Origin of the sequence: Crocinitomix algicola, assembly GCF_001661595.2 — a bacterium.
In the GTDB taxonomy this organism is placed as follows: Bacteria; Bacteroidota; Bacteroidia; order Flavobacteriales_D; family Crocinitomicaceae; genus Crocinitomix; species Crocinitomix algicola.
Window position 1 is genome coordinate 1 of the sequence record NZ_LYPF02000010.1, and the last position, 215,636, is coordinate 215,636.

Genomic DNA, 215,636 nt, shown 5'->3' on the forward strand with positions numbered 1-215,636 from the left:
TTTTTGGCGACTTGGTGCGACTAAATCATTCCCAGATTCAGTTGCGCCACGGAGCCATATTTTTGGCGACTTGGTGCGACTAAATCATTCCCAGATTCAGTTGCGCCACGGAGCCATATTAAATTTAAAAAGGGTAGAGCAGAATTGCGCTACCCTTTTTGTGGGCCCACCTGGGCTCGAACCAGGGACTTTCTGATTATGAGTCAGATACTCTAACCAACTGAGTTATAGGCCCGATGATTATAAGTTCATCAACTGTATTTTCTTACTTTTTGACGTGGCCCGTCTAAGACGGATCAAACCAGGGACTGATTAAATGTAATCTCTATCTAATTAGACCCGATGATTATAAGTTCATCAACTGTATCTTTTCGCTTTGAATGTCAATCATTTTCAACAAAATGTTTAACACAATCGGTTTTTAATTCTAAAAATTAAAACACAAAGCAGTTTAATCTTAATTTGGCCGCTTCTTCATAAGGAAATAACCCAAGAGAAAAACAAGCGGGTGCAAATGTATCGGAATAAATTTATTATTCAAAATAATTAATCAAAAAATCTATCACAGATGAACTAGAAGAAATTTAATTGACTCACCAACTTATCTTTACATGATCTACTGACAGGAATTACTTTATCTCCAATTAAAACCATATTATCCTCAAAGCGGTTTATTTTATCCAAACAAACAATAAAAGAACGGTGAACACGAATAAATTTATTATTTGGTAAACGCTCCTCAATGGCTTTCATAGTGCTCAACGCAGTTAACCTTTCTTTTGTTGTATAAATATTCATATAATCAGAATAAGCTTCAATGTATAAAATCTCATCAAAATCAATTCTTGAATATCCGTTATTACATTTTATATAAATATGATCAGAATCAGCAATGCCACCCGACTTTTCCTTTTTTCTAGTTTTAGCTCGCTGAATTCCTTGTAAAAATCTACCGTAAGGAACTGGTTTTGCTAAAAAATCTATAACATCAAAATCAAATGCTCTTACGGCATAATCCCGATTTATTGATGTAATAATAACTTGCGGAGTGATATCTGCTTGCGCTAAAAAATCTAATCCACTTAATTGAGGCATTTCAACATCTAGGATTATAAGATCTGTTTGATTTAAATCTTTATCTTTTGAAGCTTCTAATGCAGATTCATATTCACTTTGAAAACGCAGCTCATCTGTGTTTTCAATATATTTCTTTATTATATGTCTTGACAACTTATCGTCATCAATAATTGATATATTTAATAACATCCATTTAGTTTGTTGTAATAAAGATAAAAAAATAATTGAATCGTTTACACAGCTCATAAATTCCTCATTTTTTAGTTAAATTTCGAGAATGGAAACACGGATATCAACATTATTAATTGATTTAGGAGGAGTTATCTTAAATATAGATTACCATCTTACCATAGATGCTTTCAAAAGAATTGGAATAAGTGATTTTGAATCGGTGTATTCTCAGGCAAAGCAAGGAAAGGTATTTGACGACCTTGAAACTGGTAAAATTAGTGGGAAAGAATTTAAATCATACCTCCGCAAAGCCCTCAACCAACCCGACATTTCAGATTTGACATTGGATAATGCGTGGAACAAAATGCTTTTGGATTTACCAGAAGAAAGAATCACCCTATTAAAGAGACTAAAAAAGAAATATAAACTGCTCCTGTTCAGCAACACTAATGAGATTCATTACGAAAAATTCAGATCAATTTTAAAAGCATCGTATGGCAATGAAAACTTGTTAGAAACCTTGTTTGACACCACCTATTACTCTCATATTTTAGGAGTTCGCAAACCACATAAAGAATCATTTAAAAAAATATTAGAGCTTGAAAGTCTTGATCCTGGTGAGGTGATATTCTTTGATGATAGCATCCAACACATACACGGTGCGATTGAGGCAGGTATATCGTCACGGCATTTAATTGATAACGATATTATTGCAGCTACAAAAGACCTTATTTAATGAACACATTCGAAGGATTGAACGATTTACGAAATTTACTTTTCGATTTTTCTAAACGAAATACTTTTGTTCATATCCGCAAGAATAATCTTTGGATTATTGAAGACGACAACCAAAGTAACCTTGCTGATAAGATTAGCAAAAAAGCTAAATTCTATCAAAAGGAGTATGGCTTAGAGACGAGCCTTAAAGTTTCAGTTTTTATTGAATGGTTGCCTCCTGCCTCTACAGGCAAGTCTCAAGGCGAATATTTTTGCTCTCCACTGTTCTACCAACCCTGCAGCATTAAAAAAGAGCAAAAAATCACTGTAAATTACAGCGTAACTACAGAAGATGAAACGTATATCACCAACCCTGTTCTTAAACACTATTTTGCATTGTTCTATAATTTGAATTTACCCGAAAAATTCACGGATTTAGACAATCAAATTGAAACAATTTTGTCTTTTTTTAACGAAGGAGAATCGAATGAGAGAATTAAAATTGCTGAAAATTTTGATCCGAATCAAGGCTGGCAAATAATCAAAAAAGAAGCTGTAGGTATTTTTAACTACAAAAAAAGCTCCTTAGCTGCAGATTATACCTCCATCCAAAATCATAACTCACCCACTATTAAACACTTATTAGAAGGGGAGACACAACTAGAGAGCAGACAACCTCACATAGCAAAACTAATTTCAAGTTTAGATGCTAGTCAACACAGCGTGGTGAATAGAGCATTAAGTGAAAATCTTGTCATTCAAGGTCCTCCTGGTACAGGGAAATCACACACTATAGTGGCTTTGATTGGCGCATTATTAGCAGAAAACAGAACAGTTTTATTTATTTCGGAAAAAAAATCCGCCTTAGATGTTGTAGCCAATCGACTAACGAAGAAAGGCTTATCCGAGTTAATTGCGTTTTTCAACACGGGTAAAAATCAAAAGAAATTCTTCTATCAACAAGTAAAAAAAGCTTGGGAAAATCGTCACGTTAACGACCGAAAATTAACTGAACTCAGCTCAAACTTAAACAATCAAAATTTAGCGCTATATCCCGAAAAAATAAGAGGAAAGATAAAAACGCTAATCGATATTATTTTGAAAGCGGGAGTTCCACTTCAATATATAGAATCGGAAATTCAAGTACCCTCATTTGATGAATGGCAAAAACATCATGATTTATTATCTCAACTGTCCACACAATTACTAAGTGATTTCAATGAAGAATTTTTGAGTAATACGTCATTTGCCCAATTGAACCCTATATTATTCAAAGAAAATGACATTGTCAATGCGATAGAAAAGCGAATAAATGAAATTGAGCACACGATTATTAGTGTCAACAAAGTTTCTAAAGATTATAATCTATCGAGCAACTATACTCAATTTATGCACTTAGCCATTACAGCAAGTATTTTGGATATGGTTAATAAAGTTCAATTAGATCTTCTCAATGACGGTTCAAAGAAATTTAATTCTTTCAATCGTTGGGCGAAAAAATACCAACTCCTAAAAGCCAAGGTTCAACAAGCTGAAAAAGCGAATGCTGCTTGGAGCAAAAAACCATCAATTAGTGAGATTACTGAACTGATTGACATCATTAAACGCGTGTCACATTCAAAATCAAGTAGTGTATTCCGAATTTTAAAGAGAAACCCCAGTCGTTTAAAGGAAGCCTTTAGAGATTTTCATAGCGGTATCAGTCAACACACTCAACTAAAGCTTTTGGATGGTCTGCAATTGGAATGGAGATTAAAAAACGAGCTTGAGGAAGTAAAAATAAAATTAAAACATAATCTAAACATCACAAATCCTGACCATGAAATTGATTTAATTTTTAACCTAAGATCCAAATTAAATTCTTTATCACAATCGGAATATTTATTTCTATTAGAGCATGAAAATTCTGAGGATCTCATACAAGTTTTAAGTAAAATTCATCCAGAAATCCAACGTTTAAATGCTCTCATTCGGTATCTTTTTGCTGAAAACCATTTTGATAACATTGATGAGTTAAGTGAAAAGATTTCTAAAATACGATTAGAATTACCCCAAATTAATCGGTGGCTACCTGAACTAAAAGAACTCTTCCAATTGCCTAAAGATATTCGTGATTATACCTTAAATACTGGTAGAAGCATTAAAGAACTTCAAGCAATTGTAGCCTACCAAAATCTTCTACAAGAAACACGTTTTGAACCTCATTTCAAATCATTATCTGGGTGGTCATATTTGAGGGAATTACAAATGGAACAAGCAAACGAACAACGCATACATCAAAATAACATTCAAAATATATTAATTGGACGGTCCAAAAAACTAGAAGCGCTAAACAACCTACTTCAAACACCTGCTTTTAAATTAAAAGGACATGATAAATCACTTAAAAGAGAACTCAAACAAGCTAAGCGACTTCTTATTCATGAAATGAACAAACAACAGCGACATTTACCTGTCCGTGAATATTATGAGACCTGTCAACCATTTTTAAAAGAAATTCAACCTGTATGGATGATGAACCCTTTAACAGTAGCCGAAAACTTACCCTGTTTACCTGAACTATTTGATGTTGTTATATTTGATGAATCAAGTCAGATTCCTCTTGAAGATGCTTTGCCATCTATCTATAGAGCGAAACAAGCCATAATTGTTGGAGATTCCAATCAAATGCCTCCTTCTCGATTTTTCTCCAGTCAATTGGAGACCAAAACCTTATTAGATCAGGCCGAAATTAGTTTTAATACCCGCATGTTAACCTGGCATTATCGAAGTAAACACCCACAACTAATTCAATTTTCTAATCATCATTTTTACGATAATCAACTTATTACATTACCAGCTAGCGTGAAAGGAAACGCAATCGAAGTTTATGAATGTAATGGAGTTTTTGAAGCAGGGGTTAATCGAGTAGAAGCTGAAAAAATTGCAGATTACTGCGTCACTACAGATTTCAAAAATAATGATGTCTTAATAATTGCTTTTTCCCAAGAACAAGAAAAACTAATTCGAAAGTTACTTAATCAAAAGACACCTCCAAGCTCCTTAAAAACAAAGATTCGTAACCTTGAAAACGCACAGGGAATTGAAGCGGAAACCGTTATCATATCGGTTGGTTATGGGTTTAATTCTGAAGGCTCATTTAATATGAACTTCGGACCTATTAATCGAATAAATGGAGCGAAACGATTGAATGTATTGTTTACACGAGCCATCCGAAAAATGGTAATTTTTAAATCAATATCCTCTTCTCATTTAAGTTTATCATCCAACCGCGGAATCACCATTTTAAAAGATTTTTTAGACTATTGTGAACATATTAATCAACCAGAAAACCAAGTAAAAGATATACCATACGCTCATCAACTCATTTACGATTGGATCATCCAAAACAGGAAAACAATTCACTATTATCCAAGTTCGCCGGAGCGAACAGTCGGTTACTTCATCAATGATGATCGTTCAAAAATTTTATTAGTAGATCCAGGGTTACATCCAAATGATGTAGCATCTACCAATAGTTTTATAAAAGTTCTATTTCAGCACTTTAAGTCAGTAAAAATCATTCTTAGTATTGATTTATGGCTCAATAAAGAGAGAGTTAAACAAGAAGTTCTTGAATTTTTTACGGATAACTAAATTTGTAAGCATTAGAAAATGCTAATTAACTGTGTCCTCAACAACAATCTTTATCAATTCAGATTCAAATCCTTTGCTCGACAAATACCGACTTAATTTTGCTATTCGATCCCATTTACTATTGGCACGAATGAGAAGATTTTTATTTATGGATAATTCTTTTAGCGTTTCGAGGTATTCATCTTCGTCAATTTCTTCCAAGCCTTTTTGAATAGAATAATTAGAAATTTTCTTTTGCTTTAGGTGCTGCCTAATCTTAATTCTTCCCCAGCGTTTAATTCTGAATTTACCGGAAACAAATGCGCATGCAAAACGCTCTTCATTAAGAAAATTACTTTGAATTAAATGCGCTATAAGAGCGTCTATATCTTCTTCATATAACAACCAAGAGGTTAGTTTTTTTCTAACCTCTTGATCACAACGTTCTTGATAAGCGCAGAACGCTTCAATTTTTAATTTCGCTTCTTGGAAACTATATTTCGGTTGCATTTTCCGAAATTTAGTTGTTAGAAAGTTATTTCTTCACCCTGATCATCCAAAAATGCATATTGAAGCATATGATTGGAATTATTAGCGCGTATTGAAACCCATTTCTTATACTGAAAAAACCAACTTAATTGCTTTGAAATAAATCCTTTTTTAAAGTATGCCTCTAAGTAAGGATGAACTACTAAACTGATTTTTTTTGCTTTTTTCTCGCCAAGTAAAAAATGTAATTTGCTTTCAATTTCATCGGCAAACATGATTGAAGCTTGAATTTTCCCAGTACCATTACAGGCAGGGCAACCCTCTGAAGTTTCAATATTCGTTACCGGACGAACACGTTGACGAGTAATTTCTACAACTCCAAATTTACTAGGAGGGATAATACTGTGCTTTGCTTTATCCTGCTTTAACAACTCTCTCAAACGCGTATATAAGAGCTTATTATTCTCCTTTTTATGCATATCAATAAAATCAACACAGATAATTCCGCCCATATCTCGCAATCTTAAAACTCGCGCCAATTCTTCGGCTGCTTCTAAATTTACGGTGATAGCATTATTTTCCTGAGTATCATTTTTTGCAGAGCGGTTACCGCTATTCACATCAACAACGTGCATGGCTTCAGTGTGTTCAATAATAAGATAACCACCGCTAGGCAATGGAACCTTCTTACCGAAAAGCACTTTAATTTCTTTATTTACGCCGAATTGCTCAAAGATATCTACACGTCCTTTATACTCCTTTAAGATACCAACTTTTTCAGGAGCAATGGACTGCACATATTCTTTCATTTCAGCATAAAGCACAGGGTCATTTACATGAATCTTATTGAAATTCTCATTCAAGGTATCTCGTAATAATGAAGATGCGCGATTTAATTCTCCCAGCACCCTTTTTGGTGCTTTTGATTTTTTAAGATTCGCATGCATTTTACGCCAGCGCTCTAATAAGTCCTTTAAATCAGCATCAATTTCCGCCAATTTTTTATTGTTCGCTACTGTTCGAATGATTACTCCAAAGTTTTTAGGCAAAACACTTTTGACAATGTCTTTAAGCCTTTTCTTTTCTTCAGGGTCTTTAATTTGCTGAGAAATCGAAACCTTGTTTGAAAATGGCACAAGCACTAAAAAGCGACCAGCAAGTGTAATTTCAGAGCTTAAACGAGGTCCTTTAGATGAAATAGGTTCTTTGGCAACCTGCACAAGAATTTCGCGCGAAGACGAGAGCGTGTCAGTTATTTTACCGTCTTTTTCAATATCTTGTTCAGATTTGAAATACAATAAATCAGCAACATTTTGCTTTCCTCTTAGCGTGTCTTGTGTAAATTTATCGAGGGACTTAAATTGCGGTCCCAAATCAAGGTAATGCAGAAAAGCATCTTTTTCGTAGCCAACATTAACGAACGACGCGTTTAAGCTGGCAACAACTTTTCGCACTTTACCAAGATATATATCACCCACGGCAAAATCCGTGTCTCCCTTCTCTTCATGAAGCTCAACAAGCGTTGAGTCACGCATAAGAGCCATAGAGATTTCTCCGCTGGGTTTTGAATTAACTATAAGTTCAAAACTCACTAATATGTAGATTAAATAATAAACTAAGAAAACTTAACAGCACTGGCCATTAAGCTTCTCATGAATTGACTTTCAATAAATTGAAATGGAAAACGAATCCCTATTTCTTTTTCTTGTGTCTGTTTTTTCTTAGTCTTTTCTTTCTTTTGTGAGTTGACATTTTATGTCTTTTTCTCTTTTTACCACTTGGCATAATAAAAGTTTTTTAAAAAGTTAATACTTAGTTTTTCTTAATATGTAAAAAAACTTCCTGATAATCAGGAAGTTTTTGTTAATTCATCCTTAATCGGCGGACAAAGGTAGTAAAAAAATATTGTTTATCTAACAATACTTACTTTACTGCCACATTTTCTTTCACATCTTCGATGAAAGTTTTCGCTGGTTTAAATGCAGGAATATTGTGAGCAGGGATAATAATCGACTCATTTTTTGAAATGTTTCTTCCTGTTTTTTCAGCACGTTCTTTCACAATGAAAGATCCAAATCCTCTTAAGTAAACGTTGTTTCCTTCTGTAAGTGAAGACTTTACGGAATCCATAAATGCCTCTACTGTTGCTTGCACTGCAACTTTTTCAATTCCTGTTTGGTCTGAGATTTTTGCAACGATATCTGCTTTCGTCATAACATATTAATATTTAATCATTTGTAAATCGGTGCAAAAATAATTGTTATTCTCTTAAGTTTTCACAAAAAAAGTAAAGAACTTTGATTTTTTTATACAAATGGCTGATTTTTCGTCATTAATACGAGAGTGGTTTAGACAAAACAGTAGGGATTTACCTTGGAGAAAGGTGAAAAATCCTTATGCTATTTGGCTGTCTGAGGTTATTTTACAACAGACCAGAGTTGATCAAGGTTTGAATTATTACCTAAAGTTTACCAAACATTTTCCTTCTGTTAAAGATTTGGCAATGGCGGATGAAGATGAAGTATTAAACTTATGGCAAGGACTTGGTTACTACAGTCGAGCAAGAAACCTACACGCTGCTGCTAAATTTATTCACACCCAATACAGTGGTATTTTTCCTAATGATTATAAACGTATACGTGAATTAAAAGGCGTAGGTGATTATACGGCAGCTGCAATAAGCTCTTTCGCTTTTAATTTACCCTATGCCGTTGTTGACGGAAATGTTTACCGTGTCCTCAGCAGATATTTAGGAATATCAACACCTATCGATTCGACTATCGGTAAAAAAGAATTTGCAGCAGTTGCACAAGACCTATTATCGAAGGAGCATCCTGCGGAGCATAATCAAGCAATTATGGAATTAGGCGCGTTAGTCTGTTCTCCAAAAAAACCACAATGCGATGAATGCCCACTTTACGATTCATGCTTTGCTAGACAAAATAATTCAACGCTAGACTATCCAATCAAACTAAAAAAAACAAAAGTTAAAAACAGATTCATTCATTACCTGGTTCACACCAACGGTGAATACATACACTTAAAAAAAAGAACAGGAAAAGGAATTTGGCAAGGTCTGTATGACTTCCCAGCAATTGAACTCGACAAAAAACGAGATCTCCTGCCTGAGGAAATCGCGCCATACCCCCTCGAAAAAATTGTCTTTGACGGAAATTTCCAACACATTTTATCACATCAAAAACTGAATGTTACCTTTTGGATTCTCTGGCAAAAAGACATCGACACCAAAGAAGGAGTCTTAAAAATAAAAGTCCAGGACATTGAAGATTACCCCATGCCTCAACTGTTAATAAGATATATTAAACACTCTGCACTATTCAACAGAGAATAATTATATTTGTTTAACTGTGATAAAGTATAAATTTGCAGTTTAATTAAAATCTTATGGCAGGAAGTGTAAACAAAGTGATATTGATTGGCAACTTAGGACGAGACCCTGAAGTTCGCTATTTAGAAAGTGGCGTTGGAGTAGCACGTTTCTCAATTGCAACCTCCGAATCTTATACAGATAAGAATACGGGTGAACGAAGAGAAATTACTGATTGGCATAATATTGTAATGTGGAGAGGTCTTGCTAAAATTGCTGAAACTTACCTTAAAAAAGGAATGAAAGTATACATCGAAGGTAAATTAAAAACGAGATCATGGCAAGATGAAAATAATCAAACCCGCTATTCGACTGAGGTCGTAGCGGATGAAATGACAATGCTTTCTAGAGCAGAACAAGGAAGTGCTAATCAAGAAAACTATCCGAGTTCCGTTGAAAACAAACCGGTTCAGCCAATGAACACGGATATAGGTAAAGACCCAGAAGATGATTTACCATTTTAATTTGTACCAAAACGTTTAAATTGGATTTTTTAACTACACCGATTCTTGCAAGTATTCAATGGGGTGAAATTTGGCTTTCCGTTTCCATCTCCTTTCTTGTCTTGATTATTTTACTCATTTGTTCAGCTTTAATTTCTGGTTCAGAAGTTGCATTCTTTTCACTCACTCCGGCTGATCAAGAAGCCATTGGAGAAGATTCGAGTAAAGCAGCAGACACCACTCTTGATTTACTCAAAAGACCCAAAAATTTGCTAGCTACAATTCTAATTTCCAACAACTTTATCAATGTTGCTATCATCCTTATTTCAACCAGTCTTTCCGATCAATTACTCCCACAATCAGACGTAAATCCAACCTTAAAATTTGTAATTGACGTCTTTGCTATCACATTTATTTTATTACTATTTGGCGAAGTAATTCCAAAAGTATACTCAGCAAAAAACGGAAGAAGAGTAGCTCTGTTAATGGCAATTCCATTGAATACAATCGGCAAAACTTTCCCTTTTAGCCTGTTGAGAAAAGGATTAGTGCAAGGCACAGATATTATCAATGGCCGTGTTAAAAAAAGGGTTAAAGAACTTTCACCAGATGATTTGGCGGATGCGATTGAATTGGCAAGTGAAGGGTATGAAGATAAAAGAGACCTCGAAATTTATCAAGGAATTGTGGAGTTTGGCAAAAAAGATGTCAAACAAATTATGCGCTCCAGATTGGATGTAGAAGCAATAGAGTTAAATACGACTTACGGGCAAATTCTAGCCGAGATGTTAGATGAAAATAAAATCTCACACCACTCAAGAATCCCTGTTTATCAAGAATCTTTTGATAAAATTGAAGGAATTTTATTCGTAAAAGACCTTCTCCCCTTTCTGGATAAGCCAGCAGATTTTAATTGGCAAGAATTGATTCGTGAACCTTATTTTGTTCCGGAAAATAAAAAAATTGATGATTTACTAAAAAGTTTTCAAGAGCGTAAGATGCACATGGCTATTGTCGTTGATGAATATGGAGGCACATCTGGAATTGTGACATTGGATGACGTGTTAGAAGAAATAGTTGGCGATATTTCAGACGATATTGAAGATGAAGAGCTAATGTATTCAAAATTGGACGAGTTTAATTATGTTTTTGAAGGCAAAACTTCATTGATAGACATGTACAAAGTGCTAGATATTGACGGTGACATTTTTGAAGAAGAAAAATCAGAATCGGATACTATCGCTGGATTTGTCATTGAGCAAGCAGGTAAAATATTGAAGAAAAACGAACGGGTAGTTTTTGAAAATTACACATTTACTGTAGAAGCTGCAGATAGCAGAAAAGTAAAACGAATTAAAATAACCATTCATCCACAAAAGAAAGAAGATGATGAAGATTAGTTTTTGGTGCATTGCCCTCTTAATTGTTTTGGCAAGTTGTTCTAACGAAATAGATTATTACCCTAAACCACGTGGATTTATGCGATTGGATTTTCCGGATCGCACGTATGACATATATCAACCTGATAGCTGTCCATATCAATTTGAAATACCTGATTATTTCGAAGTTATAGACAAGTCCAACTGTAATAAAGACATTCAAATGGATCGTTTTAATGCTACTTTGTTTTTGACATATCTACCGTTAGATACCAACTTGAATATGAATATTGAGTATTCTAGAAAACTGGTGTATGATCATAGCATCAAAGCCGATGCCATTGAAGAAACAACAATCATCAATCAAAATAAACAGGCATACGGACTAAAATACGACATCAAAGGGAATGCTGCATCTCCGTATCAATTTTACATGACTGATAGTGTCAATCATTTTTTAAGAGGGGCCCTTTATTTCAATGTTAAACCAAACTACGATAGCATCCAAACAAGTTTAACTTATATAGCAGAAGACTTAGATCGCATCCTAAAAACTGTAAGTTGGAATGAATAAATATGTTATGCGACTGACTAAACCCATTCATATCACATTTATTGGTAGCCTTATTCTCGGAATTTTGGTACTTGTCGCACTTATCGTAATTGATAAATACGCTGAGATAAATATTAGCTTTTTAACGATACTTTTTACAACACTACTCACAATTGTCTTATCGTTTTTAATTTTCACCTATTTAATTAACCGATTTATCAATAGTAAAATAAAATTTATTTACCGAATCATTACCAATCGGCAAACCGCTGAAGAAGCCGAATATAGTGTAACAGAAGACGTGCTAACGCGATTAACTAAAGACACTGCAGAATGGGCATCCACTCAAAAAAGACAAATCAATCAACTGCAAAAACAAGCCGAATTTAGAAAAGAATTTCTAGGCAATTTAGCGCATGAATTAAAGACACCTGTATTTAGTATCCAAGGATACATATTAACTCTTCTCGAAGGCGGATTAGAGGATGAACGTGTAAACAGAGACTTTCTTGTTCGTGCACTTAGCGGCGTTGACCGAATTTCGAATTTACTGGAAGATTTAGATAATATTTCAAAATTTGAAACAGATCGTTTTCAATTAAAACTAGAAAAGTTTGATTTGATAAAGGTTACTAACAACATTTTTAGAGAGCTTGAGAAAAAAGCGAAAAAGAAGGACATTAAACTAAACTTTGATCAGCATTATGAACCTTTGATGGTAAACGGTGATAAAACCAAAATCACTCAAGTCTTGGTTAATCTTATCTCTAATTCCATATCATACGGTAAAGAAAGCGGAAAAACCACAGTTTCTTTTGATGCGATTGACAAGAAAAAAGTACTGGTTCAAATCTCTGACAATGGCGTGGGTATGGCCGAAGAACATATTCCACGATTATTTGAACGATTCTACCGAGTGGATAAAAGTCGTGAACGCAATGTTGGAGGTTCGGGGCTTGGATTAGCCATCGTCAAACACATCATTGAAGCTCATAAACAAACTATCAAAGTTAAAAGTACAGAGGGCATAGGATCAACTTTCTCGTTTACCCTAGAAAAAGTTTAATTTCTAAAAAATATGTATATTTAACATTGAAGGTCAGCCTTATATCACTGACTGGAAATGTAACATGAAAAAACATCTGCTTCTCCTCACCCTATTTATAGGATGCTTTTTTGCTTCTTATTCAAGCTTCGCTCAGTCTGAAGCTGCAGTTTATTTCAACTCGCTTACCCTAAATCAAGACAGTTCAAAAGTATTACTCTCGATAAAGACCACTGAGAGTTTCATTGTAGGTGCAAATCGTTATGTCTTGCATATTGGTGGTCAAACATTTTATCAATCGTTTCATCCAAAAGGAGAACTGAACGAAATTATATTCTTTATTCCAACCTACGATTTCTCTAACCTAATTGCTCAATCAAATATGGTATTAGTATATGGCTTTTATCATCAAAACACATTACAAGACGGAGAAGGCAATAGTCAACACGGCTATATAGGTAAACATTGGAGAATCGGTGAATTTACACCCGAATTACTCAAAAAAAATTAAATCCAACACCATGAAAATAATATTACTCCTATCAAGCATTTTCATCTGTACATTAAGTTTTAGTCAAACACCTGACCCCGGATTGCCTGGGGAATATGAAGTTTCAAGTCAAGAATATGATTTTGGTGACGAAACTTTTGTAACACCGTCTTTTCCCGATATGATTGAAGTAATTGGCTCAGTGCACTACCCTTCTGACCTTTCAGACGGCCCATTTCCGGTTCTAGTTTTTCTACACGGAAGACATTCTACCTGTTACAATGGAGGTTCCACGTCAATTGCTTGGCCATGCACAGGAAGTTGGAGTGCAATTCCTAGTTACCAAGGATATGATTATTTAGCAGAACAAATGGCTAGTCATGGGTATATCGTGATTTCAATTTCGGCAAATAGTATTAGCTCTACCGACAATACTACACCAGATTATGGCATGCGCGCGCGCGGTGAATTAGTACAACATCATTTAAACCTTTGGAAGGATTGGTCAACAGTTGGAGGAGACCCATTTGGTGATTTATTTATTGGAAAATTAGACCTAGAAAACGTAGGAACAATGGGACATTCACGAGGTGGTGAAGGGGTAATCGAACACGCGCTATATAACCGTGAACTTGGTAGTCCATTTGGAATTAATGCTGTTTTAACACTAGCACCGGTTGATTTTAATCGTCCTGTTTTAAATGGAATTCCTATCATGAATATTGCACCGTATTGCGACGGAGATGTAGCAGACCTTCAAGGTGTCCATTTTTACGATGATGCCCGTTATCTCGATGACGATGATACCATGCCGAAACATAATTTAATGATGCTAGGAGCAAATCACAATTACTATAATACCGTTTGGACACCTGGAGAGTTTCCTGCAGGTGCAGCAGATGATTGGGGCTATGTGGATACTTGGCAAACAGATGAACACTGCGGTTCTAGCGCACCAGAAAATGGTAGATATACTCCCGAAAAACAACGGAACTCACTCCTTGCCTACGCGAGTGCATTTTTTAGAGTGTACATCGGTGGAGAAAATGAATTCGATCCAATTTTAAAGGTTACAGATGTAATTCCTCCGGCTTCTTCAACACTTGATCCTGAGGATATTTTTATGTCATACCACCCACCTACACATAAACGAGTGGATGTGAATAAACAAATTGGAGAAGACGCAGAGCTAACGAATGACCTCATGACTGATGTTGAAGCAAGTGGCCTCGTTGTTTACGATATTTGTGGTGATGATTTTGGAGAACAATATTGCATTGGAGAAGGTGCATCTCAAGAACCTCACAATAAAAATGGAGGAGTAGCTGTGCTTGGTTTATCACAGTTAGAATTAGAGTGGAATTCTGCCGATGATTACTATCAGAACAATTTACCAGATTTTCTAACTGACTTTACCCAATTCGACCAACTACAATTCCGTGCAGCAGTCAATTTTGCAACCTCCCCCACTGATACCGAACTCAATTTCAACATTGTATTAACGGATAATCTAGATGAAACTGCTAGCCTACCTGTAGGTGATTATAGTCATGCACTATTTTTTCCTCCCGGAGATTATGGAACAGTTTTACCTCGAACAATGCACAACACCATTAGCATACCTGTAGAGGACTTTACAGGAATCGACTTAGAAAACATAAAAAACATCCGCTTTGAATTTAATGAATCGGCAGAAGGAGGAATATTAATTTCTGATTTAGCCTTAAGTTCTAACAACCCCGTATTACTGCCTCCAATTGCTAATTTTGAAGCCAATATCACCACTTCTTGTACAGGAGAAATAAGTTTCACTGATTTATCGACTTTTAATCCAACTGAATGGTTTTGGGACTTTGGAGATGGCAACACTTCTACAGAAGAAGACCCTATTCATATTTATGAAACAAATGGTGTATTTACGGTAAGCTTAACGGTAACAAATGAGGCAGGTTCAGATGAATACATCGAAACAGCATATATTGAAATAGATCGTCCACTTGCCCCGTTGGCAGAAGGAACAAGTGTTTGTGGCGAAGGCGAGATTATTTTAAATGCCACGGGAGCAGGAGGAACAATAAATTGGTATGATTCACCAGGAGGTACTTTGCTAGGAACAGGCACTACTTACGAAGACTATATAACAGAAACCACCAATTATTACATTCAAGAAGAAATGCCTAACGAGTTGATGTCTGTCGGACCTCCCAATCGTTTTTTTGGAAGTGGTGGTTATTTCGGGGCTAATGATTTAAGAGGCATCTTTTTCGATGTTTATTCTCCCTTCATTTTAGAGTCTGTTAAAGTCTATGCCAACGGTTCAGGAATACGAAAAATACAAGTTTTGGATGGAGAAGGAGGAACTGTTGTTCACTCCCTTGATGTTGATATTCCGAATGGTGAAAGTGTTGTGACTTTGAACTTTCCTTTGGAAGTTCATGATGGCTATTATATTAAAATCACTGGTGCATTAGTTGATTTGTATAGAATTAATGACGGCTCTCCCGATTATCCGTATGAAATTCCTGGCATTGTTGCATTAACCGGCTCTAATGCCGATCCTTCGACCGATTTTTATTACTTCTTTTTTGATTGGAAGATTCGAGAATCAAATTGTTTAAGTCCATTTACTGAGGTTACTGCAACAGCAACTCCAAGTTTCGAGATAGAAACTAGTGATGACGTCACAATCATAGCTGGTGAAACAACAACCCTTACAGCAACTGGAGGAATATCGTATTCTTGGACACCTGAAACTGGTTTATCTGATCCAGACGCAGGAACAACTGATGCTAATCCAGCAGTGACAACAACCTATACTGTAACAGCGCTTAATGAAGAAGGATGTGCTAGTTCAGCGGAATTAACTGTAACTGTTGAGGGAAATCTGAATGTCAAAGAAAACAATCAAGTAATCAGCTTACAACCGAATCCTACAACGGGAGTTTTAAATATCCAAACCGAAGGAGTTCATTTCCCTTATACAATTGAAGTATTGAATCTTGCGGGTCAATTAGTTTATAAGCATGAAAAGGTTACCGAAACAATTGTTCAAGTTAATTTAGACAACCTATCCGATGGCTTATATTACATCAAACTCTATAATAGTAAATTTGAGACCATTGAAAAATTGATTATTCGCTAATTCATTAAATTATACCAATAAAAAATGCCCTTCCATATTGAAAGGGCATTTTTTATTAATAGCTAAATTTATTTAGTTGCTCTTCAGAATTGAAACACCTGATCCAAAAACATTGTTAGAACCATAAGGTGATCCTATTCCATCCCACTTCTCCCATTTCTTCAATTCTATATATTGAGGATTTCTAGAAATTTGCTCCGCTTCTAATTGAATTGCTTCGGCCTTAAACTTTGCTGAAATAACAAGCGCTGAATCACCTCTCGCTTTTTCAATTTTTGCATTAGCCAAATACTCTTGTTCTTTTTGTTTCTCTTTGGCTGTTAGGTTTTTTTGTTTTTGCGTCTCTTTATTCGTTATTTCTGTCGCGATATTTGCGGGTAAGTTCACATCTGCTATTTCGACATAGTGAAGAGTAATAAAGTTTCCTTCAAAATCCTTCTGCAGGATAGCCTCAATTTCTCCTTCTAACGCTTCACGTTTGGAGCTATACACTTGTTCATAAGTATATCGACCAATAACATCTTTTATTGCGCCTTTGGCTTTATCATCAATAAAAGTGATAAATCCTGGTCCGTGTTTTAAGTGAAGCTGTGCTATTTTGCCCGATTCAGCAGCATAATTAACGGAAACCAAAACTGAAATATCGGTTCCATTTATATCCATTACCTCAGAAGTATAATTTTTGGATTGCTGACGAATATTATAGGTAATCATTTCGTTCCATGGCGCAATAAATATTGTTCCTTCATTGTAGGAAACCTCTTTATCTACCCCTCCTCCATACGGACGGTAAATAAATCCTTGTTCTCCTGGGTTCACATCAGACCATGACATAAAAAACAATATTAATAGAATAAGGCCGGTTACCCCTAACGCAACATAGCGTCCTAGGTTTTTAGGATTGATATTGATTTGATTGTTCGTACTCATAATTTTGATTAATTATTGGTGGATTTTCGGATAAAATTAATGACTAAGTATACTACTGCTATTATCAAACCTAAAGCCATCACCTTTATAAAAGGAGGTCCTTTTAATAAAAATCTAAAACAAAAAAATATCGTTGCTCCAATTATCACTGAACCAAAGATTATTTTGTACATCAGTTTTGATCGTTCGTTCATAGTCGAATTTCTTTGCTCAAAGATACAAACTTGTTTTTATTCGGCTAAGAATCTAGCCGAATCAATCGTACGCCTTTTCAAGTAATTTATAACAAAAGGCTCCTAACCTATTCGCTCCAAATTTTCGATTGCTTTTGAAACCGACTTTACACCGTTAAAAATTAATCTCAATTTTCCATTTCGCTCATTCATTTTTACGTCCTGCGGATTTGTTTGAACAAATTTTAAAACTTTAGTAAAATGTGAGGATTGATAATATGGAGAATCTTGATTAGCGACAAAATAACCGATCATTTTACTTGATTTAATCACTAATTTTTCGAATCCAATTTGTTTTGCCATCCATCGCAGTTCAATAGATTTTATCAGCTCATGCACCACATCAGGAATAGGACCAAAACGATCGGCTAAATCCGTTTTAAACTGCTCTAAATCTTTTTTGTTATTGGAATTGTCCAGATTTTGATAAATCATCAATCGTTCAGCAACGTGATTAATGTATGTATCAGGAATTAATAATTCTAAATCGGTCTCTAATATACAATCTGTAACAAACTCCATGTCATCCACAGCTTGGTCTTCTTGGAACAACTCTTTAAATTCATTCTGTCGTAATTCTTGAACCGCTTCGTTTAATATTTTTTGATACATTTCGAATCCGATGTCAGCAATGAAACCAGATTGTTCACCACCTAGTAAATTACCAGCACCGCGAATATCGAGATCTCTCATAGCGATATTAAATCCAGACCCTAAGTCTGAAAAATGGGCAACTGCTTCAAGTCTTTTTCTAGAATCTGAAGGTAGGTTATGCATCGGCGGAGCAACGAGATAACAAAAAGCTTTTTTGTTAGATCGACCAACACGACCTCTCATTTGATGCAAATCACTCAAACCAAAATTTTGAGCATTATTAATGATAATTGTGTTTGCGTTTGACACATCAATTCCTGATTCAATTATTGTTGTAGCAACGAGCACATCATACTCACCATTCATAAAATCAGCCATTAGATTTTCCAGCTTTTTTCCGTCCATTTGACCATGACCAATGGCTATACGAACACCAGGACAAAGCCGTTGAATCATTCCGCCAACTTCATGAATATTCTGTACCCGATTATGTACAAAAAAGACTTGTCCACCTCGTTGAACCTCATAAGAAACTGCATCTCTAATGCGTTCCTCATTGAATGTGATCACCTCGGTATCTACAGGCTGTCGGTTAGGCGGAGGTGTATTGATAATGGATAAGTCTCTTGCCCCCATCAAAGAAAACTGCAATGTTCGAGGTATTGGTGTTGCCGTTAAGGTTAAGGTATCAACTGAAGCTCTAAAAAGCTTTAATTTGTCTTTAACACCTACACCAAATTTTTGTTCTTCGTCAATTATAATTAAACCTAAATCATTAAATTTTACATTTTTACCTACCAATTTATGCGTTCCAATGATTATGTCAATTTTACCCTCGGCCAAATTCTTTAGTGTTTCGTTGACTTGTTTGGTTGATTTAAAGCGATTGACATAGTCGATATTGCAAGGCATCCCTTCCATACGTGCTTTAAAAGTTTTATAATGTTGCAAAGCAAGTATTGTGGTTGGAACTAAAACAGCGACTTGTTTACTATCAGCAACTGCTTTAAACGCTGCTCGAATAGCAATTTCCGTTTTGCCAAATCCAACATCTCCACAAACTAGGCGGTCCATAGGAGATGGCGACTCCATATCTTCTTTTACAGCTATTGTAGCCTTTAATTGATCTGGGGTATCTTCATAAATAAACGAAGCCTCTAATTCATTTTGCAAATATGTATCAGGACTATAAGCAAACCCTTGTTCTTCTTTACGTTTAGCGTATAACTTAATCAAGTCGTACGCAATTTCCTTAATTTTTGATTTTGTCTTCTTTTTAGTATTGCTCCAAGCCTGAGTTCCAATCTTATTCATTTTAGGAGCAGTGCCTTCTTTGCCCGTATATTTTGAAATTCTATGCAAGGAATGAATTGACACATAGAGGACATCATTATCTTTATAAACAAGTCTTATCGCTTCTTGTGGTTTACCATTAACATCTATAATTTCCAAACCGGAAAAACGACCAATACCATGATCAATATGGGTAACATAATCTCCTTTTTGTAGGTTATATATTTCTTTTAGTGTTAAGGCTTGCTGGTTTTTTCTGAATCCATCTTTGAGCCGAAACCGATGATAGCGTTCGAAAATTTGATGATCGGTATAACACGTGTATTTAAGGTCATTATCTATAAACCCTTCATGCAAGGCAAAGGAAAGTGCTGTAAATTGAATACTGGAATGTAAATCTTCAAAAATGGCATATAACCGCTCCACCTGTTTAGCTTGACTGCTAACAATCATATTGGTAAACCCCGCTTTTTCATGCTTTTTAAAGTCTTCAATCAAGAGTTCAAAGTTTTTATTGAACGAGGGTTGAATACTAAAATTAAAATGAAAATCATTCTCCTGAAATTCAAATCGTTGTCCAAATTCAATAATAGAATAAGATTGAATGTTTTTTTCAAAGAGTGCCTTGTTAAAGAATAAATCAATCGGTGGTGTATGATTTACCGGCGATTCAGGTAAATTATTATAAATATCGAGTGCCTTTTTATATTCTTTATCGAGCGTAGCGGCAGTGATTGCGTAATCCTTCAACCAAATATTTGTCTGGTTTGGCAAAAAGGCAAGAATATCTTCTCTCACCTCTTCAGTTATTCTTTTTTGGATGTTAGGCACCACAGTTAATCGATTCATTGTTTTAATAGACAATTGATTAACTGGATCAAAGGTTCTTATAGAATCCACTTCATCCCCAAAAAACTCTACACGGTAGGGCACATCGTTCGAAAAAGAAAAAATATCTATGATTCCACCTCTAACCGCAAATTGACCTGGTTCATATACGAAATCAACTTTTTCAAAATCATATTCAATGAGAAGTTCGTTAATAAAATCAACGGCATAAGTTTCATTTTTCTTGATTTCAAGAATAGTTTTTGCGAATTGTTTTTTGGTAATTATTTTTTCGAAAAGCGCTTCGGGATAAGTAACGATTATGCTCGTATTACCCCTATTAATTCTTTCCAAAACCTCAGCACGAGATACGACATTTGCATTGTCAATTTCCTCAAGTTGATAAGGTTTTTTGTAGCTATGCGGAAAGAAGAGGATATTTGAAGCATTTTTATTCAAATTTTCTAAGTCATTAAAAAAATAAGCAGCCTCTTCTTTATCCGATAAGACAAAGAGGTGCGAACTGTTTCCATTTTTTAAAATTCCATGAGCGACTACCGCCGCGGAAGATCCAACCAAACCTTTGAGACTAATTTTCACGGCCTCTTCTTGCAAAAGCGATGAAATAGATTTGATTTTATCTGAATTTTGATAGGATTGTTTGAATTCTTCGACCGTCATGAGTGCAAATTTACGGCTAAAAAATTAGAAAACTATTCATATTTCGCACAAATGCCTGGCTTAGGGATTGCAGTGTTTGAGCCCCTTCCAATTGTTTGGAAGGGCGAGTACGAAAAGCCCGACCCCACCGGGGTAAGCCCCAATCATTAAAAATAGATTCTGTACTGACCAATGGGTAAAAACCCCGTTTGATAGGTTGTTTTTATGGAACCTGATTTGTCACTAAACTCTTGGTAAAAAATATTTCTACGATTGGTAATATTTTGCATATCAACCGCCCATTCTTGAGTTACATTTTTGCCAATAATTTTAAAACCTACCCTGAAATCGCCTCGCGCATAATTACTATATTTTGCATTAAAAATATTATTTTGATCTCGAATTTCTTCACCGGCGATTTGACTTTCAGCCAACAAAATTGGTGTGTACCGTCTACCACCATTTATCATAAATTTACCATCAAGCGTTAACGCCATTTTTCCTTCTGCAAACCTAAACTCATAACCGATTAAAACATTGCTTGTAAAATTTCCGTTGAAGGCCGTATTGTATTTGTTGCCGTTACTTGCCGTGTAGAATGATTCGTAAATTGAACCTGTAATTAAAAAATAAAACCCTTTATCTAAGTATTTTTCCAGGGTTAATTCGGCCCCATAATTTTCACCAGTACCATCAGATTTTAAATCTGCAGGAATAATACTGACATAATCAGCTCCAAAATTTAAAATGGAATACGAAGATTCTTGAATTTGAACTGGAATGTCAAATAGGTATTGATAATAGGCTTCAATTTTTGCATTAATACCAAACGGAAACCTACGTTGATACCCCAATACAAAGTGATGACTTTTACTGAAATCTAAATTTCTATTTGGTTCTTGAATATCGCCTCCAATATTGGTTTGCAAAAAGTATAATTCGATGGGCTGCATTTGACTATGTAATCCATAACCTATACTTATTCGATCCTTATTAGACAATTGATAAGCGCCACCAAAACGTGGTTCAATTGACGCACTATTATTCAAGGTTAATCCTTGAAAATGTGCTCCAAAATTTAAAGTAATATTTGCCGTTGGGCGTAATTGGTACTGGACATAAGGTTGATACAAAAATGTTTCTCCTTCATAAGATCTCAGTGTAAAATAACCTTCTTCTGGGTTAGTGAAGACTGAGTCTTGTAAATTCATAAAATAAAGGTCAGAATGGAATCCAACTTTAATCAAGTGCTTTGCCGAGAGTTTATAATTATAGAATAAATCAAGCGTTTGTTTGCTTATCGTTGAGTTACTTCCGTAAGTCGTAAAAGGGTTACTAAAGTTTGCATCAACGGTGTCATTTAAAACATTATTGATAGCAGTTTGAAGACCTACAGCAAAGTTAAGGTAGGATTTTGAACCGATTCTTTGTCGATGAGACACACCTATAACACCGACTGTTGATTGAAAACGTGTATTACTGAAATCGAGAGCAAATAAGTCTGAGCTATCTGCTTCTTCTGCTAGGATATTTATGGTACTTAACCCTCCAATTCCAAAAACAGAAGTTAATCCTTTTTTCGACGGGAAGTTCAATTTAAAACTTGCGTCTTGATAATTGGGTACAGCAGTAGATCCAAAATTTATTCCCATAACTTTAAATAAACCAAGTGTTGAATAGCGATAGTTAAGGAGATAAGATGAGCCCTTCTTCTTGGAAATAGGTCCTTCAAGCATAAGCTCTAAGCCATTAAACCCGAATTGAAACATACGTTCGTGCTCTTCATTGTTACCATTTCGCATGTTCAGATCAAAAACACCCGCAAGCGCATTTCCATATTCTGCAGGGAAAGCACCAGTCATAAAATCAGAGTTAGCAAGAACGTTATTGTTTAACATACTAATTGGTCCTCCTGTTGTTCCAAATCGTGCAAAATGATTGGGGTTTGGAATATCAATGCCATTCATTCTAAACAGCACACCTGAAGGAGAATTCCCACGAATTACGATATCATTTCTTGAATCGTCCGCTCCTTGAACGCCTGCAAAATTTTGCGCCATACGGGCAACATCATTTTTACTTCCGGCGTATCGGTTTGATTCTTCAACGGAAAATGACCGATTACTAACGGTGGTCATTTGGTTGATAGTTTCTCCTTTTTTAGTTGCTTCAACTGTTACGACATCGATAATATTGACAGACTCCGTCATACCAATTGTAAGGATTAAGTCTTTCGAACTCAAATCAAGGTTAGGTCGTAAATAGTTTTCATATCCAATAAAAGACACTTGCAAGTCGTACCTTCCAACCGGTACATTTTCAAGTCTAAACTCACCCTCTAAATTGGTCATGGTTCCAATAAGAGGTTCAGTACCCAACAGCACAACTCTAGCTCCAATGAGTGGTTCAAATGTTTCATTGTCCGTCACTGTACCTCGAATTGTTTTTTCAATTGTTTGCCCAAAAACAACTGTAACTGAAATAGAAACTAAAAATAAAAGCACTTTCATAAGAACGTGAGTTAAGTTTGGTTTTATAAAAGTAGTTATGATAATCAACAAACCTCCCCTAAAAGACACCAATAATCATTAAATTTCTAATTCCCTGATCTTTTAATTTCAGCTATTTTGCCAAACGATCTTTTACATACTCCACTTTTGTTTTGCCGTGCGGAGCAGGTTTCCCGTCAGAACCGAGGTTAACCATAACAACCTTGTCAATCTTTATAATTGTTTGGCGGGTCATTTTGTTTCGAACTTCGCATTTTAAGGTCAAACTACTTTTTCCAAACTTAACTACTTCAATGCCTATTTCAACAATATCTCCTTTTTCAGCAGCACTCACAAAATTTATTTCCGACATAAACTTTGTTACCACCCTTTGATTCTCGAGCTGAACAATGGCATACAGCGCTGCTTCTTCATCAATCCATTGCATTAATCTGCCACCAAACAAGGTTGCATTGGGATTTAAATCTTCGGGTTTTACCCATTTTCTTGTGTGAAATTTCATATGTTAAATATCTAATATTAATGACGATTTACACCGTCAAAACTTACCAAAAATCGAACGTTTTTATTTTTAAGAAATTATGTTGACACTTATTTTTTTTTGATAGGAATTCAATATTCTAACTGCACACTTTTGGAGGAGTAACAATTGTTACAATGCATCTTTTCAATTCTTAGTAATTTTGCACAAAAAAGATCAATGAAGACAGTTAAGTTAACGACGGAAATGTTCAAAAAAGAAGTTTTTGATTACACAACCGAAAAAGATTGGAATTACAAAGGCAAAGTTCCTGCATTAATAGATTTCTATGCGGATTGGTGTGGTCCATGTCAGATGATTGCGCCTATTCTTGAAGAATTAGCTGCTGAATATGGAGATCAACTAATCATTTATAAAGTTGACACAGAAGCAGAACAAGAATTATCAGCTGTATTTCAAATAAGAAGTATACCAAGCATGTTGTTCATTCCGTTAAACAAACAGCCGATGATGCAAGCAGGTGCATTACCAAAGCCACACCTTAAAGAGGCGATTGATAAAGAACTACTAGGCATCGACGCTTAAGCAATTTCATATCGACATAGCCTCTACTGTTTTCAAATCTTCATCCATTTGAAAATAAGACATTGTGCAATGTGATTGTCCTAAAACAATTTGCGTTGTGCTAACAGTGTTCACATGCTGACTATTTTCAAGCAACAAACCATTCTGATTTTCAGAAGATTGATGCATTTGCCAAACCGCATTCGGTGTTCTTTCATGTAGCTCATTCGACCAATCATGAAAAATCCTTGCTCGTCGTTCACGTTGATCCTTGGGGTAAAGGGTGTGAGCAGACCAAATTTCGGGTTGATTTGCATCTGCCTCATCAATCCATTTTTCCTTACCATTCCATCGAACTATACTAATTTTATCTGCATTTTTCGGAATGATTAAAAGGGTAAACGGGTGAGCATTCATGATTGAATCATCTTGGTAGAACTGTTGGATGTTTTCACGTTTAAAACTATCGAGTAAAACTTGTCCTCTGCTATATTTGGCAGTAGTACCAAGCCAAGAAACTTCATCTGGAGCACCATTTAACACGCAAGAAATTTGACCTGTTTCAGCTATCGCAACCCAAGTACCTCCCGCCAATTGATCTTGAGGAAATAATAAGCGTTGACCCTCGATATTATGAATTGCGGGCGGAGAGGTCGGCCGACTCACGTTCTCATCGCGGTTAGTCGTGAAAATGACTCGTCCTTTCTTATCCTTTAAATAAGTTGCAGTACACATAAAGTTCTTGTTTATCAATAAATATACATGTTGTACGTACAAAATTAGGGATAATGAACGTAATGAATGTTGGAATAGTGTACAATCCATCCATTTAAAAATAGAGGACACAAGTTCAAACTGCTGCCAATTTATACTTATTTTAGTGAGCAAAAATTAACACAATGAAAAAGAAAATTTTATTCGGATCGTTTTTAAGCTTTTTATTTGCAGTTAGTTCATGTGGATCCTTAACTGAATCTGAAGCAAAAACAATGTTAAATGCAGAGGCTGAAAGTTTAGCTTTATCCGCATGTGACTGTATTAATAATTTGGCAGTAGAGGGAGATCAATTAATCGAAGAAGTTGCGACTTGCAATGGAAACGCACAATCTAAGCTTGATCAAAAAGCGAATGACGAAGGAATTACGGACAACTACCCAGAAGTTGTAGAAGACGCCCACCAACTATTTTTTGAAGCCGTACAAAGCTGCACCAAATAAACTACTTAATGAAGTACTCCTTAATAGTCCTATTTACAGGATTTATCGCCTATTGCAATGCTCAAAATGACACAATCGTTCGTTATTTTGACCTTGATTGGAATGAATGTAAAGAGAAAAAAGCAACCTACTATTCTAAACGGTTGGAGCTACCGGATAGCAACTTTTACTACACGCAAGGAAAGAAAGATCGTTATCCTAGTTTTGAAGGGATATTTAAAGGAAATGATCTGAGTACGATTAATGGCTTTTACAAAAAATACAATTATCAAGGTAATCTTGTTTACGAGGGTAATTTTCAGAACAATTCAAAAGAAGGGAATTGGAAATATTATCATAACAATCAAAATCTTGAAAGTAAAGGCGCATATAAAAACAATCAACGGACTGGAGTATGGGAGTTTTATTCGAAAGATGGAGAATTAAATAAAAAATGTGGTTATTTAGATAATAAATTACATGGCGTGTACGAAATATGGACAAATTCAACGTTGATTGATTCAGGTAGATTTGAAGAGAACAAAGAAGTTGATACTTGGCGTGGATTTCACTCAAACGGTCAGTTAGCGTATGAAGGGAAATTTAATTCGAAAGGAAGTAAAACCGGTGTATGGACGTATTATTATGAAAATGGCCAATTGAGTTCTCAAGAAGAATTTATCTCAATTGACTCCGTAAAACGAGAGTTTTATGATACCTCAGGAAATTCAATTGCGTATGAAGGCGAGGAATTTATTGATCCAAAATTCTATGGAAATGAAAGTGCTTTATCACGCTATATAATGCAAAACATCGAATATCCCGAAGAGGCGCGAGAAAATGGAGAACAAGGGATTGCGTATGTAGGCTTTACCATTATGAGAGATGGAAGTATAGAAGATGTACACATTATGAGAGGTGTTTCCAAATCAATTGATGAAGAAGCAGTTAAACTCGTTCAAAACATGCCAAAATGGGAACCTGGGAAATCCTATGGGCATCCAATTCGAGTTAGATTTACGTTACCTATCAGATTCACACTAGGATAATACCTTAATTTTTAGTACATTAATGTCATAAACCCAAAATTTATGACACTCGAAACAATTTGCTCCACTTGTAAAGAGATTACCACTCATCATTATTCTGTGAAGAGTAGAAATGAACTTGCTAAAAAATACGGTGAAAAAATCCGAGTAAGGTGCTGTAATTGTAATAAAGAAGAACAACTTTCTGTTGATGACTTTAAAGCTGTAATAAATATTCGTTTACGGATATATTTGGGCTTAATAGCCCTCGGTTTTTCTTTTATTCTTCCTACTTTTCTTTTTTACAGACTAACAGCACATACCTTTTTATCAGATAGTATTTTAATCGGTTTATTCGCAGCACCACTTATTTTAACATTCTACTATTATCAGCAAAATCAAAAAGCGATTCAACGTTTTAACCGTAGAAAGCTAAGAAAATACAGCGTATCTACCAAAGTCAACGGAACCAATCAAATCAAAAAAATCATTCCATTAGAACGTAACAAGACCAATGCAGGCACAGAAATACATAGTTAAATTAGTGAACAATAATACACCCAATTTGGATTGACATGGTTAGTCGAAATACGAAAGTTATGAGTTCCGATTCTTTTAAACCCTTCCTTTTCATAGAAAGAAATGGCACGGTGATTTTCGACCCATGTGTATAACCATAAACCTTCTTGCCCATTTAATTTTGCCAAGTCCACATTTTTTTGATAGAGTTTTTTTGCTAAACCCATCCCATGATAATTTGACAACAGGTAAATTCGGTCCAATTTTGCCGCTGATTTACCCAAATGATTCGGTACAGGCTGATTCAATTTCAAGTTTGAAAATCCAACTAATTCATCCTTATAATAAACTAAAAAGTAATGATTTTCAGGACTATCAATCTCTTGCATGAACAGTTCTTTTGTATAGTTTTTCTCAAGATAATTATAAATATCACCTTTTGGTGCACTATGCCCATGGGACTGCACAAACGTTTGTCTTGCTAGTATTGTTAAACCTTCTACGTCTATTGGTGTTGGTTTTTGGATACGAATCATTCTTGAAATTTAGCTCAAAATTAATTCTAAATCTTCAATTATCTCTTTTCCGAATACTCAAACAATTATTCTAACGGTAACCGATAAATAAGTCGTGCCTCAAGAGACAGTCCATCTTTAAACCCATGGATATCATTTTCTCGAGAATCTCCGATATTTATCGGCCCTACTTTACCCCGCACCTGTTGATCATTAGTATACAGCGTATAATTTCGCAGAATTGAATGACCCGCCTTGACGTGAAACCAAACATTTTTTCCAATTTCAAACTCAGTATATGCCCATAAATTATTGTCAGAACGATCGAGGTAACCTGGTGTTTTACTTTGATTTTGATTCGTTCGATAAGAAGCATTCACTCCTTCAAAACGAACACCTGCAACAAGGTTACTATCGCTTTTGTAGGATAAATCAATAGATACAGGCAACACCATTTTCACCATAAACACTTCATTAACTGTCCAATTAAATCCAAATAATGGAACGATTAGCGGACCATAAAATTCAGTATTATAATAAGCCCCGTATTTCCACTCAAACTTTTCACTTCTTGCAGTTGTATTCAATAAAAGTCCACCTTGTTGAAAATGTGAAATATCAACCGAATTGAAATCACTATTTAATCTTGAAAACCCCATTAAAATAGTCTTCGACCTTTTATTCCATCGATGCTCTATTCCCATTTGCAAACCATTACTAAAATAAGACGTGCTCCGCTCCTCATTATCGAGAGAGTGAATCTTTAATTGTTGATGTTCTGCTCCAAAAACGAGTACATTATTCTGGTTAATAACAAGTGGAAATTTAGCATCAAACCCAAGAATATTCATATGTTTTTGCCCGCCTTTGTTTTCTTGGTGATTAAAAGGAGACGTTCTAAAATAAACATTGGCTAAATCAACCGAATTCTGACTGAATCCTGATAGAACAAAAAGAGATAAAAGAGTAATTATTAAATATTTCATAGCTTTAATCTTTGTAACAAATTTATGCGGGCAGACGTCAAAAGAATAATTGATTAAAGCAGTTAAAAAAAGTAATTTGCGCAAATCGCAAAAACGTATGTTTATGAAAATCACAATCCCTTTTCTGGTATTTATTTTACTTTTTTCAGCATGTAAAAAAAACAATCCAAAAAAGCTCATTGAACAACGTCATTTTAAAATGGGGTTTACTACTTGGCCCTATGGACCTGAACCGAATGATGTCGCATCGACTTACAATTATGTCAAAACCAATGGAGATATTTACGCCGAACATATTGATGATTATATCCCTTGGAATCACTGGATTAATGGAGAACCTTTACCCGAAGAATACTCCGCAAATATTGCTGGTAAAATTGCGCAACGTTCATTTGATCAAGAATTATTATTATCAGTTAGTTTTCTAAACAATGCGCGCAACGGTATAAAGGAAGATTTGACAGGAAACCCACCCATTTATGAAAAACTAAACGACGAAGTAATTGTTGACGCCTATACCAACCATATCATTTATCTAATTGAAGGTTTTCAACCTCAATATTTAGTACTGTCAATTGAATCGAATGACTTTCTAATTAACAATCCAGAAGAATGGGAGGATTATCGCTTAGCAATGACAAACGTCAGAACAACAATCAAAGCATTATACCCTCACATTATGACATCAGAATCTGTCACCTTACATAATTGGTATGAAAATGATTCAGATAATGCGACAGAAATCACCAAAGAAACAGATGAGTTAGTAAATGAAATGGATTTTGCCGCTATAAGTTTTTATCCATTCTTTAAAGGTTTAAACAAACGAAAAGAGTTTCAAAAAGCTTTTGATTTTTTACATGATCATACCCAGTTACCAATTGCATTTGTTGAAACCAGTCACCTGGCTAATGATTTAAATGTTGAAGGATTAAATCTTCACATCAAGAGTTCGGAAAAAGAACAAGAAGAATATCTTTCCACCTTACTAATTAATGCGCATAACCACGATTACAAATTCATTATTTGGTGGGCCCATCGTGATTTTGATGCTTTATGGGAAACTTTTCCTGTATCGCTAAAGGATTTAGGCAAGATATGGCGTGATACTGGAATATTGGATGAAAATGGTGAAAATCGCAAAGCTGCGAAACTGTGGACAGAAATTCTAGATCGGAATTAATTCTGTATTTTAGACATAAAAAAGAGTTATGCGCCCAATTTTTACACTTTTTTTAGTCTTTATATTAAGTTCATTTCCAGGAGAAAGTCAAATCACGTTTCGACAGGGATTTGATTTAGGAATTACAGCAGCTCAAGCTCCATATATAAAAAGCAATAAAAATGACAAGTATACATTTAGAGAATACTATTATCCACTTCTCGGTTTTACGATAGGATATAGACCTCAACTAGAAATTGGGAAACACTTGAGAATCATCTCCGGTGTAAACTACAATATAGTCGGTACAAGATTAAGGGTAAAAAGTAAGGGCTATCAAACGTTTTACGACCAATCAACCAATACAATAGAAGACACTTATTATGAATCTAATGGTGTAAGGAAACAAACTTTTCATCGCGTTTCCATCCCTATAATTTTTGGATTAAACTATCATATTGGTGAAAAAATAAACCAAACGATTGGTATTGGATATAAGGTTAATTATTTTATTTCAGGTAAATATAGGACCCGTACGAACTACGAATCCGAAAAAGAATCAATGTATCCACTCTACGAATATGAAATCAAAAACGTCACAGATCCGGATCATTACCACCCAGTACAACGATTCAACAACCAAGTCACCATACAACTAACCACTTTATTTAAGGAACGCTATCAAATTGGCATTGACTATAATATTGGGGTAAGAATCTACTATTCAGAACACTACTATTGGGAATACAGCACTGGCAACTATATAAATCAAGACCTCTGTTTAACGTTTACCTATTTCATTCCTTAAACAATCAAGGAAGTACTTCACATTTGAATCCTAACTTATTCATTAGTTGTATAACATATTGCTCGGGCAGAACTGCGGCTAGCTCAATTCTCATAACCCGATCAACATCTTCTCTATCTACATGCCAATTATAAATTTCAGGAGTTTGACTGAACACTTCGTCGACCAACATCACAGCTTTATCTGAAATTATATTAGTTTTAAAAATCAAGGGCTCCATTATTCTTCCTCTGTTTTTTCATTTCTTTTTCGGGAGACATATTCTTCAAAGGCTTTATTCCCTTCGTCTTCCCAAAATTGGTCATACATTTTCCATTTAGAAATTTCAGCTTTTGCCTCTTCTTTGCACGACTTTGCGATTCCGCGATGCATTTTATGTTTTCTACTTTCCTTTTTATGGCTACTTCCACCGCCGCCGCCAAATCCACCAAAGAAGATTTTAGCTAATAAGCAAAGTCCCATTCCTTGCCAAAAAGTAATTATTGGTAATCCAAACAAATCAGGCATTAACCAGTTCCACAACCACATAAGGATAAAGCCAAAAAAAATGACCAACCCTGAAAATCCGACAATCGCTAATAGTACCCAACCCGCTATTTCCCACGGTGAACGACCACTTATTTTCTCTTCAAAAAAATTTCCCATTTTATCAATTTTAATTTTCGTTTTTTTCTTTAGTTAGAATTTCATTGAGGATAGCTAAAGCCCGATGTCTTCTAGACATTAATGTTCCTTCAGAAACATCTAATTCTTCTGATAATTCACGATAAGTCATTCGACCAAAATCAATGGCTAAAACAACTTCGCGGTACTTCGGTTTTAAAGAAGCGATCGCCATTTTTAAAGCATGCTTCATTCGTTCCGAGTAGGCTTGATCAGCTTCATTATACAACCAGTCAATGTATTCTATCAGCTGGTTATCTGCTTCAAATTCTACAGATGATGTTCCTTTACGGGTTCTCATAATATCTACAATTTTATTACGAATTGAACCATAAACGAAACCTGCGACGTTGTGGATTGGTGAAGAATTATTTCGCGCGAATAATTTCACTGCAACATCTTGAAGGATATCTTCTGCATCGCGGTCGGCACTTTCCTCAATTCTGGACTTTACATACTTTTTTAGCAAGCTATATTCCTCACTAAAAAAGACCTTTAATTTATTTTCGTTGTCCAAATTGGAATTCATGCAAACTTAGCTTATGCTCTTCTCAACAGTAAAGACGATGATTTTAAAATCTATTGCATTTTTTTTGAACTTTTTTTCAAACACCTACACTTTCATGCTCTTAATCAACGATTTATTAAAACAAAAAAAGGTTTGACCAATAACTGCGAGAACGAAACGTAAAATTCGCAATTATGATCAAACCTCAACGGAGTACCAAAGTAATTTAACCGTAAATAATATCTATTTGTTCTTTTGCATAACCAGCAGAGGCCGTCATACCTTTACCTCCAATAGCAGTTGATATATAAATACAATCATCAATTGAGTATTCAAATATTTCTTCTCCACCTTTCATCTGGCTATAAAATCCTGACCAAACTTCTGCAATTTCGATTTCTGGCATTGCAAGTATTCTCTTTGCTTCGGCAAGTATTTTATCGTTTATGAGTTGCGACTCATCAAATCCAGTGTCAAAACCTATCGCAGCATCCGCATAAACATGAGAATCACCAATAATTATACTTCCATCAACTCGTTGTTTAAAAAGTAAGTGGATGCCTAACTCTTGCAATTCCGTATGTGCATTTAAAGGATTAAGTCGCTCATAAGCGTTGCACGTTTTAAATGACTCATATCGTCGAATGCTAAGCCCAGTTAAAATATTCCCTTTCAAGTCGAAATTAACCGGTTTAGTTGCCATCATTTGTAATTTTGAAATTTCAATATTAGCTGATTTGAACAAGGTTGGAAAGAGAAAATTAAAATCACGTCCGTTACAAATAAACGTCTTTTGAGCATTGTACACTTCGCCATTCGCCAAACTAACCTTTGTACCATTACCTGAAGGTTGAACATTAACGACTGCCGACTGATAACGGAATTCAATCGAATACTGAGCAGATAAATAGTTTTGAAGAGCAAAGATCATTTTACGCGGTTCGGCCGAGACTTCTTGTTCAAAAAACAACCCTCCAAAAACATAATCCTCTTTAAATCGGTCGGAATAGTTTAAAACTTGATTTTTGGAAAAAAGTTCAGAAGCATATCCTGTTTCGGCAAATTTTTGACTCATTTCTTCAAGCACATCCATCTCACTTGAATCAGAAGCAATGTACAAAGAACCGTTATTACGAATACCTATATCTGTTTTAGATTGTAACTCTTTGTATAATTTTGTACTATATTTTCCGTATTCGTGCCATCTACCGATTGGAAAACCGGACGGAACAACTTGTCCAAAATTTCGAACAGTTGCTTCTCTTGGTTGGATATCTTTCTCGAAAACGATTACCTTATAACCTTTTAAAGCAAGATGATAAGCGTGAAACGTTCCTAACACACCAGCACCTACAATTATTGCATCTACCATAATTTAATCAATAAGCCGAACCACACTGTGATTCGGCTTTTAAGCTTATTATTAATTTTTAACGATTTGTTTAGCAACTATTTTTTGAGCTTCAATCATTTGAATGAAGTAAACTCCATTTTCAAATTCATCAAACGCAATTTCTATTTTGCTATTTCCACTTACCTCACCAGTTGTCAAGACTTTTCCTTGAGCATTAGTCAGCATCCAAATTCCATCAGCGGGAGCATCTTTGATATATAAGATTTCATTCACTGGATTAGGGTAAAATTCAAAACTAAACTCACCCTCATCAATTCCAGTATCATCCAATTCTAAGGTTGAAAAATCAAAAGGACCTACCCAATTTGACTCATCAAAGGTACAATTAGACCTAAGGTAAAATTGATAAGCGGTTTCAGGGGTTAATCCAGCTAAAGTAAAAGGTATTTCCGTAGCTGTGGTCATAACACCAAATTCCACCAAGAACCCTTCAAGTCCCCAAGAGAAAGTCCAATCTGTTCCATTCATTCCATCCCAATTTATTGTTGCAGAATTATCAGTAATCGGATCAATTACTATATCAGCAGGTTCTTCACATTGAGCAGCGGTAAAAATAAATGGCCCCACCCAAGGGCTGTTACCAGATTCACAGCTATCCTGAACATAGAATGCATATAACAAATCGCTTTCAACATCTTCTATTAGCTCAAAATCGTCCGTTTGATTGTTTAGGAACTCACCTTCGCCTAAATCAAATCCCAGCACACCATATTGAATATTTGAAATTCCAGATCCGCCATTTTCCCAATTAATTGTTGCGGTCGATTCTGTGTTCTCTAATAATCCTAAATTAGAAGGTAATGAACATGACACTCCAACATTTGTAGACAAAATAACTTCAGTGCGATACGCCATAGTATCACCTATCACTTCATTATCCAACACTTCTATACTCGCATCATTAATCGACCATATTTCCGCTACTTTAGAAGGACGTTGAATAACAAGCAAATCATCTTCAACCGATTCAGCTTCTGAAAATTCGGTATAGTCCCATTCGTATTTGTATTTTGCCAATTCTTGTTCATCTTCTTCAGCAATAAAAACTCCGAAATAACCCGCGGTTGACTCTATCAAAGGAAATTCGTCGGGAGTAATTGGCGCCCCTTCAACACGATAAATGTGCACACCATAAGGATTTTCTTCAAGAACTTTAACAGTTAATTCACCATTGCCTACAAGCGATAAGTTTAATTCCTCACTTGTCCAATCCACATCATAAAGATGAACCGATTCATCACCAACTGGAGCTCCAGACTCAACTCTTCTATCAATCATCATATCCGTCATCGTTCCATTTGCTATGTGTCCAGACGCATCTACAACCTCTAAACCTTCAGTTTCATCGAATTGGTAATAAGCGACTAAATTATCCGTACTTGGGTCAAGTTTTTCGCACATCATATCACGAATTTCTTCTGGATTTCGTACTTCGTTCCAAATTCTAACCTCATCGATTTCAGCATTTAAGTGAATCTCTTCATTATCATCTTTATAAGCTCCTACTGCTAACCAAGAATCTGCATAATCAATTGGACCAGAATTTACCTCAGTTTCAGCCTCTAAATGACCATTAACATATATTTTTTGAATTGACCCGTCATACGTTCCAACAACATGATACCATCTATCCACCACAAAACTACCTTCAGTTTCAAGATAAGTTAGTGCACCATCTGTAGCTAAAGCAAAGGCAAATTTATTGCCATCCCTTGTCTCGATATCCCATCCACGTTCGAATGAACCGTTGTCCTGAAGAAATCCAACTGCCGCATTCCAAGTATTAAAGGTTTTAGGGTTCACCCAAACCTCTACAGTAATACTATCAACAGGAAGATTTAAAGAGGCAGCCGACACTTTACCATTTGATAAATCCGCCCAGTTATTAGTTCCATTAAAATCTAAGCTCATCCCTGCACCGAGGTGATCATCAACCGGTTCTGGCTCACCTAAATAATCAAAACCTAATATAAACTCTGCACTGTTAGAATAGTTTAGATTCATTTCATCCTCATCATAGTCTATAGTTGCATCTGCATTAAACCAAGTCATATATGAATTGTCTTGACGATTTGCAAGATATACTTCCTCTTCATGCGTCAAAGCCTCTTCGAAACTCGCGTATTCATACTTTAAGTCATAAGATACCGATTCACCTTCAATTAAATAAACACCAAAATAATTATCATTTCCGTAAAGGTTATAAATACCATCATCAGAGTTTGGAGCACCATCTATGCGATAGAATTGTAAACCTAACAATTCACCCGTAAAACCGTTAATTGTGCACGTACCCGTTGGAGAACTCAATACAAATTCTGCACCATCCCATTCTTCCGAATAAATTGTTGTCACTTCATCCCCAATAGCCGCGCCTGAATAAGACCTATTATCTGCGACAAACTCAATAATTTCTCCGTGATAAGCTCCCGTCAACGAAGTAACATTTTCATCGGTCTCTTCATCGAATGTATAATAAAGAATCAAGTCTTCTTCTGCTCCTGTTAAGCGAGTTGACATATTGTTTCGAATTTCAGATTCCGTTCTTAAGTCCGACCAAATTCGCACTTCATCAAATTGACCCTGATCTTGTCCTCCATAAGATCCGGTACCATCCTGTCCTAACTTAAAGGTGTTTTCACTCGCAATAGTTCCTGGAGAAACAGAAATATCTTCAGCCACTTGTAATATACCATTAACATAAGCCATCATTTCTCCATCACGATCAAACGTCAAGCTGACAAGATGCCACCGCGATGTAAAATCAATACTGGTTATGTTTAAATCTACTCGCTCTCCTTCTTCACTTTTGAAATTGATATCCATATTATTTCCGCCCCCTTGTATCGCTATATTCAATCCTGTGTTTGCTCCAGAATCCCAATTTTTATTTGAGAATATTGCAGGATCTCCGGCCACACCGCCAGCACGATACCAAAATTCAAGTGTAAAATCAGTTTCACCGATAGGAAGGTCTCCCATATCGATATGATTTTTGGCTACTGCATTTGCCGATAAATCGAAAGCCTCGTTCGGACCTTGAGACAATACAGTTCCAGTTGCAGCAAAAAAGCTTGCTGCCAAAAAAAGTACTTTTTTCATAATTGAAAGATGTTGTACCTGATTATTTCAGGTAGATTAAATTTTAGTGTTTTACCACTTTCTTAGTAACTATTTTATCTCCGTTTTTAACTTGCATCACATAGACTCCATTTTCATAATCTTGTAGGTTAATTCTTAACTTACTATACGAATTGAATTCTGCCAGAGTGTTGCGATAAACTACTTTACCAGCAACATCTAACAATAGAAGTTCTGTTTGAACATTATCGATAGAAGTAACTACCACATCAAACACTCCATTATTTGGGTTAGGATATACAGTAACATCCAAAGCATCTTCAAAATCATTTCCTTCAACATACAAACTACCTTCATCCAACCATGATTTTCCATCAAGTTTCCATTCATCGGCATGACTCTCTTCACAGTCTGACCCTGGGATTAAATGATCAATTGCAGTTACAGCGATATCCGTTAATACAGGAGTTGACTGAATTAATTCTGGATCTGGAGTATCTCCGAATTGGTATGAACCAGGATCTGCACCCGTAATTTCCATTGAAGGAATTCCATACCCGTTTGCTACCCACCAAATATGACGTTCCGTATCAGAATTTCCTCCATGTGTTGTTCCCGTACCACCGTGATCGGTAGTTAACATTATTACCCATTTTTCAGAACCATAATTAGCACGACTTTGAACGGCTTCAATAACTTGCCCTACTTTTGTATCAACATACGTTATAGCATTCATATATGCAGGAATAGCTGGATTAAAACCATTTCCATGTCCAGCACCATCGACATCATCAAAATGAACAAAAAGAATATCTAAATCTGGGTCAATTAATTGAGATACTGCTGCAAGAGCGCAAGCATCGTCCGTTGGTGGAATTAATTTGTTATCCCATCCATCGTTATAAACGTTATCACTCATGGGACTCCAAGAAGTAACTTGAACAGCCTTCGCATTAGGACGACATTCTTTCACACGAGTTGGAAAATAGGGATAATCATCATATTCACTTCCAGTATAACTATTGTTCGTAACACCGTGTTTATTTTCCCAAACACCCGTTAACATATCCGACCATGATGGACCAGAAGATGTTACACCCAGGTGCCAAGAATCAAATGTATAAGTCCCTGTAGCAAACAATTCTTTCATAATAGGAATCATATCATCATCCATTAATTGCTTTAGCGCATCTGCTCGCACGCCATCTATTCCTATGAAAAGTAGTTTATACTCATCATGTTCATCTTGCGCGTTAAGGCTAAATGTGCCAAATAAGGCACACGCCATAAACACGGCTTTTAATTTAATTTTAGTGTTGAATTTTGTTTTCATTGTTTTTTGTTTTTAATTGAGAATTAGAGATCGAATTTTAATCCAAGGTTTAGTCGGAAGCCATAATATTCAACCTGCACCGGTCGATAAGTTTGACCCCGATAGATATAAAGTGGCGTGTTTAAAATATTTGTACATTCCACATAAAATTTTAAAAATTGAAACGCTTTATAAGAGGCACTGAAATCCAGCGACCATTTATCTTTCATGTAAACATCATACTCTGTATTATCATTAATTAAACCGATTTCACCATCTTCTGTTTGAATTGCAGAAGTATTTACTTCCATCAAATAACCACCAGTATAATTAGCTGCCAAACGTATATTTAACCCTTTTTGTCTATCCGTATATAGCAACGCACCATTAAAAAGTAATTTAGGCTGGAGCGGCAATGCCTGTTTAAAACTTCGACCAGGAAAATTCATTTCAGAATAGGTATATGTCAAGTTTGATTCAAGTCCAAAATTCTTTACAACACCAGTTAAAAAATCAAAATATTTTCGTGCATTGACCTCTGCTCCTAGGATAGTAATCGGATCAATTGCATTTTGGTAAGATTTATAAATAATACCAGTTTGTGGATCGCTGTCCGCCGTTATTGTTCGATAGATATGTTCATTAATTCTTTTAGCAAAAACTCCTCCTGAAAGTAATCCTGCATTTGGCATATAGTACTCAACCATTAAGTCAGCGTTCCAGGCATAAGCTGGTTTTAAGTTAGGATTACCCTGATTAAATTCTAGATTAGAAAAATCAATTATTGGAGAGCCAGGTTTGGTTTCTATAAAATTTGGTCTTCTGAACGAACGAGTTAAAGCGGCACGATATACCAATTGCTTATTGAAATCATAACGCAAGTGGAACATTGGTAATAAGGAATAATAAGATTGTTTTGTTTTTACTTCAACAACTGGATAACCCACTGTATATTCCTTTATTGGCTCCAATTCTCCTGCATATGGATCATCATCAATTGGCACAACTTTATAGCCTACATTTGGAACATCGTATACATTTGCTAAAAACCAATCATCTTCACCATCTTGAAGCGAATCACCAACCATATTTAAATTGGTATATTCCGTCCTTAACCCTCCAATAAAACTCAGTTTTTCTGTTATTTGATAATCGCCCATCACGTATCCGGCATACACTTCTTCTGTGTAGCGGTATGAGGCACCTACAAATTCGTAATAACTATGATGAGCAGGATTCATAGGGTCTTCTCTTAATGTATCACCCAAATTCGGAATAAAATTATCAGAAACATCTTCATTCAAAAACGGCATAAACTTACCCTCATAAGGTTGATTTAACTCCTGTAAAAAACCGCCGTTCAAATTCAAATTACTATGCGAATAATCGGTTAAAAAGAGTGGTTCTGTATAGACATTAAAATTTTGTTTCCATTCGTGAAGACTCAATTTTCGATACCCTTCTTTAAACCTAATTTTACCCCCTAATTTTAAATTAAGTCGTTTATGAGGTTCATATGACAAATCAATATTGGCAATTAAAGGATCTCTTTCCCAAGTTTCATTTAGTTCTGTATAAGCATTGGCAAATTCAAATTCTTCAGCTTTCAACTCTTGCTTGGGTTGTGGTTGTATATTGTTCCAATCGTCTCCGTTTCCTAAAGGGTTATCTTTTCCAAGAAGCTTTACTCTTGCCAACTCTAAAGTTGGGTCTGTAATTTGATTCCCTTTTTCATCAATAGGGTTTCCATTTTCATCCGACTTGTAGGCATTACCATATTTATCAAGATAAACCTGATCTAAATAGTTGATATTATACTGTTCAAAGGTTACAACTTGGTATCCGTTTCTTTCATCATTACCTCCAAAAGGCACATTACCAAATTCAAATCGATTATTGTAATATGCGTATTTCAAATTAAGTTTCCATTTATTGGTTAGATTTAAATTCGTTCCGAATTCTCCTCCAAACAACAATGAATTTGCTTGAGAATATATATGCTGAAGACTAACTGTAGATCCCGCTCCGACTGCATAATTATAACGCATTTTCCGATTTCTTTCAGCATCCAAAAAATAGCCCGTTAACCCTTTAAGATAAATTTGAGAATTATTCTTAAAAGTATAATCCAACGCGATATTACCAGAGGCAGTTGTTCGTTCTCCTATATAATCTCTTAACTCTAACCGATTAACACCCTGATTAAAATTAGAACCATAAACAACTTCAAAATTGTCAGTAGCGTAATTTCGCTGGAACATCGACCCACTGATTAGATAACCAAACTTTCCATTCTTTGATCTACTGCCATGAAAAAGACTGATGTTATAGAGTGGTTTCTGAGCTTGTGAACTATATCCGCTCATTATGTTTAAGCGCAATTCCAAAGAGTCCGGAGAAGTTTTCGTAATAAAGTTGACTGCACCACCTATGGCATCACCCTCCATATCTGGTGTTAAAGCTTTCGTCACCTTAATATAATCAAGTAAATCAGATGATAACACATCAAAAGCCATTGTTCTGGTCTCTGATTCCTCATCCGCTACTGGCAAACGATCTCCATTAATTAAAGCGCTATTCCAATCCGTTGGTGTGCCACGCACCGACATATAACGTCCTTCACCCTGATCTCGAATCACAGTAACCGAAGGCATTTTTTGTAAATTTTCAGCAGCATTGTATGCCGGCATTTCACCATCGCCAACATACTCTACATTTCCAATCGAATTTTCCATCTTTTGGATGTAATTCCCCCTCACTGGACTGTTTCTTATCTTCTCTGTTACTGTAACTTTTGCTAAATTTCTATTCTTAGCATCACTTACCTCAATACTTGGTAAAATCATTTCAGATTTCTCTACCAGAATGAACTGTGAATAATCGATATAACCCGTAAAATAAATCCTGAGTTGATGCTCTCCATATGGCACATTATTGAGGGAAAAGGAGCCGTCTAGGTTTGCTTTCGTTTTCAGATTAAGTGAATCTATTTCAATGTAAACATAAGGCACAGGTTCGCCTTGATCAGTAACAACACCTTTTACGGCACCTACTTGAGCGAATCCTTTACAAAGGGGAATAAATAACAGTATTAATAATAGCTTTAATTTCATTTTGAGTCTAATTATGATGATGATTGTGGTGGTGATGGTGGTGTTTACAATTTTTAGTGCAAATGTTTTTTTCATTTTGAGGATAGAGGTCAAAAATAATCTTGGTGAAATGCGGGTCTCTAAAATACCTGGCCGCAACTAAAACTTTATCCAGGTAGGCTTCATTGATCACATCATAATTTTGAACCTGTTCGATAAATGCCTTCTTATACAAAGCATATTTTTCATAGTTATGCTCTTCAATAACTTTATCAAAAGCAATTACAATATTGTCCAATTTTAAACTGTCCGAATCGTTCGCTTTAACACTACCGCAAACCAATAGCAGCAGCAAAACACCTCCAATTTTAAGCATTGTGTTTCTCATAACTTTCTTTAATTGTTTGATTTGAAATCTCTTCTTTGTTCATGAAATAGATAAATGATAGGAGCAGTTGAATCACACCTATAATCCCTGTAAAATAGGCGGCATTAATTATAAAATTTAACCAATCAACTTCCCATTTAAGAAACTCTGTTCCTGTAAGGATTGCGACGGCAAAAAAGTAGCCCGTACTATCAGACAAATACATCAAAAACCCAGCATTTCCACGCTCATTCAACCAAGCGATTAACTTTTCGTAAATAACAACTTGAAACGGAACATATGACATATATAGTCCCACACCACTACTAATAATCCACTCGTAGCCAGAAATAATTGAACGTTGAAAAAGAAGTGTTGAAACTATTAAGGTTGCAAATCCGAAAGCAATAATTAAGAATGTTGCTTTTAGTCCAGCTGTGTTATTCTTGAAAAAAACGAATAACCCCATTAATAAGACGACAATAATTCCTACAATGGATTCAGTTTCAAGAAAAATAGACAAGCTCGCCTTTTCATTAATCTGCGACCAAATTTCGACACTAAAATTATCTCTAAAATCCCTAAACACGGAAAGCATAGCATAAGAAGCAATTAGGAGAAGTAAACCAAATTTATAGCGGTTTAAAAAATTTGACCGATCCAATTTCGTCATTGGCACACGTTTTTTCTTGAGTCGTATATCATCGGAATTTGGTTTAGGTATCACCCATAACATCCATACAAAAAACAGGAAAACAGGCACGAAGATTAATCCAATCAAGAATGGCATCCAAAAATCTAGCACACCAATTTCCTCAATAAAATATCTCCCAAAAGATTTTAAAAAACCTGATGAAACGATTGCGCTAATGCAAAGTCCAGAAGCAATAAATTCCGTTACACGCCTTCCTTCTAAAAAACTAAATACGACTCCCCACACCATTCCTAAAGGCAACCCGTTTAAAAAAAGAAAAATGAATTTAAAGGACAACGGAGCAATAGCAAAAAAGAATAATGCAAACTCAGCTATTAGAATTAATAGAAGAATTAATCGCACTCTTTGGTTTGGTTTAAGCTCAGAAATTACTTTCACACCAATAAATTTTGAGCACATATAACCCAAAACTTGAGCAATAATAAAAAACGCCTTAGAAGTCAAAAAAGAACTTTCGCCATCTAAAAATAAAGCAGCATTAAAAGGCTTTCTAAAAGCGTACATTGAAAAATACGCGCCAAACGAAGCAACAAAACACCACAATGTAAAAAATTGTGTATTTCTTGTTAACAAGCCTGAAACCCTTTGTTTACTATTGCGAAACATTTATTGTTTTTTGTTTTACGTGTCAAAATTATATAAAGCCCATTTTTAGTACAGTATAGAATTGGTGAATTAATTGTTAAGTTTACGTTACGTCACATTTTGTTTACCTATAAGAAACAAAATATACATATATTTGCCCCCGATATGGTAAAACACGATAACATTACTCAGATAGGAAGACTTATTAAAGAAATTCGAATTTCGGAAGGTTTAACAATTCAACTGCTTGCCGATCGTGCTGGAATTTCTAAAGGAATGCTTTCAAGGATAGAGAACGGAAGAATTATTCCCTCTTTACACGTTACAATTAAACTTATTGAAAAATTGAACTATCCATTAGGCGATTTTTTTAAGAGAATTGAACAACAAGACGAACAATCTTATATCGTCTTAAAAAAAGGTGACCGCACAAAAATTGACCGTGAAGACAAAAGCATTGGCTTTAATTATTTTTTTGGGCTGAACGCCTCATCTGGCCCAAGCTCCTTCGAAGTTAACTTTTTAACGATTGACCCTAATAATGAACGAGACAAAGTAACCACTGAAGCACACGAATTAAAATACATCATAAAAGGAAAAATCGACTACCATCTGGACGATGAAGTACTTAAACTGGAAGAAGGAGATCTGCTATACTACAATGGCAACATCCCTCACGTTCCAATCAACAACACAAATGAACCTGCAGAAATGTTAGTCATTTATTTTTTTAAATAATCAATCTAAAATATGAACCAAAAAATTAAGCTTGTTGTTTTTGACATGGCAGGCACAACTATTGATGAAGACAATGTGGTCTACAAAACAATTCAAAACACTTTAAACCAATACAATTTCAATTTCACGCTGACCGAAGTATTAGTGAATTGTGCTGGTAAAGAAAAAAGACAAGCCATTAAAGACGTACTACGTTTTAAAGATATTGAACAAACGGACGAACAAATCAACACGATATTTGAATCCTTTAAAGAAAATTTAAAAGAAGCCTATGCTACACTCACTGTAAAATCATTTAAAGGTGTCGAAGAACTTTTTACGACGTTGAAAGAAAAACAAATAAAAATAGCACTCAATACGGGTTACGATTTAATAACCGCTAAAAGCCTTTTAAATAATCTCAATTGGAAAGAAGGTGTCGAATTTGACACACTAGTTACTGCAGATGATGTAGAAAAAGGCAGACCTTTTCCCGATATGATCTATAAAGCAATGGACAGAACCGGAATCACGTCTAGCGAACATGTAGCTAAAATTGGCGATTCTATTGTCGACATTGCAGAAGGAAAGTCCGCCAATTGCAAATACACCATTGGCGTCACTACGGGAGCCCAAAACAGAAATCAACTGCAAACAGCAAACCCAACCTACATTTTTGACCAACTATCCGAACTCCTTAACCATATTTAAACTTTAATACTTCGCGGATTTAAAAAATGCCTTAAATCAACTTCATTTTCTTTTTATACAATTCATATTAGGCAGTTGAATTCGCGAAGTTTTTTTTCTCAACACTATACCAAAGTATACCTCATCATAGTTTATTTAAATACTATTGTAACAGTTAAAAGCAGTAGATTTGCACCTAATATAAATAGTGAAGCATTAAATGTAAATTATGAAAATTGAGATTTGGAGCGATATCATGTGCCCCTTTTGTTACATAGGAAAAAGAAAATTTGAAAAGGCACTTGATAATTTTGAATACAAGGATGTGATTGAAGTTGAGTGGAAAAGTTTTCAATTAATGCCTGACCTTATTACGGACCCATCTGTAAATGCAATTGAACACCTTGCAAAATCAAAAGGCTGGACTATGGAATATACTAACCAAGCCACCACCCATGTCGTTAATATGGCTAAAGATGCAGGTCTAAGTTTCAATTATGACAAAACAGTGGTAGCTAACTCAATGCGCGCACATGCCTTATTACATCTTGCCAAAAAAAACAATAAACAAAATGAGCTTAAAGAATTATTATTATCCGCTTATTTTATAGAAGGCAACAATACAGATGATAAGGACTTCTTGTTAGAAACGGCTAGTAAAATAGGATTATCTAAATCTATAGCAGCTGAAGCGATTGATAATGAAGAATACCATTTTGAAGTAAAACGTGACATACAAGAAGGACAACAACTAGGTCTAACTGGTGTACCCTTTTTTGTATTCGATAGAAAATACGCCATCTCAGGTGCCCAAGATGTAAAAGTATTCGAGGATACTTTAAAAAAATCCTATGAAGACTGGAAATCAACGCAACGTAACGATTTGAACATTACCAAGGGAGACAGCTGCGCTATTGACGGTAATTGCTAGAACACCCTCCGTTTATTAAGCAATTCTTAACCTTTAATTAAAACGGAAATAACTCACTTAATTTAAGTTCATCCATTCCAGAAAGGTATCTTTGCAATTCATTTTATTCAAAAAAAACTAAAAAAGAATGAAAAAGATACTTTTACTAGGATTAATAGCTGTACTCTCAACAGCTACAAGTTTCGGTCAAGTGAATATTTCTGCGCACAACGTAGATTTCACCACCGATTTTAACGGTTGGGAAGGTACACTACCCACCGGATTTACTCATGCTGGAGAAACAACAGCGTACAGAGGAACTGACCCAGAAGGCACGTCTGGAGGTGTTTATAGTGTAGGGGGAGCTGGTTACAGCTACCAACCATCAGGAAGCGCTGACAACTTAACGTTAACCGGAGAATTTGAAAACAATACTGGATCTGCAATTACAGAACTTGATATCAGTTTTGAAGCATTCAGTGTTTTTCACAGAACAAGTCGCCTACCAGGATGGACTGTTACCACCTCATTAGGTGAATCGTTAAGTGATTTAGACTGGGCATACAACGAATCTAGCTCTGCAGGATCACCGGACATTCAAACTTATACGCTTACCGGAATTTCAATAGCTCCGGGAGCAACATTCTCAATTAGCTTCGCTTCTGACAGAGGTAGTGGATCTGGTTCTTCTCCAAAAATTGGTATAAATAATATTACACTTCAATCGGTTAACGCTCCTTGCATCGTTACAGGAATCGATGTTCAAGTTGCTTGCGGTTCTTTCGAGTGGATTGATGGTGTGACCTACACAGAAAGCATTGACATCGCTACACATACTATTGTAGGTGGCGGAGTTGACGGATGCGATAGTATTGTAACATTAGATCTAACAATTAATGATGTTGCTACTGGAACGGATGTTCAAACTGCTTGTGGTTCTTATGAGTGGATTAATGGAGTGACTTACACAGAAAGCATTGATGATGTACTTTACACAATTGTTGGTGGTGCAGTTAATGGATGCGACAGTATCGTAACTTTAGACTTAACAATTAATGATGTTGCTACTGGAACGGATGTTCAAACTGCTTGTGGTTCGTACGAGTGGATTGATGGTGTGACTTACACAGAAAGCATTGACGACGTTACCTTCACAATTGTTGGTGGTGCAGTTAATGGATGCGACAGTATCGTAACTTTAGACTTAACAATTAATGATGTTGCTACTGGAACGGATGTTCAAACTGCTTGTGGTTCGTACGAGTGGATTGATGGTGTGACTTACACAGAAAGCATTGATGATGTACTTTTCACAATTGTTGGTGGTGCAGTTAATGGATGCGACAGTATCGTAACATTAGATCTAACCATTAATGAGGTTGTTACTGGAACTGATGTTCAAACTGCTTGCGGTTCTTTTGAGTGGATTGATGGTGTGACTTACACAGAAAGCATTGACGATGTTACCTTCACAATTGTTGGTGGTGCGGTAAGCGGATGCGACAGTATCGTAACATTAGATTTAACAATTAATGAGGCTGTTACTGGAACTGATGTTCAAACTGCTTGCGGTTCTTACGAGTGGATTGATGGTGTGACTTACACTGAAAGTGTTGACGATGTTACCTATACAATCGAAGGCGGTGCAATTAATGGATGTGACAGTATCGTAACTTTAGATTTAACTATTAATGAAATTGCTACAGGAACGGATGTTCAAGAAGCATGTATTTCTTTCGAATGGATTAACGGTGAAACCTACACAGAAAGTGTTGACGATGTTACCTATACAATCGAAGGTGGTGCAGCGAATGGATGCGATAGCATTGTGACTTTAAACTTAACAATACTAACAGTTGACGTTACCGTTACAGTTACTGATCCAACTATTACAGCCAACGCAACAGACGCTACTTATCAATGGTTAGATTGTGCCGATGATTTTACACTGATCGACGGTGCAAACGAACAAGAGTTTATTGCTTCAGAGAATGGAGAATATGCTGTTCAAATTACCTCAGAAAATGGATGCATAGACACATCAGCATGCGTAACAATTGCAACGGTGGGAATAGAGGAAAATTTTGCTATTCAAATGAGTAAGGTATACCCTAATCCTGCAACTGGTTTGTTCTACGTAGAAGTTGAATCTGAGCAAGTATCATCAGTTAAGGTTTATTCGATTACTGGAGAATTAATTTATGTAAACAATTCTTTAACAACTGAAATCTCAACTATAGATTTATCTGGACTTACTGGAACATACGTTGTTGAAATTACCACGGCTAACAACCGTGAAATGCATCGTATCATACTACAATAATTCCTAAACCATTAAAAAAAAGAGCTGGCTAATAACCAGCTCTTTTTTTATTCATCAATATTTCCTTCCTCAATCTCTTCAATTTCATGAATTAAAGCACTATCAGTCGTTTTAATCGCTTTTTGAAGTATGACGTTATTTGGAATTGATATTATTTCATTATCCCTGGTACGAATTTTGAAAAACATAATTCCGATATCAAAAATTTCTCCTTTAATATCAAATTCTTTATCCATAATCTGAATTTCATCGCCAATTTTAGTGCCTGTATTAAAGAAAATAATAATACCCGAAGTAATATTAGAAAGGTGGGACCATTGAGCAAAAAAAGCTACTCCTAAAACAGTCATTACAGAAGAAAGAAAAACTAAAATCTGCGACTGCTCAACGCTCCAAACCGTAATGAGAGTAGATATAAAAACGATATTCAATATCGAATTGACACTTTTCATTGCCATTCTCTTTCGTATCTCACTAAAATCACTAGATCTCAATCGCTTCTTTACAATTTGACCTAAAACAAGTCTTAATACAACCCATAATACAATTGCGGCAACTGTTTCAATCAATAAAAGTGAATAGTCATTAAAAAAAGTCCATACAGAATTCATACCTCAGTGTAAAATAAAAATACAAAGATGAAAAAAAGAAATACAATTAGTATATCTGCAGGTTTGGTTTGGATTTAATTTCGTAAGGTATTTTTTCTATCGAATTCCCTCTAATTTTCAGCTTACGAAGATTCTTGCAATATTTTAATTGCCAAGGAAGTTCCGATATTCTATTGTCCGAGACATCAAGTTTTCGCAAACCTTCTAAATACCTTATTTCCCAAGGAATTTTTGTGATTTGATTATCGGATAAATCCAACTCCTTTAAACTACTTAAATAACGGATTTGCCAAGGAATTTCAGTGAGGTAATTATGACTAAAATCCAATTCATACAACAATTTCAAATAACGAATTTCCCAAGGAATTTGAGTCAGATCATTGTGTGAAGCGTCAAAGACTTTGAGTTGCCTCAAATACTGAATTTGCCAAGGCAATTTTTTCAGCTCATTGTGCGATACATCCAATTCTTCAAGTCCATCCAAATACCTTATTTCCCATGGTATTTCTCGCAACTTATTTTTTGACAAGTCAAGTTCTTTTAAGTTCTTTAGATAACGAATTTCCCAAGGAATCTCACGCAAGTGATTTTCGGACAAATCCAATTTTTCAAGATTTACCAATTTTCGTATACGCCAGTCCAACTGGCTTATTGATTGATTACTTAAATCTAATTCAATTACATCATTAGGATGCGCCAAAGCATGATCCAAATTATAAAACACCCCAGAATTTCCATCCTGACCATATACTGAAAATACAGTAAACACCACCAACAACAACAAATTTCTCATGCCATTTTTAATATAACAATGCTCAAAACTTATGCCAAAAATTGACATAAGTTTAGAACCAAAACATCAAACTAAACACTTAAAAAATTGAATGTCGATTAATTTAAGGATCAAAGTATTATCCCACATTAATTTATTCACTAAAAATCAAATTCATTTTAACGAAGTTTTGGACTTGTTCATTTTCACTTTATCAATCGGCTCCATTGGCGGCTCATTTTCTCTGATTGATTGAAACAAATTAATAAGACCAGAGAAGTCAACAATCATATCTCTACATTCTAATAAAATCGACAAGTAAAGCATTGAGTTTTTAGCAGAGCTCTCATTGTTTTTAACTCTGGACAGATGAACTAGCTCGAGGTTTTCAATATGCGTTAAAAGAACCTCACTTTCTTCCTGCAACACCTCAGTTAAACCTCCTTTACGCTCAAGAATTAAATCTGAAATCTCAATAAACAAATGACTTAAACGATTAGCCAAGTCTTTTAATTCGTTCATTTTAACTGTCTGCATCGGTAAATGAAAATTGCTCACATGACTGTCAACTTTTTCCCCCATCACCAAAACAGAACCACTAATATTATTCAAGTAGCTTAAGGCATGAATATAATAACGGCCTTCAGCACCATGTTTTGATTCAATTTTCTGTAAATAATAATAAAAACTTGCCGATAATTCTTCATAATTCTTTCGGTACAATTCGACCTCATTCTTAGCTTTACTTATTTTCACTTTATCCTCAACCTCTAAACCTACTATCAAATCTTTGATGACATAACTAATTTTAAACATTGTCAAGGATATACGCTCTCGACTTTCCGCAATAACATCATCATAAGATATTCGTTCGCGATTCTCCAATTTTTTATATACGGCAGATTTTTCACGTTCTTTTTTTCGATGAACAAATTGACTTCTTAAAATCAATGCTACAGTTAGCATCATTAACGAAACAACCGCAAAGACCCCACCAAAATAGATGACTAAAGCCAAGACACCTGCTACGGTTGAAGCCACAGCTGCAGTTACCAACCATCCTCCAATAACATTTACCACTCCCGCAACTCTGTACACAGCAGAATCTCGGTCCCAGGCGCGATCCGCCAAAGAAGTCCCCATTGCAACCATAAAAGAGACATAAGTTGTAGACAACGGTAATTTCAGAGACGTAGCAAAAGCAATCAGAACACTTGCCATCATCAAATTTACAGAGGCTCTCACTAAATCGAAAGCGGGTTTTTCTTTTACATTTTTATTTATCGAAGCAGATTTTTTAAAGCGTGCATCAATTTTATTCGCCACTTCATCCGAGATAAACTTTTTTGAAAAAGTGCTAAACCTGATTCCACCACTAACAATCCATCTAGCAATAAAATTAGGTTTAAACCTCTCTGAACCTTCATTTTGCCGAGATAAATTAATTTCTGTTTCAGTAACGGTTTGTGCCTTTTTAGAAAACCAGAGTGAAAGAATCATAATTACTCCTGCCGCAAAAAGAATCAATGAATTTGTTTGAATTTGAGCTCCCAAGACACCCATATTTAATTCAGAAGCTGCAAGATTTGACGCTTGAAATATTTGAAAAGACTGCAATCCTGCCAAGGGTACACCAATAAAATTAACTAAATCATTGCCCGCAAATGCCATGGCTAGAGAAAAAGTTCCGAATAAAACGACCAATTTCAACACATTCACTTTAAAAAAGTGAGTCAAAACCAGACAAATAAAAATACTGGACAGCACAATGGTACCCATTAAAATAACGGTGTAATTATTGATCCATTCTTTTGTTTCAATCGAGATAAAAGTACTTCCTTTCATTCCTTTTATCAACAAAAAATAGGCAATTGTCGCAATAGCAATTCCACCAAAAATAGGCCCATTTTTACGTACTGTCTTGTTCAAATTAAAACTAAATATTAATCGCGTAAAAAACTGAGCAATTAAACCCAATGAAAACGCAATAAAAACTGAAAGAAAAATTCCCGCTATTATTAATATTGCGTTATTCGTATTTAAATATTCGCCTATTAACAACATTGAATCACCATTTGAAATAATCTTGATTACTGCTACCACAAATGCCGCTCCAAGTAATTCAAACATAATTGAAACTGTGGTACTTGTTGGCATTCCAAACGTATTAAACAAGTCAAGTAATAAAATATCTGTTATCATAACCGCCAAAAAAATGGTCATGATATCGGCAAAAGAAAACATTTCTGGATTAAAAATTCCTTTACGTGCAATTTCCATCATTCCACTCGAGGAAGCCGCTCCAATCAAAATACCTGTAGCAGCTACATAGAGAATAGTCTTTCGTTTTGCTACCCGTGAACCAAATGCTGAATTTAGAAAATTAACGGCATCATTACTAACTCCAACAACCAAATCAGCAACTGCAAGTACAACTAAACAAATGACAACTATTAAATAAAACGTATCCATAAAAGTTCAAAACACAAAACTGTAAAACAGATATATTTAACACGTTAATCCAATGTTATCAAACTATAAACTAGTCCAAAAAAATTACATTTAAAAAATGAGGGCTTACTGTTCTGGATGTTTTTATCATTATCTTGGTAAACAATATGGGCAGATTAGAAAATTTCTATTCGATTTTTCCTTGCGCAAAGACGAGATTTTTAATCGATTCTATAGACCGCATCATTAATCGCTCAAATAAATTAACAACGTGAAAGAACTTGCTAGTATTAACCTGATTATTGAAAATTGACATGGATATAAAAGACAATATGTATTATGGTTTTGGCAGAATACTTTTGGCGCTATCATTAGCAGACGGTAAAATTGACAAATCTGAAATAGAAGCTTTAGAGCGAAAAATTGCAAAAATTGCAATCGAAAATGAGGTCGATTTAGATCTTGTACTGATCACATTTGAAAAATGGAAGCATGAAAACACATTTTCAGTTATTGACATGATGAAAGGTGGCTTACATGATTTTCATCTTGGAGATTTTCACTTAAGCCCAAAATTGGCCGAACTTTTTCGTTCTATTACTGAAACAATCATTTCTGCTGAAGAACCTATAACCCCAGAAGAGCGAAAATACGCTAATCAATTTTTATCCTTTTTAACTCAACGCGAAAAGGAACAGCTTTAACTTTATTTCTCAAAACCTCCAATTAAAATAACAAGTTTATCCAATCGGTCGATCACATTGGATATTCCTGCACGAACATCATTTAAATGACTCGGACTGCAGTATTTCAAATGCTGTGCTATTGTTGCCAATTTGAGCAAATCTCTCAACTCCCCCATCACCGTTAAAAAATCTTGTTTTTGTTCATCCAAATCAGTCTTTACAGTTCCATGCGTTAAAAATGAGGAAATACCTAATGCTTTTTTTCGCATTAGCGGAGACAGACCTTCAGTATCATTCTCAGGAAATACATCAGTAACCATAAACACAATTTTGATTAAAGCACGGGAATAAAATCGTACATCAATCTTTGCCTGCGTTATTTGCTTTAAATGATTCATTTGATCCCTTGAATATACCAAATCGAATAAGACGAGGAGTAATTCGTTGAATATTTATCCTAATTTTGTCCGAATAAAATATCTATCATGAGTGAATTAAGAGCCAGTTTAGAAAAACGATCAAATAACGCGTGTGAATTGTGCGGGTCATCAGTGGATTTAAGTATCTACGAGGTACCACCTCATTCTAAAGGCACGGTTAATGATAGTGTTTTTGTTTGTCAAGTCTGTTCTGAGCAAATCAATCAGAATTCCGAATTAGATAAGAATCACTGGCACTGTCTAAATGAGAGTATGTGGAGCGAGCATGATGCTGTCAAAGTTGTTTCTTGGCGTATGCTTAATCGACTTAAAACTGAGGTATGGGCCCAAGATTTATTAGAGATGATTTATTTAGATGATGAGTCTTTAAAATGGGCTGCAGCCACTGGGGAAAATTTATCAGAAGATGAAAAAATCATTCATAAAGACAGTAACGGTGTTCGCCTTGAAAACGGCGACAATGTTGTTTTGATTAAAGATTTAAACGTAAAAGGAGGAGGGTTTACAGCGAAAAGAGGAACAGCTGTAAGACGAATTACTCTAGACCCCGAAAACGCTACCTATATCGAAGGTAAGGTTGAAGGGCAACGAATTGTTATATTAACTCAGTACGTAAAAAAAACGTAACTTGACATAAAAACTCGATTTTGCTAAGTAAGACAGAAATTAAAGAAACCATAGAAGCCGTACAAAACGGCGATGCTGCCGCTTTTGAAACTCTATACGACGCCTATTCAGAAGCAATGTATGGAATTAGTTTCAAAATTCTAAAAGATCGTAAAACAGCTGAAGACGCTGTTCAAGATGCCTTTGTGAAAATTTGGTCTAAGATTCACTCATTTGATTCGACGAAAGGAAGTTTTTTTACATGGATACTCAATATCAATCGAAATACTGCTATTGATATTTACAGAAAAACTTCAAAAAAAACACTTGTCTCAATCCAAAACGAATCAAACTACGTAACTTCTAAACTGGGAACAACTTCACAAAATACTGAACAGATAGGAATTAGCGACTTATTAAAAGTACTACCAGCACAAGAACAAGAAATTATCGAATACATGTATTTCAAAGGGTTTACCCAAAAAGAAACCGCTGAAGCTTTAAACATTCCGCTTGGAACAGTTAAAACAAGGTCACGTAAAGCTTTAAAAGGATTAAAAGAACTATTTATACTATTAGCTACATGGATATAAAAGAGTATATAGCTTCAGGTATCATTGCAGACTACGTATTTGGGAGTGTTTCTAAACAAGAACACCAAGAAGTAGAATGCATGTCCAAAATTTACCCAGAGATTAAAGCTGAAATAACTTTAATTCAGGAAGCCATTGAAAACATGGCGATAAATGCGAAAGAAAAACCGTCACCCGAATTAAAACAAAGGGTAATGAAAGCAATTCGGGCAACCCAACAAGTGAAGCCAAACCAAAACATCATACCCCTTAAAACGACCCCTAAAAAAGGGTCTACAAAATTTTATGCTGCGGCATCAATTTTAGTTTTAATCGCATTGGGAACTTATACTTTTTTCTTAAGACAAGATTTTAACAAAATAGAATTTCAAAACAAGTTATTTGTTTCTAAAAATGATAGTTTAAACAGACAATTAAACCAACTACAATTAGAGAATAACTATTCTAATGAACTAATTAGCCAACTAGATAATAGTCTCCAATTTGTTACAAATGTTAACACCTCAAGAATTCAATTGAGCGGAACAGCTAATTACCCGGACAACCAAGCAGAAGTATATTGGAATCAAAGTACATCGCAAACATTATTTATCTCAAAAAACCTACCTGAATTATCAATTAATGAATCGTATCAACTTTGGGTTTTAATTGATGGAGAACCTCGTGACATGGGTATTATCGAAAATAATGAAGCGGGTGATGTATCGATGATGAAAACAACAAATAAAGCGAATGCATTCGCAGTAACAATTGAACCAAAAGGTGGGAGTGTCGTTCCAACTTTAGAAAAACTTTGTCTTATAGGAAATGTTTAAATCTTTTGAACATCAAGAAATTAAACAAACCAAACAAGAACTTTACTTCAATAATATAGTAATAACTGCTATCTTTGTTGGAAAGCACAAATAATTATGAAGAATCTTAGTTACCTAGTATTAGCACCATTATTTTTGTATGCCTGTAATGGAGCAAAAAACTCAAATGAAGAAAACACGGTTGAAAATAATGAAACAGAACTCATTGATTCAACAAAGATCCCAGTTCAGGAAATCCCTGAAGCACCCAAAAGTCCTCGTCAACAAGCGAAAGGCACTATTAACGATGTAGAAATTGAAGTTGATTTTGGTGCACCATCCGTTCGTGAGCGCGAAATTTGGGGAGAATTGGTTCCTTACGACAAAGTATGGCGCGCAGGGGCAAATGATGCTACAGCCATCACCTTCGGTAGCGATGTTTTAATTGATGGACAAACCGTAACTGCTGGTACCTATGCTTTATTTATTATTCCTCAAGAATCTTCTGAAACATGGACAATTATTCTTAATGAAGAATGGAGCAAGGAAATACACGGAGTTTGGGGCGCTTATGACCATAAACCCGAAAAAGATGTTTTAAGATTTGAAGTAACACCAAGTTTTGAAAACGATCACCACGAAATTCTAGCATTTGATGTAACAGATAAAGCTGTCGAGTTTAACTGGGAAAAAGCACACTTCTCTTTTCCAGTAGAAAAAAAATAAACCCCTTTTCACAAAAGAAAACCGCCTTTCAATAGGGCGGTTTTTTTATTTAAAAAAAAAAGCTTCCGGATTTACCGGAAGCCTTAGGAAATTTAGTGCGAATCGAACTACTTGCTCATTAAGTGCAGTTCGTCTTCTCCACCTTTTTCCCTCACCCACATATTATCTTCTTCTAATTTTAATATTTGATAAGTTACATCAGCCGCATCCGTATCAAAATCTAATTCAAGATTTTCTTTGTTACTTTGAAATTCCCAAGTTCCATCTGTTTCATATTCAAACGAAAAGTCGCCGAACGAATACAAAGCAGCCAAAGAAGCATCACCATCTTTTGTCGTTAACAAAGTAAACTCATCATAATCATCAGTTACATCTTCACCATTACGAAAAGCTTGCTCAATAACCCATGTATTTGCAACACGCTCCTTTTTAGTTTTCAAAGTTAACACTGGACCTTCTTCATACTTTTTGCAAGCTGTTAAACTCACCATACCAATTAGTCCTATAAATACTACTACTGTTCTTTTAAAATTTTTCATTTTTTAGTTCTTTTTTTGATTAATAATTTACGACGCGACGTTGCTTATTTCTCCAACAAATGCAACTCAATATTGCTATCCAAATTCAACACCCACAATTCGTCATTATTTAAGCGAAGTATTTGATAATCTGCATCTTGTTCGTCATCTTCAAAATCAAGTACTAATTCTTCATCATCATTTCTAAATGCCCAAGTTCCTTCTGTGGATGTTTCATAAGTAACTCCAAATGCTGTATAATCTGCATCGAGAGTAGCATCTCCATCTGAATTCAAATAAAGTTCGTATTGATCGTAGTTAGACGAAACATTTTCGCCATCATCTTCTGCATAACTGATAATCCAAGTATTCGCTACTCGCTCCTTACGCGACGTCAATTCAATGGTATTATCATCATCATACTTTTTCTCACAACTTAAAAATAGAGAGGATAAAAGTACTGTCCCCGCTAAAAATCCTATTGCTTCTTTTCTCATTTTCATAATCTGTATTTTTTAAGTTCATCAACGTAAGTGCAGTCATCTTGCCAAAACCTGACAATTGAAATTTACTAACTGAATTACAACAACTTAAGAATTCAACATTTCACAAAACGGGTTATTTATTTTTTCATATCTAAAAATTTGTTTTCAAAATGAAAAAAAATCACATGAAATTTAGGCTATACTTCTCTCAATAACCACAGAAAATAAGGCGCACAGCATAAAGAGGCACAGCTGTGGCACAAGCCTTGCTGAATTTTTACATAAAAGGAGATATGATCGAGATTAAAACACGTCAAATAAAAATTGTTGTTTTGGAGGATAATTCATTTTACAATAAACTGATCAAAGCACAAATTGAAAAATGCTTCGCCAAACATAACACAAATAGTGATATAGAATTTAAACTGAATGTCTATCAACATGTAGAGGACCTTTATTTAAACCTCCATCATGCTTATGACATTGCTTTTATCGACTATTTCTTAGGAAGCGGAATTACTGGAAATGTGGTTATACCACCGTTGAAGCAACATAATAGTGCTTGTAAAGTTGCACTAATGTCTTTACACGAACAATCAGTAAATCGATTGACTGAAAACAAAAATAAAGCTGAGGCATTTATAGCCAAAGATGGCAAATCGCTCCAACGAATTTGTGATTTTATTCATCTGTATGCGAAGGAAAAGTATCCCGAATTAAGTTAGTTTAAACCCGCAACAATATTTATATTTGAAACATAATTTGCCCCACGAAATGCGTTCGTCATTTTTAGTATATGAAAAAACCGTTCTTGTTCGAATTTAAAATTTCTGGAGCCATGGTTGTTGTGCTCATTTTAGTGAGTATAATTGGTTTTTACACCTATCAACGTTACGCTAATGTTGTAGATGTTGTAAATGATGCTGTTCGACCCGACATGCAACTTGTCACAATCAAAGGCTTAAGGAATGATTTATCGGACGCGGAGAACAGTATAAAATCGTATAGTTTAACCCAAGACCCCGTTTTTATGCTTCATTTTGATGAAACTTTTATTGGGGTCAACGACAAACTCAATCTATTATACGACCTCAGAGAAGGACATCCTGAAAATGATACTTTGGTAGATACCCTGAGTGTTCTAATTGATGAAAAATTCGGTCTACTTAATGAACTCCTATCCTATCAAAATAAATTCGAAATAGAAGAAACTATGGCAAAAGTTTCTACTGAAATTGAGGAAGTTGTTACAGACTCAGAAAAAGTAATCACTCCTGCCAATACCCAGAAAGAGATTGATGCAGAAGAAAAAAATAAAAAACGAAAATGGCGCATATTTAATTGGAATAAAAAAAAGGAAGAAGAAAACCAAACAGAAAAACCCAATACTGATACTGACACCCTACAAAAAACTGTTGTTACCCAAGAATTGCTAACTGATGTTAACAAACGACTGGATGACATTAAAAAAGAAGAAATATATATCAGCAACAAAATTATTGACAAAGAAATTGCCTTGATTCTAGAAGATCGGATTTTAACAAATTCAATCCGAACTATTTTAGATAATATGGAAATTATTGAGGCTGATAAATTGGCCAAAAGAACTGAAAATGCTCAAAAAGAAATAGAAAAAGCGAATGTACAAGTGGTGATCTTTTGCATTGCAATAGGATTCTTATTAATCTTTATGGCTTTTACCATAATTAACTATGTTAAAAATAACAATCAATACAAACGTATTCTAGCCAAAGCAAAAATTGACGCCGAAAATTTAGCAAGTGCAAAAGCGAGATTTATGGCGAATATGAGTCATGAAATTAGAACTCCAATGAATGCAATAGCAGGGTTTACCGAACAACTATCTCAAAGTCCACTCAACAGCGTGCAACAAGACCAGCTAGAAGTAGTTCAAAAGTCTACCGATCATCTTCTGCAACTAATCAATGAAATTTTAGACCTCTCAAAACTTCAAAACAATAAACTAAAAATTGAAGCTAAGCCATTTAATCCAAAAATTCTAATTGAGGATGTAGCCAACTTATTTACACCAAAAATAAGTCAATCAAACATCGCTTTAAATACCAAGTTGGACAAAGATTTGGATCAACTATTAATGGGAGATGATTTTAGATTGCGCCAAATCCTACTCAACTTAGTCAGTAATGCCGTAAAATTTACTGAAAAAGGAGCTGTCACTATTGAAGCGCAACTCAACCCAATAACCCCTAACCAAAAAGAACTTGAAATTCACATTATTGATACAGGAATAGGGATGTCGCCAGAACAAATGGTACGCGTATTTGAGGAATTTGAACAGGCTGAATCGTCCACAGCTAGGAATTACGGAGGTACTGGTCTCGGTCTTTCAATTACAAAACAATTAATTGAATTACAAAAGGGCTCAATAAATGTGAAAAGTGAAGAGAATAATGGAACCGAAATTATCGTAAAAATTCCTTATACTAAAGGCACAGAAGAAAACCAACCAGAAAAAAAACCAGCAAAAGAAACTACACCAATCTATTTTCAAAATCTAAAAATACTTATCGCTGATGATGAACCATTTAATCGCAAATTACTCGAAGCAATTTTTAGAAAAGAAAACGTTGAATTAACATCCGTATCAGACGGAACAGAAGTATTAGAAAAGCTCAAAAACAACCAATACGATTGTATTTTAATGGATATGCACATGCCCGAAATGGATGGCATTGAAACAACAAAAAACATACGAACCAACGAAAAAAATAAAGTAAATAAGAACATTCCAATTATCGTACTTACCGCGGCTTTAACCGACGAAGATAAAAAACGATATATCGCTACGGGTATGAACGGGATTGTCGCAAAGCCATTCAATAAAAAAACCGTGTTAGAAGAAATAAGCAAAGTCTTAAAAAAACAGTGATGATGAATGAATTAAAAATTGATTTTACAGAAGTTAAACACCTTAGTGCAGAAGATTCTACTTTTTACTGTGAATTATTGGATATCTTTATCCAAGGAACTGAGGAAGGGATTGAAGGAATTGAAAAATCAATCGCAAATGAAGATTGGTTAAACATGGCCGAGTGGGCACATAAAATTTCTTCTCCTTGCAAACATTTTCATATTGAAACGCTATACCAAACATTAAAAGAAATAGAAAATTCTGGCCGTAACAAAAACAATTTAGAGGCGATACCATTATTATTAGAAAAGCTAAAATTAGATGGTCAAATTGCCATAAAACTTGTTCGCAAAGAACTTGAAGCAAACCGAACATAATTATAACAAACCCCACATGAGCGAAAATTCCTTTTTAATCTACGTTGTCGAGGATAACGAATGGTACAACAAACTACTCGTACATACACTTTCGCTTAATCCAGACTATGAGATTGTTAGTTTTAAAAATGGTAAAGACGCGCTAAAAGAGTTGGAACGTGAACCAGATTTAGTAACCGTAGATTATCGGTTGCCTGATTTAAACGGTTTTGACATCATTGACGCCATAAAAGCAGATAGTCCGAGCACAGAGGTCATCGTTATTTCGGAACAAGAAGAAATAGAAACGGCTATCGGTCTTATGCGTGAAGGCGCTTACGATTACCTTGTCAAATCTAAAGACATTCGTGATAGACTTTTAAAGACTGTAGAACATATTCGGCAAAATTTAGGTCTACGTAGAGAAGTTCAAAAACTTCAAAAAGAAGTTAAGCAAAAATACACTTTCAAAAATTCCATCATTGGAAATAGTCAGCAGATGCAACGCGTTTTTGAGATGACACAGAAAGCGCTTAACAACAATATTTCTGTCATGATCAATGGGGAAACAGGAACAGGTAAAGAGGTGGTTGCAAAAGCAATACATTTCAACTCCAACAGACAATCAAAACCATTCGTGGCAGTGAATGTAGCTGCAATACCTGCTGAGCTCTTCGAAAGTGAATTATTTGGACATGAAAAAGGTGCATTTACCGGTGCAAATTCTCGACGAATTGGAAAATTTGAAGAAGCAGATGGGGGAACCTTATTTTTAGATGAAATAGGTGAAATGGACATTAACTTCCAAGCCAAACTTTTAAGGGCACTTCAAGAAAAAGAGATTGTACGAATTGGTAGTAATCAACCTGTCAAAACTAATTGTAGAATCATTGTTGCAACCAACCGTGATTTACTAACAGAAGTGAAAAACGGAAATTTCAGACAAGACTTGTATTACAGGTTAATTGGTCTTCCAATTGTGCTGCCACCATTACGAGAGCGAGATAATGACGTCCTCCTTTTGGCGCATTCCTTTATCCAAAGTTTTTGTAAGGAAAATGAAATGCCGTTAAAGCCGTTATCTGAAACTGCAAAAAACAAATTAATGACTTATACATGGCCGGGGAATGTAAGGGAATTAAAATCTGTAATTGAGCTTGCAGTTGTTCTAGCGAATTCTGAAAAAATTTCAGCCGACGATATCAGTATAGGAAATCCAAATGATGCATTGCCTGACGTAATGGGAGAAGAAATGACGATGCGCGAATATAAGCAACGAATTGTGTTAAAGTATATGGAACGTTACAATAATGACACAAAATTAATTGCGGAGAAACTGGCCATTGGCCAAACTACAGTATACCGATTACTTAATGAAGTTAACGATAAATGATTTTCATTTTGAATAATCTGTTTTCATTTTGAAAAATATCTTTCAGGGTGATTATTAGTTAAGCTTCTGTATTACAAACAAATAAATCCGCAAATGTAAGTTGGCATTTACTTCGCATAGTATTTTGAAAAAGATATTATGTTGAGAAAAAAAAATATAAAAATCGCCATTGTTGAAGATAATGTTTATGAAAACAAAAGCTTGACCAAATATGTATCTACCATTTGTAATCAGGATATCTATAAAGATTTTTCTTTCGACATAGCCTCATACACAACGGCTCATGATTGTATTGAAGAATTGGATGACGACCTTAGCATATTACTATTAGATTACTACCTGTTCAACCCGCACGAAGTAGAAACCTTAAATGGCTCTGACGTTCTGGATCAAGTTAAAAAGCACTGCAAAGAATGCAAAGTTATCGTCCAAAGTGAGATGACAAATGCGCAGACCGTAAAACAACTAATGCAAGACGGAATTCATGCGTATGTAGATAAAAATGTCAGTTCCATGAATCGAATTGGTGCTGTTATTCAAGACTTATTAAAATAAATCAAACAACCACATATTATGAAACATCAAATTAAAAACTTTTTACTTGCCGCTGGATTATTTTGTTCGATAAATATCCAAGCACAAAACCAAGTACATCAACAATTTATGACTCCTCCCCCTGCCTTAGGTACAAGTTACAACACTGCTATTGGATTAAGAGGTGGAGAAACTTCTGGATTAACCATTAAACACTTTTTCGGAGGAAGTGCTGCAATTGAAGGAATTATTGGTTTATGGCACCATGGCTTTACCTTAACAGCTTTATACGAGAATCACACCTCAGCATTTGGAGTTGCAGGATTAAACTGGTATTATGGTGCCGGAGGTCACTTTTCAGCAAGAACAAATAACAGTTACTATGGATGGGGACATCGCAGAAACGATTATTACGACAATGACAATTTTGGACTTGGTGTAGATGGCATAGTGGGATTAGAATTTAAAATTCCACAAGTCCCCGTAGCACTAAGCTTAGATTTAAAACCTTTCATCGAAGTCATTTCCAATGGCAGAATTTACGGATCTTTAGATCCAGGTATTGGTGTAAAATTTACACTTTAAACAATTCAAACTTTGAATCAAATCTAATAAAATAACGATGAAAACAATAATAAAAAGTTTTTATGCATGCGCATTTTTTGCCTTAATGATCAGCTGTAATAAAGAAGATAGCACAGCAAACTTAACAATCAAAATGACGGATCAACCTGGCAATTATGATACGGTTAGTGTAGAAATTATTGATGTTCAAATTCACTTCTCTAATGAGGATGATGACGAAAACGGCTGGGTAAGCTTACCAACCGAGACTGGTAATTACGACTTGCTTTTATTACAAGATAGTGTCACCACTATTTTATCAGAAGAAGCTGAAATTCCTACTGGAAAACTTCAACAAATGCGACTTATGTTAGGAACGAATAATTATATCGTAATTGATGAGGCTGTTTATCCATTAGAATTAACAAGTCAAGATAAAACGGGTTTAAAAATGAATCTAAATACAACTGTTGAGAGCGGAGATGAAATTGAAATCTTATTTGATTTTAATGCACATGAATCAATTATTAAAACTGGATCTGAACGATATAAATTAAAACCTGTAGTTAAAGTATTAGAAGTTGAGGTTAGTTAACACAACAAAATTCCGTCATGAAAAAAGAGCAATTAACGTTGCTCTTTTTTTTTACCTCTTATTCATCTACTAAATAGTACAATTAATCTAATATTTACCTAAAAATGGAAACAAAAGGTTTGAAACTTACGTAACTTTACACCAAACCACTAACTACTCATCGAAAATTCAACCTACAATTGATTTTCGATTTAATACAATGTCATGGCTAAGTATCTATACATACTTATAATTGGTATTTCAATTTTCTACTCTAATCTTTCACACTCAGGTGAAATTATAGTAACCTCTATTGCGAACAGTGGTGATGGAAGTCTGCGAGACGCAATCTCAGAAGCAGAATCAAATGACACCATAATTATAGCGGTAAAAGGCACCATTTTCTTAGATTCACCTATCGATTTCTTTGAGAAAAACAATCTCACCATAATTGGACCTTATCCTAAACATCTTAAAATTTCCCCTACTGCAGGATGCGCTGGTAACCTCTTTAACATAAGCCTTTCTTCAAACTTAAAATTTCTAGGAATTGGTTTTGACGATGGAAATTCCAACACTCGCCAGGTGAGAATTTCAAATAACTCCAGCGATATTCTTTTTCAAAGCTGTTTATTCCAAGATAATGCCGTAGACTTAAATGGCCCAGCAGCCGAAATAAGCAATTCAACCGCAACCTTTTCAAAATGTTCATTCATTGATAATAGTGGTGTTGATGGTGGTGCAATGTATATCACTAGTAACGCTAACGTTACTGTAATAAATTGCTCGTTTATAGACAATAGCGCAACATCAAGTGCAGGTGCCTTATACGCAAATAATGGTTCTACAGTTCAACTTTTGTTTTGTTCTATTTTTAACAATTCAGCAGCTATTGTCTCGGAAGCTATTAGAACAACCATAGGCACAACAATTTATTTAGAAAATTGTGCAATTGCTTTTAATGGTGGATTATTAGCAAAGCAACTTCATATGGAAGGTGATGTAATTTCTAATGGCGGAAATTGCATTCGTTTAAACTTACTAACGGAACTCACCGATATGCCTGCGGCAGAAGAAGGGGACTACACCTCGTTCCTTCTTTTCAATAGTGGTTTAAGGTCTGAAATGAAAGAAGATGGATTTGGTTTAAAGTATTATCCAATCATAAGCCCTACAAGTACGTTTGTTAACCGTAAACCTCATACTGAAACAACACCACTATATGATGGCAGGAATGCTCCCAGAATTTTAGGTGGTGGAACTAGTGACACTTATTTTTCTGATGCCGGAGCGATTGAATATTCACACCTCCGTGTGACTTCAAATTCACCAAGCTCGGGCACATCAAACTCACTAGGTTGGGCCATTTTGCCCGAACAACGAAAGGATACATTAAACTACATTGAATTTGATTTGAGCTCTCCAACACCATTAGAATTAATGAGTTTAATAACACTTGAAGGTGAAGGTTATATCATTGATGGATACTCTCAACCGAATTCAGTGATTCCAGGCCCTTCAATTGACGGCACACACCTCACTCCGCCTAATTTACCCATTGACATAAACAATCCAAGTTCTTCTGGGTTTGGCATCACACTGGAAACAGGAGCTGAAAATTCAGTTATACAAGGTGTAAGAATTAGGAATTTTGAATCATCAGGAATTGAAATAAACACTGATAAAATAAGTGTTTACGGATGTGAAATAGGTATCGACAATTTAGCCAACGAACAAGGTAATGGAAAATCAGGCATCCGTATTAATAGCGATAATAATCACGTAGGTGGTCGACAAATATACAAGAGGAACACACTGAGTGGTAATGGTTTGGACCTTGACGAAGAACAGGCAAACCTATCTATAAATGGAGATAACAACCTGGTATTTAACACCTTAATTGGCTGCCATCCTAACGGAACATCCCCTATTGTAGCAAGCGATACCACCGAAGTAGGTTTATACCTCAATGGAAACGGAAATATAATTGGATTAGCAAAATGGAATGGAGGAAACGTAATTTCCAAAAATAAAACCGGCATACTCGCGACTAAAAATGCTGTGAACAACTACATAAGATCCAACCACATTGGGACCGATTGGAATGGGATAATAACTTTAGGAAATAGCGCTGCAGGAATTCACCTTAATGGAGCTAAAGAAAATACGATTGGAGGACTTAAAATTGATGCTGCAAATATCATTACAAACAACGACGTGGGTATCGCTTTAAATTCTGACGTGACTGCAGCAACAAACAACCTTATAATTGGGAATAGAATTTTCAACAACACCCATCAAGGAATTGATCTTGAATACAATAACATTATTTTGGATAACGATGGATTAATCAATGCAACTGAACAAAATTTTGGTTTAGATTTTCCAGAATTAATTAAATCCGAAAGCTGTGACTCAATCGAGACAATTACTACGTATCAAGTAAGTGTACCTGCAGGGGAAAATTATTTAATGGAGTTCTTTTCCGTATCAAGTCCGGACCCAACAAACGGAGAAGGAGAATTTATAGTGGGCAGAGATACGATTACGGTAACCAGCAACCCCCAAACGTTTACATTTAACCATGGAGAACTACTCGAAACTGGTCTAACCCTAACCGCAACAATTACACAAATTGCATCAAAAAACACTTCTGAATTCGGCACCAATGTTGTGACTGCAATTATTGAAGGTGACCCCAGTTTTTTATATGAAGACATCTGTCCTTTTGAGGATGCCACTCCAATAGTTGAAGGAGACTTGGGAGGCTCATTTCGATTTCTTAGTGATCCTTTAGACGGAGCAACAATTAATCCTACAACGGGTATTGTTAGTGACGGCATTGAAGGAAGTAGCTATACAATTATCTACGGTTTTCCAGTATGTACGAACGAAGATACCACAACATTCACGGTAACAACAGTGCAAGAGGAATTTAGCTTTCCAGACTTTTGTGTCATAGGAGATGAAGCAGGAAGTATACCTGAAGCAGAAGATCCGTTAAACGCTAGTTACTCATTAATTGATGTTATGGATGATGCCGTTATCAATTCAACAACAGGATTAATTACAAATCCAACTGAAGGAACCATCTACACTGTTATTAATACCGTATCAATTGACGGTTGTACTGAACACGACACGCTGACTGTTGAGGCCATTTTGGTTAACGAAACATTCGAAATCGATGATTTCTGTTTTGGTTCAAATGGTTTACCATACGACATTGCCGATGCTTCAGGCACCTTCTCTTTCTCCCCTGATCCAATGGATGGAGTGATCATCAATGATGATGGTGAAATATTAAATGCACAGGAAAATGCCACTTATTTTATTAAATACCTGGTTAGCAATGAAGGCTGCACTGATAGCTTAATTCATGAAGTTAATGTTATTACACCCAATTCTAATTTTACTTTCGATGATTTTTGCCCTGGTGACTCTAGCTCTACTCCAATACCTGAAGAAGTTGGTGGAGTTTATTCATTTGAAACTTTACCTGATGAAGATGAGTCAATTGATCCAGTTTCTGGAATAATTTTAAATCCAGTTGAAGGAACTACATATCGTGTAATTTATGAAAACTATCTTGATGAATGTGCCTATTCAGACACTGTCGAGGTTCATGCGATAGAAGTGAATGAAACTTTTACATTAGAAGATTTTTGTTGGGAATCTGGATCAGATATTGCAAGTCCTGAAAGTCCCGGCGGTAGTTTCTCATTTGGCATTCCGCTACCAGCTGATGGTGCTAGCATAAACCCAACAGACGGACAAATTTCGGGAGCAACGGAAAATGAGGAATACACAGTAAAGCATACCATCACAACAGCAGGCTGTACTCAATCTGACAGTCTAATTGTTTTAGCTATTGGGGTAGATGAGAGTTTTATATTTGAAGACTTTTGCCCAGCTGAAGAATCTCCTGCTCCAATTGTCGCAACTGAAGGAGGCACATTTTCATTTGGAATTGAACCAACTGACGATGAAAGCATTAACGAATTAACAGGAGTATTATCCAATACAGTAGAAGGAACTACTTATAATATTGTTTATACCGTGACTGATTTGACAGGTTCATGCACAGAAAGTAGTCACGAAACAGTTAATTCGTTAGGGATTGATGAAAGTTTTAGTTTTGACAACTTTTGTGCAGAATTTTCTGGAATCCCCTCAGATATTGCGACTGCCGGTGGAGTCTTTAGTTTAATCAGTCCAATCATCGGATTAGCAGAAATAAATTCAGAAACAGGCGTGTTGACTGGAGCTGAACCCGGTGCGAATTACAAAGTCTCCTATACTGTCGGAGAATGTTTTGAAAGTGATACCATTACCGTATTTGCCAAAGGATCAGACACAGCTCTATTTACCTATTCTAACTTTTGCCAGAACTTAACTGGCATACCTGAAATTTCAGGAACAATTGGTGGTTTTTTTGATTTATTCCCCCTATTGCCCGAAATGGAAGCATCCATCAATGCAAGTACTGGAGAAATTAGCAGTATGACAAGTGGGGATTTGAATGTAAGATATATTTCACCTGGCTCTATCGAAACCTGCCAAGACACCCTCATTCAAACAGTTAGCATATTGCCAATTCCGAAAATTACTTCTGTTTCATCCACCAAAACAACCTATTGTGATACAAAAGACATTCAACCAATTAACATCGAAGAATATTCAAACCTTGAAAAAGTATATTGGTACACCAGTTATCCAGCTGGAATCATTGTCGATTCAAGTTTTAGCTATATTCCTGACACCCTTATTTTAGGTTCAAACATCTTTTATTTTGAAGGAATAAGTGCTGAAGGATGTTATAATTCAGTTGGAGAATTTTCACTCTTTCTTTCAGATACATCAGGCATGAAAGCAGGTGAAGATCAAAAAGTTTGCCTAGGGTCTCCTGTAACGATTGAAGCTTTTGGTGGAAACTCATACTACTGGAACACCACTGTACCCATTACTGATCCAACTGCGCAACGCTTGAATATTTTTAGCTTAAATGAACAACACTATCCTGTTGAAATAACTAATATAGATGGATGCATTGTGAATGACACAGTTAAAGTTAGCTTTAAGGACCAAATTGAATGTCAAATCGATATCTACAATGCTTTTTCTCCGAACGAAGATGGTAAAAATGATTTTTGGTACATCGAACACCTAATCAATTATATGCCAAACACCGTTTATATCTACAATAGATGGGGGAATGAAGTAAATCGAATTGAAAATTACGATAACCTTAATTCTTATTGGTCAGGTAAAGACAAATGGGGAAACGATTTAGCTCCCGACACATATTATTACGTTGTGATTACAGAAAATGAGGATTATAATCAAGCGGGGTGGGTACAAATTGTGAGATAATGAAATACATCATCTACATATCATTTTTATTGAGTTCTAATTTATATGGTCAATTAGATGCGCTCTACAGTCAATACACTTTCAATCAATTCAACATTAACCCTGCCTACGCAGGTTCGCGAGATGCGATGAACGTTAATCTAACAGGAAGAAGTCAATGGTTAGGTTTGTCAGGCGCACCTAACACGCAAAATGTCGCTATAAATTCACCGGCATCAAACTATAATTTGGCATGGGGATTTGATGCAACTCATGACCAATATGGACCATATAATCATTTTAGCGCTCAAGGGGCACTGGCATATAGATTAAGGCTAGAACGAGGCAACTTACATTTAGGACTTAGAGGGGGCGCATACAATCTTGTTCTTGATCATGCACAGTTAAAGTTTAGAGAAGATAATGACCAACTCGATAATCAAACAAAATACAGTTCAGTTGTACCAAACTTCGATTTTGGCTTATATTATTATTCGCAAAAGTTTTATGCAGGACTTTCTATTAATCATCTTACGGCTTCAAAGTTTCATTTCCAAGGCCTGAACAATGAACTATACCATTTAAACCAACAGGTGCACTTAATGGCGGGTTATGTTTTTAATTTAAATCCGCAGATTCTGTTAAAGCCGACTGTCTTAATAAGATATGCACAACCTCAAACAATAAGCACTGATTTGAACGCCAATTTTATGTTTTATCAAAGATTTTGGCTCGGTATTGGTACACGAAATTTAAATAGTCTGAACTTTTTGGGCGATTTATACGTAACAGATTATTTGAGGATAGGATACTCATACGATATGACACTAACCGAACTACAAAAGTTCGCAAATGGATCGCATGAAATTTTAATTGGCTTCGACTTTAACGTAAAAAAACCAATAGTAACATCGCCTCGCTATTTATAAGATGAAAAGAATATTGAACATATTATTGCTGCTCATTGCTAGTTCTTCAATTGCCCAAGTGTACGAAATTGAAGAAATTGAATACGTTGCAACGCTCCAAAATTTAAATGGAATTAATGAAAAAACAAATGAGTTTTCTCCTTACGTCATTGGCAACACCATTTATTTCACATCTTCAAGACCATACAATCAGCATACTATTGGGGAGAATAACTGGGATAAAAACGCCTATTTAAATATTTTTTACGGTCAATTATCGAAGGCTAAAAAGGGAGGGATGAATGCCCATAACATAAAATTACTTTCAAACAAGTTAAATACCGGTCAACACACTGGCCCAATTAGCTTTAGCCCTTCAGGTGACACGCTGTTTTTTACACGTGTTATACTCGTTGAAAAAGGGACGGAACCGGTTTACAGACCACAACTATTTGCAGCTATAAGAAAAAAAGGAAGCTGGAAAAAAATCAAACGACTACCCTTTTCCCTCAATGAAAATTCTTACGGCCACCCATCGTATGATCCCTTAAAAAATAGATTATATTTTACATCAGATCGACCAGGAGGAAAAGGAAAAAATGACATTTATTATGTAGAAAAATCGCCAAATGGATGGTCGGATCCAGTCAACGTTGAATATTTAAATACGGCTGCCAACGAAGAGTTTCCCTTTGCTATTGGTGGAAAACTCTTTTATTCTAGCGATAAAGCTGGAGGAAAAGGTAAGTTAGACATATATTATAGTTCCCCAGAAGAAGGATTATTTCCGCTACGTGTAGAAGGACTTAATACTCCACATGACGATTTTGGTGTAAGTGTTTTAAGTGATTTAAGTGCTGGTTATTTCTCTTCCAATCGAACTGGTAATGATGATATATATTACTTTACTTTTGACCGAACAATAACAGTCAAAAACCAGCTTTCGGGTGAATTTAAATATAATTCTAAACCCGGAAATCCTGCCAAGCTTACGGTACAACTTGTCAGTGATCAAGAGTTTGTTTACGAAGAAAAAACAAATGACGAAGGTAAATTTAAATTTGATGATATTGAACTAGACAGTAATTTCACATTTCAACTTGAGGGAGATTCAACAAATGATTTAAAACTAGATTTTTATGATGACAATGGCAACCCGCTAGCTAGTTTTTTATTGGGAGAAGACGGTGCGTTTACATTTAAAAAACTCTATTATGATAAGAGTAGTATTCTAAATTTTATTCCTGAGGATATGATTGATTTTGATGCTGGATTTGCAAAGTTATCAGGTAAAGTACTGAGTGAAAATAGACCTAACAAACCCTATACCAACCTCCAAATCAACTTAAAAAATAAAAATGGGGAAATTACACATACCACTAAAAGTGACAAACATGGAAACTTCGTCTTCAATGATTTAAATATTTTTGAAGATTATTATGTCGATATTCCCGCATGCGCTGATGACCTTTTAATTTTCATCTACAGTTCGGATGACAATATCTATACTCAACTAAAATGTAGCAGTAATGATGGGTTCGTTTTTAGAAAATTAAGACCCGACATCGGAAACCCTTTAACGCTAATTGAAGAAACAAAAGAAAATGATTTTCTCTTGAACACGGCTGAATTAGTTGGTAAATTCCGACCTCTTAATTCTACAACACCAATTCAATGTTTAGTAAAAGTTTACGATGATGAAAATATATTTTTAGATGCTGTAGAATCTGACAAACTTGGTAATTTTAGATTCACCGATTTTAGCAGCGAAAACACCTATAAGTTTAAAGCTGAGACACATATACCTCTAGAACTATCCCTTTACAACCGTTACAACCGTGAAATCGCTGTATTGCAAGAAGAAGATAACAACTATTTTATTTTCAGACCTATGGGATTTCATGCAACAAATTCATTATCTTTATTGGAACCAGGGGTAGAGTTTGAGATTGATTTGCTAAACCGATATGAAGCAATTCTCGTTCACTTTAACACCAATCAATCAGCAGTGATGAATGAAGAGATAGAACGAATGAAGCCTTTAATTAAAATATTAAAAAATCATCCTGAACTTAAACTTTCAATAAGTGCTTATGCTGATGCCACTGCATCGGAAGAGTACAACTTTATCCTTTCCAAAAAAAGAGGAGAGTGGATACTTAATTATTTAACAAACCAAGGTATAAGCAAAAATAGGTTTACCATTAATGCTTATGGCGAATCAAAACTGCTCGATCCAGAGAACGATGCAGTAAATCGTCGTGCCGAACTAAGATTATACAAATAGATTATGGAGGACAACCTCGACTATCTTTCAACTTTTCACGACAGCAATGACACGGGTCGGGTAATGCTTGTTTATGATGGCGTTATGACCAAAGAGTTGATTGCTGCATTTATAAATCGTTTAAAAATTGACATTGAAAGAACCCATGTTTCAAAGCAGGAAAAAAAACGCTTTTTTGCGATTGTTGTTGAATGCATTCAAAACTTATCGAAACACGGTAATGTTTCAGAGCAAAATAACACCAAATTTCTAATTCTTGTGGAAAAGGAAGTGGACCAACTAAAAATCTCAACCGGAAATACAGTAGACAAGGATAAACAACATGAAATTGCAGAGCGAATTGACCTTGTTAATAGCAAAAATCAAGAAGAATTACAGGAATTGTATCGCCATGGAATTGTGAATAATGTTTTAACAGACAAAGGCGAAGCAAGCCTAGGCTTAATTGATATTGCTAGAAAATCCGATGATAAAATCAAATATCAATTCCAAGAAATTGATGCGCAAAAATCATTCTTCCTTTTTCAAACACAAATTCTGACTAATAAAGATTAAAATCTAATCCCTTCTCTTCTCTCATTCTATCTAATACTTGTGTTTCCTTCACAAAAGCTCCAAAATGTTGTGAAAGATCTTCAGCCCACATAAACCCAAGAATTGCTTTAAACTGCTCCCCCATATTTTGAGATTCGATTTTTTCAATAAACTGATTAAACTCTATCGTAATCTTTTCCTTACGTGCGACTGGTAGCGCTTTGACATTATAATAATAAGGGCGCTCTAGCACATTAATATAAAATTCTTCAGGCTGAATGATACTCTCATTAATCAATGTTTGATAAAATACAGGTAAATGATCAATATTCAAGATTGAAACGGTTGGCGCTACTTTAAAAGAAATATGAGGATACTTCCTCAAAGCCTCCCTATTCTTACTGAATCGTTCCCAAATAAACTCTTTTCGAATGTATTCTCCTCTCTTTCCTTCTCCATCAACACTAGCTAAAATTTCTACTTCCGGAAATGCTTCCCACATTTTCAGAACATCCCACTGCTTAAAATGCATGACTGAAAAGTTACTATTGTAACGTAACCTTGGTTTTACTTTATTTGCTATTAACCATTCTAATAAGAGATAATGCTGCTCCATCACTAATGGCTCACCTCCAGCGAAATAAATTTCTTGGGCGTTTTGTAAATAAGGCCCCATTTTTTGAATAAAAACATCAAAGTCTTCTACATTCTTTAAAATCGCTTCGTGTCCTATCGCTCTACCCAGTTCATTTGCTTCTTTAAACCACTTTGAGCTTGCTCCATGCCAACATGTTCTACAACGAAAATTGCAAATGTTTGAAAAACGAATATCAAAATAAATTGGTCCTTTTGACTGATGGACGTCGAACCCAGGAAATTTTTCAAATGTTTCTTGTCTTATACTCTTAACACCACCTGCCTCACGTTGTATACAAACTTTGCAACGTGAATCAGATTCACCATCCATGAATTTTTCTCTTAATTTTTGGATCGATTTTCCATTCCATATTTCATCAAAGTCATTCGAATTAATGTTACCAAAAGGTATATTTCCTACACAACACGCGTTTACCACTCCCTTATTTCCAACATGAAAATGAACCCAAGGCATCAAGCAATATGGAGACCTATTTTTTGAATCGTTCTGTTTCAAGTCCTGGCCATTTTGAATTTAACCCCTTTAACGTATCCAATAAAACGTTCGCAATATAATTTACTTTTACCCAATTTCTATCAGAAGGAACAATATGCCAAGGCACCTCATTGCATCTTTTAAAAATCTCTTCATAAACATTCATATAACTCTCCCACTTCTTTCTGGACTCCCAATCACCATCATTATGTTTCCAATGTTTTTCAGGATTTTCTAATCGTTCAGTTAATCGTTCAAGTTGCTCGTGTTTTGAAATATGCAAATAGAATTTTAAAATCTTTGTGCCGCCATCCTCTAAAAGTCGTTCAAAATTATTAATGTGATCGAAACGAGCATTAATTGTCTCTTTAGAAAAATATCCTTCAACACTAGGAACTAAAATATCCTCATAATGCGAACGGTTAAAAATGTGAATCATTCCCTTTTGCGGGACTCTTTTATGAACTCGCCATAAAAAATCATGACCAAACTCTTCTTCCGTTGGTTTTTTAAAAGCATGAACTTTACAACCCAATGGGTTAACAGCACTAAATATTGAACGTATTGCTCCATCTTTACCTGCAGCATCCAATCCTTGTAACACAATTAAAACACTGTGTTTCTGCTCGGCATAAAGCAATCGTTGCAACCGAGCAATCTCCTCAATTAATTGATCATTTACTTGCTTTATAGCTTTTTTGTCCAAATCTTTTGGACCACGTGGATCGATACCGTTCAACATACATGACAAGATTTAGTACAATTTAATCACTTTTTTTAGTTTTTTGAAGACTGACAACAGAATTAGGTTGTAAAAGTACTATTTTTATACCCTTAATCGTGAAATTACCTGAAAATCCATACATATTACCCATACTTGCCGGAGTGGTAGGAATTGCTCTCACAAAGAGTATGTTTGGAGCTTTCTTTTTTATGGCCATAGCGTTTTTGGTTTTATCAAATTTTCAAGGCGAAGACGATAGTTATACACGAGGCAATTTTTTTGCAAACGACTTTACCCATATTTTAATATTATTATCAGCTGAAGTTATCAAAGCTGATCAGCGTATTTATCCAAAAGAATTAGAATTAGTTCGCGCGAGATTAGCACATGAATTTGACGCCAGAACGGTAGAACGCTATATGCAAGATTTACAACTTTGCTTAAAGAAAAAAGTTAAAATTGAATCTTTATGCCGGCAAATTAACATTAGGCTAACTCCTGCTGAAAAACTTCAATTATTGAATTTTTTAACAGGTTTAACGGTAACTAATGGCAAAATGATAGATTACGAATATGATCTATTAAGGAAAATATCTCGCTTAATAGATGTATCTGAACATCAATTCAGATCTATACTAGCTATGTTTCGGTTTCAACGGATTCATTCTTATTCAAACCAAAAGAAAAGCGAAAACAGACCACGATATGAGTCAAAAACCAGTCTAAGCTCAGCATATTCCATTTTAGGCATTCAAGAAAATGCCAGTGATATTGAAGTAAAAAAAGCTTATCGAAAAATGGCAAAGCTCCATCACCCAGATCGAGTTATTCATTTAGGACAGGAATTTCAAAAAAGTGCCAAAATCAAATTTCAAAAAGTTTCTGATGCTTATGAACTGATCAAGGAAAAGCGTGGAATAAAGTAATGAATTTTAGGTATACAAATCTTTGGATAGCGCCCTTAATTGGATTCATTTCCTTTTTTCTTCTGAATGAAGATCCCTATCTCCGTTTTTTTGGAGCGATAATTATCACGACTCTTGTTTTATTGATTTTGTTAATCACTCAATCCATTTTTGACTTTATACGAACATTAATATTTGGTGAACAGCCGTTTTTAAGACGTGAAAAAAAGTTTGTTCATCAATTATTAAAACTTGCTGCATTAATAACAAAGGTAGATGGGCAAATATTAACATCGGAACAAGAAAAGATCAAGCAACGTTTGTTTTCCGATTTCAAAACGGAAAAAGCACAAAAATACTATGAATCATACTTGAATTACCTCCAAGAGGACATTAATCTAAAAAAAGTCTGCAAAAAAATCAATCAAGAATTTACAAGATCTTCAAAAAATCATCTTTTCTATCTTTTAATAGAGCTCGCTATTGCAGATGGTGAATTGAGCAAAGCAGAAATCAAGCTCTTGCAAACACTGTGCAAACAATTTAATTTCCCACCTCAAACACTCATCAGTATATTGAGTTTATTTAACTATAAAAGTGAAAGTCAGAAAGATTCAAATAAGCACCGATATAATAATCAGAAGAAATCATCGGGTAGAACTGATGTATATGAGGCTTATAAAATATTGAATGTCACTAATGGAACCAATATGCAGGGAGTAAAAAAGGCTTATCGTAAACTTGCAAAAATTCACCATCCGGATAAAGTCAGTCATTTAGGTCCAGTAATTCAAGAAAAGGCGAAGGAAAAATTTCAACTAATAAACCAAGCCTATGAAAAACTAATAATTCATCTTTCTGAATAAATATGGTTTTGCGGAAAATGCAAATCAAGCTTCTTTTTTGGCGAAATTCAATTTATCCTATCGTTTAATTGCGCCTACATTTGGTGCTCTAAAACGAATGTTATGCAACAAACAAAATCAAGAGAAAGAATTCAAAAGGCAGAAAAACTTGCTTGGATTATTTTTACAGCGATCGGATTGAATTACATATTGTTAACAGCAATCCTCACTTACCGTTAAAACCAACCTATGCTTATTCCAGCAGAAATCAGCTGTAATTGATTACTGTTGGGATTTGTAAATAAATAGGTCATATCGTAATATCCAAACAGAAAAATATTGTCAATTCCAATTCTCAATGTGGGTCCATAATGAATACGATTTAAATCTGGAAAATTAAACTCTTTGTACTCGTATTGTTCAATTCGCCATTTCGTATAATTTTCAACCATAAATCCGGCTTTAAAACCAGGATAAAACTTAAGTTTTCCTCGTTCTTTTCTTGATCGAAAACGAAGTTCAAATGGAATTTCCACAAAATTGAAAACAGTTCTATTAATCCAACGGTTTACTCCACCGTATGGCGATAAATGGGAAAATTTATTTTCAGTACCCAACTCTTTTAAGAAATTAAACTCGCCATCGTGTCTTATGCTAAAATGGCTATACCCCAATCCAATTGCAATACCCATTCTTGATTTTTTAGAAAACGGGATATCAAACATTAAATTGAGATTGTGCCCTAGAGAGTAAAATTTTGTCGCCACATTATTGGGGTCACCTATCCAGTCATTGTAAAAAAAATCAGAATTAAACCGATCGAACTTATCCGGAGATTTTTCATCAGGAGCACTTAAACCAGTATAGAGTCTCATAACCCCTGGTTTCCGTTTGATAAAAGGGTGAACGTCTTCTTTTTGTTGATTTTGACTTATCCCAACAAGCGAAGTTAAAATCAGAATTAAAACGGCTAAATACTTCATTAAAATCACTTTTAATTTCCGAGGCTTTGCTCCCAATTCCAAGCATGTTTCACGGCATCAGAAACAGTATATTTACAGGTCCAACCTAATACGTCTTGAGCCTTTTTAGGATTTGCATAAATCATTGGAACATCACCAGCTCTCCGCGGACCTATTACATAATTTAACTTCAAATTATTTTCAGTTTCAAAAGCACGTATCATCTCTAGCACAGAGCTTCCCCTACCCGTACCTAAATTAAATGGTTCCGCCGAATTATTTGCCGCTGTATCAAGAAACTCCAGTGCTTTCACATGAGCTATTGCTAAATCTACAACATGAATGTAATCTCTGATGTTTGTGCCATCTGGGGTATCATAATCATTCCCAAAAACCGTTAGCTTTTCACGAATACCTTTTGCTGTTTGCGTAATATAAGGCATGAGATTGTTAGGAACACCTTGCGGTAACTCCCCAATTTTCGCTGATGGATGTGCACCTATAGGATTAAAATAACGCAATAGAGTTGACTTCAATTGACCTTCTCCCTTGGTGGCGAATTGAATAATTTTTTCACATGTAATTTTGGTGTCACCATATGGCGATGCAGCTTCTTTAATAGGTGTTTCTTCGGTAACAGCAGGATCAGCAGCTTCTCCATAAACCGTGCAGCTCGATGAAAAAACCAAATTTTCAATATTGCAACTTTGCATCACATTTAGTATTGCACATAATGAGCCCACGTTATTTTGATAATACTGCACAGGTTTCGCCACTGATTCTCCAACTGCTTTATCGGCTGCAAAATGAATTAAACCGTGTACATTGGTATAATTTTCAACAACTTTTTTAACCGCCAATTCATCCTGACAATCCACATTAAAAAAAGGAATTTTCCCACCACAAATTGACTCAATACGATCGATTATCCAGGGTTTAGAATTCCTAAAATCATCAATAATCACAGGGTTATAGCCAGCATTATAAAGTTCAACAACTGTGTGCGAACCAATATAACCTGCTCCTCCTGTTACAATAACGGTTTTAGTCATGAATAGTCTTTATTATTCACAGGTTTTTGTGAATGTTGTCTTTACCGCTATTTCCACTTCACTCCATAATTTGTTTACGCCATCAGGACCTGTATGTTTTGCTTCACAAACCACACCTAAAGAGTCCATTGCCTCTTGACCGTCAAAATCCAAAATATTAATTTCAGTCAAAAATTTCAACTCTTCACCGTCAACTTTCACTTTACCATCATACTGAACGGTTTTTCCGTTCATCGTAATTTCAACTTTCCCGCCATTTGCATCTAAACTTAAAATTGAACCCACGATTGTACTGGTAGAATCCATTACACCAAAAAAGCTATTTTTAATCTTTGGATCTCGAGTTTCATCTTGAGAGTTTAAAGAACTCACTGGAATTTCAAAACTCGCTCCACTCACAACAGCATACATATCTTCTGAAGCTTGATTAGTGGTTACATCGATCTGATCGAACGAACCTGTAACCGCAATTTTATCAGTTAATTTAAAGGCAGTCCAGGTTAATATTGTTTCATCGTGATTGTATTCATACTTACACACTTCTTTCGTGTCAACCACCTCATTTTCTGTCTCCTCTGATTTCTCAGCACCTCCGCAAGCAGTTAATAATAAAGCTCCAAATCCAAGTGTTAATAACGATTTATTCATTGTATGTTTTTTTGTTCTTTTTATTACCAGATTAATTAGGGTTAAATTTAACGAAAAGCTAGGACAGAAAAAATTTATTCAACGAATATCTCTTTATTTTCGATGATTCTATTCGTACAGGGGGTAAATAAGCTTAAAAATCGTCAAGCATGCGATCTTTTATTCGATCTAGACTGTCCAAATGTTTTTTCTGAACTGCACCTCGAATACTCGTATTTAACTCAAACCCGATTAATAACACAAACGAGATTAGATAAATCCACAATAAAAGCATCATTATTGTTCCTAATGAGCCATATAACTCATCATATTTGGCAAATTTTTGGATATAAAAAGAATACAATTTTGAAATCAGTATAATAAGAATGGTCGCCGAAGTTCCACCCGCGGATAAAAATTTAAATCCGTCTCTTTTCGATGGTCCAAAATAATAAATTGTAGCAACCGCAAAATAAAGTAAGGCTGCCACAAAAAGCGAAGTCGTAATCGAGAAAATTAGCGATAAGTTATTTGCAATGAAATCGCTGTATTCGGCCCAATAATTAAATAATTTACGCTCAAGCAACACCATAAAAACAAGTAAGCAAACGCCTATAATTATGGCAAAGACAAAAACCAATGAGGTGATTTTTATAGATGCCCAACTTCTTTTTTTAAATTCAACTTTTGACGTGTTAAAGGATCGGATCAAAACAGCAAATCCATTTGAACTAAAATAAAGTGCGAGGATAAACCCGAAAGAAATCAACGAGTTTACAGTTGAATTTTTAAACTCACCGAGATTGGAAACGAATTGGTTAAAAATCGTTTCGGGAATAAAGCTTCCGAAAACTGGTAAAACATCTTGCTCCAAATCAAAATAAGGGATGTATGCTGACACAATAACCATAACTAAACCGAATGGAATCATTGCCAAAAAGAAATGAAATGCCAAGGAAGAAGCTCTCGTAGCTAATGCACCATTACGAATTGTCCAAACAAAAAAGAATAAAATCTCCCAAAGAGAAACTCCTTCAAAACCTGGCAACACAATTTTTCGCGTGAGATGAATGACTTTCCGAATTAAAGTTACCCTTGTAATTCGCATTAATCTGGACACACCTTCTATCAGCTTTTTCACAAAGCAAATATACATTCAAATTTCAATTCAACTATTCTGCCCATTCCAAACCACAAAAGTGAAATTATAGTTTAACGAGAATGCTTATTTTTGAACCTAGATAAGAATAAACTATGATTAAATACAACCCTAAGACTTGGTTCAGACCTATTTTTTCATTCCGAAAGAGTGATACCTTCGCTATTATATGGAAAGAAATGGTTTACATTTTTTTATTAACCATCGGTTTAACCTATGCTGAGTTAAATTACTTTCCTGGAATTGTTGAATGGAATGAGCTCTTATCTGTTTATTCTTTGATTGGTTTTGTTCTATCATTGTTATTAGTATTTAGAACCAATACCGCCTATGATCGTTGGTGGGAAGGCAGAAAAAAATGGGGAGAATTGGTGAATAACACCCGAAATTTGGCATCAAAAATAGCTTCTTTATCCAATGATCCTGAAACAAGAGCGTACTTTGCACGGATGATTCCAAACTATGCTATTGCCATGAAAGAACATCTTAGACAAGGTGTTGATTTAGACGAATTAAACTTAACGAAGGAAGAGCGGGAAATTTTAGAAAAAAGTAATCACCGACCTAATATTATCTCAACATGGATTTATCAGGCTGTTCGTAACATGAAAAAACACGAAAATTTAAGCGAAGAAGAAATTTTATTATTGGACATCAACTTAAAGACTTTCGCTGATATCATTGGCGCTTGTGAACGAATTAAAAACACACCGATCCCCTATTCTTACAGTATCTTTTTAAAGAAATTTATTTTTATATATGTTACTACGATTCCACTCGCAATTATTACCTGGTTTGGGTATTTTTCATGTTTAATTACGGTATTCATCTTTTATGTTTTAGTGAGTCTTGAAATATTAGCAGAAGAAATAGAAGACCCTTTTGGCAAAGATGATAACGACTTACCTACCGATGATTTAGCGTATAAAATAAAAGCAAATGTTGAGGAAATTTTGGCCTAATTAGCTCTAAATTGCGCTTGTTTGCCATTTGGACTTTGCTGAATTCCTTCTTCAAATGTTTTCTCGACAACAACCTCTCCTCTTTTATTATATACTCGCATTTTACCGTGTTTTAAACCGTCTTTATAGTCGATTTCTTGGGTCACATAAAATGGTCTCCAGTTGAAAACATAAGTCTTACCATCAAGTTTACCATTTTTATAGGTGATTATGCGATTTGCTTTAACTCCGCCTGGAAAATAATAGGTCCATTCGCCATTTTCTTTCCCGTTTTTATAATCACCTTCATGTGTTTTTCGACCATCTTTTTGGCTGTACCAAACCCAATGTCCATCCCTAACACTCTCCTTTAAAACTCTTTTAGAAAAGGGACCATATTTCACTCCTTTTTTATAATTCACTATTTTGTATTCACCCACTTCTAGGAGTTTCCCCTTTTCGGTGTAACGCTTCCATTCACCAACTTTTAGATCATGTTCATATTCACCAACGAGATGCAATTTATCTTTCTTAAAATAGGAATACCACATGCCGTGTAAAGTACCAGCATCAAAACTTGCTTGATTTTTCAAATCACCATTATCAAAGTACTGTTTCCATTCCCCTTGCTCTTTACCTTGAACAAAAGAACCTTCTTTTAATAAATTCCCATTTTCATACCACGTTTTCCATTCTCCCTCTTCTAAATCATTTTTATAAGCTCCTAATTTCCATTTGCTACCATCTTTATAAAAAAACTCCCATTTACCATCTCTCAACCCTTTAGAAAATGAACCTTGACTCTCAATATGAATAGAATCTCCCGGATACCAATATTTCCAAAAGCCATCTTGTAAGCCTGCCACAAAATCGCCTTCCATATCTTTTGTCCCAACATTTGTATACCAGGTCCATTTACCAACTTTTTGCCCATTTTCGAATTCTCCTTTTATGTTTAACTGCCCATTATCGTAATTTTTTGTGTATTCACCTTCCAAAACACCATTGTTATAGCTTACCATTCGATCAATTTGACCTGTATAATACCAATACCACCATTTCCCATGTTTTTCATCATTCAAATACTGGCCTTTAGCGTATGGTTTTCCACTTGCCGTATATTCTTCAAAATCACCGTTTTTTAAACCGTCTTTATAGGTGTAAAATTCTTGCAGGTGCCCTGTGCTTGCATAGTATAACAAGGTTATACCATCGCCATTTTTTAGCGTTTGGGTCGAATCCATTTTCCAGAAGTTTTTTACGTAGGAAATGGAATCTTTTACCTCTTCTTCCATCATTTTAAAACCATTATTATAATAATAGTTCCATTGTCCAATTGGACGGTCATTTTTAAATGTTCCTTCCTCTTTTATCTTTCCATTTTCATACCAACTTGTAAAAATGCTATCTTGTTTACCATGTTTGAAGAAACCTCTATCTTTTGGTTGCCCACTTGGATAAAAACGAACTACTTTACCGTGTAATTCACCTTTCATATAATTCCGTTCCTCTTCTAAACGTCCTTGACGGTCCCAATACCTCCACAATCCATGTTCAAGTGTTGTTGCTCCATTAAAATCATCTGCGTAATAGTAACCTTGACTTTGAAGTGCCGAATTATTAAAATCCCAAAAATTTTTAACCATTTTTGGCTTAATCTTCTGAGCATTAATTGAGGTTGCACTGAGGAATAAAATTGTAAGTAGTAGCAATTGTTTAATTGACATAATCAATTCGTTTGATATAAAGTATAACTAGTAGAACAAATTTAGTTACCTTTTTCACATCATCAAGGTAAAACTAACCTATCAAGGAAAAAGTATTCCACAAGACTTTTTTAGTCAAGTCAACTAACTTTAAACGTTTAAACCAGAAAACCGACTCAGATTAACTGTACTTTAACGGCTTACATCAGTAGACACCTCCCATTTAGCAAATATTCCTGAAATATGATATCTTTTCCGCCACATGAATCCCCCTAATCTATCAAAACCAATAGCTGCTGCAGGCATTCCTACTACAACATAATAAAGTGGTTCATAGAAATCAAATTCTCCTATCGTTCCTATTGAAATACCAGTTGTAAAGAAGATTAGCGGATAAGAAACAATTTTCATTGTCAGTCCCGTTCCCCGAACAAAAGCATTGAAGCGTAAATGGTTAATTTTTCTTATCTTTTTGACATCCAAATCTACCTCCCAACTTTCACCTTTAAATGGTTTAAGCACAATTGTGTCATTTTTAATTTCTTGAATAGTTCCGGTATATTTAGAGTCTGTTGAGAGGACCGAAATTTTTTCGCCCACTTCGATTACCTTAGTTTTATCTTTTTTGCGATGTTTAAGGATAAGCGCACCAGTTTTGGCCTCATCTTGACCTTGATTATACCCTGTAATGGGTGTAATTAAAATCAATAAAAAAACTAATACTAAAGTTTTAGGGTTGAGTTTCATATATAAATTTTGAGGAGCCAAATGTAGCACAATTAATGTATTGTTTCTACTTTGTTTAGTTTTAACTTTAGGAGAAATATAAATTGAAGAGGTATTAGGCTGAAGCGTTAGGGATTGACGCAAATGTTTGAGCTCTCCGCGCGTCTGTCTGGAACCGACGGGCGGAAGCGAGTGCAGAAAGCCCGCCACCAAACATATTGGTGGAACGCCCAATAAAACAAATCACTTTAACAAGGCGAGAATACCTTGAACGAGGAATAATATACCGCAAAAAATAAGAATAAACCCAAGTACCATATTGACCACCCTAATCCAACTTGGGGTAAGAAAATCTTTAAGCATCTTTGCTCCGGATATTTTCAAAACGTCGACACTAAAAAACGTCACCAAAATAATCCCTATATAAATCATTTGGGTGTACACATGATCAATTTTCAGGTTTTCAGGGGCTTCAGGAATTAGTGTCATTAAAGATAACCAATAAAATAAAACTCCCGGGTTAAGCGCATTAATCATAAAACCTTTTAGCACCATCATTACTGGATTGGTAGCACGCAAGGTTTCTGCTTTGGGAAATTTATTGGTAGGTAGTACATTTTTTTGCCTCGTTTTTAGCAGGTTAAAAATACCGAATAAAATAAATGCTGTACCCCCAATGATTCGCAAGATGTACCGGTTATCACTTTCCATAAGTGCATTTACCTCTCTAAAAAAAAGAAAGGCAATAGTCACGTAAACCAGGTCACTTATTAAGACCCCTAAATCGAGAAATAACGCCGCTTTTATGCCTTTGGTTATACTTGTTTCCACCAGTATAAAAAAAGCTGGACCCACCATTATACTTAACAATAGTCCATAACCTAATCCGCCGATAATTATCTCTAACAAACGTTCAAATTTATTTTAATGAAATCTCTTTTCGATTTACACTAGTCTTTTTATCCATTGGGCTCGAAAATATTCTTTCTTACACTATTAGATACGAAATGTAACTAAAAATGTTTTGATAGTATTAAAAATTAAAGTTGCACATCTAATTCAACCAAAATTGGACAATGATCGGAATGCACAACTTCCGAGAGGATGTCTGCACGTTTGAGTTGATCTCGTAAAGATTCGGTGATAAAATGATAATCAATTCGCCAACCTAAATTCTTTTTTCTAGCCCCAAAACGATAAGTCCACCAAGAATAATTGTGAGGCTCTTTATTTAAGGTTCTAAACGTATCGATATAACCAAGATTTAAAAAATCCGTAATCCATTGTCGCTCCTCAGGTAAAAAACCTGAAGATTTTTTATTGGATACAGGATTATGGATGTCAATTGCTTCGTGGCAAATATTTATATCTCCAGAAATTAGCAAATTAGGTCGAGTTTTACGAAGCTCTTGAATATAAACTTTAAAGTCGGCTAAGAAATCCATTTTAAAAGCCTGACGTTCTTCACCACTACTGCCGCTGGGAAAATAACAACTCAAGACAGAAAAATCCCCAAAATCGGCTCTTATAATTCGCCCTTCATTATCATATTTTTCAATTCCGCAACCTAACGCTACGTGATCAGGTTTTGTTTTTGAGAAAATAGCCACACCACTATACCCTTTTTTTTCTGCTGAATACCAATACGAATGGTAGCCTGCCTTTTCAAATTCTTCTATGTCTACTTGATCTCTATTGGCCTTTGTTTCTTGAAGACAAATCACATCTGGATTTTCTTCTTGCAACCAATTTAACCAATCTTTTTTTAGCGCTGCTCGGATGCCATTAACGTTATACGATATAAATTTTGCCATTACTTTTCTTTATTACCACAAAAATAATGATTTCCATGAAGTACCATTGGCAATTTTAGCTGAATACAATTATCGTTACCTTTGGTTATCTTTTTAATGAGTGGAACGTAATAAAATTACGTGCTCCGTTTAGAATTTTGAAAGCAAAAAACATGGCAAAAACAAAAACATCATTCTTCTGTCAAAACTGTGGAGCAGAATCACCTAAGTGGGTTGGAAAATGTGCATCGTGCAACGAATGGAATACTTATGTTGAAGAAGTGGTTCAAAAAACGCCGAAATCAGCTACCCCATTTTCGTCATCAACAACCCAGCGAGCTTCAAAACCTCATCGACTAAATGAGATAGAAAAGTTAGAAGAACGCAGGATGATGTTACAGGATAACGAACTTAATCGTGTGCTCGGAGGAGGAATTGTACCAGGTTCTTTAGTCTTATTTGGTGGTGAACCCGGCATTGGTAAATCGACCCTTCTTTTACAAGTTGCAGTACGAGAAACCAACAAGAAAATTCTCTACATTTCTGGAGAAGAGAGTGAACAACAAATAAGTATGCGTGCGGATCGAATTGGAAAATCAAATGAAAATTGTTTTGTTTTAACTGAAACTTCGATGCAAAACATTTTTATCCAAGTTGAAGCCGTTCAGCCTGACATCTTAATTATTGACTCAATTCAAACCCTACAATCAAACAACTTAGAATCATCGCCAGGCAGTGTTTCTCAAATAAAAGAATGTACTGCAGAGTTTTTACGTTATGCTAAAGAATCTGGAACACCTGTATTTTTAATAGGCCACATTACAAAAGAAGGAGCTTTAGCGGGCCCGAAAGTATTAGAACACATGGTGGACGCTGTATTAGTTTTCGAAGGCGATCGAAACCATGTTTACCGGCTAGTTAGATCAGTTAAAAACCGATTTGGTTCAACCAATGAATTAGGGATCTATGAGATGAACGGCAATGGTTTGCGCGAAGTAGAAAATCCTTCAGAAATACTAATTACCAATAATGAAGAGCGGCTGAGTGGAATTTCAATTGCCTCAACTATAGAAGGAGTGCGTCCTATTTTAATTGAAGTTCAGGCGTTGGTGAGCACCGCGGCCTATGGAACGCCACAACGTTCATCTACTGGATTTGATTTGCGTCGCCTAAATATGTTATTGGCAGTATTAGAAAAAAGATGTGGTTTTAAGTTGGGGGCAAAGGATGTGTTTTTAAATATTGCCGGTGGGATTAAAGCAAATGATCCAGCGATAGATTTAGCAGTAGTTTGTGCGATTATGTCATCCAACGCGAATATTCCAATTGATGCTGGTATTTGTTTGGCAGCTGAATTAAGTTTATCAGGAGAGATTAGAGCTGTGAACCGCATGGATCAACGAATTACGGAAGCTGAAAAAATGGGGTTCGAACAAATTATTATCAGCAAATTTAATAAAGGTATAAATCAAAAAGATTATGCCATTAAGATTCATCAAGTCAGTAAAATCGAAGATGCAATACGCATCATTTTTGGATAAAGGCCTCAACATAAGATTAGCCCAATACTTTGACACAATAATTTTGAATATTTACTGTTATTTCTATGTAAATTTGAATTGATGAAAAAAATATTCCAATCGACACTAATCGCATTAGTTTCATTTGTCACTCTTCAACCTAGTTTTGGACAAATCGGTATGAATCAATGGAGGGTACATTTTTCCGTGAATTCAGCCAATGGCATTGCCAAAACCCAAGACATGGTATATATGGCTTGTGCAAATGGTATTATAAGGAATGATTTAACAGATAATACTGTTGATCAGTTAACAGTTGCTAATGGATTGAGCGACTTAGGAATTTCAGCGATTGGCAGTGACAGTAAAATGGTTGTAATTGGTTATGTTAATGGCAACATAGATTTAATTGAAGGTCAAGTCATCACTAACGTTCCTTGGATTGAAAAAGCAGATTTGTCAGGAGATAAAACAGTGAACAATTTTTACTTTGATGGTTCAACCATTTATATTGCAACCAGCATTGGCTTAGTCGTTTTCGACAACGAAAAGAAAGAAATTAGAGATACGTACTATCCTTATAACGACCCTGTGGTTTATGATGTGAGTATTTTTCATGATACACTTTACGCAGCTACCGAAAAGGGTATATATTATGCCCACAAGGACAAAGGTTATTTAAATGATTTCACCAATTGGAACAAATTTGAAAATTTACCGCCTACAGTTGTAAACAGTTCCTTTAAACATCTTGAAGTATTTGAAGATCTTCTATTTTTGGGTTACGATAGTGATGATTTTCAAGCAGACACGGTTTATTACTACAACAATGATTTAGTTACAAAAATGCCTGCTCCAATTACTCTAAAATCGATTTATGCTGATAACGATCGACTAATTATAACTGATTTTTCTTCTGTTAAGTCTTATAATACAGCATTAGAAGAGCAGGATATATTATTTGAATACAATGGAAAAACACCATCACCAGCAGCAGCTGTATTTGCTGGAGACAAATATTGGATCGCTGATGAAACGCATGGACTTGTAAATGGAACAAATAGTTGGAACACCAGCTTTGTATATGATAACACCCCAGCATATGACGGTTGTTACAAACTAGATATTGAATATGGTAAAGTCCTGGTTGCAGGCGGTGGAATTAGCCAAAATCTTGTGAGCAACAGTTTTCAAAATGGTGCATATTTGTTTGAGGAAGAAACTTGGACAAATTTTAACTACCGCACAGACCCATTAATTATCGATTCTTTAGACAGGGATTTTATCGGCGTAGCGATTAATCCTAATAACACAGATGAATTTGCCCTATCAAGTTTTTCAAAGGGAGGAATAAAAGTTGTAAAAGACGGTAAATCAATCTCACAGGTTTATAATGCTGAAAATTCACTGATTGAAGATCAAGCTGGAGACTTTATGTTTATTCCAGACATGAAGTATGATAATGACGGCAACTTATGGTACCTCAATCGTGGGTTAAAACCTTTAAAAGTAATTACAGCTACAGGAGAAGAATACGCATTTGACCTAGGCGCTTCTGCTACAAATAAATACCCTTTAAAACTCATGATTGATGATGAAGGAAATAAATGGATTAGTATGGTCAATGTTGGTTTATTTGCTTTCAATGAAAATGGCACATTAGCAGATCCATCTGATGATCAAGTACAAATACTGAGAGCCACTGAAGGATCGGGAAACCTCCCTCATTCATACATTAATACAATTTGTCAAGATGCAGATGGTGAAATTTGGATTGGAACAGAAGAAGGCATGGTCATTCTTTATTCTCGTGAAAAATTGTATGACGGTGGTTATGCTGAATATGATGCTTTACCGATATTGTTAACCGTTGGCGAAGAAACGGAACGACTCTTAGGAGGATCCAATATTACGGCAATAACTATTGATGGTGGGAATAGAAAATGGATTGGTACCAGCTCTTCAGGTGTATTCTGTTTTTCTGAAGATGGAAAGGAAGAAATTTATCGATTTACAGCGGAAAACAGTCCCTTGATTTCAAACAGCATCCTTGATATTCAAATTGATCATCTGTCTGGTGAAGTTTTTTTTGCCACGAATGAAGGTTTAGTATCTTACCGTACTGATGCTAGTTTAGCCGACAACGATTTTGAACAAGTTAATGTTTATCCAAATCCAGTAAGACCAGATTTTAGAGGTCCTATTACAGTAAATGGTTTAGGATACGAATCTGATGTAAAAATAACAGATATCTCGGGTAATTTAATTTACCAAACCGTTTCTAATGGTGGAACGGTTATATGGGATGGAAACACTTTACAAGGTGACCGCGTGCAAACAGGTGTCTATTTAGTCTGGTCGGGCGTAACGAGTGGTAAAGGTAAAAATGTAGCTAAAATTCTTGTTATCAATTAATGGCCACCCACAAAATACAAGGAATAGTTTTAAGAAAAACTGATTATTCTGAAACGAGTATCATATTACAAGTCTTAACGGCAGAAGAAGGAATAAAGAGTTTTATTTACCAAGGAGGAAAACGAAAGAACAAGAAGGGAAATTTGATCAGTCCTTTGGCTGTTATTGATATTGAATATTATCAACGAAAAGAAAGCGAATTAGGCCGTATTTCATCGCTAGGTGCAAGTATAATCTATAAATCTATTCCTTTTGACCCTTATAAATCGAGTATTGTTTTTTTCATGAATGAGGTGTTATCGGCAACCGTTCAAGAACACGAAGAAAATGAGTCTCTTTTCCATTTCCTCCTAAACATTCTATCAGTTTTAGACTTATCTGAAACTATTGCCAATTTTCCGATTAAATTCCTTTACCGTCTAACTCAATATATTGGATTTTACCCGAACGAAGTAGAACGGCCTACCTATCTAGATTTAAAAGAAGGAACCTATACCCCTTATGCTCCGTCACATGGAATTTATTTATCTCAAGAAAATACGGCCTTACTACTTACACTATCTAAATGTTCGTTTGATGGTGAAAATGACCCTCCAGTTAATTTAGGGGCAAGAAGAGAAATTATGAACGACCTTGTTCGCTACTATCAATTAGTAATTGAAAATTTTAAACCATTAAAAAGCTTACCTGTCTTGGAGGCGACTTTTCATAATTAATTACTTTCTTTCAATTTCAATGACTTCGAGGTATTCCGGTCCATTTTCAATAGGATACCCTTCAATTTTATCGCCTTTAATCTGCACTTTTTCATTCACATAATCTAATAAATCGATCTTGTCGCTTCTTAAAGCAAAAGTTCCGATAAAAAACTCACCATATTGGTAGGTCGTAATTCCGTCGTTCTTCTCTAGAACTCCAGTCAAAATAACCTCATCAGTTTCTTCTTTCTCACAAGAAACTAAACTAAAACTAAGCATCATCACAAGAGCTGCAAACCACTTCATATCAATCAATTATTCTTTGTCAATTATAACGTTCGATATGACGATTTAGTTTGGTAAGCGAATTGAATAGGTAGAAGAAATTTATCTCTTTTAAGCTAATTAAAGTATATACGTAGTAATTTTCTTAATTAAGGTTCCTTTCGTATTTTGAAAAATATAAAAATCAGCAAAATGAAGTTTGCTATCATCTTGCATAATAATTGTTCCGTTAAGAGCACCTTCTTTACCATGAGAAAGAATTTGATCTATTTCCAACACTTTTATTTTTTCAAAATTAATTTTCTCCAAATATTCTTGAAATGCTTGTTCACCTTCTATTTTATATTTCCCTATAATATGCCATATAATGTTATTATCGACTGCGCTTAATAACCATTCAGTATTTCCATTTGCATAAGCTTTTTTAAAGCTCTCTAGAAATTTCATTTTTGGAGAATTACCGCAATTTGTTTTTGAAATAAAATGAACCATTCTTTATTCTGAGATAAAAACAAAAACCCCTGTGATTATTCATAGGGGTTTTAGATTTATAGCGTATAATTATTAACGTATGATCAGTTTGTGCGTATACACAAGATCCTCTGATTGAAGTACAATATAATATAATCCACTTGCATAATTAGATACGTCGTAACCGATGGTGTTATCTTTAACATCTTTGAATTCATCCTCTAAAACCACCGCTCCTACAAGATTGATTATCTTTAATTGCACACTTCGTTCTTCGCTCAAATTAAATCCAATATTTACGTAATCATTAGTTGGATTAGGGTAAACTTCGACGAAATTATCAAATCCTAAAACCTCTATCCCTACCGCGCCTACTGATACGGTGACCTCTAACTCTATTTCGCACCCTTCTGCATCCGTTACAAAACAAGTATAAGTAGTTGTCGTTTCCGGACTTACGGTAATGGACGCTTCATCGCCTACAAAATCAGCTCCCGTATACCACATCCATGATACACCACCGCTCACAGTCAACACTGTAGATTCGCCTTCTTCAATTGTGATATCTGGAGAAATTACAGGAGAAAATGAAATTACCGCATCCACCACGACATCACCAGACGTTTCACAATTTGCCTCATCGCGTACCACGAAACTATAGGTTCCAGCCGAGAGGTCGGTAAAAGAGCTCGTTGGAAAGAAGGTCGCTCCATCATTTATTGAATAATCGTAAGGACCTCCGTCACCACCATCAACAGAAAAATTTATTTCACCATCTTCAGCTCCACAATTTTCTGGCTCCGTAGAGCTTGTGACAGTTAAACTTTCATTAACTGACAACACGAAAGATTCCGATTCATCACTTTGACATGAGCCAATGGCAGTTAGACTTATGGTCCATAAACCTGGATCAAATGTTGCGGTTAGGTTTGCCTCATCAAAATAATAATCGTCGAATCCATCAGAGATATTCCAGTAATAATCGGTTGTATTTAATGAGCCCGAACCATTCATAGTCACTTCATTACCCTCGCAAGTTTCAGCATCAGGCCAAGCCACAATAGCCTCTGGTGCAGTTCCCAAAGAAGTAAGCACATCAATAATTAAAGAACCATTCGGCATTCCTCCAAATAGATCAGACGTCAAGGTCCAACCAGTAAGTCCTGAAACAAGCACGCTAGTTGTACTTGCTCCAGGTGGACGATCAGCAAAATTTGTTGTCAACATTAACAGCGTATCGAAACCACCAGAATAATCATATTCAAGTCCAACCCAATAATCACCAAAAACAGAAACACCGCCAGGAAAAGCAATTTCATTAAAAAAACCTTCATCTAGATCGCTATAAGAACGAACTTGTGATGCCAAGACTGTTCCTGGTTGACCAGCATCATCCTCGTATATATAAAACGTTACATCACTTGGTGCACCAATATCGTCTATTTGGATAAATGGAATTCTAAGCTTATGCACTAAAGTAGCAATTGGAGCATTAAATCGTTCAGCATAGCCATTCGCTCTTAATACTCCCTCGGCCAATGTCACCTGTGCCGGGTAATACCCTACTTCATCTTCTAACGTATAAAAGGCTGCATTTTCAAACTCTAAAGCCGTATAATTTCTTGAAGTATCACAATAAGCTGTTTCAATTCCTCCATCAATTACTTCAATATAATCGGTTTTAGTTTCAGTGTCACTTCCTACCGCGTTGGTTGCAACGAGGGAAATAGTATAAAAACCTGTTTCTGCAAACTGCACAACTGGATTCTCACTTGTTTCAGATGTTCCACCAATAAAAGTGACACCCGCATCCGGACTTACTGTCCAAAGCCAACTGGTGGGGTAATTGTCACTTAAATCTGTAAAGTTCACCGATCCACCAACTATCACAGAAGTTACATCAGCTTCAAAATCAGCAACCGGTGCCACGGGCACAGCTGGCTCACACATCGTTGAAGCAGCCAAAGGAGCTCGTGAATATTCTAAAATTGAATGCATCAATGTCTTTTGATCCTCTGTAAACATCACTGTACAGTTCGCATAATCCATAAAATTTTCATATTGGGTTTGGGTACCGGCACAAGTTTCTTGATCACCAGAACAAGTTCCAGCAAAATCAAAAGAAGGTCCTGCAGTATTTGGTGTATCATCAAGGCCATCATCTTCAAAACAGCTTCCTCCACCGTCACCCCATGGATGATCTAATCCTAAGAAATGGCCAATCTCATGTGATAAAATGTGCGCAGACGGTGTTATCCCTAAATTATAATCAATTACAATTCCATCAATAAAAGCTGGCGGTAATGAACCAACAGTTGGTTTATATGCATATCCTGCAACACCAGCCATTGCCCCATTTGTAATGTCACAAATCCAAATATTCAAATAATCATCCCTATCCCACGGTTCAGTCCCAGTTCCACCATCCACCGAACTTTTCATTTTATTGGTCTCAGTATCTGGATTAAACCATGTTTCGGTAGTCTCCACCCGATGAATTCCAAATTCATCTAACGGCATACCTACTTCATCCTGCTTGGCCATGCAGAACTCAATATCGACATCCGCAGGAATAAAACCATATCCTCCTCGAGCATCCCCAACATCCGGATTAGTTGCCGAAAAATCTTCATTTACAGCATCCAACAAGTCATTTATAGCCTCAGCGGATACATTTTCTTCTGGCGTATTATACACCACATGAAAAATCACAGGAATGGTATAGGTTGCACGATCGCCTCCATCATAACGGCGAACCATTTCTTCTTGTTCTAATTTTTCTTCCTGATACTTTTCAGCAATTCCAGCTTTTGACACCCAATCTTGGGTAATTTGGTCAGACAAACAAGGTTCATGGTCATGCAATCCAGTTAAATCTGGGGAATAATTGTAAAAACTAATTATTGATCCAGCATGAATAGCGGAAGCCGACTTCAATGTACCCGGATTTCCTAATTTTATTTGGGAAAAACCATGCATTGAAAACAGACCGAAAAGGGTTAAAAAGAGGTAGTTTTTTCTCATTGTATGGGATTTTTAGTTGAAATAAGTTTTTCTATGGATCGATAATTTACACATATTTCTAATAACAACAAAAAAAATGTCGTTCCCTGTTAAGAAAACGACATTTTTATATACACAAAGTTAATTCCTATTTGAGGTTCAATTTATCTTTAAGTGACTTAGATATGGCATCCTTATGCACATAAATATTAATTGTTTTATACTTGAAGAAAGCCTCTGATGCGAAAAAGTAACCATCACAATCATTACCTGTACCCCAAGAGTTTTTAATTAATAAATACTCCGTATCATTTTGATCTTTGTACAATCCAACCGCATGCATCCCATGGTCGTCTGTTGTTTGCTTATTATCGTAGCCAAGTTGTCTCATTTCTTGTGTAATAACCTCTTCTTCCACAGGCTCCATGAAACAATTTGCTTCTTTTGCTGCTCCAGCATCGGAAAAGTTTTTATTATCACGACCACTTACTCTTATGGTTGATTTATCTTTAGGAACCACTGCTAAACCAGAGCGAAAATCAAAATAATCCTCAGACACATCAGACCCCCAAGCAAATGTATACCCTTCATTCAGGGCCGTTTTCGCAGCGGACCAAAGATCCTCTAGTGGAACATTATAAGATGAACCCCAAGCCCAGTTATCTGCAATAGCCAAATAACATTCTTCATAAAACGGATGATTTGAAAACGAAGTTAATGAAACATAGTCATCCATATTTAAACCTAATTCATCGCGATATGAAATCGGGTCTTGCATTTTTCCATTAACATTAAACTTAAAATCCCTTAAATCAGCAGGAATTTCACCAAGATAAGCGTCAAGCACTCCTCTCACTGCATTTTTCCATGCCGTTGTTAGACTTCCATTGCGTGACAAATCATTTCGAGCATTCAACACACCATTCACTGTTCCTTTCAGAACTTCTGCTAGTTCGGAATGCGTATGTCTATCCGTTCCATAATTTAACCCTTTAAATACTTCATCTGGAACGATACCATAGCGTTGAATTACCCATGGGATATCGTGAAAAGCACCACCCTGATCAAAGTTTGTATTCCCATCTGTTCGAATGTATTTTTCAGCTTTCCCTAAATATGCATGATACACAATATACATCTCAGACAAATTAACCCCTTTTTGACCCATACGTTCTAATTCGGATTCAAAGAAGGACAATGCAGAGAAACTCCAACAGGTTCCAGTCCAACCTTGCGATAATACCGGAGTTGCATCTAAATGACTAATTTCTTTAAACTTGTATTTACTTCCTTCTTTGTTTGTTGTAAAGTCTTGTGCATGCAAAGCGTATGAAGATACCGCAAGCACACCAATCGATAAGATTTCTTTTAATTTCATTTCAGCGTAATTAATTAGAATAAATTGAATTTATTTCTATCGTTTAGAATAGCCTTAAAAATAGTAAATCTTACTAGGAAAAAATTAGGAAAGCGGATTTGATTGCTATAAACATGATAAAAGTAAGCGAATCAAGGATAATCGGTAACTATTTTTTTAAAATCCAACCAGAAGATCCTTTTGACGTGAATTTTTCCATCGCCAAATTTGCGGCAGTTCTATTCTCATAGTCTCCAGCAGTTACTCGAAACAAACCTCCTTTTTGATCAAAAATATAAGCTGAATAACCCATTTTTTTAAGATCACTAACCAAGGTCTCGGCGTTTTCTTTTACGGAAAAACATCCTGCAATCAAATGGAATTTTTTTGAATCTGAGGTTTGAGTAACCGGAATATTTTTTGAGGCCACTGCTGTTTTATCCAATCGGACTGGAATGTACAACTCATCATCAAAATGATAATTATAGACTTTTACATTTTCACTGAGATTACCTGTTAAATCAGCCCAAGTTTCCACTAACGACTCATTATTCCATTCAAAGTCATCGAATCGCATTTGATACGTTCTTTCCGGTGCTGATTTTACTGGATTAAAATCTGCAAGTTGAATTTTGCCGGTATCCATAAAGTCGGTCTGCATTGGTATCCAATAAGCATAAAATAAAAAAGGTACCGTTGCTGCAGCCGCTAAATATTTCAGCGCACCTCGGTTTTTCCGTTTATGTGGCTTTTGATTTTGAGCCACCTCTACTTCTTTGACTAAACTTACGCTTTCGCGTTGCTGTTTTTGCGATTCTGGGCGTCCTCCATCTACCTGTGGTAAAGCGATAAGAACCTCTTCTTTTTCAGTTTTTATTTGATCAATCGCTACCGCTTGAACTACTTGTTCTTTTGGTTTGATTGATTCTTCTTTAAATCCAACAAATTTGACACTACTTAATCCGTATGCCTGCAATAACAGGTTAACCTCTCTACTTTGCTCGAATTTTACTTGTCCATTTTGCTTGAATAAAAACCCGATTTCGTCAATCTCGATTCGATTGCCCTCAGCTAAAGTGCTTTGCCAGTTTTCTACTTGATCAGCAATAAAATTGAGTGCATTAGCATAAGAAAAGTTTTCAACTTCCGCAATATGATTTCCTAACAAACCATCATTATTGATGAGCTTTGGATTAAAAAGAATGTCCTTTGAAGGAGGTAAAATACGATTTTGACTTTTCTCAATAACAGCAGAACGGTAATTGGCGATAAAACCACCAAAATTTGGTACTACAACACAATCGTGTTTGTATAATAATTCAGCTATGTACGTACTTAACTCCATCTTCCTTTATTCAAATTTAAGAATAGTAAATGAAATCTACGCCCTTTTTTGAGGAATGTTACGTAAATCTTATTGAAAACAAAAGAAAATTTACATACGATTAAGAATGAAGTGATTAGACAAAAAAAGCTCACTATCAGAACAATAGCAAGCTTTTCACTTTTTATTTAAAGTTATGTTTGGGCTTAATTCCTTGCTTTCCAGGCATAGTACAAATCAAAATAACCTTTCGTTTCTAAAACAACAACCCCACCTGTTGTATCTCCATATTTTGCTGGTATTCCACCGGTATATGCTTGCAAACCTTGAATTGAAACTCCTGGAACCGAACTCATATCTGTTGCTTTTACACCATCGATATAGTAAATCGCATCCCCAGGTCGAGATCCTCTGATAATAATATTATCCGAACCTTCAGGTTGTTGAATATCTGACGAACTTCCCGCTAGCAAACCTTTAGGGTCACGAATAAATGGGGATTTTGCGATATCTTCTTGTAAAATCGTAATCTTTTGAATGTCCTTCTCAATTTTTATTGCAGAAAAATCTAGAATCACAACTCCTAATACGTTTTCATCTGACATATAAACATCAACTGTTGTTATTCCATCTGGCCTCACAACCACTCCTGCTATCATTGTAGAATCATGCCCCATTTCAGCAGCATATAAATTATATGTACCCGGTTTAATCGCATCAATTTTATACGACCCGTCAAAGTCAGAACGGGCGTTCATTTTACCTGCTTCAGTTTCAATCCATAAGCGTGTTATTGGAATTGTTGTTGTTGAATCTGTTTTTTCATATACAAATCCACTTATTCTTCCCAATCCAACTTGCGCTCCAACCAATTGTGCAATTCCGAGCGCTACCATTAGTAATATTCTTCCTTTTTTCATACGTGTAATTTTTATTGTTCACTTTTGAGATGCATGAAAAGTTCAATCTCCATAAATAATTTTATGATTCTAAAGATTTAGAATAGAATTCACACCAGAGGATTGATTATTGTTCGGCTGACTTTCACTAACTTTACATTACGAAATGGCAGTTACGACAAAAAAAATCAATATTCGCACCTTATCACAAGAAGAATTAATTTCAGTTCTTGAAAAAATTGGTGAAAAAAAATTCCGCGCAAAACAGGTCTATGAGTGGATTTGGAAGAAGGGAGTGCACTCATTTGATCAAATGCGAAATATTTCGAAAAAAGTAGTTGAATATTTGGATGAGCAATATTTCATTGATTCGATTATTATATCAGATGAGCAACAAAGTAATGATGGCACCATAAAGTGTGCCTTTAAAAGTCACGACAATCATATTACCGAAGGAGTTTTAATTCCAACCACATCACGTATTACAGCCTGTATTTCGTCACAAGTTGGATGCAGCTTGGCTTGCAAATTTTGTGCAACTGGTCGTTTAAAATTAATGCGCAATTTAACTGCTGGAGAAATTTATGATCAAGTCCTATTACTAACACGATCTTCGGAGCAAGAATTTGGAAAACCGTTGAGTAATATTGTTTTTATGGGAATGGGTGAACCCTTGCTGAACTATAAAAATATGATAGCGGGTATCGACAAAATTACATCAGAACAAGGTTTGGGTATTTCTCCTAAACGTATAACAGTTTCTACCGCGGGAATTGCAAAAATGATTAAAAAGTTAGGTGATGATAAGGTAAAATTTAACCTTGCACTTTCTTTACACGCTGCCAACGATGAAAAGCGTAGTAAAATCATGGAGATTAACGACTCAAACAATTTGGAAGTTCTAGCGGATGCCTTGCGCCACTTCTATGATCAAACGGGATCTCGAGTAACTTTTGAGTACATTATTTTCAAGGATTTTAACGATTCTTTGGCAGACGCTCGAGAGCTTGCGGATTACTGTAAAAATCTTCCGGTAAAAATTAACATTATAGAGTACAATCCAATTGACGATGGTGAATTCCAACAAGCAGATAAACGTAAGGTTGATGCATTTGCAGCATTCTTGGAATCGCTAAACTTAGTGGTTAACATCCGAAGAAGTCGTGGTAAAGATATTGATGCAGCATGTGGGCAATTGGCCAATAAAAATGGTGCAATTGCGTTAAAAGAAAGAAGTCTAAAAAAATGATAAAAAAGATTGTCTATATTCTCTGCTTAGTACCCTTTTTTGTTCTTGGGCAAAAAGGCATAGAATTAGATACTGTTAAGCAGGGTAAACCCTACAATACTTCGCGAAAAAGTAATTTTTCTGGTTTTTTAGGTAAAAACGAAATGGTTCTTTTTGCGTGTGATTATTTATCCGTAAACCGTAAAAAACAAGAATTAAATTTAACTCGATTTGATGTTAACACTCTTGAATTGTTGGACGAACGCAATTTATACACAGTAATTGATGAAGCCTATTATAATGAACCGCATGAAATATTTTTTCAAAACAACACCGTTTTTCTATTTTCTACATTGATTGACGACAATCAAGAGCAACGGTTAATATATGTGGAGACGTTTAATGAATATGGAGAAAAAAAAGGAGGTAGAATAATTGATTCACTCAATATAGATGATGAATTTGAGATTCGCGAATCGCAAAATAAAGCGGGATTCATTTTAGCAGCTCACAATAAATTCAATAATATTTTTGAACAAAGCATACATTTAAAATACGTTAATGAATTAGGGAAAATTGGTTGGACAACTATCGTTAAATCTCCGGTATCATTGCAAAATTTAAAAATTGTAGATTTTATTTTCACCGATAACTCTCCCGTTTATATCCTTTGTGATTATGGATTTGACGGACTTGGACAAGGAGGTGTAAGAGAAGACAATACCGATTTACTGAATAACAAATATGCGCTCTGGGCTTATGACCCTGAAATATCCTTTTTAAAAGAATTTGATTTAAGGATTAAAAGTCGTTGGATTAACGGTGTAAAATTGGCCATAAATAAAAAAGAACAACTTATTCTAAGCGGGTTTATTAATGAAACTCGTGCACTTACGGTAAATGGTGTTTACTCTCTCATTATCAATCCAGACTTAACCGTTGAAAATTCGAGTTATTACAAGTATAAAAAATCTTTTTTTGAAAAATTTGTAGAGCCAAAAAAGCTTGATAAAGTGAAAGAATTAAGTGATATTCAACTTCGTGAATGCATTGCTTTAGAAGACAATTCATTTTTTGTACTTGGCGAACATTATTACCATTATACGGACCGGAACTATGATCCCCGCACCAACATTACAACTACTACAGAAAATTATAATTTCAATTCGATTCTAGTCGCTTATTTTGACGCGCAAGGAAATCATATGTGGACAGACCGAATACCAAAATTTCAACATACCATAAATGATTACGGTTATTACTCCTCATTTTCAACCATGCAATACAAAAACGAGTTGTATTTATTTTTTAATGATACAGAGCGGAATAACGGTAAGGCCCTAAATGATTATTTCAATTATGATGATTTAGTGTTTAATCGCAGATTTCAAATCACGAGCGTTCATATTAATGAGGCTGGAATACAATCTCGGAAAGCACTTGTCAACACGAATAACAATTTTATGCTTCGGGCAAAACCGAGTTTACAAGTAGAAGCTGAACACTTTTATCTTTTAGGAGAAATCGGTAAATCAAGAAGGGTATTTGAAGTATGCCCTAGGGACTAATTACTTTTTATTTCGAGCATCCCGTTCAGCTTCACTTTTCTCAAGTTTCTTTCGTAAAAATCGACGAGTAAGCGCCATAAATGCTGTAAGCACTGGTACTAATAGAAAGACACCCCAGCTATTAAAACCTTCGATAATTATAAAAACCACTACAGCTATCAATGTTACTGCTGTCATTAACCACCAGAATTTCTCTAGTATTGAATTCATTTTAGCCAAACTACTCATTTATTGTATCGTTTTCAATTATTGTTTCAACGCGAACTTTATGTGCGTTATAATCTGTAAAATTCTCATCTGTATCTAGACCATACCCCCAAACCTCAGTCTTATCTCCTATAATATTGAATTGTTTATCTGTTTTTACCCGTTTCTCTTTTTGATCCCAATACAATTCCTCGGTTTTTAAGGTTTGATTTTTATCATAATTAGTAAAGATAACGTTATTCTTAGCGATGATTAATTTTTCACGATCCCTCATTTCGCCGTAATCAGCTGTTAACTTCGACACAATCGAATCTTTTGCTTTGTAAAAATTAACGGTAAAACCATCTTTAAACACCGTAATATCTTTAGGCTCACCAAATTTTTCCACCCGCGTTGCGATAATTTCATAGTTCACAACACCAGAATCTGAATAAAGTGTGTGCATATGATTAACTATCTCATCGGGCGATTCATCCGTTGCCGTCACCGTTTTTATGGTCTCCAAATCATTCTCACAAGAAAAAAGCACTCCCACCAAAGAAAAGGCGAGAATGCTTTTATAAATTTTATATTTTACTGTTAAGCCGTTTAGCATTAAAATTTAGCCGTAACAGATTCTCCCCAACACGATAAAGAAACACTATTTCCTTCACTTACACCTTCATCAAAAGCTTCGTTTACTGATGGTGCTCGATCTAAAAATTTACCGCTGCTCACACCTGTTTTACCTGCTGCGATTGCTCTTTGCACGTATACATTTGCCAACCAGTTATTCGCTTTACGCGCAAATGTAGATTCTCCACAATCATTCGCTGTTGCTGCAATTGAATTTGCACATATCATTAAAGCATCCCCTTGATATTCACCTGCACCTACTGTTTTTGCAGTGTTGAATGCCGAACGATAAGAACGTGCTTTGTACTGCTCATTTGCAAGACTTAAAAGGTACTTGTTTTTGTTTTCTCCATCAGCCTCTAATTCAACTGCTTTTTGGAAATACTCAACTGCTTTACTGTGGTTATCAGTACTCGACGCATAAGAACCTCCGAAGAAATAAGCATCTGCTGTAGGATCTATAGAAATCAATGTATCAACAAACATTCCATACACTTCATTAGATTGACATTTCTTTTGATCCATCAAACCTAAATAATTATTCACTTTTTTCTTTTTTGCTTCAATCTCTTGCGGTAACGTATTTAATTTTTCTTTAAATACCCCAACTAATACATCGCAATCATTTGCTACTTTTAAGAAATACTTGTCAATAAAGTTTTGAGCACTTGTTTGACGTTTTACTTCATTTTTATCTGCTGCTTTTTCCGCAGCCTTTTTTGCTGTAGAAACATATTCAGACAAGGTAATATACTCTTCAATTACCATTGTTCGCGCTTCTTCTTTATTTTCCGGTTCAGCTTTATTAAACTTGTTGATCAACAAATGCTTGAAATATTGAATGATATGTGTTGATTTTGCATCCGCTTTTAAGGTATGTATACTTGCTCCGAACAAAGAATCAATTTTATCAATATCCTCAGATTTATCAGACATCAACTTAGCAGCGTAATCAGCTGTCCAAGAAGGGTCATTTTCAACTAACATTCTTCGCTCATAAATGATATTCATTGTATCATTAATATTTGCAATTCGCTCTTCAGAAATACCTTCCTCTTTTTCTAACTTAGAATAAAGGTAACGACCATTGAAATAGAATTTAGCATCTAGGCCATCAGTACCACAAGCATCTATTGCTTTTGTCCAGAACATTGCTGCATCGTTGTACATTTTTTGTTGCAAATATCTGTAATACAAACTTTTCATTTGCGCACAATCATCACCTGACTCTGTTGTTTCTTCTTGAGCGAAGACACCTCCACCCATTAAAAGGGTTAATATAAATGTTCCTAATAATCCTTTAAGTTTCATCTCTTTTCTTATTCTAGTTATTGTTTAATCGTATTTTCGTTTTAAAAACCAGAGACTGTTTCTTTGTGGTGTGATAGCTACTCCAAAGAAAACTCCCATGTATCGTTCCTCTAATAAACCTCCATTGGTTGTTCCTAGTTTTCCTAAATTGACCCCTAAGTTAATATTCGTATTTGAATTACCTGTTAGAATCGGTAAGCCTAATCCAAAACTCATGCCATAATTGTCTAATCCGACTTCTGTACCAGTATTATCACTCAACTTCAATTCTGTTTGAGCATAATTAAATCCGATACGATAGTGCATGCGTGAAAAGAAGTTATTATCTGGATCATAAGCTGCTGCGCCCCACTTTGGGGTCCATTCCATACCCAAACCAATTGCCATTCGATCTTGTAACCCCGCATTCACCTCTTCATTTTCAAAAGAAGTTGAAAAAGTGGACCATCTTTCCATTTTCACATCACCGGCAAATTTAATAAGCGAGCCTGTTTGAAAAGGTCTTAAGCGATATTCGAAACCAAGGCCAAAAGACTCCGGTTTTTTAATGGTTCCTTGCTTATCGGTAATTAATTCAATTGTATCAACCACTAAAACACTTTCTCCTTTATAATAACTACCGATGTATGACTTTGAAAACAAATCTTGATAAGCCCTTACGTTACTCTCAGGCGCATAAGTAGCACCAATTGCCAATACTCTACTGTATGACCCTGATTCAAAACCAATTTGATAATTCACACCTAATTCATAAGCCAATCCAGAAACTCTCAAACCTGTTTCTACTCTTGAATTTAAGGTAGAAGAACTTGACGGAACCAACTCAGAAGACCTTATTTGTTGTGATGTTCCAAATAAATAATTCCCATTAACACCAATTGATAAGGTATGAATTTTCTTTCCAACAATTGGTTTATTAATTTTTGTTTTGATCGAATCAAAAATAGTTTGTGTCTGATAAACTGTATCTGTTATTTTAATATTTAGAGGTCGATAAGCTATCCCAAAATTCGCAATTCGAATTCCACCAGCACCTTCACTCACCATTTGGTGGGTTGTATCTTCATCTTCTATCTCATACTGTGTGATTGTATACCCCGTAAAGGTATAAGGTTTAATTCCGACACCTACTCCCCAATGCTTTTTAATGGGCAAACCTAATTGAAACTGATTCAAACCAAATGTCGATTTATTTGCGGCATCTGTTTCCGTAGAAAAGGTTGAAAAACGTCCACTCATTCCAATTTGAAACACAGGTCGATAACGCCCAATGAATGAATAAGAGGCTGGGTTATTAGAGTTGACGAGTGCAGAATCAGTTATTGCCATTGAAACTCCACCCATTGAAGAGAAAGTTGCAAATCCTTCATAATTGCGTTCACCAAGACCGTATATACTGTAGGGAGATTGCGTTCCTTTTTGCGCTATCACAAAATTTGCGAATAGACTGAACAGAACAATTAGTGTAGCTTTACTCTTCAACATTATACTTTAAAATTTCATTTAACCCATAGAGTGTCAAATTAGAATCTGCAAAGATGGTATTTTTATAACGCTTATCAAAGTATTTTAAATCTCCTCCGCTCATAAAAATTGTTAATTCACCAAATTGTTCCTGATAACGTTCAATAAACCCATTTATTTCATGAAGAATAGCATGTTGTACTCCGTTCATCATGCTCGTCACTGTCGTATCACCATATCCAAAGTCGAAAATTTCAGGTTGTATTAAAGGTAATTTGTCTGTGAATTCGTGCAAAGCCCGGTACCTCATCTTAAGTCCTGGACTGATGTTCCCGCCAAGATAAACACCTTCACCATTGACAATATCATACTTGATACAAGTTCCTAAATCAATCGCCAAAGAAGCCGCATTTGGATTTTTTCTCCAAACAGCAACCGCATTAGCAATTCTATCCTTCCCTAAAGTTTTAGGCGTTTTATAAGCGATATGAACAGGAAGCTTGATGTGTTTATCAAATGCGACTGTATTTAAATGAGAAAATTGCAGATTATCATTGGTAACAGATGAAATTAAACAAAAATCACCTGGATTGGTATGCTCATTTACCCATTGATTAATTTCATTTATAGCCGTTTTTTGGAAAGATTTCTTTCTTACGACCTCTTTTTCTTCATTAAATAAGGCCAATTTTGTTGCCGTATTTCCTTGGTCAACTATCAGATTCATAAGCACAAAGTTGAACACAATTTATTAAACCGAGATATTTTTTAGAAAAAATTATTGTTAAATCTATTGTACATTAAAAATCCTTACTATCTTTGCGCCTGTCTTTACAAAACGGTAAGACAATTAAAGGATGGTGATATAGCTCAGTTGGTAGAGCAATGGACTGAAAATCCATGTGTCGGGGGTTCAAATCCCTCTATCACCACTAATAGAATTAAGCTCGATCGTTGATCGGGCTTTTTTTGTGCCCAATGTTTTATGAATTATTTTATAAATGAGTCAAGAATATGATCGAAGGGAATTAGGTTTTAAAGCTTTTCCTTATCGATGACAACAATCCTGTCCGTTTGAAAATTACTTTTGAAATTGAATTGTAAATTTTGTTCCGTGATTAACTTTACTTTGTACCTTAATTTTTGCGCCATGTTCTTCTAAAATATTTTTAGAATTTGCCATACCGAGACCTAAACCTCCTTGTTTACTCGTATAAAATGGCTCAAATAATTGGTCAATGATTTCATTGTTCATGCCAATACCGTTATCCGTTATCTCAACGTTGACAAAGTTATCGTCTTCGGATACGGCTATTACTAACTTTGGATTTTCAGTTGTTTCGAGAGCTTCAGTAGCATTGATAATAATATTTGTGAAAACAACTTGAATTTTTTCTTGATCCAAACGCAAATGATGTTCGTGATCATCAATTTTAAGTGTACAGTCAATACCTTTTAGAAGAATTCTATCCTTACAATGTTCATAGGCATTTTGGATAATTTTCTTCAAGGATTGATTGGTAAACTGAAAATCAGGATCAAGCGTATTGTTTAAAAACTTATCAATTAAAGCCGAAATCCTAAGCGCATTCCTATGTACAACACCTAACATCACCATTGCATCCGAATTCGATTTTAAATCATCCTTCATTTCCTCCGTTGCCAACACTATATTTGTTAAAGGATTGCGGACTTCATGACCAATTATTCTTGCCATGCGCTGGATTAATGAAATTTTTTCGTTTGCATAAAGTTTTTCTCTGACTTTTTCTAGCTCAGTCACATCATGAATAACGACTTGAAAATCAGCATTATCTTTTGCATCTAAAATTCGCGAAATAGCAATATAAACTTCTAGAATTTCACCATTAAAATTTCGTAATTTGGTGCGATTTATATTACGCATATTTACCCCGGACAAGGCTGAAAAAAAATTTTTATAATTCTCATCAACAAATAGTGATCTAAAATCCAAATTGCCCTCCTCTTTAATTCCAATTAAATCTCTAAAGCTTTGATTAGCCATTAAAATTTGATGATTTTCGTCTGCCGTAAAAACAGCTTCAAGACTGTTGTGTATGAGGTTATGGTATTTTTCGCGTTCGTTTCGTGATTGAATCTTAAAAGTATTCATTTGAAGACTGTAACGAATAGCTCGACTCAAAATTGACTGATTGATATCTTCCTTCTTCAAATAATCGTCCAAATCAAATCGTGCTGCAATATCTTTAAGAACTCCCTCATCTTGCCCGCTAATTAGAATGACAGGCACAAAATCTTTCACATAATTTAAATCCTTTAAAAAGTCTTCAACAGTATGCTCACCAACAAAATAATCCAGAAAACACAAATCGATACTTTGCGACAAAACTATTGAGCGACCCATTTCAAAAGAATCTGCTTCAACCACTTTTACCTGCCAATCGTCCAATTGTAAAAGATGCGCTTTTAGATAAAGCAAATCACTTTTGCCGTCTTCAACTATTAAGATTGTAATTTTTCTTTTCATTAATGTCTAAGATACGGGTTCCTGTCTTTTTCAAGCATTTTCTATTGAATAATGAGGAAAAAAATCACACTAAGTGTAGAAAAAATTCCCCAAAACACCCAACCTTTCAAACCTTTAAAAAACTCATAAACCTAATTATCAATGTTTTGCATGTTTTACGGGAAATCGGAATAGAAATTGAATATTAATAATCAAATCTTAAAAACACAATAAAAATGAAGAATAGCACAAAGAATATTTTAGTAGCAGGACTCGGAGGAATTGCAGTAGGCGCGTTAGCAGGAATTTTATTTGCACCTGCATCAGGAAAAGAAACGAGAGAAGCGATTAAATCAAAAACAACCGACTTATCCGACGAAGTTTCCAACAAAATTAATGCGTTAAAAGGTTGCGCAACAGAAACAGATCCAGCGGAAATTATAGCGGATTTAAAAGCAAAAGTGGCGGCAAAGTTCAAGTCAGGAAAATCAGAAGTAAAAGACAACTTACTTGAACAAATTCAAACCTTAGAAGAAGCAATTAAGAAGGCGTAAAATGGCATTAAACGAGCACATACAAAATATCGCCAATAAGGCGGAACAATATGCCGAAGCTAAATTTGAAGAAGCAAGTTTAAACACGGTAGAGCAATCGGTGAATATTCTATCCAGTATTTTAGTTTGGTTCATTATTTCAGGGGTTGCTCTACTGACTTTAGCCGGATTATCTATAGTATGCTTCTACCTATTAGCAAATTGGCTAGAAAGTGAACTTGGAGCCAGCCTCATTATATTCGGTTTTTTCGCTTTAACGACTTGCATCTTAATCTTCAATTATAAAAAGCTACTCACAAAGCCCGTTAAAAACTTTTTATTGGGTCAATACCTGAGTGATTACAAAATGAAAAATGATGGATAATATAGAGAAGTTCGAAAAAATGAAAGAAATAAGTCGATTGAGAGGCGAATACTATAAACAAGAGTTACTTGATTTGGTTGGCTTCAAAAAGGACAATATCCCTGAAGGGAACAAAACCCTTGGATGGTTAAATGCTAGTAAACTAGGATTTGATCTTTATAAACAAATAAAAAAACTCATCGAATAAAACATGCTCACAAAAAACCTATACAGAACTATCATCATTTCGGCGCTGATAGTGGTTACCATCTATTATTCGCAGATGTTGATAATGCCCATCATATTTAGTGCACTTTGCGCCATGTTTATTCATCCTTGGGTAAAAAAACTAGAATCAATAGGATTACCATTATCACTTGCAAGTCTAATTGTTGTTGTAGGAATTGGAGCAATAATGTCTGGAATCGCGATTTTAATGGTACTGCAAGGAACGACTATCATTTCATCTTTACCAACCGAACATGTCGAAGAATTTGCAAATCATCCACTGGCAAAAATTGACAATAATGTCCCCTTTGACTTAAGTCAGTATTCAAATGAATTTACGGCTTTTCTTGACACTTCTAAATCCAAAATAATGAGTTTCGTTCCTGAAACATTACTCAGTATTAACGATGGTATTTTCTTTCTATTAACCTGTCCGGTTTATATTTATTTCATGCTTGTTTGCAGGTCTTCGATTCGGTCTTTCTACTACAGCAGTTTCAAAAAGAAAAACCGACACATCGCAAATCGGATCCTTACCCAAGTTGAGATTGTATATGTTGAATACTTAAGAGGTTTATTTTTTGTTATTGTTATTGTTGGCGGTTTAACAGGGCTTGGACTCTATCTATTGGGAATTAAATATGCTTTTTTCCTGGGAGCACTATCCGGCCTTTTAACATTAGTACCTTACGTTGGAGTAGTGGTCAGTGCGTTAATTCCATTAATTATTGCTTTGTTAACAAAAGACAGCATTTGGTACGGTGCCGGTGTTATAGGAATCTATGCCCTTATTCAATTTTTGGAAGGAAATATCATTACCCCAAAAATAATGGGTAGTCAAGTTGGAATTAATCCCTTGATGGTTATTATGGGAATCGTTATTTTTGGAGCAATTGGTGGAATAATTGGGATGTTATTAACAATACCTATATTGGCATTAATCAAGACAGTTGCCTATTATATCCCTTCATGGAAACCCTTGAGGCTGCTACTTTTGGTGAATTAAAACAAAGGCATTATGGTAAAAAACATATTAATAGTTGACGATGAAGAGGATATTTGCTATTTGCTAAAAAGTATTTTGAAACGGCAAACAGATGCAAAAATAGATATTGCGAATTCGTGTAAAACTGGGGAACATTTATTGTCTAAACAGTCTTATGATTTAGCGTTTTTAGATATGCAATTAGGAGATGGAACTGGAGCGGATTTGATCCATTTTATTAAAAATGAATCGAACCAAAACCCTTTTATCGCTGTTATTAGTGCACATACTACCAGCGCTGATATTCAAAAAGTAAAAGATTTATCCGTTCATGAGTTTATTCAAAAACCATTATCCCGAGAAAAAATTATAAATTGTTATTTAGCAGCAGCTGGTTAGACAGAATTAAAACAATACAAGTATATCACATATGGCCAACATACTGGTAATTGACGACAACCATGATATCTGCTTATTATTAAAGCGTTATCTTGAGAAAAAAAAATATTCCGTATCAACTGCTCATTCTGGAAAGGATGGGCTGTTGTTATTTAAGAACAGTAAATTTGATTTGGTTTTATGTGATTTCAGACTTCCTGATTTTGATGGAATACAATTAATAAACGCGTTAAAAAAGCAACGCCCTGCCTGCGAGGTCATTGTAATTACGGGATACTCTGATGTAAAAATGGCCGTTCAAGTAATGAAACGTGGCGCATTTGAGTACGTTACAAAACCCATACACCCTGAAGAAATTCTACATTCCATTCAATCCGCTTTAGCGCATAAATCGAAGAATGACAAGGGAACCTCGTCCGCGAAAAGCAAAAACAAGAAAATTGAACAAGCCTTTGTCATTGGAAAAAGTATTAAAGCAGATCGCATTCAAAAATTAATAGAACTAGTTGCTCCTACAGCAATGACTGTAGTTATAACTGGGCAAAGCGGCACGGGTAAAGAAGTAACAGCCAAAACCATTCATAGCAAGAGTACGAGGGCAAAAGAACGATTAATAGCGGTGGACTGCGGAGCCATTCCAAAAGAAATTGCAGGCAGTGTATTGTTTGGACATGTAAAAGGAGCTTTCACAGGCGCGTTGACGGATAAAGTTGGACATTTTGAAGCCGCTCATAAGGGAACTTTGTTTTTGGATGAAATCGGAAATCTATCCTATGAAAACCAAATAAAGCTATTGAGGGTTTTACAGGAACGAAAAATTCAGCGAATCGGTGAAAACAAAAGTCGCCCTATTGACGTTCGAATTATCGCAGCGACTAATGAAGATTTAAAGCAAAAAGTCGAAAATGGGGAGTTTCGAGAAGATTTATATTACCGATTAACTGAATTTTCAATTGAATTATCACCTTTAAACGAACGAAAAGAAGACTTAATGCTTTTTGCTGATCATTTGTTAACTCGAGCATCTCAAGAATTAAATAAAACAGTGAATAAATTTGATCCAGAAGTTGTAAAAATTTTTCAATCATATAACTGGCCAGGAAACTTGCGTGAATTAAAAAATGTAATCAAAAGAGCGACATTACTTTCTACCACAGACACAATAAAAAAAGATACAATACCTCTTGAGATTCAACATTTCAACCTAAAAGTCACAGAATCATCTGAGCGTAACAGCTTAAAGTTAATTGTAGAAAAGGCCGAGAAAAAAGCAATAATAAAAGTCTTAAAAGAAACCAATTTTAACAAAAGTAAAACCGCTCAACGACTGGAAATTGACCGTAAAACATTGTATAACAAAATGAAATTATACGGCATTCTAACTGAATCTAAATAAATTTTGCAACGCAGCATGAAGACCTTTTTTAATTCCTTTTTAACCATTACAAAAACAACATTTAAAGGGTTTGACAATCATAATTTAATGACATTTGCAGCGGGAATAGCATTCTATACTATTTTTTCTCTTCCTGGTTTATTAATTACAATCATAGTAACTGCCGGATTTTTCCTTGGACAAGAGGCTGTAGAAGGAGAACTTATTAGCCAATTAGAAGGGTTAATAGGAACAAGTTCGGCAGCATCAGTGCAAGGAATTATTAAAAACATTCAATTATCTGGAGATTTTTCGTTAAAAACAGCTTTTGGTATTGGCACTTTATTATTTTCTGCGACGACTATTTTCATAACACTTCAAGAAGCCTTAAACAGAATTTGGGATGTAGTAGCTGTACCTGAGCGAGGATTTGTCAAGTTCATTTTCAACCGTGTAATTTCTTTTGGGATGATAATTTCACTTGGATTTATTCTACTCGTTTCATTATTGTTGGACACTCTACTTTCTTTGTTTTTCGACAGAATTGAAGAAGTTACTGGAAAAGAAACTAGCTTTTGGATTGATTTTTCTTCGCATTTTAGTACCATTCTAATTGTTTTTATTGTGATAAGTCTACTCTTTAAACTATTACCTGATGTTCAATTAAAATGGCGCGATGTTATCATGGCATCATTAATCACAACGGGGTTTTTAATGGTTGGAAATTATGGAATTGGTGCCTATATAAAGAATAGTAATTTTACTGAAACCTATGATGCCGCCGGCTCAATAATCATTATTCTTGTTTGGGTTTATTATTCCACTGTAGTAGTTTTACTCGGTGCTGAGATTACTAGAGCAATAATGATTTACAATCGCAAACCTATACGGCCTGCAAAAGGAGCAAAAAAAATCTCTTTACAAACGATGGATTATGACGAATATAAATCCAACTTATAGGAACAAATTTAAATTCCAATCAATTTTCTAAAAAGAAATTATTGCATTTAAGTTGTTTATATTTACGCTACCAACAATTCTCAAATTATTTAAGAATGAAATATTTTATAATTGCTTTTATTTTAATATTCTCTGTGAGTTCCTGTGCTAAAAAACGCGCAGAAAAACAGGCAAAAGAAGATGAAACTATTATTCAAAACTATATTGCTAAACATGAATTAGAAGCTACTGCAACAGGTTCCGGTCTATATTATACCGTTGAAACACCGGGTGAAGGAGCAAGTTGCGACGCTAACTCAACTGTTAGAGTGGCTTATAAAGGTTATTTAACCAGTGGAACTGTATTTGATGAAAGCGAACCCGAGGGCGCCACTTTTGGCCTATTAGAAGTTATAGAAGGATGGACTGAAGGTATTCCACTCTACAAAGAAGGAGGAAAAGGAACCCTAATCATACCTTCTGCTTTAGGTTATGGAGAAAACGGTCGTGGAACCATCCCTGATAATGCCGTCTTAATTTTTGATATTGAATTAATCGAAGTTCTGTAAGCGTTTACAGTCAACAACGTCAAATAGCCATGGAAACTAAAAACGCTAACTATCAACCAATTGATTGTGGCTACTTTGATTACATGGAACATTACGCCACGTTAAAAAAACCGATAACAATTCGATATTTTGAAAATGAAGATATCGTTGAATTAAAACACCAAGTTATCATTAACTTAAGTGGAGGCAGAAATGGTGAATATATACATGTTAGAATAAATGGAACTGAACAAAAAATTCGCATGGATAAAATCATATCTGTCGATGGTGTAGAGGCAGCGAATTTTTCTTCTCAAAACTGTTCGAATAAGTAATCAATAAAATTGTTAAACTTTTCTTTTACCGACTAACTTTTAATTTATAGCCGTAATTTTGTCATTCAATAATTAACAATTACGACATGAAAAAATTCCTACCCTACTCCATACTTACTATCTTCTTGTGGTTTTCTGCCAATAGTTTTGCACAGATTTGCGAAACAACGTCCATAGAGTCAGGTTTAGATCAGCCTTCTAAAATCATTACCTGTGATTTCAATGGAGATGGCTATGAAGACATCGTTTACCTTAATTCTAACAATTATGACTTGGAATGGAAAAAGAACAATGGAAGTGATACTTTTGGTGCAGCAACAGGTTTAGTTGGTGATGCTGAGATTACTTTCTTAACATCTGCAGATTTAAATAATGACGGATATGATGAAATAATAATTACGACCTCATCAACTATCTATTATATAATGTACACTGGACCGGGCACAATTGAGTTTGAAGACATTTACACAATACCTGTACTTTATCATATTGATGCAATTTCTACGGGAGACTTCAATAATGATGGTTACGATGGTTTAGTTGTTGGATATTCGAGAACATCAACCCTACATGCCATTGTAGATGTAATTAAAAACGATGAACTGGATCTTTCTTTACAAGAGATTTACGAAGGAACGATAGGTACGGTGAGCGACCTTGTCATTGGCGATATTACTGGTAATAATAGAAATGATATAGCCATGGCTGGCTACAATAATTTTTGGTTTAGAAACAACGGAAGTGGTACATTTCTGCCTCATACGACTATAAGCTCAGCATCTTCAGATTTTGGTCGAATTGCCCTCCATGATTATGACAACGATGATGATATTGAACTCGTTGTACTAAATAATTCAGGAAATCTAATCGCGTATGGAATAGACATTACTGGAGAAGGCTGGCTTTATGACCCCATAAATTTATTATCAGGTTTACCGAGCGAACCTGTTAGTTTCGAGCACACATCATTAGACGGAAAAGACGTTCTTTATATATCCTCAAACACCGAATTAATTGGTCTTGAACACGAGGGTGATACTTACACGGAAACGACTTATTGTTCCGAAATTTCAATAGTTGGCGGAACAGCATTGTTTCACAAAGCAGACGGCTTAATTGAGTTAATTTACACTGATAATTCAAGCGGAACTATTGAAAAGATAAATGAGCCGAAAACAAACAATATTGAAAAATTTGAATTCGTTAATTGGAAGATATATCCCAATCCTACAACCGATAGAATTATGTTAGATGGACTTGAAATCAACGAGATTTCACACATACAAGTACTAAATAACTTAGGTCAAATAACACCTGTAATACTAAATCAAGATGGCACTATTGAACTAAGCGACTTACCAAGCGGAATTTATCATTTGATCGTTTACAGCCATTCAAATAGTGTTTCATCAAGAAACTTCATAAAAGAATAAACCTTTAAATAATACTCCTTTTGATTTGGTATTGCTGATGCAATTCTTTCATTTTATTATCAAATGCTAATCGATAATAAAGTGGCAACTCACTACTGAACGCAAAATAATTCAAGTATCTTTTATATAAATGGGGATAATGTTTCTCAATTGCTCTGAGGACTAAAGTTTTACTATCCCCTTTATTTTGCCCAAAAAGTGTAATAGTCGCTGGCAAAATATAATCGACTTTTAACTTGGAAAACGTAAGGTAAAATTCATCAAGTGCCTCCTTAGTATCCGAGATAAAGGGTAATAATGGCATCAAGCTAACACCGGTCTTAAAAGACTCCTCTGTAATTTGGGCTAACGCTTTTAGTCGTTGAGAGGGAGGATTTGCTCCCGACTCAAAAATCTTTGCAACCTCATCATCCAACGTAGAGAATGAAAATGAAACGATGGTTCCACCATTGAGTTTTCCATCTAAATCAGTAGGCAAAACAGCTGTGTGATGAATCTCCCGAAGTAAATCAACATCACGAAGTACATTATGAGACTTCGTAATTATATGAACAGGAAACTTATATTTTAAGATTATCTTTAACGCTTCACGCGTCAATTGGATGTGTTCATCAACGTCAAGATATGGGTCTGTTGCGGAAGATAATACAATAAAACCATACTGTTTTTTCTTAGCACGATTAAATAATTGTCGATCCAATACCGCTAAAGAATTTACTTTTCTAGTGAGCTTTTCTGCTAGATTTACACCATATTTTGATCCCCTGATATAACAGTACAAGCAGTTGAACGAACAACTACTATAAAGATTGAGCGTATAATCATCCAAAAACCAGGAGTCTCGCTGTTTTGTTTTGTTTAAGACTGATTTAACCTCTTTTTCGCGAAGCATAAGCATGTCGATTTAGACCAATTTCAATTTTTTTTTGAAACCATTGAGGTGTTTTAGAAGCATCAATCATCGCTTTATATTTAGTAATGATATTCGGATGAAATTTAGCAGTTGTCTTTGCTGCCCAACCAATACCTTGTTTAACCTGATAATTTTTATCTTCAGTCATACCTAAAAGCCATCGAAAAATCTGCTCCACTTTTTCACCTTCCAAATTCTTTTTGATTGCATAGTGAGCACCAGCGCCTAAAGCCCTCTTCACCCAAAAATTACCACGCTGACCAAAAGTATGGAACAAGCTATAACCAGCATCAAAATCCACCAACAAACCAACACCAAAAACGCGTTCTCCAATTAAATCCGCAACATACCAAGCGTCCCCATCAGCAATTACAGTTTTTGCCTTTTCGAAAGCAAACGTATAATTTTTGTGTAAATGAAATTGAAGCAGAATACCAATGATCACATTTCCCCCTTCCGTCTTGCGCAAAACCATTGCATCTATCCATAAAAGTTGATCTTTAAATGACATAATTTTTGTCATTGTCGATGCGATATACTCTAACAAAGGAAACTTTACTTTATGCACTAAAATACGTTCGTGCATAAAGTTGGTATAATGATCAACCCCTTTACATTGATAGGTACTAATTGCCTCCTCAATTATTGGGTTTATATCCGATTTTCGCGTGTAGAGCCTTTGAATCATCACAACTAGAATGGTTCTGCTTCATCTGAAGATTCAGGGCGGATAATTTTATTTATTTCCTCTTCGGTTGCATCCAGTTTTTCACGACAAAAATCAACCAGTAATTTTGCCATTTTAACTTTGCTTGCCAACTCATCGATTGTAATTTCTTTACGCTCTAGAAGGCGAACAATTTCCTGCAATTGTTCAAGGGCCTCATCGTATTTTAATTTCGGATCTAATTTAATTTCTTTCATAACACTATTGCTCTTTCACTGATTTCACCTCACTAATAATCAACCTACTATCAGTTAATGTTTTTAACTCTGCTCCTAATAATTCTCCAGTATATTTTTGCACATCAATATTTTCTATTGTTGATAGTGTATAGCCTTTTTTTAATAGAGACTCAGGGTTTAAATAAGTTAATAACTCTTCTTGATTTTTTAATCCAATTCTATTTCGTTCTATGGTATTTTTTGCATGAACTTGTATTGTTTCATACGGAGCAATTAATTCTGTACTTTTTTTAAGATTCACAAAATTCAGGGCGAAATTCGCGGCTTGATTTAATTGTAAATTTAAGTTAAACCGTTGATCATCCAATAAATCATGAGCAGCAATACGTAAATCATGTAAAATATCACGCATTTGATGATTTTCATCTTTTAAAAGCACTTGCGTGTAATGCACCAAATATTTACTCGTATGATTAAATTCATCCTTAAACTGACCTATCATACCCAATGCAATTTTAATCACCGCATCAAAACCGGATTGAAGTTCTGATCGAAAAACACCAGCTCGTTGATATAAAAATTTTGCGACTGCCGTTGGTGTAATTTGATGATTAAATGCCACAATATCAGCAACCACCTCATCAGTTTCATGCCCTATTCCCGTAATTACTGGAATTTTTGATTCGGCTATTTCTCTAGCAATTGCATATTCATTAAAAACATTCAAATCCATTTTACTTCCCCCACCACGTACCAAAACAATAACATCAACATTATAATTTTGTGCGTTTTGAATTGCTTTTACCACCTCATTAATCGCTCTTTCACCTTGAACAGTAGCAGGGAACTCTTTAACCTTAAAATTTGTATAAATAGCATTAGATGTTAACTCAGACAAAAAATCACGATAACCAGAAGTATTTGGCGACCCGATTAATGCTATTTTTTTGATGATAGCCGGTAGATAAAGTTGTTTTTGTAAAACGAATAGTCCTTCATTTTTAAGTCTTTCTATTGTCGCTTTTTTCTGCTTTTCTATTTCCCCATACGTTATGGTTGGATCAACATTTAGAATATTCAGTTTCAGTCCATAAATTGTATGAAATTCGATTCGAACATCCAACAACACTTTGTTACCCGCTTTAAAAATGGTAACCAATTCGCCATTTAAGTCTTGATTTACCCTGTTAAAAGTAGAAAACCACATATTTGCTGACATTTCAGCCACACGTTTTCCATCTTTAGAATCAGCTAAATCGAGATAATAATGACCATTTTTTTCTTGACATTTTGTGATTTCGGCAATCACCCAGAATGATTTAAGTGCAAAATTATCCCTGATAAACCCTTCTAAAGATCTATTAAGTGCTGCAAGCGGGTATATTTTTCTGTTATCTTTCACCTCTTAATTAAAAATAAAAGTACGTAAAATCCAGTAGGGACTTTGAACTTCTAATTTTATCAATCTTACTTCTACCTAAGACGAAATACCCTTCCTTAAGAAATTGTATTTAATAACCAATTTTAGCTCTTACTCTGGCCAAGACATCATTTGCTACTCCCCTTGCTTTCTCAGCTCCTTTTTCAAGTATTACATCCAATTCATTCGTGTTTTCCATGTAATAATTGAATTTAGTCCGTTCTTCCACGAATTCGGTTAAAATATATTCGAGTATCGCCTTTTTAGTATGACCAAAACCCCATCCTCCTTTCACATAGTTTTCGCGCATTTTTTCAACTTCATTTGGCTTTGCTAGTTGCGAATAAATTTTAAATGCATTACATGAATCTGGATCTTTTGGGTCCTCCAACGGTGTACTATCCGTAACGATACTATTCACCTGTTTTTTAAGTTGTTTTTCTGGTAGAAACAAATTAATATAATTTCCTCGAGATTTTGACATTTTGTGGCCATCAGTCCCAGGAATTAACATTGCATCTTTTCGAACGGAAGCTTCTGGTATCACAAAAGTTTCACCCATTTGATGATTAAAACGACTAGCTACATCCCGTGTAATTTCGAGGTGCTGTTCTTGATCCTTTCCTACCGGAACATACTGAGCATCATAAAGCAATATATCAGCTGCCATCAACATTGGATAAGTAAACAAACCTGCATTCACATCTTGTAACCGATCCGCTTTATCTTTAAAGGAATGAGCAAGAGTCAATCGTTGAAAAGGAAAAAAGCAAGATAAATACCACGTTAATTCCGCAGTTTGAGGCACATCACTTTGACGATAAAAAATTGTTTTATCAATATCTAAACCAAAGGCGAGCCAAGTTGCTGCAACACTATATGTATTGTTACGCAACTCTTCGTTGTCTTTGATTTGTGTGAGAGAATGCAAATTGGCAATAAAAATAAATGAGTCATTCCCATCTTGACCAGCCATTTCAATCGCTGGTCTAATTGCCCCCAAAATATTCCCCATATGCGGAACACCAGTACTTTGCACACCTGTTAAAATTCGTGCCATTTTTTTAATTCATTTTAATTTTTGAAGTAACTACTTCGATTATCCTTCAAAAATATGAATTATCGAGCAATGATTTTTTAGAAAAAGAATATAATTTATGAATGCTGTTAGATATTGAATCAAAAGGTTATTTAGAATGAATTTTAATTAACTTTGTTAGGCAATGAAAATACTATTTTTACCTTTCAGAATACTGTATCGCATCTATTTCGCTGCGGTCTTTTTTTTGGTATTATTAGTCTTGTATCCCATTTTCTGGATTTTACTTTTAAAACGTGAAAATTTTGACCGCGTATTCCGTTTAAAAGTGATGACCTCTAAAATTATTTTGTTTTTGGATTTCATTTACCTCAAAAAGCGTCAACCTACACCTAAATTACCTCCTGGTCCAGTTGTAATTTGCTCGAACCATGCATCCTATTTAGACATAATTTTAATGTATCAAATTCTACCTAAGAAGAAATTCTTGTTTATTGGAAAAGCAGAACTTTTGAAGTGGCCCATTATAAATATCTTTTTCAAAAATTTGGATATTTCTGTAAATCGTGAAAAAAGGAGCTCCGGTATGAAGAGTATTCTCCGTGCTAAACAAGAAATAGAAAATGGTTGGTCAATTGTTATCTTTCCCGAAGGCGGCATTCCTGTGGACACGCCTGAACTCGCTCCGTTTAAAAATGGGGCCTTTAAATTGGCAATTGATGCTCAAATCCCAATATTACCCATCACGATACTAGACAACTGGAAGTTATTCGACGTTGACCCCTTGTTAACAGGTCCTGCACGACCAGGAATTTCGAATGTAATTATTCACGAACCGATACCAACTATTGGGTTGGATAAAAAAGATTTAATAAATTTGCGTCAGCAAACCTTTGAGACAATTAACGAACCATTGATTGAAACCATAAAAGGAAAGAATAATTAAGATGGAAATAACAGACGAAATTGTAGATCACATTGCTCATTTAGCGCGATTAGAATTTAACGGAGATGACAAGGTTAACATCAAAAAGGACCTATCGAACATCATCGACTTTATAGATCAATTAAATGCGGTGGATACAGAAGGAGTTGAACCATTAATTTTCATGTCTGATGCAATCAATGTCTTAAGAGAAGATAAATTTGAACCTAGTATCACACAGGCGGAAGCACTTAAAAATGCTCCGAATCATGACTCCGACTATTTTAAAATTGCAAAAGTGTTAAAAAAATAAGGCCGTCCCAAGAACTGGAACGACCTTAACCCAAAACCCATGAATCAATTAGTCTAATTCGAATATACGAATGGAAGAATCGTGCCAGAATTATTGAAAACGCAGCCATTAAGAAATATTTAACAAAAAAAGCCCGATGGAATTATCGGGCTTTTTGGGTATTAAATCTAAAAATGATTTTCTAGTGTTGGTGTCCGCCTTCACCATGCACATGACCATGTGCAATTTCATCTGATGTCGCAGGTCTTACATCGACTACTTCTACATCAAAATGCAAAGTCATATCTGCAAGTGGGTGATTTAAATCAAGCGTAACGTCATTTTCTTTTATGTCGGAAACAACAGCAATAACCGGACCTTGCTCCGTATCCAATTGAACACGCATTCCAGTTGTTAATTCTTCAGTTCCTTGAAATCCATCCTTGGAAACAACACGCAACAAGTCATCTCTTCTTGATCCGTACCCCTGTTCAGGTGGAATTACAACATTTAATTTATCACTCGCTACTTTACCTTCTAATTCCCCTTCCAAACCAGGAATTAAGGCTCCAACACCGTGTAAATACACCAAAGGCTCTCTTCCTTCAGATGTGTCCATTATTTCCCCTGCTTCGTTTTTTAAAGTGTAGTTCATAGTTACTACACTATCCTTTGCTATATTCATATCTGCTTTTTTAATTCAGCGCAAAGGTATGGATAGTAAAAAGAATAGGAAAAATAATCACGAATAGATTTGAAAATCTTTAAAAACGAAGACTTTACAAAAAAAAGGAGCATCCTTTTAAGACACTCCTTTAACATACTGTTTTTAACACCTATTGCTTAACGATTTTAATTGTTTCCAATTCTTTATCAACTTCAATAGTTAAATAATAAATTCCTCTTGCAAACGCTGTTAAATCAATAATTTCAGTATCAACACCTTTAGCATGAATCAAAACCTGACCATTAACAGATTTCAACATAAATCCATACTCGCCAGTACCGTTAATTAAAATGTTATCCGTTGTAGGATTAGGGTAAACTTTAAACTTGTGAGAACTTAGGTCAACAACACCTAATTGGCTACTCACTGTTATTTCAACTTCTTTCAAACAACCATTATCATCCATTACCATTAATGTATATGTTCCTCCCTCTAGACCTGTCAAGTCCTCAGTATCATCAAAATCACCCGCTTCATCAATATCCCAATCGAAAGTATAATCAGGAGAACCTCCAGAAACTGTCACATCAATTTCTCCATCACTCCCCATAATTTCGTCAATAGTTGAATAGGTAATCACTAATTCATCTTGAACAAAAACTTCCGTAGTTGCCGTGTTTTCACAACCATTAGCGTCTGTGCCGGTAACCGTAAATGTATTTAAACCTTCAGTTTCTAGTGCAAAAGGTTCTCCATTAGAAATATCACCCGGTTCCCATTCGTAAGTCACAGCACCTTCCCCTGATAAAGTAATTAACTGTCCAAAGCAAATTTCTTCATCATGCATTTCAACAGAAACCGTTGGCAAATCATGAACAACTAAAGTAAAAGAAGCCATATTTGAACATCCATTTTCATCTACTCCAGTTACTGAGTAATCGAATTCACCTGTTTCTATCGGTTCAAAACTTACTCCATCTTCAATAAATGGCATCCAAGTATAATCAAGAGCACCAGTTCCAGAAAGTGTCACCTCATCACCAAAACAAATTTCATCTGATGAAGCATCTATACCAACATCTGGTAAATCAAAAACCATAACATCAACGCTAGCAGAGTTTTCGCAACCTGTCAAAACATCTAACCCGACAACTTCAAAAGAATTAACTCCAACTTCGACAGTTGCATATGGCACACCACTTTCAACACCTATTGGGTCCCAAGTAAATTCATCAGCACCATCTGCAATTAATATAACTTCATCACCCAAGCAAACTTCGGTTAAATCTGTTTCCACTACAACTTCTGGTAATTCTAAAACTAAAACTTCAATATCGTGCGAACATTCTTCCTCTAAATCACTCTCAACTGTAAAAACTAATGTTCCCGTCATGTCCGGCGTAAAAGGCTCTCCATTAATTACACCATCACTCCAAGTAATTACACCGTCTCCGCTTGCTTCCAAGGTTAACTCATCTCCAAAACAAATTTCTTCAGACGACATCGTAATCGTAAGTGGAATACATAATTCAGTAATAATGATTTGACCATCACCTTCCCTTACCCCAGCGGTAGTAGCTCCAAACTCGACATCAGCTATATATGATGACCCGCCACCAGCATGACCGTCTTCGGCACTGCCTCCTCCGCCATACCAGCCTCCTCCACCACTTCCAGAATGTCCTGACGGATGAGCTCCAGCAGCACCACCAATACCGAATGTACCTGCTTCACCGTTATACCCTGCCACTCCAGCTACTCCACCAGCAACTTGAGTGCCACCGCCACCATTAGGCCCCCCTTCTGTAGGATGTGCTCCACCGGCACCTTCAAGACCTCCGCCATTACCCGCAGATCCACTACATCCAGACCATTCTGCTCCACCTCCACCTCCGGCTACAATTACACGATCTGTAAGCTCTGTTCCTCCAATTCGAATATCTGATGCCCCACCTCCTTTTGCACATGTGCTCTCATTGTCACAAGCTTCACCTCCACCATTCCAACCTCCGATATTTCCAGCTTCGCCCTTACCGCCAACATAAATATTTAAAACGTCTCCAGGTGTCACATCTAATTCTCCTTCGGCTTGACCTCCAAGTCCCCCGATTATACAATCAGCTGCATCATTTAACGCAGTGCCTCCTTGCGCACCAAAAGCTTCAATATGAATGCGCGTTATCCCTGCTGGCACAGTATAAGTTTGTACCGTGCCCGTGTAATCAAACGTAATAACATCCTGTGAGAAACCCACATGTGTGCTGCCTCCTAGACAAAACACAGCAAATAAAATTTTTTGAATTCTTTTGAAATTATTCATAGTAATAGGTTTTTTTATTCTCCTAAAATAAGAATAATTATTAACCTATCGCACTAGTTGTCAGTTCCTAATAAAGATTTAAATTTAATTAAATGCGATTTGTGTTTTTTGATTTTCTGTCACCAAGAAATAAACACCCGGATTTACTATGCCTTCAAAATCAAAAACGAAATAATTTCCATTAAAATCAGTTACCTTTTGATTAAACAACAATCGACCAGACATATCATAAAGCTGGACATCAAGACCATTCATCGGAACATCTTCAACATAAATCGTTCTCAACGTTTGTGTTGAAGGATTAGGAAAAACCATTAATTCTTGATTGGTTATCTGTTCTACATTAACAAAGATTGCAGGAAAAACTTTTGTTGTTCCATCAAAATCAACTTGTGATAAACGATAATAGTTTCCGTTTAAACTTGGCTCATTATGAAAAAACTGATAATTAATTTGAGCTAGACTGTTACCAGCCCCATCTACCTCTTTTATTTTTCTCCAGTTCTCGCCATCTACGCTATGCTCAAGAACGAAATAATCATTATTCAATTCGGATTCTGTAACCCAAGTTATGGAAACACCTCGTTCGTTTTGCTCTGCATTAAAAGCTACCAGCTCAATTGGAAGAAGTTCGTACCCCATTAAATCTCCATCTCCAGCTCTCCAAACTCGATCTCCACAAATTTCTATATAATTAGAGTTTCCTCCGCCTCCACCACCTTTGAGTTGACCTCCAGTGTATATAATCACTCCTGTATCACCACAAGGTAATTTTAATTTTCGTCCTGTTTGAAACTGCAAAGTTCCTTCCACAATAATTATCATTGCCCCGCAAGACTCATAATTTTCTGTACTTGTAATAGTAACTGTTGTATTACCCGGAACATAAACCGTGTCATAACAACCAGGCGCTGTAAGATCCCAAGTAGAATTATCATCCCAATCACCATCTGTAACAGCTGTAACAATACTCGCTTTAACTTGTAGGAGACTTAAAACAAACATTATACTTACTAAAACTTTCATTTTTCACATTTTTGTTAGTAGTTATTGTGACTTAATAATCACGTAACAAATCTACGTATAAAGTCTTATAATAGTTTTACTTAACGATATTTAGTCATTAAATTTCGATAAACGGTAAGTTGTAATTAAAACCTTTAAAGCACCGTCAAAAAAATGACTTTATAATTTAATATTCAATTAATTTTTCTTATAAAAAACACTTGTAAACCCTTGAAAATCTTACTTTTATAATCAATAGTCGAGTTTTAAAATTAATTAAGTGCGATTTCTAAAACCTTGAAATCAAAAAATATAGCTGTAAAATTCTTCTTGAGATCTTACTTTAATCCCTTAAAATCCGAAATCAGTATTTACACCTAATTTCTAAGTAAAATGACGATAACTCCTAAAAAAAATCCGATAAGTGGAAACAAAAGTCTACTTAACGTAATTTTTTGTCATTAAAAGTCCTTAAAGAAATTTAGAATATTGTTTGGTTAACTAACTTTGCACTATGACGAAAATGGATTTTGATAGTAGCCGACTTTCTAAGAACCTTGCTGAACGAGTGAAGGAATTAGATTGTTTATATAAAATCTCGCGTATTGCGGCTATCCATAAACAAAATATTGATGAGGCATTACGATTAATTATGATAGAAATCCCAAAAGGATGGCAATTCCCTGAACAAATTGGAGCAAACTTACAATTTGACGGTCAACTCTTTGGCGAAAAAATATCAAGCAAACATCAGCAAAACACCATCTTTCAAATTAACAAGACGGTGACAGCCACTCTGACCGTATTTTACAAAGACCAACCAAAAACAGGAAACAATCCTTTCTTTTTGATGGAAGAGCAAGCATTATTAAATCAAATTGGTTTTGAAATTGCTAGCTTAATTGAAATCGATTTAAAAAATAAAAAAGAAGCACTCATTAATGAAAAATTACGCAAGAACGACCGTTTGAACTTGTTGAGTGAAATAACTGCTGGAATTGCTCAGGAGCTTACAGGTCCTTTACAAAATATCCTAAAATCTTCTGAAGAACTGAATATTTCAGATAATGAAGAAAGCAATAAGTCTGCTTTAGAACGCATAGTTTCAGACACAAATGAAGCGAAAGAAATAGTCAAAAAATTAAAATTTTTTGCTAGTGATATGCCTTCTGAATTAACGGTTGAGAACTTAAATGAAATCGTAAAAGATGCCTTTACAATCTTGAGCGCCAAAATAAAGGAAAAGAACATACAATCGTACACAAACTTATCTAACGGCTTACCCTCAGTTAAACTTGATCGAAGTCAATTTACGCAGGTAGTATTAAACATTATTATCAACGCAATTGACGCTATGGAAGATGGGGGAACATTAACGATTACAACTACTGGTATAAATAAGGATGTCCGTCTAAAGATTAAAGATTCAGGTAAGGGAATTCCTATGGAAAATTTCAAAAAAATATTTGAACCATTTTATACAACAAAAACTACAAGTGGGGCAGGCCTGGGACTATCTGTCGCACATGGAATTGTTCAATCGCATGGGGGAAGGATTGAGGTTGACAGCACCATAGGTCAAGGCACAACATTTACCGTGATTATGAGAGCGGAATAACTATTCAATTGGACGAATAGGGGTACCTTCAGCGATGAATGAAAATCCTTTATTGGAGTATTCCCCAATCATAACCGCTTGAATTCTTGGTACAGCAATATTTTTAGATGAGCTGACTTCCACAATGAAATTAGCACCTGCACCTCCACTTACATCTTCACGTTCGATCACATAATTTACCGTTCCAACTTCTGGTAGGGCTATAGACTTATCTATAAATTGACGCACTAAATTTCCATCGGTATCGTAATAGTCAATTTTGGTAATGTATAGGGTATCCGTTAAACTTACGTTTCGAATACTTAATGTTGCTGAAAGTAAGTTATTTGGATTGTTCTCATCTACATAAATATCCGAATAGATTGGAACATAAAATACCTCGTTGTATTTTTGCTCTGCAGGGTTTAGTACATGATCCAATTCTAAAACCTCTAATTGATCTTGCCCTGAAGCATTTTTATTAGGGTCTCGATCAACACAAGCGATTAAGGCTAAAAAAACAAGGAGATTTACAAACTGATATTTCATGAAATAAATTTATATAATTTTGAAATGATATTGAATCTGATGCGCCTTTTATTTGATATTTGATAAATACAAAACATCAAAACCAACTGAAATATTCAAACCCAGCATATATACCATCCTCTTTTTCTTGTATGGGATAGTTTTCTAGGTATAAACCAGCACCACGACCGGTAGATAGGTCAAATCCATAACGATGCCAGGGACAAATGATTTTTCCGTTCTCACATTTTGCGTCTTCTAATTTAATTCCTTGATGAGGACATTTATTTTTAACCAAATAAAACTTATCCTCATATTTAATAAGTAATAGACCACGTTCATTAATTGTAATTTTCATCATTGTACGGTCTTGTATCAAATTGTCTAAATACTCAAATGATTCTGCAAATTTTACCCATTTTATCTTCATAGAAAACATGGTCAAAAGTTAGCGATTATATTCAAAACTTGTAACAATACTTGATTTAGCGTTATAGACATGTAAGGAGCAGAGAAAAATTCGGTCATCACAATCTACAGTATTGTGGTACCGAATTTTCATCATTGAATAAGGACGAATTTATTTGCTTTCCACCTTCTTGCAATTTTCAGTCAATAAATCCGTATATCTTTATACTTTCAGAGATGGACCGACTTGAAAAACTATTGTCAGAAAATATTATTTATTTATGTTTTATTCCAAAGTGTATATAGCTATACGCAGGAGCAAACAATAAAGACATTTCCTATTACCAATGATACTATACAATTTGATACAGTTTCGGTTTACAGGTCTGGCTTTCAAGTTTTCAACAATAAACGGGAGATTAGGAATTATTATTTAAATGGTATTGATGCGAAACTGGTCGTAAAAGATAGTTTAGTAGGAGGTGAAATTGAAATAAGATATACCAAAATGCCGTATAATTTCAATCAGCCGTTCGCGCACAAGTCAGATAGTATAATCGTTTCTGACACCATTTCAACTTTCGACCCATTTATATACTCTGTCTCTACATCAAATCCTAATACCGACTTATTTGGTTCTTCCAAACTCAATAAGCAAGGAAGTATATCAAGAGGAATTACAGTTGGCAATGCCCAAAACTTGAGTGTTCAATCTACTCTAAACCTACAGCTAGATGGACAAATTGCTCCAAATTTATTTTTGAAAGGGTCAATATCCGATGATAATGTACCGTTTCAACCAGAAGGAAACACACAAAAATTACAAGAATTTGATCAAGTGTATCTTCAGATCTACAACAGTGATTTTGCATTGATTGGCGGAGATTTTTGGCTTAAAAAACCAAAAGGCTATTTTCTAAATTACAATAAACGAACCCAAGGGGTCTCTATTGAAGCGAATCATGATTTAGGATGGATTGGGTTCAAAGGCCAAGCTGCACACAAAGTTAGTGGGGCATTTTCGAAAGGTAAATTTTCAAGAAATATTATACAAGGTGTTGAGGGGAATCAAGGTCCTTATCGTTTAACAGGAGCGGAAAATGAATCCTACATTGTGATTCTTGCTGGAACAGAAAAGGTGTATTTAGATGGTAAGTTAATGACAAGGGGCCAAGAATTTGATTATACCATTGATTACAATACGGCGGAAGTAACATTTACGGCAAATAACTTAATTACAAAAGATGTGAGAATGGTTATTGAGTTCCAGTATTCAGACTTGAACTATGCCCGTTCGTTGTTCGCCTATAACGCAGAGTTTACTGGTGATCGATACCATACTTGGGTGAATGTTTACTCAGAACAGGATGCAAAAAACCAAACTATTCAACAAACACTTACAAGCGAAAAAAGGCAAATACTCAGCGAAGCTGGAGACAGCCTTTTCGATGCTTTTTCGTCGAGTATTGATAGTATCGGTTACTCCGAAAACCGTATTCTATATAACTTAACCGATTCTTTGGGTTATGATTCGGTTTTGGTTTTCAGTGTAAACCCATCTACGGCTAATTTCCAAGCATTTTTTTCAGAAGTTCCTATGGGGCAAGGAGACTATGTTTTTGACCGTTACACTGCTAATGGTAGAGTCTATAAATGGGTAGCTCCAATTGACGGGGTATCTCAAGGAAATTACGCACCTGTTCAATTGCTCATTGCTCCGCAAAAAAAGCAAATGTTTGTGGTGGGATCTTCCTATCGTATCGCTCCTCACATCAATAGTTCTGTTGAACTTGCTTTATCCAATCAAGATCAAAACACATTCTCCGATTTACATGCCGAAGACAACCAAGGAATTGGATTAAAATGGAAACTGAATGCAAAACAACCCCTGGGTAAAAAAAGAAAGCTACAACTTATAACCCATGTAAACTTTGAGTACAACGAAGAAAATTTCAAGCAAATTCAATGGTTCAGGTCAGTTGAATTTGATCGCGACTGGAATGTACGAAATCAGAATTTTAAAGGGAATCAATACTTATCTAATATTTCTCTTAAACTTCTCAGTAGAAATTGGGGAGCAATTAATTATAATTTTGAAAATTTCACTTGGGGAGAAGATTATTTTGGGATAAGGAATAATGGAAATATAACCTTTCAAAAATCCGGTTGGAAACTCATTGCAGATGGAAGCTTATTAACTTCAAAGGGAAAAGAAGAAACTTCATTTCTTCGTCATAATATCGACTTTTCTAAAACTATTGGTAAACTAAAACTTGGATTTCAAGATATTCATGAAACAAATCAAAAAAAACTGTCAAATAACCCAGTACTCGAATTAAGTTCTTACCGCTTTTATGATTGGAAAACTTATATCTCAACTTCTGATTCAACAAAAAATCAAATGGAAGTGTACTATCGAGAACGATACGATTGGTTGAGTGATTCGACTTTATTAAAAATTGCTGCAAAAGCAAGAAACATTGGACTTACAACAGGTTTAACAAATAACCCAAATCATTCTTTAAGATTAAACGCGAACTATCGAAGTTTAACCATAACAGATACAAATCTATTTAATAGTGCTCCAGAAAACACATTATTAAACCGAATTGAACATGTCATGAAGTTGTGGAAGGGGGCAGTTACTGCCACCAGTTTTTACGAATTGGGATCAGGATTAGAATTAAGACGCGAATTTGTTTATATAGAAGTTAACCCTGGGCAAGGAACATATACTTGGATTGATTACAACAATGATGGCGTTAAAGATTTGGGAGAATTTGAAATAGCCATATTTGCCGATCAGGGAAATTTTATCCGCGTTTTTGTTCCAACCAACTCCTACATAAGAACTTATTCCAATCAGTTCAATACAAGTCTTATCTTATCCCCCCAACGAATCTGGCGATCAGAAGAAGGAATAAAAAAATTCATCGCACGATTTAGCAATCAAACAGTTTACAAAATAAATCGTAAAACAAACTACGAAGAAGGTCTACAATTACTTAATCCTTTCTTGTATTCCATTTCGGACACTAACCTTGTATCCATTGGATCAACTTTTAGAAATACCCTGTATTTTAATAAAACGAATACGGTGTTTGGAATGAATTATACCTATCAAGAAAACGGCTCTAAAATACTATTATCAAATGGCTTTGACACACGATTAAATACCTTTCATGAGTTTCAAATTAGATGGAATTTAAGTAAATATTTCAATTTGCGAATTGACAATACATTAGGGCGTAAAAAAAGCGGTTCAGATTATTCAATTAGCAGAAATTATTACATCGAATATTTTGAAACAACCCCCGTTTTTTCTTATCAACCAAATAGTGCTTTTCGAATTGCATTAAACGGAAAATACAGCGAAAAAGTGAACAATTCTGATCTTGCTGAAAAGGCTGTGATTAGAGATATCGGTGCTGACTTAAGGTATAATCAGGTTCGAAAAGGCAGTTTTTCAGCTCGTTTCAACTTTATTGTGATCAATTACAACGCTTCAGAAAATTCGTCCATTGCATTTGAAATGCTAGAAGGACTGAGAACGGGCAATAATTTTACTTGGGGACTATCTTATCAACGAAAAGTCGCTAAAAATCTTCAATTAAACTTTAATTATAACGGAAGAAAATCTGAAGAAAATAACGCCATTCATTCAGGGGGTATGGAATTGAGGGCATTTTTCTAACAGTGTCCGTAATGATTAAAAATTGGTAAATTAAACGTCAAAAAACACTAAAATCACTCCGTTTTAACTAAAAATTGACGAAAAAGATTAATTTTGTTGAAACCATAGAAAGACGATTTGGAAGAGCAGAACATGAAATTTGGCACAAAAGCAATTCATGCTGGTTTAGTACCAGATGAAGCAACCGGAGCCATAATGACACCTATTTACCAAACAAGCACTTACGTTCAAGAAGAAATTGGCAAACATAAAGGATATGTTTATTCTCGTTCTTCTAATCCGACAAGAGACGCTTTAGAAAAGAATATTGCAGCACTTGAAAATGGGAAGTTTGGAGCATGTTTTGGAAGTGGTATTGCAGCCATTGATTGTGTGCTAAAAATGCTCAATCCTGGAGATGAAGTGATTACCAGCAATGATTTATATGGCGGAACTTATCGTCTATTCAAAACCATCTTTGAGAAGTATGGAATTGTCTTTCATTTTATTGATTTATCTGAAATTGGCAATTTGAATCAAGTGATTAATTCCCGTACAAAATTGATTTGGATTGAAACGCCTACAAATCCAATGATGAATATTATTGATCTTAAAGGCGCTTCTGAAATAGCTAAAAATCACGAAATCTTATTTGCTGTTGATAATACTTTTGCCAGTCCTTATTTACAAAATCCATTGGATTTAGGTGCTGATATTGTTATGCACTCAGCAACCAAATATTTGGGTGGTCATTCCGACATCGTGATGGGTGTTTTGGTTAGTAAAAATAAAGAAATTGCAAACGACATCTATCGCATTCAAAATTCAAGTGGAGCCATTACTGCTCCAATGGATTGTTTCCTGGTTTTACGGGGAATAAAAACACTTCATCTGCGTATGCAGCGACATTGTGAAAACGGAGCAAAGGTGGCTCAATTTTTAGCCCAACATCCCAAAATTGAAAAAGTCTATTGGCCTGGATTCGAATCACATCCTAATCATGCAATCGCTAAAAGTCAAATGCGTGATTTCGGAGGAATGATATCCTTTTCATTTAAAGACAATAAAATTGAAGACGCATTAAATACCGTTAAAAAAGTAAAAATTTTTACTTTAGCTGAATCATTGGGTGGTGTAGAATCTTTAATCGGACATCCTGCAACCATGACACATTCAGCCATTCCAAAAAAAGAACGTGAAAAAACAGGAATTGTTGATTCTTTAATTCGACTCAGTGTTGGGATTGAAGATGCTGAAGATTTAATAAACGACTTAAAACAAGCTTTAAAATAAATATATGTCAGTTAACGAAGTAAGTCCTCAAAATGTATTGGACGAAATTGCAGAAGGAACCCTTTTTGTGGACGTAAGAGAGCCATTTGAAATTGATGAAGTTGCTTACGATATCCCAGGGCAAATTCAAATTCCGCTTGGTGAATTACCAAATAGAATTGGTGAGCTACCAAAAGATAAACGTTTAATTATTGGATGCAGAAGTGGAGGAAGAAGCATGAATGCTTGTCAATTTTTAAAAATGCAAGGGTTTGAAGACGTTAATAATCTCCAAGGTGGTATAATGAATTGGGTTGATAATGGATTCCCAACAAAATAAAATTGCTTATATAACCGGTACATCTCGTGGAATAGGTCGAGCGATTGCAGAATTACTTTTGCAAGAAGGGTACATGGTCTATGGTATCGGACGAACTAATGAAATCCAGCACCACCATTTCTTTCCAATAAACCTTGACTTAAGTGACCTAAAAGCAGTTGAAGCCTTCTTTTTTGACGCGGTTGGACGGGAAGTTATACTAATCAATAACGCAGGAATAATTGGAGAAATTGGTCCTATTGGCGTGATTGCTAACCATACCATACAGTCAGTTATGACGGTAAATGCATTAGCGCCCCAAATGTTAATTAATAAATTTATTGACACCTACCGCAAGCAGGATATTATAAAAGGTCAGATTATAAATATTAGCTCAGGTGCAGGTAAATATCCTATAGATGGGTGGGCAAATTATTGTGCATCAAAGGCGGCTATAGATATTTACAGCGAAACGATAGACCTAGAATTTAAGCTTCATCAACTTCATAATTGGCACATTCATTCAATTGCCCCAGGTGTTGTAGACACAGGAATGCAATCAGAAATCAGATCTTCGAATCCTGAACTATTTAAATCGCATCAAAAATTTATAGATTTAAAAGCAGATAATGAGTTGAACAAACCTGAAAACGTTGCTACTAAACTTTATGAAGTTATTGCTGACCCAAAGCGATTTGATCAGACAATAATCTCAGTTCGTGATTTTTAAATGCACCATAGATTTCAATCTTGTAATCCCACTGAATAAACATTTGGGACAGTTTAAGTGTTTTACTTGACACAACTGCGACTTTCTTCGTAACTTGTGGTACTATACGCTAATTAGAATACGAAATTCAACCATGAAAAAAACAACGCTACTTGTCGCCTTGGCGAACATGTGCCTATTTGCGGGTGCACAAACAGATTTTCCTACAGCTGAAGAATTAGAACATCCACATTTTTGTGGCACAACTGAAGAAACACAAAAAGTATACGAACAATTTCCAGAATACGCCATTCAGGATTCACTTGATGATTTAACATTTGAAGTAGATTATCAAAACTTTATCGAATCTTGGAGTCCTGACGACAGATCGAGCTATATCATCCCTGTAGTTGTACATGTCGTTCATTTGGGAGGACCTGAAAATATTTCCGATGAACAAATCTACAATGCTTTAGAAAATTTAAATGCTGATTTTAATAAAGAAAATGATGATTTAGGCTTTACAATCCCTGAATTTGCAGGAATAACTGGTAATGCAGATATTGAATTTAGACTGGCCACAAAAGACAATAGCGGAAATTGTCACCCCGGTATCACACGAACATTTTCAGAAACCACCTACGACGAAGGAATGGTCGACGGCGGCCATGCCATTGTAGAAGCCGTGCAAGAAGCACAAGGAAATTGGCCACAAAACAAATACATGAATGTCTTTGTTTGTATAGACCCAAGTGGAAATGCAGGGTATACATACCGTCCTGGCAACTGGTATCCAGCTGCTGGAATGTATGGTTCAATTTTCATGCGTCACGACTATATGGGAGTAATAGGAACTTCAAATGAAGGACGACGTCACACTTTAAGTCACGAATGTGGTCACTGGTTAAACCTTGCGCATCCATGGGGAAACACAAACACACCGGGTGATCCTGACAACTGTGGAACCGATGATGGTGTAGATGACACGCCAAACACAATAGGATGGACAAATTGCTCTGATTTATACGGTGAAACTTGTGGATCTTTAGACAACGTTCAAAACATCATGGATTACTCATATTGTTCTACCATGTTTACTGAATTGCAAGCTGCACGAATTCAAACTGCACTTCTAGGAACACGTGGACAACGTTATAAACTAATAACACCTACAAACCTCGCTGCAACCGGTGTAGATAGTGATGGAGACTTATGTGAAGCAGAATTTATTTCTAATCAACGCGTGATTTGCGCTGGGCAATCTATCGATTTCACTGATTTGTCTTATCATGATGTGGAAACACGAGCGTGGGTTTTTGATGGAGGTATGCCTGCAACATCAACAAGCGATGCTCCAACGATTACCTATAACACACCGGGTAAATATACGGTTACCTTAACTGTTGCTAACGGAATAGACAGTGAAATTGAAACTAAAGAAGAGTACATTATTGTATTACCTAATATTGGAATTGGTCCTGCTATTGAAGAAGGTTTTGAAACATTTACTTCATTCCCTGATGATGAAAAATTTATTATCGAAGATGATGGGGAAGATGGTAGTTGGCAACTAACTAGCGAATATACTTACGCAGGTGACAAAGCTATTTGGCTAAACAATTATGATAAAAATACTGGAGCTAAAGATGCCGTAATGTCTGGAACAATTGATTTAAGTGGAGTTGATCCATCAGATGAGATTGTATTCAACTTTAAATATGCTTACAAGCGAAGATATGGCTCAAATGACGAATGGATTCGCTTCTACATTTCTAAAGACTGTGGTGAAACATGGATCTTGAGAAAAAATTTACACGGTGATGATTTAGGCCCGGAAATACAGGAAGGTGAATATTTCCCAAGTTCTCCTAGTGAGTGGAGAAGTGTTGATATTACCACAATAAATTCATCTTATTTTGTGTCAAATTTTAGATATAGAATAGAATTCGAAAATGATAATGGAAATAATATTTTCATCGATAATATCAATCTCTATCCTGCCTCATATGCTTCTCTTAACGAAGAAGAATTGACCTTAGATATTTCGGTATATCCTCATCCTTTGCTGGATAATGCAATTATTAAATTAGATTTAAACTCAGCAGATAATTACTCGATTAAGCTGTACAATTCTCTAGGGGCCGAAATATCAAATGTTTACGAAGGCTACCTGCCTGCAGGTACGCAAACAATAAATTGGTCAAGTGCAGATTTGGCGCCAGGTATGTACTTGTTAAGAGTTGAATCAGAAGGAAAAATTCAAACAGTTAAATTAATCAAATAGTTTATGAAGCAAATTATAGCAGCTATCGGATTATTAGCTACAACTTATAGTGTTCAAGCCCAAACAGAACATTGGTGTGGTACCGATCATTATATGGAAGAATTGTATAAAACGCAACCTGAGTTGGAAACGAGTATGCATGAACACCTTTTACGTTTAAGAACTGAAGGAACAAGTTATAGTGACCGTGAAGACGACTTCATAATTCCCGTTGTTGTACATATCCTTCATGATAATGGTGAAGGAAATATCTCATACGAGCAAGTTCAAAGTGGCATTGATATGTTAAATGAAGATTTCAACAGAGAAAACAGTGATGCCGATGAAACGAGAGATACAGAAGAGGCACCTTTTTTATCTTCAGCTGCTGATATGGGAATAAGATTTGAATTAGCAAAAATTGACCCTGATGGTAATTGTACAAATGGAATACAACGTAGAAACGTAGGTTCTTTAAGTTATAATTCCAATAATCGTCAAAAACACTATTCGACCGGTGGATTGGATGCTTGGAACAGGAATTACTATATGAACATTTGGATTGTAAACTCTATAGAATCAGAAGGAGGTGTAACACTTGGGTACGCAGAATTTCCATATTCTGGGGGTTCATCTAATTACGGTGTAATCATTCGGCATGATGCATACGGTGATGTTGGTACGGCATCAGGTGATCGTACATTGACACACGAAATAGGTCATTGTCTAGGATTACTTCACACATTTCAAGGAGGATGTCATATGGGTTCTTGTAGCTCAAATGGTGATTATTGCTGCGATACTCCACCAGTTGTATCTGCACAATGGTCTTGCGATACGGAACAAAACACGTGTGACGAAATACCAAGTGGAGATCCATACGGATTTGATGCAAAAGACCAATTTGAAAACTTCATGAGTTACAGCCCGTGCCAGAACATGTATTCAAACGATCAAAAAGATATTGTGATTAATAATTTGAATACAATAGGATTTCTTGAAAACCTTGTTGATCCCGATCATCATGTTTTAACTGGTGTTGGAACGCCTGCGGTACTTTGTAAAGCCGATTTTTATGCTGATCGCCAATTAATTTGTGCCGGTGATGAGATTGAATTTATCGATGCGTCTTTTGATAACGTAACAGGCTATTCTTGGAATTTTGAAGGAGGTAGTCCATCTATTTCCACAGAAGCCAACCCAACTATTACATTTGATGCACCGGGAACTTATGACGTTACGTTGGAAGTTACAGATGGTATTGATACAAGAACTGTTACATTTGAAGATTATATCACTGTCATGAATGTTCCAGGTACAGGATTACCGTATTCTGAAGGTTTTGAAACATTAGCATCCTTCCCTGATTACGATAGGTTTTCTATTATTGATGAAGATTTAGATGAAGCGTGGGAAATTAATGATGAAGTGGCTTACACTGGAAACCGTTCTATTTGGCTAAAGAATAGAGGGGTTAACAATAATTCATACGATAGTTTCATATCTGGTACAATTGACTTAAGCGACGTTGACGAAGAAGATGACATGATTTTTAGCTTTAAATATGCGTATAAAAGAAGAAATGCATCAACAGACGAATGGCTAAGATTTTACATTTCCAACAACTGTGGTGAATCATGGGTACTGCGTAAAAACATACATGGCGATGACCTAGGACCTGAAATTCAAAATGGCTCTTATACACCAGAGAGTAATGATGAATGGTTCGAAGTTGTTATAGAAAACATCAGTTCTTCATTTTACACTGAAAACTTCCGTTACAAAATTGAATTCCAAAATGACAACGGAAATAACATCTATATTGATGATATTAATTTATATCCCGTAAGTATGTTGTCAATAGAAGAACATAAATCGTATGTCTCTGCAATTTATCCCAACCCTGGAAGTGATATAGTTAATTTAGCCTTAACAGCAACTGCATACCAAAACCTTCAGGTCGAAGTTTTAAACACTCTAGGTCAACCTGTATTTACGATCTATGAAGGAGAAATAAATACAGGGAGTTACAACTTTGACTTTAATGTAAGTCATTTGCCTGGGGGAATGTATTATATAAGAATCAAAGACAACTCTGGTTATACGCTGAAAAAATTCATTAAAGAGTAAGCTATTAATTAAATTAGAATTAAAACCGTCTCTTGTCAAAGTGGCGGTTTTTTTATGAGAAACTTTTAATACCTCAAGGCAATCGAAACTAATAATAGTGATCAATCCCTGCTCGTCAAACTAGTGGTAAATATATCAAACTTTAATTAAGCCTTTTGATACTTTACATACACTAAAAATATAAGATACACCGTTAAGCTAAAGATAGGCATTTTTTATGCCGGCGCGAGGTGCATTGACCAGAACCCCGGACTTTTATCCGTCCGACCGGTATGACACCCCAGGACTTTGGGCAAGTCATGGGCGAGAAAAAGCGTTGGCCAAAGGTAGGCGTGAGCTTTAGCTACTGTGGTTAGCTTGCGTTTTTTACAATGGGTTATTTGGTCATTCCTGATTCCGGAATATTAAAAATTGTCAGAACAGACTCTAAAGGACTTGTTAATCCAACAGCGCCGGATGCAAGAAAGAAGATGTTTTTCTCTAAAAACTCATGATATTTTTCGTTTTTCAAATGAGTTATATAATCATCTGATTTATTTCCCCATTTACTATAGAACGGAAAGTGATATTGTCTGTGAAGTCTTAATTCGGCATTCTTTCTATAGTAGAAATGGGTGAAATTGAATGTAATATTTGAGGTTAGCAAATCGGTAATTATTACAATTCTCAATGTGTTACTGTCTGGATCTCTACTTTCTTTGACTTCTCCAGTATCAATATTGTAAAATACGAGTTTGGATTTTGCTTTCCGTCTGAACACTTTACGCGCAATCCAAGGCATGTAAAGCGAAACAAAATAACCCAAAAGTATTCCTAGAAATAGAAATACGAAGCTCATTATCCAACTGAATGTGTCCATTCTATAAACTTAAGGTTAATTCAGTTCTGATTCAATTGCTGTATCATTACAAGCGTCTTCCGCTTCTGAACGAGAGTATCCATCTTCAATCATTACAGATACCCATGATTTCTCATAGTTGGTCGAACAAGAAGGAATTAGTAATGTGATAACTGCAATAAGCATGATGGCTCCAACTAATTTAATTTCAGGTGTTTTCATTTAATCTAATTTAATGCAAGCTAACAAGCATATAAAAACAAAAAAAGATGTCCTAAGACATCTTTTACTTAAATATATTTTTTAAGAAGCTTAGAAACCTTCGTTGGTTGCTCCTTCAGTCTCCGCTTGAGCTTTATCGTCGTTATCCTCTTCCATATCATCATCATCTTCGTCCGGGTCTACGATCTGATCATCCTCATCTAAATCATCATCATCATTATCCGGATCAATAATCCCTCCAGTATATGGATCATTACCTTGTAAACGAGTATTACCATGACAATCCTCTATCATGTGCTCCTCTTGATTAACAATTTCTATCTCTTCTTTTGTACAAGAATCGATCACGAACATTGTCACCAAAACCAACGATATTTGTAATAATTTTCTCATTCTCTAACTGCCAATTTTTGCAATCTTACTATCAAAGATACAAACTTATGTCAAGTTGCGCAAATTTTTAACATTTATTATTCAAATTTTCTAGTACCCCCTAATTTCAGAATCACCTTAGTACCAATACTATTGCCTTCTTCGTCATTCATTTGAAAAGGTCCAACTATCAGCAAATTTTCACCTGTTAGTTTTCGTAAAATTTCGATTCTACGATTAGTAATTTCCATTCCTTGAGATTCATGATCCCCTTTGTGCTCGTTTGACTTGTGTTTTAGACTATTATCAATTCCTAAACCGTTATCTGTAACTTCAAAAACTACTTCGCCAAATTCCTGATGAATTTCTACGTTAATTTTCCCCTTTCGTTCCAATGATAAAACACCATGAATAATACTATTTTCTACAAAAGGCTGTAAAATCATTGAAGGTATTTCAATAGATTCCGTATCTAGTGAAGGAGAAACTGTCACCTCATATTCAAACTTATTAGAAAACCGCATCTTTTCAAGTGATAAATAGAGTTCAATTCTTTCGATTTCTTCTTGCAATGTGACAATGAAATTGTTTGCTGCTGAACTATCCAAGTTTTTGCGAATTAGCTTAGCAAAGTTGGATAAAAACTTATTTGCCGAAAGTTTATCCGAACTATTAATAAAATATTGAATCGAATTCAAGGAATTAAAAATGAAATGCCTGTTCATACTTGCATTTAACGAACGTTGCTCTAAAAAAAGCAATCTATTCCTCAATGCTAATTTCTCATTATCTTCTTGTTGTTTGATTGTTCGAATTCTTGCCTGAAAGAAATAAGTTAAAATCAAAATAACACCAACCGACACTAAAAAAATAAACCACCAAGTTTTCCAAAAAGGCGGGGTAATCACCACCCTCATGGACTGAATTGATGACCAATCTTCATTTTTATTCTTCGCTCGCACTTGAAAGGTATACGATCCGGGTTGTAGAAAAGAATATGTCGCATAATTTGTTCGTGACAAAGGTGACCATTGTTCATCTGCACCTAATAAGCGATATTCATATAAGACGCTCCTTGGGTCCTTTAAATTAATCCCTATAAAATCAAATGTTAAGTGATTCTTATTGAAGGGTAATTCAATTTCTAAGGGAACATCGAATGTCGAATCTAATATTGTTTCATAATCTTCATAAACAATTTCTTCCATAAACAATCGCACACCTGTTAGATGCAACATTGGCTCTTTACAATTAAAAAGGTCATCACTTAATTTTGGATCAATTCTTACCAAGCCACTTGCCGTTCCAATCCAGATTCTATTGTTCCGGTCTTCGTAAATTGCATTAATATTAGACTCTTCATTAAGAATTCCTTCAGGAGTACCGTAATTTAATATACGAATGTTATTCGCCGAACTTTCATCATATTTTACCTGATAAACACCTTTCATCCCACAAATCCAGATATCACCATCTTGACTTGTAATGAGTCCTAAAATGTTTTTAGAACGGTAATCTCTAGCATCTAAAGGTAAGGCGACAATTTTGCCGTTACCAAATCGTATAAAAAGTCCATTTTCTGTTCCAATCCACAAATTATTAAACCGATCACTTGTCAGCGAATAAATCTTATTTTCTGGCAAAGAAATTCGCTCATAGTTATTGTATCCCTCATTAATCGAAGATGAATAGAGACCTTCCGATGTTGCAAAATAAATTGTGTGATTTATCTGATAAATTTTATTTAGGTTTAAATCTTCAGCAGCAGTAAAAACAGTATCTCCCTCAACAACCACTAGGCCTTCATCTCCTCCCATTAAGATGGTGCCATTTTCCAATTCTAGAATGGTTCGAATTTTTTTTTGAAAACCTTTATAAATATCATCAACTAACTCGTAATCTTGATTTAAAACTGTTAATCCTTGAGAAGTGCCGAGCCAAATCTCGCCCTCATCTTCGTCTGTACGTATGGCCCATATTGTATTTTCTACCAACGATTTATTTTTTGCATTATACACAGTTGATTTCCCATTATCAAACCGCGTTAAACCCGCATCATAAGTCCCAAAAATAAATTCGCCATTTTTGTCTTCCGCAATTGCTAAAACCAAATTACTTCCTAAACCATCGTTTACGGTATACGAAACAACCGCTGTACCTGAAAACTTTAATAAACCTCTACCATCCGTTCCTATCCAAAGATTCCCTTCGCTATCAATATAGACACATGACAACCCGCTGTTCATCAAGCCATTACGGCTGTCAAAATACGTAACCTGCTCATCTTCCAATAAAAAAGCCCCCGAATTCGTAGAAATACCATAAACCTTATCTTCGTAAAAACCAACAGTAGACACGGTTGTATAATTTAAGTCAACTTTTTCAACTTCATTTTTTTCAAGATTATAAATGATTAAACCAACCTTACGCGCCGAGATGTACAACTTATTATTTTGAATGGATAACCCTCTGACATTTAACTCGTCATAATTCGGTATTTCAACATCGACAAAACTGTTTCCATTCCAAACATAAACACCTTCTTTACCTCCGCAAAACAATAAAGAATCTTGGTAGTTTACAATCGATCTTAAAAATAGATTTCGCTCAAAATCATTGGACCCAACTTTTTTGAATTGTTTGTTCTCAAGAGTTATCAACCCAGTATTTGTAGCAAAATAAACTTCATTTTTAAAGGTGGAAATTTGCTTAATTCGATAAGGATCTTCGAAATTAAAAGTCTCTACTTTTTGGTCTTTAAATAGCGCAACACCTCCTGCAGTAGAAACCCATAAACTGCCATTATCTTCGACAAATAAGTCACTAATATTATTATCTGGCAAGCCATCATCAATCGAATAATTTACAAATTCGATTCCATCAAAACGGCTGAGACCTGACGCCGTTCCAATCCATAAATAACCGTGTTGGTCTTGGCAAATATCTCTTACTTGAGATTGGGCTAAACCATCTGATACAGTAAACGCCTTAAAATTATAATGCTGGCAAAATCCACCCGAACTAAAAACAAGTAAAATTATCCAAAGAAGACGATACACGATTTTAAAGTGATTTAAGCGTTTTAACAAAATTAGAAACCCTATTACGCGCCACGGCAAGTAGTTTTCCGTTTTTTAATATTGCAAAATGACCATCTTCATTCAAATATTCCTTTAGATACTCCATATTCACAATATGCGATTTATGAATTCTATAAAAGATAGAAGGATCTAAAATTCCTTCATAAATTTTAAGGGTCCGGGTATCCAAATAACGAGTACCATCTTTGAAGTAAAGCACAGTACAATTACCAGAAGCCTCTAAATACATTATGTCGTGTATATCAATTAATTTTATTCCTTTAGTATGGCTTATGGCTACTTTATTTCCAAAGCCTTTAGATTCCATTGAATTCGATAGATTTTTAATTGATTCAAAATAGGTCTCAAAATTTTCTGGATTTGAAGAGAAAGATGTCTTCGCTTCTTTTACCTTTTCCACTGCCCTTACCAAATCATCAATATCAACTGGTTTTAAAACGTAATGAATTGCGTTAGCATTAAACGCACGTAGTGCATAATCCTTAAATGCTGTTACGAAAACAACTAGAAAATTTCTATTTTCGATTGACTCAAGTAAATCGAACCCCTCTGAACCACTCGGCATTCTAATATCTAAAAAAACGACATCGGGATTTGTTGATTCAATAACATCCTTGGCATCTGTAATATTGCCAGCATCACCAATCACTTCAACATCCTCGCAAAACTCATTAAGCAACATAGTCAAGTTTTTTCTTGCTAAATCTTCATCATCAACGACAATCGCCTTTAATTTCATACACCTTATGTTTTAATTTATACTAATCTAATTCAACAATACAAGGGATAATATCAATGTATCACCTTTGGTACCAAGAGTATTAAATAGATTCTAAACCTAAAAATACAAATTAGTATGGAATACCATTAAATCTTAAATCGATACATTTCACTAAAAAGATACAACTCTACGCCTATTTTCATTGATAAATTTTGAATCTATCTCGTAACTTGTTCTTGAAACATGAAATTTTACGCTTATGATTAATATGTTACACTTGGCTGAATTACACCGTATTTGGATTTTTAATGACAATGGTAATTAAGAAAAAAATAAGTAATTCAAAAAAAGAGGAGCACATCAAAAATGGCTCCTCTTTTTTATTTTTATGCAATTGAAACTAATTCCTTCTAAATCCTCCAACTTGCTGACCACTTCCTTGTTTATTCTGTTGAATGCCTCCACCAACCGGTTTTGCGACTTGCGCCAATTCATAGGTTATTTTATAGCTTGTTGTTGCGGATAAATTACCATTTTTAGCACTAATTCTAACCGAGTTCGCCCCTGCTTTTAAGTCAACCGTGGCAATAAACTCTCCAGTTTGAGCATTATATGTAAATGCTGTCGATTTTGTTCCATTGACAGTAAAAGTGATATCATTTTTTGCGTTAACGTTGGTCAATTTGGCTTTCACAACATATGTATTCTTTTTTACAGTGGTTGAAGAACTAGACGGTGCAACTTTTGTTATTACTGGACGTTTTACCGTTTGCTTTACCACCTTATTCTCGGAGCCACCTCCTTTATTACCTTGAGGTAAAGTTACCTTCTGCACAACTTTTTTATAAGTAATGGAGTAAGTTAAAGCTGCCTTTTTATCTCCGTTAACAGCATTCACTCGAATCGTATTCTTACCTTCTTTTAATCGTAATACAGCAGACATTATTTTTGTTGAAGAACTAAAGGTAAAATTTGTAACATTTACCCCATTCACATTCAATGTCAAACCACTCTTAGAGGCCACATTTAGCGCTTTTAGTTTCAGCAAGTAACTCGAATTGTCAGTTGAAGCAACACTTGAACTAGGAGTTATACGTTGTAATTTTGGGGTCAAAGACTGCTGTTTAATTTGCTGATTTGTACCACCCGGATTACCTACATTTTGCACTTTATTTTGAACAGAAGCTTGATAGGTTATATAATACGTATAATCCACTTTATTACCATTATTAGCTTCAATTTTAACTAGGTTTACACCATTTTTTAGTTTTAAGATCGCTGAAAGTTGATTGGTATTTGAACTGTATACAAACGACGCATACTTACTGCCGTTTACATACATTGTAATATTAGATTTACTTGAGACATTTTCCACCTTAGCTTTCAAATTGAAGGTTTCTGTTTTCACTGTTGATTTATTACTTGAAGGCGAAATTGGAGTAATTACCGGAGCAGGTTGAGCTTGAAACATTTTATTGTCACCTGGATCATTCTCATTGTTTTGTTGATTTACCTTATTGCCAACAGTCCCGCCATTAGGACCTCCAGGCATAATTGGTTGAGAATAAGTGATCATATAAGTTAGTGTTTCAGAGCTACAATCATTGGTTAAGACAAATTGCAAACTGTTCATCCCTTTGATGAGTGTTAATCCGCTCAATGTAATTTGATCTCCTGCAAAATCAACATCCACAACCTTCCCATTAAATACAGCCTTAATATTCTCTTTATCTTTTACATTACTTGTATTCAATACGATATTATATGGACTTACTGCCGTTGAAACACTCAACCTAGCTGGTGTAATTAATGTGTAAGTAATTGGAAGACAAGGGTTAGTTTCGCCGCAAATTCCATCCCATTTAGGATTTGGAAAATACTCCCCGTAAGGTTCTCCAGCCGCACCTACATTACATCCAGATCTTACCCAGACACCGACTATGCAAGCTCCTAAACTCGTCCCAATTGGTTCAAACGAACCTGTAAATTCATCAATATCTTCAACAACCATAGTGGTTCCATTATTCAAATTAAGAATTACATTGGTAATTTCTTTATTCGATGTTACATCAACATTCTTATGATCATCTGCAAACGATACTGAAATCTCAGGATTACAATCTTCTTCTTTAACCACATAGGTGATTAAAAAGTCGACCTCAGCAGAACCACAATCATTCGTCAGTACTACTTCAACAGCATTAGTTGGTACAGAAATATATGGAACTTCTACAAAAACAGTTCCTGCTGAATAAGTAAAATCAGTTGTTCCACCGTTCACTTTTACTGTAATTTGGTCCTCACTCACATTTCCAACAGCAACCGATACAGTGTAGCTATCTCCTTCAACCTCAACACTAGATTCCGTCGGCGCTATAAGAGAATATGTTGGTGCCAAGCATGGTGGATTTAGAATTAATTCAAGTTCTTCCGAAACGATTTCACAACCGTTTACAGCAATTTGAATTTCATTAGACCCTTCATTTAAAGTCATCGCTGCTTGTAACAGATGTGTTTCACTATTAAACTCAAATGGCACAGAAAGACCGTTTAACTTTAACGTTATATCACCGGCATCAGCAACATTAAACAAACTTGCAAAGAATACTAAACTTTCTTCAGTTAACTCTGCACCATCCGTTAACCCATTAATAACTATACTTGGTGATTCGCATGGATTATGGTTAATGGAGAAAATTATAGACTCTTTACTACAATCATTTGCAAAATTAATCATCACATTATTCGACCCTTCAATTAAAGAAAACTCAGGGACATCAATCACTCCTTCACTAAAAATAGCCGAAACTTCTTCGCCGTTAACAAAGGCCTTTACAGTCTCAGGGTTTACATGACCTGTATTAATTCGAACGGCTGTTGTAGCTTCATCAATATCGCTTGTTAGATTTGTTGGCGAAACCAATGAATAAGTTACTGGAACACATGGTTTAGCATAATTCACCTTCAATTTCTTAACTGCTTTTTCACATCCGTTTGCCACCACTTCAATTGTGTTAACACCTTCTATTAAAGTGAATGTTGCAGTTAAATTTCTTGTAACGGCATTGAAAGAAAATGGTTTTGAAACCCCATTTACAAAAACTTCGATTTTAGCCGCATTCTCAACTTCAGCTACATTAGCCGTAAAGTTATATGTCGAAACTTCAGAACTTATCGGGTTGGCACTCAAATTAATTTTCGGTGCGGTACAATCATCATGTTTGATTGTATATTTAATCGTTTCTGAACTGCAATCGTTTGCCAATTCAACCGTGATTATATTTGCTCCATCAACAAGATTAATTCCGTTGATTGATAACAAATTATCAGTGAGTGAAAAATCAATTAAATCACCATCTTTTCGTACTGCAATTCCTTCTTCCGAAACATGTTGAACAAGAAGGCTAATATTATATATTGCTTCTGCCGAAGAAGTCGAAAGTCCTTCAGGATTAGTCAACGTATAAACAAGAGGCTCGCAAGGAACAGTGTATGTTAGTTCTGTTGACACTTTTACTAATTCACAACTATTTGCGATTATTTCTATACTATTTTCTCCTTCCGACAACGTTAATTCAGCATCTATAGCGCCAGTCGATGGATCATATACAAAATCCGCTGGCACCCCGTTGAATAAAACTTGTATTTGATCAGCACTAACATGTTGAACATTGGCTTCCAAATTAAAATTTGGTGTTGTAATAACAGATGGCATAACGCCCAATGTAATAACTGGTTCAACACAACCGTCATAGTTAATAGTATAGTTGATTATATCAGAACTACACTCATTTGTAAGTTTCACAACCAATGCATTTACTCCGTCCACTAAGGCGATGCCTTCAATAGAAATAATTTGAGACTCACTATTATAGACAAACGGATGTATTACTCCATTCAATTTCACTTCAATTTCCTCAGTATTCTCTATTCCAACCACACTTAACGAAACTGAATAACTTTCTTCCACCGCAGTGATATTTGTACTTGCAGGGATTAATAAACTATGCGAAATAACAGTACAAGGCACTTCGTAAGTGAGGGAGGCAGATTGATTTATTGTTTCACAACCGTTTGCCGTTACTTCAATCGAATTTGCACCTTCTATTAAAGAAAGATTGGCTGATAATAGATGAGAAGCAGGGTTAAAATCAAAATCAATTGCCTCTCCGTTCAGTTTTACAACAATATCATCACCGCTAGAAATATTAGTTACCACGACATTTAATGCAAAAATATCTTCTGACACTACCTTTCCAGGCCAAATTTCATTGATAATAATTACAGGTGGTTCACATCCATTATAAGTGATATCATATGTTACGAGAGATTTACTACAATCATTTGTGAGGTGAACTTGAATAGCATTTGCACCATCAACCAAAGTCAAATCATTAATTGTAATATTTCCAGTAATTGGGTCAAAAGTTACAGGAACAGTAACACCATTATTGGTCACAGAAATTTGTTCAACAGAAGTTAATCCAGTAGCGTTTAAGCTAATATTAATATTTTCTTCTGTAGCCGTGAAAACATTTAATGAAGGCGTCAATAAATTAGTCACGATAGGTTCACATGGTATTTCTCGTGTAATGTTAATAATACGCTCAGCGCCTCCACATGCATTTTCAGCCCTTACTATAATACTATTTAATCCTGTATTAATTGATGCTCCTAAAGTTAAAACACCTGTCGCTTCATTATAGGTAAAAGCTTGAGAAACTCCATTTAACAGAACTGATATCTCTTCGGAACTAACCTCTGATACATTTGCAGAGAAAATGATCGATTCTTCATCAACCACAGAACCCGAAACTGGTGACACAGAAGATATTACTGGTATATCACACACCTCCCTTTGAATGGTAAATATTTTAATTGCCGAGCCACATTCCGTTGTAGCAGTAACAACTACAGAGTTTGACCCTAAAGAAAGCGGTAATTCATTTAAAATTACAGAACCTGTGCCTGCATCAAAAGCAAAATCTACAATCACACCATTTAATTGTACTACAACTTCATCTTTTGCTGCTATGTGATTAGAACTTAATGATAAGTTAATTAACTCTTCTTCAGTCGTTATTATTGAAGGTCCAGCGGCTGTCAATGAAGGTTCGTAACATGGAGCATCTGGAGCATCATAATTCAATGTAAAGGTAGCTTGATTAGTACCACAATCATTCGTAACTATAACTGTAATGGCATTTGAACCTTCTAAAAGCGTAACACCTTTTGAAGCAATTGAAGTAGCCGGATTATAACTCATATATCCCTTACTTACACCATTCAATTTAAGTTCGACAATAGTTTCAGCAGAATGATTATTAATTTGTGCATCAATTGTCACGTTTGGCTCGTCAACTGTTGAATATGGAACTGGAGAAATATACCCTACTGTTGGAATAACACAAGGATTTTCATTCACTACGTAATTGATTACTGCAAGATCTTCATCAGCACCATCTCCGTTTTCCACGCTAACCTCAAAAATATTACTTCCTGCAATTAACGATGCATTATAAACAATCTGATGTCCGCCTACAAAACTATAAGCAGCATCTGGAATAAGTTCACCATTTTGCTTAAATACTATTTGACTTTTGGCGTCAATATTTGTGGTATTAGCTGTTACTGTATATGTCGCAGTAGCTGCTAAATAAGGTGAAGTTGATGGGTTTATAAACGCTACGGTTGGTGGTGTAGGATTGACAGGTTTTTCGTATATAATGAAACGCGTTTTTGTATCAGATCCAACTGCATTTGTTCCTGTAATTGACACGCTATTCGAACCTTCGTTTAAAACAAGAGGAAGATTTAAAATTTTTGTGTAAGAATTGTACGTAAAAGAAAGGGTTGGAACACCATTAACATTCACTGTAATATTTGATTCATCCGTGACATTAAGTACTGACGCAACAAGGTTAACATTTGGTGTACCAAACACCATATTATCAATTCCCGGATAGGTGATATTTACAATTGGCGGTGCCTGAGGAATTGTTCTTTTATATATTATTGTGGTAGTCGCAATATCCGAACCATATCCATTCACACCTTTTACCTCAATAACATTAGATCCCTCTACCAAACTCGTGGTAAAATTCATCAAGTCGGACGATGTACTATACGTAAACAATTCCGTTTCAACCCCATTGATTTTTAATGTTATGTCTTCAGCACTATTCACATATTCTACCTTTGCCGAAACATTATACGATGAAGTATAAACTGTAATAGGGTTTTCAATTGGATCAGTGAAGTTTACAATAGGAGGACGAGGTGTTTCAGGTTTTGTGTAAATTATGGTTGTTGACGCATAATCAGAACCTGCTGCATTTACTCCTGTAATTTCAACAAAATTAGCTCCCTCAATTAGACTAATATTAAAATAAATTTCTTTTGTAGATGTATTAAATGTATAGGATGTAACGTCATTTCCATTTAATTTTATTGTCAAATCTTCTTTAGTTGCAACGTGCAAAGCATTTGCTCTAACTCCTAATAACGAAACCGTGGTGTAATGAGGGTTTTCGCTTGGATTGGTAAATGACACAATAGGCGGTTGAATTTGTGCTGGTTTCTCATAAATAATGTGAACCGTTTTACTGTCACTTCCAGCTTCATTTGTTGCTGAAACCGTTACAGTATTCGTACCTTCAATAAGATTTAAAGACGCGTTTAATACTTTTGTACTTAAATTATAATTAAACACATTTAGGTTTACCCCATTTAAATAAATGTCAATTTGGGCTTTAGATTCTACATTAAGCACCGTTGATACCAACCCAAACACATTTGAATTAGTTACATAAGGTGTTGAAGGAGGATTAGTAATTGTTACAATTGGAGGATTAATTGGCTCCTCTTCTTCTTTATAAACGATGATTACAGCTTCATAATCTGACCCCGCTTCGTTTGTTCCTGTAATTTCAAACAAATTTTGTCCTGGGTGTAATACAACAACACTCTCAAATTTATCGGTAGATGCGTTATAGGAAAAATTGGTATTTAAATTACCATCTTGCTTAAATGTAATGTTCGACTTATTTTCGACATAATGAACATTTGCTTTTAACCTAAATGTATTTTCAGTCGTTGTATATGGACTAGAACTTGGGTCAAAAATATCTACTATTGGTTTTTTCCTGGTTACAGGTTCATTAACAATGGGATCTTCCTTTTGATCAAAATCATCAATATTCACCGGTTCTTCTACCTCTTCGTCATCATAAACACGAGACTTTGGATTGAATAAATGAAATTTTAAAGTAAGTCCAGTATAATGATAGCGATCATTTAAATCAGCTGCAACACCAGCATTGGTATTCGGCATTCCATCAAACAAATTTGTTCTTGTCCAAGTTGTTTTATGCTCTATACCTATAGCAACTGCCGGATGAATTTGTTTACTCAGACCCACACCAAAACTTGGCATCCAATCAATTTCATACTCTGCAAAATTTCCAACTAAATCTGTTTCATAATCTCCATCTTGAAAATTTAGGACACCATTTTGAGATGCCGAACCAAGTGTTTCATAGTTATAAATACCACCTGTCTCTTCATTTAGCATATCGCTAGCTGTATGGTAACCAGTAATTCCAATTCCACCAAAAGCATAAAGATTCCAACCTGTTCTTTGTCTCCATCGGTTTGTATTTAATACAAGTTCAATTGATCCTTTTAACAAGTTAGTTTGATAATTTGGAATGAAATAACCGAGTGAATCTTGATAAGTTTTCAAAGGAGAATCTTCATAATTCTCCAATCCAACAGTAGAAGTACTATCCAGATTATATCGATTTGTTGCCTGGCCCATGATTTGTGCATGCAAAAAGCGGGCACGAATATCCCACGAAAACATTTTATTTGGCTCCATGCCATATGATTTTCCAAAAGTTAAACCATACCCTCCTCGAATTCGATAGGGGACCTCAGTCTGACTTGTCCATGTTGCTCCTGCATTTAATCCAATGAACCATCTCGAATCACGCTGATAATTGACATTATCTTGAGATGTCCCTTGAAAAACTGTTAAAAATAGAATTGCAAATAGTGTAAAATATTTTCTCATACGCCTTTATTAAATGTTCGACCTTTGAATGAAATTCTGTGATTTAAAAAAAAGATAACTTTTGAAGGTCTATTACATTTTTCGTACCAAAGATAAAAAATTGGACATTAAGGGGTTAAAAATAAGGAATGAAATGACCAAATTTACATTAACATAAAGTTTAGATTAATTTACTCTCAACATGAAACATCAATTGTACCAAAGCCCTTATTTATAACTTATTAAAATACGCTAGGGATTGTAATGACAGCTTGCTGAACAATTTATATTCTTGAAGTTCAATAGGAGGGGTGACCATGGAACCCCCTACTATTGAATACTGAAAGCTATAGAATTGAAAGCAACTACAATGGAAAGCCCGTTAAAGCGGCCAAAAAAACGGCTGCTATTGTCCAAGGACGATGCTTTGAAGTATACGTATTTCGTTTGGAAGTATTATGTGAGTTAAACCGAGATTTCCAATCATTTGTACTACCGACATAGTACTTATCCCGCTTTGATGAATATAATATGTAAACAAAATATGGCATACTAAAAAACCCCAATAGTCAACGACTAATGGGGTTTATTTTGCTCCTTTCCGAAGGCAATTTAAATCGTAAACGATAAAATTTGTCGGAACTCGAACCAAGGACCCTCTGATTAATCCCGTAGGTACGAGACTCTAACCAATTCGGATAAATAACCCGTTGGACAAAATTCAACATCTATTAACCGTTCAATTAACTTTCGACTCTTTTGTTTTTTAATAAATTTTTCAATTTGCTCGGCTTTGGATCGTGTGTCACCTGCCTTAAAAACGGCTGCTATTGTCCAAGGACGATGCTTTGAAGTATACGTATTTCGTTTGGAGGTATTATGCGAGTGTAACCGAGATTTCCAATCATTTGTACTACCCACATAGTACTTATCCGACTTTGATGAATATAATATGTAAACAAAATATGGCATACTAAAAAAACCCCAATAGTCAACGACTAATGGGGTTTATTTTGCTCCTCCTCTTGGGCTCGAACCAAGGACCCTCTGATTAACAGTCAGATGCTCTAACCAACTGAGCTAAGGAGGAATTTATTTCCTGTATTTAAACCTCTTTTGACCCTCTGATTAATCCCGTAGGTACGGGACTCTAACCAACTGAGCTAAGGAGGAATTTATTTCCTGTATTTAAACCTCTTTTGACCCTCTGATTAATCCCGTAGGTACGGGACTCTAACCAACTGAGCTAAGGAGGAATTTATTTCCTGTATTTAAACCTCTTTTTGACCCTCTGATTAATCCCGTAGGTACGGGGCTCTAACCAACAGGGAATTGGTTTATTTTTTTGCTAATATTCTTTCTAAGCGTAGAAAAATTTTTAACAAGAAGTTTTCAATACTGCTATAAAAAAACCGTTGTTTTTCCTTAAGCGAGGGCAAATATAAACAAATTAAATCTAAGCAAACAAAAAAAAGGAGAAAAAAATTCTCCTTTTTTTTAATTTGTTTTTTTCATTAATATGATTCGTGGGCTAAAGCGACTGATTCATTGTCACTTTCATCATTTTCATCTTCTTCTTCATCTTCGTAATAATCCTCATAATTTTTATAAAGATTAGTCGATTCGCTGCTTGCTTTGAGAATATTTGTTTTAGAAACATTCAGTCGTATCTCTGATTTCACTGTTTGATCATCTTGAAGATAACCCTTAGCAAATGGTGTTCCGACTACTTCAACTAAGCAACCTTTTTTGAGAAAGTCTAAAATTCTTAGGTTTGTTCCATCCTTTTTCCAAATTGTACAATTCACCCAAGTTGTTTTTGTTTTCTGTTCACCAGTTCTTTTATCTCGCCAATTTTTATTGTGAGCAACTGGAAAATTAAGAGCAAGCACACCTTTATCCATTTTTCGAACAACGGCGTCTTTACCGATATTACCGATTAATCTTGTTTCAAATACTGTAGCCATATGTGTATTGTTTCGAGTAGTTCGAGCAATTTAAACTAAAAATACGGGAATTCAAAACGATTAATAGCTAATTTTAATAGACCAACTATTCGAAATACACGACAAAAGCATCGTTAAAGCCATTTGATTGCACAGATTTCTGGGCTTTTTTTGCGTCTTTTTTATTCGAAAATGGCCCTACGTAATATTTATACTTGTACATGCTTGTACTTTCAACAAAAACGCGTTCAACTGAATAATCTAATTTTTTAAACTCTTTAATTTCAGTATCAATTTTATCAATAGAAGCCATTATTTGCACCTTATAATGTGGTTCATCTGGTTGGTTGGTTTGATCTTGAGGTGGGCTAAAGTCAATTTTAGGATGTTTTGCCTTTAGAAACTCGCGCGTTGCCCGGAATATAGCTGAAGCAATAATTTCTTGACCATAAACAGAATTTAAGTATTTGCCTTCGCTCGTATTTGTAATAAACCCGCACTCCACTAATACTGTTGGCATTTTAGTGTGTTTTAAGACTTGTATTGAGTGTCCTATATCTGCGGCCGTTTTAACTCCCCTACTTTTTCTACCTGCACGGGTTTTAAACTGCTCTTCAATTAGCCGAGCCCATTTATAAGAAGTTTTAGCATCAAAATTATGTATATGCGTTTCTGTTCCGTAAATATTTGAATTAGGACTACCATTCACATGCACACTTAACATGTAATCTACTTTATTATTATTGGCTTGATCTACTCGCTCATCAAGTGTTGGATATATATCTGTCGTTCGTGTATATAGCACCTCAACATTAGACAAATTATAAGTCAAATAATTCCCCACTTTAAGCGCAATTTCAAGAGCAATATCTTTCTCGTTCATCAAAGTATCTTTCAATGGCAGGTGACCAGGATCTTTACCGCCATGACCGGGATCTATAAGAATTGTAATTTTATTACATAAGGCATTAAGCACAAAGAAGTTGAGTAGGATAGTAAAAACCAATTTCATAGTGTAGCGTAAAAAAGGGAATAAACGGCAAAATTAAACTTTGTTTTATTCGATATAATCTTGACCTTTATGAATAATTCAAAGCAGAATGTTTATAACCAAAATGGATGAGAGTTGTTAGGTATCAAATTATTTGGGGAAATACTTACATGTTGTTTGGCGTATTATTTAATCTATTGTTCATTATATCATCCATAATCCTCAAGGATTTAAATATTTTAATTAATGTTATCGGAGGAGTTATTATTTTTTCGATTGGTTGGGGGATGCGCAAATTTCCTTATTTGAAATATTCAAAAAACGAAATACAAGTGATCAATTATTTTGGCTCAATTCGTAAACACTATACATTCAATAAGAAATCCGAAATTGTCATTGTTCAAAACAATATCTACTTAAGAACAAAAAAACTAAAAATAAACAAGTGGATGACCAACAAGGGGGACTGGAATCGTTTTCTATCCTTCTACGATACAGAGGCAGATTTTATGTGCGAACTTCTTGATTCGTAGAATCTCTATACAAAGCAAGGGCATAAAACAATGCGAAAATTGTTACTCCCGCTTGCGTTTCAATCAAATCCTGAAAGAGACATGATACAAAAAGACCGATTAACACGAAAAGAACAAAAAAGTCGAACGCTACCTCGAACCAAGGCGTTATAAATAACAAAAAGAATAGGGTAAATCCTACCACTCCTAAACTAACCCAAATGGTTAAAAACTGATTATGGGAACGGTGCTGATTCTGGAGCGATAAACGCGTATTCATTTCTTCATATACTTCATAAAACTGATTTTGGACATCCCCATTACCAACTCCAAATAACCAACTATTTTTTAAAATATTAACGGCAGCTTTAAAATGCTCTGCACGTTGTAAAATCGAATTCCCATTTGGATCACCTCCATTTTGATAGATACGGTATTCCATAAAGAAACTTGCCAAACGAGATTCAAATCCTTTATTTAAAGCAATACTCGTTTGACCATTTTCAATATTTAAAATTTCATCGGGCGTAAGTTGATAAACTCCAGCAGAATCTTTTCTATACCCTTTAGATGTTAAAAACCTCATTAATGTTCCAAACATTGGTTGACCTTTGCGATCTAACGAATCGTATGGGATTGTTGCTCTACTATTCCAGGCATTTTCCATTTCCTCTTGTTGAACATATTGCCATACATAATTACCGTTTTCCATTTGATGGTTGGAGGTGTCGTGAAAATAAGGGTTATTATTCTCTGTGTATAAATCGAGCTGATGAATTGCAATTTCTTCATTCTCTATGACTTTAGTTTGCCGTATAGAATTATAGCTTGCGACAATTACGAATAAGAGCGCAACGAACCATGATACTTGACTTACTTTACGAAATTTAGGGTTACTGATTTGATTGAGCAGATAGAAACTCGAAACGATAAAAAGTAAACCGAAAATTAGGTATCCATTTATAATCTGAGATTTGTATAAATAAAACAAGAACCAAACCATTAAAGGCCATGCAATCCAAGACATTATCCGTTTCTTTAACAACAAGTAAAGTGACGTAAAAAAAGCGAAGTTAACAAGTAGTGAAAACCTAACATGCGAAATAAAAAATGACATCTCTCGAATATCATTTTGTTGTTCCAAGTAGAGGTTATACCTTAAAAAATTAAACCCTGATGTGAAGAATACGACACCTAAAAAAACGTAAAGCAGAAAATGAAAATGTATTTTAGAAAGGGGTTTTGATGTTGCTAGGACAAGTGGAATTACAATAAAAGGCAGTTTAATTCGCAAATCTTTAAAACCATAAGAGAGATCATCACTCCAAAAAAGTGAGATTGCCAAAAAAGCATAAAGCAAAATAATCCACCAAAGTGATCTTTTTGTCCGCAACTTTGCCCAGTACGACTTATACTCAGCTTGAATTAGCCAATTGGAGAAAATCCATATTGTTCCGATACTCATTAGGACGTTAGATAGAGCAACTCCAACAACCAAAATGGTTAAAGCGGTAATTCTAAGGTATAAATGGGCTGGTAGATTTAGCCATTTATCAAACATGATTAATTTTCTATTTTCAAGATGCTATTATAACGACTTAAATCGTTTAATATTTCAATTGATTCAAGAATAAATTCATCTTTGACTAGACTATGTTGAATTCTTCCTTTTTGATAATAATAGCGACCAATAATTTCATCCGACAAAAGGGGAATAATTTCGGTTTTATATTTTTGAAGATCTTCAGATTTGGAAGGTTTTAATTTATCCATCAGTGCTTGATATTCCTCCTTTACTTTCTCAAATGAAGCTTCATCTTGCGCGGCTTCCTCCACTTTTTTTAGCAACTCCAAAGATACCGTTTGATATTCGAAATCTTGTTGCAGCACAAAATTGGAAAAATCGGAATATATTTCATCCGTTATTTCAAAATTACGAGGATCATTTATTGCTTCATTCTCTTTTTCAAACTTGGTTGCATAATCAAAAATGATATTATTCAGAACAAGATTAGCGGTTAATGCTGCAAATTCTTTTTCATTAATATGCACATCTGGTTCAACTCCTCTACCATCTATGACTTCTCGTCCGTTTTTAGTTTTGAATTTATGAAGTAAAGAATCAGAAATTTCGCCCGCACTAGAACCTGTTTTACGGTGTGTATAATCCAGTTTTTGAATACATCTACCACTAGGTGTATAGTATTTAGCTATGGTAACTTTTACCTTTGCATTGTACTTTAAATCCAGCGGTCGCTGAACCAACCCTTTACCAAAAGAAGTTTGACCCAAAACCACTGCACGATCCAGATCTTGCAAAGCTCCAGAAACAATTTCACTTGCCGATGCTGAACCTCCGTCAACTAAAACCACTATAGGCATCTTTGTATCTTCAGGTTTTAATACAGCTTTATAAGTTTGATTAACGGAAGGATCCCTACCTTTAATGGAAACAACATCAGTTCCTTTATCGATAAACATATTCACTATTTTAACAGCTTCAATCAATAATCCACCTCCATTTCCGCGCAAATCAAAAATTAGCTGTTCCATTCCTTGATTTCCTTTTAAATCTTTAAAGGCTTCCAAAACATCAGCTCCTGCCGTTTGGGTGAACGAACCAAGTTTAATATAGCCCACTTTTTCGTTGACCATTCCGTAATAAGGTACAGGACTAAATTTTATTTCTTCACGGGTTAATGTCTTGACAAGTTCACCACCATCCCGCTCAACTTTTACCTCCAAAGAGGTACCGGGTTTACCCTTTAATTTTTCAGAAACTTCACTTGTCGATAACCCTTCAACGCTTTTCCCATTAATTTCCAGGAAAATGTCTCCTGCTTTTAAACCCGCCTTTTGCGCTGGAAATCCTTCATGAGGATCGACCACCATGACTTGGTTATCGTTTTGACGAATGATAGCACCAATCCCACCGTATTGACCGGTTGACATCAACTTAAAATCTTCAATCTTAGATTCTGGAATATAAGTTGTGTAGGGATCTAGTTCATATAACATTGCATCAATAGCCGCTTTCATTAATGCACCAGGGTTTGGCTCATCAACATAATTTAAATCAACATTTTTATAAACTAATTCAAAAAGTTCTAGATTTTTTAACAATTCAAAATCAGCATTTTCTTGCGCCTCTATCTCAGGCTGAGCATTTAAACCGAAAACCAAAAAAGTTAATACGGTTGTTAATAGAAGCTTTATTCGTTTCATGATCATAAATTCGTTCAATTCTCTTTATCGTTCGTTATTTGCTTTCGAAGATCTTTTAAAATTACTTTTATTTTTGCTTCGATTTCTGAATAATCGACATTTTCTTTACCTGTATAAATAAAAAACAATGCCAAAGATGTTTTATTGGCCGTTAATTCTTCTTTTAGCATCCATTTATTAAGTCGATAAGCCTCTTTTATTTGTCTTCTAATTCTATTTCGATGAACCGCTTTTCGAATTCTTTTTTTCGGCACTGCAACCCCCATTTTCAACACTTCATTATCATTAAAAATGTATGGGGTAAATTTTGCTAGAATTGGGTACTTTTTTAAAGTTTTACCTTTGGTATAGACTTCTCCAATCGCTAACCTACTTTTAAGTCGTTCTGATTTTTTGAGTGTATGTTTCACCCTATTTATTCTTATTTGCTATCAGTTCTTCAGCTACTTTTTCAAGATCTTTATAAAAGGGCGCTCCGTATGCTCTTATTAAAGGTTCTTTTAAAAAACGATAAACTGGTACACCTAACTCTTCACCCAACGAACACGCATCTTTGCAAATTGGCCAACGGTCATAATTTAAAGCTGTGAATGATCGATATTTTTGTACTCTGATTGGATAAAGATGGCAGGATAAAGGTTTATTAAAATCAATTTTACCATCTCTATACGCTTGCTCAACAGAGCATTTGGTTATACCTTCCTCATCTAAAAAAACAAAAGCACATTCTGCTCCGTTAACAAGAGATGTTACCGGTTCATTTTCCTGATCCATATAAAAAACTCCATTCTTCTCAACTGCTGCAATTCCCTCAGGCCTCATATAAGGTTTAATTTCATCAAGATGATCCTCCAATAGGTTAACCTCCTCCATTTTTAATGGTGCTCCATCATCCCCTTCAATACAACATGCCCCTTTACAAGCATTTAAATTGCAGACGAATTCCTTTTCAAAAATTTCATCTGACACCAATTTATCTCCAATTTCAATAATCATAACCTAACTTCTAGAACTACAAAGATGAGAAGAAAGTTTTTCTAAACCATAACTCCTTCGATATTACTGCCTACTCGATGTCAAGTTTGGAGCAAATCTCCAATACTGCCCACTTGGTTGAACGTATTTTTACACTGTGCATCATTAAAGTAATAGCACTGTTTGGCCTTAAACAACATCATTTATTACTTTAAATCAAACCACTCCACCTTTTCAAAAATCTCATGCTCCTCACCCCAACCCAAATAATAATCGGCATCAGGCGCGTATCTCAGGGCTTTAAGACGACCATCAGGATGAACTTCGAATACATCCCACTCAGGATTGGTAACTACTTGTCCTTTATTATCAATAAAAAAGCACCCTTGTGCAGTACAAAGACTTAGCCCCAATTCAAAGACTTCTGCTTTTTCAAAATCGAAATAGTCAAAAAAACCCATGGCTTTTAGTTCATTATTCAGCAAAATGAATTTCCCAGGTTCTATTAAAAACTCGTTTTCTAGAAGATCAACAACTCTTTTATTCATACCAGTTTTAACAAGGTAGCCAAATGGCAATTCTTCAATCATAGCATATTCAGTTGTTTTCTTTTCCCAAACGTCATTTTCTTTTCTCCAGATCGTCGATGTTTCAATATCAAAATTCTGTAAATCTTCATAATCAAACCCATCAATTGAATACTCTAATTCGTATAAACTACCATCCATATTAGAATAATTATCATACGTTTGAGGCTCATTAATTATGAGTTCATTTTCTTTCATTTTTAAAACCACATATTCTGATTTCAAGTGCTGATCATAATCCTCCGACCTATGCACGACTTCCCCGTCTTCACTTCTAATTATTAACTCATATTGCAAATTATTCTTTGATTCTAAATTGGTTTGAACATTTAAAGTAATTAAAGACTCAAAAGTATCAACGTTAAACACCTTTCCGTTTACTTCGATAAAAAGTGCATCGTTTTCCAACCAAAAAACATAACCATAACTTGGGTTGTAGTGGATAAAATCAACAGCTCTAGTTAAAGCGTAAGGATTAATATTCATTTCAATATCAAACGGTTTATAAAGCCGCCATTTTTTTAATGAATCTCTAAGAAAATAATACTGTCCATTGAATTGCTGAGGATAATATGTCGTGGGATATAAATAAGCCAATTCAACTCCATGATACTGTGTCTTTAAGGGATATTCCACAATCGTATCTATTTCATCTCCCATATCCATTGACATGACTTGTTTCGCCAAAACATCTGGATCTAATTCGTTGGTTAAAAATTTAAATTTAATCGAATCTTCAGGATTATAAAAATGATAATTTAATCCCTCATTTAAAGTATCAAAACCCACAGCAATTACTCCATATTTTGTAGGATAAACACTCTTGTATCGGTTTGCAATTTGCCAAGCGTTTTTCTTTAGATTATATATTCCAGCTCTTGTATATTGATCATGTTTAGGATATACAACCTCGAGTAAAACACCATCTTCATCAATTAACACAGAATCTTCGTACGGAAAAACACTGCTCATAATTGGCACCTTAAACGGATTATAGGGCTCAAAATAAGAGTTATGAATTAGCACTTTATTCTCACCGATAAATTCAATGCCAACCTCAATGTTGGGTTCATTTAATAATCTTTGCTTTTGATTCCTCCAAATCGACAAATTCTGTCCAACTAAAATTTCTTCATCTCTTACATCATCTTCTATATAAACTAAACACGAGTCTTTACTTTCAAATTCTTCGATCGACAAATATTTTGAATAGTACAAAGCTTTATTACTCGTATACTCGAGATTTGCCTGACTTCTATCTATTTCGACACTCCATAGATCAATTCGCTCCGCGTTAAAACCGATGAGTTGTTCGCACCTATTCACCGAAAAACCGTAATGATATTTGCATGGCACCAATTCTTTATAATTAAATGAAAAATTAAAGGGTCGGTTTTTCACCGTTTGAAAGTCAATTTGTGCAAAGCCCATTTTTCCGTCTTTATAAACCTTATAAATATGTGATTTCGCTTTATATCGTATACTATCATAATCTAAAACTTTAGCAAACACCTGAGAATTTATTGAATCAATATCTGCAAAAACTAAATCATATTTTTTATTCGATTTTTGATAGATATCATAAGTTAATGAATCACTAAACCAACCAAAAAAATCATTCAAACTATCGTGTTCGCTGGTTCGTTTATATTTTGTAGCAATTATATAGTCCCCCTGAGGAATAATATTTGAATATTTAGGCTCAATAATCCACTCTTTCTTTTTAAAATCATAGACTCCACTACGATTTAAATCCCGGTTTAAGGAAATTTCCAATGTACGATCAAAATTCAACGGGGCTAAATAAGCATGCTGAATTAAGGCTGTTGACTTATCGTGTAATAAAAAATCAAAATTACCAGTAGTGTAAAAACTATCGTAAAAATAGGGGTCAATAGTATCCCGTTCATGCCCATGAATTAATCGCTCACCATTTATTTCAATTATTTGAGTTGAATCACTTTCAGATTCAAGCAAAGACACGAAAACGCCTTTTCGAAATGAATAAATTCCTAACAAATCGAGTTGCGAACCATTAATTTTAGATAATAAAATAGCATTTCTATTTAGTTGTGCTAATAAATTCCCTCGTTGAAAATGAACAAGTTTATCCTTTGTAAAGTCGAGTAAAAACTGCTTACTATTCAAATCATAAAAACCAGTTTTTCCATTTTTATAAATCAGTAAATGTTGATTGTCAACTGTTCTTATAGAATCGAACTGTGCCTCATCCACTTGACCATATGCAGAAGATAGGCTTAAAAAAAGTATTAAAATCTTAAATATATCCATATAACGAAAAACAGTCATCAGAAATTAAAAAACAAATTAGCAGAAAATTACGAAGCACTTCAAATAATCCTGTGAAAAACTTTAGCACGACTCTTGCCTTATTAATAATTAAAGACTCTAAATTTGTTGTAATATGTTTAAGAAAATCCTAACGATACCATTATTTCTAGCTGTAATTCAAAGTTTTTCTCAAACCCGTAATGTACAACAAGATACATTACATATTGGTTTAGAAACAACTATAATTCTTGAAGACAGCACTCAATTCAACTTAGATTCATTGTTAGCCGTACCCGGAAAAGTAAATCTAGATTCAGAATTCTACAAAAAACGGTATCAAGAAAAGGATTTAATGTTCAAAATAACGAACAATAGAGGTGATGGGTTTGATAGTTTATACGGCACAAGAAATATGCGTCCTATACTTCACGGAGTGGCGTATCGTGGGGGAGGAAACAACTATTATCACAAAACAAATAAACGACACAATCATAATCCTTTGCCTTTGGATGGAATGCATGGTTTGTGTCAAGAAGGGTTTTCAAAAGGAATCTATTTATACCGAGAAAATTTTGAAAATTCGCCCTTAGGCGATACCTGCAATTGCATAGATGAAACGCTTAACAAATTAACCTATGAGCAACGCGATTATTATGACTCATTGCATGTATATGACATGCTAAAATCCACTTATGCTGCAGCCACACAACCTGAAGTTGGTCCTGTCTACATGCACTGTTGGAATGGTTGGCATGCTTCAGGTTTTATCGCTGCCGTAATTCTTAAGCAATTCTGCGATTACTCTGACTGGGATGCAGTAAATTATTGGGATTTAGGTACCGATGGCGCTAACACAAGTCCGCGGTATCAAACACAACGGGAGCGAATCAAAAATTTTGAACCATATCCTGAATTTGAAATATCTGATTCATTACAGAAGTGTTTATGTCCTCCATTACCTGAGAACATAGACAGCACTCAATTGCACATCGAAATAGAACATTTGGTAGTTGTTCCTGAAGCCATTCCTAAGGGTTTTCAAATTGTGCTTTATAACGTTAAATTTGGATCTGGAAAAACGAGTTTTCCTAACATATCAGAAAATCCGGATATCGTCTATTTAAAAACCGCTCTAGACAATGATCCCGCATTAAAAATTGAGGTTGGAGGGTTCACTGACAATTCTGGAAGTTATTCCAAAAATGTTCAAATTTCAAAACAGAGAGCAGCTTTTGTGTACAATCACTTAATCGAATCAGGTTATCCAAAAGAACGAATCGCTTATAAAGGTTATGGTCCAGAAAAACCTATTTACAGTAATCGTTACAAATCAACGCGTGAAGGAAATAGAAGAATAGAAATTAAAATACTTGATAAAACCACCCATAGTTCCGATAAATTAGTTGATGAAAAAGGTTATGATCAATCTGTGAAAACCATAGAGGAAATAAAGGCCATGTATTTATCGACATTTCTAAACGCCGATACGTTAGCGAAAAACAAAAGTAATTACATACTGGATTCTTTAAATTTTGCTTCAGGCAGTTATGATTTACCAACAGCTGGCGCTGGCCTAAAAAATTTAGAAAAATTAGCAATCTATCTTCGACAAAATCCAACCTTAAAAATGGTCATTAATGGTTATACAGACGCTTCAGGAATTGAGGACAATAATAAAATTCTATCCGAAAATAGAGCGAGGACTGTTTTTGATTATTTAGTTGAACAAAACATTTCTGAAACACGCCTAACGTATAAAGGAAACGGCTCTGCGAATCCTGTTGCTCCAAATAGGTATCTATGGGGAAGAGATTTGAACCGTAGAATTGAAGTTATTTTCCATCAAGAATAAAACGTGTCGGAAGCAAACAAAATACCTGCTCTACTCAATAAGAAACGTATTTACCTAGCCATTCTTTTTGGTTTAATCCTAGTTGGAATACTATATTGGCGAGAGATGAGTGAGAACACTGCATCATTTGATAGTTTAACTTGGAGTGGACTCAGTTTTCTTTTTTTAGTTGGAGGATTGGTAATGATGGCATTTCGTGATTTGGCATATATGGTTCGAATTCGGCTATTAACAGAAAATCAATTATCTTGGAAACAATCTTTTCATACCATAATGCTCTGGGAATTTGCTTCAGCATTGTCACCTGGAGTTGTTGGCGGGTCTGCGGTTGCGATATTCATTCTTCAAAAAGAAAAAATCACACTTGGTCAATCCACCGCATTGGTATTAATTACACTTATTTTTGACAATCTATTTTACATTCTTTTTATCCCGCTTGTCTTTCTTTTCACCCCACTTTCAACTTTATTTCCCGATGAATTAATCTACTTTTCATCATTTGGTCTTCAAGCTTTTTGGATCGGTTATGGGGTAATACTATTAATAACCATTATACTCCTTTATAGTGTATTTATTAATGCAAGGTTTATTACTTGGGTGATTAAAATGATTTATAAATTACCTTTTTTAAGATCTAAAAAGAAGAAGGGATTACACTTCATCAAAGAGATTGAATTGGCAAGAGTCAATTATCGTAAAAAATCTTTTCGTTTTTGGACATCTGTTTTGGCAACTACCATTTGGTCTTGGATTTCAAGGTTTCTAGTTATTAATTTTGTATTAGCCGCTTTTTTAACTTTAAATTTTCCAGAACATTTAACGGTTTTAGCTCGTCAATTAATCATGTGGTTGGCCATGCTTGTTACACCAACTCCAGGCGGTTCTGGAATGGCTGAATTAGCGTTTTCGGCGATGTTAGGTGATTATATAGCCTTAGCAGGAATCTCCACAATTGCATTGGCATTAATTTGGCGCACATTATCTTATTATCCTTATTTAATTATTGGATCTTTATTACTGCCCCGTTGGTTAAAGAAGAAATAATCAAAGACCTGTAACGAAATTTAGTTGGATTAGTTATGTAATAAACTAACCGCCATGATAAAACTATTTTTCCTCAGCTGCATAGCCATAGTTGGGCTAAATGCTCAAACTCAAGACCTACTTTTAGAGTGTGGTCAAAATTCAGGTCAAAACTTTAACGGTTGGTATTTCTTAAACCATCAAGTCTTTGATGATATTGAATTTGATAATATACAAACGGCTTGTTATTCAATAAACGGAGGTGATTATGGAATGACCATTACCAAGGAAGTTCCAGCAATGAAAAATTATAAACGTTTTAACCTCCTCTTTAATTTTGACGTTATTAATCATGCTGAAATAAATGATGTTACATATTACACTTCAATCGACGGTAAAAATTGGAACCCAATTAGTTCAAGCGGAAATAACAAGGTAGTATCTATTATAAATGATGATTTGTCTATACGATTTATTAGAGCCACAGCAAATGCACGTTTTGAGAAAGATGGAAAAATTGCCTGCAACTATGTAAAAGTAGAAGGCGAAAGAACTGCTAAAAACCTTACCATACTGCCTACTGAGCAGCTAGCAGAAACACCTGAATATTTAATTTTTAATTATGCCCATCAATTAAATATAGAAACTACGAAAGATGAACTATATGAGGTTATGATTACCGCTATAAAAGGTCAAATAATCTACCGCGAACAGTATTCAGGAAGTAATAGAATTGAACTTCCTGCGGATTTATCGGGTTTTTATATAGTTACTATAATTGCTGACCAACAGTTTAAAGCCTCTAAGCGCATTGTCTTATAAAATGCTCCTCTCCTGGTCGAGATGCAAGATTATATTACAATGTTCAAATGCCCTAGGTTATTGCTTTTTCAAAGGGCAGAAATAAAAAAGCCTGTGACCAGATATTTGATCACAGGCTTTTAATTTGTTATAATTTTTAGAATAGTCTTTGAAATTCTTTGAACGACATTTCACCATTATCGTTCCCAGAACACCCTTTTTCTTTTGCCCAAGAATGATAATTTTCAATTCGGTTTGCTGGACTAGGATGCGTACTTAAAAACTCAGGAGAACGTCCGCCACCTTGTGCTTCAATTTTCTCAAAAAAACCAGCACCACCGTCAGCAGGCCATTTTGTTCCACATAAATAATGTACTGACATTTCATCCGCCTCAGTTTCATGCGATCGGCTAAATTTTAAACCAATCAGTCCTGATGTAATTTGTCTTAGCATTTCCCTATCTTGGCCAAGTGCAACACTCAACAACACTTCTACACCAAAACTTTTCGTCATTTGTTTTGTAGAATGACGCATATCAGCATGGGCAATTTCATGACCCATTACCCCTGCCAATTCAGCTTCATTGGTTAAATATTTGATAATTCCAGTATAAAAATAGATATATCCTCCAGGTGTACAAAAGGCATTCAAGGTTGAATCGTTATCAATAATTCTTACTTGCCAAGCAAAATCATCTTTATGAATGACGTTACCAGTTTCTAGAATTGCATCTCGGATACCGTAAATATAACGATAAGCTGCCACATTAGAAGCTGAATCTAAAATAGGATATGTTGCCGGATCAGAGGCGATTTCATTCGAAACTTGCACCCCAAGTTCTTTGTCCTTTTCAATTGAAAAAAGATTAAACCCTGTTGACTTTTCACCATTTTTTCCAAGTCCGCAAGCAAATAAAAATCCGCTTATTCCAAATACAAACGCTGTATATTTTAATTTCATCATTTATTAATTATCGGTTAGCAAACAAAATTAGACAGATCCATTCGATTATCGTTAAGAATCAAGCAATTTTACGAAATAATTCTGTGAACTTACCTTTTTAGCAGATAATTGACTCTCTATAAATAAATTCCAAACTTTACACAAACAAAACAGACACCCAATCCAACCAAGGCTCCCAAAAATAATTCCAGCAGGTTATGCGCCTTTAAATAAGCTCTAGCTCCAATAACAATGGCTGCAACACCAAGTAAATAAAGAATCATATATAAATTAGTAGGTGACTCGGAAAATACAGGTGAAATTTGCGTTTGACTATACCCAATTAAGGCGCCACAAACACCATAAATTGCAACAGCATGCAGACTTATTTTAGTAAAAAAGTTAATCACAAACGCAATTAAAACTACCGTAAATAAACCAAATAAAAAACCCATTAAAGCCGGATGCTGGTAATCCAATGGTAATTGCCGTCGCACAAAAAAATACGCTAAGAAATAATAAAATAAAATGAGGATGTAAGGATAAAATCGTTGTTTACGATCTATCATATAATAATCCCCAATAATTCTATTCCGTTTCATGATAAACAAACTGAGTACCGGAGCTAACAAGGTTAAAATTCCCAAAACTATAAACAAATATTGCTTTACCATTTCAGGGTACAAATAGAGCGTATCCAGAGGGTTTAACGAAACTGGTAAGGTAGGAATCATCAATAAAAGATAAATTCCTAATAACGGCATTAACAAAGGGTGAAAAATATAAGAAATAGCAGAAAAAAACTGTTTCAAAATCATAGTTCTTTTCTTAATCGTGCAACAGGAATATCTAATTGCTCTCGGTATTTAGCCACCGTTCTTCGTGCGATATTATACCCTTTTTCCTTTAATAAATCAGTTAATTTTTGATCGGTTAATGGTTTTTTCTTCGATTCATTGTCCACTGCATCACTTAAAATCTTTTTCACTTCTCTGGTAGACACCTCTTCACCAGAAGAAGTAGATAGAGATTCAGAAAAGAAATATTTCAATGACATGATCCCGTAAGGCGTTTGAATGTATTTAGAGTTAGCAACCCGCGAAATTGTCGAAATATCCATTTCCACGATATCAGCAATATCCTTTAGAATCATTGGTTTTAAATCTGTATCGTCACCTGACAAAAAATATTCCTTTTGGTAATCAAGAATTGCTTTCATCGTATACATTAAAGTATGTTGTCTTTGTTGTATAGCGTCAATGAACCACTTTGCCGAATCAAGTTTCTGCTTTACGAATTGCACAGCTTCTTTATCAGATTTCGTATTTTTTGCACCTTCGGAATAACTTCTCAGCATATTTTCGTATGCTTTACTTACCTTCAACTGAGGTGCATTCCTGCCATTTAATGACAAACTTAGCTCTCCCTCATCTTCCGTCAGGATAAAATCTGGGATGATTTGTTGTATATTTTTAGAGTTTGTAGACTCTTTTAAAGAATTTCCCGGTTTTGGGTTTAACCGAACAATAACATCCACGGCGTCTTTAAGATCCTCATCTTCAATTTCAAATTTCGCTTTTATTTTGTCATAATGCTTTTTTGTAAACTCATCAAATGCTTTTTCAATGATCTTTTTGGCCGTATAAACCGCGATATCTCCATGATGCTTACGCTCCAGCTGCAACAATAAACACTCCCTTAAATCACGCGCACCAACGCCCGCAGGTTCAAAATCCTGAATAACAAATAAAACATCCTCAACGTCTTCTTCTGTTGTTTGAACGTTTGCACTAAAGGCCAAATCATCAACTATTGCCTCAATTTCTCTTCTTAAATAACCATCATCATCTATATTTCCAATGATATTTTCCGCTATTTTCTTTTCATCAGCAGTCAATTTACGAAGCATCAGCTGGTTTTCCAGTATTTCATGAAAGGACTTTCCTCCCGAAATTGGAACAGCTTTTTCATCTTGATCCTTTCCTGCATTTGAAACAGATGTCTTATACTGAGGTAAATCGTCATCCAAATAATCATTGATATCAAACTCTTCATTATCTGAAGCGCTGTCATCATAATCATCCTCATGACTATCCAAGTCATCAACTTCTTCTTTCCCTTCTTCCAAAGCTGGGTTCTCTTCAATCTCTTCTTTTATTCGTTGTTCCAATTCCATAGTAGGAACCTGCAACAATTTCATGAGTTGAATTTGCTGCGGAGACAACTTTTGAAGTAATTTTTGACTTAGTGTTTGCTTTAGCATGTACAAGTTTTCATTTTCGAGATTAAACGAAATCTAATTTTTAACCTCAATCAAAATTACTAAAATTCCCGCAAAAAATCATGCCAATACTACAATTCCCTCAATTTTCATTTTAGCTTGAGTCGGATTACTACAATAAAAAACGAATCTAACTCACCTTCAATTGAATAGATCAATATCATCAAGAATGTTTACGACTCAGCTTCGTTACATTATGTGAGAATTTCTTGTCCTCTCCTTTTTTGAATAAAAGCAGCTCTAGTTGATTTCCATGTTGTATTTGCACTTTTTTTAGTCTCCATGGTACATCAAATATGATGATATGCCGGAACAATCAGTTATAAAGATGCCTGTTACTGAAATCTAAATCGAATTTTCAAAATAGATTAGATTTTAGTTGTCATGCCCAAACAAACCCCATAATGGTAGCGTCGTTTTTTTGTGTATGTCGATTATGATTATTTTATCATCTATTTTTTAAAGTGTTTTGACTATTATTTAATCATTTTTAGTATTTTTGAGAGGTGGATGAAAGAGTTTATAAGATAGCATTGAGCTTGTTACAAGCAATCGGTATAGTTAAAACCAAAACTTTAGTTGCTTATTTAGGAGGAGCAAAAGCATTTTTCGATGCCAGTGAAAAGAAGATTGCTTCATTTGGAATTATTGGGTTATCGAAGGTTAAAAAACTAAACCGTAAAGCTGCCTTAGCACGTGCCGAACAAGAGGTTGATTTTATGGAACAAAATCAGGTTCAACTTCATTATTATTTAGATTTAAATTATCCGCCGGCATTAAAGTTTTGCGACGACGCTCCAATTGTACTATATTCTAAAGGCGCTATTAATTTCAATCAAGAAAATGTTGCTATTGTTGGCACACGAAAAGCCACACCTTATGGAAAACGATTAACCGCCGATTTAGTAAAAGATTTAGCAAAAAGAAATGTTCAAATTATTAGTGGCTTAGCGCATGGGATAGACAAAGAAGCCCATCAAGCTGCTATTCAAAATAATTTATCGACCATTGCAGTATTAGGACATGGGCTTGAACTGATTTATCCTGCAGCCCATAAATCATTGGCCAAAAAAATGATGGAAAACGGAGGACTAGTCACCGAGTTTATGAGTTATTATCCTGGTGACCCTTCAAATTTTCCTAAACGAAATCGAATTGTTGCAGGGCTTTGTCAAGCCACGGTTGTCGTTGAAAGTGCTGAATCTGGCGGATCTTTAATTACAGCGAACTTAGCAAATGACTACAATAGAGATGTTTTTGCTTTTCCTGGAGATGTTAATCGACCTTATTCGGCAGGTTGCAATAATTTAATCAGAAGAGACAAGGCCCATTTAATTACATGTGCAGAAGACATGTATGAGATAATGGGCTGGGAAATTGATGATCGGAGCGAGCCTATTCAAGGCGACTTATTTGACGCCATGACTAATGATGAAGAAAAAGTATGTAAGGCACTTAAAACAGCAAATGGACAATTACATATTGATGATTTATCCGAAGCCGTCGCGATGACAATGAGTGAATTATCGTTACACCTATTCAACCTTGAACTAAAGGGAAATATTGATGCTTTACCAGGCAAAATTTATCGTTTGAAATAGTTTTTCCTTACTTCTTAATTACAAATGATTTACAAACGCCATACAAGTTGTAATCGTAGACAACCCAAAGAAATAAATGAAGCCAATAAAAAATTAGAATAGGTAATATTATAAATGTTAGTTTATTATATTCCCATGCTAGATTAAATTCAAAATGAATTGCATGCTGGACACCTCTTGTTAATCCGCACCCCAGACATTCCATATTCAAAAACTGCTTAGAAGGGCATAAACTTACGCCACTATCAAAAAAATTAGCCGGTAATAAAAATAGGGTCATTGGCAAAGCCAACAGCCCTATTATTATTAATATCCTAAGAATTTTTTTCAATTCAATTTATACATTTTTGCTAACTACAATGAGTGCGTGAATTATTCCTGGTAAACCACACAAGCAACAAAGTAAAATATTTATTATAACCTGACTAATATCCCAATCAGTCACTAAACCAACAGCAAGAAACGGTATAACAATAGCCAGAATATAATACAATATCTCGTCATCGCTGGTATCACTGCTTTGAGCAACAACTTTTTTATGTCTAAATTGCTTCTTTTTTGACTTTAAATCCTTCTTTATTTCTTTTAAATCTTCCTTAAGAATTGAAGCTTTTTGAAAATTATTTTTTTCATTTTCATCTGAAAAACTTGAATTTAAATTCTCAACAGCAGCAGTATTTGTTGCGTATTCTGGAGTAAGATTATTAACTGACACAACCTCTTCCACCTTGTCTAACACCTGGTCATTTAATGTTTGTGATTCAATAAATCCCTGAATCTCTTCAATAGAAGTTTCACGGAGCTTTCTTGTGTCTGCCAAGTCGTCTTCTGATGTTGAATTGCCGTAGTTTTTCTTGAAATCAAAAAAGTAGCCTTTTGTATACTTTCTTTTTTGAATTCCTCTTTTTCCAGCAACCTCGTTCGAAGTAGAACATGAAAGCATTGTTACAACACTCAATAGCGCAATAGCGCCTTTAAGAAAAAATTTTTTCATACGAATTTAGATTATTGTTTAACACGAATATACGTGAAAAAACGAATTATCAAAAATCAAACCAAATTCCTACAATCCTAAAAGAACTTCTAATGGATCTTTACCTCCAAAAATCATTCTTTCTGGGTTTTCAAGCATTTCTTTTACCTTAACAAGGAAACTTACAGACTCTTTTCCATCAATAATTCTATGATCATAAGAAAGCGCGACATACATTATTGGTCTTACAACAATCTCTCCATCAACAACCACCGCACGTTCAACGATATTATGCATTCCTAAAATAGCAGATTGAGGAGGATTAATAATAGGTGTTGACAACATTGATCCAAAGACACCTCCATTAGTTATTGTAAAAGTTCCTCCCGTCATTTCGTCTGGCGCAATTTTTCCATCTCTTGCGCGAATTGCCAAACGTTTTATTTCCCTTTCAATTTCAGCCAAACTCATCTGCTCAGCATTTCTTACTACAGGCACCATCAATCCTTTTGGCGACGAAACAGCAATACCGATATCTGCATAGTTATGCATAATCATTTCTTTCCCTTCAATTTGAGCATTAACAGCTGGGTAAAGATTCAGTGCCTCGGTTACAGCCTTTGTAAAGAACGACATAAACCCAAGGTTGACGTCATGATGTTCTTTAAAGTTCATTTTATACTTCGCCCTAAGATCCATGATTGGCTTCATGTCAACCTCATTAAATGTAGTTAACATTGCCGTTTCATTTTTAACAGCTACCAATCGTTCCGCTACTTTACGACGAAGCATTGACATTTTTTTAGGTTCCGTCTCTCTTGTTCCGCCCCAACCTTGTGCGTCATTTGCAGAAAATCCAGCAGCCATTGCGCTTACGACATCCTGCTTAGTGATTCGACCATCTTTGCCTGTACCATTGATTTGATTCGCAGAAATTCCATTTTCATCCATCACTTTTTTTGCAGCAATAGAAGGATGACCTGCAGCATAAGAATCAGATTTTGGCGCTGATTTTTCTGCTACGGGTGCTGGATTGGGAACAGGATCATCCTTTTTGGGCTCCTCCGCAGGAGCAGCAGTTTCCTTATTCTCACTTCCAGCTGGAGGTTCAGCCGAAGTATCAATATGACATACCACAGCACCAACAGCTACGGCATCACCCTCTTCCGCTTTCAAAGTAATGATACCTGAAGCTTCTGCAGGCAATTCTAATGTTGCTTTATCTGAATCTACTTCCGCTATTGCTTGATCCTTTTCAACATAATCTCCATCTTCAACTAGCCATGTTGCAATTTCAACTTCTGATATTGATTCCCCCGGAGAGGGAACTTTCATTTCTAATACAGACATTCTGTTATTCTTTAGTTTAAAGTATTATAATTCTAATTGTACCTATTTCGAAATTTGCGCAAACAATCGATCGAATAAATCTTTCAATCTTCTCTTATGTAAAGCGCTTGACCCTGCAGCTGGTGCAGCCGAAGAACGACGTGAAATATTTATCAAATCGTATTTTCTTAGGCTAAGTGCGATATAATGCCAAGCCCCCATATTTTCAGGCTCTTCTTGCGCCCAAATCATTTGCTTTACATTTTTATACTTGCTTACCACATCATCCAATTGTTTTTCAGGAAGTGGGTACAATTGCTCCATTCGAATAAAAGCGGCATTTTTAACCCCTTGTTCTTCGGCTTTCTCTATCATTTCATAGTAAAACTTCCCCGAACATAAAACGAGCGTATCGACATTTGCATGATCAGCATTCGGATCGTCTATTACTTCTTGGAATGTTCCTGAAGCTAGCTCCTCTACTGTTGAAACAGCTTTTGGATACCTTAGTAACATCTTTGGTGAAAAACAAACTAATGGCTTTCTAAAATCTCGATGAATTTGTCTTCGCAATAAGTGGAAATGGTTAGCTGGTGTTGTCGCATTACAAATTTGCCAGTTTAAATCGGCAGAAGATTGTAAGAAACGCTCTAGTCTGGCACTTGAATGCTCTCCACCCATCCCTTCATATCCATGAGGAAGCAACATCACTAAACCACTATGGACATACCATTTATCTTCACCTGATGAAATAAACTGGTCTACCATTATTTGTGCTCCATTATAAAAATCACCAAATTGAGCTTCCCAAATTGTTAAACCATTTGGGTTTGCTAACGAGTAACCGTATTCAAATCCTAAAACACCATATTCCGACAATAATGAATTGTAAATAGAAAATTCAGCTTGTTTATCAGAAAGGTTGTTTAGTGTAATTATCTCTTGTTCATCATCCTCTGTCTTCACAACTGCATGACGGTGAGAGAATGTACCTCTTTCCACATCTTGACCAGAAATACGCACTTGATGGCCTTCATCTAGTAATGTTGCATAAGCCAGCATTTCCGCAGTCCCCCAATCTAATTCGTTTCGATTAATTTGGTCTGCACGATCATTAATTAGTTTTTTTATTTTCCTAAAAAATTTGAGATCTTCTGGAAGGGTTGTCATTTTCTTTCCAAGATCAACAACTTTATTTTTATCAACTGCAGTTATAGGAGAAGCATTGAAATCTTCAGATTTAGCATGTCGAAATCCAGACCAAGCATCTTCTAAAAAATTTAAAACTTCAGCTGTTTTATCATTCTTTGATCGATCGTAAGCTTTGTCTATTAAGTCTGAATGTTCTGTTTCGAATTTCTTACCATCTTCAGCGGTTAAAACCCCTTCTTTTATCAGTTGTGACAAATAAATTTCTCGAACACTTGGATGTTTTGAGATGGCTTTATAAAGGGTTGGCTGAGTAAACTTAGGTTCATCTCCCTCATTGTGTCCGTATTTACGGTAACCTAATAGATCTATAAATACATCTTTGTGAAATTTTTGTCGGTATTCAGTTGCAATTTGAATCGTCTGAATAACCGCTTCAATATCGTCTCCATTGACATGGAATACAGGCGATAGAGTAACCTTTGCAACATCCGTACAATAGGTTGACGATCGTCCATCAAGATAATTAGTTGTAAACCCAACTTGGTTATTCACTACAATATGAATCGATCCGCCGGTGCGATATCCGTCCAACAATGCCATTTGCGTTACCTCATAAGCAATTCCTTGACCAGCTATTGCGGCATCACCATGAATAATAATAGGAACTACAGCATCCTCACTTTTATAATCGTGATCAATTCGCGCACGCACAATACCTTGTACCACTGGCGCAACAGCTTCGAGATGTGAAGGATTTGGTGCTAGTGTTAAACGAACGTCATGCCCTTTGGTAGTTTTAATGTTGTTAGAGTATCCTAGGTGATATTTGACGTCACCGTCAAAAGAGTCATCGGTATCAAATTCTTTACCGTCAAATTCATTAAAAATTGACTCGTAATTTTTACCCATGATATTCACCAACGTATTTAATCTACCTCGGTGTGCCATTCCCAAAACAAATTCTTTTGCACCAAGATCTGCCCCTTTTTGAATAAGCGCATCTAAACAAGGGATTAACGCTTCACCTCCTTCTAAAGAAAATCGTTTTTGACCAACATACTTCTTGTGTAAAAATTGCTCAAATATTGTAGCGTTATTTAATTTTGTGAAGATTTCTTTTTTATTGTCTGCGGAGTAGGTTGGACGATTGTCTAATTCAATTTTATCTCTCAACCATTTTAATCGTTTTGAACTTCTAATGTAAGCATACTCAATACCTATAGATTGACAATAAGTATCTTCCAAATGTTTGATGATATCTTTTAATGTCGCAGGTCCCATTCCAGTTTCAATACCTGCTTGAAAAACAGTATTAAGATCTGCCTCTGTTAATCCATAATTCTCAATACCCAATGAAGGAGCGTATTTTCTTCTTTCTCGAACTGGATTTGTTCGTGTAAATAGATGTCCTCTGAATCGATAATCATCTATTAGCGCAAGTACGCTTAACTCTTTTTGAAAATTTTCTGGAATTATTCCACCCTCTCCATTTTCACTGAAGTCCGTTTTTGCAAAATCGACACCTTCAAAAAATCGTGCCCATTCAATATCAACTGATTCTGGATTATTTTTGTACCTCTCGTAAAGATCGTCAATGGCATTTACGTCACCATTTCCGACAAATGTAAATTTGTCCATTATTTTGTTCAATTTCCGCTTATATTACAAATTTATAAATTATATGAACATGTAATTTTATTTGCGCGATAATCTTGTGTAAAAATGAATCTTTACGGCCAATCTAGTTAAAATTATTGTCTATGTTTTGCTTCGTACTAAAAAAAGTGATTACGCATATAAACTTTTTGGGCTTCTCTCCGAATGACTAAGAAAGCTAATTCCGTCCAATTTTGTGAGATGAGATTTTCTTTATAATCATCTTCTCGCAAATCAACCCGGTAAATAAATTGCGACAATTTTTCAGATGCTGCTAAACGAGCGATATAAATACTCAACTCATTTATCAAATTATCGAGCACTAAATCACTTTTATCAATTTCAATAAATAGACTTCCCGTCTCATTCAAGTCTTTATTTATTTGAGCCACTGTATCACGCCTAAACTTTTCTTTATTCAGCGCTCTTTGGATTTCTAAGCGAGTTTGAATTAATCCACTCATTATTCTTTTCGAACTAAAGTTATTGTGCCTTGACCTTCAAATTTCTCCCCATTGTCCGCTACTCCAGAATAAGAATAAAAATAAGTTCCATCTTTACTTGGGGACCCATTTTTATTGGTACCATCCCAACCTTCCTCAACATTGTCAAATTCTCGAATGACATTCCCCCAACGATTTACCACTACGCAATTAAACAGGTCTACTGCTTGCGATCGATGCACAAAAGTAAACACATCATTAATACCGTCACCATCTGGACTAAACACGTTTACGGGCTCAAATAACAAGGGGTCAAACACTGTTATTTCTTTACAAGTAGTATCTGTACATCCATTCTTATTAGTGGCTACAAGACAGACATTATAAATATCTCCAATTCCATAAGTCGTATCAAATGTTTCAAAATAATCATGAGAAATCACCCAATCAATATTATCATAATCCAAGTTCCAAAAGAAGGTGGTATCTGCAAGTGGGTTAAAAGGATTAGCAAAATATTGAGATTGATTAACAAATTCAACATCAACCACTGCAGTTCCTTTTAAGTCTGCATTTAGTTGATCGGAAATTACATCAAAATCTGCAATTGGTGATACCGAATCAAGGACTATATCTTCAATCAAAACACAACCATTTTTATCAACCGCAGTTATGCGATAATTCCCCGGATTTCTTCCTCCCCAAGTTGTATTGATCGTTGATGTTTCATCATCAATATTATCCCATTGATAATGATAGTCCGGTGTTCCTCCAGAAACTGCTGCTTCGAGCACTCCATTACCTGATTGATATTCATGCAAACGGCAATAAGCTGGATAAGTATTTAACTCAGACCAATACATGGAGTCAGGCTGCGTAATAGTAAAGTCAAAAGATTTTGAACACCCATTTTCATCATTGACCGTTAATACATAATCTCCTGCTGGTAAATTCGTTGATTCATTCGCTCCTATACCGTTAATACCTGTAGGATTTGGCGCCCAGAAATAAGAAACCTGATCGAAGTCACCAGTATAATTATAAACGGTATCTACTCTCATAATTCCTGTTTCAAACCCATAACACAATGGATTAATTCGTGTCGTGTCAATTTCCAGTTGATCAGGGTGAATTAGCTCTACTACACCCGATGCTGTACAACCGTTTTCATCCGTTACGGTTACCGTATAAGTCCCTTGAGGTAGCGTGTTAGCGGTATTCGAATTCTCCTCGTTTAACAATTCACTCTCACTGTTTCTAATTTCATATATTTTTCCGTCGTTACCTCCTTCAGCATTCACCGTTACCGAACCATCAGAAAACTGAAAACAAGAAGGGTTATTGAACGTAATTTCAATTGTCAATTCATCCGGTTCAAAAATATCGAACACATGCGACCAAGCACAACCTTCTTCATCAAGTACGGTCACTGTCCAGGTATCACCATAGAGGTTATCAATTTCGTCACCGCCTCCAACAGGAACACCCGTCTCTATGTCGTAGGGACCACCTAAATTGGACCAAATAACATTATAAGGAGGCGTAATTCCACCTTCGATGTTTGTAATATATGCACCGCCATCACCGGCCTCAAAACAAGAAACATCACGAAGACTATCCATCACAAAGTCTGCGGTGACTTCATTATCTCCTAAACCAACATAAATGGTGGTATCCAAGAAACATCCTTCTCCATCAACAATATTCAAAAGGTAATAAACACCACCTGTCAAGTCCGAAAAATAAGGATCCCCAGTTGGACCATAGACATCACCTCCTCCAGAGAGCGTATAAGTCCAATCAGGATTATCAGGAATAATGGTAATATCTCCTAAAACACCAGGCACACCTGGACAAGTCTCCGCTTCTGTTATGTCAATTTCAGAAACATCCACAGTTCCAATCTCAATTTTCACAGAATCTTTCACGGTATGACACTCATCAGTTACCGTTAAATAATACCAAGTTGTCACTTCAGGAGAAACGGTTGTTTCGCTCTCATCTCCACCCTCTGGTGACCATTCGTAGTTGAGGTCACCAAAAGTGCCATCAGTTTCGGAAGTGATTGTGACTTCATCGGTAGGGCAGATTATAAAAAGATCTTCATTAAAAGTTATTGTTGGTTCTGGAGGCAGTGTCAATTCATAATCTGATGTAATAATATTGAAATTATACTCACATTCAAGAACCGGGCTATCTTGATCTCCCAAATCCTCTGGATCAAAGGTTGTAGGAATAACTTCTCCAGGTGCACCAGCAAAACTGCCATCATCGTTTAATACAATTGTAATATCACCCGTTAAAGCTCCTCCCAAACTGCTGATATCAATAGCAAAAGTAAATGTCTCACATTGACCTTGATCGATATCTAAATCATAAATTTCGGTTTGTAAATAAATTGCTGTGGGATCCGTAGTAGGGTCTGCGGTATAGAACGAGACCGGAACAGGAAGTGTTAGATCTGTTCCTCCTGAATTACAAATTTCCATATCAAAATGCACACTATCACAACCAGTTGTTAATTCATCATTATGTTCAAAAGTACTGTAAACTAAATTGACTTTTGACCCCATAAAAGTCATGTTCAAGATACGCTCATAGGCAATTTTGTCATTTTCCATATGAACACGAAAGGTATTTGGTTCGATTATTTCAAAATTCAATCGTTCGTCATTATTTGGGAGCTGCCCATAAATATCCAAGTCGGTTATATCAACAAAAGGATCTATCGGCACTTCTTGCCAAGCATATAACTGTTGTTCAGTAGAAGTTGTAATGGTGACAAAATATCCTGTTGTTTCTTCAAGGTCAAAATTAACTTCCGTAAAAGCATACATTTGATTCCCATTTGTTCGCGTTGTATTTGAAGGTGCTGGACCTTCAAAAGAAGCTAATGAATAAGGGCTATATAATCCATTTGCACGAATTTCAAGATAACCTCTTTTACTTCCTTGAGGAATTGTAAAATCAACATACCCATCTACGCTGACACCATCATTGGTAGGACCCGGATCGAAACTGATGTCTTCGGGACCACTATAGGCATTTTGGGTCAAATAGAAACTTGATGTGTAAGGTTGGTCAGAATATCTTAAAAACTCAACATAATAAATCTCGTTAAAATCGGCACCATGCTCATCACTCCTTGTCATTGTCAATACATCACCTGTTACTTCCAGCGTCATATCACAAACTGCTATCTGGTCTGGTGGTGTTGTATTTCCGTCCGAATCTCCGAGCAATGTAGCATCATCCACAATTGACAAACCACTTGTTACATCATAATCACTAAAAGTAAAGGTAGAATTCATGGCTGGAATATTTCCGTTATTGACAGTCATATTCCCTGAAGCAGTCATTGTGGCTAAATCGATAATAATATATTTAATTGACATCGCTTCTTCTCTTGTATCCTGAACCAAAACTCCACTATTACCTCGTCGATTTTGATTAATACCAATTGCACGAATTTGAATATAATCGGGCGCATCTGCTCCGGACAACATATCTACATCAGCCGTAAGGTTAATTGGATCGGGACCAGCATCGTAATACACTGGATATTGCGTTGGATCAGCACCAGGAATACTGGTTAAACTTTGAGAGTCAAAATTTCCATAAAAAATAGTATAGTACGAAATATCTATGTCCTCTTCATCACAACCTAATACGATATTACCGCCATCCACGTCAAATACGAATTCAAAATCTAGTAATTCATCAAAATCATGACCAACGCGAGTATAGGTATCAGTTGATGCTGGGCTAAGCGGTTGATCAACCCATGAATAACGTTTCGACTCATGATTGTTAACTGCATATTCAACCCAACCTGAGGACTCTTCTTTATCCAAATCAAACTCAACCCTGCCCCAAACAATTCTTTCCTGCGCATGATTTAAGTCATTTACCCCTGTCATTGCATCAACTGGCGCTTGCTGATAAACACCTTGTATAATAATTGAGGCTCTATTCGTAGCAGCGGGAATTGCTATTTCAACATCATCAACAGACCCACCAGGTTTATACCCTCCCTCAGTACCTGTAATATCAGGAATATAGCCAATAGGCAGACAACTTCCTGGAAATGAAAACGCCGGGCAAGCATCCTCATCACCAATACAATCAGGGTCGAGACAGTCGATTAATCCATCTCCATCATCATCAATCCCATTATCACAATCTTCTTGACTGAGGCCAATCGAACATAAAAAAAACAGAAAAAGAAACAAATACGGTTTAGGGGTATAAAAATTCATAGCGTAATTATTAGGTTGTGTTTGTTTATGTAGGATAAACGATTTTCAATCTGTAAAGTGACAAATCAAATAAAATAATGCCCACTCTGCTAAACAATTCACGTTGATGTAAATATAATTAAATCAGTTTAAAACAAGGCATTGAATAGATTTGAGTATTCGATATCTCACAAATTAACTCGGAGTTGTGATAAAACTTGAATTTTTATTCGTTTTTAACCATCCTAATAAGAAAGAACTTAAATTCGCAAAAAAATTCTGTGATGAGAGTATTTAAATTTGGAGGCGCCTCAGTTAAGGATGCGGAATCGGTTAAAAATGTTGGTGAAATTATTCGGGAATATAGTCAAGACGATTTAATTGTTGTAGTTAGTGCAATGGGCAAAACTACCAACGCGCTTGAACAAATTATGCAACTATATGCAAAGCAAGACAAAAGTGCTCTTGAAAACCAAATTTTTGATTTAAAGAATTTTCATTTCACCATCATTAATGAGCTCTTTGAAAAACAAAACCTTCCTGTTTTTGACAAAGTAAACAACCTCTTTCAAACCTTATCAAATTATTGCTCAACGAACTTTGTTGGAGATTATGATTTTCACTATGACCAAATCATTTCTTTGGGAGAAATTTTGTCCACAACTATAATCGCTGAATACCTGAAGTCGCAATCGTTTAATGCTACATGGTTGGATGCTCGTAAAACAGTACGGACTGATAATCGTTGGAGAGAAGGCAGGGTAAACTGGGAAGTCACTGAAGTTTTAATTCAAACTGCTGTGGAAAAGGCAATAAAAAATGAAACGAACATTATTATAACACAAGGTTTTCTGGGGCACACCCCTAAAGGAGAAACAACAACATTAGGACGTGAAGGCTCAGATTTTACAGCTTCAATTTTTGCGTACTGTTTGGATGCCAACGACGTTACCATCTGGAAAGATGTTCCCGGCATGCTAAATGCTGACCCAAAATACTTCGATAACACAGAGTTACTTGAAAAAATATCATTCCGAGAAGCAATTGAACTCGCGTATTTTGGTGCTTCTGTCATTCATCCAAAAACAATCCAACCTTTAAAACGGAAAAGAATTCCGCTGCATATTAAGTCATTCATCCACCCATCTGAACAAGGCTCGGTCATTCAAGAATCAATTGAATATGATGATCATATACCATCGTTTATTTTTAAGCTAGATCAAGTTTTAGTTTCACTTACACCGAAAGATTTTTCGTTCATTGTAGAAGAAAATCTCGAGCATATTTTCGCTTACTTAAATCAACAAAAAATTAGAATAAACTTAATGCAAAACTCTGCGGTAAGTTTTTCTTTTATAGTTGATCAATCTCGAATTAATTTAGAAGCTTTAGTAGCGTATTTTCAGGATGACTACGCCGTTAAATACAATCAAGGGCTCGAATTAGTCACTATTCGTCATTATGATGAACCAACAATAAACCGCGTTACAGTTGGCAAAAAAATTATTCTTGAACAGCGGAGTAGACAGACAGCGCGCTTAGTTATCGGATAATATCCATAAATATTTACACTTAATAACCAGTATTTTATACTGTAATTAAAAACGTCTGCTGTTGATTTTGATTAATTTTTAATAGTTTTGCGATTAATTTTTAATCATTTTAAGTGCGATGTACATCAATTCTCATAGCTATTATAGTTTAAGGTATGGAACGTTTTCACCCGACCAATTACTTGATTTAGCGAGATCCAACGGCATTCAACACATTGCTTTAACGGATATAAATACTACATCTGCCTGTTTAGATTTCTTAAGGTTAGCTTCAAAATATGGTATTCACCCAACAATTGGTGTAGATTTTAGAGAGGGCATTGATCAAAAATATATTGCGCTGGCTCAAAATAACGACGGTTTTCAAGCCATCAACCAACACCTAAGCGAAATCTTACAAAAAACTACAGTATTAAATGATACAGCACCCAATTTAACGGACTCATTTGTCATCTACCCGTTTAAAAAAGAACACAAACGCCACCTCAAAAAGAATGAGTTTATCGGTGTAAAACCGCAAGATTTAATTCATTTAAAACTCCATAAAATTGACACCGAAAAGTATGTCATACTGCAAACAATAACCTTTAGAAACAAAAGAGACTTTAACGCACACCGCTTACTTAGAGCAATCGACAACAACACTTTATTAAGCAAGCTTCCAACAACTGAACAAGGTTCGTATTCAGATCAAATTTTACCGCTTACTGAACTACTTGAAAAATATAGAGCGTTTCCTGAGATTATTGAAAACACAAAAATGATTCTTCAATCCTGTGCAGTTGAATTTGACTTTTCTGAACGTGCGATGCCTCAAAACCAAAACACTTATACAGGCGATGAAGAAGAAGACTTGTTACTCTTAAAAAACCTTTGTGCATCCGGCCTTGAATATCGTTATCCAAATGCGAATCAACAGGTACTAGAACGCGTTGAAAAAGAATTACAAACCATTCAGGAAATGGGTTTTGTTTCGTATTTTCTAATTAATTGGGATATCGTGACCTATGCGCAATCGAAAGGATATTTTTATGTTGGAAGGGGAAGCGGAGCAAATAGTGTTATTGCTTATTTATTGAAGATTACAAATGTTGACCCCATCGAATTAGACCTATATTTCGAGCGTTTTATTAATCTTTATCGTAAAAATCCGCCTGATTTTGATATTGATTTTTCTTGGATGGATCGCGACGACGTAACGGCATACATTTTTAAACGATTTAAACATACTGCACTCGTTGCAACCTACAATACTTTTCAATACCGTGCTGTTATTCGGGAACTAGGCAAAGTATTTGGCTTACCCAAAAGCGAAATTGATAAATTAAGTAGGGGTTATACCAGTACGTTTGATAGTAATCATTTAGCCCAACTTGTTTTAAAATATGGTAAATACATTCACGGATTCCCAAGTCATTTAAGCATTCATGCAAGCGGCATAATCATAACAGAGCATCCAATTCATTATTATTCTGCCACATTTTTACCACCAAAAGGATATCCAACCATACAATTTGACATGCATGTTTGCGAAGATGTAGGTCTATATAAATTTGACATTCTTAGTCAACGAGGTTTAGGAAAGATAAAAGATGCGATTACTATTATTCGCCAAAATCAACCTGGTGCTATAACATTTGACATTAATGATATACAACGTTTCAAACTGGATAAGAAAATCAGTTATATATTACAAAACGCCGATGCTATTGGCTGTTTTTATGTTGAATCACCAGCCATGCGGATGCTTTTACGCAAACTGCAAGTTCGTGACTACTTAGGTTTGGTAGCAGCAAGTTCGGTTATACGACCGGGAGTTGCCAAATCAGGTATGATGCAGGCCTATATCCAAAGGTATCGTCACCCTGAGAAACGAAAAGAAGCCCACCCTGTTTTATTAGAACTTATGCCAGAAACATATGGGGTAATGGTTTACCAGGAGGATGTAATAAAAGTGGCACACTGTTTTGCTGGATTAACATTAGGAGAAGCAGATAAGATGCGCCGAGGCATGTCAGGTAAGTATCGATCTAGAGATGAATTTCAAAGCATTAAGTCAATATTTTTTTCCAATTGTGCCGAAAAAGGGCATAGCTATGAACTTACTGCTGAAGTTTGGCGGCAGACTGAAAGTTTTGCAGGCTATGCATTTGCCAAAGGTCATTCCGCCTCTTACGCTGTGGAAAGTTATCAAAGTCTTTTTTTAAAAGCTTATTTCCCTTTAGAATATATGGTTGCTACGATTAACAACTATGGTGGATTTTACAGTACAGAACTTTACATTTATGAAGCCCGAAAATTTGGTGGAAAAATTTTACCACCATGTGTCAATAATAGTTGTTATTTAACGACAATATATGGTTCAAATATATTTATAGGCTATCACCTTCTACATGGCTTTAACTTTGAAATAGCCAAAAAAATAGAAGAAAACAGAAAAAATGAAGGTGTTTTTAAAGATTTTGATGATTTTATTGATCGAATTTCAATCAGCTTAGAGCAACTGTCTATTCTGATCAGGATTGATGCTTTTCGATTTACAAAAAAAAGTAAACGTTCTTTAATGTGGGAAGCTCACCTTAAAATATCTAAAAATAAAAAGGCAACGCACTCGACCGTCGATCTGTTTAACATTAAAAAAGTGGATTATCAAATCCCAGACATTAGCACTCCCTGGCAAGAAGATGCTTTCGATCAAATTGAATTACTCGGTTTCCCATTATACAGCCCATTTAGTATTGCCAACGAAGATGAAACCGATGTAGTTTTAGCGAATGATTTAATTCATCATAAAAACCTAACCGTCTGGGTAAAAGGCTATCTCATTCACACTAAAAGGACAACCACAAGTAAAAATGAAAAAATGTTTTTTGGAACGTTTTTAGACACTGAAGGAAACTGGCTGGACACTGTTCATTTTCCACAGGTAGCAGCAAAATTTCCGTTTAGAGGAAAAGGCTTATACAAAGTAAAAGGCAAGGTAATTGTGGAGTACGATTGCATTACGATTGAAACAAGTTATATGGAGAAATTAGGTGTAATTGAAGATCCGAGGTACTCTAATTTAAGAACGGGGGAACTATCAAAAATCCCAGACAACAACATAAAACCAATTAATCATGAACAACTTGGCCTGCCAAAAGGAAAGTCTTATTATTAAAACGTTCCTTTCCGCTTAAGCTCCTTAATCTCTAAAAATGTTTTTCGCCGTAATTTACTTTGAACCCAGGATAAAAAATCGAAATATTCAAACACAACTTGTTCATTTGGGTCTTCTTGTAATTCTTTCAATTCTTTCTCAAAAGGTAAAAGAACATCTTCTAATTCGAAAAAGCCGTCTGATTTCGCCATTTTAGAAATTAACTTTAGAAAAATTTCTTCAAAAGCATAAATTCGGTTTCTCTTTTTTAAAAATCTTTTCGTTGAATTTATAGCATAAGGTAAAAAGCGATCATTCTCCAGTTCAAAATGAAGTATCAGGTTAATCAGTTGAGCAAAACAAAAAATATCTTGTTTTGGGTCAATTGTACTTTCATTTAAAATTTTATTTATCCAATGGAGCGCTTTTGTATAATGTCCCATAGACAAATAGACAATTCCAACTTTAAAATCAATATAAGCCTTTCTCAGACTCGAAATACTATCTCCATATAGTCGATATCCTTCTTCAATTTCAGGCACTAACTCTACCGCTTTCTCAAAATCGCCCCTCTCTATTAATAAAACGAGTTCCAAGCTATACGAACTCGAAAAGTATTTGATATCTAAATTTTTAGATTTTGACATTTTTGACCCTAATTCTTTTAACTGAAGAAGGTACTTATTTGCCTCGTCAAATTTTTCTAGTCGTGTTGCTGTATAAACTACATTGGTCAATAAAGAAAAAAACAAGTTCGGCCGATTGCTAAAACTATTTTTATCGGTCTCTAAAACCTTTAAATTGGCAATTAAATGGTTATAAGATTTAGCCCAATCATGAATTGAGAAGTAGTATGCACTATGAATGTGATGAAATAGGTAATTAACTCTAGCTCCAAAATTCTCCGGTTTTATATGCTCGATTTTAAGAAATAACTCTTTTAACCGTGTCGAATCTTCTTCATTTCTAACGTTACCCTGAACGTTAATTTCATGGAAGACCAAACTCTTCACATTCCAGAGTTCATGATAAGCTTTAATTTCTTTGATGATTCGCTCCTCCTCAACAAACATTTTTTGAATCTGACCCTGTTTAACTTCAGTATACAATTCATTTTCTATTAGTTTTTTCCGCTTTTGTTTGATTTCGAGCAGCAGATTGAATTTCTCAAATTTTAACGCTTGTTTTTCTGCACTTTTTAAAACTTTCTCACTTTGCTTGTAAAGTCCCTTATCATATAAAATATCGGCGCTATGCAGAGCGCGATATAACTGAGCATCTTGCGACGAATTTGCATTAAAAGAATCTAAACTTCTCAAAATATTATTATACAATCGCGCTTTAGTGATTGAAAACTTATTGAGTAAAGCTTGTCCCTTAAAATGCATATAGATCAAATCTTCCTGATAAGTATCCATCCGATCAATAAAGTCGAACAACTTTAAATAGCTATTCTCTTCACCAATTGTGTGCCGAGATGAGAACAGTTTAAAATAGCGTTTCTCGGATTTATTTAAACTTTTAATTAATTCAAAAAGATGATTAGAAACCTTATTAGACATATAAAAAATTGGGGGTTTATTCTACTTATTTCAATCAATCTACGCTAAAAAATAAGGATAAACGGTTGTAAATGGGTTTAATGCCAAATTCATGTAGTAATTAAACCTGTTTATTTATTTAACGGAATTTTGCTAAATAGATTTGTAAAAAAAAAGATTGATTAGCTGGAACCGTGATAAAAGTCATCTAAAAAACTTTTTTAATGACACTATCATGACAATTAAAGCTATTGAAATAAGGAATTTTGTAGCTCAAAAAAAAGGATTGGAGAAATTTGGTGTCATAGCTTTTACCCATGCAGGGATTGGACTAGAAAATTTAGGTCAATTCCATGTGGAGACTGAAGGAATTCCTGAATTGATGAATCGCTTAAAAAGCGAATTAAACTTAAAGGAAATCATGTATTTGTCAACTTGCAATCGAGTTGAATTAATATTTACATCTAGTCATCCGATAACCGAAAGATTAGTCGAAAATCTAATTCAAACCATCCATCCAAACTGGTCAAAAGACAAAGTAAACTTTATAGCCAGTAAAACGAGGCATTGGACTGGTATTAATGCTGTTAACCACCTCATCGAAGTAGCGTCGTCACTTGACTCCATGGTATTGGGAGAACGCGAAATAATCACCCAAGTTAGAAATGCTTATAATTTCGCAAAAGAAAATAAACTATCCGGTGATACAATCCGCATAGTAATACGGCAAACTATTGAGACTGCCAAGAAAGTCTACACAGAAACAAGTATATCAGAAAAGTCTGTTTCCGTTGTTTCTCTCGGTTTTCAGTCCTTAATGGAGTTAAACCCGAAAAAAGATGCTAAAATTTTGATAATTGGCTCTGGGGTTACCAATCAGAATATGGCTAAATTTTTGCGCAAACACGGTTTTTCAAACTTCACAACATTCAATAGAACCCTTGAAAATGCTAAAAATTTTTCTGTTGAATTTGGAGGTGAAGCCTTTTCGTTAAGTCAACTATCCCGCTATCGTGAGAACTTTGATATAATAATAACCTGCACCGGAGCGAATCAAGCAATAATTACGCCTGCAATTTACGCCCAGCTAAACCCGAAAAGCGAAAAGAAAATAATTGTTGATTTGGCCATCCCTAATGATTTGGACACCTCACTATTAAACGATTACCCAATAGACTATATCTCTGTCGAATCAATAAAAAGAATATCTGACAAAAACCTTCTCTTGCGAAAACAAGAGCTGTTGAAGGCGCGTCAAATCATTTACGAATCGATTGAAGAATTTAAAAAGATTTATTACATGCGACAAGTGGAATTAAAGATGCGCGTAATTCCGGAACATGTGAAAAAAATCAGATCAAAAGCAGAGCAAGAAGTTTTTTCAAAAGAATTAGAAAATTTAGATGAGGATGCTAAAGAAGTTTTAGATAAAATTCTCAACTATATGGAAAAAAAATACGTGAGTGTACCCATGATTATGGCAAAAGAAATGCTCACTAAAAATCAATGATAATGAACATCAGAATTGGATCAAGAGGAAGCGATTTAGCCTTATGGCAAGCTCATTTTGTAGAGAAAGAACTTAAAAAACTTGGTCATCAGGTTAGCATTAAAATAATTGAAACTAAAGGCGATAGAATTCAGGATTTGAGTTTTGATAAAATTGAAGGAAAAGGTTTCTTTACAAAAGAAATTGAAAATGCTCTGCTCGACAACTCAATTGATTTAGCCGTCCATTCTCATAAGGATTTAGAAACCGAACAACCAAAAGGTTTAAAAATTGCAGCTGTTTCTTATCGTGAGAATCCAACTGACCAACTTCTTATCCGTAAAAGTTCTGCCGACAAAAGTGAATTGTTAGAGATTATTAAGAACGGAATTGTGGGGACGTCGTCCGCCAGAAGAAAATCACAACTTTTAAGATTAAGACCTGATGTTGTCATCAAAGATTTAAGAGGCAATGTTCCCACTAGAATAAACAAATTGCGTGAAGGTCAATATGATGCTATCGTCTTAGCAACAGCAGGAATAAAGCGCTTAGATCTAGATTTAAGTGATTTAGTTTGTGTAGAATTAGCACCAACCCAATTTGTTCCAGCTCCTGCCCAAGGTGTTTTAGGATTGCAAATTAGAGCTAACGACAATGCGCTAGAATCAGCATTAGAGCCAATGCATCACAAAGATGTTGCCGCTGCCATAGCCATTGAAAGAGGAGTTTTAAAATTGCTCAATGGTGGGTGCCAATTACCATTAGGGGTTTTTGCTGTAAAAGAATCAGATAAATGGCAAGTAGAAGTAAGTCACTCCCACGCTGCAACCAGTCCTTCCAATTTAAAAACATATTCTTTTAAGGAAGAAGAAGGCATTGCAGAACATATTGTAGCTGACATCCAAGGGCGTGGTTAATCCCACTAGAGGCATACTAATTACTAATGAGAGAAACTCGTATTCTGCAATAAAGGATTGGTGTTCAAAACGAGGCATACCCTTTTCACAAAAATCATTTATAAAAACAGTAGGAGTTCCTCATTTAAACATCCCTTCGAGTGATTGGATTTTTTTCAGTTCACCTAACAGTATATCTACTTATTTAGCACATTATTCTATAAATGCAAAAAAGATAGCCGTATATGGGGAAGGAAGCGAACGTGAAGCACTTAAACACGGCTTAAACATTGACTTCGTTGGACCAATAGAGAACAACCCTAAGACAATAGCCCAATTTTTTGACAATGATCCTGGATCCACTATTTTTTTTCCCCTCAGTCAACGATCTAAACGGAGTATTATTAAAGAAATTGGAAAGGCAACAGTATTTGAGCTTGAAACATATAAAACAATAATCCAACCTTCTTTAGTTCAATCCCACGAAGTATTGATATTTACAAGTCCATCTAACCTTGAGGGATTTTTGGTTCTAAATAAAATATCAGACAATCAAACTTTAATAGCTTATGGCAGAACAACTGAAGCAGCACTGTTGAGTTTAAACTTGAGCAATACAATAATTACACTTAAGACAAGTACTGAGTTAGAACTAGAAAAAGTAATTAGGAAATTATTCTGATTCATCAGTTGCAACACCTTCAGAAACAAGTGTTTTTTCCTCTTTATTGAAGAATTTACGGTAATTTAAAATAATCAATCCGACACCTACAGAAATAGACAAGTCAGCAAAATTCCAAATTGCGCCAAAAATTTCATTTCCTGGACGAATACCTAAAAAATCAATTTCAGGAGTCCATGAAGGCCAAGTAGTCGTAAATTGAAACATATCAACAACACTGCCTAAGAGGAAACCATTCGGTCGAATCAACGGTTCCATCGTTTCTGGATCAAATTCAAACATACCATCAGAACCTATGGCTAAATTCCACGGTAGATTTGGATCCACAGACCAAATTAAATCGTAACAAAGACTATCAATCAGATTACCCGCAGCTCCAGCAAAAATTAAACTTAAAGCTATCAATAATCCTCGTGGTGCTTGATTTTCTTTTAATAATTTACGCATGTATATTGCAATACCTATGATTGCTACAATACGGAATATTGAAAGTGTATATTTTGCCCAGGCACCACCTCCTAGAGTAGCTCCAAAAGCCATTCCCCTATTCTCTATATAATAAAGTTGAAAAAAACCATCTATTACGGGAATAGACTCGAAAGCTCCCATACTAGTTTTCACCCAAACCTTTATGATTTGATCGACGAGCAAAATTGCTCCAATAATAATTACGATTTTTTTTCCCAAACCTTAAATTTAACCTTGTGCGCGTTTGGCCTCTATACTCAATGTAGCATGTGGAACTAACATTAATCGTTGCTTTTGGATTAACTTACCTGTAACACGGCAAATTCCATAGGTTTTATTTTCAATTCGGATTAACGCATTTTTCAAATTCTGGATAAACTTCTCTTGTCTAACGGCTAATTGCGCCATTTCTTCACGAGACATCGTTTCAGAACCATCTTCCATCATGTTAAAAGATCGTCCAGTATCATCTGTTCCATGATCATCACTATGGTCTAATTGGCCCCGCAATAAATCTAAATCTAACTGCGCTTCTGCTAATTTAGCATCAATTAAATCTTTAAACTCTTTCAAATCTTTATCTGAATATCTTACCAAATCTGCCATGGTGTTCATTTAAAATTAATAACGGCAAATATAAGTTATTTCTCATAAGTATTTGCCTTAGTTTTCGCTTAAAAATACTAAAATATTTTTCTTTACAAACCTTATACAATTAAGAACAGGGTTTCCCTTATCAATTGCATGAATTATTGAAACTTAGCCAAGATTTAAAACGGTAAAATTTGTATAAAAAAAGCCCTATACTAAATTAAAATAGCATAAGGCTTTAGGTACTGCGTACAATGTTTTAAACTGTTTAGTGCACGATTAATTTTTCAATTCGAACCCCAACTTCATTGGATACATTGACAAAATATAATCCAGGTGCTAAATCACCAACAACAAGTTCATTTGAACCTCCATTGACTGTTAAAGCTTTAATTAACTGGCCAGTTTCCGAGAAAACCATAACATCGGAGTGAACATCAATAGCAGAAATAGAAATAGTCACTTGACCGTTTGAACTTGGATTTGGAAAAAGTTCAATTTCAAATGGAGCATCTTGTTGTTCCTTAATCCCTAATCCAACAGCTGGGTTATCGTCAATAAGGCCTTCTCTAAAGTTTTCTATTACTGAGCGCATAAGATTTCCCTGGCCAATTGTAAAAGAATTTTGACAAGTTTCTGCAGAATAATCCATATAATTTTCTACCATATCAGGTAAATCACCCAAGTCACCAATATCATCCACACAAGTATTCTTAACTAAATCGCAATCCTGTGGAGATTCAGACGACATATTAGGTGTATCATCAATTCCATCTTGTTCTCCACATCCACCATCACCCCAGATATGTCTCAGGCCGAGGTAATGACCAACTTCATGCGTTAAAGTTCTTCCATAAACATCTCTTGCCACCCCTCCTATCATCAAAGTATTCGGATTATTACTCCCAAAACAATGGTACTGTACTACTACACCATCATCCATTCCGTCTATTGCACCTGGCGGCCAATGATCAAGTCCATCAGGTGGTGTCGCATAACCCAATAAGAATACATCACCAAAATAACTCATATCACACACCCATATGTTTAAATACCTTGATTTATCCCAGGCATCCACACCACCGTCAGCGGTATGTTTAACCCCTTCTGCTAAGGGAGCAAAATCTAAAAACGAAGTAACTGCGGTATTTGTACGTGTAATTCCCGTTGTTGGATTACCTTCAGGATCAACCGTAGCTAACCTAAAATCGATATAAGTATCCCCAACAATTGAATTGAACGTATCGCGCACGTTTACGGCATCCTCATTGGTCCTTCTAAAATCTGCATTTAAAATATCAATTTGGTTGTATATTACACTGTCTGGGATATTTTCCGCGGCTGTATTATAGACTACATGTACGACTACCGGAATAGTCAGCACCTCTTCTCTATTTTGTGTTCCCACCAATTTAGCACGTTCAAATGTTTCATTTACTCGATCAATGTATCCGGGGGTAAGAGTTTCTTGAATTTCCATTGCCTCTTGTGTGTAACAGCGATGAAAATCTTGGCCGTGCATTGTAAAACTCAATGCTAACGCGCCCATTAAAATAATTTTTTTCATTGTTTTTCAGAATAAGAAATATCAAATATACTCATATTCAGAAACTTTAGCAATTATAATTAATCAGCTGAATTGAAGTCCTATTTCAATTATAGTGGCATATTCGTTAAATTTGTACCAATGTTCGAACACCTTGAGGATAAAATTAAAAGAATTCCCTCCAACCCAGGAGTTTACCAATACTTTGATAAGAACGGAACAATAATTTACGTTGGAAAAGCTAAAAATCTAAAAAAGCGGGTGAGCTCTTACTTTAATAAATCTCAAAAAGATAGTGCAAAAACAGCCATTCTCGTTCGAAAAATTGTCGATATAAAATACCTAGTGGTGGATAGCGAGCTTGACGCGTTACTGCTAGAAAACAACCTCATTAAAAAGTATTTACCCAAATACAATATACAGTTAAAAGACGATAAAACGTATCCGTGGATTTGCATTAAAAATGAGCCTTTTCCCAGAGTTTTTACAACCCGTCGCGTGGTAAAAGACGGCTCAAAATATTTTGGACCATATGCATCCGTAAAAATGATGTATACTTTATTAGATTTGATTAAAGATGTTTACCCCTTAAGAACATGCAAGTTAAATTTAGCAGCTGATCAAATTAAAAAGGGAAACTATAAAGTTTGTTTAGAATATCATATTGGCAATTGTTTAGGTCCATGTGAAGAAAAACAAACGAAGCAAGATTATCAGCAGTATATTGATGAAATTTCTAACATCCTCAAAGGTAACATAGGTGCAGTTATAAAAGAATTAAAAGAGCTGATGAACCGATTTTCGGCAGCGTTAAATTTTGAAGCAGCATTAGATGTTAAAAATAAAATTGCCAGCTTACAAAACTATTACTCGAAATCGGCAATTGTTAGTCCAACAATACACAACGTCGATGTCATTTCAATGGTTGAGGACGACAAATCTGCTTTTGTAAATTACCTTAAAATCAATAACGGTGCAATCATTCACGGACATACGATTGAAGTAAAAAAGAAACTTGATGAAAAGGCAGAAGAAATTATACCCTTCGTTTTATTGGATATGCGGGACCGGTACGGGGATGAATCGAGGGAAGTTGTTTCGAGCATACCTTTCAAAAAAGCAGGATTAGAACTTAAAATCACACAACCTCAACGTGGCGATAAAAGAGCATTATTAGAACTCTCTCAGCGTAATGCCAAGTTTTTTATGCTCGAAAAACATAAGCAAGACAAAGTTGTCAATCCCGAAAGACATACAGAGCGTATAATGGAAACCATGCAGAAAGATTTGCGCTTAAAAGAATGGCCAACACATATTGAATGTTTTGACAATTCTAACTTTCATGGAACAAACGCAGTAGCTGCATGTGTCGTGTTTAAAAACGGAAAACCGAGCAAAAAAGATTATCGACACTTTAACATTAAAACGGTAGATGGCCCGGACGATTTTGCCTCAATGGAAGAAGTTGTAATGCGCAGATATAAACGCCTTTTAGCTGAAGACCAACCTTTACCGCAGTTGGTTATTATTGATGGGGGAAAGGGCCAACTTAGTTCTGCCATGAAAAGTATAGACGAATTAGGTTTAAGAGGACAAATTACTGTAATCGGAATAGCTAAAAAACTAGAAGAAATCTATTTTCCAGGAGATTCAATCCCGGTCTATATAGATAAAAGGTCGGAATCCTTAAAAATCATACAACATTTAAGAAACGAAGCGCATCGTTTTGGCATAACTCATCATCGAAATAAAAGAAGTAAAAATGCGCTTGGAACCGAACTTACGACGATTCCTGGAATTGGTGAAAAAACGGCTACCGATTTAATCAAACATTTTAAATCTGTTTCTAGAATTAAGAAAGCCAATCTAAAAGACCTCTCAGAATCAATTGGCTTCTCAAAAGGAAAAATTGTCTTCGATCATTTTAACAAAACGTAATTCATTCGTAAAAAGAATAAAAGATTTCATCAACATAAGTAGAGTTGCGATAAATTCTAACTTCAGAGGTTTTTAAACCATCGTCATAATTGTACAAATAAGTATATCGGTATCTTCCAGAGTGGCGTTGCATTTTTTGAACTAACCCCTCATTGTTCACTTTATAACTATAATAAGACGTCAATTTGCCTTTAGAATCGAAACGTTCTTGGACATAACCATCTTCTTCGGTATTCACCTTTCGACCTGATAAATATGCATTGCCTTTTTTGTCATACGACGTTGTTTCAGCCCCCAATAAAACACCCTCTTCATCATACGAAAACACTTCATCATAAACAATTTTAGTTCCGTTTTCAGTATAAATCTGGCGATTTAAAACTAAACTATCCGCATTATATACAGTCTTTATCTTCTTTAACTTTCCATCTTCATCAAATCTTCGATCCCAAACAACTCTATTGCCCAACTCATCAAATTCTTCACTCACACAAATTGTTACCTGATCCTTATTTTTAACACCGACTAGTTCTCCTTCCGGCTTACAGTCATATTTCCACGAATATTTTAATTTACCTTTTTTATAATAAACTGTCGTTTTTTTATCTCCATTAGGGTAATAAGTATAAACTAACTTTTTTATTGGCACCTCTTTTGTTTTCTGATAAATGCAGTGCTCCGTTAATTTTCCTTCGGTATTGTATTGATATGTTGTACCAAAATACTCCCCTTTTATATTAACTCTTGACTTTTCAGTTAGTTTTCCCTCAGCATTATACTGGTAATTAATTCGACCTTCTTTTCCTTTAGAATTAATATAAACCACTGTTTTTAATCGGTCCTCTTGATCGTATTCATAAACAGATTCACTTGTTTCTTTTTTTAGGTTGATAAATTCACGCTTTGTAACTTTTCCGTCCTTATCAAAATACTCTATTGTTCGAATTGGTTTAGCTTTATGATATCGAATTTTAACTCGCTTTTCGACTTGATTCTCTTTTAGCTTATCTTTTTCTTTGAGTAATTGTTCAGTATCATAATCATTGGTAACATCGTAAAATGAGAACATTTTAGTAATGGAATACACATCTGGCTGAGCAAAAACTGAAGCAACAGAAAAAACTAAAATAATTAATAATAAGTTTGATTTCATAGGTTAATTTTTAGAGTATAATCATCCTATGTCATATGGTTACACTATCTCACTAAAGTAGTGTTCCCTTTTTGGCTACCCTTCTTTCCATTGAGATATTCATACTGCAACACCCAGGTAAACACTCCCGGGTTTTCAGGCCGATTTTGATGTGTACCATCCCAACCAATATCTTGAGATGTAGTCTTGAAAAGTAATTCACCGTAACGATTATAAACCGCAAAATAAATTGATTTTAGTGCATAACCTTTAACAAATAATACATCATTCACTCCATCACCATTTGGACTGAAAGCTGTAGGAACACCAACACCTTCTCTAAAATTCACTAAAACCATAACTGTATCTGAACCATAGCAACCATTTTCATCGTAAAATTCGACTAAATAAGTCTCGCTTTCTTCAGGTGTAACTGTGGTTATAGGACAATCACTACATTCGATAAATTTTGAAGGAGACCATATATAATCCCCGTCCAAATCAGGAAAAACAGACAAGATAGCATCTCCTCCTAAATCAATTATGGTGTCAGTACCCGCATTTACAACTGGATTTTCAAACACAGTAAGTTCTTCAGTTATCGTTGATACCGCTCCTGTATGACTTGTTGTGGTCAGCGAAATCACAAAATTTCCCGGACTATTTACGCAAATTGTTGGATTCTGATCAGTTGAAGTATTTGGATCCGAAGCTCCACCAAAATCCCACTCCCATCCAACAACACCGCCAGTCGTTAAGTCTTTTATTTCAAAACAATCACCAACACAAGCGGGAGACAACAATTCAAATCCAGGCACGACAGGTTCACAATCAATCACATTAATCGTAATCGATGCAGTACCCTGACAGCCAAACTCATTCGTTCCAACTACTGTATATGTAAAAGTTCCTAAAGCCTCAGGTGTAAAACTGACCCCATCCGTTAATCCTCCATCCCATGCATAGCTCATTGCACCGGTACCGTTTAAAGTTGTAGACTCACCAAAACACACTTCTGTAGTCAACGCAACAGCTCCGACTTCTGGATTTTCATGAACAACTACCTCCACCTCAGCACTATTTTCACAACCATCGGCAGACGTACCGACTACCGAAAAAATGTAATCACCAGCTGTTAGCATTGGTGTTGGAACTCCATCTACAATCCCCCCATCCCAAACGTAGGTCACAGCACCAGCGCCGGAAAAGGTAATACTCTCTCCTTCACATACTGAACTAGGCTCAGCATTCGCAACTACGCTTGGTAAATCATGGACTAGCACATCGATTGATGCCATACCAGAACAGCCATCACCTGCAGTTCCTGTAACGGTATAAGTAATCACACCAATGCCAACAGGTTCAAATGCGACACCATCCTCAACACCCATATCCCATGTATAAGAATCTGCTCCACCACCAGACAATACAATTTCATCACCTGTACATATTTCAGTTAAATCAGCTGAAGCAGTAACATCGGGTAATTCTGTTACTGTAATCTCAATCGATGCCATATTTTCACAACCATCAGCAGATGTACCTGTAACATTGTAAACAGTTACACCAGACGGCGGTGCAAAAGGAACACCATCGAGAACCCCTCCATCCCATACATAAGTAGCCGCACCGCTCCCTGTAAGTACAATTTCTTCCCCTAAGCAAATATCAGTATCAGATGCCGATGCTGCAACATCCGGAATATCGTACACGGTAACATCAATAGACGCTGTATTCGTGCAACCCGTTAGCACATCAGTACCTGTCACAGTGTATGTTGTTAAGCCAACGATTGCAGGTTCAAAGGCTACACCATCAATGACACCAAAATCCCAAGAATAATCATCGGCTCCTGCACCCGTAAAAACAACCTCATCACCCAAACATATTTCAGTCTCATCAACAGAAGCGGTAACAGCAGGTAAATCATGTACCGTAATCTCAATACTCGCCTCAGAGGCACAATCACCAACAGAACCTTCAACTGTATAGGTCTCCGTACCTGGAACTCCAGGAATATATGGTACTCCAGCCTCAACATCAACAGGATCCCAAACAAAGACATCAGCAACCCCTTCAACAGTAAAAGTGACTGCTTCACCCAAACAAATCTCATCCACATCCGCGGTTAAGGTTAAATCAGGAACAGGTACAACTTCAATTTCAATGCTCAATTCACAATCATCTTCATCGTCGCTGATAGCCGTGTAGGTTGTTACTCCGAGTGGAGGAATAAAACCAATTCCATTGACAACACCCCCGTCCCAAGTAATTGTCCCACCACCTGCAGAGGTTGCGTCTAGAATAATTTCCTCACCTTCGCAAACCATATCAGCAACAGGTTCAAGTTCAAGTTCCGTGCACAAGACTGTTATTTCTATTTCACCTTCACCATCGTGACAACCAGCTGTATTAACCTGGTCATACCCATCATTAAAAGAACCACCGCCACCGCCGCCTCTTGCTGTAAAATCTGCATCAACATATTGACCACCGCCGCCACCAGAATAACCGCCACCTCCAGCGCCGCCATAGTTACCAGCTCCACCGCCCCCACATCCCCAGGCACCCAAATTAGGGTAAGTCCATGTACAACTACCATCTGCTCCTCCTGCACCACCATCTGCCCAAGAATCGCCTGCACCATCCCCACCAAGTGTTCCTGGTAAAGCTCCACCATCCCAAGTTCCATCTCCACCATATCCATTTCCATAAAATCCACCACCACCAGATGCCCAACCACAATCTCCAGTCACATACCCCTTTTCACCTCCATCTCCACCAACACCTCCAGCACCAGATGAATTTACCCCATCCTCAGTAGTCACAGCATCATGTCCATCGGCATTAATTGCTGCTCCACCACCACCACCTGCAATAATCCATGGTGCACCTTCAAAAACAACTCCAGAGCCTCCCCCGCCGCCGCCTGCATTTCCATATTGCAATCCTTGTCCACCAACTATAACATCTAATTCATCCCCAGGACTAACAGCAAATGACCCTTCCATACATGCGCCCAAGCCACCCACACCACCATCACCGTCACCACCACTTCCTCCTCGTACAACAATTCTGATTGAACTTACTCCCGCAGGAACAGTATAGGTTTGAACAGCACCGGTATAAGCAAATGACTCTGTTTGAGTCCAACTATTGACCGTAAATAATTGGGTAAAAAAAAGAAAAATTAGGTTTTGAATTAGTCGCATTTTAGTTGGTTGTGTTTCAAACAAATATATCTTTATCCATTCAGAATTGCAATAGCAGCAATCATTTTTAAACAAGTTTTCTCTATTTCAACCAATTATTCACTCACACCCAATTTTAATAAATTGAAGCTGCTTGAAGATTGCTTTATCAATTATTCCTACTTTTGCCAAGAGATAAAATCTGATAAGTATGCTACAATCAATGACTGGTTTTGGGAAATCCTCTGCCACATTTTCCGATAAAAAAATAACAGTTGAAATTAAGTCACTGAACAGTAAAAATTTAGATTTATTTGTTCGAATGCCACAATTATATCGACAAAACGAAATTGCGCTTCGAAAAATATTGGAAAAAGCGTTAGACAGGGGAAAAGTTGAATGCAATATTAACGTTGAAGCAATTGGCAACAACAGTTCTCAAAAAATCAATAAAACGCTTGTCACATCTTATTATAAGCAATTGAACGACCTGAGTGATGAATTAAATTTACCGCAAGAAAATCTCTTGCAAACTCTATTGAAAATGCCGGATGTATTTTCCAGCGAAAGTGAAGAATTAGATGATGAAGAGTGGGAAGGCATTGTAAAAGTGGTAAACGAAGCAATTCAAAAACATATTGAATTCAGAAAAACCGAAGGGCAAAAGTTAATGGATGAATTTACGTTAAGAATCGAAAATATTCGATCAGCTTTTACCGAAATTCCCAAATACGAATCAGCGAGAATTGATGCAATCAAAGAGAGAATTGAAAACAATCTTGAAGAATTCGTAGGATTAGCGAAAGTGGATAAAAATAGGTTTGAGCAAGAATTGATTTATTATCTTGAAAAATTTGATATTTCTGAGGAAAAGCATCGCCTTGAAAATCACTTAAACTATTTTATATCAACCTTAAATGAAAATCAATCTCAAGGCAAAAAACTAGGATTTATTACGCAGGAGATCGGTCGAGAAATTAATACATTAGGTTCAAAATCGTATCATGCAGACATGCAAAAACTCGTGGTAAATATGAAAGATGAACTAGAAAAAATAAAAGAACAAATATTAAATACGCTTTAAACAAGTGATGGAGAAATCGATAGCCAAACAATTTGATGAATTTGATGCAGGAAAGTGTATTATTTTTTCGGCACCATCGGGAGCAGGAAAAACAACGATAGTTCGTTATTTACTTAGAAACATAGATAACCTTGCATTCTCAATTTCTGCCGCAAGTCGAGAACCAAGAGGAAGGGAGGAAGACGGAATAGACTATCATTTTTTTTCAGTGGATGAGTTTAAACAAAAGATAGATAAAAATGAATTTGTAGAATGGGAAGAGGTTTACAAAGACAATTTCTATGGAACACTAAAATCGGAAGTACTTAAACATTGGAAAGCAGGTAAAACTGTATTGTTTGACGTTGATGCTATTGGTGGAATAAACCTAAAAAATATTTTTGAAGACAAGGCTTTATCGATTTTTATAAAACCTCCTTCATTATTTGTCCTAGAACAACGCTTGAAAAACAGAAGAACTGAAACACCTGCGCAAATAAAAATGCGATTAGATAAAGCAAATGAAGAACTCAGTCACGCTGAAAAATTCGATTATGTTTTATTGAATGATAATCTTGAAAAAGCATGCTACGAAATAAAAAAAGTTGTGCTTAACTATATTGGATAATGACTGCAATGGTGAATCATATTTTAGATGGTTTTTCGAGTAAATCTGAAAATGCTCAAAAACAAGTTGCTTTATATTTTGGGTCGTTTAACCCCATCCATATCGGTCATTTGATTATTGGAAACTATATTGCTCAGCAAGACCAAATAGACGAAGTTTGGTTCGTCGTAAGTCCTCAAAACCCACATAAATTAAAGAAAAACTTATTAGCTGATCATCATCGTCTTGCCATGGTTCGTATTGCGGTGGAGGAAAATCCTCATCTGAAAGCGAGTGATATTGAATTTAAATTACCTAAACCTTCCTATACAACATACACTTTACAGGCGCTTAAGGAAAAACACCCCACATATGCTTTTACACTCGTAATGGGCGAAGATAATTTGAGAACGCTACACAAATGGAAAAACTACGAGTATATTATTGAAAATTATCCAATTATTGTCTATCCTCGAGTGATTACTGAGCAGGAAAAAATAGAAGAAAAAAACACATTAATCGATCGCACTAATATCCTAAAAGTTGATGCGCCTTTGATGAAAATTTCTTCAAGCTTTATACGTAATATGATTGGGGAAAAAATGGATGTTCGTTACCTCTTATCCGAACCGGTTTTTACTTATTTAGATGAGATGAATTTTTACAAAAAATGATGTACCAAATATTACTATCCCTTCATATCATTTTCATTGTCACATGGTTTGCAGGCCTATTCTACATTGTACGGTTATTCGTATACCACGCTGAGGCAAATGAAAAAGTCAATCCAGAGAAAGACATTTTAAAAAAGCAATACAGCCTAATGGAGAAACGCCTTTGGTATGGAATTACTTGGCCTTCTTTTATTCTTACATTAATATTCGGTCCTTGGTTATTAATAAAAAACCCTGGGCTTTTGCATATGGGATTTATGCACATCAAACTATTGTTCGTTGCTTTACTTATAATTTACCAGTTTATTTGTCACCAACACTTTTTAAATTTACAAAAGGATAACATTAAAAAGTCGGGGAATTTTTACAGAATTTTGAATGAAATTCCAACTTTGTTATTGGTTTCCATTGTTTTCCTTATCATCCTAAAACACAATGTAAATTGGGTTTATGGAGTAGTTGGATTTTTTGCTTTAGCTATTTTATTGATGCTTGCAATAAGGATATACAAAAAACTTCGCAAAAAATAACCTTATCGTAGTACATTGATAAAACCGTCAAATTTATGACGCTTATCAGAGGCTATCTCTTTTGCATTAATCATCCAAACATACATACCAGCGGGAACAGGGCTTCCTCCATAAGTTCCGTCCCAAGCTGCAGAAGGATCATAAGATTCCCATATCAACTGACCGGTTCTGTCAAATATCATTAAATGAAAATTGTAAACATCTATTCCATTCGCATGCACTTGCCAATTGTCGTTATAAAAATCACCGTCTGGTGTAAAAGCATTTGGCGCATAGATATTAACTCCTGATTCACGAGCAATATCGTTAGATGCCATTAAAGAGTCTTGATCATCATGTTGAGCAAAACTCAAAAAAGCGAAAAATGTAAAAATAATTCCTGTTAAAGTTTTCATCTGTACTTGTTTTTTCATGTATCAAAAAGAAAGGGTTTGAGGTCCTTTTCCATTTAACTTACTGGTTACAAATGCAAAGTAAAGTATTTTAATGGCCACCTGAAAGCTTAACACATTGAAAAAGACCCGCTTTTCGACAAAATGACATTTTTTATGTACGAATGACATTAGAATTAGTTTCTTAGTCTAAAAAACAGTCTTTAAGCGAATAATATTTATTGAGAATCACTTTTAAAATAAAGCAACGCACACAAAAAAGTGTTTAAAAGTATCCTCATTTTTTCTGCACAAGAAGAGCAATAATTTCTAGCTTTATGCTTTTATCACAAAATTCGGAAAAATGACATTTAAAAATATTTTAACAGCACAAGAAGGACATGTTGCAACGATTACAATTAATCGACCGAAACAGTTAAATGCTTTAAATAAGGAAACTATTGAAGAATTGCATCATGCGCTTAGCGCTGCCAATGATGATGAAAATGTTGGTGTTGTAATATTAACAGGGGCTGGAGAAAAATCTTTTGTTGCTGGAGCCGACATCAAAGAATTTGCTGATTTCTCTGTTGAGAAAGGGCAAGAACTTAGTGCCATTGGACATGAAATTTTGTTTGATTTCATCGAATTTATGAATAAACCTGTCATTGCAGCAATTAACGGTTTTGCGTTAGGTGGCGGATTAGAATTAGCTATGGCCTCGCACATTCGCGTTGCGTCGGATAATGCCAAACTTGGATTACCCGAAGTTTCTTTAGGCGTTATTCCTGGCTATGGCGGGACACAACGTTTAACACAATTGGTGGGAAGTGGTAAAGCTTTTGAAATGATTACAACAGCAGGAATGATTGGAGCAGAAGAGGCAAAATCTTGGGGGTTGGTAAATCATGTTGTCAGTCAAGAAGAGTTGATGCCATTAGCAGAAAAAATTGCGCATAAAATTGTCCAAAATTCGCCAAATGCTATTCGTGCGGCAATTCATGCAATTAATGCCAATCACATCGAAGGAGTAGACGGTTTTGATGTTGAAATAGAAGAATTTGGAAAATGTTTTGGAACACCTGAATTTATCGAAGGTACAACAGCTTTCATTGAGAAAAGAAAAGCAAACTTCAGAAAATAAACTTGAAAAAGAGGACATAATTATCTGTGAGCACGATTAAGAAACTAGCTGGGCAAACCGCAATTTACGGCGGGTCAACGATTATTGGTCGCTTTCTTAATTATTTGCTTGTTCCTATTTACACCGCGTATTATTCCACTGCTGAATACGGTTCCATATCCGTTATCTATAGTTTAGCGGGATTTTTTATAATCTTGCTTTTATTTGGAATGGAAACAACCTATTTTCGTTTTGTTAATCAAACTAAGGATAAAGAAAGCGTCTTTAATCAAAGTTTATCAATTGTACTTGTAATCAATGCTGTTGTTTTAATTGCCATGCTGATTTTTTCGCAAGGGATTGCCAACTGGTTAAACCATCCGGAATATCAAACCTACGTGATTTGGTTTGCCTTTATTTTGGTCAGTGATGCGATTGCCTCTTTAATAATGGCAAGGTTAAGGCATGAAGATAGAGCAGTAACTTTTGCAAAAGTCCAGCTTTCAAGCATTGGAGCAACTATTCTATTCAATCTCATATTTATATTCTCCTTTTATCGCGAAGGTGAATCTTTGAGCATCGGCTGGGTTTTTCTCGCCAACTTAATTGGAAGCGTTTTAAAACCCGTCCTCTTATATAAAGAATTATTAAACTTTAAATTTATATGGAATCTTAACAGGGTTAAATCCATGATCATTTTTGCTTTTCCGCTTGTTGTTGCAGGGTTTTCAGGAATAATAAACGAACTAATTGATAGAATACTCCTTTTACGACTTTTAACACCAGCAGAAGGAATTACATATGCAGAGAGTCAAGTTGGGATTTATTCTGCAAATTATAAATTGGCTGTTTTAATCACCCTGTTTATACAAGCATTTCGTTATGCCGCAGAGCCCTTCTTTTTTTCGCAAGCCAATAATGATCAAAAAGATAAAATCTACGCAAAAGTTATGACCTATTTTGTAATTGTTGTAACTATTATTTTCCTTGTGATCTCTCTAAACTTACCTATTTTCAAATCATTTTTGCGCGGGTCAGATTATTGGGAAGGGTTAACCGTTGTTCCACTGTTAATGCTGGCGAATGTGTTTTTAGGCATTTATTACAACCAATCTATTTGGTATAAACTCGCTGATAAAACCAAATTTGGCGCGTATATTTCTGTTGGCGGAGCAATTGTTACTCTAATTCTCAACTACCTCCTTATTCCTTGGATTGGTTATACCGGATCTGCAATTACCACTTGCATCGTCTATTTTGGAATGATGGCCGCTTCTTATCATTACGGAAAAATTCATTATCCAATAAAATATAATCTCCGTAAAATAGGTCTATATTTGATTGGTTCTGTTACGCTCTTTCTTTGCTCACTTTTGTACAGCTCGGACTTTATAGAATTTACATGGCCCAAATTTATATTCAACACAATTTTGATTCTAATTTTTGTGGGCATAGTCCTGTTTATTGAAAGACCATTAAGAACATTTAAGAAGGGATAATTTTCTTATTTTTGAAAATTAATTTTTAACATGAAAATTGAAATTATAAATAAATCTAAACATACTCTACCGCAGTACGAAACAGAATCATCTGCTGGAGTTGACTTACGCGCCAATATAGAAGAACCCATCATTCTTAAACCTCTGGAGAGAAGCTTGATAAAAACTGGGTTGTTTATGGCACTGCCAAACGGCTATGAAGCTCAAGTTAGACCAAGAAGTGGATTAGCCTATAAAAATGGAATTACTGTTTTGAATTCTCCTGGCACTATTGATGCAGATTATCGTGGAGAAATTGGTGTGATTTTGGTTAATTTATCCAATGAAAATTTTGAAATCAAAGATGGAGAACGTATTGCTCAATTAGTGATCGCTAAACATGAGCAAGCTGAATTTGTTGGAGTTGAAGTTTTGGATGAAACTGAAAGAGGTGCTGGTGGATTCGGTAGTACCGGAAAAAAATAAAATATTTAAGATGAAAATTATAGTACCCATGGCTGGAAGAGGCAGCAGATTAAGACCTCACACATTAACTGTTCCTAAGCCACTTGTTCCTGTAGGCGGAAAACCAATCGTTCATCGTCTTGTACAAGATATAGCAAAGACGAGTACCGAAAAAATTGATGAAATTGCTTTCGTAATTGGTGATTTTGGTAAAGAAGTAGAAGATGAATTAATAAAAGTGGCTGAAAAATTAGGCGCAAAAGGTCGTATATATTACCAAGACAAAGCGCTAGGAACTGCTCACGCCGTGCTCTGTGCTGCAGAATCTTTAGACGGACCTGTTGTAGTTGCTTTTGCAGACACCTTATTCCGTGCCGATTTTACACTTGATAACGAAGCAGATGGAATTTTATGGGTTAAGCAAATAGAAGATCCTTCAGCTTTTGGTGTGGTAAAACTAAATGACGATGGTGTCATAGAAGATTTTGTAGAAAAACCCCAAACATTTGTTTCTGATTTGGCCATGATTGGCATTTACTACTTCAAAGAAGGAGAAAAGCTCAAGGCTGAATTACAATATCTCATTGACAATGGAATTATTAAAGGCGGCGAATATCAACTTCCGGATGCACTTAAAAACTTAACAAAAAAAGGAGCTAAATTCAAGCCAGGAAAAGTTTCCGAATGGCTGGATTGTGGAAATAAAAAAGTAACCGTTCACACGAATCAAAGAGTGCTCGAATTTGATAAAAATGAAAATTTAGTATCCAAAGATTTAGTGAACAAGAACGCTGTTATTATTCCTCCATGTTATATTGGACCACATGTCGTATTGGAGAATTCAGTTATAGGACCGCATGTTTCTATTGGACGAGGAACAACCGTAAAAAATTCTGTTGTGACGAATTCAATTGTTCAAAAAAATGCAACCATTGCCAATTCTATACTTCAGGATTCTATGATTGGTAATCACGCTAAAATTTTAAGTCACGGAAAAGTCATAAGTATTGGTGATTATACCACAATTGAATGATAAAATTGAACCAACATATCTTCCAAAAAACAAGTATTTTCTCTATACTTCTAACTGTAGCCAGTATCATAACTTCATGCACTGATACCAAAGAAGTTATCCAAGAACAAAACGCATACGAAACCAGAAAAGCGTTTAAAATCAGGTTTCATGAAGCAAATTCAGAGAAAATTATTGGGCATTATGAAAAAGCCATTGAATTATTCGAAGCATGTTTAGTGTACCAACCAGAGCATCCAGCGGTACACTTTGCTCTATCCGATTTATACGAAACCACTCGAAACGACGACAAGACATTGTACCATGCTCAGTTGGCGTACAAGTATGATTCTTCCAACAAATGGTATACCCTTCGCTTAGCTGATTTATATTTTGGACAAGAAAATTATGCTAAAACAGCTGATTTATACGAAGGAATCATCGCTGATGAAAAAAACATTGAAATCAAATTCAAGTATACGGAAACATTAATTAGAGCGGGAAGAAATGAGCGAGCAATATCCATGCTAAATGAAATTGAAGTCGAAACTGGAAAAATTCCTGAAGTAAGTTTTACAAAATATGACTTATATAGCAGAATGGGGTTAATAGAGCTGGCCGAGTCTGAAATGAAAGCATTTTTAGATGACAGTCCTACCAATCTTGAAAATAAAATAATAGCTGCTGAATTTTACATGCAGAACAATCGCCTTAAAAAATCGAGTCAATTAATAAATGACGTCATTAAACTTGATCCAAATAACGGTCAAGCCTATATCATGATGGCGGATATTGAACTTAGACAAGACAACGTAAAAGGAGCATTTTACAATCTTTATAAAGGCTTTAAAAGTAAGGAGGTGGAGCTTGATCGCAAATTAGAAATCACAAGAGGTTTAATTCCCTATGCTGCCAATGATAAACTTGATTATCAAGAAATGCGTAAAGGTATCGACACGCTCTTTTCCATAATTTATGATCCTGAATTGCAAAATGCTAAAATGCATGATTACTACGGGTATTATTTAATGGTTTGCAATAAAAAAATGGAGGCAGAAAAAGAGTATGCCAAAGCCGTACAACTTAATAAAGGATCTTATAATAATTGGATACAACTTTTAAACCTCCAAAACGATTTACATTTACATAAAAAACAACTTGAAACAAGTCAAGAAGCCATGACCTTGTTTCCTGCTCAACCCGTTTTTTATCTCTTTGGAGGAATTGCTGCTAAAGAATTAAGTGAATTTGAGCAAGCTGAAGAATATCTATTCCTGGGAAAAGATTTAGTGGTAAAAGACCCACAACTTAGTTCAGAATTTCTGTACCAAATTGGTGATATGAATTATAGGATGGATGAGCCCCAAGATGGCGCTTTCTATTTTGAACAAGCTTTAGGGATATTCCCGAGCAACCCAAGTGTGTATCTGCATCAAAGTAAAAATTTATTGCAACAATCGCAATTGGATGCTGCTCTTGAGAAAGTGAATGAAGGATTAATGAAACTACCTAAAAACATTAAACTACTCGAACTTAAAGGGGACATTTTATTCCAACAAAAATTGTACAAAACAGCGGCAGAAAATTACCTTAAAGCACTTTACGATAATTATTATAACGCAACCATCTTAGAGAAATATGGAGATGCTTTATCCCTCAATGGCGAAACTGAAAAATCAGTCGAAATGTGGCAAGAGGCTGTAGAATTTGGAGGAAGCTCACCCTTATTATTGAAAAAAATTGAAAACCAAACTTATTTTGCACCCAACTAATATCAAAAGTTTTCAGCTAATAGGAGAAACTAATCAATGACTAAAAAAATTACCATACTAAAAACCCTTATCACATTTACCTTAATTGTTGTAGCCGTGGCCTGTGGAAATAGGAGACATGAAAACAGCGATTTTAAATTAAAAAATAAAAGCGATAAAGAATTAGAATTAGCACTTCAAGATCAAAGTAAGGTTGGTTTTGACTACTTTAATGTTCGTATTGGAATTGACTTACTCAGTTCAACTCAAAACAATTCGTTTTCTGCTTATGTAAAACTAAATGTCGACAGCGCTTTTGGTGGCTATATAAAAAAAACAATCATACTCGCCACTTACATGGTTAATCAAGACTCTGTAACTTTTGTAAACAAATTAGAGGATTGCTATTTTAACAAAAGCCTTGACTATATATCTATTTTGTTTGGCACAGAACTAGAATTTGAATTTTTCCAAGAACTCTTACTGGGTAAACCGATTGGTTTTGACATCAAAGAAAAATACAAACAAATAAATGCCAAAGATCATTATATCCTTTCTTCTCATAAAAAAAGGGCGTACAAAAAACTTGAACAAGACAAATTAGATATTGACGATGAAGAAATGCTGATTCAATACCATATTAATGGAGAAAATATGCTTGTCGATAGAATAGACATCGAAATTCCTAACGACACAACTTCTATTGAAGTAAACTATCTTTCACGTAAAGCTGAAGAAGGATTTATGGTACCAGAAGAAACTGCCATTAAAATCATGAACCCGAGGGATACATTGCGTATTGGCATGAACTATGCCCCTGTAAAACTCAATGATCGAAAAGAAATTTCAATTAAAATACCTGACTCATACATTGAATGTCCTTAAACTCATACCGTTTATTTGTTTATTCTTTGCTGCACCATCATTTGGGCAACAAAAGGAAAGTGACCGCTTAAAAGCTCAACAACGTGAGCTCGAAAAGAAAATTGGGTTGACGCAAAAACTTTTGGAAACGACTGCTGAAAGTCGTAAAAATCTATCGGATAACATTAATTTAATCGAAAGAAAAATTCATTACCGACAAGCACTTTTAGATAATTTAGCCCTTCAGCAATCTAAATTGAACAGTGAAATAACAAAACTATCATCAGAAATAGCTAAACTTGAAATTGAAGTTGAGCAACAGAAACTGCATTATAAACTGATGATTATTCAGGCGTACAAGATGAGAAATTCAACAGCGTCTTTACTTTTCGTTCTTTCCTCCGAATCATTTAATCAAGCAAATAAGCGCCTTGAATATTTAGAACAATTGGCAAAATACCGTTCTGATCAAATTCGTAAAATTCAAGCTTCAATTGCAGCCCTCGAAGCGCAACAAACCGAATTAGTTTCTAAGAAACAGGAAAAAGATAAAGTCACTGCTTTAAATGCACAAGAACAACGGAATTATGTTCGTGATCGAGAAAAGCAAAAACAAACCATTGCGGAAATGCAAGGAAAAGAAGAGCAATTAAAAAAAGAGCTCGCTGAACAACGCAAAAAATCAAAAGACATTCAAAACGCCATAAACGCAGCAATAAACAAAGAAATTCTTGCGGAAAAAAAGAAAAAAACTACATCCAAAGAAACCAAAGAAATTGCCTTGAGTAATAAAGGTTTTGAGGACAATAAAGGCCGTTTACCATGGCCCGTTAAAACAGGTGAAATTACTAAAGGTTTTGGCAAACAGCCACACCCGGTTCATGTTAACGTTTTCACCTACAATAACGGAGTGGATATTACCACCGTTAAAGGATCAACTGTTCGTGCAGTATACGAAGGCGTAGTATCAAGTGTTATCGTAATTCCAGGTGCTGGTAAAGCTGTCATTATTGCACATGGAAATTATAGAACCATTTACTCAAATTTACAAGAAACCTATGTTAAAGCCGGTGAACAAATTAAAGTCAAGCAAGAAATCGGAGCATTATTGATCAATAACTCTGGTAATTCAGACGTTCATTTTGAAATAAGAAAAATAACTCCAGAAGGACAAATCTCAAACATTAATCCAACTTACTGGCTCTATAAATAAGTTTCTAATTGTCTGAGCCATCCTCTTCAATCGTAATATCATCGTCCAACTGATAGACTAAACACCCATGATCGATAGAGTAGTTGAAATACATACGTTGCATTGATAAAACCGGAGATCCCGCTGCATTACGTGCCGGCTCCCAGGTTGGCATTGTACGAAGAACATGTGTCGCATTACCAATAAACGCATCCATAATTCGCTTATTCATCAACACTTTTAAGTCACTATAAGGTTCCCCACCTTTATCCGACATACTGATACAGTCCGCATTAATTTCTTGAATCAATCCATCCTCCGTTACTATAAATTCACAACGAATTACGGCTTCGATATTTTTATTACTCGCCGAACGCGGATAGTGAAGGTTCTTATCAATAAACTCTTTCATGGCTTGATTTCCTTCAGGAAAATGCGCACGTACCGAACGATCCGTAAAAGCAACCTTAGGCTTTATCAAACCTTCTTCTTTAACTTTAGGTTTTTCTTTAACCTTTGCTTTTTCTTCTATATTTTTAGGTGTTGTTACTGCCCTATCTTCACTTGGTTTGAACTGAACATTAACACTCATTTTGTCGGTTTCCTCCTCCCCGTTCTCATATTTTTTTATGGAAGAAAATACAGTCTCCGGTTCTTCTATATTTACTTCATGTATATCGTCATTATAAATTTCTTCTTGATAGGTGTTTTCAGGTTGAATGGTATCTATCTCAGTGGTAATTTCATTGGTTACAACTTCTCCCATTTCATCTGATTCATTTGTGGTGGGCTCAGAAAAATAAAAATACGCTCCAAAAATTCCTGCTATACCCAAAACACCACCTACACCTAAAAACACATTTGTTAAACCTGTTCCAGATGAAGCAGCTGCATTTGCAGCCGCAACTGCACTAATTTCTGCGCGTAACGCTGATCGGTTTATGACTCTAATTAAACTTTTTTGTTGACTAACCAAAGATTGCAATTCTGAATCATGCTTCAACTTATCTTCAAAGGCACGTTTTTCAACCGCAGTTTGCTCCCCTGATAAATAAGCATCTACTTGCTCCAGTTTTTTTAATTCAGTTCTCATATTAATATTAAGTTGTCGTTGTTGGTTGCTTAAGTTCTTTTGCCATTAAAATGGCTTTTTCCATACATTTATATTTTTGGGTTTTTGCTGAGTTTACACTTGAAAAATCTAATATTTCCGCGATTCTTTTCATGCTTTCTTTCTTAAAATAAAACAATTCAAAAATCTCTTTACATCGTGCCGACACACTAGACAGGATAATCTCTAACTGCTTCAGCTCTTCCTCCTTTTCATTATCATATCCTAAATCATCAGCAGTTAAAATCAACGTATCTTTCCATTCTGCTTCGGGATTTTTTTGCCGCTTTCTCGCCTCATTCATCCACATAAAACGGTTTATTCCATAAAGGTAAGTCGACAATTTTGAAGTCAATTTAAAATCACGTTCATTGACTTTTTCAATTAAAAGAATTAAGCTATCATGAAATATTTCTTGCGCAATATCCTCATCACCACCATGCGACAAAATATTTGCTCGAATTTTGGGAAACTCTTTATACAAAACTTTAACGGCAGCCTCTGTATCTCCCTTCTTTATGCGCGATATGATTTCCTTATCCTTCACTCTAGGTATTTATGTCAAACAGCCAAAAAAGTAACCTTACCGAGAAAAATAAGCCAAAAAATCTTTTTTTCGACTATTTGAAATATCAAAAACTGACCCATTTGACAACACAACTTGACCTGTTTTTCCCTTTCTATAGGATACAATTTCATTCCCATTAATCAAATATGATTTATGAATTCGAATAAAACCCATCGAGGACAATAAATCGTCGTAAAATTTGAGTGGTTTAGAAATTAAAAATTTTTCTCCTGACAATAAATGAATTTCGCAATAATTATCTGCCGCCTGAGCGTATAATATTGACTTAACAGGCACAACATCAAACCCATTTAAATGAGGTAAAACAATACGGTTAAGTTGACTGTTTACTTTTTGAAGATTTTCAATTAATACTTGAGATTGAATCTGAAAATGTGAGCCTGAAAAATTTTTCTTTTTCACTTTTTCTATTGCTATAATTAACTCATCTATATCAATGGGTTTTAAAATATAATGGGTTGCACTTAAATTTAAGGCCTGTATTGCGTAATTGCTGAATGCGGTAATAAAAATTACCTCAAAATTTACTTCACCTAATTGCTCAAGTAAATCAAAACCATTACCATATGGCATTTCAATGTCTAAAAAAACGATGTTTGGATTATACTTATTTAGGGATCGTTTCGCTTCTTCTATATTCTCACAGCTATCCAAAACTTTAACATCCGAACAGTATTTTTGAAGGTATAATCGCAAAGTATCCCGCGCGATCGCCTCATCATCAACTATTATACAACTCAATTCATTCATATCGGAATAATTTTATGATAACTTCTGTCCCGCCATCTTTAGGCAAATCCAAAATCTCATAATTGATTCGTTTTTTAAAAACTTTATCAATCATTTTTGTCCTGTCTTCAACATTCTTCATCCCGCTCGATGCATGTTGCCTTTGACTCGGTGTTTTTATTTCTTGAGATTTTTTTCGCCCAATTCCATCATCCTTTATACTAATCTCTACCCAATCATTATAATTGGTAAAATTAATTAAAAGCTCTCCTTTCTGACCTTTATACCGTAACCCATGCCAGATTGCGTTTTCTATAAAGGGCTGAATTATCATGGGAGGTATTTCATAATTGGACAATAAAATATCTTCATCCACCTTAAAGGAATAATCAAACTTATCTTTAAATCGCTCATATTCTAACTCAACATAAAGTTTTAGCAACTCTATTTCTTGTTCTAAACTTATAAATTCCGCCTCAGAATAATCCAATACTAAACGCATTAACTTAGCAAATTTTGAGAGGTATTTATTAGCCTCCTTTTCATTACTTGTTGCGATATAATTATTGACCGAGTTCAAAGAATTAAAAATAAAATGAGGGTTCATTTGAGATCGCAATGATTTTAAATAAAGTAATTGGTTGGCCCTATTTTTTGCTTTCGTGTTCCGATATAAAATAAATGAAAACGATCCAAAAGCGAGCAAAACAAGTACCAATGCATACAATAAAGCGCGCTGCTGCCTAATTTCAGCCTCATTTACATTTTTTTCTCGTTCTAAAATATTAATTGTCTGTTGATCCAACTTCCGCTCTTGTTCTAATACCGTAATTTGATCTTCAACAGCACGTATGGCCAATTGCTCTTCTTTCTTTTGCAATTGCAATTTTAAAAGTGAATCGCGTAACAATAAATAATTGTTTAATTCTTGACTTGCCGCCTCCCTTTCATTTGATGCTAAATGTAAATCATATAGCTTTTTAGACGATTCTAATTGTGCAGCTATATCGCCCGATTTTTGAGACAGTATGAGTGAATTTGATACCGCAGTTTTGGCCTCATCAAAATTCCCAAACGACTCATACAAAGTAGCTTTTTGAAGGTTATTTTGCACGATTGAATTGGTGTCTTTAACTTTCGTAAAATGAGCCTCGGCCTGTTTTAATCCATCCAAGACTAAAGTATCCGATTTTAAATCCCCTTTTTTAACCGATGATACACGGCGTGCATTTTCGCGGGTTAAAACACTATTATTATTTGATTGATAAGCATTCGTAATTGCGTCCGAATAAAAAATTGTTGCTTGTTCCTGCTCTCCTTTCTGCAAAAAAAGCTCTCCCAACTGATAATCAATCTCCGCAACTAAATCTAATAATTCGCTTCTTTCTGCTGCAACCCTTGCACTACGAAAATGTGCTTCGGCTTCGACTAAACGTTCTTGCGCAAACAAACAATTCCCCTGTTCTAATATCGCTTTTACCTCAAACGACGGGTTAGCTTGCAATCGACCAACTGACTTGGCTGCTGCAAATTGATTATACGCTTCATTGTATTGTTTTAAATGGTAATGACTTTTCGCCACTATCCAATTAACCTGGTATAAACTCGTCCAATTCTCCTTTATCTTTAATTGCGGAATAGCTCGATAGCCATTTAATAAAACACTATTGTATTCTTGCAACTGATAATTAAAATTTGCTAAAGTGGCATAGGAAAGGGCTAATTCATACGTTAAGTCATTTTTGATAGACAAACGAATTGAAGATTCAACGAAAATGATAGCCTCCATAGGATTTTCATCAAAAATTCGCTTCGCAGAATCCAATCTTTCGAGTACTTTTTGCGAAGATATAGGCTGAATTCGTTTAGATTGACCTAAACAAACGGGCATTATACTGATGATAAGCAGTACCAAAAAACCATATTTCAAGCCTTTAAATTTCATCAAAATCTCATTAAAGATAAGCACAATAAATCTACCGTATCAACGAATTGCTAGAGGATACTTTCAGTACATTTAAGTTCACTCATCCAAATCGCCCTTTACCTCACTTAATCCTATTCAAAACTCATTGTCACTTTTCAAAGACATTCAATGCTTCTAATTTAGCTCTAAAATTCAAGCAAATGAAAAGTAGAAAACGCTTAATATCAGCTATAGGACTTATCATAGTTCTCCTTTTATTCTCTGGTTTCACAATAAAAACAGCAACAAATGCAAAGGCGAAATTTTCAATCAACGTACGCGCCATACAGGTTGCGCCTCCTACAAACCAAAATGCTAATGACATCAAAATAGCCTTGTTGCTAGACACAAGCGGAAGTATGAGCGGTTTAATTGAACAAGCTAAATCTCAATTGTGGAGAATTGTTAATCAACTGGCTCAAGCCAAAAAAAACAATAATTATGCAGATGTTGAAATAGCGTTGTACGAATATGGAAACAGCGGATTATCCCGCAACCAACAATACGTCAGAAAAATTGTGGATTTAACCAAAAATTTGGACGAAATTTCCAAAGAACTATTCGCTTTAACAACCCAAGGTGGTGATGAATTTTGTGGTGAAGTCATACAAAGAAGCATGGACGAATTGGAATGGACGAACGACCTAGAGAGCTTACAGTTAATATTTATTGCGGGTAATGAATCATTCGCACAAGGTGAGACTTCATACAAATTGGCTTGCCAAAATGCCACTACTAAAAACATTATTATAAACACTATATTTTGCGGTAATTATGATGACGGGATTTCAATTCAATGGAAAAACGGCGCTGATATCACCGAAGGTTTCTACAGTTCAATTTCTATGAACCAAACCACCACTTTTGTGAAAACACCATATGACGAGCAAATTGAAGCACTCAACCAACGCTTAAACGACACTTATTTGGCCTTTGGTAAAAACAAAAATTATTACATCCAAAACCAAATTGAACAAGATAAAAACTCAAAAAAATACGGTTCATCTAACTTGGTTGAACGCACTATATCGAAAAGTAGCCATCTCTATGACAACTCAAATTGGGATCTTGTTGATGCTCAAAAAAAAGGTGAATTAATTATAAACAGCATTGATAATAAAGATTTACCGGAGGAAATGCAAACTTTGAATGAAAAAGAAAAAATTGCTTATATCGCTCAAAAAGAATCCGAGCGCAATGCAATCCAATCCCAAATTAAAAAACTGACTTTACAACGCACAACTTATTTGACTAATAACACTGAAAGTAATGCTAAAAATGGGCTTGATCAATCCATGCTAAAAGCCATTATCGAACAAGCTAAAAGAAAAGGATTTACTTTTGATGAATCCGCAAACCTTTCACCTCAAGATCCCCCTGCTGCCATAAATTATGAAGATTTTAAGACATTAACCAATGATGTGGAATCATACCGCGCCAGTCGTTTAGTGGATATCGCCACATTCAATAAAATGAGTAAAGAAAATGGCACTATAATTCTAGATACTCGCTCAAAAGAAGCTTACAATCAAATTCACCTTAAAGGAGCTATACACCTTAATTTTTCCGACTTTACCGCAGAAAAATTGTCAAACGTAATTCGCAGAAAGACACAAGAATTTTAATTTATTGCAACAACAATTTTTTAACTGAAATTCAAGCCTTACAAACAAAAAGTACACCCTTAGCATTGAATATTCCTACTTTCATAAATCTTTACGGTTACGGATACCAAAACATTTACGAACTTAAAGATTTCCTCTCAGATGGAGACCCAAGGTTAACATGGGAAGGGAAGTTAATTGAAAACTAAAAATGATAATAAAATAGAACTGTTGTGGTATTTTTAGCTTGGCAATAAATTAACTACCTTTGCCCAAAAGAAATATACATGACGAATAATGACATTTTTAAAAAATTACGTGTAGCACTAAAATTGACAAATAAAGATATTGTCGAAATTTGTAAACTTGTTGATTTTAAAGTAACTGAAAGTGAACTTGGAGCTTTCTTCCGTCGAGAAGATCATCCGAAATACAGAAATTGCGGTGACCAAATTTTACGAAATTTTTTAAATGGTTTAGTTATTCACAAGCGCGGTCCAATGCCCGATAAACGCACTGATGAAGACAAAAAATTTGCAAAAAAAGGAAACTAACTTATTTCTTTTTCTTCCTTTTATTCTTTTTTGAAAGCTCATTCTTTTCCATTAACGATTTCCAATTATTTGTGCCGTCGTCTGAAAATAAAATCGTTTCCTCTTTCTCCGCTTTTGTAGTTTCAATAACGTCAATAGGTACAGATATATACTCTTCAATACCCGCCAATAATACTTTTTCACGTTCACTGCAAAACGATAAAGCTTGCCCCTTATTCCTCCCTCTTCCTGTTCTTCCCACTCGGTGAACATAATTCTCTGCAATGTCTGGCATATCATAGTTAATCACATAATCAATATTCGGAATATCAATTCCTCGCGCACTAACATCGGTCGCTACGAGTATTTTTACCTCGTCCTCCTTAAATGCTTTTAACACAGACAAACGGTCATCTTGCTCTTTGTCGCCATGCAATGTCAATACATCTATTCCAACCCTCAACATGGCCGCCTTAACTCGTTCCGCTCTCACTTTAGTTCGCACAAAAACCATCATTTTTAAACTCGGATTTTCCTTAATTATTCGTTCCAAAAAAAATCGCTTATCATCCATTTCAACAAAAGTAATGGCATGTACTACGTTCTTAGACACCGGATTTTTTGGTGAAATCTGTATGCGAATCGCCTTCGAATTGACCAGAGAATATGCTAATTTTTTAATTTTTTTATCAATTGTAGCGGAAAAGAACAATGTTTGTCGCTTTTTTGGTAAAAAACGTATCAAATCTTGAATGTCTTTATAAAAACCTAAATTTAACATCTGGTCTGCTTCATCTAGCACCAATGTTTCTATTCCTCCTAAATTTACATAGCCTTGGCTCACCAAATCAAATAATCTACCTGGTGTACATACCAAAACATCTACGCCAGTCAACAACCTATCAATTTGTGGATCTTGATCAACTCCACCATAAATTGCCGTAGTCTTCACCTTCGTATTTCGTCCAATTTTATGAAATACCTCCTCAATCTGAACAGCAAGTTCTCGCGTTGGAACCATAATTATCACCTTTATCGCATCCTTTCCTCCCTTTTTTCTGTCAAATTGAATTTTATCAATTATCGGAATAGCAAAAGCAGCCGTTTTTCCCGTTCCGGTTTGAGCAATTGCTAATAAATCTTCCCCTTTTTGAATGTTAGGTATACATTTGAATTGTATATCCGTAGGTCGCTTAAACCCCATTTCATTCAAATTAGCTTTTAATTCCTTCGATATTCGATAATCTGTAAAACGCATAAAACAAAGATAATTTCATTTTCATTTAAACACCAAAAAGAAAAAACTATTCCCGTTTAAACTAAACTTAACGCAAACGAAACACTGTGATAACTGAACAAGAAAAAAAGCCCCCTAAATTTGTCCTGTAATTGTTGCGAGTTAGTCGCCGCGACAAATGTAAGTCTGAAAATTTTGTAAAGAGATTTCAGCGATTTTTTTCATATCAGTAGTCCGATCATTTGGGGGAATGGTCGGATTTTTTTTTGGGCGTTCCCTTCATGCTCATTCAGGGCGGGCCATCCACACTCGCTTCCGTCCGTCCGTCTCAGACGGACGAACGGAGAGCTCAAACAATTGCTCCTGTCCCTAACGCATCCCAGAATTAAAACCACGCTAACAACCTGTCAGCATATCCGTTAATTATTTAACAGATAAGCCTTTATCAAAAAATTATTTCTAAATTGCAACCACCCTACAAGTACTAACTTAACACAAAACTTATGAAACTTATTTGCAATTTATTGCTCACAATAGCCTTGTGTGCTATTCATCCAATCTCCCACGCTCAACTTTATGAATTTCAAGGGTGAATATAATGAAAGCATTACAATAATGAACGGTCAAGGGGATGAAGGTTTTGGTAGTGGGTCATTGACGCTAAGTTCAAGTCCCGGTACACGTGGCGGCTTCGTTGCTCAACTAAATAGAGATGATGGTAAAATAAATTTTATTGAACATGTTGGTAGTGCACTAAGTAAAAACCGACTTACAGAAATTACAATTAACGAAAATAACGGTGATATTTACGTAGCCGGTCAAACTTATGATATTGAAAGTGAAACGCGTGTATTCATCCGTAAATACAAACCAAGTTTATTAGGTTTAGCCTCACCCCATTGGGAACAAATTTCTAATCCAGGTACCAAAGCTATTATAAATGGAATGGATTACGATGGCGCTTCTCCTACAATTGAAGATATGGGTTCACTCTGGTTTACAGGTACATTTAGAGAAAGCTTTAGATTTGGTTTTGATGCATTGCTGACCACTAGTGCCCAATCTGATGCTTTCGTTGGTAAATTCTCTGAATATTATGCCGGTTCCGGCGATTACGTTGTTAGAAATTTTGTGAAAAAGGGGAATGTGACGGCCCTACCTACATATGAAATGGAAGGTAATGATATTGATACCGACCCTGGCACAGGGAATGCATACATAACTGGCACTAAAACTGGTGAAATATTCAATGTTTTTGGAATGTTAAGCGAAGATTTACCTCTAGTTGGAGGCAATACGGGAGGTTATTTTGTCGCTATGAAACACGACGGTGACGTTCCCACCGGAAATTTATCGGAAATCACTTATCCCGCCACTTCGGTCTATGGCACTGGAATTTCAGTTGCTGTAAAGAACGATAAAGTCTATTTTACAGGAACTCGAAACGATGATGTTAAATTTGCATTAACTGAGCCCATTTTGCCGCATACGGGCTTTGCAGGTAACCACTTGTACATCGTCGCTTATGATTTATCAACCGGTAATTATGTTTGGGCCAATGGCACCCAAAATCCGTCCATTGACGTCACATCACATCATTACCCATTTGCCATTACCACAAATCATGAAGGACATGCATACATCGTCGGGAATTTTTGGTCAAAAATGGGGTATATTGATGGAACTCCATCCAGTGGAAATTTAACCTATACCTCCAACGGGGGTTCTCTTTTCATTATGCGGGTAGACATTGAAGGCGATGGAGAAAAGGCTTTAGAATCAACTTTATCCGATGATATTACAGAAATTAACCAAGAACAAATACAGTTCAACCGTGATTTAAGAATTGAAAATTCATCGGACATAAAAAATAACATCCTATTATACCCCAACCCGTCAAATGGACAGACATTTCTCAAGATGGAACTCGATAACTCGAGTCATTATGAAATCTTCATTCATTCCCTCGACGGTAAATTAATTTTACAGCAAAACGGGGTCATTGGCACAAATGAATTTAATACCACCAATTTTGAGACTGGCATTTATATTATCTCATTAATCGGCGAAAATTTAAACCATCAATTAACCCTCATCAAAAATTAAATGCAACATACTTATCAATAATATCGTTTATTTTTTAATTATGCTCTTGAAATCGCACCTCTTAATCATATCATTAACGCTATGCCTGTTTAGCTTTTCGCAAGAAATTTGCAATAAT

At 35.3% G+C, this 215,636-nt stretch carries 181 protein-coding genes and 3 tRNA genes; 88 read left to right on the top strand and 96 right to left on the bottom strand.

The annotated features are described in order from the left end of the window. Positions 1-161: 161 nt before the first annotated feature. Positions 162-235, bottom strand: a tRNA-Ile gene (locus A8143_RS05840). Between the two features lie 338 nt (positions 236-573). Then, positions 574-1,323, bottom strand: coding sequence for a LytR/AlgR family response regulator transcription factor (locus tag A8143_RS05845; RefSeq protein ID WP_083261239.1), 750 nt, complete (start codon positions 1,321-1,323; stop codon positions 574-576). Positions 1,324-1,354: 31 nt separating this feature from the next. Here A8143_RS05845 and A8143_RS05850 point away from each other — a divergent pair, with 31 nt between their 5' ends. Then, the gene (locus A8143_RS05850; protein ID WP_066756961.1) at positions 1,355-1,984 is read left to right on the top strand and encodes an HAD-IA family hydrolase; all 630 of its coding nucleotides are present in this window, start codon (positions 1,355-1,357) and stop codon (positions 1,982-1,984) included. Further along, complete coding sequence (locus tag A8143_RS05855; RefSeq protein WP_066756964.1) at positions 1,984-5,601, top strand: DEAD/DEAH box helicase; 3,618 nt, start codon at positions 1,984-1,986, stop codon at positions 5,599-5,601. Before A8143_RS05850 ends, A8143_RS05855 begins: the two co-directional genes overlap by 1 nt. Before the next feature lie 21 nt (positions 5,602-5,622). On the opposite strand, the gene A8143_RS05860 is transcribed toward A8143_RS05855, so the two are convergent. The 3 genes from A8143_RS05860 to A8143_RS05870 form a co-directional block, all read right to left on the bottom strand. Next, positions 5,623-6,090 carry a regulatory protein RecX gene (locus tag A8143_RS05860; RefSeq protein WP_066756968.1) on the bottom strand — a complete coding sequence of 156 codons (468 nt, stop codon included), beginning with the start codon at positions 6,088-6,090 and terminating at the stop codon, positions 5,623-5,625. Positions 6,091-6,107: 17 nt separating this feature from the next. After that, entirely contained in the window at positions 6,108-7,661 is a 1,554-nt protein-coding gene (locus A8143_RS05865; protein ID WP_096348986.1) for an Rne/Rng family ribonuclease, read from the bottom strand. 331 nt (positions 7,662-7,992) lie between these two features. Next, positions 7,993-8,283: an HU family DNA-binding protein gene (locus A8143_RS05870; RefSeq protein ID WP_066756970.1), complete on the bottom strand. Its 291-nt coding sequence runs from the start codon at positions 8,281-8,283 to the stop codon at positions 7,993-7,995. Positions 8,284-8,383: 100 nt separating this feature from the next. On the opposite strand from A8143_RS05870, the gene mutY reads away from it, so the two are divergent. From mutY to A8143_RS05905, 7 genes are all read left to right on the top strand, one after another. After that, on the top strand, positions 8,384-9,421 hold the full coding sequence (gene mutY, locus A8143_RS05875) for an A/G-specific adenine glycosylase (RefSeq protein WP_066756972.1): 1,038 nt from the start codon (positions 8,384-8,386) through the stop codon (positions 9,419-9,421). A 53-nt stretch (positions 9,422-9,474) separates the two neighbouring features. Beyond that, on the top strand, positions 9,475-9,921 hold the full coding sequence (locus A8143_RS05880) for a single-stranded DNA-binding protein (RefSeq protein WP_066756975.1): 447 nt from the start codon (positions 9,475-9,477) through the stop codon (positions 9,919-9,921). A gap of 20 nt (positions 9,922-9,941) precedes the next feature. Beyond that, a complete protein-coding gene (gene gldE, locus A8143_RS05885) occupies positions 9,942-11,300 on the top strand; it encodes a gliding motility-associated protein GldE (protein ID WP_245676475.1) in 1,359 nt (452 codons plus the stop codon). Further along, positions 11,287-11,853 (top strand): gliding motility lipoprotein GldD, encoded by a 567-nt coding sequence (gene gldD / locus A8143_RS05890; protein WP_139134277.1) that lies wholly within the window; start codon positions 11,287-11,289, stop codon positions 11,851-11,853. The genes gldE and gldD overlap by 14 nt, the downstream gene beginning before the upstream one ends. Continuing rightward, the gene (locus A8143_RS05895; protein WP_083261240.1) at positions 11,846-12,898 is read left to right on the top strand and encodes a sensor histidine kinase; all 1,053 of its coding nucleotides are present in this window, start codon (positions 11,846-11,848) and stop codon (positions 12,896-12,898) included. The genes gldD and A8143_RS05895 overlap by 8 nt, the downstream gene beginning before the upstream one ends. A gap of 64 nt (positions 12,899-12,962) precedes the next feature. Further along, positions 12,963-13,388, top strand: a complete 426-nt coding sequence (locus A8143_RS05900; RefSeq protein WP_066756978.1) for a hypothetical protein — start codon at positions 12,963-12,965, stop codon at positions 13,386-13,388. 10 nt (positions 13,389-13,398) lie between these two features. After that, the gene (locus tag A8143_RS05905) at positions 13,399-16,509 is read left to right on the top strand and encodes a PKD domain-containing protein (RefSeq protein WP_066756981.1); all 3,111 of its coding nucleotides are present in this window, start codon (positions 13,399-13,401) and stop codon (positions 16,507-16,509) included. A gap of 72 nt (positions 16,510-16,581) precedes the next feature. Here A8143_RS05905 and A8143_RS05910 read toward each other — a convergent pair whose 3' ends face one another. The 4 genes from A8143_RS05910 to A8143_RS05930 all read right to left on the bottom strand — a co-directional run bounded on the left by A8143_RS05910 (position 16,582) and on the right by A8143_RS05930 (position 24,059). After that, a complete protein-coding gene (locus A8143_RS05910) occupies positions 16,582-17,439 on the bottom strand; it encodes a prohibitin family protein (protein ID WP_066756984.1) in 858 nt (285 codons plus the stop codon). 296 nt (positions 17,440-17,735) lie between these two features. After that, a complete protein-coding gene (gene mfd, locus A8143_RS05920; protein WP_066756993.1) occupies positions 17,736-21,068 on the bottom strand; it encodes a transcription-repair coupling factor in 3,333 nt (1,110 codons plus the stop codon). Positions 21,069-21,214: 146 nt separating this feature from the next. Continuing rightward, positions 21,215-23,557: a TonB-dependent receptor gene (locus A8143_RS05925; RefSeq protein WP_066756996.1), complete on the bottom strand. Its 2,343-nt coding sequence runs from the start codon at positions 23,555-23,557 to the stop codon at positions 21,215-21,217. Positions 23,558-23,669: 112 nt separating this feature from the next. Further along, on the bottom strand, positions 23,670-24,059 hold the full coding sequence (locus A8143_RS05930) for an acyl-CoA thioesterase (RefSeq protein ID WP_066756999.1): 390 nt from the start codon (positions 24,057-24,059) through the stop codon (positions 23,670-23,672). Positions 24,060-24,257: 198 nt separating this feature from the next. Between A8143_RS05930 and trxA the strand changes: the two genes are divergently transcribed. Further along, positions 24,258-24,623 (top strand): thioredoxin, encoded by a 366-nt coding sequence (trxA, locus tag A8143_RS05935; protein WP_066757001.1) that lies wholly within the window; start codon positions 24,258-24,260, stop codon positions 24,621-24,623. A gap of 6 nt (positions 24,624-24,629) precedes the next feature. On the opposite strand, the gene A8143_RS05940 is transcribed toward trxA, so the two are convergent. Beyond that, entirely contained in the window at positions 24,630-25,337 is a 708-nt protein-coding gene (locus A8143_RS05940) for an NRDE family protein (protein WP_066757005.1), read from the bottom strand. A 164-nt stretch (positions 25,338-25,501) separates the two neighbouring features. Between A8143_RS05940 and A8143_RS05945 the strand changes: the two genes are divergently transcribed. The 3 genes from A8143_RS05945 to A8143_RS05955 are packed head-to-tail and all read left to right on the top strand — an operon-like array spanning position 25,502 to position 27,366. Continuing rightward, entirely contained in the window at positions 25,502-25,819 is a 318-nt protein-coding gene (locus tag A8143_RS05945) for a hypothetical protein (RefSeq protein WP_066757008.1), read from the top strand. 8 nt (positions 25,820-25,827) lie between these two features. Next, positions 25,828-26,847 (top strand): energy transducer TonB, encoded by a 1,020-nt coding sequence (locus tag A8143_RS05950; RefSeq protein ID WP_066757011.1) that lies wholly within the window; start codon positions 25,828-25,830, stop codon positions 26,845-26,847. Positions 26,848-26,889: 42 nt separating this feature from the next. Next, positions 26,890-27,366: a hypothetical protein gene (locus A8143_RS05955; RefSeq protein ID WP_066757014.1), complete on the top strand. Its 477-nt coding sequence runs from the start codon at positions 26,890-26,892 to the stop codon at positions 27,364-27,366. On the opposite strand, the gene A8143_RS05960 is transcribed toward A8143_RS05955, so the two are convergent. Both A8143_RS05960 and A8143_RS05965 read right to left on the bottom strand, forming a co-directional pair. Next, the gene (locus tag A8143_RS05960) at positions 27,363-27,881 is read right to left on the bottom strand and encodes a GNAT family N-acetyltransferase (protein WP_066757017.1); all 519 of its coding nucleotides are present in this window, start codon (positions 27,879-27,881) and stop codon (positions 27,363-27,365) included. The two genes, A8143_RS05955 and A8143_RS05960, sit on opposite strands and share 4 nt — an antisense overlap. Positions 27,882-27,946: 65 nt before the next feature. Beyond that, entirely contained in the window at positions 27,947-28,846 is a 900-nt protein-coding gene (locus A8143_RS05965; RefSeq protein WP_139134278.1) for a DUF6268 family outer membrane beta-barrel protein, read from the bottom strand. A gap of 103 nt (positions 28,847-28,949) precedes the next feature. Between A8143_RS05965 and A8143_RS05970 the strand changes: the two genes are divergently transcribed. Both A8143_RS05970 and A8143_RS05975 read left to right on the top strand, forming a co-directional pair. Next, positions 28,950-30,029 (top strand): glycosyl hydrolase 53 family protein, encoded by a 1,080-nt coding sequence (locus tag A8143_RS05970; protein WP_175437493.1) that lies wholly within the window; start codon positions 28,950-28,952, stop codon positions 30,027-30,029. Positions 30,030-30,057: 28 nt separating this feature from the next. Beyond that, a complete protein-coding gene (locus A8143_RS05975) occupies positions 30,058-30,816 on the top strand; it encodes an outer membrane beta-barrel protein (RefSeq protein WP_066757023.1) in 759 nt (252 codons plus the stop codon). Positions 30,817-30,820: 4 nt separating this feature from the next. Here the strand turns inward: A8143_RS05975 and A8143_RS05980 are convergent, their stop codons facing one another. The 9 genes from A8143_RS05980 to A8143_RS06020 form a co-directional block, all read right to left on the bottom strand. Then, complete coding sequence (locus A8143_RS05980; protein WP_066757026.1) at positions 30,821-31,036, bottom strand: hypothetical protein; 216 nt, start codon at positions 31,034-31,036, stop codon at positions 30,821-30,823. Next, the gene (locus A8143_RS05985) at positions 31,036-31,461 is read right to left on the bottom strand and encodes a hypothetical protein (RefSeq protein WP_066757029.1); all 426 of its coding nucleotides are present in this window, start codon (positions 31,459-31,461) and stop codon (positions 31,036-31,038) included. The genes A8143_RS05980 and A8143_RS05985 overlap by 1 nt, the downstream gene beginning before the upstream one ends. Positions 31,462-31,471: 10 nt before the next feature. Then, the gene (locus A8143_RS05990) at positions 31,472-32,008 is read right to left on the bottom strand and encodes an RNA polymerase sigma factor (RefSeq protein WP_066757032.1); all 537 of its coding nucleotides are present in this window, start codon (positions 32,006-32,008) and stop codon (positions 31,472-31,474) included. 205 nt (positions 32,009-32,213) lie between these two features. Then, positions 32,214-33,359: a TIGR03364 family FAD-dependent oxidoreductase gene (locus A8143_RS05995; protein WP_066757036.1), complete on the bottom strand. Its 1,146-nt coding sequence runs from the start codon at positions 33,357-33,359 to the stop codon at positions 32,214-32,216. A 51-nt stretch (positions 33,360-33,410) separates the two neighbouring features. Then, positions 33,411-36,503, bottom strand: coding sequence for a LamG-like jellyroll fold domain-containing protein (locus A8143_RS06000; RefSeq protein WP_066757039.1), 3,093 nt, complete (start codon positions 36,501-36,503; stop codon positions 33,411-33,413). Between the two features lie 43 nt (positions 36,504-36,546). Beyond that, positions 36,547-37,815 carry an alkaline phosphatase family protein gene (locus A8143_RS06005; RefSeq protein WP_066757042.1) on the bottom strand — a complete coding sequence of 423 codons (1,269 nt, stop codon included), beginning with the start codon at positions 37,813-37,815 and terminating at the stop codon, positions 36,547-36,549. Between the two features lie 23 nt (positions 37,816-37,838). Further along, the gene (locus A8143_RS06010) at positions 37,839-40,907 is read right to left on the bottom strand and encodes a TonB-dependent receptor (protein WP_175437494.1); all 3,069 of its coding nucleotides are present in this window, start codon (positions 40,905-40,907) and stop codon (positions 37,839-37,841) included. A 7-nt stretch (positions 40,908-40,914) separates the two neighbouring features. Beyond that, positions 40,915-41,274, bottom strand: coding sequence for a hypothetical protein (locus tag A8143_RS06015; protein WP_066757052.1), 360 nt, complete (start codon positions 41,272-41,274; stop codon positions 40,915-40,917). Beyond that, on the bottom strand, positions 41,255-42,574 hold the full coding sequence (locus A8143_RS06020) for a DUF5690 family protein (RefSeq protein ID WP_066757054.1): 1,320 nt from the start codon (positions 42,572-42,574) through the stop codon (positions 41,255-41,257). Before A8143_RS06020 ends, A8143_RS06015 begins: the two co-directional genes overlap by 20 nt. Before the next feature lie 144 nt (positions 42,575-42,718). Here A8143_RS06020 and A8143_RS06025 point away from each other — a divergent pair, with 144 nt between their 5' ends. The 4 genes from A8143_RS06025 to A8143_RS06040 all read left to right on the top strand — a co-directional run bounded on the left by A8143_RS06025 (position 42,719) and on the right by A8143_RS06040 (position 47,193). Further along, entirely contained in the window at positions 42,719-43,291 is a 573-nt protein-coding gene (locus A8143_RS06025; protein WP_066757056.1) for a helix-turn-helix domain-containing protein, read from the top strand. Positions 43,292-43,303: 12 nt separating this feature from the next. After that, complete coding sequence (locus A8143_RS06030) at positions 43,304-43,981, top strand: phosphonatase-like hydrolase (protein WP_066757058.1); 678 nt, start codon at positions 43,304-43,306, stop codon at positions 43,979-43,981. Positions 43,982-44,189: 208 nt separating this feature from the next. Next, the gene (locus tag A8143_RS06035; protein WP_066757061.1) at positions 44,190-44,891 is read left to right on the top strand and encodes a DsbA family oxidoreductase; all 702 of its coding nucleotides are present in this window, start codon (positions 44,190-44,192) and stop codon (positions 44,889-44,891) included. A gap of 127 nt (positions 44,892-45,018) precedes the next feature. Further along, positions 45,019-47,193 (top strand): T9SS type A sorting domain-containing protein, encoded by a 2,175-nt coding sequence (locus tag A8143_RS06040; protein ID WP_066757063.1) that lies wholly within the window; start codon positions 45,019-45,021, stop codon positions 47,191-47,193. Positions 47,194-47,240: 47 nt separating this feature from the next. Here the strand turns inward: A8143_RS06040 and A8143_RS06045 are convergent, their stop codons facing one another. The 3 genes from A8143_RS06045 to A8143_RS06055 form a co-directional block, all read right to left on the bottom strand. Then, positions 47,241-47,804 carry a mechanosensitive ion channel family protein gene (locus A8143_RS06045; protein WP_066757064.1) on the bottom strand — a complete coding sequence of 188 codons (564 nt, stop codon included), beginning with the start codon at positions 47,802-47,804 and terminating at the stop codon, positions 47,241-47,243. A gap of 46 nt (positions 47,805-47,850) precedes the next feature. Beyond that, positions 47,851-48,597, bottom strand: a complete 747-nt coding sequence (locus A8143_RS06050) for a leucine-rich repeat domain-containing protein (RefSeq protein WP_175437495.1) — start codon at positions 48,595-48,597, stop codon at positions 47,851-47,853. Positions 48,598-48,750: 153 nt separating this feature from the next. Next, the gene (locus tag A8143_RS06055) at positions 48,751-51,048 is read right to left on the bottom strand and encodes an inorganic phosphate transporter (protein ID WP_066757070.1); all 2,298 of its coding nucleotides are present in this window, start codon (positions 51,046-51,048) and stop codon (positions 48,751-48,753) included. 293 nt (positions 51,049-51,341) lie between these two features. Between A8143_RS06055 and A8143_RS06060 the strand changes: the two genes are divergently transcribed. Beyond that, positions 51,342-51,731 (top strand): hypothetical protein, encoded by a 390-nt coding sequence (locus A8143_RS06060; protein WP_066757073.1) that lies wholly within the window; start codon positions 51,342-51,344, stop codon positions 51,729-51,731. A gap of 2 nt (positions 51,732-51,733) precedes the next feature. Here the strand turns inward: A8143_RS06060 and A8143_RS06065 are convergent, their stop codons facing one another. Then, on the bottom strand, positions 51,734-52,111 hold the full coding sequence (locus A8143_RS06065) for a four helix bundle protein (RefSeq protein ID WP_066757076.1): 378 nt from the start codon (positions 52,109-52,111) through the stop codon (positions 51,734-51,736). 87 nt (positions 52,112-52,198) lie between these two features. On the opposite strand from A8143_RS06065, the gene A8143_RS06070 reads away from it, so the two are divergent. From A8143_RS06070 to A8143_RS06085, 4 genes are all read left to right on the top strand, one after another. After that, positions 52,199-52,780: a PhnA domain-containing protein gene (locus A8143_RS06070; RefSeq protein ID WP_066757078.1), complete on the top strand. Its 582-nt coding sequence runs from the start codon at positions 52,199-52,201 to the stop codon at positions 52,778-52,780. Between the two features lie 20 nt (positions 52,781-52,800). Beyond that, positions 52,801-53,352 (top strand): RNA polymerase sigma factor, encoded by a 552-nt coding sequence (locus A8143_RS06075; RefSeq protein ID WP_175437496.1) that lies wholly within the window; start codon positions 52,801-52,803, stop codon positions 53,350-53,352. Further along, positions 53,343-54,167 (top strand): anti-sigma factor, encoded by an 825-nt coding sequence (locus A8143_RS06080; protein WP_066757084.1) that lies wholly within the window; start codon positions 53,343-53,345, stop codon positions 54,165-54,167. The genes A8143_RS06075 and A8143_RS06080 overlap by 10 nt, the downstream gene beginning before the upstream one ends. A 96-nt stretch (positions 54,168-54,263) precedes the next feature. Next, the gene (locus A8143_RS06085; RefSeq protein ID WP_066757087.1) at positions 54,264-54,872 is read left to right on the top strand and encodes a DUF2911 domain-containing protein; all 609 of its coding nucleotides are present in this window, start codon (positions 54,264-54,266) and stop codon (positions 54,870-54,872) included. A gap of 107 nt (positions 54,873-54,979) precedes the next feature. Here A8143_RS06085 and A8143_RS06090 read toward each other — a convergent pair whose 3' ends face one another. Beyond that, on the bottom strand, positions 54,980-55,411 hold the full coding sequence (locus tag A8143_RS06090) for a hypothetical protein (RefSeq protein WP_070137841.1): 432 nt from the start codon (positions 55,409-55,411) through the stop codon (positions 54,980-54,982). A gap of 44 nt (positions 55,412-55,455) precedes the next feature. Continuing rightward, positions 55,456-55,893, bottom strand: coding sequence for a lipocalin family protein (locus A8143_RS06095; protein WP_066757091.1), 438 nt, complete (start codon positions 55,891-55,893; stop codon positions 55,456-55,458). 275 nt (positions 55,894-56,168) lie between these two features. Here A8143_RS06095 and A8143_RS06100 point away from each other — a divergent pair, with 275 nt between their 5' ends. The 11 genes from A8143_RS06100 (at position 56,169) to A8143_RS06150 (ending at position 71,291) form a co-directional block, all read left to right on the top strand. Beyond that, entirely contained in the window at positions 56,169-56,600 is a 432-nt protein-coding gene (locus A8143_RS06100) for a response regulator (RefSeq protein WP_066757094.1), read from the top strand. Positions 56,601-56,671: 71 nt separating this feature from the next. Continuing rightward, the gene (locus tag A8143_RS06105; RefSeq protein ID WP_066757097.1) at positions 56,672-58,786 is read left to right on the top strand and encodes a response regulator; all 2,115 of its coding nucleotides are present in this window, start codon (positions 56,672-56,674) and stop codon (positions 58,784-58,786) included. Next, on the top strand, positions 58,786-59,145 hold the full coding sequence (locus tag A8143_RS06110) for an Hpt domain-containing protein (protein ID WP_066757101.1): 360 nt from the start codon (positions 58,786-58,788) through the stop codon (positions 59,143-59,145). Before A8143_RS06105 ends, A8143_RS06110 begins: the two co-directional genes overlap by 1 nt. 16 nt (positions 59,146-59,161) lie before the next feature. Further along, the gene (locus A8143_RS06115; protein WP_066757473.1) at positions 59,162-60,517 is read left to right on the top strand and encodes a sigma-54-dependent transcriptional regulator; all 1,356 of its coding nucleotides are present in this window, start codon (positions 59,162-59,164) and stop codon (positions 60,515-60,517) included. A gap of 138 nt (positions 60,518-60,655) precedes the next feature. Beyond that, on the top strand, positions 60,656-61,072 hold the full coding sequence (locus tag A8143_RS06120; protein WP_066757102.1) for a response regulator: 417 nt from the start codon (positions 60,656-60,658) through the stop codon (positions 61,070-61,072). Between the two features lie 18 nt (positions 61,073-61,090). Continuing rightward, positions 61,091-61,636 (top strand): hypothetical protein, encoded by a 546-nt coding sequence (locus A8143_RS06125; RefSeq protein WP_066757103.1) that lies wholly within the window; start codon positions 61,091-61,093, stop codon positions 61,634-61,636. Positions 61,637-61,673: 37 nt separating this feature from the next. Next, positions 61,674-62,210 (top strand): DUF4382 domain-containing protein, encoded by a 537-nt coding sequence (locus A8143_RS06130; RefSeq protein ID WP_066757104.1) that lies wholly within the window; start codon positions 61,674-61,676, stop codon positions 62,208-62,210. 204 nt (positions 62,211-62,414) lie between these two features. Then, positions 62,415-67,562, top strand: a complete 5,148-nt coding sequence (locus A8143_RS06135; RefSeq protein WP_066757107.1) for a T9SS type B sorting domain-containing protein — start codon at positions 62,415-62,417, stop codon at positions 67,560-67,562. Then, on the top strand, positions 67,562-68,470 hold the full coding sequence (locus A8143_RS06140; protein ID WP_066757112.1) for a PorP/SprF family type IX secretion system membrane protein: 909 nt from the start codon (positions 67,562-67,564) through the stop codon (positions 68,468-68,470). Before A8143_RS06135 ends, A8143_RS06140 begins: the two co-directional genes overlap by 1 nt. A 1-nt stretch (position 68,471) precedes the next feature. Beyond that, a complete protein-coding gene (locus A8143_RS06145; protein ID WP_066757115.1) occupies positions 68,472-70,736 on the top strand; it encodes an OmpA family protein in 2,265 nt (754 codons plus the stop codon). A 3-nt stretch (positions 70,737-70,739) separates the two neighbouring features. Then, positions 70,740-71,291: a SiaB family protein kinase gene (locus tag A8143_RS06150; protein WP_139134280.1), complete on the top strand. Its 552-nt coding sequence runs from the start codon at positions 70,740-70,742 to the stop codon at positions 71,289-71,291. Here A8143_RS06150 and A8143_RS06155 read toward each other — a convergent pair. Continuing rightward, positions 71,278-72,423 (bottom strand): twitch domain-containing radical SAM protein, encoded by a 1,146-nt coding sequence (locus A8143_RS06155; RefSeq protein ID WP_139134281.1) that lies wholly within the window; start codon positions 72,421-72,423, stop codon positions 71,278-71,280. The two genes, A8143_RS06150 and A8143_RS06155, sit on opposite strands and share 14 nt — an antisense overlap. Beyond that, positions 72,398-73,144, bottom strand: coding sequence for a PPK2 family polyphosphate kinase (locus tag A8143_RS06160; protein ID WP_066757124.1), 747 nt, complete (start codon positions 73,142-73,144; stop codon positions 72,398-72,400). The genes A8143_RS06155 and A8143_RS06160 overlap by 26 nt, the downstream gene beginning before the upstream one ends. A gap of 98 nt (positions 73,145-73,242) precedes the next feature. On the opposite strand from A8143_RS06160, the gene A8143_RS06165 reads away from it, so the two are divergent. Then, entirely contained in the window at positions 73,243-74,052 is an 810-nt protein-coding gene (locus A8143_RS06165; protein WP_139134282.1) for a DnaJ domain-containing protein, read from the top strand. Beyond that, entirely contained in the window at positions 74,052-74,897 is an 846-nt protein-coding gene (locus A8143_RS06170) for a TerB family tellurite resistance protein (RefSeq protein WP_066757130.1), read from the top strand. The genes A8143_RS06165 and A8143_RS06170 overlap by 1 nt, the downstream gene beginning before the upstream one ends. A gap of 215 nt (positions 74,898-75,112) precedes the next feature. Here A8143_RS06170 and A8143_RS06175 read toward each other — a convergent pair whose 3' ends face one another. The 4 genes from A8143_RS06175 to A8143_RS06190 form a co-directional block, all read right to left on the bottom strand. Further along, positions 75,113-75,859, bottom strand: a complete 747-nt coding sequence (locus tag A8143_RS06175) for a porin family protein (RefSeq protein WP_139134283.1) — start codon at positions 75,857-75,859, stop codon at positions 75,113-75,115. Between the two features lie 11 nt (positions 75,860-75,870). Beyond that, positions 75,871-76,890, bottom strand: coding sequence for a UDP-glucose 4-epimerase GalE (gene galE, locus A8143_RS06180; protein ID WP_066757136.1), 1,020 nt, complete (start codon positions 76,888-76,890; stop codon positions 75,871-75,873). A 12-nt stretch (positions 76,891-76,902) separates the two neighbouring features. After that, complete coding sequence (locus tag A8143_RS06185; RefSeq protein ID WP_066757138.1) at positions 76,903-77,538, bottom strand: YceI family protein; 636 nt, start codon at positions 77,536-77,538, stop codon at positions 76,903-76,905. Between the two features lie 133 nt (positions 77,539-77,671). Next, a complete protein-coding gene (locus A8143_RS06190) occupies positions 77,672-78,658 on the bottom strand; it encodes a YihY/virulence factor BrkB family protein (protein ID WP_175437497.1) in 987 nt (328 codons plus the stop codon). Between the two features lie 113 nt (positions 78,659-78,771). On the opposite strand from A8143_RS06190, the gene A8143_RS06195 reads away from it, so the two are divergent. Further along, complete coding sequence (locus A8143_RS06195; RefSeq protein ID WP_066757144.1) at positions 78,772-79,638, top strand: bestrophin family protein; 867 nt, start codon at positions 78,772-78,774, stop codon at positions 79,636-79,638. Here the strand turns inward: A8143_RS06195 and A8143_RS06200 are convergent. From A8143_RS06200 to A8143_RS06215, 4 genes are all read right to left on the bottom strand, one after another. Continuing rightward, positions 79,635-81,344, bottom strand: a complete 1,710-nt coding sequence (locus A8143_RS06200) for a toxin-antitoxin system YwqK family antitoxin (protein WP_066757146.1) — start codon at positions 81,342-81,344, stop codon at positions 79,635-79,637. The genes A8143_RS06195 and A8143_RS06200 overlap by 4 nt on opposite strands. Before the next feature lie 171 nt (positions 81,345-81,515). Then, on the bottom strand, positions 81,516-82,070 hold the full coding sequence (locus tag A8143_RS06205) for a hypothetical protein (protein WP_066757149.1): 555 nt from the start codon (positions 82,068-82,070) through the stop codon (positions 81,516-81,518). A 222-nt stretch (positions 82,071-82,292) separates the two neighbouring features. Continuing rightward, positions 82,293-82,958 carry a LysE family translocator gene (locus A8143_RS06210; RefSeq protein WP_066757151.1) on the bottom strand — a complete coding sequence of 222 codons (666 nt, stop codon included), beginning with the start codon at positions 82,956-82,958 and terminating at the stop codon, positions 82,293-82,295. A 131-nt stretch (positions 82,959-83,089) separates the two neighbouring features. Further along, the gene (locus A8143_RS06215; protein ID WP_066757154.1) at positions 83,090-83,863 is read right to left on the bottom strand and encodes an exodeoxyribonuclease III; all 774 of its coding nucleotides are present in this window, start codon (positions 83,861-83,863) and stop codon (positions 83,090-83,092) included. A 152-nt stretch (positions 83,864-84,015) separates the two neighbouring features. Between A8143_RS06215 and radA the strand changes: the two genes are divergently transcribed. From radA to recO, 3 genes are all read left to right on the top strand, one after another. Beyond that, positions 84,016-85,383, top strand: a complete 1,368-nt coding sequence (radA, locus tag A8143_RS06220; RefSeq protein ID WP_066757156.1) for a DNA repair protein RadA — start codon at positions 84,016-84,018, stop codon at positions 85,381-85,383. An 81-nt stretch (positions 85,384-85,464) separates the two neighbouring features. Further along, a complete protein-coding gene (gene porZ, locus A8143_RS06225; protein WP_066757160.1) occupies positions 85,465-87,777 on the top strand; it encodes a type IX secretion system anionic LPS delivery protein PorZ in 2,313 nt (770 codons plus the stop codon). Further along, positions 87,777-88,493 (top strand): DNA repair protein RecO, encoded by a 717-nt coding sequence (gene recO / locus A8143_RS06230; RefSeq protein ID WP_066757163.1) that lies wholly within the window; start codon positions 87,777-87,779, stop codon positions 88,491-88,493. The genes porZ and recO overlap by 1 nt, the downstream gene beginning before the upstream one ends. Here the strand turns inward: recO and A8143_RS06235 are convergent, their stop codons facing one another. From A8143_RS06235 to A8143_RS06260, 6 genes are all read right to left on the bottom strand, one after another. Next, positions 88,494-88,781 carry a hypothetical protein gene (locus A8143_RS06235; RefSeq protein ID WP_139134284.1) on the bottom strand — a complete coding sequence of 96 codons (288 nt, stop codon included), beginning with the start codon at positions 88,779-88,781 and terminating at the stop codon, positions 88,494-88,496. Between the two features lie 99 nt (positions 88,782-88,880). Further along, positions 88,881-89,207 (bottom strand): hypothetical protein, encoded by a 327-nt coding sequence (locus A8143_RS06240; RefSeq protein ID WP_217494786.1) that lies wholly within the window; start codon positions 89,205-89,207, stop codon positions 88,881-88,883. Positions 89,208-89,324: 117 nt separating this feature from the next. Beyond that, a complete protein-coding gene (locus A8143_RS17420) occupies positions 89,325-92,255 on the bottom strand; it encodes a M43 family zinc metalloprotease (RefSeq protein ID WP_083261245.1) in 2,931 nt (976 codons plus the stop codon). A gap of 127 nt (positions 92,256-92,382) precedes the next feature. After that, positions 92,383-93,612: a C1 family peptidase gene (locus A8143_RS06250; protein WP_066757173.1), complete on the bottom strand. Its 1,230-nt coding sequence runs from the start codon at positions 93,610-93,612 to the stop codon at positions 92,383-92,385. A gap of 148 nt (positions 93,613-93,760) precedes the next feature. Then, positions 93,761-94,936 (bottom strand): HU domain-containing protein, encoded by a 1,176-nt coding sequence (locus tag A8143_RS06255; RefSeq protein ID WP_066757176.1) that lies wholly within the window; start codon positions 94,934-94,936, stop codon positions 93,761-93,763. A gap of 185 nt (positions 94,937-95,121) precedes the next feature. After that, positions 95,122-95,835, bottom strand: a complete 714-nt coding sequence (locus A8143_RS06260) for a carboxypeptidase-like regulatory domain-containing protein (protein WP_066757179.1) — start codon at positions 95,833-95,835, stop codon at positions 95,122-95,124. A 145-nt stretch (positions 95,836-95,980) separates the two neighbouring features. Here A8143_RS06260 and rlmN point away from each other — a divergent pair, with 145 nt between their 5' ends. Next, positions 95,981-97,063 carry a 23S rRNA (adenine(2503)-C(2))-methyltransferase RlmN gene (gene rlmN / locus A8143_RS06265; RefSeq protein WP_066757182.1) on the top strand — a complete coding sequence of 361 codons (1,083 nt, stop codon included), beginning with the start codon at positions 95,981-95,983 and terminating at the stop codon, positions 97,061-97,063. Then, the gene (locus tag A8143_RS06270) at positions 97,060-98,610 is read left to right on the top strand and encodes a hypothetical protein (RefSeq protein ID WP_066757184.1); all 1,551 of its coding nucleotides are present in this window, start codon (positions 97,060-97,062) and stop codon (positions 98,608-98,610) included. Before rlmN ends, A8143_RS06270 begins: the two co-directional genes overlap by 4 nt. On the opposite strand, the gene A8143_RS06275 is transcribed toward A8143_RS06270, so the two are convergent. From A8143_RS06275 to A8143_RS06295, 5 genes are read right to left on the bottom strand one after another with little or no spacing between them, the layout of a single operon-like run. Continuing rightward, on the bottom strand, positions 98,611-98,787 hold the full coding sequence (locus A8143_RS06275; RefSeq protein WP_217494787.1) for a hypothetical protein: 177 nt from the start codon (positions 98,785-98,787) through the stop codon (positions 98,611-98,613). It abuts the gene before it with no gap. Positions 98,788-98,830: 43 nt separating this feature from the next. Beyond that, on the bottom strand, positions 98,831-99,412 hold the full coding sequence (lptC, locus tag A8143_RS06280; protein WP_066757189.1) for an LPS export ABC transporter periplasmic protein LptC: 582 nt from the start codon (positions 99,410-99,412) through the stop codon (positions 98,831-98,833). Continuing rightward, positions 99,412-100,743 carry a hypothetical protein gene (locus tag A8143_RS06285; protein WP_066757192.1) on the bottom strand — a complete coding sequence of 444 codons (1,332 nt, stop codon included), beginning with the start codon at positions 100,741-100,743 and terminating at the stop codon, positions 99,412-99,414. The genes lptC and A8143_RS06285 overlap by 1 nt, the downstream gene beginning before the upstream one ends. 24 nt (positions 100,744-100,767) lie before the next feature. Beyond that, positions 100,768-102,228 (bottom strand): hypothetical protein, encoded by a 1,461-nt coding sequence (locus A8143_RS06290; RefSeq protein WP_066757195.1) that lies wholly within the window; start codon positions 102,226-102,228, stop codon positions 100,768-100,770. Further along, positions 102,215-102,934 (bottom strand): type III pantothenate kinase, encoded by a 720-nt coding sequence (locus A8143_RS06295; RefSeq protein WP_066757199.1) that lies wholly within the window; start codon positions 102,932-102,934, stop codon positions 102,215-102,217. The genes A8143_RS06290 and A8143_RS06295 overlap by 14 nt, the downstream gene beginning before the upstream one ends. 132 nt (positions 102,935-103,066) lie before the next feature. Between A8143_RS06295 and A8143_RS06300 the strand changes: the two genes are divergently transcribed. Then, positions 103,067-103,139, top strand: a tRNA-Phe gene (locus A8143_RS06300). A gap of 149 nt (positions 103,140-103,288) precedes the next feature. On the opposite strand, the gene A8143_RS06305 is transcribed toward A8143_RS06300, so the two are convergent. Beyond that, positions 103,289-104,716 carry an ATP-binding response regulator gene (locus tag A8143_RS06305; RefSeq protein ID WP_066757202.1) on the bottom strand — a complete coding sequence of 476 codons (1,428 nt, stop codon included), beginning with the start codon at positions 104,714-104,716 and terminating at the stop codon, positions 103,289-103,291. 215 nt (positions 104,717-104,931) lie between these two features. Here A8143_RS06305 and A8143_RS06310 point away from each other — a divergent pair, with 215 nt between their 5' ends. The 10 genes from A8143_RS06310 to A8143_RS06355 all read left to right on the top strand — a co-directional run bounded on the left by A8143_RS06310 (position 104,932) and on the right by A8143_RS06355 (position 111,834). Further along, complete coding sequence (locus A8143_RS06310) at positions 104,932-105,249, top strand: YtxH domain-containing protein (protein WP_066757205.1); 318 nt, start codon at positions 104,932-104,934, stop codon at positions 105,247-105,249. A 1-nt stretch (position 105,250) separates the two neighbouring features. Continuing rightward, the gene (locus tag A8143_RS06315) at positions 105,251-105,613 is read left to right on the top strand and encodes a hypothetical protein (RefSeq protein ID WP_066757208.1); all 363 of its coding nucleotides are present in this window, start codon (positions 105,251-105,253) and stop codon (positions 105,611-105,613) included. Continuing rightward, complete coding sequence (locus A8143_RS06320) at positions 105,606-105,800, top strand: hypothetical protein (RefSeq protein ID WP_139134285.1); 195 nt, start codon at positions 105,606-105,608, stop codon at positions 105,798-105,800. The genes A8143_RS06315 and A8143_RS06320 overlap by 8 nt, the downstream gene beginning before the upstream one ends. Before the next feature lie 3 nt (positions 105,801-105,803). Next, complete coding sequence (locus A8143_RS06325) at positions 105,804-106,826, top strand: AI-2E family transporter (protein WP_083261246.1); 1,023 nt, start codon at positions 105,804-105,806, stop codon at positions 106,824-106,826. A 12-nt stretch (positions 106,827-106,838) separates the two neighbouring features. Next, entirely contained in the window at positions 106,839-107,204 is a 366-nt protein-coding gene (locus tag A8143_RS06330) for a response regulator (RefSeq protein WP_066757217.1), read from the top strand. A 31-nt stretch (positions 107,205-107,235) separates the two neighbouring features. Beyond that, on the top strand, positions 107,236-108,600 hold the full coding sequence (locus A8143_RS06335; protein WP_066757220.1) for a sigma-54-dependent transcriptional regulator: 1,365 nt from the start codon (positions 107,236-107,238) through the stop codon (positions 108,598-108,600). A 15-nt stretch (positions 108,601-108,615) separates the two neighbouring features. Further along, a complete protein-coding gene (locus tag A8143_RS06340; protein WP_066757223.1) occupies positions 108,616-109,539 on the top strand; it encodes a YihY/virulence factor BrkB family protein in 924 nt (307 codons plus the stop codon). A gap of 95 nt (positions 109,540-109,634) precedes the next feature. After that, positions 109,635-110,087, top strand: coding sequence for an FKBP-type peptidyl-prolyl cis-trans isomerase (locus tag A8143_RS06345; RefSeq protein ID WP_066757226.1), 453 nt, complete (start codon positions 109,635-109,637; stop codon positions 110,085-110,087). Positions 110,088-110,116: 29 nt separating this feature from the next. Beyond that, positions 110,117-110,401, top strand: coding sequence for a hypothetical protein (locus A8143_RS06350; protein ID WP_066757229.1), 285 nt, complete (start codon positions 110,117-110,119; stop codon positions 110,399-110,401). Positions 110,402-110,487: 86 nt separating this feature from the next. Continuing rightward, positions 110,488-111,834 (top strand): T9SS type A sorting domain-containing protein, encoded by a 1,347-nt coding sequence (locus tag A8143_RS06355; protein WP_066757233.1) that lies wholly within the window; start codon positions 110,488-110,490, stop codon positions 111,832-111,834. Positions 111,835-111,838: 4 nt separating this feature from the next. Here A8143_RS06355 and A8143_RS06360 read toward each other — a convergent pair whose 3' ends face one another. From A8143_RS06360 to trpS, 5 genes are all read right to left on the bottom strand, one after another. Continuing rightward, positions 111,839-112,726: an SPL family radical SAM protein gene (locus A8143_RS06360; protein ID WP_066757235.1), complete on the bottom strand. Its 888-nt coding sequence runs from the start codon at positions 112,724-112,726 to the stop codon at positions 111,839-111,841. Continuing rightward, entirely contained in the window at positions 112,704-113,435 is a 732-nt protein-coding gene (locus tag A8143_RS06365) for a DNA alkylation repair protein (protein WP_083261247.1), read from the bottom strand. Before A8143_RS06365 ends, A8143_RS06360 begins: the two co-directional genes overlap by 23 nt. Before the next feature lie 5 nt (positions 113,436-113,440). After that, a complete protein-coding gene (xseB, locus tag A8143_RS06370; protein WP_066757238.1) occupies positions 113,441-113,671 on the bottom strand; it encodes an exodeoxyribonuclease VII small subunit in 231 nt (76 codons plus the stop codon). Between the two features lie 4 nt (positions 113,672-113,675). Further along, positions 113,676-115,055, bottom strand: coding sequence for an exodeoxyribonuclease VII large subunit (xseA, locus tag A8143_RS06375; protein ID WP_066757240.1), 1,380 nt, complete (start codon positions 115,053-115,055; stop codon positions 113,676-113,678). A gap of 109 nt (positions 115,056-115,164) precedes the next feature. Then, the gene (gene trpS, locus A8143_RS06380) at positions 115,165-116,133 is read right to left on the bottom strand and encodes a tryptophan--tRNA ligase (RefSeq protein WP_066757243.1); all 969 of its coding nucleotides are present in this window, start codon (positions 116,131-116,133) and stop codon (positions 115,165-115,167) included. Between the two features lie 163 nt (positions 116,134-116,296). Between trpS and A8143_RS06385 the strand changes: the two genes are divergently transcribed. Both A8143_RS06385 and gatC read left to right on the top strand, forming a co-directional pair. Further along, the gene (locus A8143_RS06385) at positions 116,297-117,058 is read left to right on the top strand and encodes a lysophospholipid acyltransferase family protein (RefSeq protein WP_070137842.1); all 762 of its coding nucleotides are present in this window, start codon (positions 116,297-116,299) and stop codon (positions 117,056-117,058) included. A 1-nt stretch (position 117,059) separates the two neighbouring features. Then, a complete protein-coding gene (gatC, locus tag A8143_RS06390) occupies positions 117,060-117,350 on the top strand; it encodes an Asp-tRNA(Asn)/Glu-tRNA(Gln) amidotransferase subunit GatC (protein ID WP_066757249.1) in 291 nt (96 codons plus the stop codon). A gap of 181 nt (positions 117,351-117,531) precedes the next feature. On the opposite strand, the gene A8143_RS06395 is transcribed toward gatC, so the two are convergent. The 3 genes from A8143_RS06395 to A8143_RS06405 form a co-directional block, all read right to left on the bottom strand. Next, positions 117,532-118,014, bottom strand: coding sequence for an FKBP-type peptidyl-prolyl cis-trans isomerase (locus A8143_RS06395; protein WP_066757252.1), 483 nt, complete (start codon positions 118,012-118,014; stop codon positions 117,532-117,534). Positions 118,015-118,165: 151 nt separating this feature from the next. Next, positions 118,166-120,316 carry a glycine-rich protein gene (locus tag A8143_RS06400; RefSeq protein WP_066757255.1) on the bottom strand — a complete coding sequence of 717 codons (2,151 nt, stop codon included), beginning with the start codon at positions 120,314-120,316 and terminating at the stop codon, positions 118,166-118,168. 84 nt (positions 120,317-120,400) lie between these two features. Beyond that, positions 120,401-121,342, bottom strand: coding sequence for a T9SS type A sorting domain-containing protein (locus A8143_RS06405; protein ID WP_083261248.1), 942 nt, complete (start codon positions 121,340-121,342; stop codon positions 120,401-120,403). Between the two features lie 493 nt (positions 121,343-121,835). Here A8143_RS06405 and A8143_RS06410 point away from each other — a divergent pair, with 493 nt between their 5' ends. Then, positions 121,836-122,939: a sensor histidine kinase gene (locus A8143_RS06410; RefSeq protein WP_083261249.1), complete on the top strand. Its 1,104-nt coding sequence runs from the start codon at positions 121,836-121,838 to the stop codon at positions 122,937-122,939. Here A8143_RS06410 and A8143_RS06415 read toward each other — a convergent pair whose 3' ends face one another. Together A8143_RS06415 and A8143_RS06420 are read right to left on the bottom strand one after the other, a co-directional pair. Next, entirely contained in the window at positions 122,940-123,467 is a 528-nt protein-coding gene (locus A8143_RS06415) for a DUF3124 domain-containing protein (RefSeq protein ID WP_066757261.1), read from the bottom strand. A 76-nt stretch (positions 123,468-123,543) separates the two neighbouring features. After that, entirely contained in the window at positions 123,544-123,876 is a 333-nt protein-coding gene (locus tag A8143_RS06420) for a Rieske (2Fe-2S) protein (protein WP_175437499.1), read from the bottom strand. A gap of 225 nt (positions 123,877-124,101) precedes the next feature. On the opposite strand from A8143_RS06420, the gene A8143_RS06425 reads away from it, so the two are divergent. From A8143_RS06425 to A8143_RS06450, 6 genes are all read left to right on the top strand, one after another. Continuing rightward, the gene (locus A8143_RS06425; RefSeq protein WP_066757264.1) at positions 124,102-127,548 is read left to right on the top strand and encodes a hypothetical protein; all 3,447 of its coding nucleotides are present in this window, start codon (positions 124,102-124,104) and stop codon (positions 127,546-127,548) included. A 132-nt stretch (positions 127,549-127,680) separates the two neighbouring features. Further along, positions 127,681-128,820 carry a cystathionine gamma-synthase gene (locus A8143_RS06430; protein WP_066757267.1) on the top strand — a complete coding sequence of 380 codons (1,140 nt, stop codon included), beginning with the start codon at positions 127,681-127,683 and terminating at the stop codon, positions 128,818-128,820. 4 nt (positions 128,821-128,824) lie between these two features. Next, on the top strand, positions 128,825-129,139 hold the full coding sequence (locus tag A8143_RS06435) for a rhodanese-like domain-containing protein (RefSeq protein ID WP_066757270.1): 315 nt from the start codon (positions 128,825-128,827) through the stop codon (positions 129,137-129,139). After that, positions 129,120-129,848: an SDR family NAD(P)-dependent oxidoreductase gene (locus tag A8143_RS06440; RefSeq protein ID WP_066757273.1), complete on the top strand. Its 729-nt coding sequence runs from the start codon at positions 129,120-129,122 to the stop codon at positions 129,846-129,848. Before A8143_RS06435 ends, A8143_RS06440 begins: the two co-directional genes overlap by 20 nt. Before the next feature lie 133 nt (positions 129,849-129,981). Then, positions 129,982-132,111 (top strand): M43 family zinc metalloprotease, encoded by a 2,130-nt coding sequence (locus tag A8143_RS06445; protein WP_066757275.1) that lies wholly within the window; start codon positions 129,982-129,984, stop codon positions 132,109-132,111. A 3-nt stretch (positions 132,112-132,114) separates the two neighbouring features. Further along, complete coding sequence (locus tag A8143_RS06450) at positions 132,115-134,220, top strand: zinc-dependent metalloprotease (RefSeq protein WP_066757278.1); 2,106 nt, start codon at positions 132,115-132,117, stop codon at positions 134,218-134,220. A 376-nt stretch (positions 134,221-134,596) separates the two neighbouring features. Here A8143_RS06450 and A8143_RS06455 read toward each other — a convergent pair whose 3' ends face one another. The 11 genes from A8143_RS06455 to A8143_RS06500 all read right to left on the bottom strand — a co-directional run bounded on the left by A8143_RS06455 (position 134,597) and on the right by A8143_RS06500 (position 150,485). Beyond that, entirely contained in the window at positions 134,597-135,079 is a 483-nt protein-coding gene (locus A8143_RS06455) for an OadG family protein (protein ID WP_139134286.1), read from the bottom strand. Positions 135,080-135,094: 15 nt separating this feature from the next. Continuing rightward, the gene (locus A8143_RS06460) at positions 135,095-135,280 is read right to left on the bottom strand and encodes a hypothetical protein (RefSeq protein ID WP_066757288.1); all 186 of its coding nucleotides are present in this window, start codon (positions 135,278-135,280) and stop codon (positions 135,095-135,097) included. Positions 135,281-135,370: 90 nt separating this feature from the next. Continuing rightward, positions 135,371-135,673 carry a hypothetical protein gene (locus A8143_RS06465; protein WP_066757291.1) on the bottom strand — a complete coding sequence of 101 codons (303 nt, stop codon included), beginning with the start codon at positions 135,671-135,673 and terminating at the stop codon, positions 135,371-135,373. A 77-nt stretch (positions 135,674-135,750) separates the two neighbouring features. Continuing rightward, complete coding sequence (locus A8143_RS06470; RefSeq protein ID WP_175437500.1) at positions 135,751-138,711, bottom strand: ligand-binding sensor domain-containing protein; 2,961 nt, start codon at positions 138,709-138,711, stop codon at positions 135,751-135,753. A 4-nt stretch (positions 138,712-138,715) separates the two neighbouring features. After that, positions 138,716-139,492, bottom strand: coding sequence for a LytR/AlgR family response regulator transcription factor (locus A8143_RS06475; RefSeq protein ID WP_066757297.1), 777 nt, complete (start codon positions 139,490-139,492; stop codon positions 138,716-138,718). Between the two features lie 382 nt (positions 139,493-139,874). Then, positions 139,875-147,548: a hypothetical protein gene (locus A8143_RS06480; RefSeq protein ID WP_066757301.1), complete on the bottom strand. Its 7,674-nt coding sequence runs from the start codon at positions 147,546-147,548 to the stop codon at positions 139,875-139,877. A gap of 344 nt (positions 147,549-147,892) precedes the next feature. Continuing rightward, entirely contained in the window at positions 147,893-148,078 is a 186-nt protein-coding gene (locus tag A8143_RS17375) for a GIY-YIG nuclease family protein (protein ID WP_083261252.1), read from the bottom strand. Positions 148,079-148,190: 112 nt separating this feature from the next. Beyond that, entirely contained in the window at positions 148,191-148,499 is a 309-nt protein-coding gene (locus tag A8143_RS06485; RefSeq protein ID WP_066757309.1) for a GIY-YIG nuclease family protein, read from the bottom strand. A 44-nt stretch (positions 148,500-148,543) separates the two neighbouring features. Further along, positions 148,544-148,617, bottom strand: a tRNA-Asn gene (locus tag A8143_RS06490). 424 nt (positions 148,618-149,041) lie between these two features. After that, on the bottom strand, positions 149,042-149,494 hold the full coding sequence (locus A8143_RS06495; protein ID WP_066757311.1) for a single-stranded DNA-binding protein: 453 nt from the start codon (positions 149,492-149,494) through the stop codon (positions 149,042-149,044). Between the two features lie 85 nt (positions 149,495-149,579). Beyond that, a complete protein-coding gene (locus tag A8143_RS06500; protein ID WP_066757313.1) occupies positions 149,580-150,485 on the bottom strand; it encodes an N-acetylmuramoyl-L-alanine amidase in 906 nt (301 codons plus the stop codon). Positions 150,486-150,592: 107 nt separating this feature from the next. Between A8143_RS06500 and A8143_RS06505 the strand changes: the two genes are divergently transcribed. Next, positions 150,593-150,997 (top strand): hypothetical protein, encoded by a 405-nt coding sequence (locus A8143_RS06505; RefSeq protein WP_066757315.1) that lies wholly within the window; start codon positions 150,593-150,595, stop codon positions 150,995-150,997. On the opposite strand, the gene A8143_RS06510 is transcribed toward A8143_RS06505, so the two are convergent. From A8143_RS06510 to A8143_RS06530, 5 genes are all read right to left on the bottom strand, one after another. Further along, positions 150,972-152,537: an O-antigen ligase family protein gene (locus A8143_RS06510; RefSeq protein ID WP_066757318.1), complete on the bottom strand. Its 1,566-nt coding sequence runs from the start codon at positions 152,535-152,537 to the stop codon at positions 150,972-150,974. The two genes, A8143_RS06505 and A8143_RS06510, sit on opposite strands and share 26 nt — an antisense overlap. A gap of 2 nt (positions 152,538-152,539) precedes the next feature. Further along, positions 152,540-154,201, bottom strand: coding sequence for a S41 family peptidase (locus A8143_RS06515; protein WP_066757327.1), 1,662 nt, complete (start codon positions 154,199-154,201; stop codon positions 152,540-152,542). 14 nt (positions 154,202-154,215) lie between these two features. Next, positions 154,216-154,611 (bottom strand): ribonuclease P protein component, encoded by a 396-nt coding sequence (gene rnpA / locus A8143_RS06520; RefSeq protein WP_066757330.1) that lies wholly within the window; start codon positions 154,609-154,611, stop codon positions 154,216-154,218. A gap of 1 nt (position 154,612) precedes the next feature. Then, the gene (locus A8143_RS06525) at positions 154,613-155,194 is read right to left on the bottom strand and encodes a DUF3109 family protein (RefSeq protein WP_066757482.1); all 582 of its coding nucleotides are present in this window, start codon (positions 155,192-155,194) and stop codon (positions 154,613-154,615) included. A 188-nt stretch (positions 155,195-155,382) separates the two neighbouring features. Then, positions 155,383-158,055, bottom strand: a complete 2,673-nt coding sequence (locus A8143_RS06530) for a hypothetical protein (RefSeq protein WP_139134288.1) — start codon at positions 158,053-158,055, stop codon at positions 155,383-155,385. Positions 158,056-158,188: 133 nt separating this feature from the next. Here A8143_RS06530 and A8143_RS06535 point away from each other — a divergent pair, with 133 nt between their 5' ends. Genes A8143_RS06535 through A8143_RS06545 form a run of 3 tightly spaced genes read left to right on the top strand, consistent with a single transcriptional unit; the run spans position 158,189 to position 161,752 of the window. Further along, entirely contained in the window at positions 158,189-159,907 is a 1,719-nt protein-coding gene (locus A8143_RS06535) for an OmpA family protein (protein ID WP_066757336.1), read from the top strand. Positions 159,908-159,910: 3 nt separating this feature from the next. Next, positions 159,911-160,951: a lysylphosphatidylglycerol synthase transmembrane domain-containing protein gene (locus A8143_RS06540; RefSeq protein WP_066757339.1), complete on the top strand. Its 1,041-nt coding sequence runs from the start codon at positions 159,911-159,913 to the stop codon at positions 160,949-160,951. A 54-nt stretch (positions 160,952-161,005) separates the two neighbouring features. Beyond that, positions 161,006-161,752 (top strand): hypothetical protein, encoded by a 747-nt coding sequence (locus A8143_RS06545; protein WP_066757341.1) that lies wholly within the window; start codon positions 161,006-161,008, stop codon positions 161,750-161,752. Between the two features lie 136 nt (positions 161,753-161,888). Here the strand turns inward: A8143_RS06545 and A8143_RS06550 are convergent, their stop codons facing one another. The 3 genes from A8143_RS06550 to rpoN all read right to left on the bottom strand — a co-directional run bounded on the left by A8143_RS06550 (position 161,889) and on the right by rpoN (position 164,937). Beyond that, positions 161,889-162,695 carry a M48 family metalloprotease gene (locus tag A8143_RS06550; RefSeq protein ID WP_245676478.1) on the bottom strand — a complete coding sequence of 269 codons (807 nt, stop codon included), beginning with the start codon at positions 162,693-162,695 and terminating at the stop codon, positions 161,889-161,891. A 116-nt stretch (positions 162,696-162,811) separates the two neighbouring features. Continuing rightward, complete coding sequence (locus tag A8143_RS06555; RefSeq protein ID WP_217494788.1) at positions 162,812-163,486, bottom strand: hypothetical protein; 675 nt, start codon at positions 163,484-163,486, stop codon at positions 162,812-162,814. A gap of 2 nt (positions 163,487-163,488) precedes the next feature. Beyond that, a complete protein-coding gene (rpoN, locus tag A8143_RS06560) occupies positions 163,489-164,937 on the bottom strand; it encodes an RNA polymerase factor sigma-54 (RefSeq protein ID WP_066757348.1) in 1,449 nt (482 codons plus the stop codon). A 524-nt stretch (positions 164,938-165,461) separates the two neighbouring features. Between rpoN and dprA the strand changes: the two genes are divergently transcribed. Beyond that, a complete protein-coding gene (gene dprA / locus A8143_RS06565) occupies positions 165,462-166,556 on the top strand; it encodes a DNA-processing protein DprA (protein WP_066757350.1) in 1,095 nt (364 codons plus the stop codon). A 7-nt stretch (positions 166,557-166,563) separates the two neighbouring features. Here dprA and A8143_RS17380 read toward each other — a convergent pair whose 3' ends face one another. From A8143_RS17380 to A8143_RS06595, 6 genes are all read right to left on the bottom strand, one after another. Continuing rightward, complete coding sequence (locus tag A8143_RS17380) at positions 166,564-166,836, bottom strand: DUF2752 domain-containing protein (RefSeq protein WP_066757352.1); 273 nt, start codon at positions 166,834-166,836, stop codon at positions 166,564-166,566. 57 nt (positions 166,837-166,893) lie between these two features. After that, entirely contained in the window at positions 166,894-167,550 is a 657-nt protein-coding gene (locus A8143_RS06575) for a YqaE/Pmp3 family membrane protein (protein ID WP_066757355.1), read from the bottom strand. Between the two features lie 69 nt (positions 167,551-167,619). Next, positions 167,620-168,879, bottom strand: a complete 1,260-nt coding sequence (gene odhB / locus A8143_RS06580) for a 2-oxoglutarate dehydrogenase complex dihydrolipoyllysine-residue succinyltransferase (RefSeq protein WP_066757357.1) — start codon at positions 168,877-168,879, stop codon at positions 167,620-167,622. Positions 168,880-168,921: 42 nt separating this feature from the next. Then, on the bottom strand, positions 168,922-171,648 hold the full coding sequence (locus A8143_RS06585) for a 2-oxoglutarate dehydrogenase E1 component (RefSeq protein ID WP_066757361.1): 2,727 nt from the start codon (positions 171,646-171,648) through the stop codon (positions 168,922-168,924). 137 nt (positions 171,649-171,785) lie between these two features. Then, complete coding sequence (locus tag A8143_RS06590; protein WP_066757364.1) at positions 171,786-172,130, bottom strand: hypothetical protein; 345 nt, start codon at positions 172,128-172,130, stop codon at positions 171,786-171,788. Continuing rightward, positions 172,130-176,368: a T9SS type B sorting domain-containing protein gene (locus tag A8143_RS06595; RefSeq protein WP_066757368.1), complete on the bottom strand. Its 4,239-nt coding sequence runs from the start codon at positions 176,366-176,368 to the stop codon at positions 172,130-172,132. The genes A8143_RS06590 and A8143_RS06595 overlap by 1 nt, the downstream gene beginning before the upstream one ends. A 263-nt stretch (positions 176,369-176,631) precedes the next feature. Between A8143_RS06595 and A8143_RS06600 the strand changes: the two genes are divergently transcribed. Together A8143_RS06600 and A8143_RS06605 are read left to right on the top strand one after the other, a co-directional pair. Then, positions 176,632-177,900, top strand: a complete 1,269-nt coding sequence (locus A8143_RS06600) for an aspartate kinase (RefSeq protein ID WP_066757373.1) — start codon at positions 176,632-176,634, stop codon at positions 177,898-177,900. Between the two features lie 118 nt (positions 177,901-178,018). Further along, a complete protein-coding gene (locus A8143_RS06605; RefSeq protein WP_066757375.1) occupies positions 178,019-181,060 on the top strand; it encodes a DNA polymerase III subunit alpha in 3,042 nt (1,013 codons plus the stop codon). On the opposite strand, the gene A8143_RS06610 is transcribed toward A8143_RS06605, so the two are convergent. Continuing rightward, complete coding sequence (locus tag A8143_RS06610) at positions 181,057-182,601, bottom strand: hypothetical protein (RefSeq protein WP_066757378.1); 1,545 nt, start codon at positions 182,599-182,601, stop codon at positions 181,057-181,059. The genes A8143_RS06605 and A8143_RS06610 overlap by 4 nt on opposite strands. 214 nt (positions 182,602-182,815) lie before the next feature. Here A8143_RS06610 and hemA point away from each other — a divergent pair, with 214 nt between their 5' ends. The 3 genes from hemA to A8143_RS06625 are packed head-to-tail and all read left to right on the top strand — an operon-like array spanning position 182,816 to position 185,647. Beyond that, the gene (gene hemA / locus A8143_RS06615) at positions 182,816-184,090 is read left to right on the top strand and encodes a glutamyl-tRNA reductase (RefSeq protein ID WP_083261255.1); all 1,275 of its coding nucleotides are present in this window, start codon (positions 182,816-182,818) and stop codon (positions 184,088-184,090) included. Between the two features lie 2 nt (positions 184,091-184,092). After that, positions 184,093-184,986: a hydroxymethylbilane synthase gene (hemC, locus tag A8143_RS06620; RefSeq protein ID WP_066757381.1), complete on the top strand. Its 894-nt coding sequence runs from the start codon at positions 184,093-184,095 to the stop codon at positions 184,984-184,986. Further along, on the top strand, positions 184,979-185,647 hold the full coding sequence (locus A8143_RS06625; RefSeq protein ID WP_066757384.1) for a uroporphyrinogen-III synthase: 669 nt from the start codon (positions 184,979-184,981) through the stop codon (positions 185,645-185,647). Before hemC ends, A8143_RS06625 begins: the two co-directional genes overlap by 8 nt. Here A8143_RS06625 and A8143_RS06630 read toward each other — a convergent pair. The 3 genes from A8143_RS06630 to A8143_RS06640 form a co-directional block, all read right to left on the bottom strand. After that, on the bottom strand, positions 185,639-186,334 hold the full coding sequence (locus tag A8143_RS06630) for a signal peptidase II (RefSeq protein WP_066757386.1): 696 nt from the start codon (positions 186,332-186,334) through the stop codon (positions 185,639-185,641). The genes A8143_RS06625 and A8143_RS06630 overlap by 9 nt on opposite strands. A 9-nt stretch (positions 186,335-186,343) precedes the next feature. Next, complete coding sequence (locus tag A8143_RS06635) at positions 186,344-186,730, bottom strand: TraR/DksA family transcriptional regulator (protein ID WP_066757389.1); 387 nt, start codon at positions 186,728-186,730, stop codon at positions 186,344-186,346. A gap of 244 nt (positions 186,731-186,974) precedes the next feature. Then, entirely contained in the window at positions 186,975-188,273 is a 1,299-nt protein-coding gene (locus A8143_RS06640; RefSeq protein ID WP_066757392.1) for a zinc-dependent metalloprotease, read from the bottom strand. A gap of 120 nt (positions 188,274-188,393) precedes the next feature. Between A8143_RS06640 and uvrC the strand changes: the two genes are divergently transcribed. Continuing rightward, positions 188,394-190,190 (top strand): excinuclease ABC subunit UvrC, encoded by a 1,797-nt coding sequence (gene uvrC / locus A8143_RS06645; RefSeq protein WP_066757396.1) that lies wholly within the window; start codon positions 188,394-188,396, stop codon positions 190,188-190,190. Position 190,191: 1 nt separating this feature from the next. Here the strand turns inward: uvrC and A8143_RS06650 are convergent, their stop codons facing one another. Together A8143_RS06650 and A8143_RS17290 are read right to left on the bottom strand one after the other, a co-directional pair. After that, complete coding sequence (locus tag A8143_RS06650) at positions 190,192-191,343, bottom strand: hypothetical protein (protein WP_066757397.1); 1,152 nt, start codon at positions 191,341-191,343, stop codon at positions 190,192-190,194. 44 nt (positions 191,344-191,387) lie between these two features. After that, entirely contained in the window at positions 191,388-194,534 is a 3,147-nt protein-coding gene (locus A8143_RS17290) for a T9SS type B sorting domain-containing protein (RefSeq protein ID WP_066757399.1), read from the bottom strand. A gap of 190 nt (positions 194,535-194,724) precedes the next feature. Between A8143_RS17290 and A8143_RS06660 the strand changes: the two genes are divergently transcribed. Genes A8143_RS06660 through A8143_RS06675 form a run of 4 tightly spaced genes read left to right on the top strand, consistent with a single transcriptional unit; the run spans position 194,725 to position 197,387 of the window. Next, complete coding sequence (locus tag A8143_RS06660; protein ID WP_066757401.1) at positions 194,725-195,597, top strand: YicC/YloC family endoribonuclease; 873 nt, start codon at positions 194,725-194,727, stop codon at positions 195,595-195,597. Between the two features lie 7 nt (positions 195,598-195,604). Beyond that, the gene (gene gmk, locus A8143_RS06665) at positions 195,605-196,204 is read left to right on the top strand and encodes a guanylate kinase (protein WP_066757404.1); all 600 of its coding nucleotides are present in this window, start codon (positions 195,605-195,607) and stop codon (positions 196,202-196,204) included. Positions 196,205-196,212: 8 nt separating this feature from the next. Beyond that, complete coding sequence (nadD, locus tag A8143_RS06670) at positions 196,213-196,857, top strand: nicotinate (nicotinamide) nucleotide adenylyltransferase (RefSeq protein ID WP_066757487.1); 645 nt, start codon at positions 196,213-196,215, stop codon at positions 196,855-196,857. Next, complete coding sequence (locus tag A8143_RS06675) at positions 196,854-197,387, top strand: CopD family protein (protein ID WP_066757408.1); 534 nt, start codon at positions 196,854-196,856, stop codon at positions 197,385-197,387. Before nadD ends, A8143_RS06675 begins: the two co-directional genes overlap by 4 nt. 2 nt (positions 197,388-197,389) lie before the next feature. On the opposite strand, the gene A8143_RS06680 is transcribed toward A8143_RS06675, so the two are convergent. Further along, a complete protein-coding gene (locus tag A8143_RS06680) occupies positions 197,390-197,782 on the bottom strand; it encodes a gliding motility-associated C-terminal domain-containing protein (protein WP_175437501.1) in 393 nt (130 codons plus the stop codon). 340 nt (positions 197,783-198,122) lie between these two features. Between A8143_RS06680 and A8143_RS06685 the strand changes: the two genes are divergently transcribed. Genes A8143_RS06685 through A8143_RS06715 form a run of 7 tightly spaced genes read left to right on the top strand, consistent with a single transcriptional unit; the run spans position 198,123 to position 205,664 of the window. Beyond that, positions 198,123-198,902, top strand: coding sequence for an enoyl-CoA hydratase/isomerase family protein (locus tag A8143_RS06685; RefSeq protein ID WP_066757413.1), 780 nt, complete (start codon positions 198,123-198,125; stop codon positions 198,900-198,902). A gap of 26 nt (positions 198,903-198,928) precedes the next feature. Next, on the top strand, positions 198,929-200,380 hold the full coding sequence (locus A8143_RS06690; RefSeq protein ID WP_066757415.1) for an oligosaccharide flippase family protein: 1,452 nt from the start codon (positions 198,929-198,931) through the stop codon (positions 200,378-200,380). Positions 200,381-200,410: 30 nt separating this feature from the next. Next, a complete protein-coding gene (gene dut, locus A8143_RS06695; RefSeq protein ID WP_066757417.1) occupies positions 200,411-200,845 on the top strand; it encodes a dUTP diphosphatase in 435 nt (144 codons plus the stop codon). Between the two features lie 10 nt (positions 200,846-200,855). Then, on the top strand, positions 200,856-201,857 hold the full coding sequence (locus A8143_RS06700; RefSeq protein WP_066757489.1) for a sugar phosphate nucleotidyltransferase: 1,002 nt from the start codon (positions 200,856-200,858) through the stop codon (positions 201,855-201,857). Next, positions 201,854-203,608, top strand: a complete 1,755-nt coding sequence (locus A8143_RS06705) for a tetratricopeptide repeat protein (RefSeq protein ID WP_066757419.1) — start codon at positions 201,854-201,856, stop codon at positions 203,606-203,608. Before A8143_RS06700 ends, A8143_RS06705 begins: the two co-directional genes overlap by 4 nt. Before the next feature lie 36 nt (positions 203,609-203,644). After that, positions 203,645-204,472 carry a DUF4292 domain-containing protein gene (locus A8143_RS06710; protein ID WP_066757421.1) on the top strand — a complete coding sequence of 276 codons (828 nt, stop codon included), beginning with the start codon at positions 203,645-203,647 and terminating at the stop codon, positions 204,470-204,472. Beyond that, positions 204,417-205,664 (top strand): murein hydrolase activator EnvC family protein, encoded by a 1,248-nt coding sequence (locus A8143_RS06715; RefSeq protein ID WP_066757423.1) that lies wholly within the window; start codon positions 204,417-204,419, stop codon positions 205,662-205,664. Before A8143_RS06710 ends, A8143_RS06715 begins: the two co-directional genes overlap by 56 nt. A gap of 4 nt (positions 205,665-205,668) precedes the next feature. On the opposite strand, the gene A8143_RS06720 is transcribed toward A8143_RS06715, so the two are convergent. The 4 genes from A8143_RS06720 to A8143_RS06735 are packed head-to-tail and all read right to left on the bottom strand — an operon-like array spanning position 205,669 to position 210,017. Beyond that, complete coding sequence (locus A8143_RS06720) at positions 205,669-206,736, bottom strand: hypothetical protein (RefSeq protein WP_066757426.1); 1,068 nt, start codon at positions 206,734-206,736, stop codon at positions 205,669-205,671. 7 nt (positions 206,737-206,743) lie between these two features. Beyond that, positions 206,744-207,301 carry an RNA polymerase sigma factor gene (locus tag A8143_RS06725; protein ID WP_066757429.1) on the bottom strand — a complete coding sequence of 186 codons (558 nt, stop codon included), beginning with the start codon at positions 207,299-207,301 and terminating at the stop codon, positions 206,744-206,746. Positions 207,302-207,337: 36 nt separating this feature from the next. Continuing rightward, positions 207,338-208,093: a LytR/AlgR family response regulator transcription factor gene (locus tag A8143_RS06730; RefSeq protein WP_066757432.1), complete on the bottom strand. Its 756-nt coding sequence runs from the start codon at positions 208,091-208,093 to the stop codon at positions 207,338-207,340. Continuing rightward, positions 208,086-210,017: a histidine kinase gene (locus A8143_RS06735; protein WP_066757435.1), complete on the bottom strand. Its 1,932-nt coding sequence runs from the start codon at positions 210,015-210,017 to the stop codon at positions 208,086-208,088. The genes A8143_RS06730 and A8143_RS06735 overlap by 8 nt, the downstream gene beginning before the upstream one ends. 182 nt (positions 210,018-210,199) lie before the next feature. Here A8143_RS06735 and A8143_RS06745 point away from each other — a divergent pair, with 182 nt between their 5' ends. Then, positions 210,200-211,663, top strand: a complete 1,464-nt coding sequence (locus A8143_RS06745) for a rhodanese-like domain-containing protein (RefSeq protein WP_066757437.1) — start codon at positions 210,200-210,202, stop codon at positions 211,661-211,663. A 260-nt stretch (positions 211,664-211,923) separates the two neighbouring features. Next, positions 211,924-212,196: a DUF1456 family protein gene (locus A8143_RS06750; protein ID WP_066757450.1), complete on the top strand. Its 273-nt coding sequence runs from the start codon at positions 211,924-211,926 to the stop codon at positions 212,194-212,196. Position 212,197: 1 nt separating this feature from the next. Here A8143_RS06750 and A8143_RS06755 read toward each other — a convergent pair whose 3' ends face one another. Further along, complete coding sequence (locus A8143_RS06755; protein ID WP_066757453.1) at positions 212,198-213,433, bottom strand: DEAD/DEAH box helicase; 1,236 nt, start codon at positions 213,431-213,433, stop codon at positions 212,198-212,200. 555 nt (positions 213,434-213,988) lie between these two features. Between A8143_RS06755 and A8143_RS06760 the strand changes: the two genes are divergently transcribed. Then, positions 213,989-215,518, top strand: coding sequence for a T9SS type A sorting domain-containing protein (locus A8143_RS06760; RefSeq protein ID WP_066757454.1), 1,530 nt, complete (start codon positions 213,989-213,991; stop codon positions 215,516-215,518). Positions 215,519-215,636 lie beyond the last annotated feature (118 nt).

Bases quoted from the DNA above. Each gene is read 5' to 3' on its own strand.
- A8143_RS05845 (WP_083261239.1), bottom strand. From the start codon at position 1,323: ATGAGCTGTGTAAACGATTCAATTATTTTTTTATCTTTATTACAACAA.
- A8143_RS05850 (WP_066756961.1), top strand. From the start codon at position 1,355: ATGGAAACACGGATATCAACATTATTAATTGATTTAGGAGGAGTTATC.
- A8143_RS05855 (WP_066756964.1), top strand. From the start codon at position 1,984: ATGAACACATTCGAAGGATTGAACGATTTACGAAATTTACTTTTCGAT.
- A8143_RS05860 (WP_066756968.1), bottom strand. From the start codon at position 6,090: ATGCAACCGAAATATAGTTTCCAAGAAGCGAAATTAAAAATTGAAGCG.
- A8143_RS05870 (WP_066756970.1), bottom strand. From the start codon at position 8,283: ATGACGAAAGCAGATATCGTTGCAAAAATCTCAGACCAAACAGGAATT.
- mutY (WP_066756972.1), top strand. From the start codon at position 8,384: ATGGCTGATTTTTCGTCATTAATACGAGAGTGGTTTAGACAAAACAGT.
- A8143_RS05880 (WP_066756975.1), top strand. From the start codon at position 9,475: ATGGCAGGAAGTGTAAACAAAGTGATATTGATTGGCAACTTAGGACGA.
- gldD (WP_139134277.1), top strand. From the start codon at position 11,287: ATGATGAAGATTAGTTTTTGGTGCATTGCCCTCTTAATTGTTTTGGCA.
- A8143_RS05895 (WP_083261240.1), top strand. From the start codon at position 11,846: ATGAATAAATATGTTATGCGACTGACTAAACCCATTCATATCACATTT.
- A8143_RS05900 (WP_066756978.1), top strand. From the start codon at position 12,963: ATGAAAAAACATCTGCTTCTCCTCACCCTATTTATAGGATGCTTTTTT.
- A8143_RS05905 (WP_066756981.1), top strand. From the start codon at position 13,399: ATGAAAATAATATTACTCCTATCAAGCATTTTCATCTGTACATTAAGT.
- A8143_RS05910 (WP_066756984.1), bottom strand. From the start codon at position 17,439: ATGAGTACGAACAATCAAATCAATATCAATCCTAAAAACCTAGGACGC.
- mfd (WP_066756993.1), bottom strand. From the start codon at position 21,068: ATGACGGTCGAAGAATTCAAACAATCCTATCAAAATTCAGATAAAATC.
- A8143_RS05925 (WP_066756996.1), bottom strand. From the start codon at position 23,557: ATGAAAGTGCTTTTATTTTTAGTTTCTATTTCAGTTACAGTTGTTTTT.
- A8143_RS05930 (WP_066756999.1), bottom strand. From the start codon at position 24,059: ATGAAATTTCACACAAGAAAATGGGTAAAACCCGAAGATTTAAATCCC.
- trxA (WP_066757001.1), top strand. From the start codon at position 24,258: ATGAAGACAGTTAAGTTAACGACGGAAATGTTCAAAAAAGAAGTTTTT.
- A8143_RS05940 (WP_066757005.1), bottom strand. From the start codon at position 25,337: ATGTGTACTGCAACTTATTTAAAGGATAAGAAAGGACGAGTCATTTTC.
- A8143_RS05945 (WP_066757008.1), top strand. From the start codon at position 25,502: ATGAAAAAGAAAATTTTATTCGGATCGTTTTTAAGCTTTTTATTTGCA.
- A8143_RS05950 (WP_066757011.1), top strand. From the start codon at position 25,828: ATGAAGTACTCCTTAATAGTCCTATTTACAGGATTTATCGCCTATTGC.
- A8143_RS05955 (WP_066757014.1), top strand. From the start codon at position 26,890: ATGACACTCGAAACAATTTGCTCCACTTGTAAAGAGATTACCACTCAT.
- A8143_RS05960 (WP_066757017.1), bottom strand. From the start codon at position 27,881: ATGATTCGTATCCAAAAACCAACACCAATAGACGTAGAAGGTTTAACA.
- A8143_RS05965 (WP_139134278.1), bottom strand. From the start codon at position 28,846: ATGAAATATTTAATAATTACTCTTTTATCTCTTTTTGTTCTATCAGGA.
- A8143_RS05970 (WP_175437493.1), top strand. From the start codon at position 28,950: ATGAAAATCACAATCCCTTTTCTGGTATTTATTTTACTTTTTTCAGCA.
- A8143_RS05975 (WP_066757023.1), top strand. From the start codon at position 30,058: ATGCGCCCAATTTTTACACTTTTTTTAGTCTTTATATTAAGTTCATTT.
- A8143_RS05980 (WP_066757026.1), bottom strand. From the start codon at position 31,036: ATGGAGCCCTTGATTTTTAAAACTAATATAATTTCAGATAAAGCTGTG.
- A8143_RS05985 (WP_066757029.1), bottom strand. From the start codon at position 31,461: ATGGGAAATTTTTTTGAAGAGAAAATAAGTGGTCGTTCACCGTGGGAA.
- A8143_RS05990 (WP_066757032.1), bottom strand. From the start codon at position 32,008: ATGAATTCCAATTTGGACAACGAAAATAAATTAAAGGTCTTTTTTAGT.
- A8143_RS05995 (WP_066757036.1), bottom strand. From the start codon at position 33,359: ATGGTAGATGCAATAATTGTAGGTGCTGGTGTGTTAGGAACGTTTCAC.
- A8143_RS06000 (WP_066757039.1), bottom strand. From the start codon at position 36,503: ATGAAAAAAGTACTTTTTTTGGCAGCAAGCTTTTTTGCTGCAACTGGA.
- A8143_RS06005 (WP_066757042.1), bottom strand. From the start codon at position 37,815: ATGAAAACAAAATTCAACACTAAAATTAAATTAAAAGCCGTGTTTATG.
- A8143_RS06010 (WP_175437494.1), bottom strand. From the start codon at position 40,907: ATGAAATTAAAGCTATTATTAATACTGTTATTTATTCCCCTTTGTAAA.
- A8143_RS06015 (WP_066757052.1), bottom strand. From the start codon at position 41,274: ATGAGAAACACAATGCTTAAAATTGGAGGTGTTTTGCTGCTGCTATTG.
- A8143_RS06020 (WP_066757054.1), bottom strand. From the start codon at position 42,574: ATGTTTCGCAATAGTAAACAAAGGGTTTCAGGCTTGTTAACAAGAAAT.
- A8143_RS06025 (WP_066757056.1), top strand. From the start codon at position 42,719: ATGGTAAAACACGATAACATTACTCAGATAGGAAGACTTATTAAAGAA.
- A8143_RS06030 (WP_066757058.1), top strand. From the start codon at position 43,304: ATGAACCAAAAAATTAAGCTTGTTGTTTTTGACATGGCAGGCACAACT.
- A8143_RS06035 (WP_066757061.1), top strand. From the start codon at position 44,190: ATGAAAATTGAGATTTGGAGCGATATCATGTGCCCCTTTTGTTACATA.
- A8143_RS06040 (WP_066757063.1), top strand. From the start codon at position 45,019: ATGAAAAAGATACTTTTACTAGGATTAATAGCTGTACTCTCAACAGCT.
- A8143_RS06045 (WP_066757064.1), bottom strand. From the start codon at position 47,804: ATGAATTCTGTATGGACTTTTTTTAATGACTATTCACTTTTATTGATT.
- A8143_RS06050 (WP_175437495.1), bottom strand. From the start codon at position 48,597: ATGAGAAATTTGTTGTTGTTGGTGGTGTTTACTGTATTTTCAGTATAT.
- A8143_RS06055 (WP_066757070.1), bottom strand. From the start codon at position 51,048: ATGGATACGTTTTATTTAATAGTTGTCATTTGTTTAGTTGTACTTGCA.
- A8143_RS06060 (WP_066757073.1), top strand. From the start codon at position 51,342: ATGGATATAAAAGACAATATGTATTATGGTTTTGGCAGAATACTTTTG.
- A8143_RS06065 (WP_066757076.1), bottom strand. From the start codon at position 52,111: ATGAATCATTTAAAGCAAATAACGCAGGCAAAGATTGATGTACGATTT.
- A8143_RS06070 (WP_066757078.1), top strand. From the start codon at position 52,199: ATGAGTGAATTAAGAGCCAGTTTAGAAAAACGATCAAATAACGCGTGT.
- A8143_RS06080 (WP_066757084.1), top strand. From the start codon at position 53,343: ATGGATATAAAAGAGTATATAGCTTCAGGTATCATTGCAGACTACGTA.
- A8143_RS06085 (WP_066757087.1), top strand. From the start codon at position 54,264: ATGAAGAATCTTAGTTACCTAGTATTAGCACCATTATTTTTGTATGCC.
- A8143_RS06090 (WP_070137841.1), bottom strand. From the start codon at position 55,411: ATGAAAAATTTTAAAAGAACAGTAGTAGTATTTATAGGACTAATTGGT.
- A8143_RS06095 (WP_066757091.1), bottom strand. From the start codon at position 55,893: ATGAAAATGAGAAAAGAAGCAATAGGATTTTTAGCGGGGACAGTACTT.
- A8143_RS06100 (WP_066757094.1), top strand. From the start codon at position 56,169: ATGATCGAGATTAAAACACGTCAAATAAAAATTGTTGTTTTGGAGGAT.
- A8143_RS06105 (WP_066757097.1), top strand. From the start codon at position 56,672: ATGAAAAAACCGTTCTTGTTCGAATTTAAAATTTCTGGAGCCATGGTT.
- A8143_RS06110 (WP_066757101.1), top strand. From the start codon at position 58,786: ATGATGAATGAATTAAAAATTGATTTTACAGAAGTTAAACACCTTAGT.
- A8143_RS06115 (WP_066757473.1), top strand. From the start codon at position 59,162: ATGAGCGAAAATTCCTTTTTAATCTACGTTGTCGAGGATAACGAATGG.
- A8143_RS06120 (WP_066757102.1), top strand. From the start codon at position 60,656: ATGTTGAGAAAAAAAAATATAAAAATCGCCATTGTTGAAGATAATGTT.
- A8143_RS06125 (WP_066757103.1), top strand. From the start codon at position 61,091: ATGAAACATCAAATTAAAAACTTTTTACTTGCCGCTGGATTATTTTGT.
- A8143_RS06130 (WP_066757104.1), top strand. From the start codon at position 61,674: ATGAAAACAATAATAAAAAGTTTTTATGCATGCGCATTTTTTGCCTTA.
- A8143_RS06135 (WP_066757107.1), top strand. From the start codon at position 62,415: ATGGCTAAGTATCTATACATACTTATAATTGGTATTTCAATTTTCTAC.
- A8143_RS06140 (WP_066757112.1), top strand. From the start codon at position 67,562: ATGAAATACATCATCTACATATCATTTTTATTGAGTTCTAATTTATAT.
- A8143_RS06145 (WP_066757115.1), top strand. From the start codon at position 68,472: ATGAAAAGAATATTGAACATATTATTGCTGCTCATTGCTAGTTCTTCA.
- A8143_RS06150 (WP_139134280.1), top strand. From the start codon at position 70,740: ATGGAGGACAACCTCGACTATCTTTCAACTTTTCACGACAGCAATGAC.
- A8143_RS06160 (WP_066757124.1), bottom strand. From the start codon at position 73,144: ATGTTGAACGGTATCGATCCACGTGGTCCAAAAGATTTGGACAAAAAA.
- A8143_RS06170 (WP_066757130.1), top strand. From the start codon at position 74,052: ATGAATTTTAGGTATACAAATCTTTGGATAGCGCCCTTAATTGGATTC.
- A8143_RS06175 (WP_139134283.1), bottom strand. From the start codon at position 75,859: ATGAAGTATTTAGCCGTTTTAATTCTGATTTTAACTTCGCTTGTTGGG.
- galE (WP_066757136.1), bottom strand. From the start codon at position 76,890: ATGACTAAAACCGTTATTGTAACAGGAGGAGCAGGTTATATTGGTTCG.
- A8143_RS06185 (WP_066757138.1), bottom strand. From the start codon at position 77,538: ATGAATAAATCGTTATTAACACTTGGATTTGGAGCTTTATTATTAACT.
- A8143_RS06195 (WP_066757144.1), top strand. From the start codon at position 78,772: ATGATTAAATACAACCCTAAGACTTGGTTCAGACCTATTTTTTCATTC.
- A8143_RS06200 (WP_066757146.1), bottom strand. From the start codon at position 81,344: ATGTCAATTAAACAATTGCTACTACTTACAATTTTATTCCTCAGTGCA.
- A8143_RS06205 (WP_066757149.1), bottom strand. From the start codon at position 82,070: ATGAAACTCAACCCTAAAACTTTAGTATTAGTTTTTTTATTGATTTTA.
- A8143_RS06215 (WP_066757154.1), bottom strand. From the start codon at position 83,863: ATGGCAAAATTTATATCGTATAACGTTAATGGCATCCGAGCAGCGCTA.
- radA (WP_066757156.1), top strand. From the start codon at position 84,016: ATGGCAAAAACAAAAACATCATTCTTCTGTCAAAACTGTGGAGCAGAA.
- porZ (WP_066757160.1), top strand. From the start codon at position 85,465: ATGAAAAAAATATTCCAATCGACACTAATCGCATTAGTTTCATTTGTC.
- recO (WP_066757163.1), top strand. From the start codon at position 87,777: ATGGCCACCCACAAAATACAAGGAATAGTTTTAAGAAAAACTGATTAT.
- A8143_RS06235 (WP_139134284.1), bottom strand. From the start codon at position 88,781: ATGAAGTGGTTTGCAGCTCTTGTGATGATGCTTAGTTTTAGTTTAGTT.
- A8143_RS06240 (WP_217494786.1), bottom strand. From the start codon at position 89,207: ATGAAATTTCTAGAGAGCTTTAAAAAAGCTTATGCAAATGGAAATACT.
- A8143_RS17420 (WP_083261245.1), bottom strand. From the start codon at position 92,255: ATGAGAAAAAACTACCTCTTTTTAACCCTTTTCGGTCTGTTTTCAATG.
- A8143_RS06250 (WP_066757173.1), bottom strand. From the start codon at position 93,612: ATGAAATTAAAAGAAATCTTATCGATTGGTGTGCTTGCGGTATCTTCA.
- A8143_RS06255 (WP_066757176.1), bottom strand. From the start codon at position 94,936: ATGGAGTTAAGTACGTACATAGCTGAATTATTATACAAACACGATTGT.
- A8143_RS06260 (WP_066757179.1), bottom strand. From the start codon at position 95,835: ATGAAAAAAGGAAGAATATTACTAATGGTAGCGCTCGGAATTGCACAA.
- rlmN (WP_066757182.1), top strand. From the start codon at position 95,981: ATGGCAGTTACGACAAAAAAAATCAATATTCGCACCTTATCACAAGAA.
- A8143_RS06270 (WP_066757184.1), top strand. From the start codon at position 97,060: ATGATAAAAAAGATTGTCTATATTCTCTGCTTAGTACCCTTTTTTGTT.
- A8143_RS06275 (WP_217494787.1), bottom strand. From the start codon at position 98,787: ATGACAGCAGTAACATTGATAGCTGTAGTGGTTTTTATAATTATCGAA.
- lptC (WP_066757189.1), bottom strand. From the start codon at position 99,412: ATGCTAAACGGCTTAACAGTAAAATATAAAATTTATAAAAGCATTCTC.
- A8143_RS06285 (WP_066757192.1), bottom strand. From the start codon at position 100,743: ATGAAACTTAAAGGATTATTAGGAACATTTATATTAACCCTTTTAATG.
- A8143_RS06290 (WP_066757195.1), bottom strand. From the start codon at position 102,228: ATGTTGAAGAGTAAAGCTACACTAATTGTTCTGTTCAGTCTATTCGCA.
- A8143_RS06295 (WP_066757199.1), bottom strand. From the start codon at position 102,934: ATGAATCTGATAGTTGACCAAGGAAATACGGCAACAAAATTGGCCTTA.
- A8143_RS06305 (WP_066757202.1), bottom strand. From the start codon at position 104,716: ATGAAAAGAAAAATTACAATCTTAATAGTTGAAGACGGCAAAAGTGAT.
- A8143_RS06310 (WP_066757205.1), top strand. From the start codon at position 104,932: ATGAAGAATAGCACAAAGAATATTTTAGTAGCAGGACTCGGAGGAATT.
- A8143_RS06315 (WP_066757208.1), top strand. From the start codon at position 105,251: ATGGCATTAAACGAGCACATACAAAATATCGCCAATAAGGCGGAACAA.
- A8143_RS06320 (WP_139134285.1), top strand. From the start codon at position 105,606: ATGGATAATATAGAGAAGTTCGAAAAAATGAAAGAAATAAGTCGATTG.
- A8143_RS06325 (WP_083261246.1), top strand. From the start codon at position 105,804: ATGCTCACAAAAAACCTATACAGAACTATCATCATTTCGGCGCTGATA.
- A8143_RS06330 (WP_066757217.1), top strand. From the start codon at position 106,839: ATGGTAAAAAACATATTAATAGTTGACGATGAAGAGGATATTTGCTAT.
- A8143_RS06335 (WP_066757220.1), top strand. From the start codon at position 107,236: ATGGCCAACATACTGGTAATTGACGACAACCATGATATCTGCTTATTA.
- A8143_RS06340 (WP_066757223.1), top strand. From the start codon at position 108,616: ATGAAGACCTTTTTTAATTCCTTTTTAACCATTACAAAAACAACATTT.
- A8143_RS06345 (WP_066757226.1), top strand. From the start codon at position 109,635: ATGAAATATTTTATAATTGCTTTTATTTTAATATTCTCTGTGAGTTCC.
- A8143_RS06350 (WP_066757229.1), top strand. From the start codon at position 110,117: ATGGAAACTAAAAACGCTAACTATCAACCAATTGATTGTGGCTACTTT.
- A8143_RS06355 (WP_066757233.1), top strand. From the start codon at position 110,488: ATGAAAAAATTCCTACCCTACTCCATACTTACTATCTTCTTGTGGTTT.
- A8143_RS06360 (WP_066757235.1), bottom strand. From the start codon at position 112,726: ATGCTTCGCGAAAAAGAGGTTAAATCAGTCTTAAACAAAACAAAACAG.
- A8143_RS06365 (WP_083261247.1), bottom strand. From the start codon at position 113,435: ATGATTCAAAGGCTCTACACGCGAAAATCGGATATAAACCCAATAATT.
- xseB (WP_066757238.1), bottom strand. From the start codon at position 113,671: ATGAAAGAAATTAAATTAGATCCGAAATTAAAATACGATGAGGCCCTT.
- trpS (WP_066757243.1), bottom strand. From the start codon at position 116,133: ATGGCACGAATTTTAACAGGTGTGCAAAGTACTGGTGTTCCGCATATG.
- A8143_RS06385 (WP_070137842.1), top strand. From the start codon at position 116,297: ATGAAAATACTATTTTTACCTTTCAGAATACTGTATCGCATCTATTTC.
- gatC (WP_066757249.1), top strand. From the start codon at position 117,060: ATGGAAATAACAGACGAAATTGTAGATCACATTGCTCATTTAGCGCGA.
- A8143_RS06395 (WP_066757252.1), bottom strand. From the start codon at position 118,014: ATGAATATAGCAAAGGATAGTGTAGTAACTATGAACTACACTTTAAAA.
- A8143_RS06400 (WP_066757255.1), bottom strand. From the start codon at position 120,316: ATGAATAATTTCAAAAGAATTCAAAAAATTTTATTTGCTGTGTTTTGT.
- A8143_RS06405 (WP_083261248.1), bottom strand. From the start codon at position 121,342: ATGAAAGTTTTAGTAAGTATAATGTTTGTTTTAAGTCTCCTACAAGTT.
- A8143_RS06410 (WP_083261249.1), top strand. From the start codon at position 121,836: ATGACGAAAATGGATTTTGATAGTAGCCGACTTTCTAAGAACCTTGCT.
- A8143_RS06415 (WP_066757261.1), bottom strand. From the start codon at position 123,467: ATGAAATATCAGTTTGTAAATCTCCTTGTTTTTTTAGCCTTAATCGCT.
- A8143_RS06420 (WP_175437499.1), bottom strand. From the start codon at position 123,876: ATGAAGATAAAATGGGTAAAATTTGCAGAATCATTTGAGTATTTAGAC.
- A8143_RS06430 (WP_066757267.1), top strand. From the start codon at position 127,681: ATGAAATTTGGCACAAAAGCAATTCATGCTGGTTTAGTACCAGATGAA.
- A8143_RS06435 (WP_066757270.1), top strand. From the start codon at position 128,825: ATGTCAGTTAACGAAGTAAGTCCTCAAAATGTATTGGACGAAATTGCA.
- A8143_RS06440 (WP_066757273.1), top strand. From the start codon at position 129,120: ATGGATTCCCAACAAAATAAAATTGCTTATATAACCGGTACATCTCGT.
- A8143_RS06445 (WP_066757275.1), top strand. From the start codon at position 129,982: ATGAAAAAAACAACGCTACTTGTCGCCTTGGCGAACATGTGCCTATTT.
- A8143_RS06450 (WP_066757278.1), top strand. From the start codon at position 132,115: ATGAAGCAAATTATAGCAGCTATCGGATTATTAGCTACAACTTATAGT.
- A8143_RS06455 (WP_139134286.1), bottom strand. From the start codon at position 135,079: ATGGACACATTCAGTTGGATAATGAGCTTCGTATTTCTATTTCTAGGA.
- A8143_RS06460 (WP_066757288.1), bottom strand. From the start codon at position 135,280: ATGAAAACACCTGAAATTAAATTAGTTGGAGCCATCATGCTTATTGCA.
- A8143_RS06465 (WP_066757291.1), bottom strand. From the start codon at position 135,673: ATGAGAAAATTATTACAAATATCGTTGGTTTTGGTGACAATGTTCGTG.
- A8143_RS06475 (WP_066757297.1), bottom strand. From the start codon at position 139,492: ATGAAATTAAAGGCGATTGTCGTTGATGATGAAGATTTAGCAAGAAAA.
- A8143_RS06480 (WP_066757301.1), bottom strand. From the start codon at position 147,548: ATGAGAAAATATTTTACACTATTTGCAATTCTATTTTTAACAGTTTTT.
- A8143_RS17375 (WP_083261252.1), bottom strand. From the start codon at position 148,078: ATGCCATATTTTGTTTACATATTATATTCATCAAAGCGGGATAAGTAC.
- A8143_RS06485 (WP_066757309.1), bottom strand. From the start codon at position 148,499: ATGCCATATTTTGTTTACATATTATATTCATCAAAGTCGGATAAGTAC.
- A8143_RS06495 (WP_066757311.1), bottom strand. From the start codon at position 149,494: ATGGCTACAGTATTTGAAACAAGATTAATCGGTAATATCGGTAAAGAC.
- A8143_RS06500 (WP_066757313.1), bottom strand. From the start codon at position 150,485: ATGAAATTGGTTTTTACTATCCTACTCAACTTCTTTGTGCTTAATGCC.
- A8143_RS06505 (WP_066757315.1), top strand. From the start codon at position 150,593: ATGAGAGTTGTTAGGTATCAAATTATTTGGGGAAATACTTACATGTTG.
- A8143_RS06510 (WP_066757318.1), bottom strand. From the start codon at position 152,537: ATGTTTGATAAATGGCTAAATCTACCAGCCCATTTATACCTTAGAATT.
- A8143_RS06515 (WP_066757327.1), bottom strand. From the start codon at position 154,201: ATGAAACGAATAAAGCTTCTATTAACAACCGTATTAACTTTTTTGGTT.
- A8143_RS06530 (WP_139134288.1), bottom strand. From the start codon at position 158,055: ATGGATATATTTAAGATTTTAATACTTTTTTTAAGCCTATCTTCTGCA.
- A8143_RS06535 (WP_066757336.1), top strand. From the start codon at position 158,189: ATGTTTAAGAAAATCCTAACGATACCATTATTTCTAGCTGTAATTCAA.
- A8143_RS06545 (WP_066757341.1), top strand. From the start codon at position 161,006: ATGATAAAACTATTTTTCCTCAGCTGCATAGCCATAGTTGGGCTAAAT.
- A8143_RS06550 (WP_245676478.1), bottom strand. From the start codon at position 162,695: ATGATGAAATTAAAATATACAGCGTTTGTATTTGGAATAAGCGGATTT.
- rpoN (WP_066757348.1), bottom strand. From the start codon at position 164,937: ATGCTAAAGCAAACACTAAGTCAAAAATTACTTCAAAAGTTGTCTCCG.
- A8143_RS17380 (WP_066757352.1), bottom strand. From the start codon at position 166,836: ATGACCCTATTTTTATTACCGGCTAATTTTTTTGATAGTGGCGTAAGT.
- A8143_RS06575 (WP_066757355.1), bottom strand. From the start codon at position 167,550: ATGAAAAAATTTTTTCTTAAAGGCGCTATTGCGCTATTGAGTGTTGTA.
- odhB (WP_066757357.1), bottom strand. From the start codon at position 168,879: ATGTCTGTATTAGAAATGAAAGTTCCCTCTCCGGGGGAATCAATATCA.
- A8143_RS06585 (WP_066757361.1), bottom strand. From the start codon at position 171,648: ATGGACAAATTTACATTTGTCGGAAATGGTGACGTAAATGCCATTGAC.
- A8143_RS06590 (WP_066757364.1), bottom strand. From the start codon at position 172,130: ATGAGTGGATTAATTCAAACTCGCTTAGAAATCCAAAGAGCGCTGAAT.
- A8143_RS06595 (WP_066757368.1), bottom strand. From the start codon at position 176,368: ATGAATTTTTATACCCCTAAACCGTATTTGTTTCTTTTTCTGTTTTTT.
- A8143_RS06600 (WP_066757373.1), top strand. From the start codon at position 176,632: ATGAGAGTATTTAAATTTGGAGGCGCCTCAGTTAAGGATGCGGAATCG.
- A8143_RS06605 (WP_066757375.1), top strand. From the start codon at position 178,019: ATGTACATCAATTCTCATAGCTATTATAGTTTAAGGTATGGAACGTTT.
- A8143_RS06610 (WP_066757378.1), bottom strand. From the start codon at position 182,601: ATGTCTAATAAGGTTTCTAATCATCTTTTTGAATTAATTAAAAGTTTA.
- hemA (WP_083261255.1), top strand. From the start codon at position 182,816: ATGACAATTAAAGCTATTGAAATAAGGAATTTTGTAGCTCAAAAAAAA.
- hemC (WP_066757381.1), top strand. From the start codon at position 184,093: ATGAACATCAGAATTGGATCAAGAGGAAGCGATTTAGCCTTATGGCAA.
- A8143_RS06635 (WP_066757389.1), bottom strand. From the start codon at position 186,730: ATGAACACCATGGCAGATTTGGTAAGATATTCAGATAAAGATTTGAAA.
- A8143_RS06640 (WP_066757392.1), bottom strand. From the start codon at position 188,273: ATGAAAAAAATTATTTTAATGGGCGCGTTAGCATTGAGTTTTACAATG.
- uvrC (WP_066757396.1), top strand. From the start codon at position 188,394: ATGTTCGAACACCTTGAGGATAAAATTAAAAGAATTCCCTCCAACCCA.
- A8143_RS06650 (WP_066757397.1), bottom strand. From the start codon at position 191,343: ATGAAATCAAACTTATTATTAATTATTTTAGTTTTTTCTGTTGCTTCA.
- A8143_RS17290 (WP_066757399.1), bottom strand. From the start codon at position 194,534: ATGCGACTAATTCAAAACCTAATTTTTCTTTTTTTTACCCAATTATTT.
- A8143_RS06660 (WP_066757401.1), top strand. From the start codon at position 194,725: ATGCTACAATCAATGACTGGTTTTGGGAAATCCTCTGCCACATTTTCC.
- gmk (WP_066757404.1), top strand. From the start codon at position 195,605: ATGGAGAAATCGATAGCCAAACAATTTGATGAATTTGATGCAGGAAAG.
- nadD (WP_066757487.1), top strand. From the start codon at position 196,213: ATGGTGAATCATATTTTAGATGGTTTTTCGAGTAAATCTGAAAATGCT.
- A8143_RS06675 (WP_066757408.1), top strand. From the start codon at position 196,854: ATGATGTACCAAATATTACTATCCCTTCATATCATTTTCATTGTCACA.
- A8143_RS06680 (WP_175437501.1), bottom strand. From the start codon at position 197,782: ATGAAAACTTTAACAGGAATTATTTTTACATTTTTCGCTTTTTTGAGT.
- A8143_RS06685 (WP_066757413.1), top strand. From the start codon at position 198,123: ATGACATTTAAAAATATTTTAACAGCACAAGAAGGACATGTTGCAACG.
- dut (WP_066757417.1), top strand. From the start codon at position 200,411: ATGAAAATTGAAATTATAAATAAATCTAAACATACTCTACCGCAGTAC.
- A8143_RS06700 (WP_066757489.1), top strand. From the start codon at position 200,856: ATGAAAATTATAGTACCCATGGCTGGAAGAGGCAGCAGATTAAGACCT.
- A8143_RS06705 (WP_066757419.1), top strand. From the start codon at position 201,854: ATGATAAAATTGAACCAACATATCTTCCAAAAAACAAGTATTTTCTCT.
- A8143_RS06710 (WP_066757421.1), top strand. From the start codon at position 203,645: ATGACTAAAAAAATTACCATACTAAAAACCCTTATCACATTTACCTTA.
- A8143_RS06715 (WP_066757423.1), top strand. From the start codon at position 204,417: ATGATCGAAAAGAAATTTCAATTAAAATACCTGACTCATACATTGAAT.
- A8143_RS06720 (WP_066757426.1), bottom strand. From the start codon at position 206,736: ATGAGAACTGAATTAAAAAAACTGGAGCAAGTAGATGCTTATTTATCA.
- A8143_RS06730 (WP_066757432.1), bottom strand. From the start codon at position 208,093: ATGAATGAATTGAGTTGTATAATAGTTGATGATGAGGCGATCGCGCGG.
- A8143_RS06735 (WP_066757435.1), bottom strand. From the start codon at position 210,017: ATGAAATTTAAAGGCTTGAAATATGGTTTTTTGGTACTGCTTATCATC.
- A8143_RS06745 (WP_066757437.1), top strand. From the start codon at position 210,200: ATGAAAAGTAGAAAACGCTTAATATCAGCTATAGGACTTATCATAGTT.
- A8143_RS06755 (WP_066757453.1), bottom strand. From the start codon at position 213,433: ATGCGTTTTACAGATTATCGAATATCGAAGGAATTAAAAGCTAATTTG.
- A8143_RS06760 (WP_066757454.1), top strand. From the start codon at position 213,989: ATGAATTTCAAGGGTGAATATAATGAAAGCATTACAATAATGAACGGT.